The organism is Burkholderiales bacterium (assembly GCA_036262035.1).
In the GTDB taxonomy this organism is placed as follows: Bacteria; Pseudomonadota; Gammaproteobacteria; order Burkholderiales; family SG8-41; genus JAQGMV01.
The window spans coordinates 1-227,147 of record DATAJS010000009.1 but is presented as its reverse complement, the minus strand read 5'-3'; the positions used below and the strand labels follow the sequence as shown (position 1 = coordinate 227,147).

Sequence of the window (227,147 nt, the reverse complement as noted above, 5' to 3'; positions counted from 1 at the left end):
CTTTCATCGAACGCCAGAGGCTCCATCGGCAAATGGCGAGCGAGGGTGCGGTCGAACGGCAGCGCGTCCACGTGCAGGAGCGCCAGGGCGCGCCGGTAGTACGGCTGCAGTACCTCGTACCCGACCGGCCATCCGCTGTGCGGCACGTGCTCGCGTACGTCGAAATCCTCGGGGTGCAGCGGCAGCAGCTGCGCCCCCCACTTCAGCGAGCTGCCGCCGAGCGCCCGGAAGCGCCCCTGAACGTGACCGGCGTACGGTGCGCCGACGACATCCGCGTCGAAGAAGAGCTGAGAGGCCTCACTGAGTCCGCGGCCGCCCGCTTCCAGCACCCCGACCGAGAGCGCCTTGCCGGCGAGCGCGTGCGCGAGCGTCAGTCCCGCAATTCCACCGCCGATGATGCAGACGTCGAATTGCAGCCGCGCGTCGAGCCCCGCGGCCGCGAAATCGGTCAGCACGACCGCTCACCCGGCGCGGCGCGCTCCGCGTGCGCGAGGCGGAGCGCGCCCGCGATGTACTGCAACGCAGAATCCGGGACCGCGTCGCCGCTCGCCCAGCGAGCGGCTTGTGCAATGCGCTCCGGCCGCAGCGACGAGAAGAGCACCACGCCCTCGCTGTTCGCACGCAGTGCGAAAGAGAACAGCACGTGCGCGAGCGCATCGGCACCGCGCAGGTCGTAGCCCGTCGCATCGCGTATGTCGCTCGCGATCGCCGGGCGCTCGCTGCAGCAGCGCTGGAGCACGTCGAGCGCGCGCGAAAGCGGACTGAAGGTTATGAGCGGTTTGCCGAGGGCTTTCAACGTCTCGATCTGTCCGTGAACGAGATCGCTGTCCGCCTGGACGATTTCCATGAGCTCGGGGAACTGCCGGGCGACGTCGGTCACTTTCGGCACGTAGCCCGCGCCGCCGAACGCGCGCACACGACCGCGCGCGCGTTCGCGCTCGAGCCACTCCAGCAAAGGTCCAGGCCAAATGAGCGTCGTCTCGGGCTCGTGCATGAGCAACAGGTCGACCGCGTCGACGCCGAGGTCCGCCAGACTGCGCTCGAGACTCGCCGCCGCGGCCCCCGGATCGAAGTTCTTGGGCAGGTACAGCGCACCGGCGCGGCTCGCCGCATGCCTGCGCAACGCCGGAAAGCGCTTGATCAGGCCGCGGGCGATGCCCTGCAGCTTGCCCATGCCGAGCGTCGGCCTGCGCAAAGTGATGCCGAACTTCGTCGCGATCGTCACTTCGCCGCGGCGGGAGCCGAGGAACGCGCCCAGCTCCCTCTCGGCCTGCCCGAGCCCGTACATCGGCGCCACGTCGAAGTGGCGGATTCCGGCGTCGAACGCTGCGGCGAGAACGCTCATACGCTCGCGACGGCGTGAAAGCCGCATCAGGGAGCCGCAGCCGAAAGCGAGGCGGCTGGTGCTGATGCCGGTTGCGCCCAGAGTGACGCGATCGTTGTCGGCTCGCACCATCAGTCCAGCATGTGCTCATCGGGCCGCGGGCCGCGCCCGAGCAGCCACTCGTAGCAGCGCTGCGTATCGTGGGCGACCTTGTCCCAGGAGAGCGTCTTCATCACGTAGTCTTTTCCGCGCGCCCCCATCGCATGCCTCACCGCGTCGGGCGTGGCGAGCGCTTCCTGCAACGCGCGCTGGATCGACGGCACCCCGGGTTGGACCCACCAGCCGCAGTCATGGGTGCGCAGGCATTCCCACGGCGCGCCCGTCGTGGTGATCACCGGAAGTCCCGCCATGAGCGCTTCCGCGACGGTCACGCCGAAATTCTCGGAATACGTGGGCAATACGAAAAGATCCGCCGCGGCGTACACGCCCCATTTATCGTGCTCGTCGACCGGGCCGGTGAGCGAGCAGCATTCGGTCAAGCCGTGCTCGGTGATGAGGCTCGACAAGTGCGCGCCGTAACCGTCTTCGTCGGGGCCGGCGATTTGCAGCTTCCAGCCCGGCGGCCTGAGCGCAGCCCACGCCGCGATCAGGTCCTGCGCGCCCTTGCCGGGGTGCAGGCGGGACAGGAACAGCGCGACGCGCTCCCCACCCGCGCTGCGCGCACGCGGCTCGCGCAGCGCAAGCTCCGGCGCGCCGCTCACGCCGTTGGGCACGATCGCGATCGGCTGGCGCAACCCGAGCCGCCGCAGGTCTTCACCTTCGTCCGCCGAAGTCACGATAAAGCACGCGACCGAATCGAGATCCGCGCGCTGGTACAGCAGCAGCGCGATCTTCTTGCGGTATCGCCGGTGGCTGAGAGCCCATCGCATCAGCATTCCGCGGGGGCTGGACACCAGCGGAACATGTACCCGGCGTGCGACTACGGCGGCGGAGTGGTTGTTGCCGGCCCACGCGCCGTGGTCGTGGATGAGCTCGGGTTTCGAGTCGGCCGCAACCTGTCCGAGCAATGCGGCGAACTTGCGCCACGAAAGAATTCCCGACCCGGCGTGATCGCGCGTGTCGGTCAGCGCCAGACGCACCTCAGGATCGAGCAAATGCCCTGACACAGGCACGCCGTCGAACGTCTGGCTGACCAGATTGACCGTGGTGCCGCGGCGAGCGAGTGCGTTGCAAAGCGACGGCACGGTGCGCGACGGACCGCCGAAGCGCTCGTAGAGACCGCCGACGGTATGCAGCACTCGGCAGGTGCTCAAACCGGGCAGACCATGGCTTGCGATATCTCGAGCATGCGCCGGCTGAACACGGGCGGAGCGCAGTTCGTGACGACCCACGCACGGCCCCGCTCGACGCGCTGTGCGTACTCGTGGGGACTGAGCGCCATCGCCTGCTTCATCGCTTGCGCGAGCGACGCGCCGGTCTGTTGTTCGTACAGCAGGCCTCCACCGCTCGCACGGATGACTTCCGCCGGACCGCCGGAGCCGCTCCACGCGATCGGCAGACAACCGGCCTCCAGCGACTCGAAGATGACGCGGCCGAGCGACTCCTGCCAGGACGGACATATCCACGCGAGCGCGCCGGCCGCGAACGCGAACACGTCGGCCTGGTAACCGCCCCAACGCACCTGCTCCGCTATGGCGAGTCGCACCGCATGCCGTTGCAGGTGAGTCGCGAAATCGTCTCCGTCGGGCGCGCTTCCGGCGAACGCCACGGTCGCCTCGATGTTCTCGCTCTTGAGCACGGCGATCGCGTCGAGGAGCACGTCCTGGCCCTTCAATCTCGCGATGCGGCCGACCGAAGCGAAGTGCGGAGCGGCCGGGCCGCGCCCGGCTTCATGCGGCCGCGCCGCGCCGTCGCGCGAACGGTAAGGATCGTAGAGCCTGTGCAGGCGGTCCTCAGGGATCGCGCCGCTCTCCCGAAACCTGTCTCGCACGTAGTCGCTGACAGCCACCACGCAGCCGTCGAAGCCGTGGCTCGTCACCAGCCGCGCGATGTAGTCGACGTCGTCGGCGAGTCTGACATGCGCGAGTATCGGCACCGACAGGAGACGCGCAGCAAGCATGGCGATCCGGGTAGCGCCGGCCTGGTTCACATAAATGATGTTCGGCCGGAACCGGAGCGCCGCCAGGATCAGTCCGGCGGCTCCGAGCGCCCGCGACACGCGCGTCTTCTTGTGCAGATCGGCGATGAACCACGGGTAGCGCGACACCGGCAGGCTCGCGAGCTCCGCCTCGATGGGAGTGGCGCGCGGGAAGCAGACGCCGATGTCGATCGAGCGCGCCGCGCAATGCAGGAAGTCGAGCAAGACTCTCTCCGACCCCCAGAGGTTGCCGGCGGGTTCGACGACGAGCATGCGGATGCCGCGCCGCGGCCGTGGAGGGGCCTGGGTGTCCGAAGCCGCGGCCGTCGTGAAATCACGGACCGTCAACGCAGCCTCACGCGCACCCGGGGACGTGCGACCGCGCTTTTGTCGCCTGCGCACAGGTACATCAGCGCCGCCTGGACCAGGATGAGCTGGACGATGCCGCCGTAGACGCCGGCGGTGCTGCTGCCGATGAAGATGAGCCGCGCGACGACGGCGACCAGCACGGCAAGCGCGCCGATGTGATCCGCGTGTAGCGGCTCGGCTCGCAGCCGTTCGAAGTTCGGCAGAGTCAGCAGCCGCAAGGGTATGTACGTGAGGATGCCCAATATCAGGAAGACCGGAAAGACGCCGACGGCTCCGAAGTTCATGATGGCTTCGCCGAGCTCACCGACGCCGAACATCGTGCGCTCGATGCCCTCCTCCGTCGTCACTCCGTAGTTCAGCGCATATTTGTTGTTCGCCACCTGTGCGATCGGCTTGTCGGGCCAGAGGAAGCGCGGCACCCAGCCGACGACGAGATACATGTACGTGTGTCCGTTCTCGTAAGGCACGACCTCCGGCGACCAGTCCAGTATGTGCGCGGTCTGCAGGAGCAGGCTGGTGCGGTTCGCGCTCGACGCGGAGACGCGGGCGCTGCCGATCTCGGCCCCCAACCAGTGCTTCACGAACAGGTCGCCGAACAATGCGACCTTCTCGGTATGGCTCATCGGCGTCGTCGTCGTCCACGCGATGTCGCGATACTGCAGCTTCACCGGCTGGATGAGGATCACCGCGAGGACGGCTCCCACGACGAGCGAAATCTCGAGCTTCTTGACGACGATCCAGCGGCAGATGAACCAGATCATCGCGGGTTGAAGCATCGCCTGCGTCATACCGGTGGAGATGCCGTTCACGACGAATCCCGCGACCACGGCGACCGCCAGAGCTTTCTGCCACATCGCGAGCACCTTCTTGTAGAAGAGCAGCGCGAGCAGCGCGGTGATGAGGTCCTGCGACGCGACGGCGTTCACGACCTGCTCGAACGGCCCGAAGGAGTCGGTGCGGATCATGGAAGCGATACCCAGCGCGATGGCGTAATAGAACAATCGCTCGGGGACGCAGCGAAACTGGAAGCGCGGAAGCGGCACCCGTGCGAACACGTTCGGGCCGAGCTTGTAGCCGCACCAGAGCGCGCTGACCGCGACGACCGCGAGCAGGATGCACGCCGTCACCGGTACGGTGTCCGGATAGATCGTTCGGGCGAAGAAAGCGAGCTCCCGCTCGTAGAAGACCGGCAGCGAAAAGGCGCTCACGAACGCAAGCTGGACCAGCTCGACCACCGGCACGTACGAGCGCGCGCCGCGCAGGTACACCACCGTAGGCACTGTTCCGACGACGAACAGGAGCCACGCGGCCAGCCTCGCCGCCAGCGGATACGTGGCGTCGGCGAACAGGACGAAGAGCGGCAGCGCTGCGATGTAGCAGGCCGCGGCGATCGCCGCTGCATTGGTCAGAAACACCCGGCGTCGTATCATGATCCTATCGTTTCTAAGATGTAGCCCAGCCGCTGGCGATACGTGTGCTCGGAGTGCGCCCTGCGCGCGGCGTTGGCGCGGATACGCTCCGCGAACGCGGGGTCGCGACGAATGCGCCCGAGGTGCTCGTCGAGCTCTTCGAACGAGCGAAAGGCGAGATACTCCTCGTTCTCCGTGAAGCAATCATCCATCGCCGCCTTGTGCTCCGACACGAGCAGCCCTCCGCAGCCGCAGGTCTCGAAGACCCTGCAGTTGAGCGTGTCGCGCTCGGCCGGGGCGAACGTATTCAGGCACGCGAGCGCGCGGCCGAACTCCTGCGCCTTGCGCGTATGGTCGAGAAACTCGCCGGTGTGCAGCTTCGCGATCTCCGGGTCGATCCAGGCGGAGGGCGCGGGGCCGAAGCAGCGCACCTCCCAACCGGCCGCTACGAGCCTGCGCAGGACGGCCGCCCGGTATCCGTACAGAGTACCGGCAACCGCCACATGTCCGGCGCGCTCGTCCGTGTTCGGTCGATGCCACATCGGATTGCATGCTTCGTGCAGGTGATGCGCGTTCAGCCCGAGCACGTCGCGCAGGTCGTCGGCATAGCGCCTGTCCTTCAGGAATACCGCATCGTACTCGCCGGACACGACGTGGTCACGCCGGATGTTCGACGGCGCGTCGCCGAACCAGCACACCACCGCGCTGCCGGTCCGGGAGCGGATCATGCGGACCGTGTCGGGTTCGAGCGTGCGCGTGCACACGATGGTGAGGTTGGGCCGAAATGCGGCCGCCGCGTCGAGGACCGCACGATCGAGCCGCAGCTGGCTCGCGCGCACTCTCTCCCGCACGCTTTCGATCACGCGGCCGACGCGGCCGAGCGACCCCGCCGGGCGAAACCCATGGAAAGGCCGCACATCGTGGCCCATCGTCTTGCACGTCACGGCGACATTGTGCGTGAAGAAATCCCCGTGGTCCGGGCCGGCGACGAAGATCTTCACGGGGTGCCCGGCACCTTTGCGCGCGCATCCGCCCCTGGCTGCCCCGGCTTGCGCAGCGCCGCGTAGAGCGTATGGGCGCAACCGCTTCCGGCAAATCGCAGCCTGAGCTTCTGCCGCGCGTTGTGAACGACCACGTCGGGCTGACGGCACAGCCGCGCGGCACGGTCGCCACCGGGCGCGTACTCCCGCATCGGCAGCGGGTTGTCCCTGGTCTCGTGGTGCACGAGCTCGAGTCCGACGCTGCCGGCGATCCGCCGCAGGTCGGCCGCCCGCGGAAAGAGCAGATGCTCGAAATCCTTCCCGGCGCCTATCCACTCGGCGCCCCAGCGTTCGATGCACGCGCCATTCGGCGTACCGCAAAGGAATTGCCCGCCGGGCCTGAGCGCGGCGGCGATGCGCTGGAACGCGAGCAGCGGCGCTTTCAGGTGCTCGACGACGTCGAAAGCGGTTATGACGTCGACGCTGCCTTCCTCGTGCAGCTCGCTCTCGATCGTGCCGATGCGGATGTCCAGACCGTAGGCCGAGCGGCCATGATTCGCGGCCTTATCGTCGAGCTCGATCCCGCGAACCGCCGCTGCTCCGCTGTTACGCGCGAGCACGAGCATCTCTCCGCTCGCGCAACCGAGATCCATGAACACCTTGCCGGAAAGATCGCCGCAGCGGCCGCGCACGAAATCCCACCCGGTCAGGCTTCCCGCGTTGAGACCCTCTAGCCGCGATTCGAAGTAGCTGCGCCCGCGATAGAAATCGTGCTCGCCTTCGAAGTATCCGCCTGCGTAGTATGCGGCGAGCGCCTCCTGGGTAGGCTGCGGATTGACGTAGTACAACCCGCAGTCCCGGCACGCGACGATGTCGAGTCCGTCCGGCCGCCGCAATACGGCGCTGCAGCCGGTCTCCGCGCAAACGGGGCACGCAACGACTTCGAGCGCGCCGCCCTCTACGCACGACCACGTGCCCGTACCTGCCGCGTCAGTCATCGCCCCTGTCCCGGATCACGTCGTCGAACGTGCATATCGCCACAGCTGACTCACTGTTTGCCGGCCCGTGACGCCGACCAGAAGCACGAATACCGCAAGAGCGACGGGCAGCGCGGTCCACGCGGCGACAGGCGCGTGCGCATGAAAGCGAACGAGCTCCGCCGCGGCCGCCGCCGCGGCGACCGGAATCACGACCAGCCGCACCAGGGCGCCGACGGCGCGGGCGGCCGACACGCCGAGCAGCGCCGAGCTCTTGTAGTGCAGATACCAGGCATTGGTCGCCAGCCGCGCACAGACGGTGGCGGCGATCACGCCGGTCAAGCCCCATAGCTGTATCCACCAGATCGAAAGCGCCACGTTCAATATCGCTTCCGCGACCGACATCACCGCATACCGCTGATGCTGTGCGGACGCCTGCAGCAGTACATCGGCCGGGCCCAGTGAAGCCTGGACGACGAAGAAAACCAGCATGAAGAAAAACGCCGCGTCCCCGGGAAAGATTCCGCTGCCCGCCCACATGGGTATGAGCGTCTCGCCGGTCATCCACAGGACGAGCGCCGCGCCGCCGCCCGCGAGCAGGGAAATGCCGAGCAACAGCTCGTGCAGCAGTTTGAGCCGGCGAATATCGTGGAGCGCGAAGGCTGCCGATATCTGCGGCTGCGCTACCGCGGCGAATATGGCGATGACCCCCTGCAAGCCCATTATCAGCTGCATCGGTACCGCGTAACGAGGCACATATTCCGGTCCCAGATATGCCGCTATCACGAGACTGTCGATGCCGAACACGAAGATCGCCGCGAGCGAAAGCACCCAGTAGGCCGACGACGGGGCGAGCAGCTGCCGCGCGAACGTGCGGTCGAACCTCGCGCGGGCGATCACGAGGCCGGGAACGAGCGAGCGCAGCCGCAGCAGCGCGAGCGTGCCCGGGATGACGCTGAACGCTGCATTGACGATGGCCAGCCCGACGAGCCTGCAGCCGGCGACGAGCGCGGCGGCGAGACCCGCGTAGCGTGCGATGGTCACGCTCGTGACGATCAGCTGCTCCTCGTGCACACGCTGGGTGGAGCGCAGCGTCACCGTGAACAGCTGAAGCGGCAGCGCGAGGAGGAAACCGGTGGCCGAGATCGCGCCTGCCGTGAGCTGATCGAGCGGCAGACGAAAACCGAGAACGTACGCGATCACCGCGCCGGCGCACAGGGCGACGGCCGCGATGCCGATGGCTATCCAGTACGCGATCCACGCGGTCGACAGCACGCGCGAGAGCTGTGCACCGTCGCTCGCCACATGCGCCGCGGCCGTCTCCACGGCGACGGTCTGCGCGATGCCCAGGTTCAGGAGCGCGAGATAGCCCGTCAGGCTCATGATGATGAGCCACGCGCCGTACTCGGCCTCGCCGAGGCGCGACACGTAAACCGGGACGAGCAGCAGCGGCCCGATGAACAGCACGGCGCGCGTCAGCACCGTCGCGGCGAGGCCTTTTTTCAGAGCGCGCGGGTTCATCTCGCTCCGCTGGACCACGCGAGAATCCGGTTCTTGAGCCAGGCGAATCGCGCATCGTAGTTGAGCTCCGCGAGATGGTGGCGCCGCGCCGCGGCGGACATCGCAAGCCGGGCCGGCTCGTCCTCGAGAAGTCGGCGCACTGCGTGCCCTATCCGCTCGGGCGTCGCATCGTCTATGCAGGCGCCGACGCCGCGCCCCTCGACCAGATCGGCCGCTCCCGGCACCGCGTTCGTGATTTGCGGCACCCCGCACGCCATGGCTTCGAAGCGCTTGTTCGAGGCGCCCGCGGAGTACGTGAACCCGAAGGAAACCGGCTTGACGAAGGTGAGCGCGAGATCGGCGTCGACGGTATAGCCGAGCACGTCGGGATATGCGATGCGCCCGAGAAAGACCACGCGGTCGAGCAAGCCGTTGTCCGCGGCGATCGTCTCGAGAACACGGCGTAATGACGGTTCGACCGGACCTGCGAACACCATCACCGATCGCTGCGGCCAGTGGGGCATCGAGCGAACGATGTCGTCGGCATGGTAGTTGAGCGCGACCGAGCCCTGAAAAAGGACGATGTGCCGTGCCTCGATGCCGCGCGCGACTAACTCGGCTTTCAGCCGCCCCTGCGGCAGCGTCTCCATGCGCCGCGCATAGTTCTCGATCACGACCGGCGCGGTTCGGAGCGCGTTCTCCCTGTGGAATACCGCGGCGCGGTGGGAATCGGGCATCGAGACGACGTCAGCCGAGCGCGCGGCGCGCGTAGAGAGCGCGTCGTAGCACGCGTGCCGCCACCTGGTGCGCCACGTCCATGCTTTGCTGAAGTCGTTCGGCGGTTCGTGGAAGTGCAGGATTTTGCGGCCGGCGAATGCCGTCGAGCCGACGATCGCGCACGCCGCCGAGTCGTAGGCGATGCAGACCCGGCTGCCGGAATCGCGCATCCACGCCCGGGTCGCGCGCACGAAAGCCACGGTCTGCGATATGCCGCCATCGAGCAGCGGCCGCACCAGCCGGACATCGCGGTGCAGACTGGACAGCGCGCCGGGGGCGGCACCGCCGTCCAGCAGCGTGACGCGCAGGCCCGCCTCCGCCAGCAGGTTCGCCTGGTTGAGGGTCGGCGGGTAGCCCGCGGCGTCCGACCTTTGCACCAACAGCACGTCGCACTGACCTCGCGCCGGCGCGCTCACGTCGATCGCACCGCGGTGGGGAGACGCTCAGCGGCCGACGCTGCTGCGGGACGGCGCCGGCGCATCGCGCACCAACAGGTCCGCGATCGTCGCGCACACTTCGCCGACGCTGCGGTCGTCGAGTGCCGTCGAGCTCGGCAGGTTCAATCCGCGCAGCGAAAGATCGCGCGCCACCGGGAAATCGGCGCCGCCGGCGGCCGAGGCATACGGCGGCATGTCGGAGATCAGCCCGAAGTAAGGGCGCGAGTCGATGCCGCGCTTCCGGAGCTCGGCGGCGAACTCGTCGCGCGGCCGGCTGTCCCGCGCAAGTACGCCGCAGACCAGCCACGGCACGGGCCGCGCCCACGCCTTCGCGGGATTGATGGCCATCGTCCCGCTCGATTCCAGGCGCGAACGATAGGCGTCCTGAACGCGCTGGCGTTTCGACGTGATTTCTTCGAAGCGCTCCAGCTGCGCGCAACCGACGGCGGCCTGAAGGTTTGTCATGCGGAAGTTATAGCCGACTTCGGGGTGCCAGTAGCGACGCGCCGGATCCATCGCATGATCCTTGAGGAACCGGATCCTGGAGGCGACGCGCGCGTCGGCGGTGACCACCATGCCGCCTTCGCCGGTCGTGATGATCTTGTTGCCGTAAAAGGAGAACGTCGCGATGTGGCCGATGCCGCCGACTTTCCTGCCCTTGTAGAGGGCGCCGTGCGCTTCGGCCGCGTCTTCGATGACGACCAGGTTGCGGTCGCGCGCGATCGCCATGATGGGATCCATGTCCGCCGGATGACCGTAGAGATGCACCGGGACGATGGCTTTGGTGCGCGCCGACAGCGCTTTCTCGACCTCGCGTGCGTCGAGGGTTCCGATGTCCGGCTCGCAGTCCGCGAACACCGGCACCGCGCCTACGTGACGGACCGCGGACGCGGTGGCGACGAACGTGAGCGGCGGCACGATCACTTCGTCGCCGGGACCGACGCCTGCCGCGAGGAGGGCGAGCTGCAGGGCTACGGTGCCGTTGGACACCGCGACACCGTGCTCCGCCCCGCAGAACGCGGCAAACGATTGCTCGAACCGGCCGATGTATTCGCCCAGCGAGGAGATCCAGCCCGAGCGGAAAGCGTCGAGCAGATAGCGTTCTTCGAGAGCGCCGATATCGGGCTCGGCAACAGGATAGAACCTATGCGCTGTGTTCACGGCGATGACGGAGGGGAAGACAGGGACTCGAGGAACGCGCGATGTTTATCGCGGAACGTATTATAGGAGAATTCGGAATTCACCCTGCGCGCACCCGCAGCTCCCATCCGGCTGCGCGACTCAGGTGATCTCGCCAGCTCGACGATCGCCTCCGCGTGCGCCGGCAGATCGAACGAGTCGAGCACGTAGCCGTTGCCGCCTGCTTCGACCGCTTCGGGCGACCCGTCCTGGTTGCCGACGAGTATCGGCAACGCGCACGCCGCGGCTTCCAGCGGCGTCACGGGCACGCCTTCTCCCCTGCCGGTGCTGCGGTCGCTGACCAGCGAGAAAATATGGCCGCACCGATAGACGTCCGGGAGGTCGGCCTCGTGGACGGACCCGGTGAAGTGAACGCGATCGCCGAAGCCGAGCGCGTGCGCTCGCTCGCGGAGCACTTCGACCAGCTCGCCGCTGCCGCCGTAGACGAGACGCAGCTCCGGCACGCGAGGCGCGGCGAGCGCGAACGCTTCGAGCAGCCTGCGATAGCCTTTGTGATCGGCGCCTCGTGACATGCGGCCGAGGGTGAGCAGATTGACGTGCGCGGCCGGGTCGGGGATGCGGTATTTCTCGACCACCGAGCGCGGTGGCAAGCCGGGCGTGAAGCGGCTCACGTCGACCGTATCCCAGATGACCTTCACGCTGTCGGGCGCGCGGTATCCCGAGTCCTCGAGGTAGCGCGCCGTGAAGCGGCAATCGGCGATGACTTCCTCGCATGCTCTCAGGCCTCGCTGCCTCGGCGGCGACAGACCGCTCCAGACTTCAAGTCCGTAGGTGTTGAGGACGGTCTTCGCCTTCACCATCCTCGCCAGACCTACCGCCAGCGGCGACATGTAGACGTGGGCAACCCAGATGACGTCGGGTTTCGACCGTAGCGCGCGGAGCGCGACGCGCGCGCTGAAGTCGAGCTTGTTCAGCGTATGGCTCGAGCTCACCGGCGCCCAGGCGACGTCGAACGGCTCCTCGAGGTCGTCCTTGGAGCGCGGCAGCAGAGAAAACACCTGCACGTTGGCTTCACCCGCGATCTCCCTCAGGGCGCGGATCTGAAAGCGGTTGTAGCGGCTGATGCCTCCCTTGTCGAAACAGCCGGGAGTGAAATAGAGAATCTTCGGGGTGTTCATGTCGCGGAATCGCGCTGTCGCTGCCCGGCGATCCTGGCGGGAACGCCGTACGCCGTCGATCCAGCCGGTATGTCGTGCAGCACCACGGATCCGGCGCCGACGATACTGCCCGCGCCGATCGAAACTCCAGGCAGGATGCACGCCTTTGCCCCAATCCACACGGCGTCTCCGATGCGCACCGCTGCGTAGCGGGGCGGTTGCCGGGTCACCGGTGTGCCGTCACGCAGCAGGTCCTGGTTCGACTGGCTGTAGATGACTACGCCGCTCGCGATCGCGCAGTCCGGGCCCAGGGAGAGGCCGCCCTGGCCGTAGAGCACGCAGAATTGATCGACGTGCGAGCGTGCGCCGATGGTCACGGTGCCGGCCTTTCCGTGCGCGTCGAGATAGGTGTTCCCGTAGAGCACGACGCCCTCGCCGAAACGAAACCGTTCGAACGCCCCGGCGAACTGAATGTTGCGCCCGATCCTCCAGCCGCTGGACGCGCCGCCGAGCAGCGCTCCGCGCAGCTTCATCTCGGTGGGAAAGCGGCTGCGACCGGCGAGCACGCCGAACCACGCCGCGATGCGCACGAGCGGTTCGAAGCACTCGGCCAGCAGCAGGCGATGGCCGCGCAGCGGGCGCAGGCGGCCGTTGTCCCCGTCCGGCGTGGACGTATCCGGCGCCGACTGCGTCATTGGGTGAGCACGCTGCCGCCGGCCGCGAGGCGACCGGCCGCCCCGAGCCATGGACGCCGCGCCCCGCCGCGCGTCAGCACTGCGCCGACGGTTCCCTGGAACTGAACCGCCGCGTCGCGGTAGGCGAAGGTCTCGCGGCCGGCGAATACGTAATCGGTACCCTGCGGCGTCTCGATCTTGACGCCGTTGCCGTCGGCGATCGCGGTGAACACCGGCTGCGCTTGCGTCTTCAGGCGCGGATAGAGGACGGTGGCGACGACGTTTCGCGCGCCCACCGTCCCGACGAGTCCGCGCTGGGTCGTGGTCGCCTGGCCGTACTTCCCTTGCGTGAGACCCCAGCTGGTCCGCGTTTTTTCTTCGATCGCCATGCTGCCCGCCGGCGGGAGGAGGAAGAAGATGTCGGTGTCGACGTCATCTCCGCCCTCGGCTGTGAACCGTTGCTCGCGGCCCGCGATGCGGCTCGCGGTGAACCACGCGCGCCACATTGCCTGCGGGCCGTCCGACACGGTATCCAGGATGACGCAATAGTTCGCTCCGAGCGGATCGCGGTCCTTGACGAAAACGATCTGGCGGTCCCACGCGTTTCCCTTGGTTCCCCTCACGTAGTCGACGTCCGGCGACGGAGCGAAACGGTTCACGATCATGAGCTCACGGTCGGAGGCCTTGGGCGATACGACCATGCTGTGATCCTCGCCCGGTGCGTAGCCGTAATAGCCGAAATCGTCGGCGATCACCCTGCCCTTGCCCCACAACGTGAAGCTGCCCGAATCGCGGTCGTAATGCGCGTGATTCGTGCCGGCGATCATGTGAAGCTGGGTCTCGCGAGCAGACGGAAATCCGCTGCGCAGGATCACGCCCGTCTTCGGGAACATCTCGCTCGAGTATCCGGGCGGGCTCTCCGGAACGGCGGGATCGAGCAGCAACGCCCTGAACCCCGCGAGCGACGCGAAGAAGCCGCCGATTCCGGGCGTGGGGAAAGAGCCCTGCGCCCGATACATCCATTGCATCTCGGAAGCGAACTTCGGGTCGCGCCCTCTCCAGAGGTACGCGATCGTGCCGAACTCTCCCGATGGCTCCCGCACGTACGTGTTTCCGATCGGGGGACGATGGCGATGCCCGCCGAGCGCGGCGTTCGGCGGGGTCGAGATTTTCGCCAGCCATTCGATCACCCGCTTCATCTTCGGGTCGTACAGGTAGGTGTTGACTCCGGTGTTATGCGCCGCCATGAACGCGGCCAGCATGTAGTCGTACGACACCATCGCGTAATGGGGCGCCTCGAGCCAGCCGCCGTTCTCGTCCGACCAGGTGTCGAGCTCGGTCCTGAGCTCGGCCATACCCTTGGCGATCCAGGCCGGCGCGGCGGGATGGGTACGCAATGCGGCGCCGAATCTCGACAGATACGCCGCGACCATCGTGCTCATGTTCGGGTTCGCCGCGAAGCCGCGCTCGGGCGACCAGTAGTCCTCGCGGTTCACGGTGTAGGCCAGAAACGCGAGCTGGGCACGCAAGCGCTGGCGCAGGTCCGGGGAGACGTGAACGCTGTCGCGCATCGCCTCGAACAGGTTGACGGTCGAGAGCATCGTGACCTGCTGATGCGGCGCGAAACCGATCGTGATCAGCGCCCCCTGATGCAGGAACATGTCGACGCTCTCCTGCATCCATGTCGCGAGCGCCGCCGCCAGGCGCTTGCCGAGCGCGGGATCCTCGGTACAGAGATAGTTCGGCAGAAATGCGTCGAGGTTGAAGTGAGACAGGGCTTCGGCCGGAAGCCGAGGCACGGCGGCCGCATCGGCTTTGCAGCGGGCGCGCCAGCGCTTCAGGTCCTCCGCCGTGACGACGGCGCCCCCTTCCGCGCGGCCGTCATCCGGCCAGGCCAGCACGTAATCCTTGACGCGGTCGAGCGGAAAGTCGCCGTGCTTGATCTGGTATTGCTGCGGCAGCGGCGCCCTCACCATCGAGACGTTCCCCGAACGCGGCGTCTTGTCGTTCAGCAGCGCGAGGCTCGCGTCGCGGTCGGCCGCGATGAACATCCAGCGCCGCTCGCCCTCGCGCAGCGGCAGCGACCAGCGCAGCTCGCCGCCCGCGCGCGTGAGCGGCAGTTGCACCGGCACGCGTGCTTCGGGCTTTTTCCGCGCGTCGATCCACGCCGCGGGGTCGCGCGCGGCGATGGCGAGCAACTCGGGCTCCGCGTCGTTGTAGAGACCGAACCACGTGCCCTGTCGGACGCGCTCGTACCAATGCAGCCACGGCTCCAGCATGAACACCGGATCCTGTCCGGAACTTTCGGTCGGCGCGGTCGCAAGCCGACCGACCGCGTTCGCGTCGCCCGGGAATCCCTTGCCGTTTCTGTAAAGAATGCGCTGCGCGGCGTAGCCTTCGTTCAGCACGACGTCGAAAGACGTGTTCGCACCGGAGAATGTCTCGTCGACCAGCACGACCGGTTCGTTCGCCTCGACTCGCAGCGTCAGCGTCCACACGCCGCCGTCGGCGAACGTGACGCGGCAGCGAAGCTGCGCGTGCACCGGGCCCTCCGCGAGCACGTCGACGGCGTAGCGCACCGGCGCATGGGCAAGCCTCGACTTGCCCAGCCACTTGCGCGCGCCGAGCTTCACTGCCTCGATCGGGCCTTCTCCGGGCGCAAGACGCTTGCGCACGGAAACGCCGATGCGCTCGTTGTAGATACGCACCCGGTCCGCGGTCTGCTCCACGCGCAGGTCGGTGCGCCTGGACGCCGGAGCGTCGCCGAAGCGATAGGTGCTCGTCGAGAACGGCTTCAGGTTCGCCTGGAACTCGATCTGCGCCGCGTTGCCCTGCTCGGCCTGCACCCGCTGATACGGCACGGCGCCGTCGGGCCCGACGAGCGCGCGCCCGGCTTCCATCTGCTTCAGTTGCGCGGCCCCCAGATTGAAGCGCACGGTCTCGTCGCGCCACTCGCGACCGAGGAAGTCGCGCAGGACGAATGCGGCGCTGTCGGGCTGCGCCGCGGCGGCGCACGCCGCCAGCAGCATCGCGATGCCCGACCAGAACTGGCGCATCCGGCCGGACATGGCGGTTACGCCGTCGCGCGTTTGCGTGCGGCGACCACGATGAACGCGGATGCCCGCCCCGGCTGGACGTTGAAGTCCCAGTGCACCAGCTTCTCGAACATCCTCACGACGGGGAAGCGTGCCGACCTGAACACCAGCGATGAAGCGGTGTGCATCGAAGACAGTATGTGGTTGAAAAGGCAGAAGCCGTGCATGCGCTCGACCTCGAAGTGATCGTGCAGCAGAGCCTTGAGCTCGCCCGCCGAATAGTGGACGTGCCAGCGGTTCGAGTGACAGCCGATCGTCCCTTCCTTGGACTGGCCTTCGAAGCGGCGCGCGTATTCGTCACGGCTGGAGCGCGACGACATGAGGTGGACGAGCTTGTGCAAACGCGGGAAGCGGAACTTGACGTTGCCCGGGTCGGCGAAAGCAAACAGACCCTTGTGCGGGACCAGGACGATGGCGCGTCCTCCGGGTTTCAGTATGCGATGGATCTCTGCGAGCAACGCCCGTTCGTCGGGCACGTGCTCGAGCACCGAGAGCAGCGTCACGGCGTCGAAGAAATTGTCCTCGAACGGCGTTTCGGGTGTTGCGCCGACGACGACGAACTTTCCCCGGGGCACGTTGGCGCGCGCACGCTCGACACGTTCCGGGTTGATGTCGCAGCCGTAGAGCTCCGGCACTCCGGTGAGGCTGGCGAGGAAAGCGCCGTCGTCACAGCCGAAATCGAGCACGCGCTGCGAGCCCGGCGGAATGAGGCTGCGCAAAGCGTTGCCGCCGTAAGGATGCGGGCAACGCTCGAGCTGCACGTCGCGCACATCGGGTGCGCTCAAACGGGCCTCCTTCACACTGTCCGCTGCTCGGCCGCAGCCGCACCGCGCAGCAGGTTCTCGAAATAGCGGATGGTTTGCTTCAGTCCGTCCTCGAGCTGCACCGTCGGCGCCCAGCCGAGCGCGCTCTTGGCGAGCGAGATGTCGGGCTGTCGCTGGAGGGGATCGTCGCTCGGCAGCGGCTTGAACTCGAGCTTCGATCCCGAGCCCGTCAGGCGTATGACGTGCTCGGCGAGCTCGGCGATCGTGAATTCGACGGGATTGCCGAGATTCACCGGTCCGGTGAAGTCGTCCTGCGTATTCATCAGGCGCACGAAGCCTTCGATCAGATCGTCGACGTAGCAGAACGAGCGGGTTTGCGTGCCTTCGCCGTAAATGGTGATCGGCTCGCCTTTCAACGCCTGGACGATGAAGTTCGAAACCACCCGCCCGTCGTTGGGATGCATGCGCGGGCCGTAGGTGTTGAAGATGCGGGCGACCTTGATGCGCACCGCATGCTGGCGGTGGTAATCGAAGAACAGCGTTTCCGCGCAGCGCTTGCCTTCGTCGTAGCAGGAGCGCAGCCCGATCGGGTTCACATGGCCCCAGTAGGTCTCGTTCTGCGGATGGACCTTGGGATCGCCGTAGACCTCGCTGGTCGACGCCTGCATGATGCGGGCGCGCACGCGCTTGGCGAGGCCGAGCATATTGATCGCGCCGTGCACGCTCGTCTTGGTCGTCTGGACGGGATCGTACTGGTAATGAACCGGCGATGCGGGACACGCCAGGTTGTAGATCTCGTCGACCTCGACGTAGAGCGGAAAAGTGATGTCGTGCCGCATCAACTCGAAATGCGGATGCCCGATGAGATGGGCGATGTTGTCCCTCGTGCCGGTGAAGAAGTTATCGATGCAAAGGACGGAATGCCCGGCAGCGAGCAGCTTTTCGCACAGGTGGGAGCCGAGAAATCCCGCTCCGCCGGTGACCAGCACCCGCCGTCTCGAGTTGTAGTTGCGCATTTGGAGGCCCAGTGAAGACCGGGGATTATGCCATTTACGGGCCCGTTTCGACCCCGCGCACGCGGTCGACGAGCGTCAGGCACGCCGTGTATGCGCGCCCTTTGACGGTGCGTGCCATCGTGCAGTTGTAGCTTTCGATCGGATCGCCGCCGAATTCGCGTTTGAAGTTGTTGATGCTTGCCTGCGCCGCAACGCTTTCGTCTTCGAACATCCCGCCCCAGTCGTAACGGCGGTAACCCGCGGCTTTGAACTCGAGCATGTCCTTCCAGTGCAGCCACCGATTGGCGCGGCCCACGAGCGCCCGGTCCACGCCGTCCTCGGCGCGAAAGTGGGATGCAGAGTGCAGGAGCGCGGCGGACCCGCCCGACGTCACGTACGCGTGCCAGACGATGCGGCGCCCGTCGCGCGATGCGGCGGACAGCACGAGCTGTCCGGCCGCACACGAGGCTTCCAGACCGCGCCGATACGACGGCGCAAGCTTCTTCTGTCCGGCGAATGCATCGTAGAACGCACGAAATTCCTCGAGGCGCGCTGCCGGCGCCGCAAGGAACTCCGCCGTCAGGCCGTCGCGGTTGTTGGCGCGATTGATCTTGTAGCGGTTGGTGTTGCCGAGCCGCGCCATCAGTGCGCGTTCGTCCGCCGTGAGATCGCTGACGAGCGACAGGAAGCGGCTCGAGCGAGCGCCGGGCACACGCCCCGGCCACAGGCGATAGGTGAGCACGTCCACCCGCGGATCGCGCGGCTGCACCTCGTCGAACCAGAGCTCACCGTAGCTGACGAGCCGGCCCAGGATCACGATCATCGCGCCCCCCTCAGCCGATGGCCGCAAGCTCGCGCCGCACGAGACGTGCAAGGCGCTCGATCTTCTCGGCCGTCATGTCCTGATGGCACGGCAACTCGAGCACCGTGCGCCGCAGGACATCGACGTCCGGAAATTCTCCCGGCCGCGGTCCGTGATCGCCGCCCAGCCAGAACAGCACCGCCTGTACGCCCGCCGCGCGCAGCCGCGTCCACAGCTCGAGCTTACGCCCGGTCGTGAACGGATAGAACAGCGGGCACACGCCGTCGGGCAGCGCCGCGTGCACCGGCTCTGCGAGATCGGACAGCAGGCTGCGCAGTTGAAGGTAGTTGCGACGGCGCGCCTCGACGATCGCGGTGAAATCCTGTGCTGCCACGATGCGGTGCGACACGCTGCTCATCAGCAGGTCTACATCGGCGGTACCGAAGTGCTGCGTCCCGACGTCGACCCATTCGGCCTGCGCCCGGGGCGTCGCCGCCTTGCCGACCGCTTTCACGCAGCGCGCCATGGATCGCATCACTCCCCCGCCGCGTTCGAGCGACGTCAGAACCGCGGCCGCGGTGGTCCGCGCCGCTCCGAGAAAGTTCGGTGTCACCCCTACGAATTCGAGCCGGCCTTCCTTCATCACCACCGCGCCGCCATCGGGCGTGGGCAGCGTCTTGTAGAGGCAGAACACCGCAGCGTCCCCGAAACTTCCGAGCGGGCGCGAGCCCGCCTTCGAGAGCAGCGCGAGCGCGCAATCCTCCAGGAAAAGCAGCCCGCGCGCGCGGCAGATCGCCTCGATCGCATCGGCCGGGCCGGGAAAGCCCGCGTAATGGATGAGATACACCGCGCGCGTCGCCGGGGTGATCGCGTCGATGACGTCCTCGGGGTCGACGCGCATGCCGTTGCGCACGGCGAAGAAGCGCGGCCGCGCGCCCGCCGCGAGCAGGGCCTCGAGCTCGACCCCGTGGAAATACGCCGGCATCAGCACTTCGCCTCCGTCGAGCCGCCATTGCCGTGCCAGGTGATAGATCGCGTTGCGCGCGAAGTGGACGTACTGCACGTTCGGTGCGTCGAAAGGAAACGCGCTCCCGGCGCCCGCACGGCGCGACACCAGCATCGACGGCGAAAGCGCCGGCAGCTCGGTCGCCCAGTACTCGCTCGCGCTGCCGTGCAGCTCCGCGGCGACCCCGCTCACGATCGCGCCTTCACGCGGCGCAGCGCTCTCGACACGAGCGGCCGCACGCGAAAACGCAACGCGTGCAGCGCGCGCCCGGCGGCGCCGCGATAGACGTGGAAATCGCTGAGCGGACGCTCGCGCGGCTTCCAGTCCGACTTCCAGTCCATGGGGCCGCCGAGAAAATCGAGCTCCCGCGAGCCGCGCTCGACGAGGTCGCGCAACACGTCGTGCGTGATCAGCTGTCCCGGCGAATATTCGCGCAGCGCTTCGTCGTACGCGGTCTTCAGCAGGCAATAGCGGCCCGCGTATTCGAGGCCGAGGTACATCGCGACAGGCCGGCGCTCCTGCTCCAGTGAGTACAGCGACAGGTAACCTCGCGCCGCGGCTTTCGCGGCCGCCTCTTCGTAGAACGCCTGGACAGTGTGATCGCACGCGATCGCAGTGCCCTGGCTTCCTTTCCAGCCCGCACGCTCGAGCGCATAGAACTGGCGCAGCCGGTCGTCCGCGCCGACGGCGTGCACCAGCGCGAGCGGTCCGCGTGCCTCGAGCTTGCGTCTGCGGCGCCGCACGTTCGCCCGGAACTTCGCATCGAGGCCGGCAAGCAGGACGTCGAAGTCGCCTGCGCAGGTCGATAGAGAGACGAACGGCTGCGGCAGCGCGGGCGCTTCACCGACGCGGCAGTGTGTCGATGCGGCATGGCGGGCGAGCTGCGCCGCCGCGCCATCCGGCGGCGCGAACTCGAGCAGCAGCGTGTCCCATGCGCTGTCTCGGAGGAGCGCCAGCCATATGGAGCGGACCGCATCCTCGCGATGCTCGCGGCAGTGCACGAGCTCGTAGCGGCAGGTGTGGGCATTGCCTGCGCTGCGCAGCATGCGCACGGGTATTCCGGCGAAAGTACGCCGCTCGCGCACCAGAGGCAGCACCGCCACCAGCCTGCCCGCGCGGCGCGCGGTGACCGCGAGAAATTCGCTCGCGCGCCCGAAGCTGCGCGCGTAGGCGCCTATCCACTCGGGCGTGTAGAACGGCTCGTCGCACGGCCCGCCGGTCATCATGTCCCGCCACTCGTCCGCGAGCGCGGCGATGACCTCGGCGCCGCCGCGTGCGATCTCCGTCGAAAACCCAGGGGCGGCGTCCGGCACAGGCTCGATGGAAGAGTCCATGAGAGGTCAAAAGTGTAGCAAACCGGCCCGCGCGGCAAGGCGGCAGAGTGCCTGTAGCGCGACCCGCTTCGCGGGTAACTTCCGGAAGCGGGGACGACGCACTCGACCGCGTACGCGAGCACATGATAGTTTTCGGCCCTGCAACGACCTCACGACCCCTCCGATGCTCTCTCCCGCAGTACTCCAGCTCGACGCCGAAGCCGAGATCGCGCGCATCGTCCGTACGCTGCGCCAACAGGTGCTCGGAAGCCTGCGCAAGCGCGGCGCGGTGGTGGGCCTTTCCGGGGGCGTGGACAGCTCGGTCGTCGCGGCGCTCTGTGCGCGGGCGCTCGGCAGCGACAAAGTGCTCGGCATCTTCATGCCCGAACGCGATTCATCCCCGGATTCGCTGCGGCTCGGCCGGCTCGTCGCCGATACCCTGGGTATCGAAGCGGTCGTCGAGGACGTGACGGCCGCCCTCGAAGGATTCGGATGCTATCGCCGACAGGCCGAAGCGGTGCAAAGCCTGGTGCCCGAATACGGCGACGGCTGGAAATGCAAGCTTTCGCTCCCGTCGCCGATACACGGCGAGCGATTGAACGTCTCGCGGCTGACGGTGGAGGACCCCGCGGGCGAGACGCGCTCGGTGCGGCTGACCGCCCAGGCGTACCTGAAGCTCGTCGCCGCGACGAATTTCAAGCAACGCGTGCGTAAGACCATCGAGTACTACCATGCCGACCGGCTGAACTACGCGGTGACCGGAACGCCCAATCGGCTCGAGTTCGACCAGGGGTTCTTCGTCAAGCAGGGCGACGGCGCCGCCGACGTGAAGCCGATCGCACACCTGTACAAGACGCAGGTGTATCAGCTCGCGAGGCATCTCGGAGTGCCGGAGGAGATCCGGGCGCGCGCGCCGACGACCGACACGTTCTCCATGAGCCAGACGCAGGAGGAGTTCTACTTCGCGCTGCCGTACGCCGGTATGGACCTTTGCTTGTACGCGCATAACCACGGCGTCGAAGCCGCCGAAGTGGCCGCCGCCCTGTCGCTCGAGCCGGAGCAGGTCGAGCGCGTGTTCAGGGATATCGACTCGAAGCGCAACGCGACCCACGGCCTGCACGCGGCCGCCCTCCTCGTGGAGGAGATCGCGGAGATCGATCGCGCGCACCTCGACCCGCAGCGCTGAAGGATGTGCGGCGTCGCCGGAATCCTTCAGCTCAGCATGACGGCCGCTCCGCCCGAGCGCGAGGCGCTGCTGCGGATGGCCGCTGCGCTCAGGCATCGCGGGCCCGACGAGTTCGGCCTCTACCGCGATGCTCGTGCGGGTCTTGCTCACGCACGTCTGTCGGTGATCGACGTCGCGTGCGGACACCAGCCGCTGTCGAACCGCGACGGCAGCGTGTGGATCGCTTTCAATGGCGAGATCTTCAATTACATCGAGCTGCGTGACGAGCTGATCGGGCTCGGCTACGCCTTCAGCACGCACAGCGACACCGAGGTCATCGTGCACGCGTTCAGCGCGTGGGGCGAGGACGCTTTCACGCGCATGAACGGGCAATGGGCGCTGGCCTTGTGGCAGCCGCGCGAGCAGAGGCTCACCCTCGCGCGCGACCGCCTCGGCGTGCGCCCGCTGCACGTCTGCCGCCATGCAGGCCGGCTTTACTTCGCGAGCGAAGTGAAATCGATCTTCGCGGCCGACGCGTCGATCCCTCGCGCCCTCGATCCCGAAGGTATCGACGAGACGTTCACCTTCTGGTCGCCGGTCGCCCCACGCACGGCGTTCGCCGGCGTCGAAGAGCTGCGTCCCGGGCACCTGCAGGTGTACGAACGCGGCAGCATGCGCGAGCGGGCGTACTGGCAGCCCTCGTTCCCGCAGGAAGCGCGGCGCGAAGGACAGTTCGGCGGCTCGATCGAGGATGCGGCGCACGCGGTGCTGGATTCACTTCGGGCAGCGACACGCTTGCGCGCCTTGCGCGCGGACGTTCCGGTCGGCAGCTATCTGTCCGGAGGTCTCGACAGCTCGCTCATCGCCGCGCTCGCGCGCGAAGCCTCGAGCGCGAAGCTGCGCACGTTTTCGCTGCGCTTCGCCGACGCCGAATACGACGAGACGAGCTTTCAACGCCTGATGGCGCAGCGGCTCGCGAGCGAGCATCGCGAGATCGTGGTGACGCGCGCCGACATCGCCGAAGCCTTTCCCGCCGCCGTGTACCACGCCGAGCGGCCGATCCTCAGAACCGCGCCTGTACCTCTGCTCCTCCTCTCGCGGCTCACGCAGCGCTCCGGGATCAAGGTCGTGATGACCGGAGAAGGCGCGGACGAGGTCTTCGCCGGATACGACCTGTTCCGCGAAGGCAAGGTGCGGCGATTCTGGGCGCGCCATCCCGAAAGCGCGCTGCGGCCCCGGCTCCTCGAGCGGCTCTACCCGTACCTGCAACGCTCGCCCGTCGCGCAGCAGGCCATGGCGCGGCAATTCTTCGGACGCAATCTCGAAGCGTTTGCTTCGCCCGGCTTCGCGCACGCGACGCGGTGGCGGACGACGAGCGCGCTGAAACGCATGTTCTCCCCGGCATTGCGGGCAGTCCTCGCGGGGCAGGACAATGCCGCGGCGTTGCTCGCGGCGCTGCCGGCGGAGTTCGGGCGCTGGAGCGCGCTCGCGCAGGATCAGTATCTCGAGATGCGCACTCTGCTCGCGGGCTATCTCCTCTCCTCGCAAGGCGATCGCATGCTCATGGCGAGCTCGGTCGAAGGACGCTTTCCGTTCCTGGACCGCGACGTCGTGGCGCTCGCGCAGACGCTCCCCGATCGCTACAAGCTTCGCGCGCTCGACGAGAAACACGTGCTCAAGCGCGCCGCGCGCGGCCTGGTACCCAGGGAGATCCTCGAGCGCGTGAAGCAGCCGTATCGCGCTCCCGATGCGCTCGCGTTCGTCGCGTCGGCTCGCCCCCGCTACCTCGACGAGCTGCTCGCCCCGGCCAGCATCGCCGACGCCGGCGTCTTCGACCCCAAGGCCGTCGATCAGCTCTGGAAGAAGTGCATCGGTCGCACGACCGAGGCTCAGTTCTCGAACGCGGACAACATGGCGCTGGTGGGCGTGCTGTCCACGCAGGTTCTGCACGAACGTTTCGTACGCCGGCGGCCCGTGGAGCACGCCGACCTTCCGCTCACCGTGGACCACGACTCGGTGCTCGAGACATGCCGATAGAAGAACCCGGGACGCCGCAAGAAGAACGCACGAGCGTCGAGGCCGCGATACGCGCCGGCCGCGCGACCTTCATGGGGCTCGAGCTGCGTGTCGGTGCGGGCGCGCTCGTGCCGCGGGCCGAGACCGAGCTTCTCGCGCGCGCAGCGCTGGCGGAGCTCGCGGGCGGATCGTGCGCCCGCGTGATCGACATGTGCTGCGGAACCGGCAACCTCGCCTGCGCGATCGCGCATCGGGCTGCGGGCGCCCGCGTCTGGGCGAGCGATCTCACCGGGCCATGCGTGGACCTCGCGCGCGCCAACGCCGCGGCGTTGGGGCTGGAGGACCGCGTGTCGGTGCACCAGGGGGATCTTTTCGCCAGCCTCGACAGCCTCGGGCTGGAAGGCACGGTCGACGTCGTCGTCTGTAACCCGCCCTATATCTCGGAGAAACGCCTGCTCGAAGAGCGCGGCGACCTGCTGTTGCTGGAGCCGCGCGAGGCGTTCGCGGCGGGCGCATACGGCCTGAGCATTCACCAGCGCGTGATACGCGAGGCGCTGCGCTACCTGCGGCCGGGGGGAATATTGCTCGTAGAGATCGGCGCAGGCCAGCAAAAGCAGGTCGAGATGCTGTACGCTCGCGCCCGCGAGTACGAGGACGTCCGCGCGATCCGCGACGCCGCCGGCGAGCCGCGGGTCATCGGCGGCCGGCGCCGTGCCCCGCCGGCGCAGCCACACGGAGAAAGCATTTGATGGAAATCAGGGAACAGGTTTCGACGTTCATCCGCTCGAACTTCTACGTACCGGACTCGGTGAAGCTGGCCGACGATGCGTCGCTGCTCGAGCACGGCATCATCGATTCGACCGGTGTGCTCGAGCTCGTCGGGTTCATCGAGGACTCGTTCGGCATCGAGATCGCCGACGCCGAGCTGGTGCCGCAGAATCTCGATTCGATCGCGTCGATCGTAAGCTTCGTACAGCGCAAGCAGAGCTGATTCGAGCCGCAGGCGTCTGCCTCGCCTGCATCTTCGCTGCGGCCGGCGAACCGCTCACCGCACGGTCCGCGCGCATGCCTCCAACGCCTGGTCGATCCGCCCGCTCCGACTGGCAAAACACTCCAGCGCCGCGCGTATGCCCTCCCGCCTGCCGGTGTTGTAGCTCGTCTTGGACGCGTGGGCGACCGCCTGGTTGATCTGGTCTTCGCAGACGTAGGTGCGGAAGCCGAGGCCGCAGCCCCACAACGCGACCGCGACGAAGATGCACGAAAGAACGAGTCCGACGCCCCGGCGAGCTTCTTTCATGACCGCCCCTTTTTCGATGGTGCCCGGAACCGGACTCGAACCGGTACGCCATTGCTGGCGAGGGATTTTAAGTCCAAGACGCTGTTCTTCCGGGCATTTCTGGGTTGCTCTTCTACGAGTGAACCGCGCCGGGGATAATACGCCCGTTTGCTCTGGTTCGTTGCTGGCGCTGTCCCGCTACTGTCCCACGAAAGCAGCGGGCGGCGCGTTTCGCTGAACCCTACGTCGACATCAAGAGGCAAGTCCGATGGCGCTTAAAGCGACCGAAGTCTTCACGCCCGGCGCGTTTCCGTCTCACACATACGTCGAGCGAAAGTCGGATCGGCTCGAGCAAGCGCTTCAGGATGCGCTGGCGACGCCCGGCCAGCTTGTGTCCGTGTCGGGTCCGTCGAAGTCAGGGAAAACGGTGTTGGTCGAGAAAGTGGTGGGCCCCGACAACCTCATCACCATCACCGGCGCAGGCATCCAGCAGCCGAACGACCTTTGGGACCGTGTCCTCGACTGGATGGATGCACCGACCACTCGGAAAAGCGGCGCGAAAACGGGTGGGCAGGTGGCGGTTAAGGCGGAGGTGCAAGGAAGCGCCGGTCTGCCGTTTATTGGAGAAATCGAGGGAAAGGTCGACGGCGGCGCGCAGCTGCAGCACGATCGTTCCAACGAGAAGAGCTTTGAGCGCACAGGGATGAAGCAGGTGGTCGACGAGATCGCGAACAGCGACTTCGTTCTGCTGATCGACGACTTTCACTACATGCCAAGGCTCGTCCAGGAAGACGCCGCAAAGATCATCAAGGAAGCCATTCGGCTCGGCGTCAAGGTGTGCGCGGCCGCTGTGCGCCATCGCGGCGATGATGTCGTCCGCGCGAACCCTGAATTGCGCGGGCGCGTCAGGGCGATCGACCTCAACTACTGGGCTGCTGCCGAACTGAAGCAAATCGCGCGCACTGGCTTCGACGCGCTCAAGGTGGATTTTCCGGAAGAGGCGATCGATCGATTCGTTGTCGAGGCCGCGGGCTCTCCTCAGCTCATGCAGTCGATCTGCCTTAACGCGTGCTTCGTTACCGGCGCTCGTGAACGGGGATTGACTCGGAAGTCGATCACCTGTTCCGACGCCGATATCAAGACGATCTTCGAGCAGACGACCACCAGTACGGACTTTCGGTCACTGGTCGACGTCCTCGACGCCGGCCCGAAGACTCGAGGAACCGAGCGGCGGCTATATGACTTCAAGGACGGAACGAAGGGGGACGTGTACCGCTGCATTCTAAAGGCGGTGTCCTCGGACCCTCCTCGCTTGGCCCACGACTACGACGAGATTACGCGCCGCGTGCGCCGCATCTGCGCCTCGGACATGCCCGTGGGGTCGAGCGTCATCGGCACGTGCCTGCACATGAGCAAGCTGGCGCAGGAAAAATTTCCGAACGAACGCGCGATCGATTGGGACGAACAGAAGCAGATCCTTGATATCCCGGACCCTTACCTGCTGTTCTATTTGCGCTGGTCCGAGCGACTGAACGAAGACCCCGGGCCATAACCCGAACGACGTGCACGACTCTCGCCATGCCAAAAACTCTAACCGACATTTTCCCCGATCCAGAACTGTTGTTGAAGCTCTCGCCGGACGACTTGGCCCCCGTGGTTCTCCAGCTCGCCCGTGATCGTCCTCAACCGAGCGGTTTGGTGCATCCGGCCGCGATTTTCGAGCAGGTGCACGGCCCGATTGGCCAGCATGAGAAAGGCTACCCGCAGCAGCAAAAAGACGCAGTCGAACGGGCTTTGAACGAAGCGTGGCAAGTGCTGGTTGAGAATCGGCTGGTGATACGCGAGCCCGGGGTCAACGGCAACAACGGCTATCACCGCATCAGCGAGCGGGCTGCTGCGATCACGTCGGCGACTGATTTTGAGCACTACCGGGATGCATTGAAGTTCCCGAAATCACTGCTGCATCACGCGCTGCACGAAACGGCGTGGATGAGTCTCGCCCGCGGCGAATGGGATGAGGCCGTGACCCGAGCGATGAAGGCCGTCGAAGAGGCGGTACGGCACGCGGGCGGATTCGGTGCCGGAGACTACGGTGTTGTGCTAATGCGGGCCGCCTTCAACCCGGAGAAGCCGGGTCCGCTCACAGATCCATCAGCAGAGCTCGCCGAGCGGAAAGGCATGGCCGACCTATTCGCCGGAACGTTTGGTGCCTATCGGAACAGCGTGGCCCACCGGACGGTCGGCATCGGGGCCGCCAAGGCGCGGGAACTCGTCATGTTGGCGTCTCATCTCCTGCGGATAGTCGACGACCGGCGTCCCTGACGCGACCGGGATCGCTGCTCGCCCACCGTGTAACCCGCGTGAAGATCGCGGGTCACCCGCGAGGCCAGTCCTCGAACTCGAGGAGCATCGGCAACTCGCCGGTGATGCCGTGTTCGGCCAGGTCGGTCGGGTCGATGAACTTGACGGCGACGATCTGCATCAGCGGGAACGTTGCGCATCTTTAAAGTTGCGCTGCTGGCGCCCGGTCTCGCGCGCCCCTTCAATGTAAGAACGGCCGACCTGTTCGCCTTGCCGCTTGATCTCGCCGCGGACCGAAGCGATCACGCCCGTCTGCTCGCGGACCAAGTCGTTGCCCTGCTCAATGGCGTAGCACAGGCGGTCGGCGGCTGCGCTGTCGCTGGACGAACCGCTCGCGCGCCCGGCGCGTATCTCCGCCGCCTCCGATGCCGTCGCGATGTACTCGCCTCGGTGCAGGCGCGCCACGTAGCCGTCGTAGGGCACATAGTCGAGGCCCTCGGCATGGCTGGGGATCCCGCCTAAGCCTGTGATGAGGTCGCGCAGGGTCTGCAACTGCTGCGTGAGCGCGGCGAGCTCGGCCGCCTTGCCGAACGTCTGGTCGTAGACGCCGCCGGACGCCCAAAACGCTTCCTTGAACGCGATCGCGGAGGCCTCGTTCGTGTAGCGCAGCACGTTGTAGTCCGAGAAGAACTGGCCGTCACGCACCTCGAAGGTCGCGCGCTGGCCCGCGGTGTTCTCGAGGCCGACACCGTACTGCGCCGCGAGCGTCCAAATGTTCGCGATCCCAGTGTTGACGCCGGACGTGACGGTGTCGCGCATCGCCGCCGCGCTCGACAGCGCCGCCTGCTGGGTGGCGATCTGGGCCATCTTCGCGGCGGCGGCCTCTTCCTGGGCACGCCGCGCGGCGTCGGCGGCATTGAGCTCCTGCTGCAGACCGATGAGGGTGTTCATCGCCTGCACCGTGCGGTTGATGCCGTCGACCATCGTCGCGAACTGCGAGCTCTGCGTCGTCGAGTTCTGGGCGAGCTGCACGAGCATCGCTTCGCTGACGTTCGTGTCCCGTGCCGTCAGGTTGCGGATTGCGTCCGACGTCGAGTTACCGGCGACGACCTGCCCGGTCTGCTGATTGATGCCCTGCACGACCTGCCCGGTGCGCGCATCGAGCGTGGTGTTCCCGAGGATAATTTCCCGCGTCTGCGCGTTCATCAGATCATTGCCGGTCGAGATGCGACCGCTCTGGTCTCGCGCGATCTCGCTGAGCGCCGTGACATTGCCGCCTGCGCTTACCGTTGCCGCGTAGACGCGCCCGGTTTGATCTTGAATGGCGTACTGCCCGGCCGCGAGCGGTCCGCTGGCGCCGAGTAGCGCCTGCGCTTGATCGAGCATGCGTTGGTCGTACGAGGTGATCGCCCCGGTCTGGCTCACCGTGGCCTGCAGCACCTGACCCGTGACCGGATCCGTGACGTTGTAGTTGCCCGCGAGCAGCGAGTTCGTCTGCACGCCGAGAGCATCGCGAACCGACGTGACCCGACCGGCGTTGTCGACCGTGGCGGCGAGCACGCGGCCCGTTGCATCGAGCACCTGATACGTCCCGGCTGCGAGCGCACCGCCGGCCGACAGCCCGACATTGATCGCTCCGGTCTGCTCGACCGTCGCCTGAAAGATGCGCCCGGTGTTCGGGTCGCTCACCATGTAGTTTCCCGAGAGCAGCGACGTCGTCTGCCCACCGATCGCATCCCGCACCGACGTGATGCGGCCCGCCGAGTCGACCGTGAGATTCACCAACTGGCCGGTCTGCGGATCCGTGACCATGTAATTGCCGCCGAGCAGCGCCGCCGTTTGCTGACGCATCACGGTCGGAAGTGCGGTGATTTCGCCCGTTTGCGCGCTGATCATCGAATTGCCGCTGATGACGGCACCAGTGGTGCCCTGCACGGAACTGTTCACCGTCAGGATGTTGCGCCCAGCGTCGGCGATCAGGTCGCGGACGCCCTCGAGCACCGCCAGTTGTTCGTTCAGCTTGTCCAGCTGGGGCGAGGGCTTCTCGAGTTCGGCGAGGATGTTCTGAAGCACGCCGGTCTGAATATCGAGCAGCGTTGCCTGATAATCCATCGTGCCCGCGAAGACGTCGCTCGCCACGCCCGCCTGCTCGAGCATCGCCATGACGCGCGAGAAATCGTCGGTGTACGCCTGCGACGACGCGTTGTAGCTGCGGCTAGCCTGCAGGAATTCCTGCGCGATGTTCGGCAACTGCGCGAGCGCGCCGCGATCACCGGACAGCGCCGCGGCGAAGACCGACCCGAGGGTGTTGCGGGACTCGGCGAGCTTCTGACCTGGAAGTAGCGTCGAAAGGTTGCCCTGACGCAGCGATCGGATGGTCTCCTGCATGGACTGGCTGGCGGCACGGTACGCATCGGCGCTCTGACGCGCTTGGTCGGCTGCAGATTCCGACGTCCTGATCTGCTCCTGCAGCGCGTCGAGCGCGGCGCTGCGCGACTCGTCGACGCGGGCCTGAAGGCTCACCAGTGCGTCCTCGACTTCGGCGATCTCCTCCGTCACCGCGGCGAACGCTGGCGCGATCGAGATCAGCGCGGCGAACATACGCTTCCCCGCGTCGGTCGCAAGATCCTGCGCCTCGACCAGGTCGCGGAACTCGGCACGCGTGCGCGGCAGCGACGAAATGCCCAGCGCGACCATCTGCTCGTTCACGCCCTTCAGCGCGTTCGCCTGCTTCTCGGCGGCGGTGAAGAACGCCTCGTAGTAGCCGTTGAGCATCGGCACTGCTGTCTGAATGTCACCGAAGACGGCGAGCAGCTCCTCGGACGTGGCCTTGATGCCGCTGATGTCCGCGATCTTGACGATCACCTCGTTGAGCTCTTTGAGCGAAGCGGCGTACGCGAGCACCTCGTCGATTTGATCTTTCGAGAGCTCGGCCGCGGGCTTCACCGTCGCGAAGAAATCGGCCAGATACTTCGGCAGCTGGGCGTTGCGGATGACCTCGAGCATCGCGCGCGCCGCCTCACGCTGCACGTTCTCCTGCGTGAGCGCTACCGGCGAGCCGTGCCACTCGCCCACCTTAAAGACGTTTCGGTCGAGCCCAATCGACGCGTCGAGGCCGAAGTTCGGCTCCTGGCTGTTCTTTCCGGTGTTCGACGCGTAGCTGAGTGCATACGCCGGAAGCGTGATGCCGAGCGTCTTGGCGATCTCGCCGAGGGTCTTCACGATAGGCTCGAGCACCTGCTGTCCGCCGCTCGAGCCACCATAGGCCGCGGGCGCGTTCGCGTTCAGGGCGTGCACGTATGAGCTATCGATGACCTTCGCGGGAATCTTGTTCTTGCCGGTCAGCGACCCGATGAGCGACCCGATGACGGCGCCCAGCGCGGTGCCGATGCCCGGGATGATAGAGCCGATCGCGGCGCCCGCGGCAGTGAAGCCCGCGCCGCGCGCGTTGCCCATGGCGAGCTGAATCGCGGCGCCGATGAACGGCGCGGCGCTGCCCAAGGTCGCACCGAGACCTTCGCCGAAGAACGTGTTGAGCGTGTTTCCGAACTCCGTTATCACCTCGGAACCGAGCGACACGCCGAGCTTCTGCACGCCCCCGGCGAGCGTCAGGCCGAGATTGTTCCCGGGGAAAGAGCTGAAAAGGCCCCCGATGTTGCTGAGGCTGCCAAGGCTTTGCAGCGAGTTCAGCGCGCCGCCGATGCCGCTGATACCTCCGGCGCCACCTTGCGTCGCCAGCGTGCCCGCCGCGCCGAACGCACCGCGCGCGACGTCGGTTCCGGCGACGGTGGTCACGACCTGGATTAGGAATGGCCGCAGCGTCATCTGGTACAGCAGGTCGAACAGCGTGTTCTTCAGCGTGTCGCGCAGTCGCTCGAACGTCGACTTGCCGCTGTCAAAGATCGAGCGGAATGTGTCGCGCGCCGTCTCGTCGATGGAGCGCCACATGTCGACCTGCACATCGCGCTGCGCATCGGCGACCCGTTTGGCTTCGTTGATCTGCACCTGCGTTTCGTTGCGCCGGCGAATTTCGTCCGGAAGCTGCGCCTCGCGCCGCTGGAAGTCGGCGGCGGCTGACTGCTTCTGCAGAGCCTTCTCGGCGTCCGAGATCAGCAGCTGGTCGATGCGGTGCTGCTCGGCCTTCAGGTCATTGTTCAAGCGTCGCCGCTCGATCTCGACCTGCATCGCGGTGTGATAGTCGATCGTTCGCGCCGTGAGTTCGTCGTAGCCCGCGCCGAGGGTCGCGATGGCGCCGCGCTCCATCTCGAGTAGCTTCTGCTGAAACTGCGCATCCTGGGCTTGGGTCGACAACGCCGCGTTCCGCGCCGCCCCCATCTCGATCAACTGCTGCTCGAGGTCGTCGGCCGCCGAAGCCATCGCCTCGTACGACTTCAGCCAGAGATTCGCGAGCTCGCGCAGGTCCTGCTCTTCCTGAAGCTTCAGAAGGCTGCGCTCTCTGGTCGCGGTCCGCTGAACGATCATGCGGTGCGCCTCGAGTTCCATGATTTCCTTGGTCGCGGCCAGCTGCTCGTCGGGCTTTCCGTTCTTTTCGATTTCCTTTTGCGCGGCGATCAGCTGAGTGATGCCCGCCAGTTCGACCTGCAGCGCCACCTGCTGCATGCGGTGTCGCTTCTCGTAGAACTGCTGCGCACTCAGCAACCCGGCCCGGTATTCGGCCTCGTCGATCGCACGCACCATTTCAAGAAAGTCGCGCTGGTCTTCGAGCTGCAGCTTCGCCGCGGTGAGCGCCTTTTCGCGCGCTTCCTTCGCGAGCTGGGGGTCGGCGAACGGGCGGGTCAGCGACATCGCGCGGTTGAGTTCGCGCTGATTCTGGGCGATGACGTCGGCACTGAGCTTGACCGCGTCGGCGACTTTCTTGCCGCCGTCGAGGATGCTCTTTTCCCACTCGTCGAAGCGCCGGCGCGCCTCCGCCGCATCCTCCTGCGCCATTTCCCGGAGCTTCCCGAAGTTGCGCAGGGCCTCGGCCGCCCCGGCGAAATCGCCAGTCGCTGCGGCGCGGACCGCACGCATGAGGGCCTCGGATTGCGCGGCAATCGCGGCGATCTCCATGCCGATGCCGCGCAGTACGAACGCAACGTTTCCGCCGAAGACGATCAGCGCCTGCAACGGCACATTGAGGAGTTCGACGTTCTCGGCGAGCAGCGTGATCAGGTCGGCGAGCGCCTTGGCACCGCCATTGGCCTCGCTCGCCGTGCCGACGAACTTCATGAGCGAGTTGTTCAGCTGCGTGAACGACTGCGCGATGGTCTTCGGCATCTTCTCGAACTCGCGGTCGAGAATCTCGCCCTGCCGCAGGAGCGCGTTGAACACCGCGTCTGCGGTGAGCTTGCCCTGCTGGCCGAGCTCGCGCAGCCGTCCCACGCTGATACCGAGGCCGTCGGCAATGGCCTGCGCGAGCCGCGGCGTCTGCTCGAGGACGCTGTTCAGTTCTTCGCCGCGCAGCGTGCCCGAGGCGAAGCCTTGCCCGAGCTGCATGAGCGCCGCGGCGGCGCTCTCCTGCGCCGCCCCCGAAATGATCAGGCTCTTGTTGATCGACTCGGTGACGCGCAGGCGCTGCTGCTCGGTCACGTTCAGCGTCTGGGTAGATCGAGCAATGCGCGTGTAGGTGTCAGCGGTCTGCTCGAAGCCCACCCGCGTTCGCTGCGCCATCTGGAACAGGCGCTCCTGCGTCTTCGCTAGTTCCCCGGTGCTGCCGGTGACGAGCTTGATCCGTCCTTCCAGGTTCGCCCACGTGTCGGCGTAACGAATGAGCTCGCGGATCCCCAGACCGATGCCCATGCCCGCGAGCAGGCCCTGAATCCGGCGGACAGAGGTCGAGACCTGGCGCTCCGCGTCGCCCATGAGCTTCTTGACGTCGCCCATGTCCTTCGTGAGCTTCGCGAGGTTCGCCATCATCTGAATCTCGAGCGTACCGGCGATCACGACGTCGACCTCATCAGGAGATGGGAGGTGCCGGCCGCGCCCGGAAGACGTGCGGGCGCGGCGCGGCGGCGGAAGGTTGTGTTGTTGAGCCGGGCACTCATCCGCTTACCCCGGCATCACGAGCGCTGGCCCGTAGATTCGCAATCAGCGCGCTCCGAGCTTCACGAAGAACGCGCGGCTCGCCTGACCGTTCGTGCGCTCGATGGGCGCGTTCCACCACGGCTGGCCGCCGACGCGCAGCACGAAGCGGAACGCGGTGACGTCGTAGTCGAAGAACACGTGGATCGAAACGTCCTGACGGATGCCGCCCGCCTTGACGACGCTCAGGTACTGCGACAGGTCGGCCAGCACGAGGTCGCCGGCGTCGCCGAGCGCGGGCATCGCTTCGGAGGTGATGATCGGGCGACCGAGCAACGTGCCGTACGGCGACGCGCTCAGACCGCCGGGCGGCAGATACACCGGCACCGGGTTCGCGTCGCTGCCCGGGAACTTCATCTTCATCAGCTGCGTCTCGATGTCCGCGTTGGCCAGCCACACCGCTCGCCGCTTCGACTGCGCGGGCAGCCGACCGTACATGTTCACGATGTTGTCGTAGACGATGCTGTCAGCGACCTGGCCGGATTCCGCGGCTACCGTGACGGTGCCGGGCGAGTTCAGGATCCCCATCGGCATGCCGACGCCGGTGCCCGCGATGATCGCAGCGTTGACCTTGTAGTCGATCTTCTCGGGCGCTTTGCGGTTGACGTACGATGCCATCGCGGGCGCATCCTCGAGGAGCTCGTCGGTGAGCGGCACGAGCGCGATGATCTTGTTCGCCTTCACCGTGAGGCCCGACAGCGACGGCTTGGACTGCTGCTTCTGGCCCGCTTCCGACTCCCAGTAGGCCTGGATGCCGCCGGTCTCCTGCCACGGCGTCGTCTGGTCCGCCGGCACGGTGATCGCGTTGCTCGAGGTCGTCATCTGGTCGGTGCGCGAGAGCAGCGAGTCTTCGCCCATGACCTTCTGAACGATGTTCTCACGGAAGTCCGGCGGCACCGCGAAGCCGCCGTCGGCACCGACACCTTCCTGACCGTATGTGGTCGGCGCGTTCGCCACGAGGCGCGGGTCGACGCGGCCGCCCTGCGCGCTCGCCCGCATCACGCACATGAAGAACTCGGCCTCGTCACGGAAGCCACCGGATCCGGCGGAGGTGCTGCGCGGAGACGCGGGAACCGACGCGCGCGGCTCGCGCTGTTGCCGCGCCTGCTGCGCGCGCGTGGTGTGGTCTTCCGGGACTTGCCTTTGAAAGCCGTTCGCCTCCACGCGACGCGTCGTCATCGAAGTCCCCGCCGAGACGGGCGAGCGACGCTGCGCCATGTCGACTCGCGCCTCGACGCTCTCGAACTCGGCGAAGATTTCGTTGATGCGCTGCTGCTCCTCCGCGTTCGGCTCGCGGTTCTCGACCCTCGACCGCGCATCGATCCCCTGCGCTTCGTCGCGGAGATCGATCATGCGCTGCTGGAGTTCTTCAACGGTCTCGCCATCGTTGAAGATGAGCGCGCCCGGAGTCATCCCGAAGTGCGCTGCGACCGCCGCTGCGGTGGTAGGGAGGGTGCACAGAGCGCCGATGGCTGCCGTGATCGCGGCGCGATATTGCGCTTTTTTCATCGCGTGATCGTCCTTTTCGTAAGACTGGCGTCGCCACGAGCGCACGCCGAAACCGAACGGCCGCACATGCGGTCGCTCACCTTGGTCTCAGGGTGCGTGCTCAGGCTGGCCCGATCACGCTGCGCGGGGCTGGCCCCGCTTCGCGGCGCCCTGTGGTCCGGGCGCTGAGGTCGCGATGCGCGAAAGGTAGCCAGCCTTTCGAAAAGTTGCAAGAGGTCTCAGCCGTCAAGATCGACAGCAAGCGTGCCGAGCTCTCCGAACTCATTCCCGTCGCGGTCGAGCATCGCCATGCGCAGCTGCGGCTGCTTCATCGCGTTGATGCGCAATTCGACCGTGCCGCCGTTTTGGAAAAGCGCCTGCGCGCGCTCGCGCGCTGCTGGCGGCAGTTCGTTGAGGCGCGCCTCGCCGTATCGCGCGGCGGCCTCGAGCAGTGCGGTGCCGAGGGTCTTGTCCATCTCACCTTCCTTTCGTTGTCGACTTGATGTTCCAGGGATGGTCGGGATCGAGCGGCCAGCCGTCGACCGAGACGCCGCGCGACTTCCTGCGCTTCTTTCCCTGCTGGGCGATGGTCAGGGCCCGATGGCAATCCTCGTTCACCGCGCGCAAGTTCTCGAGCTCGTCGGTGCCGCCTTCGGCCTTCGGCTTGATATGGTCGACTTCGGTAGCCGCCCGCAGGCGAACCTTGCCGCCAGGTGGGCGACATGCGGGGCATCGGCAAAGGTGGTCGTCGCGCTCGAGGACGATCGCCCGCAGGCGGTCCCATTCGGAGCCGTACCCGCGCTCGTGACGGCTGTCGCGGCTCCAAGCCATGTCAGTGCACCACCGGCTTCACGGTGTCGCAGGGACACGAAATGAGCTGTCGCCCGCACTGCGGGCACCGCTCGACGCAGCAATTCCAGTGATGCACGAAGCCCGGCGCGGCGTTGCAGTCGCGGCAGCGCCGCGGCCCCTGCCATGGCACCGCGGGCAGCGTCGATCCATCCGGATAAACCACGACCTCGATCCCGCAACCGTCTGCCGTGGACATGTCGAGTTCGCAGTCGATGCACTTCGCCATCGCGCCCTCACCTCCTGCCGAACCGCGGGTCGTTGACCCCCGGTCCGAAATTCGCGGCTATTCGCGGAAAGGTGCGGCGCGGTCCCCCGGGATCGATCCCCGAAGGATTTTCCCCACCCCTACCCTCGGTCATCAGCTCTGCTCCTCGGCGTTGAAAAGCGGATCGCGCCGCTCGGCATCCTCACGCGCGCGTCGTGCGAGCTCGCCGCGGCTGATCGTGCGCACGTCCGGCGCGCGTCGATGGAGGAAGCACTTCGCGTAGAGCGAGAAGCGCGTGCACCCTGGCTCGCTGCACTGGGTCAGGCTCTCGAGGCGCTTCACGGCTTCGGCTCCGCTGCTGCGTCGAGCGCTGCGAGGGCTGCACGTGCGCGCTCGACTTCCTTCATCGCGACGTCGGCCATCCCGGCAGCGCCGGGCGTGTTCTGAAGCGCTGCCGCCGCAGCGTTCGAGAACGCGCGCTTCGCTCGCTCGAGCCTGTCGACGGCGCGTTCGCGCGGCGTCATGCCGACGAGCTTGGCCGTTTCCTTCAGGGCGCGATTGATTGCTCGCTTGGTCGGCTTGCCGAATGTGCCGGTCACTGCACACCTCGCGCGAACTTGCGGGCGAGGCCGCGTGCCAGCTCTGCCGCATCGGGCTTGCCGTGTCGCTCTTCGCCTTCGGCGGGCGCGGCGCCAACGGCGCCCGTGTTGCTTGTACGTGTTAATTCTGTGTTCAAAACCATGTTAGTTGGGTCGTCGGCCCGGACCATGGAGGACTGACGACCCGGACCAACGGACTGAAAGCCCGGACCATCGGACCGAAAGCCCGGACCAAGTGCGTCGGATGGAATTCCGTCGGAAGGTCCGGGCGTAGGGCCCGCACCATCGGCGCTTGGTCCGGTAGCAGGGCCCGGACCATCGCCGTGTTGGTGCGGAACGTCGGCCCGGACCATGGTCGCATGAGGTCCGGAACTACAGCCCGCACCATCGGCCGGAAACGACAGCCCATAGACGCTGACCTTCCAGCCGCGTCCGTTGCCGCGCATCCAGCGCATCAACCAGCCTTCGTCGATCGCATGCCGGATATGGGTGCGGACCGCTTTCTCGTTCATGCCGGTCTCGATCGCGAGCGTCTCGAACGACACGCAAATCTCAGTCGAGCGTTGATTCCAGTGCGTCGCCAATGTGAGGCAGACGTGACGCGTCGGCGGCCTGCGAGGTCCGCCAGGTGCGCAGATACGCCGCTCCCATTCGAAGCGAAACCGTTTGAGCGAGTCGGATGCCATGCCGTCACCGGCGCCTGAGCTGAATCGCTGGCGCCGCGGCAATGTTCGGCACGATCAGCGACTCTCCGGAGTCGCGCGGGCACCGTCCAGCGTGTCCGCGATGAACTTGCCCCAGCTGTCCGCATTGGCTGGAAGCGGCGTGCCCGCAGCCATGCGCGCGACGATCTCGACGCCGATCTTCTCGAACTGCGCCATGAGGAGATCGGCCGCGGGACTCGTGAGTTGCTGCTTCAGCGCGAGGATCTCGGCCGAGCACGTCAACAGCTGCGCATCCATCGCGCGCACGCGCTGCTCGAGCTCGGCGAGCCGAGTGTCGGGCGGGGCGTTCTCGGCGGCGCGACGCTGCGCGCGATTCAAGCAGACACCGCGGCATCGTCGCGCTTCATCACCTCGAGGAATCGCTCCTCGACGATGACAACACGGGCGCCCCGCCGGTAGATCGCTCCTTGCTCCTCAAGCTTCTTGCCGCGCTTGAAGATCAGACACCGAACGGCGCCCGGGGTGTATGCGGGATGCTTCTCGGAAAACGATTTGATCGTGTGGTGGGTTTCCATTCGTCGCCCTCTTCATCTAAACAACCGAGGGCGATTCTGAACAGTGCACGCCGAAGTTCAAGTGGGGTATGCGCCGCATACCCTACGTTATGCGCGCATACCCCACTTATTTATTTTTCGGACGTGGCTTTTCGGACGCTCTGGATGTGCTTGCGCAACCAGTCGCGGACGGTTTCGAGGCTGACGCGCTCTGCGGTCTCGCCAGTCTCGCGCTCATGCTCGAGGCACAATCGCTCGAGTTCAGGATGGATGTCGCGCGCCGCTACGGCGGCTTTCGTGTAACCGCCGGCTTGGAATAGATCGACCGCCTTCAACTTCAATGCGCGCGTCCAGCCCCACCGCGCATCGGCAAGCTCACGCCCTTTCTCGGACTGGTCGCCTTCGACCGAAAGCACCTGATCGGCGCGCAAGATCGTGCCGCCGTGGCGGGTGATCCAGTGCAGCTCGCGCCATAGTCTGGCCTCGTTCCCAGCCGCCAGCGCGTCGCGCAACGTCCCTCGATGCGTCAGGACGTGGCAGGCGGCCAGCAGGCGCGCAAAGCGCGGGTCGACGATCTCGTCACCTGCGAGGCCATAACGCAGGTCGAGTTCGATCCACGAATATGCCGAGTTCGTGTAGTGCCATGACCGCGCGACTTGGATCGCTTCAATGATCGGGAGGCCCTCTTTCGCCACGATGTCGATCGCTCTGCGCGTAACCATCGCGGCGAACCCGCGTGCGCGCGCCAGTTCAGCCGAGTACCAGATGGGCGAACGCTCGGTGTCGTACAGGTTTCGCCAAAGCGCCTGTTCCTGCTCATAGGCGTCCGCGACGTCTTCTTCAGTCGTGTGGCTCGGCGGATCGGCCGCCATGTCGCGCCCTCGCGCATCCTCGGGAGAAGAACCAGCGCTGGTGCGGCCCGAGGGTGCCGCACCGCCGCCGTCGCGGCTGCGCTGGGGTGAGTCGATCATACCTCGCTCAGCGTGGCACCTCGACATATTCCCCGAGGTGCTCGCGGAGATGGTCGAGCGAGGCCGCGACGCTGAGCAGCGCGGCATCCTCGTCCGTCATGTCGGTGAGCTGCTGGGCGACGAGACGCACGATTGCAGCGAGGCCCTCGAGGGCGCACGCTGCGTCGTCGATCGTCTTGCTGGGGATCGTGTATGTCCTATGCCCGGGGACTGAATGTGCGGCAGAAGGTGAAACTGTAGAATCGTTGGTAGCCGTCATGGTCGTGATCTTCCAGTGAGATCGCGGGCGCGGCGGTTAGGTCGGCGGTGTCCTGTTCGCGCAGGCCCGCCGGCCGCCTCACTCCGCTGGGTTTCGAATGGAACGTCGGAAACTGCGGGAAGCGCCGAAGGCTTACGGGACGTGCGTCATGGCGTCAGCTCCAGTGATGCTGCGTTGAGGTCAGCCGCTCGCGATGTTCGCGCATCGCGCTCGGGCCCAGTGTTCGCCGATCAGATCGGCCTTGCAAACCTCCTCTATTTCTCAGCGGCGGCCCTTGGTTTTGGGACAAGGAAATGCCGAGTCCAGAGCGAGGATTGCGTTAATCACGGCTGCTTGGTGAAGCTGCTCAGGGTTTGCCTGCAAGAACCTCACGACAATCCGCGCTGCTTGGCTATTAGAGACGCCATTCTCCGGCAGGCACGGTGTCGGTGCTGCCGTCGGACCTGGGTGGAACAAGATGTTCGTCTGAGTAACGCCCTGCAGAAAGTTCGCGCACGCGATTGTGTAAGCGCCTCGCCGTACGGCGTCGCTTTCGCCCAATTTCTCCCGAGGATTATTGACCCCGTCGACCGCTTCCTGGCACACGCGGAGCAAGCTATTGCCATCAGATATAACGATCGAAGGCTCCGCCGCCTCGGACACACTCGCTGCCGCGGTGATCGCCAGCCACGCGATGGCTACTGCAACGGGCATCACGCTCATTTCGCCTCCCCATTCATCATCATCGCCCGCTCTCGCGCAGCTCGTCCTCGACGTAAGCATAGACGCGAAACTGATCCCAAAGGTCGAACACAAAGATCGGGTCCCTCGGCGCTTCGGCAGCGACCGCCTTCCGAATACGAATGGCGCGGCCTCGCTCGTGGAGCTCTCCGAACTGCTCGAGCAACTCTTGCACCTCTGCCGCGCGCTCTGGTTCCATCATCGAGACGCCGATGCGCCCGGTTTCGATATACCGATTCTCTGTGAGATAAACGGTGCCCCTCACAAGCTTTTCGACGAAGCGCCGGATCGACGCGGCGCTGACGACTATCGCGAATCGGTCCTTTGGTTGAACGGGGCCAATCTCGGGAACTCGTCGGAGGTCGGTCGCTTGTTCGACCGGCTTGATGAGCTTTTCGAAGCGCCGACGCTTCTTGATTCGCTTCAACGCGTCAAGTCGGCTCGTCGCGCGTTTGTGGTCCATGGAGTTCCGGACCGTCATCAGGATGCGCTCGGTCGCAGGACCGTCTGGGTTCAAGCATGCTGCGAAGCGAAGGAGCAAATCTTCCTCGATCCTCCCGTACTCGTGATTGCACGCGCGGCAGGCCGGAACGGTCCATTTCTCGAGCGTGTGCGGCATCACCGCCGGATACCACGCGCGCGGGAACAGGTGATCGTCGGTGATCGCGTCGACCGTCGCGAGACAGTGCACGCAGCGACCGCTCTTCGGCTTGGCCATCAGTCGTTCGCCGGAAGAAACTTGTTCACCATGCGCTCGACCACGGCAGCGGTGTGCTGCTCGCCGAGGTGAGCATAGCGCTTCACCATCGCCAGCGTCTTGTGCCCGAGCACTGCGGCGATCTCGGGCGCGGTCGCGCCGCTCATCGCGAGATACGAGGCGGCGCTGTGCCGAAGGTCGTGGAACCGGAAGTCGCGCACGTCCGCCGTCGCCAGCGCGTCGCGCCACGCATTCTCGATGTTCAGTGGCAGGGTCGGAAGCGGCCCGGGGAAGACGCGATCGTCGTCGGCGCGGCGCGCATCGGCCCACGTGCGCAGCACGGTAAGCGCGGATCCGGCGACCGGCACCGACCGGCGCTCGCGGTTCTTCGTGATGTGGAAGGTGACCATGCCGCGCTCGAGGTCGACGTCGGCCCAGCGCAGCCCGAGGAGCTCGCCGCGGCGCGCGCCGGTGGCGAGGGCCAGCATGACGAGCGGACGCAGCCACGGCGCGCCGTGCGAAGCCGTAGCGCGCAGCAGGCGGTCTCTTTCATCCTCCGATAGGAAGCGCACGACGCCCGGGTGCTCGGCGCCACGGCTGACCGCTGGCATCGGGGACTGCTCGAGCCAGTGCCACTCGCGTATGGCTTCGCGGAAGCACGCCGATATCGCGGCGAGGTAGCGGTTCACCGTCGCGGGCGTGCGCAGGCCGCCGCGTGTGGTCTTGCCGGCGAGCAGCTCGTCGCGGCACTCCGCGATGAGCGCGGGCGTGACGTGCACGATCGCGACGTCGCCGATGCGCTCCCGCCACCAAGTCAGCAGCGCGGACGTCTTCACCGCGTCCTTGTTGCGCGCCCGGCGTGGCAGCGACTGCGTCGTGAACCGGTCGATCATCTCGGCGACCGTGCGCCGCGAAGCTTCAGCGGTCGGGAGCTGGCGCCCTCGGCGCAGCGTCGCCTCGATCTGCTGAGCCCAGTCGCGCGCGTCGGTCTTGCGCGTGAAAGTCTGCGAGTGCTCGGGATGCCCTTTCAGGCGCACGCGCGCGCGGTAGCTGAGCGTGCCGTCGTGCTGCTTTCGGGTCTCGATGATCGCCATGGGTTCAGTGTCCCATCAGCGTCCCGCGAACGTCAACCGAGGATCCCGCGTTATGCGTAAGTCCTTGTTTTTTGGTGCCCGGAGCCGGACTCGAACCGGCACACCCGGTTAAGGGTCAGGGATTTTAAGTCCCTTGTGTCTACCAATTTCACCATCCGGGCTGGAGGGCTGCGATGTTACGAACGGCCCGTCACATTCGCGGCGAGCCATTCCGCCGTCAGTCTTTCGACCTCGCCGCGCGCCGCGGCGCCGGCGAACGTGTGATTCGCGTCCGGAATGTTACCGTGTGCGACGTTATCGCGGGCGATGAGGTTCTGCCACTCGGCGTGCGTCTCGCAGTACTGCCTGAAGTCGCGCGCGGTCAGGTCGCCGGAGAGCACGAGCAGCACGGGATCGTGAAAGTCCGCGAGGCCCTGCGACATGCGCTGCTGGAACGGGGCTGCGGCCGCGGCTGCTCCCGATCCGCGCCGGGCGAGCGTGCCGAGCACCGACTTGACGTCGGCGAGTGCGCCTTTGACGTCGACGCCGCCGCTGACGAGTTTCTTCCAGAAAGCGAGCTGGAAAGGCCGCGCGAGGTAATGACGCGCCTGGCTTTGAGCGAACTCCTGCTCCGACGTGATCCACGGATCGGCGAGGACCAGGCCGGCGACGCGCCGATCGCGCGTCGCGTGCCAGTAGAGCAGCGCGAGCGACGCGGCGTCGCACAGTCCCCACAGGACGATGCGCTCGAGCGACGGACACGCGGCGGCGAACGCGTCCATGGCCGCGGCGACGTCGGCGACCGCTTCTTCGAACGGGATCATCGCGCCCGTCGCGTCGCCGAGGCCGCGGTAATCGAACCGCATCACGGCCACACCGGCGCTCGCCAGGCGGCGCGCCAGGAGCACGTATTGTCGATGGCTGCCGGCGCGGTACTGCGGCCCGCCGACGACGATCACGAGGCCGACCCGCGCGTCATGCGGCGCGGCGACGATGCCGACGAGCCGCTCGCCGGCGCACTCGAACGTGAGTGCGCGTTCTTCGTACGCCAGGGTCACCACGTACCGAGTGCGGCGCTCGTCGCCTCGACGAGCGCGGGCGCCTCGGTGATGTTGAGGGTCTGCCAGAACTGCGGCCCTTCGACGGCGCGTGCGTCGACGCGATGTCCGGCGGCCTGCCAGCGCTCGATGCGTGTGCGCGATGCCGGCGAGAGCTCGGCACTCGCCGCGACTTCCAGCCACAGCACGCGCGACGCGGCCGAGGGCGGTTCGAGCTCGGCGCCCTCGAGCGGAATCGCGAGCTCGGGCCCCACGCTGTAACCCGCGATCTCGACCGCTTCGCCGCGGCCCAACTGCTCGCGGAGCGCACGCGTGCCGGTGCGCTCGCGATCGCTCTGCTGGACCATCTCGCCGGCGGCCTTGAGCCGCAGGAACTGCTGGAGAAACTGTTTGCCCGAGAGCACCGGCTGCCAGAACACGAGCCCTCCGGTCTCGGCGTCTTTGGCAGCCTCGGCCGCGAGCAGCGCGCCGATGCGCAGCCCCCACAGGATCGGCGCCGTGCCGCTGCGCTCGCGCAGCCAACGCAGCGCTTGCGACACGTCGTCGCGCCACGCGCGCCACGTCGACTCGCCGAATTCGCCCGCGCTGTCGCCGCAGCCGAAAAGGTCGATCTGCATCACCCGCCACCCCTGCCGTGCGAGCGCGCGCGACTGCAGCGCGGCCATGCGGCGGCAGCGATTCATCTCTTCGGCGAACGGATGGACGTACAGGATCGCGCCGCGAGGCTTCGCGCTTGCAGGGCCATGCAGCAGGCAGAAACGCGTGCCGCTCTCCAGCGGCAGGAAGAACGTCTCCAGCCCGGGCGTTTGAGCGCTAGCGTGCAGTTTCGAGCTTACCGCTGACGAAGTCGGAGAGAGCGCCGACGGTCGCGAAGTTCGAGCCGTCGAGCTCGTCGTCCTCGACCGTGAAACCGAAGCGCTCTTCGAGCGTGGTGATCACGCCGACGACCGCGATCGAATCGAGCTCGGGCAGCGCGCCGAGCAGCGGCGATTCCCTGCGGAGCCCCGCCGCGCGCCCCTCGAGATGCAGCACTTCCGCAAGGACCTTCGTCACTTCCTGCTGTACGTCCAATTCTGTTCCTCGTCCCGCGAAGGCGCCGAACTGCCTCGTGGCCGGGCGCAAACGTTCGCTATCATTGCAACCTATGGATACCACTCTGCTGCACGAGCTGCCGCTCGCATCCGCCGAACGGAGGCCGCAGCATATCGCACTTACCTGCCAAACCCAATCGACCACCTACGCCGATCTCGCGGCCGCGCTGTATGCGTTCGCGGCGGGCCTGGCCGAGCTCGGGCTCGCCCGTGCGGCGCGCGTCGGCATCTATCTCGACAAGCGCGTCGAGACCGTCGCCGCTGCCTTCGGCGCGACCGCCGCGGGCGGCGTCTTCGTGCCGGTCAACCCGCTGCTCAAGCCCGACCAGGTCGGCCACATCCTGCGCGACTGCAACGTGCGCGTGCTCGTCACCTCGCCCGAGCGCGCCGCGATGCTCGCCGAGACGCTCGAGGCGTGTCCCGATCTCGCGCACCTCGTGCTCGTCGGCGATGCGCAGCCGCCGGCATCCCGCACGTACGCGGTGCACCGCTGGGGCGCGCTCTGCTCCGCCGCTGCGCGTCCCGGCCATCGCGTGATCGACAGCGACGTCGCCGCGATCCTCTACACCTCGGGCAGCACCGGCAAGCCGAAGGGCGTCGTGCTCTCCCACCGCAACATGGTGACGGGCGCCAAGAGCGTCGCGTCGTATCTCGAGAACACCGCCGCCGACACGCTGCTCGCGGCGCTGCCGCTATCGTTCGACGCCGGCTTCTCGCAGCTCACAACCGCGTTCCACGCCGGTGCGCGCGTGGTGCTGCTCAACTACCTGCTCCCGCGCGATCTCCTCAACACCATGGCGCGCGAGCGCGTCACCGGCCTGACGGCGGTGCCGCCGCTCTACATCCAGCTCACGCAGCTGGCGTGGCCGGAGTCGATCGCGGAGCACCTGCGCTACTTCGCGAACACCGGCGGGCGCATGCCTCGCGACACGCTCTCGCGGTTGCGCGCGATCCTGCCTGGAGCCAAGCCGTATCTCATGTACGGTCTCACCGAAGCGTTTCGCGCCACGTACCTGCCGCCTTCGGAAGTCGACGCGCGTCCGGATTCGATCGGCAAGGCGATACCGAATGCCGAAGTGCTGGTGCTGCGCGAGGACGGCACACCGTGCGCGCCGAACGAGCCGGGCGAGCTGGTGCAGCGCGGCGCGCTCGTCGCGCTCGGCTACTGGAACGATCCGGAGAAGACCGCCGAGCGCTTCAGGCCGCTGCCGCCCGGAGCGGCGAGCCGCGAAGCCGGCGTCGTCCTGCCCGAGACCGCGGTATTTTCCGGGGACACCGTGCGTGCCGACGAGGACGGATTCCTCTATTTCGTGGGGCGCCGCGACGAGATGATCAAGACTTCGGGTTATCGCGTGAGCCCGACCGAGATCGAGGAAGCGATCTACGCGACGGCGCTCGTCGGCGAAGCGGCGGCTTTCGGCGTGTCCCATCCCACGCTGGGACAGGCGGTGGTCGTCGTCGCCACGCCGCGCAACGGCGCGGCGCTCGATGCGACGGCGCTGCTCGGCGCGTGCCGCAGCCGATTGCCCGCGTACATGGCGCCTGCGAAGATCGACGTGCGCGAAGGGCCGCTCCCGCGCAACGCGAACGGCAAGATCGACCGCAAGCGCCTCGCGACCGAGTTTGCGTCGCTCTATGAATGACCGAACCTCACCGGTGAACGCGCCGAGACACGCAAGCCAGGATCGCTGGCCGGTCGTCGACGACGGTCTGGTCGTCGGCGGCGTGCCGCTCGCGCGCCTCGCGGCGCGCGCGGGACGCACGCCGTTCTACGTCTACGACCGCGCCGTGATCGATGCGCGCATCGCGCACCTGCGCACGCACTTTCCCCGCGAGGTGAAGCTGCACTACGCGATCAAGGCGAACCCGATGCCGGCGCTGGTCTGCCACGTCGCGCGCGGGGTCGACGGCCTCGACGTCGCTTCCGGCGGCGAGCTCAGGATCGCGCTCGACGCGGGCATGTCCCCTGCGGAAGTGAGCTTCGCCGGTCCGGGCAAGAGCGACACCGAGCTTTTCCAGGCGGTCGCCAGCGGCATCCTCGTGAACGTCGAGTCGCTGCGTGAGATCGACGCCCTCGCCCGCGCGTCCAGCGAGCTCGGCGTGCCGGCGCGGGTCGCGCTGCGCGTGAATCCCGATTTCGAGCTCAAGGCCTCGGGCATGCGCATGGGCGGCGGTCCCAAGCAGTTCGGCATCGACGCCGAGGCGATCCCGCAGGCGCTCGAAGCGATCCGCGAGCGCGGGCTCGCGTTCGAAGGTTTCCACATCTTCACCGGCTCGCAGAACCTGCGCGCCGACGCGATCTGCGAAGCGCAGACGAGCGCGGTCGAGCTCGCCCTGCGACTGGCGGGCAGCGCCAAAGTGCGCACGCTCAACATCGGCGGCGGGCTGGGCATCCCGTACTTCCCGGGCGACGAGCCGCTCGACATCGCGCCGATCGGCGAGAACCTGCGCACGCTACAAGCGCGCGTCGCCGACGCCCTGCCCGGCGCGGCGCTGGTCGTCGAGCTCGGGCGCTACATCGTCGGCGAAGCCGGCCTGTACGTGTGCCGCGTGATCGAGCGCAAGGTCTCGCGCGGCCAGGTGTTCCTGATCACCGACGGCGGCATGCACCACCACCTGTCCGCGAGCGGCAACTTCGGGCAGGTCATCCGCAAAAACTATCCGGTGACGATCGGCAACCGGGTGAAAGGCGACAAACGGGAAAGCGCGTCGGTGGTCGGCCCGCTGTGCACGCCGCTCGATCTGCTCGCCGATCGCATGGATCTCGCGGCAGCGCGCGAAGGCGATCTGGTGGCGATCTTCCAGTCGGGCGCTTACGGGCTCACCGCGAGCCCGACCGCGTTCCTCGGTCATCCCGCGCCGGTGGAGCTGCTCGTCTAGCTAACGAACGACGAGGACCGGGACTTTGGAGTGCGTGAGCACTTTGGAGGTCTCGCTGCCGAGCAGCAGGCCCGAGACGCCGCGGCGTCCGTGCGAAGCCATGACGATGACGTCGCACTTCTGCTTCTTGCACGCTTCGATGATCGCTTCGTAGGCGACGTCGCCCATGACGCACACCGAGTCCGCCTTCACACCCGCTTCCTTGGCGCGCTCGGTGATCTTCGCGAGCATCTTCTCGGTGCGCGCGCGGGCTTCCTTCTCGTAGCGCTTCTTGATGTCCATGGTCGTGGGGAGCACGAAGCTCTCGTCGGCCATGATGCGGAACTCGGGGATGGCGTGCATCGCGGTGACCCGCGCGCCGACCGCTTTGGCGAGCTCGATGCCGCGGGCGACCGCGCGATCGGACAGCTTGGAACCGTCGGTCGGCAGCAGGATGTGCTTGAACATCAGTGCGTCTTGCCCATGCGGTGCGGCGGGACCGGCAGCGCGACGACTTCGATGCCTTCGTCGCGCAGGGCTTCGACTTCCTTGGTGCTCGCGGTGCCGCGGATGTGGCGTTCCGGCGCTTCCTTGTAATGGATCTTGCGCGCTTCCTCGGGGAAGGCACGGCCGACGTCTTCGGTGTTCTCGAGCACTTTCTCCATGACGGTCTGGAGAAGCTCGGCGCCGAGATTGGCGTAGTACTGCGGACTGCCCTTTTTCGGCGCGGCGGCCGGCGCCTTGGACGCCTGCGCGCTCGGCGCGCGCTCCGCCGAGCCCTTGCTCACGTACGACGCGTGAGGCAGGCGCGATACGCGCTCGTCGCCGCACATCGGGCACACGAGCAGCTTCGACTGGGTCTGCCGCGCATAGTCGTCGGCGGACGCAAACCAGCCTTCGAAGCGATGTTCGTTCGAACACCCCAGGTTGTAGACGATCACCTTTTATCCTTTCAGCACCCCGTTGGATGATGCCACAAAGGACGTCTTCCACAAAATGCCGGCACGGCAATACTGCCCGGCCTCAACATTTTGTGGTGAGGCCGCGCCAAAACCACACTACCCGGCGGTTCTACCGCCAGCGCGATCCCGACCGCCAGTGACGGATCATCAGGAAACCGCCGAGCATGCCGCCCAGGTGGGCGAAATGCGCGACGCCCTGCTGCGTGCCGGTCACGCCGAGGAAGAGCTCGATCGCCCCGTACAGCGTGACGAACAGCCACGCCGGCATCGGGATCGGCGGGAAGATGAGCATGAGCGTGCGGCGCGGGAAGTACATGCCGAATGCGAGCAGCAGCCCGAAGACGCCGCCGGAAGCGCCGACCGTCGGATACGGCGGCGAGTGCATCACCCATGACACCGTGAGCTGCGCGACCGCCGCAGTGACGACGCAGACCAGGTAGTACGCCAGCATCCGCCGCGGCCCGAACACGCGCTCGATGTCCGAGCCGAACATGTACAGCGCCAGCATGTTGAACAGGATGTGCGTGAAGCTCGTCGGGTCGTGCAGGAAGCTGTAGGTGACGACCTGCCAGGGCGCAAAACCTGAGTCGAGCGGCCACAGCGCGAAATAATCGAACAGCGGCCCGCCCACCACCGATTGCAGGAGGTAGACGGCGATGTTCGCGATGAGCAGCGATTGGGTGACTGGGGCCATGGGGGGCGTTAGCAGAAAGCAGCGCCCGGCCGAGCCGGGCGCCCGCGGCCGCCGGACTCGCGCCGGCGGCCCGGATGCTTGCGCTGTTTAGGCGTGCGCGCTCTCGGGTTTGCGGCCGCGTCCGATGCCGTAGTACTCGAAGCCCAGCGCCGTCAGGTCCGCGGGATCGTACTGGTTGCGCCCGTCGAAGATCACCGGCGCGCGCAGCTTCGTCTTGATCGCGTCGAAGTCGGGATTCCTGAACTGCTTCCACTCGGTGACGAGCAGCATCGCGTCGGCGCCTTCGAGCGCTTCGTAGGCTTCGGTGCAGAACGTGAGCTGGCGGCTCTCGATCCACTCGGCCGGGACCGATTTCCTCACGTTGTCGATGGCGATCGGGTCGAACGCGCGCACCTTCGCGCCGGCGTCGATCAGGAGCTCGATCGTGGTGAGCGACGAGGCTTCGCGCACGTCGTCGGTGTCGGGTTTGAACGCGAGGCCCCAGACCGCGAAGGTGCGGCCCTTCAGGTTCGCGCCGAAGCGCGCGACCACCTTGTCGTAGAGCCTGCGCTTCTGGCGCGCGTTGCGGTGCTCGACCGCCTCGAGGATCCCGGCGTCGGTCTTGATGCCCTTGGCGGTATGGATGAGCGCCTTGACGTCCTTGGGGAAGCACGAGCCGCCGTAGCCGCAGCCCGCATATAGAAACGCGTAGCCGATGCGGGAGTCCGCGCCGACCCCGGCGCGGACGCGCTCGATGTCCACGTCGAGCTCGTCGCAGAGCTCCGCGATCTCGTTCATGAACGAGATCTTGGTCGCGAGCAGCGCGTTCGAGGCGTATTTCGTCATTTCGGCCTCGCGCGGCCGCATCACCTGGATGCGGTCGTGGCTGCGCACGAAAGGCGCATAGAGCTTGCGCAGCATCGTCTCGGCGCGCTCGCTTTCGACGCCGAGGATGACGCGCTCGGGAGTCATGAAATCCTTGACCGCGGCGCCTTCCTTGAGGAATTCGGGGTTGCTGACGACGTCGAAGTCGAACCGCGCGCCGCGCGCCGCAAGCTCCCCCTCGACGATGCTGCGCACCTGGTCGGCAGTGCCGACGGGCACGGTGGATTTGGTGATCACCAGCGCGTAGCCCTTGATCGCCTGTCCGATCTCCTTCGCCACGCCGTGCACGTACGACATGTCGGGCGAGCCGTCCTCGCGCGGCGGCGTGCCGACCGCGATGAAGAAGATCTGGCAGTCCTCGGCGGCCCGCGGGAGCGATCCGCTGAACAGGAGCCGCCCCGCCTTCGCATTGCTCGCCAGCAGCCCGTCGAGACCGGGCTCGTGGATTGGAACGATGCCCGATTCCAGCATGCGCAATTTGGAGGCATCGGACTCCACGCACAGCACGGTATTGCCCATTTCCGCAAATCCGGCGGCGGTGACGAGCCCTACATAGCCCGCGCCAACGATCGTGATCTTCATGTGTCTTTCGGGGGATTGAAGGAGGGAAAGCGACTGGCCGCGTATTTTAACGGCTCCGGCTGCGCCGCGAGCCGATCGGCCCTGTTTTGCGGAAAAAGGCCCCTCTGAGGCCCGCCGCAGGCCCTGTTTACCCCAACGCGGGGGGGCGGAGGGGCCTCGCTTAAGCTACCATTAAGCTTCGGTATGGACCCGCAGCGGCTACAAAATCTCTCCCCGGAGCGCTTCGCGACCGATTTCATGGCGCGAAATCGGCCGGTCGTCGTCACCGACGCGCTGGACGGCTGGCGCCTGTCCGAGCGCTGGACGCCCGACTATCTCGTCGAGCAGTTCGGCGACGAGCGGGTGCAGGTCTACAACAGCTATTTCGACCTGAAGACGGTCAAGAAGCTGGGCGCCTACGTGCGGGAGCGCTTCAACCGCGCGGACGGCCGGCCGAACCCGCCGTACGTGCGGTGGTACACCAAGCTGCGGAACGTGGATTTCTTCTGGGCGGACGCGGCCTTCGAGAAGATGCGCGGCTATTGGTCGCGGCCCTACTTCCTCCCGGCGGGCGATTACGTGTTGCCCTACGCCCCCGCGCCCGAGGCGGCCGATCCGACGGTGGATTATTTTCCGGCGCGCGGTCTGTTCATCTCCGAGCGCGGCGCCCGGACCGGCCTTCACGTCGACCCGTGGGGCAGCGATGCGGTGTTATGCCAGCTCTACGGGCGCAAGTCCTGGCGCCTGTACTCGCCGGACCAGGCGCCGCTCCTGAGCTCGGGCGATGCGGTAGCCGATCTCGAATGCATCGATACCGAACGCTTTCCGCGCGCCGCCGAAGCGCGCCCGACGTACGAGTTCGTGCTCGAGCCGGGCGAGACGGTGTACGTCCCGCACGGCTGGTACCACGCCGTGCATTCGGACACCGACTGCATCTCGCTCACGTGGAACTTCGTCCATCGCACGAACGCGGCGGCGTTCGCGCAATGGCTCGAGCGCCCGCATTCGAAGATCGACGAGGACGTGGTGCGCTTCTTCTTCAGCCGCGCGCTCGGCGCCGATGCGTCGATCCAGGGCGTCAGGGGGCTGGTGGCGAAAACTTTCAGCTGCGCGCCAGAGACCGCGAGCGCAGCGCTTTAAGTCCCTTCGCGGTGGCGCCGAGGCCGGCGCCTTTCGCTTTGATCAAGCCCAGGGATTCGAGCTTCGCGCGCACGTGCGACGGCGGCACCGGCGCGGGCAGGTCGAGCCCGTCGTACTGTTCCAGCCACGCCCAGTCTTCTTCGGTGAGATCGAGTGCCATGATTCCCCTGCTTTTAGGAAAGTCCCGCGCATTCTAGGCACGCGCGGGAATAGTCCGCGCGGGTTAATCTCACACCGCGGGCGAAACAAGTTGGAATCTCGACGCCTCGCTGTCGGTATTTCGACTGCGAGGCACAACGCCCGCAAGATGTGAATCACTGTGTGAGAAAAGTCGCAGCCGCACCCTCTTGTTCAAGCAAAAGCCGCCGTTAATCCACTCACTGTTAAAGGCACACCCGTCTGAAAAGCGGGTTCGCAAAGTCACCGGTCTACGGAACAGGGGTTCTAAGACGGCGGGACTGCCAGGCTTGCCCACATGCCGGTACGCTCGACGTACCGGCTCGCCTGCGCTCCACGCACGCGCCCTTTTGGTAGCTCCCGGTACTTCGTGCCGTACGCCTCGCGCGAGGCCTTTTGCATGGAGATCGGTTTGAGGTTGGTTCGTGGACAGCGCGCGGCGGGCTTCACGCTCGTCGAGCTCATGGTGTCGCTATCGGTCGTCGCGATCGTCGCCGCGATCGCGTATCCGTCGTACCAGGAGCAGATGCGCAAGGGTCGGCGCGCCGCCGCTCAGGCCTTCCTGGTCGAGGTGGCCGCGCGCGAGCAGCAGTACCTCCTCGACGCGCGCACCTATGCGGTCGGCGCCGGCGCAGTCACCTCGCTCAACCTCACCGTGCCGAACGAAGTCGCACCTTACTATACGGTCACGGTCGAGCCCGCGGCTGCCACCAGCCCGCCGACTTACCGGCTCATCGCGACGCCGGTCGACGCGCAGACCGCCGACGGCGTCCTGACCCTCGACCAGGACGGCGCGAAGACACGCGCGGGACAGCCGGGATGGTGAGCGCGCGCGCCCGCGGCTTCACGGTCGTCGAGGTCCTCGTCGTGATGGCGGTGTTCGCCATCGTGGCAGGCCTCGCCGGTCCCGCCCTGTCGGAGATGGTCGCGAACCAGCAGGTGCGCGCCGCCGCGTACGACCTGCACGCCGCGCTCACCATCGCGCGCAGCGAAGCGTTGACCCGCAACTCGGCGGTGACGGTCGCACCGGTCGGCGGAGACTGGGCGCGGGGCTGGAGCCTCACCGAAGCCGGCGGCACGGTGCTCAGACGCCAGAACGCGTATCCGCGCGTCAGCCTCTCCGGCCCCTCCCAGGTGATCTTCAGCGGCGACGGCCGGCCCGACTCGACCGCGACGCCGTTCGGCATCACGTCCTCCGGCGCGTCGGCGACCAGCTATCGCTGCGTGCGCCTGCGCCTCGCCGGCCGCCCCGCGATCGACAAGGGGGCGTGCTGATGCGCGGGCAGGCGGGCACGACGATGATCGAGCTCCTGATCACCATCGCGATCAGCGCGTTCGGCCTGCTCGGCATCGCCGGTCTGCAGACGCGCATGCACGTCTCGGAGATGGAAGCCGCGCAACGCGCGCAGGCGACCATCCTGCTGAAGCACATGATCGACCGCATCGCGGCCAACCGCAAGAGCGCGATGAGCTACGTTACGGCGAGCGAGCTCGGCACCGCGGTGCAGGACTGCTCGGGGCTCACGAGCGCTGCGCTCGACCTGTGCGAATGGAACAACCTGCTCGCCGGCGCATCCGAGACCAGCGGCAGCGCGCGTCTCGGCGCGATGATCGGGGCGCGCGGCTGCATCGTGAACGTCGACGCGGTGATGCCGCGCAAGTTCGTCGTCGCGGTGGTGTGGCAGGGCCTCACGCCCACCGTCGCGCCGGGCGGCACCACGTGCGGCGCGAACCAGTATGGCGACGAGCGCAAGCGCCGCGCGATGCTCGCGCCGGTCGTGTTCGGCTGTCTGCAGAACGACATCGACACCGGGGCCTGCGTGACGCCATGACCCAGCGCGCGCAAGGCTTTTCGCTCGTCGAGCTGATGATCTCCATCACGCTCGGTCTGCTCGTGCTCGCGGTGCTGGGGACGATCTTCGCCAACACCAGCCGCTCGCGAGGCGAGCTCCAGAAGACCAGCCAGCAGGTCGACAACGGCCGCTACGCGGTCGAGCTGCTCAGCGAAGACCTGCAGCTCGCGGGCTATTTCGGCGAGCTCAACGTGGCGGGCGTCGCGCTGCCCGCCGCCCTGCCCGACCTGTGCTCGATGGCGATCGACGACTGGAAAGCCGCATTGCCGATCCACATGCAAGGCTACGACGCGGGCGCGGGCGCGCCGTCGTGCATGCCCGCGTCGATGAAATCCGGCGGCGACGTCGTCGCGCTGCGCCGCGTGCGCACGTGCATCGCCGGCAACGCCGGCTGCGAAGCGCTCGTCGGGTCGCAACCGTACCTGCAGGTCGGGCTGTGCAGCGCCACGGCGAACGCCTACACACTCGGCATCGCGGCGGACACCGCGTTCTCCCACACGCTGAAAGACTGCGCGACCGCCGCGGGCCGCCGCCGCTACGAGACCCACATCTACTTCGTCGCGACCGACAACGGCTCGGGCGCCGCCATCCCGACGCTCAAGCGCCTCGAGCTCAACGGCTCGGGTTACACCGAGGTCGCGCTGGTCGAAGGCATCGAGCGTATGGAAGTCGAGTACGGCATAGACACCGACGGCGACGGCAGCCCCGATGTCTACACCGCCGATCCGAGCAACTTCACCTACGCCGGCTGCACCCTGTGCTCGGCGCCCGCCAACTGGTCGAACGTGGTGACGGCCAAGCTCCACCTGCTGTCGCGCACGCTCGAGCCGTCCGCGGGCTACACCGACGTGAAGACCTACAGCCTCGGACTCAACGCCGCGGGCGAGCCCGTCACCGCGGGTCCGTTCAACGACGGCTATCGCCGCAACGTCTATACCGCGGCGGTGCGCATCGTGAATCCCTCGGCCCGGAGGGACGCGCCGTGAGATCGCTTTCCAGCCAGCGCGGCGCGACCCTCCTCGTGGCGCTCGTCATCCTCGTGCTGCTCGCCCTGCTCTCGCTCAGCGCGTTCCAGACCAGCATGACCGACCAGAAAGCGTCGGGGAACATGCAGGCGCGGACCGAAGCGCTCAACGCCGCGCAGGAGACGATCGAGACGGTGATCAGCACCCGCCAGTTCGTCGTCGATCCGTCGAACGCCATCGCGAAGCCGTGCGAAGGCCCTAACACGTACTGCTCGGACCTCAACGGCGACGGTGCGCCCGAATACAAGACGAGGCTCCTGCCCGCGCCGGCGTGCGTGACGACCAAGGTACTCAAGGTGTCCGACCTCGACCTCAACAGCTCCGAAGATCTCTCCTGCTCGGTCGGGCAATCGCAGCAGTTCGGCGTCGCCGGTGCGGACACCGCGGCGAGCGACTCGCTGTGCGCGAACACCATGTGGGAAGTCACGGCCGAAACGACCGCGGTCGGCGGCGGCGCGAAAGTCACGGTGTCGCAAGGCATCGGGCTGCGCGTCGGCGCGGACGAAGCGAGCGGGTCGTGCCTGTGAAGCGCGAGGTGACCATGACCATCGCTCGTCTTATCAAGCACGGGGCCGCGCTGCTCGCGGCGCTGCTCGTATGCGCGTCCGCGGCGCGCGCCGAGGACATCGACCTCTTCGCGCAGACGTCGCCGACCACCGCGACGCGCCCCAACATCCTGATCGTCGTCGACAACAGCGCGAACTGGTCGGCGGCGAACCAGAAGTGGCCCGACGGCGGCAAGCAGGGGCAGGCCGAGCTGCGCGCGCTGCGGCGGCTCCTCGCCGAGGTGAAGGACAACGTCAACATCGGCCTCATGATGTTCACCGCCGGCACCGGCTCGAACAAGAACGGCGCCTACGTGCGCTTCCACATCCGCCAGATGACCGCGGCGAACCGCAACGCGCTGATCGAGCTCATCGGCGACGACAATTGCGCCGACGGCCCGAACAGTCTCAACGGGACGCCGAACTGCATATTGAAGAACTTCGATTCGCCCTCGGAGAAAGTGGGCACGGCGAAGCTCGACTACAGCGCGGCGCTCTTCGACGTCTTCAAGTATTTCGGCGGCTACACCAGCCCGGCGAACGCCAATGCCGACGTCGCCGGCAGCCCGGTGAGCTGGACGCAGTTCGGGCCCGACCGCTATGCGGGCGACCCCGATTCCAAGTCCGACCCGGCGGCCTACACGGGTCCCAGCAAGCGCACGCACATCTCGCCGATCGATGCGGCCAGCGCCTGCGGGCAGAGCACCATCATCTTCATCGGCAACGGCTTTCCGACTCAGGACTCGCCGGCTACGCTGCTCTCGGGCGTCCAGGGCTCCACCGCGCAGCTCCTCATGCCGCAGCCGAACGGCGGTTACCAGCTCCCGGGCTCGAACGACGCGCGCTACGTCGACGAGTGGGCGAAATATCTATACATGACCGACGTCAACCAGGCGGCGGGCCGGCAGAACGTCGCGACCTACACCATCGACGTCTACAACGCGCAGCCCGACTCGCGGCAGAACGCGCTGCTGATGAGCATGGCGCGGCACGGCGGCGGCCGCTATTTCGCGGCCAAGAACGAGGACGCGATCCTCGCCGCGCTGCGCGACATCCTGATCGACATCCAGTCGGTGAACAGCGTGTTCACCTCGGCGAGCGTGCCGATCAACGCCACCAACCGCTCACAGTTCGAGAACCAGGTCTACATCGGCATGTTCCGGCCGGACAACGACTCGCGCCCGCGCTGGTACGGCAACCTGAAGCGCTACCAGGTCGGCGTCGTCAACGGCGAGATCAAGCTTGCCGACCGCAACAACAACGCGGCGGTCGCGGCGTCGACCGGCTACATCCAGTCGTGCGCGACGAGCTACTGGACCACCGACAGCGGCTCGTACTGGGATTTCTCGCCGCAGAGCGCCGGTCTGTGCACGACCGTTCCGGGCAGCCAGTTCTCCGACGCGCCCGACGGGCCTTCGGTCGAGAAAGGCGCGGCCGCCGAGGTGCTCCGCCGCGGCAACGACCCGCGCTCGGCCAGCCTCACCTACAGCGTGAACCGCACGATGTATACGTGCACGAGCCCGTCGAGCTGCTCGTCGCTCGTCGCGTTCAACACCGCCAACGTCTCGCAGTCGGCGCTCGGCGTGTCGACCGCCGCGGAGCAGCAGCGCATCATCGACCACACGCGGGGCTTGGACGTCAACGACGAGAACATCAACGGCAACACGACCGAATCGCGCGCATCGATCCACGGCGACGTGATCCATTCGCACCCGCTGCCGATCAGCTACGGCGGCACCACCGGCGTGGTGCTGTTCTACGGCGCGAACGACGGCAGCTTCCGCGCGATCTCGGGCGAGACCGGCCAGGAGCTGTGGGCCTTCGTCGCGCCCGAGCACCATGCGAAGCTGAAGCGCCTTGCGGACAACAGCCCGGTCGTCGATTACCCCGGCATACCGGCCGGCATCTCGCCCACGCCGCAGAAAAAGGACTACTTCTTCGACGGCACCGCGGGCCTCTACCAGAACGCCGACAACACCAGCGTCTGGATCTTCCCGACCATGCGCCGCGGCGGCCGCATGATCTACGCGTTCGACGTGACCACGCCGAACGCGCCGAAGCTCAAGTGGCGCGTGGGCTGCCCGAACGCGGCGAACGACACCGGCTGCAGCAGCGGCCTCGACGCGATCGGCCAGACGTGGTCGACGCCGCGCGTCGCGAGGATCAAGGGCTACAACGACGGCACCCGCCCGGTCCTCATCGTCGGCGGCGGCTACGATGCGTGCGAGGACGCCGACGTATCCGCTCCGGCGTGCGGCGGCGCGACGATCAAAGGCAAGCGCGTGTTCGTGATCGACGCCGCCGACGGCTCGCTCGTCGCGAGCTTCACCACCGATCGCAGCGTGATCGCGGACGCGACGCTCGTCGACCGCAACGGAGACGGCTACGTCGACCACGCGTACGTCGCCGACCTCGGCGGCAATCTCTATCGCATCGACTTCTCGAATGCGCAGACGCTCTCGCCGCTGTCGACGCCGAGCTGGGCGATGACCAAGGTCGCGCGCACGCAGGGCGCCGGACGCAAGTTCGAGTTCGCGCCGGCGGTGCTCGCGCTGAAGGACCGCGTCTACGTCGCGCTCGGCTCGGGCGACCGCGAGCGCCCGCTGATCACGCAGTACCCGTACATGGAGAGCGTGAAGAACCGCTTCTACATGGTCATCGACAAGCTCGTCGACGGCACGATCGACCTCGACGGCACGACGCTCGCCGATTTCACCGGCGACACCGCGTGCAGCGCCGCCCTCGCGTCCAGCCAGAACGGCTGGTACATGGATCTCGCGAGCGGCCGCGGCGAGCAGACGGTCACTTCGGCGCTCATCTTCGGCGGCATCGTGTACTTCAGCACCAACCGTCCGGTCGCTTCGACGCCCGGCATGTGCAGCGCCAACCTCGGCGAAGCGCGCGGCTACGCGGTGAACCTGCTCAACGCGTCGGGCGCGGTCGGCACCCAGGGCGTGTGCGGCGCGGCGCGCTCGAACGTCTTCACCGGCGGCGGCCTCCCGCCGAGCCCGGTCACCGCGCTCCTCCCGGTCAACGGCAAGCCGACGAGCGTGCTGTTCGGCGGCATCCACCGCAGCGGCGGCGCGAGCTCACCCATCGGCGCGCAGCAGGTGAAGCCTTCGCTCGCCGGCAAGCGCACGCGGATGTACTGGCACACGCACGGGGACAAATAGTTTACGCGGCGCTCGTCGCGCCGCGGATGTCGCCGAGCAGCGGCTTCGCGAAGTTCTCCAGCATGTTGTCCGCGCCCTGCATGAGGCAGATGCGCACGCCGTGCTGGTGCATGCGCCGAACGCGCGCCGACATCCGGTCGTGCGTGGTGTAGTCGTAGCCCATGTTGGCGGCGACCGCGATGTTGCGCTTCGCGGCTTTCTCGACGATGCCGTCGAGCGCTTTCCAGACGTCGGGGTGCTCGTACTCGAACGGGTGGTCCAGCGCTTTCGACAGATCGGTCATCGCGAGCATCACGATGCGGATGCCGTCGATCGCCAGGATCTCGTCGATCTCCTCGATCGCGGTGCGCGCCTCGATGTGCGGGACGAACACCGCGACGTCCCTGTTCTTGGCGTGCATCGCCTTGAAGGTCTCGTTCGAGTTGGGATATTCGCCCGTCCCCGAACGATGCCAGTCCCGCGCGACCTCGACGCACGCGCGCACCTGCTTCGCGGACGCGATCGAGGCGCCGACCACTTCCAGCCCGAGGCTGAACGCGCGCTGCAGGTCCACGGTCACCTGCAGCGATTCGGCGTCGCCCAGCCACGGGTTCGACGGCAGGCGCAGCCACGTCGTGAGCCCCACCGCCTGCGCCGCGCGATGGATGTGATCGAGCTCGCGCCAGTCCATCGCCGAGAACATCATGTCGGGACGCACGAAGTCGAAGCCGGCGCGCGCGATGGTCGGCACCCACGAAGGGCCGCCCTTGATCCAGACGCCGAGCGCCATCTCGCCCGCACCCAGTCGTTCGAACAGTCTGCTCACTCTCTTACTCCATCTGCAGCTTGAGCTTCGAAGTCACCTTCGCCCACTTCGCGATCTCGTGCTTCATGTGCTGCGCGAACGCTTCGGGCGTGCTGCTCGCGACTTCCGCGCCCTGCGCCGCGAGCTTCTCCCTCACCTCGCCCGATTTGAGGACGGCGACGATCTCGCGGTTGAGACGCGACACGATCTCGGGCGGCAGCTTCGCGGGTCCGATCACGCCGTACCACGCATCCGCCCGATAGCCCGGCAATCCCGACTCGCTCACCGTCGGCACGTTCGGATACAGCGGGCTGCGCTTGTCCGACGTGATCGCCAGCGCGTTCAGGCGCTTCGCGAGCACGTGCGGACGCGAGTTGATCGTGTTGCTCGCCATGAGCTGCACGTTACCGGCGAGCAGGTCGATGAGCGCTGCGGACCCGCCTTTGTACGGCACGTGCGTCAGGCGTATCTGCGCCATCGACTGGAAGAGCTCGAATGCGAGATGCGTTCCCGAGCCGGCGCCGGCGGACGCGAAGTAGAGGTCGCCGGGCCGGCGCTTCGCGAGCGCCACGAGCTCCTTGATCGATCGCGCCGGCACGCTCGGGTGCGCGACGATCCAGTACGGCACCGACGCCACATCGCTCACGTAAGTGAAGTCGTTGATCGCATCGTAGCGAAGCTGCCGGTGCAGCCCGGCGTTGATCGCATGGCTGTTGGTGACCATCAACAGCGTGTAGCCGTCGGGCGGCGCTTTGGCGGTGATCTCGGACGCGAGCATCGTGCCGGCGCCGGGGCGATTGTCCGCGACGACCGGCTGCCCGAGCGCGCTCGTCAGCGCCGCGCCCAGGGTGCGCGTCACGGTGTCGACGCCGCCGCCGGGGCCGGCGGGGACGATCATGCGGATGGGACGCGAGGGATATTGCTGTGCTGCTGCGATGCCCGTGCAGGCGACGAGCACGAGCGCTGCGAATACGCGAAAGCTCGTCATCCTTCCATTGTACCGTGCGCGAGCAAGCTTCCCCACCCGTGCACCGGCGGCGCCACGCCTCTCTCGATCAGGCGCCACACCTGCGCGATGGGATTGGTGACGACGGGCTTGCCGAAATCCTCTTCGAGCACCGGCACCGCGGCGAGGCTGCGCCACGCGCCGCCGGGCAGCAGCAGGCCATCCGCGCCGGGCGCTTGGCGCATCGCTTCGCGTCCCAACTGGAAGGCGAGCCTGATGCCCTCCTCGATGCTCATCGAGAACGCCTGCTTCGCCCACTGGCCGGCGCTCGTCACCGCGAGGATCTCGAAGCCTGCCGACGCGAGATAGGCGACGAGCTTGTCGTTGAGCTCATGCGACCAGCGGCTCGCGATCGCGACGCGGCGCATGCCGAGGTGGCGCATCGCGTCGATCGTCGCTTCGGCCTGCGCGTCGGCATACGCACCGGTGCGGCGCGTGGTCTCCTTCAGAAGCTCGAGCAGGTTGTCGCGGCCGATCTGCGAAGCGATCGGAAAGCCCGACAGCGAAATGCTCTGCGCGCCCTGTGCCGCGAGCTCGTCCACGCACGCCCAGTAGCGCCGGCCGATCGCCTCGTCCAAGCCGCTCTTGGTGTAGTCCGAGATCTCGATCGAGGACGAGATGCGCCGCACGTCGGGCGGCAACAGCGGCTCGGGCATGGGATTGGGATGCCGGTCGGGACCGAGCGGCGTGATCGCGCCGGCGATGTAGCGAGGCGTCATAGCCAAATCCGGGTCGGAGTCACATTTCCCGAAATCTTACTCTGGCCCGGATTTGGTGCGATGATGCGTCGATCCCGCCCGGAGGAGAAGAACATGAAATACCGGAAGCACGAAGCCAAGCAAGCCGCACGCGCGATGCTGAAAGGCGTCTGGACCGCCCTCCCGTATTCGTTCACCGAGGACGACCGGCTCGACGAGGCCGGCAATGCCTCGAACCTCGAGCACTGCATCTCTCAGCTCAAGGTCGACGGCCATTACTGCTCCGGCAACGTCGCCGAGTTCTGGTCGATGACGAACGAGGAGCGCATGCGCGCCCACGAGATCAACGTCGAAGTGAACAAAGGCCGGGTGCCCCTGATCGCCGGCTGCCATCACCAGAACCCCTACGAGGTCGTGAAGCTCTGCAAGCATGCAGAGGCCATCGGCATCGATTTCGTCATCGTCCTCACCCCGTACATGGCGGCGAAGGACGACAACGCGGTCTACGAGTTCTACAAGTTCATCGCCGATCGCGTGGACATCGGCATCGTGCTCTTCAACATCCCCACGCTGTACTACCCGATCCACGAGCACCTCGCGAAGCGCCTCGCGACGATCCCCAACATCTGCGGCTTCAAGCAGGGCGGACCGCAGCCCGCGGCGACCATCCTGCTGCGCGAGACGATCGGCAAGGACGTGGTCGTCAGCGTCGCCGACGAGACCCCGTGGCTCTTCAACCTCTCGGTGATGGGCGACCAGTGGCTGCTCAACTTCTGCCCGCACCTCTACCAGGTGCCGGGCTACCTTCCGGTGCGCGACTACACCCACGCCGCGCTCGCGGGCGATATGAACCGCGCGACCGAGATCGCGCGCTCGCTGAACGAGCTGCGCGCGGTGCACGCGAAGTGGATCACCGGCTACGGCAAGCCGACCGGACGCACGCCGTCGGCGGAGCTCAAGTACTGGATGGAGCTCACCGGCATGGTCGGCGGGCCGGTGCGCGCGCCGTGCACCGAGCTCTCCGATGAGAAGAAGCGCGAGCTGCGCGCCGATCTGGAGGCGACGGGGCTGCTCGAGAAAGTCGCTGCGAGCCGGCCTGCGCTGCAGGCCGCGTGATGAAGCGAGGTGATGCGTTACGCGTCGCGCCTTCCGGTGATCTCCGTCAGGCGTACCAAATCGCGTAGATCGGGCTCCCCCTCCAGCTTCCCGATCCGTTCGACCAGCGCCTGACGCGCTCCCGCGCTGAGCCGCTCGCGCGTCAGCGCTTCGAGCTTGTCCACCGCCTGCGTCCATCCCGGATCGCTCGTATCGTCCTCGAGCGAGCGCCGGTATTCGGCGACGACGGCCTCACCGCCGCGCAGCGTCGCGGTGAGCCGGCACGAGCGCACCGCGGGCGCGATCGCCGCGAGCTCGTCGGGCAGCTCGACGCTGCACCTGTCCATCAGCGCGAGCACGTCGTCGTCCTTGTAACGCTCGCGCCGCATCGTCTCGGGCGTGATCGTGCCGTCGAGCAGCGCCATCGCGACGGTGCACGGCAGCGAATGGTCCGCGGTCTCTCGGGTCTGCGGCTTCCACACCTCGGGAACGTCGGTCCAGCGCTCGAACGCCTGGCGCACCGCTTCGATCTTCAGCGTTTCGATCTGCTTCACGTCGATCGCCGCGCGCAGCTTCTGCGCCGCAAACACCGGCACGTGGCAGTTGAAGCGGATCGGGAACGACTTGATCATCGTCTGCCGCACCGCGAAGGTGTGATCGTCGAAGCGCGCGGGGATCGGCAGGTCGAACGCTTCGCCGCCCATCATCTGCCGCCACAGCCCGAACTTCCCTTCGAAGACCCCGTCGGGCCCGGTCATCCCTGCGCTCGCGAGATACGCGGCGAACACGCCGGCGCGCGCGCCCTGCGGGCCGGCCATGCCTTTCCACATCGACAGCGTCCCGGTGCGCGTCTGGTTCAGCGCGAGGTTGGGCGCGACGGCGAGCGAGATCGCGTGCGCGATCTGCTCGCGCGTAAGACCGAGGACGCGCCCGCAGCCCAGCGCAGCGCCGAGGGCGACGACCGGCGTCTGGTCCCAGCCGTGATGGTTGTACGGCACCACCTCGACGAAGCGGCACTGCGCCTCGTACGCGATCGCCGTCGCGAGCAGGAGGTCGGCGCCGCTCGCGCCTTGCGCTTCCGCGGCCGCGAGCACCGCGGGGAAGGCGTCCGCAGGATGGCTCACCGCCGCCATGACGTAGCTGTCGCTCATGTCGAGCGAGCGCACCATGGCCGAGTTGACGAACGCCGCCATGTCGGGCGCGCAACGATGCAGCGATCCGAAGATCGTCGCCTGCGGCCCCGCCGCGACCGGCTGCGCGAGCTTCCGGGCGATGCGCACCGGCTCGACGTCGAACGCCGCGAGGCTCGCGGCGATCGCGCTCAACACGCGGGCCTTGGCCGCGGTGCGCGTCTCGTCGCTCAGGTCCGCGAGCGAGAGCGTGGTGGCGAGCTCGACGAGCCTGGCGGTCGTGCGGTCGGCCGTGGTCATCCTTTGGATTTTAAAAGCATTGAACCGCAGAGGACGCAGAGGAACAGCGACGGGTCATCTCGTGGCGGACGATAACGGACGCTCCGGGATTGCTTCGTCGCTGGCGCGCCTCGCAATGACACCGATCGTTTTCCCTCTGCGTCCTCTGCGGTTACTAACGCCCTTTGATCACTCCACTTTCGCCTTGGTGCGCTTGACGATCGCGGCATACTTCTTCTGCTCGCTGGCGATCAGGTCGCGCAGCGTCTCCGGCGGGCTCGCCTTGAGCTCCATGCCGTTTTCCGCGACCTTGTCCTCGAGCTTCTTCGAGCCCGCCGCTTTCTTCAGAGCGGCGTTCATGCGGTCGATGATCGCGCGGTCGGTCTTCGCGGGCGCGACGAGTCCCTGCCAACTGATCGCTTCGTAGCCCGGCAGCCCGCTCTCCGCGACCGTGGGCGTGTCGGGCGTCGCCGCCGAGCGTTTGGCGCCGGTCGTCGCGAGCAGCTTCAGGCGTCCCGCCTTGATGTGCTCCGACGTGCCGAGGAGCGACGTGATCATGAAGTCGACGTTGCCCGCGAGGAGATCGATCATCGCCGGGCCCGCGCCTTTGTACGGCACGTGCACGACGTTCAGCCCCGCATTGTTCTTGAGCATCTCGCCCGCGATGTGCTGCAGCGAGCCGTTGCCCGACGAGGCGAAGTTGAGCTTACCGGGATTGGACCTGGCCTGCGCGATCAGGTCCTTCATCGTGCCGACCTTGAGCTTCGGCCCGACCAGCACGCCGAGCGGCTGGGTGATCACGAGCGACACCGGCGCGAAATCGCGCACGGCGTCGTACGGCACCTTCTCCTGCAGTACCGTGTTGATCACCATCGCGTTGGTCGCGTAGAGGAACGTGTAGCCGTCGGGCGTCGCGCGCGCGACCGTCTCGGTGCCGATGATCGTGCCGCCGCCTGCACGGTTGTCGATGACGATGCGCCAGCCGGGGTTCTGCTGCATCACCTCGTCGGCGATCAGGCGCGCGGCGATGTCGGTGCTTCCGCCCGGCGCGTAGGCGACGACGATGCGGATCGGTTTGGCGGGATACGGCTGCGCCGCGACGGCGTACAGCGGCGCGAGCGCCGCGGCGGCGGCGCACAACAGGGAGAACAGGGATTTCATGAGAACCTCGAGGGGAACGATCGCAGAGCGCGGAGGCCGCGCCGGACGTGCGAGTATATCGATCCCGCGCACCGTTCGGAGGAATACATGACCGCAAGCATGGCCGCGGCGAGCGCCTGGGTGGCCGCTCTACTCGGGCGTTAAGCCGCCGTGCCCTGGCCGAGCTTTCGCAAGAACCTTGTAGTCCGCGCCGTGGCCGTGGCATGCATCATGGATTTGCCCGTCGTATTGCTGTACGGATTGTGCCTATCCGGTCTGGGGTTTTGGTCGATTCCCGGAGTCGAATTGGTCATGATTGCGCAGCCGATTATCGCCCTCGTGCTGGCGATTTTATCCGTGCATCGTCCGGGCGGTGCCGCGGTTGTGGTGGGAGCGTTGCTGGCTCTCGTGCTTTTCGTTCCGTCCCTTTACCTCGCAAGCCATCTTCGGATGATCGGTTTCACTCTGGCCGCAGCTCGCGCCGAGCCTGTCGTCGCCGCCGTACACAACTTTGTTCAGGAGCGGGGGGAGGTGCCGTCGTCCCTGGACCTGCTGGTACCACGCTATCTTTCTGCGCTGCCATCAAGACTTCCGGACCTGAAAGTGTCGCGTCTCGAGGCCGGCGGCTGGATGCTTGCGGCGGACGCATCTACCGGGGTGTTGAAGTTCGATAGCCTGTCGACTCAAGACTATCCCCACGGTGCGAGCCATCAGAGGCTCGGAAAATGGGTCTATCATCATGAGTAGGCGGCCTCGTGATTCATTGGAGCCGACACTCGCACGCTGCGCCTGCGCGTAATCTCTGGGGCTGCACGGCGGCAGGTGAGCTTCAGCATTAGCCTTTCAGGAGCTCGGACATGCGCCCCCTTCGCTACTCCATCAACGTCACCCTGGACGGCTGCTGCGATCATCGTGCGATCACGCCGGACGAAGAGATGCACCGGCACCACACGGAGAACCTCGCCAGGGCCGACGCCCTGCTCTTTGGCCGGGTGACCTACGAGATGATGGAGACAGCGTGGCGCGCGCCGGCGCAGACCGGAGTGAGGCCGGATTGGATGGATCCGTGGATGGAGCCCTTCGCCCGGGTGATCCACGCGGCGAAGAAGTACGTCGTGTCGAGCACTCTGGAGCGAGTCGACTGGAACGCGGAGCTCGTGCGCGGGGATCTGGGAACGGCCGTTCGGCAACTCAAGCGGGAGCCCGGCAAGGGACTGGCCGTGGGAGGCCTGAAGCTCCCGCGGGCATTGGCCGAGTTGGGATTGATCGATGAGTACGAGCTCGTGGTGCACCCCAGGATAGCGGGCCATGGGCCGAGGTTATTCGAGGGCCTGTCGAAGCCTGTCGACCTGAAGCTCGTGAGCCGGCTGGAGCTCGGCTCGGGGGCGGTGGCGATGCGGTATGAGCCGAGAAGGTAGCTGAGCTTACGCGCTCAACGGCGGCCGGGCGCTCTGGCGGATCATGTGATCGATGAGGTGCTTCATCGCCACCTCCGCGCCTTCGATCTTCCAGGTGATGAATTCGGTGAGGAGGTCCGGAAGGGTCTTCGGCGTCACCGTCGGCGCTCCGTCGACCACCTTCAGCTCGTGGAGCGTGGAGAACGTGCGCGAGAACGCGCGGAAGTAGAAGTAGCTGCGCTCGCGCCGGGCCCATCCGGTGAGCGCGGATGCCGTGATCCGGTGCTCCATCTGAGCGGGCGCGGCGGCTGCGGGCCCTGACTCGAGCCGGAAGTCGTCTTTGGCGAACTGAAAGCGATGGCGCTGCGGTCCGTCGGGAAACACCACTTCGATCGCATAGCTCACGCCGAGCTCGCGGAACGGGTCCAGCGCCTTGTCCCGGCTGCGGAATGCCGTCCGCAGCCAGGCTTCGAGCCCCGAGATCACCCTGCTCACTTCGGAGCGCAGCTGCTCGTCGGAATATCGGTCGGGATTGGTGTCCTCGAGCGGCGGGATGGCGGCGGTCGGATCGAATCGCAGGCGCCACGTGTCCTCTTCCAGCATGCTCGCCACCTCGGACGCACCGGGCCGGTGTTCGACCGTCCCGGCCTCGATCTCGAACACGTCGCCCGGATTCGCGATCGCCGTGGCGAGGCTCGGATCGAGGGTCTTCAGGTCCGCGACGTATTGCTCGCGCGAGATGGGGAAGAGGAAAGCGTTGCACCACTCGATCTCACCGGCGAAGCGAAAACCGGCCGCGCCCGGCACGGTCAGCCTGGCCCCGATGCTCGAAGCCGTGGCGAGGTTCTCCTGGTGGCTGTCGTGCGGGAATCCCGCCGACCGGTTGTCGAAGAACCCGAAGTTCTGGCTGGCGTGCATCGCGAACAGCAGGTCGACGCTGCCGACCGCTTCGAGCGCATGGCCGATGGTCTCGCCCGAGAGCACCGAGTCGACCTGGTTCCAGAACGTGCCGCTCCTGTCCTTGAAGATCGCGCCGAACTCCTGGATGTTGGTGACGCTCGAGCGCGTCGTCAGCAGCTCGAAGGTCTCGAACGCCATGCGGCTCATCGGCGGGGTCGGATGCACGTTCCTGAACCCGAGCTTCTCGAGGGCGTACTGAATCACCTTGTCGTCCGGACACACCACGTGAACCTCGCGCGGGAGCTGGGCGAGCGACGGGATGTCGAAGTGATCCGGATGCGAGTGCGAGATGATGATCGCGAAAAGCGGAGGGAGCTTGTCGGCGCGTATCGTCCGCCTGGGACAGGAGACGACCGCTCCATCCTCGAACGGATCCTGGAGCACCGGATCCATCAGGATGTTGGCGCCATCCATCTCGACCAGCACGGTCGCGTGTCCCAGCAGCGTCACTTTCATCGCGACGCATTTTACGCGCTCGCGATTCGCTGTGAACAGTGTCGGGCAGGAAGGTGTTCGGGTTCGAGGAAGCGCGAAAGCTCGACAACCCGCGCGACGAGCCGTGGATCGGCACGCAGAAATAGCTACGCGCCGATCCGCGCTTCGCCCATGACCGCTATCCGGCGAGCAGCTCGCCGATCTTCGCGATCGAGCCCGCGTTGAGGAAGTTGCGACCGAGATCGAAGAGCTCGGCGCACTTGTCGCGACCGAGCACGGGCTCGACCAGGCCGTCGAACTTCTCGCGCAGCACGTCCCAGGACACAGGATTGTCGGGATGGCCGAGCACGCACTGCGTCTCGCCGTGCAGGCGCTCGCCGTCTTCGAGCGTCACTTCGAGGAACGCTCTCCACGCGGGCTGATCGGCGACCGCTTCGAGCTCGACGCGCGGGAAGACCTCGCGAACCGCCGGATCGTCGTAGACCTTCTGCGTGAAGTCCGACGAGACCACGCGATAGCCCGCGAGCCCGAGCGCGATGCAGTACGGCACGCTGAACTTGCCTTCCAGCGGCGTGCGCGGCGCGGTCTTGCCCGCGGTGACGAGCGCGTTGGGATGTACCTTGGCGTGGACCTTCGCGATCTTGCGTCCCCGCACCTTGTCGGCGAGGGTGCGCGCCGCCTGGATCGACGAGTGCGTCGCGCGGCAGCTCGCGAAAGGCTTGATCTGGTTCTCCATCAGCTCCCACTTGCGCTCGAAATCGTCGAGCGTGGGCGGCTCCACTTCGCGGTTCTGGATGAGCACGTCGAGGAGGCCTTTCTCCAGCTCGTAGAGATGCGTCGCTGCGACGAAGCCTTCCTGCGCGAGCTGCGCCGACAGGATGCCGTCCATCGCCGCCTTGCCCGCATGGAAGGGCTTGCCGTGGGTGCCGAACGAGCCGACGACTCCGCCGGCGGTCGTTGCCGCGACGCCGAGCGCGTTGGCGATCTGCTTCTCGTCGAGCTTCAGGATCACGCAGCCCACGGCCGCGGCGCCGGTTCGCCCGAAGATCGACGTCGGATGCCAGCCGCGCCGCTGGAGGCTGCGACCCGTGCCCGGCACCCAGCCCCCGCCGAGCTTGCCCATGACGTCGAAACCGGTGATGAACGCAGCGAGCGTGTCGCGCTCGCTCGCACCGTGCTCCAGCGCGAGGGCGAGCGCCGCCGACCAGCACGGGCCGCCGGGATGGCCTGCGCCGCCGGCATGCGTGTCGTCGTAATCCATCGCGTGCGCCATCGAGCCGTTCGCGAACGCGGCGAGCGCGGGCGTGGTGCGTCCGCCCATGTAGACGCGCGCATTGCCCGAGGCTTTCCAGCGCTCGACGATGGCGCGCGCCGGCAGCGCCGGCGCGTCTTTCGATGCGCCGACGGCGCAGCCCAGATGATCGACCAGCGCGATCAGCGCGGCGTCGGTCACTTCGGCCGGATAGCTGCGGCGCGCGGTGCCCGCGATGTAATTGACGAGTTGCTCGCCGCGCGTGGTCTTGGTCGGCTGCGGCCGGGCTTTGGCGAGAGCGGCTGTGCTCATGCGAATTCTCCTGATGTGCGACCGGCTATTTTAAGACCTGGACGTGCGCCACGAGATTGCTTCGTCGCTCGCGCGCCTCGCAGTGACACCACCGGTCATCGCGAGGCCGGCAGGCCGTGGCGATCTCGTGGCGCACGGACCTTGCGTCAAAGCGCCCAGCTCTTCGGCAGCTCGATCTTCTTGCCCGTCGGATAACCGAGGAAACCGTTCTGCGCGAAGACGTAAGCATTGTTGCGCAGCGGATCGCCGGTGACCGCGATCATGTAATCCTCCGGTTTCCACACGATCGGAACCAGCCGGTTCGGATCGTCGGACTCGTAGAACACCTTGGGGATGCGTCCGCCTTCGACGTCCGCCTTGAGATCCCACACCCCGCGGATGTTCCAGTCGCGCAGCTGGCGCTCGAAGTCGTAGGCGGGCCGGCGGGCGTGCTCGAAGAGATACTTCTTCACGTCGAGCTTGGACCATCCCGCTTTCGCGAGCTGCTCGGCGATGATCGGGCTGATCACCATCAGCGGCCGCAGCGTGCCCATGCCGTGGCTGGTCGTGAACGTGATCTGCCAGTTGTTGAAGCGCTCGACGGTATCGGCGAGATACGGCAGCAGCTCGTCCGGCGTCGATCCCGACACCGACGAGAGCGATCCGCCGCCGGTGTAGCGCGCGATGGTGACGGTGTTGTCGCCGCGCTGGAAACCCATCTCCATGCTGTTCGGTTCCCAGCCGATCTTGGCGAGCACGTCCTCGTTCTCCGCGAGGACGACGCGCCAGGTGTTGCCGTACGTCGCCTTGTCCGTCTTGTGGAGCAGGAAGCCTGCGACGTTGCGAAGATATAAGCGCCAGAAGCGCCCGATCGAGGTGTTCGGCAGGAAGCCGTCGCGCAGCGCGCCCTGCGTATAGTTGAAACCCAGCGCCTTGATGATCGGGCCGTTGAGGATGATCAGCGTGTCGGCGCCGGGCGTGTTTCCGCTGTGCTCGACGCCGTACTGCGGATCGGCCATCGCTTCCACCAGCGCGACGAGGATCGGCATGTACTCGGGCTTGCACCCGGCCATCACGCCGTTGGCCGCGATGCTCCAGATCGTCGCGGCGCGCTTGTCGGGGAGCAGCGTCCCGAGGCTCTCGTCGGGATCGCGATCGGTGTAGCGCAGGAACTCGTCGATCGCCTCGCGTGTCGGCGGGATGATCGGCAGGCCGTCCGAATATTCGTGATCGACGAAGTAGTCGTTGACCTTCCGGAAACCGCCTTTCACCACGATGTCGCGGGCGCGCGGCTCGCGCGTGTCGCCGATCGCGTCGGGCGTCACCGTCAGGTTCCTGATGACGTCGTCCAGTGTGTGGTTGAGGATCGAGTCGCGCAGCTCTTCCGCGGTCTTGGTGCCGATGTGGCCGGGCACCATCGCCAGGGGAATGTTGCGCATGCCGAGACCGACCGAGGTCCCCTGCGCCTGCTTGATGAAGCCTTCACACGTGAGCGAAGAGGTCGGGAAACCGGCGGCTTCGCACGCTGCACTGGCCCGCAACACGGCGGGCGTGCAGCTCCCTCAACACGCCATCCCTGAGAGCACCGCGTCGACCCCGTGCTCGCGCAGCTTCTCGGGCAGCGCTGCGAGCGCTTCCCGCTCGTTGCCGCCGTGCGTGCTGCCGAACACTTTCCAGCTGACGAAGTTGATCTTCGGATAGCGCTTCTTCAGGCCCTCTTCGAGGAGCTCGAACACCTGGTCGCCCTTGAACAGCTCGTCCCAGAGCTGCGCGACGGTCTTGCCGTCGAGATCGTCGAGGCGCGGCGCGAGCTCGCGCGCCATCTGCTGGCGCGGGCTGCGCGGCCAGTGGGCTTCGTAGTAACCGTCGTTCGATTTCTCGGACATTCTTGTTTCCTTGGCAAAAAAACCGGGGTCTGACCCCGATGAGGCTGGGGTCAGACCCCTTCGGTATAGGGTACGCTAGTTCGGCTTCAGGCCGATGAGCCGGACGACCTCCGCCCACTGCTTCACTTCCGCGCGGATCTGCGCGGCGAACGCTTCGGGCGTGCTCGCCACCGGCTCGGCGCCCATGGTGATGAGCTTGGGCTTCACATCCTCGGCGGTCGCGGCCTTGATCGCGGTCTCGGCGATGCGCGCGTGTACGCGCTTCGGAACGCCGGCGGGCGCGAGCATGCCGTACCACACCTGGCTCTGCATATCGACGCCCTGCTCTTTCATCGTCGGCACGTCGGGCATGAGCACGCTGCGCGCGCTGCCCGCGAGCGCCAGCACGCGCACGCGCCCCGCCTTGATGTGCGGCGTGGACGTAGGGATGTTCGCGAACGTGAGGTGCACCTCGCCGCCGATCAGCGCGGTCATCGCCGGGCCGCCGCCTTTGTAGGGCACCGCGACGATGTCGGTTTTGGTGCGCAGCTTGAAGAGCTCGAAACCCATGTACTGCGGACCGCCGGCGTGCGAATAGTTGAGCTGGCCCGGCCGCGCGCGCGCGGTATCGAGCAGCTCCTTCAGCGTCTTCACCTGGAGCGATGGACCGACCACGAGGATGTGCGGGCTGGTCGCGATCAGCGAGACCGGCGCGAAATCGCGGACCGCGTGATAGCCCGGCTTGTCGTGAGTGCTCATGTTGATCGCGAAGATCCCGGTGTTCATGATCAGCGTGTAGCCGTCGGCGCTGGCGCGCGCCACGTATTCGGTCGCGATGTTGGTATCGGCGCCGGGACGGTTGTCGATGACGATCGGCTGGCCGAGCAGCTCGGACATCCGCGGCGCCACGAGGCGCGCGACCGAATCGGTGCCCCCGCCCGGCGGAAAGCCGATCACGATGCGCATCGGCTTCACCGGGAAGGCCTGCGCGCCTGCATAAACGGGGATCAGCGCGGCCAACAGCGCTGCTGCCCATCCGTATCTCCTCATGTTGCCCACCATCCTCCGTCAGACCGTTCGTTATCGCGACTTGATACCCAGCTCCTTCACGAGCCGGCCCCACGTCGCGAGATCGGTCTCGAGAAAGGCTTCGAGCTCCGACGGCCCCATGACTTGTCCGCAGGTTCCTTGACGTTCATTCGTCTTGCCGCCGTCACATCGTGAGCGGCACGTGGGGCGTCGGCACGTAGTCGAGGCAGTCGCGGTTGAGCTGCGAGATGCTGGTGCAGCCGAGATACGCGAGGGTGCGGCTGATCTCCTCGCGGTAGAAGTTGATGGTCTTCGCCGCCCCGGCCTCCCCGCCGACGGTCGTGCCCCACAGCGTCGCGCGCCCGATCATCACGAGCTTGGCGCCGATGGCCAGCGCTTTCACCACGTCGCTGCCGCGGCGGAAACCGCTGTCGACGATGACGGTCGTGCGATTGCCTACCGCATCCACGATCGGACCGAGCGCCTCGATCGGCGCCATCGAGCTGTCGAAGTTGCGCCCGCCGTGGTTGGACACGATGACGCCGTCCGCGCCGTGCGCGATCGCGAGCTCCGCGTCCTTCGGTGTGAGGATGCCTTTCACGAGGAGCTTGCCCGGCCACATGTCGCGCAGGATGCCGAGGTCCTTCCAGGAGAGCGAATCGTTCTTGGTCTTGCGCTCCGCGTTCGACACGTGCGTGAACTTCTCGGTCATGCCTTCCGGATAGTTCGCGCGCGTGGGCATCCCGCCGTTCATCCAGTAACGCATGATCACGCCGAAGAGCCAGCCCGGATTCTTCAGCACCGGCCAGGTGTTCTTCGCGGTGTAGCGGAAGGGCACGGTATAGCCGTTGCGGATGTTGTATTCGCGATTGGTGCCGACCGGACCGTCCACCGTGACGACGAGCGCCTCGAACCCGGCGTTCTTCGCACGCTCGACCAGGATGTGCGACATGCGCACGTCCGACCACATATAGAGCTGGAACCACAGCGTGCCGCCGACTTCCTTCGCGACGTCTTCCATGCTCGTCTGCGAGCCGGTCGCGAGCGTGAACGGGATGTTCGCGGCCTTCGCGGCGCGCGCGAGCTCCAGCTCGCCTTTGAACCAGAGCATGCCTGCCGGTCCTGTCGGCGCGATGCCCAGCGGCATGCCGTGCTTCTTGCCGAAGAGCTCGATCGACTGGTCGCGCTTCGAGACGTCGACCAGCACCTGGGTCCTGAGCTTGATGCGCTCGAACGCCGCGCGGTTGTTGCGCATCGCGACTTCGTCCTCGGTGCCGCGATCGACGAACTCGAACATCCACTTGGGCAGGCGCTGCTTAGCCATGCGCCGCATGTCGTGGTAGTTGAGCGCGTCTTCGAGCTTTTCTTTGAACATGGTCTCCTCCCCGGCACTTAAATGATTCCCATCCAGAAGAGCGTCTTCTTTCCGGTCTCGATGTCGTACTTGCGGACGTATTCCGGTTTGCCGTCGTTCACGCGGAAGACCGACAACGTCACCGGTACGTTGGTAATCGAGTCGCCGTCGCGTCTGCGGCGCGACAGCACGTGTGCGACGACCATCACCCGACCGCTCGGGTCGAGCGCGAAGGTGCGCGGGTGCATGCCGCGCGTATCCTCGTGCTGGACGAGCGTGGGCTCGCCGGTCTGTGCGTCGATGCGATAGACGGCGATGTTGTTCTCGCCGCCTTCGAAAACGTCGTCGATCGTGCCGTCGGCGCGGTTCGCGACGTAGACGTGAGTGCCGGCCGGATGCACGTGCAGCGTGCCCGCGAGCTGTCGCTTGCGCTGGCCGCTCGCTTCATCTGCGAGGGTGCTCTTGGTATGGACGATCGCAGGCTGGATGTTGCCCTCCGCGTCCATGCGGTGCATGCAAAGCTTGTTGCCGCGCTCCATCGAGACGTAGACCCAGCGCTTGTCGGGATGGATGTCCAGATGGCGCGGCCCGAGGCCGGCGGGATACGGCACTTCGGAGGCGAGCGTGAGCGCGTCGTTGCGCGTATCGAAGATCTTTAGAGCGCCGGGATCTTCGCCGTGCCCGGCGCTCGCGTTGTTGCCGCGCGCGCAGACCAGAAGCTTGCTGTCGTCCGGCGTGAAGCGCGCCTGGTGCGGATACATTCCCGCGTCCACAGCAGGATGAGACGGCGCCGGCTCTACCGACGCGCCGTCGTCGCGTATGCGATACAGGAGCGCGGTGCCGGGTCCGCGCTTCACGCCCGCGCCGTTGAACGACACAGCGAGTCGCTTGCCGGCAGCGTCGACGGTGACGTGTATCGGGCGATGCGGCAGGCGCATCGGCGTCCCGACCTGTTCGAGCGAGCCGTCGTCGGCGATGCGAAAAGTGACGAGGTCGTGCTTCTCGCCTTCCTGCCCGCGCACGCGATCGCTGGTTGTCACATAGAGATAGCGCCGCGAAGGATGCGGCCACACGTACTGCACGTTCGCGGGCAGCGTCACGCTGCTCTTTTTCAGGAGCGCCGCGCCTGCTACATCCAGCTCGTAATGCGTGAGCTCTTCGCCGACGCCGGCGTACAAACCCTTCGCTTTCGTCTCGCTCATCAATCGCTTGATCTTCGTCGGAAACGCGGCGAGTATAGCGCCGCCCTAACCTTCCACAAAGCTATAAAATGGAATCATCTAGATAGATATGGAATGGTTCCCCATGAACCTCCGGCAGATTCGCTACCTCTGCGAGATCACGAAGTGCGACTTCAACATCTCGCGCGCGGCGAAGGCGCTGAAGACGAATCAACCCGGCATCAGCAAGCAGATCCGGCTGCTCGAGGACGAGCTCGGCTTCCCGATCTTCAGGCGCCGCCGCAGCCGGCTCTCCGGTGTGACCACCGAAGGCGCGAAGGTCGTCGCGATGGCGGAGAACATCGTCAAGGAGATCGCCAACATCAAGGCGATCAGCGACGACGTGCGGCAGGAGCAGTCGGCCGCGCTGGTCATCGCCGCCACCTATACGCAGGCGGGCTACGTCCTGCCGCAGATCATGAAGCGCTTCGCGACGCTCCATCCCAACGTCACGATCACCATGCGGCATGCCGATCCGGGCCGGATCATGGACATGGTCGAAGCGGGACAGGCCGACATCGGCGTCACCAGCGAAGACCCCACGAGCGTGCGCGCCCTGCTCGCGCTCCCCTGCCGCCGCTTCGACAAGGTGGTCATCGTCCCGAAGAACCACGCGCTGCTGAAAAAGAAGCGCCTCGCGCTGAAAGATCTCGCACGGTACCCGCTGGTGACCTACGAGCCTTCCTTCACCGCGGGCCGTCAGATCATCGAAGCGTTCAGGAAAGAAGGGCTCGCGCCGCAGACGGTCGTGATCGCGATCGGCGCGGACGTGATCAAGTCGTGCGTCGAGCAGGGTCTCGGCATCGCGGTGCTGTCGGAGGTGTCGTTCGATCCGCAGCGCGACGCGAAGCTGCGCGCGATGAAAGCCGGACATCTGTTCGAGCCGTCGACGACCAAGCTCCTGCTCTCGCGCGACCGCTACATCCGCCGCTACACCTACGACTTCATGGAGCTTTGCGAGCCGCGCTGGACGCGCTCGAACGTGCAGCAATCGATGAGAAAAAGCGCGGCGGTCGACGCCGCGCGATAACCGAGGAGCAAGACCCGATGTTTCAGAATCAGTGTTCCAAGCTGTTTTGTTGTGCCGCGATCGCCGCGATCGCCCAGCCGGCGCTCGCGCAGAATTACCCGAACAAGCCGATCCGTTTCATCGTGGGCTTCGCCCCCGGCGGACCCAACGACATCCTGGCGCGCATCGTCGGGCAGAAGCTCAGCGAAGGTTTCGGCGTCCCGATGCCGGTCGACAACCGCCCCGGCGCCGACAGCATGATCGGCACGCAACTCGCCGCGCGCGCAACGCCGGACGGCTACACGATCTGCATGCTCAGCGCGAGCGCGACGATCCATCCGAGCGTCTATCAGAACGTGCCCTACGACGTGGCGAAAGACTTCAGCCACGTCTCTATCCTCGCCTCGGGCGCGTTCGTCGTCGTCGTAAACCCGCAGGTGCCGGTCAAAACGGTCAAGGACCTCATCGCGCTCGCGAAGTCCAAGCCGGGCGCGCTGAACTTCGCGAGCTCCGGCACGGGCGGCACGCTGCATCTCGCGAGCGAGCTCTTCAAGTCGATGGCGCACGTCGACATGAATCACGTGCCTTATAAAGGCGGCGCGCCCGCCGCGACCGACGTCGTGAGCGGCCAGGTGCAGCTCATGTTCAGCCCGATCGCCGTCGCGAAGCCGCACGTCAAGGCGAACCGCCTGCGCATGGTCGCGGTGACGAGCGCCAAGCGCTGGCCCAGCCTGCCCGACGTGCCGGCGATCGCGGAAACGATCCCGGGTTACGAAGCGACGGGCTGGTACGGCATCGTCGCACCGGCGAAGACGCCTCGCCCTGTCGTGATGCGCCTCAACCAGGAGATCGTGAAGGCGGTGTCGTCGGCCGACGTGAAGCAGCAGCTCGCGAGCTTCGATCTCGAGCCGATCGGCAGCTCGCCCGGGCAGATGACGAGCCACATCAATGACGAGCTTCAAAAGTGGGCGAAGGTCGCGCGCGACGCCAAGCTCACCAAGGCGGTGACGCACTGATGATGAGGTGATGTCAGCGCACCTTCAGCACGAGCTTGCCGCGGAAGTGACGGCTTTCGCTGATACGGTGCGCGTCGGCCGCGTCACGCAGGGCGAACACTTTGATCTCCGGTACGCGCACGGCGCCCCTCGTCACGAGCTCGACGATGCGCTCGAGGTGCGCGCGGTCACGCCCCACTTTGGGTTTGAGCGAGACGACGTCGGCGCGGGGCGAAGCCGGCGCCGAACCGTTGATGAACGCCGCGCGGCCGCCGGGCTTCACGACCGCGAACGAGCGCATCGCGACGTCGCCGCCGACGGTATCGAAGACCGCGTCGCAGTCCGACACCACCCGGGTGAAATCGACCGCGTTGTAGTCGATGACCTCGTCGGCGCCGAGGCTGCGCACGTAATCGTGGTTCGCCGCGCTCGCGGTCGCGATCACGTGCGCGCCGATGTGCTTCGCGAGCTGGACCGCGAAACCCGCGACGCCGCCCGCGCCGCCTTGTATGAGGATCTTTTCGCCGGGCTGGAGCTTCAGCGTCTGCTCGATCGCCGCAGTCGCCGTCAGCCCGGTGAGCGCGATGGCCGCGGCCTCGACGTGCGACAGGCTCGCCGGCTTGTGCGCGACGATCGAAGCCTTGATCGCCACCTTCTCGGCGTAGCACTCGTTGTTGACCTGCTCCACGACGCCGAAGACTTGGTCGCCGACCTTCAGATCCGCAACCCCTTGTCCGAGCCCGCTCACCACGCCCGAGAAATCGCGCCCGAGGAAAGCGGGAAACCTGGGGGTGGTGCCGTGATGGCCCGAACGCGCCTTCCAGTCCGCCGCGTTCACGCTGGCGGCGCAGACATCGACGATCACCTGCCCGGCGCGCACGGCCGGATTCGGCACGTCGCCGTACTCCAGGACCTCCGGCCCGCCGTTGCGCATATAAAAGACTGCTTTCACTATTTCTCCGATCGATGAAAGAGGATCGACTATGAATATCCGTTGGTGCCGCTTCCGGGCGGACGACACGATTGCCCACGGCCGTATCGACGGCGAGATCGTCATCGCGCTCGACGGCGCGCCGTGGGAGCCGCACGCCGAGACGTCGAGGACTTACGAGCTCGGCGCGGTGAAGCTCCTCGTGCCGGTGATCCCGCCGACGTTCTACTGCGTGGGGCTCAACTACCGCGAGCACATCATCGCATCCGCCAGGCGACGCGGCATCGAACCCAGGTTCCCGCAGCGGCCCGACGTCAATTATCGGGCGAACAACGCGCTCAATGCGCACGGCGATCCGATCGTGAAGCCGAAGGACGCCGGCGAGCTCTTCCAGTACGAAGGCGAGCTCGTCGCGGTCATCGGCAGGCAGGGCCGGCACATCGAGCCGGAGCGCGCGCTCGACCATGTGTTCGGCTACACCATCGGCAACGACGTCAGCGAGCGCACCTGGCAGCGCGGCGACCGCACCGGCTGGCGCGCCAGGAACTCCGACACCTTCAATCCCATGGGGCCGTGGATCGTCAGCGGCGCGGACTACCGCAAGATGACCACGGTCGTGCGCATGAACGGCGAGGAAGTCGACCGCTTCGCGACCGGCGCGATGATCCACGACGTCGAGACCTGCGTCGCCGAGATCAGCAAGTACTGCACGCTCTACCCCGGCGACGTCATCTGGATGGGCACCGACGGCGCGCCGCGCAACATGAAACCCGGCGACGTGTGCGAGATCGAGATCAGCGACATCGGCGTGCTGCGCAACCCCGTCGTCGCGGAGCAGTGACAAAATCCGGGTCAGAGTCACATTTCGCGGAATTAATCTGACTCTGACCCGGATTATGGGAGGTAACGATGGACCACACACCCGCGCCGCTGTCGCCGGCCGCCGCTCGCGCGTTGCAGCCGCCTGAAGGGCTGCGCTCCGCGGAGGTATTCCGTGATGCTCACGTCGAGATCCGCTTCGCTGCACGGCCGACCTCCGGACCGCAGGTGCCGCACGCGCGCGACGAGTTCTATATCGTCGCTTCCGGAACGGCACGTTATCGCTGGGAAGGCGGAGAAACCCGCATCGGGCCGGGGCATTTGCTGTTCGCAGCCGCGCACACCGCGCACGGGTACGACCAGTTCTCCGATGATTTCTCGGTCTGGGTCGTTTTCTACGGGCCGGAGAAGCCTGCGTAGACCTCGCCGGTTCGCCGGGCGCCATTCATAATCGACCGTCCGCACGCGAGGAGACTGCTGTGGCCCGAGTGACCAAACCCGATCGCGAATCGCTGCCGCCCGGCGAGCGGCGCTTCTTCGACGCCGTCCTCGCGATACGCCGCCGCCCGATCAGCGGGCCGTTCATCGTGCTCTCGAACAGCAGTCCCGATCTCGCGGCGCGCTTCGCGCAGCTCGGGCATTACTTCCACGCGCGCGGACAGGCCGACGAATCGATCGTGCCTCTGCGCGACCGCTGCTTCGTATCGCTGATCGGCTCGCGCGTCCTCGAGTCGCCGTACGAGTGGGCCGCGTGGCACAACTGGTCGATCGACGCGGGCGTCTCGCAGGCGACCGCCGATGCGATCCGCGAAGGCCGCACGCCCGAGCTCGATCCGACCGAGCGGCTCATCGACGAGCTTTGCAGCGCGCTCGTCTCGGGCGATCACCGCGTCGGCGACGGCCTGTTCGACCAGGCGCGCGCGCATTACGGCGACAAGGCGCTGGTAGAGCTCGTGGTGACGCTCGGCTATTTCGCGATGATCGCGCTGCCGCTCGTCGCGATGGAGATGGAGATGTCGCCTTCGCAGCTCGCGCAGCGCAGGCCTTTCGAGCCGCTGCGCGTGCGCGGACGGCCATGGTCCGGCAGTGAGCGCCCATCGCTGCCGCCGCTGGCCGAGACGCGTGCGACGCCGCGGCTGCCGGCGCTGACCGGGCACGATCATCTCGCACCCGCCGACCAGCATTTCCTCGATCGCGTGATCCGCAGCCGCGGCTGGATCTCGCCGCTCTACGCGGTGCTGCTCCACACGCCCGACGTCGCCGAGCGCATCGCGCACATCGGCGAGTACATCCTGTATCAGTCGGGCCTCGCCCCGCAGACCCGCGCGCTGGTTACGCTGTTGACGGCGCGCGAGCTCGACGCGCCGTATACGTGGGCCGCGGGGAAGGCGATGGCCGAGGACTGCGCATTCGATGCGACCCTCGTGCCGCAGGTCGCCGACGGCGCGCTGCGCGCCGCCTCGCACGACGAACGCCTCGTCGCCACCTATTGCCTGCAGCTCCTGCGGCCCAATCACCACGTGTCCGACGAGGTCCACGCCCGCATGCTCGACCGCTACGGCTTGTCCGCGACCATCCAGGTCGCGGCGCTCGCGGGTTACGTCGCGATGACGAGCTTCATCGCGACGGCGTTCGAGCTGTCACCGCTGGAGGTCGACAAGCCGCTGCTCTAGTGGAAGCCCTCGAACACATCCTCACGCTCTTTGTCGCGGCCATCATCCTCGCGGCCGCCGCCCGCCGTGTCGGCGCGCCGTATCCGGTGTTCCTGGCGATCGGCGGCGCGCTGCTCGCGTTCGTGCCGGGGATGCCCGCGTTCACCGTGCCGCCCGAGCTCGTGCTCGCGCTCTTCGTCGCGCCGGTGCTGCTCGATGCCGCGTACGACACTTCGTTGCGCGACCTGAGGGACAACTGGGCGCCGGTGACTGCGCTGGTGGTCGTGGCGGTGGGGCTCACGACTGCGGCGGTCGCGTTCGTCGCGCACGCGCTCGTCCCTGCGATGCCGTGGGCGGCGGCGGTCGCGCTGGGCGCGATCGTCGCGCCGCCCGACGCGGTCGCGGCGACCGCGGTGCTGCGCCCTTTGCAGCCGCCGCAGCGCATCCTCACGGTGCTCGAAGGCGAGAGCCTGCTGAACGATGCGAGCGCCCTGCTCATCTACCGTGTCGCGGTCGGTGCGGCCGCCGGCGGATTCTCGATCGCGAGCGTCGCGCCGACGTTCCTGATCGCGGTGGTGGGCAGCCTCATCGTCGGTCCGGCGCTCGGCTGGCTCACGGTGCGCCTGCTCGAGCGCATACAGCACGTGCCGACCGCGATCATCGTGCAGTTCGTCACCACGTTCGGCGTGTGGATCCTCGCCGAGCACATCGGACTCTCCGGCGTGCTCACGACCGTGTGCCACGCGATCACGGTCGCTCGCACCGCGCCCGCGGTCACGCCCGCGCGCATCCGGGTGCCGACCTACGCGGTGTGGGAGACGGTGGTGTTCGCGCTGAACGTCCTCGCGTTCATCTTCATCGGCCTGCAGGTCGGGCCGATACTCGAGGCGCTCGAGCCCGCGGACTACGTGCGTTACTTCGGCGTCGCGGGCGCGGTGCTGGTGACGGCGATCGTCGTGCGTATCGCCTGGCACATGACGTTCAACGCCGCCCTGCGCTGGAGGATCAGCCGCGTCGGCTTCAACCCGCCGCGGCCGATGCTGCGTCCGACGGTGGGCAGCGGGCTGCTCATCGCGTGGTCGGGCATGCGCGGCATCGTCTCGCTCGCTGCGGCGATGGCGCTGCCCACAGGTTTCCCGTACCGCGACCTGATCCTGTTGACCGCCTTCTGCGTGGTGCTCGGCACCCTGGCGATCCAGGGGCTCACGCTGAAGGCGCTGATGCGCGCGCTCGCTCTGCGCGACGGCGACCCGGTGTCACACGAGGTCGACACCGCGCGCGAGCGCGCGCTGCAGGCAGGCCTCGCGAGCTTCGCGCACGACCGCTCTCCTCTCGCCGATCTCGTGCGGCACGAGTTCGAGGCACACCTCGCCTACGAGGAATCCGCCCGCGCGGACGGCGCGCACGCGGCGCACACCGATCTGCATCGCAACGCCTTGCGCGCCGCGCGGAAAGCGGTCTTCGACATGCGCGCGAGCTACGAGATCGGCGACGACGCGTTCCACCGCATCGAGGAAGAGCTGGACTGGCTGGAGATGGCGAGCGCGCGCGACGCGCCGTAGCTATTTCCTAATCGGGGTCAGGTCCACATTTCCGGCCGTACCTTTGGAGGTCGGCCTTTTCCGAGCGGTCGCACCGTGGACGGCGGAATACAGCGTGCGGCGTTACGTTGCGGTTGCGCCGTTGGCCGGCAGGCGCACCTGAGCAAAGGTGCCGCTGGGTGTCGAATCACAGAAATGTGGACCTGACCCCATTTATTCGCGAAGCGAGCCGTGGCGATCTCGTGGCGCACGAGCGTCGCCGAGCGCCTCGAGATTGCTTCGTCGCCGCATCGCGGCTCCTCGCAATGACACAGTAGGTGGTTACGCAAGCCCCGCCTTATCCAGACCGTAGTTCTTGTCGTAGACGCCCGGCGTGGTGCGAACGGCCACGTTGGCGCGGTTCCATGCATTGATGACCATGATGCGGAAGATCAGTGTCGAGAGCTCTTTCTCGCTGAAATGCTCGCGCGTCTCGGCATAGAGCTCGTCGGAGATGCCCGTCGGCGCGATCCGGGTGAGCGCCTCGGTCAAGGCGAGCGCGGCGCGTTCCTTCGGGGTGAACAGCGGCGACTCGCGCCAGATCGCCACGTGGTACAGGCGCAGCTCGCGCTCGCCGTGCAGCTTCGCCTCCTTGACGTGCATGTCGAGACAGAACGCGCAGCCGTTCAACTGCGAGGCGCGGATATCCACCAGGTGCGATAACCCCTGCTCGATGCGGCCGCTGTTGACGATCGTCGCGCCGAGGTCGACCAGCTTCTTGACGAGGTCCGGCGACTGCTCCATGTGGTTCAGGCGGGTGGGTGCGTTGGTGTGGCTCATGATCGTTCGGTGTCCTGTGTCGAGGGTTGATGGTTTGCTCGTGATCACACCTTCAAGACGAGGCGTCTTCGTCCGATGTGACATCGCGGCCGAGGCTCGCCAGAACGCCCCGCAGCTTGTCGGGATTGCGCTGGATGTACAGCGCGCCGATGCGACCGGGCTCCATGGCCGAAGGCGCCAGCGCGACGGTCTGCACCAGTCGGCCGCTCGCGTCGTCGAAGACCAGGCAACCCGGCAGGCCGTTGATGAGGGCCGGTTCCAGCCGCCACGTGCGGCTGCCGGGCAGCTTCGCAAAGCCGATGAAAGCCCTGGCGACCAGCGCGCCGCCGTGCAGCGGGCGCGGCACGGCGCTGACCTTGCCGCCGCCGTCGGCCAGCATCACCGCATCTTCGGTCAGGACCTTGGTCAAGGCGTCGACGTCGTGATTGCGCACCGCGTCGCTGAACGCGGCGAACAGGCGCTGGCGCTCTTCGTCCTGCACTTCGCGGCGCGCATAATCGGCCGTCACGTGGCTGCGCGCGCGGCTCGCCAACTGGCGGCACGCGGCCGGGCTGCGCCCGAGGCGCCGCCCGATCTCGTCGAAGTCGAGGTCGAATACCTCGTGCAGCAGGAAGGCCGCGCGCTCCAGCGGCGACAGCCGCTCCAGCGCCAGCATGAAGGCCACGGACACGTCCTGCGCGAACTCGGTCTGCACCTCGGGACCCGGCGACCAGCCGGCCTCCTCGTTCAGCAGCGGCTCGGGCAGCCACACGCCGACGTATTGCTCGCGTCTCGCGGCCGCCGAGCGCAGCTTGTCCAGGCACAGGTTGGTCACCAGGCGCGAGAGATAGGCGCCGGAGTGCTGGACCGTGTCTTCGTCCACCTCGGCCCAGCGCAGCCAGGCCTCCTGCACGATGTCCTCGGCGTCCGCCCGCGAGCCGAGCATGCGGTAGGCCAGCGCGCGCAGGCTGCGTGCGTGGTCGCGATCGTAGCGCTGGGCGCGTTCGGAGAGGGTCGTGGTCATGGCTGATGGTTCGAAAAAGGTCGTTTACCTGGGACAGACGGGACAGCGCGGAGGTTTGTGACTTAAATGGGGTCGGAGTCGAATTTCGGTGCGAGAATGTGACTCTGACCCGGATTTAGGGGGGAGAGGGAGCACGATGAACATCTTCAAGGCCATGGCGGTGAGGAGCGTCGAAGAAGCGACGCAGGCGATACCTGTGATCGACTTCGGCCCCGCGTTCAGGGCCGAGCCCGGCGGATCGGACGCGGTGGCGGCACAGGTGCGGCATGCGTGCGAGAACGTCGGCTTCTTCTACCTCGCCGGGCACGGCGTGCCGCAGGACATCATCGACGGCGCGTTCGACGCCTCGCGCGAGTTCCACGCGATCCCCGCCGACGACAAGCTGCGGCTCAAGCTGAACGAGAACAACATCGGCTACCTCCCGGTGAACCAGAGCATGCAGCGCGCCTCCACGGTGCACAAGGCGGTGCGGCCCAACTACAACGAGAGCTTCTTCATCAGCCACGACCGCGGCGCCGATCACCGGGACGTGCTGGCCGGGCTGCCGCTGCGGGGGCGCAACCAGTGGCCGGAGGGACACGAAGCGATGCGCGCGGCGATGCTGTGCTACTTCAAGGCGATGGAAGCGCTCGGGGAACGCATGCTGCGCGTGCTCGCACGCGCTCTCGACATGCCGCCGGAACACTTCACGCCGTTCTTCGAGGACGAGGCGCACGCGCAGCTACGCTTCCTGCATTACCCGCCGCAGGAATCGCAGGACGACGAGCAGTTCGGCCAGGCGCCGCACACCGACAATTCGTTCATCACCATCCTCGCGCGCGAGAAAGTGCCGGGCCTCGCGGTGCGGCTCACCAACGGCGAATGGCTCGCCCCGCCGCTCATTCCGGGCACGTTTCTCGTCAACCTCGGCAACATGATGAAGCGCTGGTCGAACGACCGCTTCCTGTCCACGCCGCACGGCGTGCTCAACGACTCGGGCATCGACCGCTATTCGATCGCGTTCTTCTACAGCCCGAACCCGGCCTCGACCATCGAATGCCTGCCGAGCTGCACGAGCGCGGACGACCCGCCGCACTATCCGCCCGCGGTGTACCGCGATCTCATCCTCGAGTTCTTCAACGCGAACTACTTTCACCGCAAAGGCTATACCGCCAAAGAGAAGGAAATGTCGTGATGCCGTGAAATAACGGCCCGCGCTCCGCGGGCTCCAACGGGAGGAGGACCGCATGAGAACAGCTCGACTGTTTGCCGTGTTGTTTGCCGTCATCCTGTGCGCCGCCGGAGCGGCGTGGTCGCAGAATTACCCCGTAAAGCCCGTCCGGGTCGTCGTCCCCTTCCCGCCAGCCGGCGCCAACGACATCACCGCCCGCGTGGTGCTGCCGAAGCTGTCCGAGCAGATGGGACAATCGTTCATCATCGACAACCGCTCCGGCGCGGGCGGCACGACCGGCACGGCGATCGTCGCGAAGAGCCCCGCCGACGGCTACACCCTCCTCATACAGACCGTCGGCTCCCACGTCTCGAACGCGCACCTCTACAGTCGGCTGCCGTACGACGCGCTGCGCGATTTCACGGGGATAACCCCGCTCACCAAGCTGGTCGCGGTGCTGACCGTGCATCCTTCGATGCCGGTGCGGTCGGTGAAAGAGTTCATCACGCTTGCGCAGAAACGGCCGAAACAGGTGCTGCTCGGTCACGCGGGCTACGGCAGCTTCATCCATCTGAACTCGGTGATCTTCGAAGCGATGACGCGCGTCCAGGTCACCGAGGTTCCCTTCAAGGGCGGCGGGCCCGCCGTCGTCGGACTGATCTCGGGCGAGACCCAGGCGATGGTCGCCGGCATCGGCGACATCATCGAGCACATCAAGGCCGGCCGTGCGCGGCCGCTCGGCGTGACGTCGACCGAGCGCGTCACGCTGTTGCCCAACGTGCCGCCGATCGCCGACACCATCCCCGGTTTCGAATGCACCACGTGGGTCAGCATCTTCGCGCCGGGGGCGACGCCTAAGCCGATCATCGATCAGCTCAATAGCGAGATCGGCACTGCGCTGCGTGATGCGACGGTGGCGTCCAAGCTCAGCAACGTCACCTACGATCCGGTGCACAAGACCCCGGAAGAGCTCAACCAGCGCGTGAAGGCCGACTACGAGCTGGTCGGCAAGCTCTTCCGGCAGTTCAACGTGCGGCTCGACTAGCCGCCGCTGTTCACTCGGTCATCTTGAACCCGGTCGCCTTGATGAGCCTGGCGTTGCGGTCGCGCTCCGTCGTCATCCACTTCGCCATCTCCTGAGGTTTCCCCGGGAGCGGCTCGGTGCCCTGCGTCTGGAGCTTTTCCCTGATGTCGGGCATCGCGAGGATGCGTCCCATCTCGGCGTTGACCTTGTCGATCGTCTCGTGCGGGGTCTTCGCCGGGGCCAGCATGCCCTGCCACGATCCGGAGACGAAGCCCGCGAGAGCGGGCGAGCCTTCTCCGATCGTCGGGGTGTCGGGGAGCGACGGGATGCGCTTATCGCTCGACACCGCGATCAGCTTCAGCCGGCCGCTCTTCACGTGCGGCAGCGACTGCAGCATGCCGAGCAGCAGGACTTCGGTCTCCCCGCTCATCACCGACCGCGAAGAATCCGAGCCGCCGCGGGTGCCGATGTAAGTCCACTTGATGCCGGTGCGCTGGGCGATCTCCATCGCGCCGAAGTGCGTCGCGCCGCCCATGCCGGTCGGCAGGTTGAGCTTGCCCGGGCTCGCTTTCGCCAGCGCGATCAGGTCGCGCGTGTTCTTCACCGGCAGGCTGGGGTGCACGGTCAACAGGTGCGGCGAATACGAGATCGTGGTGACCGCGGCGAGATCCTTGTGCGGATCGTAGGGCAGCTTGAAGACGTTCGGCGCGACCGAGAGATTGCCGATGTCGGTCACGAGATAGGTGTAACCGTCGGCCGGCGAGCGGGCGACGAACTCGGCGCCGATGTTGCCGTTGGCGCCGGTGCGGTTGTCGACCAGGACGCTTTGGCCCCACGATTCGGTGATCTTGACGCCGAGCAAACGTGCGAGGATGTCGGATGTTCCGCCGGGCGGATAAGGGATGATGATGCGCAGCGGCTTGGCGGGGAACGCTCCGCCCGGTTTCCCGGCGGGCGTCTGCGCGGCTGCGCCAACGACACAGAGCAAAGCGGCACAACCCAGACTGCTGCATAGCGCGAGCGATCGCATGGTCCTGGCTCCTCCGTTGTGATGTGTGTGGAGTCAGTATAGGGCTAACGGCGCGCGGCGGCCGATCGAACGACACCAAGGGAGAGAACGATGAAGATCACCGGCCTGAAGACGCATCTCGTGAAGCTGCCCGGCGCGCCTACGCTCGCGGGCATCCCGGACAAGGCGGACCAGTACACGTTCGTCACCCTGCAACTGCGCACCGACGAAGGCGTCGAGGGCGTCGGCATCACCTTCTTCGGCGGCGGGCTCGCGGCGACGCTGAAGAGCGCGGTCGACCAGCTCGGCGCGCTCACGGTTGGCGAAGACCCATTAAGGCCCGAGGCGGTCGTCGAGAAGCTGCGCGCCGCCGCGAAAGGCTGCGGTCCCGCCGGCATCTTCACCCTCGCCTGCACCGCGATCGACACCGCCCTGTGGGACATCAAGGGCAAGGCGCTGAACCAGCCGGTATGGAAGCTACTCGGCGGCTTCCGCGATCGCGTGCCGTGTTACGCGAGCGGCGCGCTCACCCGCGATCTCACGCTCGACGAAGTCGTCGGCGCGGGCCCGAAGCTGGTCGACAAGGGCTTCAGGCAGATGAAGACCCAGATGGCGCTGCCCGGCAAGACCAACGCGCGCATCGAAGCCGACCGCATGCGCCGCGTGCGTGAGGCGATCGGTCCCGACATCGATCTCATGTGCGACATCAACCAGCGCTGGAGCGTCGCGCAGGCGATCTCGTTCGGGAAGCGCGTCGAAGAAGTCGGCCTCTACTGGCTCGAAGACGTGACGACCGCCGACGATTTCGCCGGACTCGCGCGCGTCACTGCTGCGCTCGATACGCCCGTCGCGGGCGGCGAATATCTCTACGGGCCGGTGCCGTTCCGGCACATGATGGAAGCGCGCTCGGTCGACATCGTGATGGTCGACCTGATGCGCGCCGGCGGTCCTACGCAATGGGTGAAGATCGCCGCGATGGCCGAAGCGTTCAACCAGCCCATCGTCAGCCACCTCGTACCCGAGATCCACGTGCACCTCGTCGCCGCGGTGCCCAACGGCCTGACCGTGGAATACATGCCGCGCTCGCTGAGGCTGTGGAAGGAAACGCCGAAGATCGAGGACGGCATGCTCGTCGCGCCGCAGAAGCCGGGGCTGGGGCTCGAGTTCGATCCGGAGATCATCAACCGCTACGCGCAGTAACGTCATCCCGGACGCGTGCGCGCAGCGCACGCGATCCGGGATCCATTTTGACTTTACCGCTGCGCGAGATACGCCCGCGCCTGCGCGAGCTCGGGGCGTTGTGGATCGCCGTTCTTCGCCAGCGCGAGCAGCTTCCCGTAGTAATTGGCAGCCTTCGTGCGATCGCCCGCGGCCTCCGCCGCGCGCGCGGCGCCCGCGTAGCCGCGGAAGCGGTTCGGCTCGCGCACGTGAGAGGTCTCGTATTCCTTCAGCGCCTGCGCCGGCTGCTTGAGCTCGAGCAGCATGTCGCCGAGCAACTCGCGCGCCGGCAGGATGCGGCCGGGCGTGACGATGCTCTTCTCGTTGCGGTCTTCGAGATCGGCGGCCGAGCGCATGAGCTTAACCGCCTCGTCCCCTTTGCCTCGCGCGAGCGCGATCCACCCGGCCACCGTGAGCCGCTGGACTTCCACTTCGCTGGCCCAGTAGGCGTCCTTTGCGGCTTCCAGGCTCTTTTGCAGGCGGTCGAGCTCCGCCACCTCCTTCTCGGCGGCTGCGGCGTCACCGCTGCGCGCGGCGCCGAGCGCGCGTGCGAAGTAGGTCTGTGCGTCGGTGTACGGGACCTTGGTCGCCGTCGGCTGCAGCTGTGCCGCTTCACGCCAGTTGCCACGCTCGACCGCGTAGCGCGCGGGCATCGCGGCCCTCGCGTAGAGCCCGCCGCGAGCCGCCGCGTCGAAGTTCGTGACCCTGAATGCCTCGTCCATCGTGCGCTTCGCGTCGCCGTCGCGCGCGAGCTGAAGGAAGGCATACACCGCGTAATCGCTGGCGTGATACGCCTCGTTGGGCTCACTGCCTTTCCTGGCGACCTCGGCGGATCGCAGGTTGGTCGCGGCAGAAGCTTCCCACTCTCCGACGCGCGTAAAGATGTGCGAAGGCATGTGCAGCGCATGCGGCGCGGCCGGCGCGATGTCGGCATAGCGACGCGCGGCGTTCAAACCTTTGGCGGCGATCGGCGGCGCGTCATAGCTGTGGATCAGGTAATGCGCGACGCCCGGATGATCGGGGTACTTCACGAACTGCTTCTCGAGGATCGCGGCGGCCTTGAGATACGCTGCGTAGGTCTGATCGGCCTGCGTCTGCGTGCCGGCGATGTAGAGCGCATTGAAGATCTGCGCTTCGTCGTCCTGCGGATACTTCGCGGCGAGCACCTCATAAGCCTTCGAGCGCGATTCCTGGCGCGAGCGTTCGGAGCGGCTCGAGAAATCGCGGTAGTACTCGGCGACCGCCTCGATGTAGTCGCGCTCGCGCTGGGTCTTGGGCGGCGTATTCCGCCCTTGCTCGATCGCGGCCTGGGCGACTTCCGCGCGCTTCGGCGCCGCGCCCTGCCCCGCGAGCGGATTGCTCATCAGGATCGACGCGATGCCCCACGTGGCGATCGTGCACGACGGGTCCTGCACGAGCACCTCGCGGAACGCCTTCTCGGCTGCGCTGTAATAGAAGGAGTGCAGCATCGCGACGGCACTCTCGAACTGCGGCTGCACCTTCGGATCGCAGGAGGTCGGGAACTTGACGGTGCCGACCTGTCCGTGACTTCCGTGGTCGTATTGGGACAGCGCCGGTGCGGAGATCAATGACAGCGTGAGCGAGACGGCTACGGCGAGCTTGCGTGGTTGCATGCTGTTCTCCTTCGGGGTAAGGGCAGCATTGGGAAGAGGCGGCTCCCAACGATGCCGCTTCGCGGGTAACATGGCAAGCGAACACTCGATTGGGGACAAGCGAGGCCGGCACTGGCTCCGTCTTCCGCGCACGTCCGCCTGCCTGACGCGTTTGCTTTGTATGCAGACGTTACTATTTGCTGGCAAGGCGTTGAACCGGTTCGACTATTTGCCGTCGCTACAATTTATACGAAGTCGACGATGCTTTAGTTGGGCGTCACGCGCGAGGCGGCGTTGTGTGTCATTCGCCAGCGCGCGTCGCGCGTGGGAGAATTAAGTCGCGGAGGAAATGCTATGTCCACGGCAAAGGAAGAACTGACTCGGCTGATCCAGGAGCAGCCGGACGATCGATCGCCCGAGGAAATCGTGCGCGAGCTCGCGTTTCACGTCATGATTCAGCGAGGCTTGGCGGACTCTGACGCGGGTCGCGTGATTTCCAATGAGGAGATGGGGCGGCGTATCCGCTCATGGCAGAAGTAACGTGGACCGGCGAAGCTCAACAATGGCTCGAAGACATCTTCGAGTACATTGCCCAAGACAACCCGCAGGCCGCAGCTCGCACCGTGCAAGGGATCTATGAGCGAGCGCAAGATCTGATTCAGTTTCCCCAGCTTGGTCATCGCTATGCCGCTTCAGCGCGGCATGTGCGAATCCTGCTTCACGAGCAGTATCGCGTTGCCTACCTGGTCAAGGACGATGGGAACATCGATATCCTTGGTGTGTTCCACGGTGCGCTCGACATCGGTAGGTATCAACTGTGAAAGACACGTGACCATGTGCGGCGGCATACCTGCTCGACCGCAATCCGCAACCGCACGAAGCGCACGTGCGGATAGTCTTCATTCCAACCTGATCTTGCCCGCTCTGACCACCTTCTGCCACTTCGCGATCTCTCGCTTGAGATGATCCCGCAGCGCCTCGGGCGTGCTTGCGACCACGGTGCTGCCTTCGGCCGCGAGGCGCTCCTTCACGTCGGGGGCCTGGAGCAGCGCGACGACCTCGCGGTTGAGCGCCGTGGTGATGTCGCGCGGCGTCTTCGCCGGCGCGAGGACCGCATACCACCCGCTGAATGAAAAGCCCGGCACGCCCGCTTCCGCGACGGTGGGCACGTCGGGCAGCGCCGCAGTGCGCTTCTCGGTGCTCACGCCGAGCGCGCGAAGCTTGCCCGATTTCACGACGGGCAGGGTCGACAGGATCGTGCCGAAATACACCTGCACGAAGCCCGCGATGAGATCGTTGTGCGCAGTGTTACCGCCCTTGTAGGGAATGTGTACGAGATCGATGCCGGCCATGCTCTTGAAGTACTCCGTGCCCAGATGCACGATGCCGCCGGCGCCGGAGGAGACATAGTTGAGCGCGCCGGGTTTTGCTTTCGCCAGCGCGATCAGCTCCTTCACCGTGCGCACCGGCAGCGATGGATGCACCACGAGGATGAACGGCTGCTGGCTCACCAGCGTGATCAGCTCGAAGCCGCTCACCGGATCGAACGACAGCTTGTAGAGCGCGGGATTCGCGCCGTAGCTGCTCGACACCAGCAGCAGCGTGTAGCCGTCGGGCGGCGATTTGGCGACGAGCTCGGTGCCGACGTTGCCGCCCGCGCCGGGACGGTTGTCGACCAGCACCTGCTCGCGAAAGCGCTCGGTGAGCCTCAAAGCGATCGTGCGCGCGGAGATGTCCGCGCCGCCGCCGGGCGCGAAGGGCACGATGAGCCGCACCGGACGCGAGGGGTATTTCTCCTGGGCGTGTGCTGCATGAGCCCACACAAAGACCGCGAACAACCACGCGCAGCGCAACGCCGGCAAGATAGACCTCCCTGCGCCAAAATTCTGGTGCTAGCCTACAACATTCGCCCACCACCGACGGGAGGCATCATGGTTCGCGGCATCGATCACATCGAGCTCATCGTCCGGAACGTCGACGAGACCATCACGTTTTTCCAGGATCTCGGGTTCAAGCTGCTCACGCGCACGAAGCACCATGGCACGTCGGTGGAAATGCAGTTGCCCGGAGAGAATCAGCCGATCTTCGAGATTCACCAGGTGACCGGCGAAGAGAATCCCGGCATCAACCACATCGCGTTCAAGGTCGACAATGCGAAAGAGGCGCACAGCCGACTGCTGGGGAAGGTGAAGGTCATGCGCGAGCCGAACTACGTCCAGTCCACGGGCCGCACGACCGTCAATCTGCGCGATCCGGACGGCTGGCGCCTTCAGCTCGTCGACGCCGACCGCAAGGCGCCGCAGATACAAGAATAAAAACGCGCAGCACCCGCTGCCTCCAAAGAGGACGCACAAATCGGGCGGCAAGTCGCGGTATGCTCGTGCTCCGGGGAGGCAGGATGACGAGAGTAACAATCGCCGCAGTGATCGCGGCCATCTGTTCGGGCGCGGCGTTCGCAGCCAGCGAGCCGGGCTGGCCGACCAAACCCATCCGCGTGATCGTGCCGTCGCAGGCGGGCGGCGGCGCCGACATCGTCGCGCGCATGATCGGGCAGAAGCTCACCGATGCGTGGGGCCAGCAGGTGGTGATCGACAACCGCATCGGCGCGGTCGGCGCCGAGATCGCGGCGAAGGCGCCGCCCGACGGGCAGACGCTGATGTTCACCACGTCGGCGTTGTCGGTGCGCGAAGCGCTGTATGCGAAACCCGGTTACGACACGAAGCGCGATTTCCAGCCGGTCACGCAGGTGCTGTCGCAATCGAACGTGCTCGTGGTCCATCCTTCGCTGGCGGTCACCACGGTGCCGCAGCTCATCGCGCTCGCGAAGTCGAAGCCCGGACAGCTCAATTACGGCTCGGGCGGCAACGGCACGTCCAATCACCTCGCCGGCGTGCTCTTCCAGCAGCTCGCCGGGATCGACGTCGTGCACGTGCCGTACAAAGGCGTGCCCGCGGCGCTCATCGATACCGTCGCAGGCCGCATGCACTACACGATCGGCAGCCCGGTCTCGACGCTGCCGCACGTGAAGGAAGGCCGGCTGCGGCTGATCGCGGTTACCACGCCCAAGCGCTCGCCGAGGCTGCCCAACGTGCCGACGATCGCCGAATCCCTGCCCGGCTACGAGTTCACCGGCTGGATGGGCTTCTTCGCGCCGATCAAGGTCGCGCGACCGATCGCCGACAAGCTCTACCGCGAGACGCGGCGCATCGTGTACCTGCCTGACGTGAAACAGAAGCTCCAGCTCGATGCGGCCGAGCCCGTCGGCAGCACGCCGACAGAATTCAGTGCGTACGTCGCGAGCGAGCTCGCGCGCTGGACGAAGGTCGTCAAAGCGGGAGGGATCAAGGTCGAATGAAGGGATACGTGATCGGTATGGCGGCGATCGCCTCCGGCGGCGCGCTCGCACAAACCTTCCCCTCGAAACCGATCGAGCTCGTCGTGCCCGGCAATCCCGGCGCCGGGGCCGACATCGTCGCGCGCATGATCGCGGACATCATCCGCAAGGAGAAGCTCGTCGCGCAGCCGATCGTGATCGTCAACAAAGGCGGTGGCGGCGGCGCGATCGGCGCGTCCTACGCGGCGCAGAAGCGAGGCGACCCGTACACCGTCGTTTCGTTTCCGACGGGGATGATGCTCACCGGCGCTCTGCGGTCCGGCCTCGACATCGGGCTGGACAAATTCCACCCGCTCGCCCTCCTCGGCTTCGACGTCAACTGCATCATGGTGAACGCCGAATCGCCGTACAAGACCGTGCGCGAGCTGATCGACGCGGCGAAAGCCAAGCCGAAGTCGGTCAACGTCTCGATCGGCTCGCCGGGGTCGTCGAGCCACATGTTCGTCTACACGCTGGAGCGGCTCAGCGGCGCGCGCTTCAACGTAGTCATCATGAAGAGCGGCACCGCGGCGCTCACCGCCGCGCTCGGCGGGCACGTGCAGTGGAACACCGGGCAACTGAGCGACGCGATGCCGCATGTGCAGGCCGGCAAGATGCGCATCCTCGGCATCGCGTCACAGCAGCGCATCCCGCAGCTCGCCGCGATCCCGACGCTGAAGGAACAGGGCTACGACATGCACGTGGCGGCCGGGCGCGGCTTCTCCGCACCGGCGGGGATTCCCGCCGATGCCGCCGCCTATCTCGAGAACGTGTTCGCGAAGGTCTACAAGAGCGCGGAATGGCAGGACTACATGGCGCGCAACCTGATGGAGCCGGTGTACATGAACGGCGCCGATTACGGCCGCTATCTCGCCGCGCGGCAGCCCGAGTTCACCAGGTTCATCACCGAGCTCGGGCTCGCCGGCAAGAAGTAAGCTGTCATCGCGAAGCGGGCCGCGGCGGTCTCTCGTGGCGCACGATCCGTGCCGAGCGCCTCGGGATTGCTTCGTCGCCGCGCTAGCGGCTCCTCGCAATGACACAGTATGGCTAACGCGGCTGCTCGCCCGGAAGGCGCACGCTCGCCTCGCCCGCTCCGGAAGCGGGTCGAATGCTGGTGTAGCGCGCGTTGGCCCAGTACACGACGACCATGCGGCTGTCGGGCGCGGCTTCGATGCGATGGGCAAGACCGGCGGGCAGGCAGGCGACGGTGCCGGGTACCAGCGGCACGTCGTCGCGGTCGAGAAACGTCAGCGCGCCTCGGCCTTCGATGCAGAACACGACTTCGTCGTCGTCCGGGTGCAGGTGCAGCGGAGTAATCTGGCCGGGCTCGTAGCAGTTCATGCGCGTGGCGAGATCCTTCGAGCTCACGACGGGCTGGTTCGTGCGCGCCTCGGATGAAAAACGCTTCAGCTCGTTGATGTTGACCGCTTCAACCTTTGCGGGAGTCGCCATGAGAGGTCTCGGCTGATGGGAATGGGCAGATCATTATCGTGCATCGCGGCGGGCTGGTTGTGCGCGGGCTGCGCGCTCGCCCAGACGTATCCGGTCAAGCCGATCCGCATCGTCAGCGGCTTCGCGCCCGGCGGCGGGATCGACATCATGGCGCGCGTGCTGACGCCCAAGCTCGTCGAGTCGCTGGGCCAGCAGGTCCTGGTCGAGAGCCGGCCCGGCGCCGGCACCAATATCGCGATGGAGTACGTGGTGAAATCCCCGCCCGACGGCTACACGCTGCTCATGCAAACGCCGCCGGTGGCGATCAACATGTCGCTCTATAAGAAGCTGCCGTTCGACACGACGCGCGATCTGACCGCGATCACCGTCTTCTCGCAGACGCCCAACCTGCTCGTCGTGCATCCTTCGCTGCCGGTGCGCAGCGTCAAGGACCTGATCGCGCTCGCTCGCGCCAGGCCCGGCGCGCTCAATTATTCGTACGGCGGCACCGGCACGACGCAGCATCTCTCCGGCGAGCTCTTCAAGCTGCGCACCGGCACCCGCCTGCTGATGGTGGCCTACAAAGGGTCCTCGCCGTCGCTCACCGCGCTCGTCGGCGGTGAGACCAGCGTGTCCATCGCCAATGTTCCGTCGGTCAACGAGTTCGTCAAAGCGGGCCGGCTGCGCGCCCTCGCCTCCACGACCGTGGAGCGCACGCCGCTGTTTCCACAGGTTCCGACGATGCGCGAGTCGGGCGTCGACATGGTGGTGAACGTCTGGTACACGCTGCACGCGCCGGCCGCGACCCCGCGCGAGATCGTGCAGAAGCTCGCGGAGGCAGCGGTAAAAGCCGCGCGCTCGCCCGACATCCGACAGCGCCTCACCGACATGGGCGCCGAGCCGGTCGGCCTGATGCCCGAAGACGCGGCCCGCTTCCTGCGCGACGAAGTCGCGCTGTGGGCCGCGGTGGTCAAGGCGTCGGGCGCGCACGCCGACTAATCGCTAATCGGGGTCAGGTCCACATTTACGGAAATCCGGACCTGGCCCCAATTACCGGGAATGACGAGCGGCTTCTCAGCAGCCCGCGACGCACTTCCCTTTGCCGTCGAACTCCATGGTGCGCCCGCTGAGCGCGAGGTAAGCCGGCGCCTTGAGCTGCTTGATGAGCGCCGCGGTGCGCGAATTCGGCCGCAGCTTGCCGCCTTCGGTCACGGGCTCGTTCGCATGCGTGAGGATGATCGACGCGGGCTGCACCATCTCGTTCATCGCGTAGGCGCCGGACTGGAAGATCCCCGGATTCGGACCGAGATTGAGCACCGCGAGGTTGGCCTTGTGAAAGTCGTGGATGACCGTTTTCATCTCGGAGTGGATCGCGGTGTCGCTGGAGAGATAGGCGACCAGCCCGTTGCTGAACTTCACGACGAAGCCGACGGCGGGCCCGTATTCGAGCTGAGCGCCGTCCGCCTTCAGCGCCGCGCGCTGCGACTCGGTCAGCAGCGCGGGCGGCGCATTGTTGACGTGAGCGGCCTGCACGATCGTGATCTCCACGCCTTGCGCGGCGCCCTGCGCCTTGGCCGTGAACACGCCGCCCAGGTCGATGCGCGAGCTGCACGCGGCCGCGACCGGCACGGTCACGGAGAGCGAGGAGCAGAAATCCATCGGCTTGCCGCCGCCGCGTATCGCCTGCACCTTGTTGTGCACGAAAGCGGCCATCGCGCGCGTCGTCACCAGCGCCGCGTTCTTGGCGGCGGTGACCTCCGCGGTCGTGGAGTTCGGCGCGGGCACCCGCTCCGAGTTCGCGCACGTCCCCGCCCCCGGCGCCTTGAGCTTGAGGTCGCCGACGTGATCGCCGTGCATGTGGGAGAGGAGCACGAGATGGATCGTCCCCAGCCGCGGATCGTCACCGCCGGTCACGTTGTGCGCGGGGTCGTAGAGGAAGCGCACGCCCGTCGGGTCTTCGAACACCAGCGCGCGATCGTTGGCGCACAACTCGCCGGGATGAGAGCCGATCGGCGTTATCTTCACGTTCTGGGCCGCGGCCGGCAGTGCGGCGAAGGCCAGGGCGCAGCAAGCCGCTGCACAAGCGATTTTCATGTCGTTCCTCCTGTTGTTGATTGTTGTATTCCGGGCGAGACCGTTTCGCGCGCGCGATGCCATTAGAATCTGCGCACACATCCTAAACGAACAAGGGGCACATTATGACCGAAGCGGGCATGCACAAAGGCGACGAGCTCGCCGGGAAAGTCGCTCTCGTCACCGGCGCAGGGCGCAACATCGGCCGCGCCATCGCGCTGTCGCTCGCGTCGGCGGGCGCGAAAGTCGCGGTGAACACGCGCTCGAACGCCGCGGAGGCGCGCGGCGTGGTCGACGAGATCAAGGCGCTGGGCACCGACGGTGACGCCTATGTCGCCGACGTCGCGGATCCCGCGCAGGTGAACGCCATGGTCGACGCGGTGATCAAGCGCTTCGGACGCCTCGACATCCTCGTGCTCAACGCGGCGCTGCGCGAGCACGTGCACTTCGACGAGATCAGCTTCGAAGACTGGCGCCGAGTCCTCTCCACCAACCTCGACAGCGCGTTCGTGTTCACCAAAGCGTGCCTCCCCGCGCTCAAGCAGGCGGGCGACGGGCGCATCGTCTTCTTCGCCGGCGTCACCGCGCTGCTGGGACTGAAGGACCGCGCGCACGTCGCGGCGTCCAAGCACGGCATCGTCGGCCTCACCAAGGCGCTCGCGGCGGATTTCGCCGAGTTCGGCATCCGCGTGAACTGCATCTCGCCCGGGCAGATCGACACGATTCGAGTGGCCGGCTCGACGCCCGCACGAAGAGACATCCCGCTCGGCCGCAAAGGCACGCCGCACGAGATCGCCGGCATGGTGCGCAGCCTCGTCGGTCCGGCCGGCTCTTACATGACCGGACAGACGCTGCACATCAACGGCGGCCTGTCGAACTCGGGCGTCTGAATACACAAAGGAGCATCCCGTGATGGTCATCGATTCCCAGGTCCACGCCTACGAAGCCAACACGCCGGAGCGCCCGTGGCGCACGGTGCCGAACTGGCCTCCCCACGTCACGGGCGACGAGATGGTCGCCGCGATGAAGGCCGTCGGCGTCGACGGCGCGATCTTCGTCTCGCCGTTCGCGATGTACGGCTACGACGCAAGCTACGCGACGGAGGTGCAGCGCGCCCATCCCGGCCGCTTCGCCCTCGTGAAGCCGGTCAATCCCGACGATCCGGCGGTCGAGGACGTCATCGCCGAATGGAAGAAGACGCCGGGCACGGTCGGCATCCGCATCATGATGCGCAAGGACGTCGGCCGCGCGCCGAACGACGCGGGCGACGATCGCATCGCGCGTGCGGCCGCGCGTCACGACTTTCCCGTGAATCTCTCGTGCGCGGGCAATCTGGAAGGCGCGACGAAGCTCATCGACCGCCATCCCGATACGCGATTCATCATCGACCACCTCGGCCTCCTGCAGCCCCGCACGCCGCCCGCCCCGGCCGAGCCGTGGGCGAAGCTGCCGACGCTGCTGGACCTCGCCAAGCGCAAGAACGCGGTGGTCAAAGTGAGCGGCGCGTGCACGCTGTCGAAGGAGCCGTATCCTTTCGCGGACATCTGGGATCCGCTGGCGCGCGTGTTCGACGCGTGGGGTTTCGAGCGCTGCCTGTGGGGCACCGACTGGACGCGCGCCTTCGTGGTCGTCAACTACGAGAACGCGGTGAAGCCGTTCCTCGAGACCAAGCGCCTCTCCGAAAGCGAGCGTGCGATGCTCATGGGCGGCGCGTGCGCGAAGGCCTACGGCTGGTCGCCGAGCGGGACTTGAGAACGAAGGTTTCGGGTCCGTAATTCGCAAACCGAACCTGATGAGCTCCATTCACTCGTCCCTCGCCAGGGGACTCGCCAAGGTTTCGCTGCGCGATCTGGCGGAGACCAGCGCGGTCGCATTGACTGCCGCGACTCCGCGCTTCAGGGCGACCGGCCGGAAGCTGCGCTCGGCGATGCTGGACGACTACGCAGCAAGGCTCTGGCCGACCTCCTTCTATATCTTCCGGTACGCGTCACCCGGCTATGGCGGCGCACTCACCTATCTCACGGCGCTGCCGGTCGACAAACACGAGGCGGTCATCCATTCCGCCGCGAAGTTCGGACGGCGCAGCGACAGCCAGCCGCTGGGGGATGCGGTCGGGCCCACGATCACCCTGTCCCGGCATTGCCTCGAGCGACTGCACCAGCGGCTCGCGGTGAGCACGTTCGAGGAGCTCATGGAGACGCTGCGCGCCGACATGCTCAAGGCGCTGCTGCTCGCGTGGTGTGCGGTGCGCGGCCCGCAGGACGCGCCGCTGCGTCAGCTCTCGCTGCCGATGCTCGACGGCGCCCTGCGCTGCGACGTCGCGGACGACGATGCGCTCGCGCTCAAGACCTTCGTGCGGCAGACGAACCTGTGGGAACGCCGCCTGTTGGACGATATCGACGTCTGGTTCGCCGGACTGGAGATGCAGCCCAGCGACATCCTCCTGCTCCCCTACTATCTGCACACCGTCCGGGAATTCAAGGCCCGCTCGAAACAGCATCAGCAGGCGCTCGACGCGTACCTCGCCGCCCGCGAGGCGGCATGGGCGATCTTCCGCAAGCACGACTGGCTCTGGGAGCCGTATCAGCGGCGCGACGATCCCGACAAGGAAGCGTGGGACAGTCTGAACGCGGCGGCGGAGTGATCGACTCACTTCTCCAGCACAGCCTGAGGCGTGTTCCGGAAGCTGATCGCCATGCGGTTGTAGGTGTTCATCAGGCCGACGGCGATCGTCAGATCCACGAGCTCCCGCTCGTCGAAGACCGCACGCGCTGCTGCGTACGCCGCATCCGGAACCCCCGTCTCCGCGACCATGGTGACCGATTCCGCCCACGCAAGGGCCGCACGTTCGCGTTCATCGAACAGCTCGCCGGCTTCCCGCCAGGCCTGCACCAGCGCCAGCTTTTCGACCTTCACGCCTTTCTTCAGCAAATCGCGCGTGTGCATGTCCAGGCAGTAGGCGCAGTTGTTGATCTGCGATACGCGAAGGTAAGTCAGGTCCACCAGAACGGGTGAAAGACTGCTTTGCGTGACATAGCCGTAAACGCCGCCGAGGGCCTTGATGCCTGCCGGTGCGATCCGGTTGTAATCCAGACGCCTGCTCATGTTATCGACTCCTCTAGGTTCTGGATCATTTGACAGGGACGGTCAGAGCCTTGTCGCCGGTATCCACCACGAACACCGCGAGCAGCTTCGCGGGCTTCGTCTTGCTCGCGTTGCGGCTCACACGGTGCAGGGCACCGGGCTCCTCGAAAAAGCTTTCACCTGCGCGATAGACGCGCTTCGGGCCGTCGTTCACCTGCGACTCGATGGCGCCCGATACGACGTAGGCGTAGATGAAGGCCGACTTTGCATGCTCGTGCGGGGCCGACGCCCCACCGGGCGCGTAGTCGACGACCACGGCGGTCAGCGACTTGCCCGGAATATTGGGAATCACATGACTGAAGTTCGGCGTGACGGACACCCCGTCGCCATGAGCGACCGCAGGCAATCCGACAATCAACGCGACGGCTGTGCACGCGGTCCGCACGACCGAACGGATGTTCATTGGATAATGGAGAGCAGCACCGACGTTCACTCTTCCTGACATGAGGGTTCCTTTGTCTTGCGCGATTGCGTGCTTCGAGAGCTGGTCGAGACTCGCGACCGGTTTGGCCGTGACGATCAGGTCGTGCTGCGGAACGAGACGATGCCCCGCCCGAGCTTCAGGGAAGAAACGAGATCAGGTCCACATTCAGAATAATGTGGACCTGACCCCATTTAGTACGGTCGATCTCCCCGCACCAGCATGCGATAGAGCCTGCGGTGCTGGCTCTGATCGAAATCGTGCCCCGCTTTGTGCAGCGACGCGCGATCGTCGATGATCAGCAGGTCGCCCGGCTCGTACTGGTGCGCGTAGCAGAACTGGGGCTGGGTGATCCTATCGGTGAGGTCCTGCAGGAAATCCTGAGTCTCTTCCGGCGTCATGCCGATGATTTTCTCGGTCTTGCTCTTGTGGAACCACACCGCCTTGGTGCCGGTGTCGGGGTGCGTGCGCACCAGCGGCTGCACCGTCGGCGGCTTCTTCGATTCGAGCTGCTCTTTGAGAATGTCCGGATTGGCGATCTTGAAGCGCGCGCTGCTGATCAGCGTGTTCTCGGTTTTCATGCCGGTGATCTTCTGCTTCAGGTCCTCCGGCAGCGCCTCGTACGCCGCGCGCGAGTTGCACACCGAGGTGGCCCCGCCTTTGTCCGGCACCGCCACCGCGTAGAGCATGGTGAACGCCGGCGGACGCTCCTGATTGGTGTGATCGGTGTGCCAGGTGGCGTTCTTGCCGACTTTGGCCGCGTTGCCCTGGCTGTCCTTGTGGAAGTTATCGAGCACGCTGATCAGCGGAAAGCCGTCCACCAGATAGCGCCGATTCTGATCTTCCATCAACTCTCCGAAGAGCTCCGCGCCGGCCTGTAGCTGCGCAGGCGTGAGATGCGCCTGACCGCGGATCACCAGCACGATGTTCTCGACCGCCGCGTCGTAGAGCTTCTTGCGGGTCGCCTCGTCGACCGGCTGGGCGAGATCGATGCCGGTGACAATGGCGCCGATGTGCTCTTTGACTTTGGTGATCTTCATCGTTTGAGCCGGTGCTTGCAGGACTGCGCTCATGGCGTACCTCTCGAAGGTTGATCCACTATCCGGACTGCGCCGGTGATGACCCTATGATAGCGCTATGCGCGGGCCAGTTCTGCGACCAGCGGGGCATTGCGGTCGAGCACTCGCAGGATCTCGTCGCGGCTCGCATCCGGAACCTCGAACAGCACGCGATGGATGCCCGCGTCGCGATAAGCCGCCAGCTTGTCGCGATCCGGCGGCGCGGCGAACACCGTCACCGATAACGTCGCCGGATCGCGCCCCGCCGCCCTAGCCGCTGCGTGCAGGCGCGCCACCGCGCTCTTCGGCTCCCAGCCGTGGCGCGGCCGGGGAAACCAGCCGTCCGCGAACTCCACGACGCGCCGGATCGTATGGTCGGACTCGCCGCCGATGAGGATCGGCGGATGCGGCCGCTGTTTCGGCTTGGGATACATCCACACCGGATCGAAGCTCACGTACTCGCCGTGAAACTCCGCCTCCTCCTGTGTCCACAGCGCTTTCATCGCCAGCACGCGCTCGCGCAAGAGCTTGAAGCGCGTCTCGTAGCGCGTGCCGTGGTTCTCCATCTCGTCGACGTTCCAGCCGCCGCCGATCGCGAAGATGAAGCGCCCGTTGGAGAGCTGATCGAGACTCGCGACCGATTTCGCGGTGACGATCGGATCGCGTTGCGGAACGAGCGCGATGCCCGTCCCGAGCTTCAGCGTGCGCGTCGCCGCAGCGGCGAACGACAGCGCGACGAAGGGATCGTGCGTGTGCTTGTATTTCTTCGGCAGCTCGCCGCCGCCGGGGAACGGCGTTTTACGGCTGGTCGGGATGTGGGTGTGCTCGCAGACGAACAGCGCATCGTAGCCGCGCTCCTCGAGCGCGCGCGCAAGCTCCGCGATGTCGATGCCGTAGTCGGTCGGAAAGTAATAAACGCCGGTGAGCATGGAAGTCCTCCCTTCACTCTTCGTCGAAACGGCCGGGGTCGAACGGCTCCAGGTCGACCTGACTGGTCTTCGCGTCGACGATCAGCTCCGCCATCGCCTCGCCGGTCGCCGGCCCGTTGAGGATGCCCCAGACGTTGTGACCGGTGGCGACGAAGGCGCCGTCGGTGTGCGGCACGCGGCCGATCAGCGGCACGAAATCGCGCGTGATCGGACGGAAGCACGCCTGCCTGGCGGCGATCCGGTCCCGCGTGAACGCGGGCGACACCCGCTCGCACAGCGCGTGCAGGCGCTCGATGACACCGGGCTCGGGTGCGACGTGGCCCGGATCGATCGGCAGCGGCGCCGAGCCGCCGAACGCGCAGACGTGGGTGGTGCCGTCCGCGCGCGGAAACACTTCGACCGTCACCTCTTCGCCGGCCGCATCGCGGTATTCCAGGAAGAGCGCATCACCCGGGACGTCAGGGCCCGTGTCATAGACGAGGCTCGGGCTTTGCCGTCCGTAGACATCGGGCAGCGGCAGCCATTCCGCCGCCAGGATCGACCAAGGGCCCATCGCGATCACGGTCGCGTCGGCTTCGATCGCCGAACCGCCGACCTCGACCCCTCGCACGCGCGAGCCGTCGCCCTCACGCAACACGCCGGTCACCTGCCCCACACGCACCTGCGCGCCGTGCCGTTGCGCCGCGCGCATCATCGCCTGCGTGAACCTGCGCGGATTGACGACGGCGGTGGTATCCGGCGTGCCGAGTCGGTGCGAGATCGCGATGCCGCCGGCAAGCCAGTCGAGCGCGGCCGGTGCGTGTCGGCGCGGGTCGGAATCGCGCACCACCCAACCGCCGTACGCGTTCGTCCGGTGAAAACCCCAGTCCTCGTCGATCTCGGCGGCAAGCTCGCCATGCAGTGCGAAGCTGCGCCGTGCCAGCGCATCGAGCTCACTGCCGGCGCACCAGTCGAGCGCGAGGAAACCGCCCGCGTTGCCGGAGGCGGCACAGGCGACTTCGTTGCGCTCGACCACGGTGACGTCGACGCCGCGCCTGGCCAGGAAATACGCGGTGCACGCTCCGATCACCCCGCCGCCGCAAATCACGACACGCATCCGCTTCTCCGAAAGAGCCCGAGGCCGTATGCTGCGCTCGGACGTCCTACCAACAGGGGGAGGAATAGCATGAAAGCAGCCCGAGTGTTCGCGGCGGTTTTCGCCGCTCTGCTCTGCGCCGCAGGCGCCGCATGGTCCCAGGCTTTTCCGGCCAAGCCCGTGCGGGTGGTCGTGCCGTTTCCGCCGGCCGGCGCGAACGACATCGTGGCGCGCATCGTGTTTACGAAGGTCTCGGAGCAGATGGGACAGCAGTTCGTCATCGACAACCGCGCGGGCGCGGGCGGCACGATCGGCTCGGCCATCGTCGCGCAAAGCAAGCCCGACGGCTATACCTTGCTGATTCAGACCGCAGCCTCCCACGTCTCGAATCCACATCTCTACTCGAAGCTGCCCTACGACGCGCTGCGCGATTTCGCCCCGGTCACGCCGCTCGCGCGAGTCGCGGCCGTGCTCACGGTGCATCCCTCGCTGCCGACACGATCGGTGAAGGAGTTCATCGCGCTGGCGAAGAGCCGCCCGAAAGCGATTCTCCACGGGCATTCGGGCTACGGCAGCTTCACGCACTTCAACGGCGTGCTCTTCGAATCGAGGACGGGCGTACGCCTGACGCACGTGCCGTTCAAAGGCGGCGGGCCGGCTGTCGTCGCCCTGGTGTCGGGAGAAACGCAGTGCCAGGTCGCGGCGATCGGCGAGCTGATCGCGCACGTCAAGTCGAATCGCGTGCGCGCGCTGGGCGTGACCACGCTGGAGCGGGTGCCGCAGCTCCCGGACGTGCCGACGATCGCCGACACCTTTCCCGGTTACGAATCGTGGACCTGGGTCAGCGCCTGGGCGCCTGCGGCAACGCCGCGGGCGATCGTCGACCGGCTCAACGCCGAGATGGGGAAAGCGATGACCGACTCCGAAGTCGCGGGCAGGCTCAGCGCCCAGACGCTCGAGCCCGCGCACAAGACGCCGGAAGAGCTCGCCGAACGCCTGAAGGCGGATTCCGAAATGATCGGCAGGCTGTTCCGCGAGTTCAACGTGAAGCTCGATTAGCGTACGCCGTCATCGCGAGGCTCGCGAAGCGAGCCGTGGCGATCCCGTGGCGCACGAGGTAGAGGAGCCTTGCTGATGAAGTTGGGACTGCTGTTGCGCTACGCCGGCGAGCCCGGCGGCCCGCGCATGGATGCCGTGCTGGAAGCCGAGCGCCTGGGCTACACATCGGTGTGGGCGGGCGAATCGTACGGCACCGATGCCGTGACGCCGATCGCGTGGGTGCTGGCCCGCACCGAGCGCATCAAGGCCGGCACCGGCATCATGCAGATGCCGGCGCGCACGCCGGCGTGTGCCGCCATGACGGCGGCGACGCTGCAGGCGATGTCGAACAACCGCTTCCTCCTCGGCGTCGGCCCGTCGGGCCCGCAGGTCATCGAAGGCTGGCACGGCCTGCCTTACGGGAAGCCGCTCACCCGCACCAGGGAATACATCGGGATCGTGCGCAAGGTGTTTGCGCGTGAGGCGCCGCTCACGCACACCGGCGAGCATTACCGCATCCCCTATGCGGGCCCGGACGCGACGGGCCTCGGCAAGCCGCTGAAGAGCATCCTGCATCCGAATCCAGACTTGAAGATCTATACCGCCGCGATCACCCCCGCGGGCTTGCGCACCGCCGGCGAGGTCGCCGACGGCGTGCAGCCGTTCATGATGAGCCCCGAGCGCACCGGCCTGGTCACCGAGCATGTGATCGAAGGCAGGCTTGCCGCGGGCAAGGACGCGTCGCTCGCCGACTTCGACATCGCCCCGTATGTGCTCGTCGCGATGGGCACGGACCTCCAGGCGTGCCGGGACGCCCTCAAGCCGCGCCTCGCGCTCTACATCGGCGGCATGGGCGCGCGCGACAAGAACTTCTACAACGATTACGTCCGGCGCATGGGCTACGAAGCCGACGCCGCGAAGATCCAGGATGCGTATCTCGCCGGACGCCGCGATGAAGCGATCGCCGCGGTTCCCGACCGGCTCATCGACGAGATCGCGCTGGTCGGCCCGCCCGAGCGCATCAGGGACCGGCTGCAGGTGTGGAAGGAGAGCTCGACAGACGGCGCGATCGGCACCCTGCTCCTCGGCGGCGCCGGCGTCGATGCGCTGCGCGTCGTCGCCGAAGCACTGCTGTAGCGGTCATTGCGAGGAGCCGCCACGCGGCGACGAAGCAATCTCGAGTCGCTCGGCACCCGATCGTGCGTCACGAGATCGCCACGGCTCGCATCGCGAGCCTCGCGATGACACGGTACGACTCACCGACCATCGGCTACTTCATCGGCGAGAACGCGGTCGGCCGCAGGATCGTCGTGGTCACCTGCTCCACGATCGGCCCGTTCTTCTCGCTTTCGCCGAACACGCGCGCACGGTCGGGATCCTTGGCGAACGTATCGAACTTGGCGACGCGCTCGTTGAGGCTCGCCCATGCCAGCATGTAGACGAGCTGGTGATCGTTGCCGCCGATTTTGTTGACCCAGTATCCGACCTGCCGGAACTCGTGTTTCCTGAACGCCTCGCAGGTGAAGCCGCCGAAGCGCTCGGTGATGTTGACGATCTTGCCCGGCATCGCCTGATACTCGCGCAGCTCGAACAAGTACGGTTCGCGCGTGGAGGCGTCGGGACCGTAAGCCTCGCCTTTGTCGAGCTGCGAGTACGCGGTCGGCTCCATGAGCTGGTTGTAGACGCGCCTGACCAGCGGACCGTCCTTCTGGGTCTCGGCCCATTTCTTCGCGCGCTCGGGATCCGCGCCCCACGCGGCCAGCTTCTTCGTGCGCTCCTCATAGCTTTCCCAGCCCCAGATGTACACCACCTGGCTGCTCTTCTCGCCGAGCAGCGGCGTCCAGAAGCCGATGAGGCGGATGCCGTGGTCCTTCCATTTGCCGACGGTGAAGCTGCCGAAGCGATCCACCAGCGCCGGCAGCTTGCCGGCCATGACGTCGTAGCGACGCAGTTCGTAGAGCATCACGCACCTCCGTTTTGACGAGGATCGGACATAGCGTAAACCGAATTCCCTAATACTCCGCGAACACGCGCCGCAGCTCGGACGCTTCGGCCGAGCGCGCCAGAGCGAGCATGAGCAGGATGCGCGCCTTCTGCGGGCTCAGGTTGTCCGCGGGGATGAGGCCCAGATCGTCGTGCGGTCCATGCGCGATCACGCGGCCGTTGGCGACGCGGGTGGAGCGCACGAACACCATGTCGGGCGACGCTTTCACGGCGGCTTTCTCGTTGTCGGAGAGCATCCCCGCGCCGAGCGCCGCGAAGACGATCCCTCGCACGCCGGCCTGCCTCAACGCCGCGACGAGCAGCGGCGTTGCCGCGTCGACGTAGCCGTAAAGGATCTCGACTTTCGGCAGGTCGGCGATCGCGGCCAGATCGAACTCGGAATCGACCGTGTGGCGCTTCTCCGGCCTGCGGTAGTACGCCACCTTGTCGTCATCGATATAACCCAGGAAGCCGAGCTCGCCGGACCTGAAAGTCTCCACCCGATAGGTGTTGCTCTTCGTGGCTTCGCGCGCGCCGTTGATCTCGTCGTTGAGCACGACCAGCGCGCCGCGGCCGCGCGATTGCGCACACGTCGCCACGCGTACGGCGTTGACGAGGTTGAGCGGTCCGTCGGCGCTGAGCGCGCTCGACGGCCGCATCGAGCCGACGAGGACGACCGGCCGCTCGTGTCGCACGGTCAGGTGGAGGAAATAGGCGGTCTCCTCGATCGTGCTCGTGCCGTGCGTGATGACGACACCGGCGACGTCGGGCTCGGTCGCGAAGATCGCGTCGATGCGATCGGCCAGCGTCCGCCACATGCCCACCGTCAGGTTGGTGCTGGCGACGTTGCCGAACTGCTCGACACGGATGCGCGCAAGCTCGCGCAGCTCCGGCACCGCGTCGACGAGCTCGCTGCCGGCAACCGCACCGGCCTGATATCCCGAGAGGTTCAGGCTGGACGCCGCGCGCCCCGCGATCGTCCCGCCCGTCGCCAGGACGACGACCCTCGGCAAAGGTTCACTCGTCACCGTCGGACGCTCCGGGATTGCGTAGCCTGCCCTGAGCGTTGTCGAAGGGTCGCTTGCGCGCCTCGCAATGACATGGTCACTTCTCCGGGTTCGCCAGCGTCAGGCGCACGACCTCGTCCACGCTCTCCGCGCTGTCGAGCGTCGAGATCGCCGTCACCAGGCGATCGTATTGCGCGGACGCGATCGGCAAGCCCGGGATGAAGCGCCGCAGCTCGTGCGCGTCCTTCGCGAAATCCCACATGAGCTCGCGCCCGTGGTACTCCCCGCTGACCCGCCGGCCGTCGCGCAGGATGCACGTGATGCGCGGCCCGAAATTGTGGCGGCCCACCACGCCGATGATCTCGATGCGCTTCACCAGCTCCGCGATCTGCTTCTGCTTCTCCGCTTCGGCGCCCGGCTCGGTATGAGGATCGTAGTCCTCGAGCACCGGGTAATCGCCGCGAACGAGCGTCGAGGCGAGCATGTAGGCCGTGCGTCCGAACGGGTGGCCGTCCTTGCCGATGCCCCGCGGATAGCGCGGCGACGGGTACAGCGTCTCGAGGTAGTTCATCTCCAGCGTGACGTGCTCGATCTCGTCCGCGCGCAGGCGATGCTGCTCGACCAGGTCGTGCCCGAGCCAGATGACCGGCTGGTTGAAGCCCGGCGTCGGATAGATCTTGAATTTGACGTCCAGCACCTCCCAGCGCTTGCCGAGATCCGCGACGATGTCGCCGAGATCGGCCTTGAGCGGGCCTTCGTACGCGTAACTGAGATCGCCTTTGTTGTTGCCGGTGAACGCGTTGTAGAAACCGCCCTCGCCTTCCAGCGCCGATGCGGCGCCGCCGAAGGAATTCTGCGCGAGCGTCGCGGCCCATAATGCGTTGCGCGACGCCTGCGCCTCGGCGAAATCGGCGTCCATCGCGCCGACGCGCTGTCCTTCGATCAGGCTCCCCGCGAAGCTCGCGGCAAGCGCGATGGCGTTGATCGTCTGCGCCGTATCGAGCCCGAGCAGCTTAGCGGCCGTGGCGGCGCAGCCGAGGATGCCGTAGGTGGGACTCGATCGAAAACCGCGCGCGTTCGTCGAAGGCAGAAAGTCGCGCGCACAGCGGCACTGCACCTCGTATCCGGCGACGATCGCGGTCAGCAGCTCCTTGCCGCTGCGGCCTTCGCCTTCGGCCGTCGCGATACCGGCGGGCGGGATGAGCACTCCGGGATGCGTCAGCATGTGATACGAGTCGCACTGGTTGTTCACCGCGACCGCGACGCCGTTCGCGAACGCGGCGCCGGGCCGCGTCGCGCGATCGCCCGTGACCCAGACCGTTGCGCCCTGCCCCGTGCCGACGCGTCGCGCGCCGAGACTCTCCTGCTGCATCACCGCCTGGCGCGCCTGAATGGAGCGCGGCGCGCCGTGACAAGCCATCGCGACCGTCACCGAGTGATTGACGAGCGCTTTCGCCTTGTCGACGACTTCGGGCGGTAACGCTTCGAAGCGAAGATCGGAGACGAACTGTCCGAGTTGAACAGCAAGTGGTTGCTTAGACATCGACGCTCCGATTTGTTGTTATGGACACGCGAACACTTCTGCGGCGATCATAGCACTCCTCCCCGAAGGATCTCCTGCATGTCACACGGACTGCTCGTCGCCGGATTCCATTATCCGAACATCGCCGAAGACGAGTTCGACGATTGGTACGACACGGAGCACATTCCCGAACGTCTCTCGGTCAAAGGATTCATCAACGCCGAGCGATGGGTCGCCGCCGACGGCGCGAAGACCGCGCTTGCCACGTACGATCTCGACAGCCTCGACGTGCTCAAACAGGAGTCCTACGTCTCGAAAAAAGGCGACGGCCGCACGCCGTGGTCCAAGCGCATCGGACGCAAGACCGAGCTCTTCTGCCGCCTCACCGCGAAACAGATCCTGCCCGGAGACGCCGTCGCACCTGCGAAGGCCGGCGGGCTGCTCATGGTGGCGACCGACATCGCGGCCGAGATGGAGAAAGACTTCAACGCGTGGTACGACGAGGAGCACGTGCCCGCGCTCAGCAAGGTGCCCGGATGTTTGTGCGCCCGGCGCTTCAGGACGGATGAAGGCGCGCCGCAGTACGTCGCGCTCTATCACCTGCAAGGTCCCGAGGTCGTCACGACCGGGGCCTGGAAGAAGGCGGTGGAGACGCCGTGGACGGCCCGGATAAGGCCGGGGTTCAGGAACATGCTGCGTCTGGTGCTTCGCAGATACGAGGGCAAGCAATGATCGCTTTACGTGTGGGTGCAGCGCTGCTTTCGCTGAGCGCAGTATCGGCCGCGTTCGCGGCCGAAAGCTATCCGGTGAAGCCGGTGCGCATCATCGTGCCGTTCTCGCCGGGCGGCACCTCCGACCTCATGGCGCGCGTCATGGCCCAGCATTTTTCTGAACAGCTCGGGCAAACGTTCGTCGTGGACAATCGCGCCGGCGCGAGCGGCACGATCGGTCACGGGATCGTCGCCAACGCCGCACCGGACGGCTATACGCTCGCCACCGTGGACGACAGCTTCTCGATCATCCCGTCGATCAAGAAAGAGCTGCCTTACGACCCGCTGAAGGACTTCACGTTCATCACCCAGGTGATCGGCGTGCCGCGCGCGATGACGATACGGCCGTCGATCAAGGCAACGACGGTGAAAGAGTTCATCGCGTATGCGCGCTCGAGCGCCGGCAAGGCGACCTATGCGTCGGGCGGCGCGGGCGGCATCCTTCATCTATCCGGTGAGCTCTTCAACTACCAGGCGAAGGTGAAGCTCGCGCACGTGCCCTACAAGGGCGCGGGGTCGGCGACGACCGGCGTGCTCACGGGCGAGAGCGACATGGTGATGGCGGCGAGCCCCACGGTCGTGCCTCACGCGAAGAGCGGCAAGCTCCGCGTGCTCGCAGTCACCACTGCGCCCGGCAAGCGTTTCTCCGGCCTCCCGGACGTGCCGTCGCTGGCGGACGCAGGCGTTCCCGGCATGGTCATCATCACGTGGTTCGGTTTCGTCGGACCCGCGAAGCTGCCGAAGCAGATCGCCAACCGGCTGCACGCCGAGGTCGTCAAGGCCATCGCCCTGCCTTCGGTCAGGGACCGCTTCGAAGGCGCCGACATGATCGGCAGCAGTCCGGAGCAGTTCACCAAGGCCTACAGAGAGGACCTCCAGCGCTGGGCGCGCGTCGTCACGGAAGCGGGCATCAAGGCGGATTGAGGGCGGGGTCAGGTCCGAATTTCCGGAAATGTGGACCTGACCCCATTTCTTACTTGCCGATCACGCCCGCCGTCTTCGCTACGCGATACCACTTCTCGGACTCGGCGTTGAAGAACGCCGCGAACGCCTCGGGACTGTTGCCCACCGGGACGGCGCCGAGCGCCAGGAAGCGCTCGCGCATCTGCGGCGACTTGAGCACTTTGACGAGCGCCGCGTTGGCGCGATTGACGATCTCGCGCGGCACGCCCGCAGGCATGGAAAGGCCCTGCCACGAGCTCGCGTCGTAGCCCTTCAGGCCGGACTCGCTGATGGTCGGCACCTTGGGCAGCACCGGGAAGCGCTCCCTGGTCGACACGCCGACCGCCCGGAGCTTGCCTTCGTTCACGTACGGGATCACACCCACCGCGGCGCTGAAAGCGGTTTCGACACGCCCGGCGATCTGGTCGAAGACCGCCTGACCGCCGCCCTTGTACTGCACCATCACGATATCGATGCCCGCCTGCTGCTTGAAGAGCTCCATGGCGAGTTGCGGCCCGGAGCCGACGCCGCTCGTGGCGTAGTTGAGCTCGCCGGGGCGTTTCTTCGCCAGCGCGATCAGGTCTCGCGCGGTATACGCCGGCAGCGAAGGATGCACCAGCAGCAGCATCGGCACCGATGCGACGAGTGTCACGTGCGAGAAATCCTTCAGCGAATCGAAGCCCGCGTTGGGCGCGACGCGTGAAGCCATCGACTGCGCCACCGCGACGATGCACATCGTATAGCCGTCCGGCGGCGACTTGACGCATTGCGTCGTGCCGATGTTGCCGCTGGCGCCGGGACGGTTCTCCACGATGACGCTGGTGTTCCACTCCTCGGTGAGCTCTTTCGCGACCAGCCTCGCGAGCGTATCCGATACCCCGCCCGGCACGTACGAGACGATGAGGCGAACCGGCTTCGAGGGATATTGCTGCGCATGCGAGGAAACCGCTGCGAGCGCGAGAACAACCGCGAGCAAATGCTTCATGAAAGTCCTAGAGCGGGAAATGTCGGTTCAGGAAAGCCATGGCGTCTTCCGCGCAGCGGTCGGCCATGTAATCGGCGATGTTGTGGCTTTCCACGTCGTACGTGAGAAGCTCGCTCGCCTTCATCAGTGCGTGCATCTGCTGGTAGGCATTCGCGTTGCCGATCGCGTCGCCGCGCGGCGCGACGATGAGCGTCGGGCAGGTCACTTTCGCGAGATCGTCCATCCAGTACTGCGTCGTCATGTAGAGCACGAAGCGCCGCACGAACGCCGGATCGTTGCGCGCGATCTCGTCGAGGAACCAGTCGACCTGCGCCTGGCTCACCTCGCCGATCGGCAGGCGGTCCGAGATCGTCTCGGCGATGAACGTGCGCAAACCCCTGCGCTCCATCTCCGGGATCCAGGCGGCGCCGTTGCTGTCCTTGAACCCGGGGCGCGAGGCGAGCAGCACGAGGCTCGTCACGCGCTGCGGATCGTGGATCGCGAGCTGCTGCGCGAGGTAGCCTCCGCCCGAGACGCCGACGAAGTGCGCGTGCTCGACACCCAGGTGGTCCATGAGGTCGCGCACGTCCTGTGTGAGCCTCTGGAGCGTGAGCGGCTGATCGGCGCGCGGCACCTCCGAATCGCCATGACCGCGCAGGTCCATGCACACCACGCGAAAGCGGCGTGCGAAATGCGGCACCATCGCGGCCATGCGCCGCGAGCTGCTCATGGCCGAATGCAGGAGCACGATCGTGTCCGGCCGGGTCCACGGGTCGGTGAAATCGTCGACGCGGTATGCGATCGAGAGCCCGTCGCTCGTGGTGAACCGCTGCATGTCGTTTCTCATGGGATTTCGACTTCCTTGCCCTTGCCGAGCTTCTCGGCCTGCTGCAGCGCATACGCCGCGAAGGCGACGTCTCCGACCGCCATCCCCTGCATGATCGCGAGGATCCGGTCGTCGGGTGTGAGCCTGCCGGGCTTGGTCCCGCCGGCGACTTCACACGCCAGCGCATCGACGCGTGCACAGAACTTCTCCGGCGTGAGCCTGCCCTGCCGTATCCATGCGCCGCCGTCGCCGACTTCCATCGCGAAGTCGGTATCGTCGACGACGAATCGATCGATCTCGGCAAGGACGCCGAAGTCGATCTCGTTCTTGCCGCCCATGGAGCAGACGAGCGCGCCCCGCTTGAGGGTGCCGGGATGCACCAGCGGCTTGTCCGCATCGGTGATCGTCAGGACGACGTCGGCGCCGTCGAGCATGCGCGCAGCGTCCGCCTCGCCGCGTAGCTCGAAGCTCGATGCTGTCGAGTGCTCGGCCACGAAGCGATCGATGCTCTCCTGCCGGCGCGAGCTCACGCGCAGCTCGCGGATGTCGAGCGCCCGCGCCAGCATCGGGACGATCTCGTTCGCGATCTTGCCGGTGCCGAAGAGCGCGACGACGAGCGGTCCGGGGTTGGCCAGCACTTCCACCGCGGCGGTGCCGAACGCGGCGGTGCGTATGCGGCTGATCCACAGCTCGGCGACGAGCCCGGCCAGCGCGAGATTGCCGTGTTTGTAGACCGCGCAGAAGTTCTTGGCGTCGGGATCGATCGCGGACATGCGCGAGATCAGGCGGATGCCCGACGCGCCCAGGTGCCCGACGTTGGCGGCCTTGAACTTGAACATGCCGCCGCCGAAGCGCCTCGCGTCGAGCGTCATCGCGGACGGTGTCGACAGCGAGGCGTTGCCTTGCGCCTGGTCCCTCAGCGTGCGGCGGGCGATCTCGAGCGCGCTGTCGGTGTCTATCAGCGCCCGGACGTCGTCTTCACCGACGATGCGCAGGCTATTCACGGCCGTAAGCGTCCCGCGCCTGCTGCTCGGTGATGAGACCGTTCCTGAGATCGTGCTCCACCGCTTCCCGGGAACGCGCTTTCGGATCGCCGATCCCGCCGCCGCCGGGGGTCTCCAGTACGACGCGGTCGCCCGCCGGGATGATCTGCCGTCCGAAACCGCGGAGCGTCGCGCCCGATTTGAGGCTCGCACAGCCGGCGCCGCCGCTGTGGCCGCCGCCGCTGCCGCGCGCCGGATGCACGATGCGATCGAACGTCGCCGAGATGATCATCGGCGCGGGCTCTCCGTTGGAGATCTCCATGATCTGGCCGAGCCCGCCCCGATGCTCGCCAGGTCCGCCGGAGTCGGGCCGATATTCTTTTTTCCAGAAGACCACGGGCGAAAGCGTCTCGATGATCTCGACCGCGACGTTGCGCACGCCGCTCGGGAAAGACGTCACCGACAGCCCGTCCTTGTTCGGACGCGCGCCGGTGCCGCCGGTATTGAAGCCGTTCACGTTGAAGCGCGTCGCGCCCTGCAACTGGCTGGGCTCGATCCCCTTGATCGCCTGGCCGCCCGCGAGCCGCAGGTTCCAGAGCGCGGAGCTGTTCTCCGCCGGCACGTGCCCGGGACGCGCCTGGCGCAGGCAGCCGAACACGATGTCCGGCAGCATCTGGCCGACGATCGAGCGCGCGCTGACGGCGACCGGGTAAGGCGCGTTGAGTATGCAGCCTTCGGGCGCCTTGACGCGCACGGCCGACAGCGAGCCGGCATTGTTCGGGATGTGCGGGCCGATCACGCAGCGCACGCCGAACGACGTGTAGGCATCGGTGTAGCTCTTGGGAACGTTGATGCCGTTGGTGACGATGCCGCTCGTGCCGGTAAAGTCGATGTCGACGCCGTCTTTCGAGATGCCGAGCGTGCCGGCGAGCGTGATCGGCGCGTCGTAGCCGTCGGTCGTCATCGTGTACGACCACGAGCCTTCCGGCCATTCGGCCACCGCGGCGAGCATCGCGGCATGCGAGCGCGCGATGATGTGCTCGGAGACGCGCTCGATGTCCCTGAGCTTGTACTCGTCCATCATCGCGAGCAGCCTGCGCCCGCCCACTTCGTTGCACGCGATCAGGCTGTAGAGATCGCCTTCCACCTGCACCGGCTCGCGCACGTTGGCGCGCACCAGCTTGAGCAGGGTCTCGTCGATGACGCCGCGCGACACGAGCCGTACCACCGGAATGAAGAGGCCCTCGTGATAGACCTGCGTGCCGTCGGCGGACAGGCCGAGCCCGCCGATGTCGACGACGTGCACGGTCGATGCGAACAGCGCGACCATGCGCTTGCCGCGGAAGACCGGCGTCACCATCGTGAGATCGTTCAGGTGGCCGGTGGTCTTCCACGGATCGTTCGCGAGGAAGACGTCGCCGGGATGCATCTCCTCCCGCGGATATTCCTCGAGGAAGTAGCGCACCGATTCCGCCATCGAATTGACGTGCCCCGGCGTGCCGGTGACCGCCTGCGCGACCATGCGGCCGTCGGGCAGGAACACCCCTGCGGAGAGATCGCCCGCCTCGCGAGTCGCCGCGCCGAAGGCGGTTCGCACCAGCGTCTGCGCCTGTTCCTCGACGACCGAGATCAGGCGGTTCCACATCACCTGCATCCGGATGTCCGCGAGCTTCGCCATGGCTATTTCCTTTTCGTGGGGCGCTTGTCGAGCACGATGTATCCGAGGCTGTCGATAGCCGCGTCGAAATCGGAGGTGACGACGACGGTGGTCTGATCTTCCACGATCAGCGCGGGACCCTGCGCCTGCGCGCCCGGCGGCATGTTGCGGCGCTCGTAGACCGGGACGTTCAGCCACTTCGCGAGCTTGGGCTCGAACATCCTGCGGGTCGATACCGCTTCGGCCGCTGCGGGCGGCAGCGGCTGCGCCGCGGGCGCGCGCTCGACCTGCGTCGAGACCGTCACCGACCAGCTCATGATCTCCACCGCCATATTGGGGATCACGCGTCCGTAGAGCGCGCGGTAGGCTTCGTCGAAACGTTGGGCGAGCTCGGCGATCGCTCCGGCGACAAGCTCGCCCGCAGGCAGCGACACCGGGATCTCGTGGCCCTGTCCGGCATAGCGCATGTAGGCGATGCGATTCGTCGTGAGCGGCGCGTCACCGGCGGCGGTGCGCACCACCTCGGTCGCCTGCGCTTCCATCTCGCCGAGCAGCCGGTTCGCATGCGCGGTATCGATCGCTGCGACGAGCTGGTACCAGCTTCGCACCGCCTGGAACGCGACCGGCGCGGTGAGAAAACCGAGCGCGGAACCGACACTCGCGCTCACCGGGATGATCACGCGCTCGACGCCCAGCTTGTCGGCGAGACGCGCCGCGTGCAGCGGCGCTGCGCCGCCGAACGCGATGAGGGTGTACTTCTCGACGGTCTTGCCGAGCTCCATCGCGTGCACCCGCGCTGCATTCGCCATGTTCTCGGTGACGATCTCGCTGATGGCGAGCGCGCCGATGGCGGCATTCACCTTGAGCGGCTTGGCGACGTCGCGCTGCACCGCGGCTTCGGCGCGCGCCGGCTCGAGCCTGACGCGGCCGCCGGCAAAGCGCTCCGGATCGAGCATGCCCATGGTGCAATCGGCGTCGGTGACCGTCGCGTGCTCGCCGCCGCGCGCGTAGCATGCGGGCCCGGGCTCCGAGCCCGCGCTGTCGGGGCCGACCTGCACGCGTTCCATGTCGTCGACACGCGCGATCGATCCGCCGCCTGCACCGATCTCGACCATCTCTATCACGGGTATGCGCAGCGGGAGACCGCTGCCTTTCATGAAACGATAGACGCGCCCGAACTCGAAGCTGCGCGAGATCTCCGGCTCGTAATCGTCGATGAAGCAGATCTTGGCGGTCGTGCCCCCCATGTCGAAGGACAGCGCACGCTCGGCGCCGCAGCTTTCGGCGATGTTGCGCGCCAGTATGGCGCCGCCCGCAGGGCCGGACTCGACCAGACGCACCGGTTCCGCGGCACCCATCGCCATCGTGGCGAGCGCGCCGCCGGACGTCATGAGGAAAACCGGGCACGTGACGTCCATCGACTTGAGACGCCCTTCCAGCCGGTTGAGATAGCCTGCCATGACCGGCTGCACGTACGCATTCGCGCACGCGGTCGATATCCGTTCGTATTCGCGAATCTCCGGACACACGTCCGAAGAGATCGTGATCCACAGGTCAGGCATCGCGCTCTTGAGGATCTCGCGTGCACGCCGCTCGTGCGCAGGGTTTACGAAGCTCTGGAGAAACGCGACCGCGACGCTTTCGATGCGCTCCTGTTGCAGCACCGGGACGATCGCCTCCAGTGCGCGCTCGTCCAGGGGCAGCAGCACGCGGCCCCTGGCGTCGATGCGCTCCGGCACCGGCAGGCGCAGATAACGCGGGACCAGGGGCTCGGGCTTGTCGAGAAAGATGTCGTACTGCGCGAAGCGATGCTCCCAGCCGATCTCGACCAGGTCGCGAAAGCCTTCGGTCGTGACGAGCGCGGTGCGCGCACCCTTGCGCTCGATGAGCGCATTGGTCGCCAGCGTGGTTCCCAGGATGAACAGCTCGAGCGCGCCGGGCTTGAGACCCGCCTCGGCGAGGATTTCCTGCACTGCCGCGAGCACCGCTTCTTCGGGCGCGCGCGGTGTGGTGAGCACCTTGCCCGTCCAGCGCTTGCCGCGCGCATCGAGCACGATGTCGGTGAACGTCCCGCCTATATCGACCGCAAGGCGAGCGCCGCCGACCGTTGTTGTTGCCATGACAAACCTTTGGATGATGAGGTCGCGGCGTTCGCTGTCAGGCCGATCTCCAACCGGCCCTGCGCCGCCCTCGATGTTCTGGATGCCGAGTCCCGACTATATCGCGAGATCGCCCGTGCGCGCACGAAGCCGCCCGACCTCCCTGCCGATGCTGTCCAGGATCGGCGGCTCGGCAAGCCGGGCGAGCTCGTCGCGCTCAGCTCCGCTGATCATGCCGGTCGCCGCGAGCGACGCGATCAAAGCGGGGACGCGGGCGCGCGGCTCGCCGTCGGCGATCTTCAGCGCGAGCGCGAGACCCTGCTCCGGCACGTAGGCGGTGATGAATCCTTCCGCACCCGTCTTGACGATGACACGGCCGCGCGTGACGTGAGCGATGCGCACCCCGGGCGCATCGGTTCCCGACGCGTAGCGCGGATGCGCGCGCATCGCGTCGTGGATCGCCATGACGGCGGCGCGCCGGCCGGCCGACGCGGCGCGCGCATCCGCGAATCGAGCCATGGTGGCAGCCATATCCTTCAGCGGCATCGCCGCGGCGGGCAGCGTGCAGCCGTCGATGCCGAACGTGAGGCCGCGCGCATCGACCGCGGCCATTTCGCTCAGCGCGTCCAGATAGAGCTGCTGCGCGGGATGGTCGAGACGATCGTAACCGTCGACGGGCCAGCCGAGATGGCGGCACACGCTCAGGAAGCCGCAATGCTTACCCGAGCAATTGTGATAGATGCGCTGCTTCGATGCTCCGCGGCGCAGCGCGGCGTGCGCCGTCGCGGCATCCATCGGAAGATCGGGTCCGCAGGCGAGAGCGTCCTGATCGAGCCCGAGCCGCGCGAGCCAGCCCGCGACGAGCTCGACATGGAACGGCTCGCCGTAGTGCGAGGCACAGGCGAGCGCGAGATGCTGCGCGCTCAGCCCCATCTTCTCGAACGCGCCCGTCTCGACGAGCGCGATCGCCTGGATCGGCTTCAGCGCCGACCGCGGATAGATCACCGTATCGATGTCGCCCCATCCGGCGACGATCTCGCCGCGGGCGTTGGAGACCGCTGCCGCACCGTAATGAACGCTCTCGACGACCTCGCCCCGCCACACTTCCACCATCTTCACGAACGACACTCAGATTCCTTTTCTCACCAAAGCGGTGCACAGCCTACTCGAAAGCGTACGCGTACGCGCTGCCGTGCCGCACGATCCGTCCGGCCGTCGGCGACGGAAAGTGCGCCGGAAAGAGCCGGGTGCCGCGCTCGGCGTACTCTTCGACGAGACGGGTGCGCGTCTTGCGCGAAAGCTCGCGATCGGTGCAGGCGATCGTCGACAGCTCGGGGCGCGCCAACTGCAGCTGGTGATGCACGACATCGCCGGGGAACACCGCGCGGTCCTCACGCGAAGCCGCGTGAATCACCACATTGCCGGGCGTGTGTCCCGGCGCGCTCTCGAACCACAAGCCGTCCTCGAAGGCGTAATCGTCGTCGACCAGCACCGACTGGCCGGTGCGCACGACCGGCAGCACGCTGTCCTCGAAAGCGAGGCGATGCGGGCTGTCCTCTCCCCGTTGCGCAAACGCCTGCCAATGGTCGAACTCGCGGCGCGCCATGACGTAGCGCGCGTTGGGAAAAGTCGGCACCCAGCGCCCGTTATCCAGGCGCGTGTTCCAGCCGACATGATCCCAGTGCAGGTGCGTGCACATCACGTAATCGATGTCTTCCGGTTTGACCCCCGCCTCGCCGAGATCGGCGAGGAAAGGCGTTTTCAATCGGTGGAACTGCGGGCGCGTCGGGCGCTCCTTGTCGTTGCCGAGGCACGAGTCGATCAGGATCGTGTGCCGCCCGGTCTTCACGATGAAGCACTGGAAGCTGAAGACGAGCTTGCCGGTCGCAGGGTCGATCAGCCGCGGCGACGCCATGTCGGGCCGCGACCGCAGCACCTCCGCGTCGTAATCGGGAAAGAACGTCTCGGGCGCGATGAACGGCCCCTCGGTGACGCGATGCACTTCGAAATCGCCGATACGTGCAGCCTGCATATCTCCTCCGCGCGCGGTATTCTCCGTAAAGATGCCATAGACCTTACAAGGTGGCCGCATGCAGCTCAACGCAATGTTTCCGACGCGGGACATCGGAGCCGATCCGGCCAGGATTCGCGACTGGGCGCAAGCCGCCGAGGATCTCGGCTACGCCTATATCGAGGTGCCCGATCACGTGTTCGGCGCCACGGCACGGGATGGATGGACACCGCGTTACGACGAGAAGGATCCGTTCCACGAAACCTTCGTGACGCTCGGTTTTCTCGCCGCGGTCACCAAGACCATCCGCCTGTCGAGCGGGATCCTAATAGCGCCGCAGCGGCAGACCGGGCTCATCGCCAAGCAGGCGGCCGAAGTCGACCTGTTGAGCGGCGGGCGCCTGCGGCTGGGCATCGGCGGCGGCTGGAACCACGTCGAATACGAAGCGCTCGGCGCCGACTGGAAAACCCGCGGCGCGCGGCAGGCGGAGCAGGCCGAAGTGTTGCGACGGCTGTGGTCCGAGGACCTCGTCGACTTCGAAGGCCGCTTCCATCATCTGAAAGGCGTCAACATCGTGCCGCCGCCGGCGCAGCGGCCGATCCCGATCTGGTTCGGCGGCTCGTCGGATGCGGTGGTGAAGCGCGCGGCGCGGTTGGGCGACGGCTGGATGCCGATCATGGCGCCCGATGCGGAAGCCGAGCAGAAGCTCGCGCTGTTGCGCGAGGAGATCCGCAATAACGGCCGCGACGCCGCGAAGTTCGGCCTCGAAGGATGGCTGCGCATGCACGACGCCGATCCGAAAGCGTGGGAAGCGGCGGCCGACGGCTGGCGTCGACTCGGCGCGGACTTCGTGATGCTCTATCCGATGTGGCGCGAGCCGAAGCTCGAGGATCAGATCGACATGCTGCGAAAGTTCAGGGAAGTCGCGAATAAATAATCAAGGAGGAGAGATTCGATCATGAGCGAAGCGGAATACGACTACATCGTCGTGGGCGCCGGCTCGGCCGGCGCCGTCCTGGCCAATCGGTTGTCGGCATCGGGCACGCATCGCGTGCTGCTGCTCGAAGCCGGCGAAGACGATCGCTGGATGTGGATCCGAATCCCGTCGGGCATCGCGCACATCCTCACCGGCGAGCGTGCGATCTGGCGCTTCCAGACCGAGCCCGACGAGAAGGTCGCCGGCCGCAGCCTCTTCTGGCCGCGCGGCCGCGCGCTCGGCGGCTCCTCTGCGGTCAACGGCATGATCTGGGTGCGCGGCGACCCGCTCGAATACGATCATTGGGAAAGCCTCGGTAACGCCGGCTGGGGATTCACCGAGGTGCTCCCGTACCTGAAGCGGATGGAGCACTACGAGCAGGCCGATTCGGACCTGCGCGGACGCAACGGACCGATGTACATCACGCGCTACAAGGATCGCGATCCCCTCTCCGAAGGTTTCATCAAAGCGTCCGAGCAGGCGGGCGTGCCGGTCACCAACGATTACAACGGCCGGCGCTTCGAAGGCGTCGGCTATCTCCAGCACAACACCCGCCGCGGCCGCCGCCGCCATACGGCCGATGCCTATCTGCTTCCCGCCATGAAGCGCCCGAATCTCACCATCGAGAGCGGCGCGCTGGCGCAGCGCGTGGTGATGGAGGGCCGCAAGGCGGTCGGCGTCGTTTACCGGAAAGGTGACGAAGAGCGCACCGTTCGCGCGCGGCGCGAAGTCCTGCTGGCCGCGGGCGCGATCCAGTCGCCGCAACTGCTCGAGCTCTCCGGCATCGGGCAGCGCGACGTGCTCAAGCGCGCCGGCGTCGACGTCGTGCACGAGTTGCCGGGCGTCGGCGAGAACCTGCGCGACCACCTGCACGTGCGCATCTCCTACGAGACGAAGCTGCCGGTCACGCTCAATACGATCCTGCGCAATCCGCTGCTCCAGGCGAAGATGGGCGCGCGCTGGCTCTTCCTCGGGCGCGGATTGATGGCCTCCTCGTCGGCAACCTCGATGGCGATCGCGCGCAGCCGCCCCGATCTCGATCGGCCCGACATCAAATTCCAGCTACACCAGTTGTCCATGGCGAGCAGTCATTACGCCGACAACCGTCAGGCGCGCAACTTCGCGGAGAAGATGGGGCTCGATGCCCATGGCGGATTCGCGATCGGCACCTACGTGCTGCGGCCGGAATCGAAGGGTTCGGTGCACGTGAAAGGCCCCGATCCGTCGACGCCGCCGGAGATCCGCGCGAACTATCTCTCGCACGAGCACGACGTGAACACGATGCTCGCGGCGCTGCGCATGATCCGCAAGGTCGCCGCCCAGCCGGCGCTCGCGCAGCACATCGTCAGGGAAACGCGGCCCGGTCCGGCGGCGGACGACGACGACGCGCTGCTCGATCACGTGCGCAAGACCGGGCAGACCTCCTACCATCCCATCGGCACGTGCCGGATGGGCAACGACGCGCAGGCCGTGGTCGATGCGAGCCTGCGCGTGCACGGCATCGAGGGACTGCGCGTGTGCGACGCGTCCATCATGCCGACGATGGTCGGATCCAACACCAACGCGCCGTCGATCATGATCGGCGAGAAGGCGTCGGACCTGGTGCTCGCAGCCGCCTGACGCGCGGCCCTCGACTAAGAAGTCGCGAGAGCCCGCTGCAGGCGGGCGATGGCGCCCGGCAGGCCGCGCACTTTCAGGATCCTGCCGTCCGCGTCGTATTCCTCGGAGAGCACGCGCGCGTTTTCGTAGATCTCGCCCAGCAGGGACTGCTTCGCATAAGGCAACACCAGCTCGTCGTCCACCATCGACGCTTCGAAGAACTCGATGAGCTTCTCGCGCAGCATGGCGACGTGCTCCGGCGATTTCGCGGACACCATGATCGCGCCGGGATGTTTCTCTCGCAGCACGGCGCGATCCGCCTCGCCGACGCGATCGATCTTGTTCAGGACGAGGCGCGACGGTATCCCTTCGGCGCCGATATCGCTGAGCACCGAGCGGCTCACCTCGAGCTGCGATTCGTGATCGGGATCCGACGCGTCGACGACGAACAGCAGCAGCGACGCTTCCAGCGCCTCGTCGAGCGTGGAGCGGAACGACGCGACGAGATCGTGCGGCAGCTTCCTGATGAACCCCACCGTGTCGGAGACGAGCACGCGCGGATTCGTCGACGGGTGCAGCGCGCGCACGGTGGTGTCGAGCGTCGCGAAGAGCTTGTCGGCGACCAGCACCTCGCTCCCCGTGAGCGCGCGCATGAGCGACGACTTGCCCGCGTTCGTATAGCCGACCAGCGCGACGCGAAGCTGGTCGCGGCGGGCGTGGCGGCGCTGCGAGTTGTCGCGCTGGACCTCGTCGAGCTGCTCTTTCAGCTCCGCGAGCCGATCGCGTATCTTGCGGCGATCGAGCTCGAGATCGGATTCACCCGCCTGGAGCCGCCCCGGCCCGGCCGAAGACTCGCGCAGGCGCGGCGCGACATACCTCAACCGCGCCATCTCCACCTGCAGCCTGGCCTCGCGGCTGCGCGCGTGGCGATGGAAGATCTCGACGATCACTCCGGTGCGATCGAGCACCTGCGCGCCCGTCGCGCGCTCGAGGTTGCGCGCCTGGTTGGGCGACAGCTCGTGATCGACGACGACGAACTCCGGCTTGCGTGCCGCGTCTGCACCCGGCTCCGCCGGTGCCCGCGGCTGGTCGTCGTCGGCCGTTTCGAAGCGCTCGCGCGCCTTCGACTTGCGCGCCGTGGCGCCCGATTCGACGACGCCGGTCCCGCCCGTCATGGCCGCCAGCTCTTCGAGCCGCCCTTTGCCGAGCACGGCGGCGCTATCGATGGCGGGCCGTTTTTGAGACAGCGTGGATGCGACCTCGTAGCCGAGCGTCTTCACCAGACGGGCGAGCTCCGCGAGGCTCGCGGTGTGAGCGGCGTCGTCGACGTCCGGAAGCTGAACGCCGACGAGGACCGCGCGAGGGATAGGTGGCTTGATTTCCATGCAACGTAAATAACACGAATCACGCCGCAGGAATCAGGCTTTCAGCCTGCAATGCTACCGGCAATAGCAGACAGGCTCACTCGCGTACTCTCCCTTCCAGCACTGCGCGACCTGCGGCGCCTGGCACGAGATCTCGCAGCGCATGCCCGCGTTCACCGCGCTGCACATGCTGCCGGTGCTGCTGTTGCTGATGGTGCTGGACGTCGTGCCGGTGCTGTCGGTCGTCACCGAGCTGGTCACGCTCGACTGGTTGTCGAGAATGACCGAACCCGGGCTGCCGCCCGACGAAACGGTGTTGCCGCTCCCCGACGTAATCGACGCACCGCCCGGACCGGCGGAGACGGTGCTCCCGTCACGCCCGACGATCGTGGCCGATCCGCCGCCCGCCGTGACGCTCTGCGCGAAAACGCTCGTACAGAGGCCTAATGCCGCCAATGTAACCAGATATTTCTTCATCGCATCTCTCCCGAAGCTTTAGATATGGAGAGATGCAAGCATTCTCCGGGCCAGCTTCGCGTCAGTCCGGAATGAATGCAATCGCGTCGATTTCGATCAGCGCCCCGCGCAAAAGCCCGGCCACCTGCACCGCGGCGCTCGCGGGCAGGTTGCCCCGGAAGCGCTCGCCGCGCACGCGGTTGTATTCGGCGTATTCGGTGAGGCTCGTCAGCCACGCGGTGATGCGCACCACGTGCTCCATCGTGCCGCCGGCCTCCTGCAGCGCCCGCTCGATCTCGTCGAAGCAGCCGTTGGTCTGCTCGGCCAGCGAGCCGTGCGGGCTGATGTTGCCCGAGACGTAGACCGTCCGCCCCGGACCGCTGACCGTGACGGCCTTGCTGAACGTGGCGGTGCCGCCGACCGAAACGCGCTGTATGCTCATGTCGTGCTCCTGTGGTTTGGAAAGCGCATTGTCCCACTCGGGAGGGCTCACTGATGATTGCCCATAAAGTCATCGTTCACCGGCTTGCGGCGAGCGGCGGCGTGCCCAATCACCCGCTCTGGCCGGTGCTCGTCTACCAGGACGCGGTCGAGATCTGCGGCGCCGATCCTGCCGCGGCGTTCGAAGCGCTGTTCGACCGCAACGCCTGGCCGGCCGCGTGGCGCAACGGCATCTATCCGTTCCATCATTTCCACTGCGACGCGCACGAAGCGCTCGGCGTCTACAGCGGCGAGGTCACGGCGCAGTTCGGCGGTGAAGGCGGCGTCGTCGTCACCGCGAGGCCCGGCGACGTGATCGTCCTGCCCGCCGGCACCGGGCACAAGAAGCTCTCGTCGCACGGCGCGCTGGGGATCGTCGGCGCGTATCCCACGGGACAGCAGCCCGACCTATGCACGCCTCTGCTGTCGAACCTCAAGCGCAGCGCAGCCGCGGTCGCGCGCGTCGCGCTGCCGCGTCTCGATCCGGTGTGCGGAGAGGACGGGCCGCTGTTCCAGCACTGGAAAAGCTGACCTACTTCGGCTCCGGCGTCACGAGCTCCACCATCGAGCCGTGCACCCAGCCGCCGCCGCCCTCGTTCTCGTACCGGCGCATCACCATGCCGGTCGCGAGAGTCGACCGCGGGTCGTGCGTCGTCGAGGCACGCGGATCGCTTAGAATCGCGCACCCATGCGACTCGAGGATGTAAAGCAGCGACTGCGCGCGAGCGGCGCCCGGCCGGCTCACGCCGACCACGTCTTGAAGATGTGGTCGCGCGCCCTGCCCCAGGCTTCCGGCAAGCGGCGCCTCGAGGATTTCCTGCCGCAGTCCTTACGCACCGCCCTGCCCGGCATCGAAGCCGCACTCGCCGGGCTGGCGCGCGTCGTGTCGGTGCATCCGGCCGGCGACGGCTCGGAGCGCCTGCTGGTCCGCCTGCAGGACGGTCAGACCGTGGAAAGCGTGCTGCTGCCTCGGGACGGTCTCTGCATCTCCTCGCAGGTCGGCTGCGCGGTGGGCTGCGTGTTCTGCATGACCGGCCGCGGCGGGCTGGTGCGCCATCTGGGAAGCGCGGAGATGGTGGCGCAGGTCGCGCTCGCGCGGGCACGCCGGAGCGTCAGGAAAGTGGTCTTCATGGGCATGGGCGAGCCCGCGCACAACCTCGACAACGTGCTCGATGCGATCGACCTGCTCGGCGCGCTGGGCGATATCGGGCACAAGAACCTCGTGCTCTCCACGGTCGGCGATCCGCGGGTCTTCGAGCGCTTGCCGGAGCGCAGCGTCAAACCGGCGCTCGCCCTGTCGCTGCACACGACCAAGCCCGGGCTTCGGCGCGAGCTATTGCCGCGGGCGCCGGACCTGACGCCCGAGGAGATCGTCGAGCGCGGCGACGCGTACGCGCGCGCGACCGGCTATCCCATCCAGTACCAGTGGACCCTGCTCGAAGGAATCAACGACGGCGACGACGAGATCGAAGGCATCGTCCGCCTGCTCTCCGGCCGCTACGGCGTGCTCAACATGATTCCCTACAACCGCGTGGACGGCGTGCCGTACCAAAGGCCTTCGTGGGAGCGCGCGGCGCACATCGCACGCACGCTGCACGGCCGCGGCATCCTCACCAAGCTGCGCCAGTCCGCGGGGCAGGACGTCGAAGCCGGATGCGGGCAGCTGCGCGCGCGAGCCGCCGGCTCGCGACAGATCGCTTAGTGCAGGTCCACCCCGACGATGTCGTCGGGTTCGAACTCGTCCGCGACCGTCCCGTCACCGATGCCGGTGACCATGGCCGCGAGCGATTCGCTCTGCTTCACGAAGTATTCCTGGCTGATGGGATCGTAGAACCGTTCGCCGACGACGACGTCGGAGAACTTGATGCGGCGGCGCGTGGGAGATGTTGCCATGGCAGTTTCAAACCTCTGGTATCACCGGGAGCACGAGGTAGCCCGCTCTGTCTCCGCCGGTGTGTATCGTGTTCTCGGCGCCGATATTGTAGTCGGCATGGTAGTGCCGATACACCGATGCGCCGACGCCGTCGCGCGGCTGGACGTCGAGTCGTATGCGATGGCCTTTTTTGAAGACCATGGACGTGGGCCAGATCTCGATGTGGCATTCGACGGGCTCACCGGGTTTCAGCCACTGGCGCTCGTCATGCGCGTGATACGGGCGGTGGGGCAGCGACTTCTCGGGATCGAGCTTGCGGTGTGACGCGCGCAGCCAGCCTTTGGCGACGGGGATGTAATCGGTATGGCCCTGCTGCCCTTCTTCCCAGACGTCCTTGCCGTCGGGACCGATGTTGCGGATCGTCGCGAAGAGATCGGCGTCTTCCGACGTGCTCGACACCCACAGCGCGAGCACGATCGGCCCGGTGACCTCGGCGTCCCGGGTTAGCGGCGGGGACACGAATGAAATACCGGTGCGATCGACACTGCCCATCAGGTTGGACGGCGCCGAAGAGCTCACGCCCGCGTGCGAAGGCGGGCTTGCCGAATAGGTGCAAGCCGCGGGCTCCGCGATCTCGTCCCACGACAGCTCGCCCTCGGGCTCGCCGCTCCGGCTCTGGCGCTCGCTGACCGCCTTCAGGTGCAGCCTGGTCCAGCGCGTGCGTGCGAGCGGCCACTCGTTCTCGAAACGGAATTTGTAGGTGCCCGCGTTGCCGCCGCCGGTGCGGATCATGAGCTTGACCGGCGGCTCGTCCATGATCCCGGTGTCCTGCCCCTTCAGCCAGTAATCGAAGAAGCGCAGCTGGTCGAGGCGTCCTTCCTCCGAATGGAACGGGTGGAAGTGCGTGCCGGTGTGGATGCGCAGCTTCTTGTGTTTGGACGCCGCATTGACGAAACCTTCGATGTTGCCGCGCAGGTGCAGGCCCGCGCCGGTCCAGTTGCCGACGCTGTAGAACGGCACGAGGGTCCTGGCCCAGTCCGCGCTGCGCTGGCGCCAGAACTCGGAGTCGAGGTTCTGCGTCACCCAGTTCCACACCATGTTGTTGTTGAACGCGCCGGGGTTGTACTCGCGCGCCCGGCCGATGATGTGGTGCGCCATGTTGGTCGCGACCCAGTTGGCGAAGAAGCCCTGCGCGTAGATGCCGCCGTGGAACATCTGGTCCCGATAGAGATCGGCACGGCCCTCCCAGGGGATCATCGCCTTGAGCGACGGCGGTTGGAGCTTGGCGACGCGCCACTGGCAGTTCGCGTGATACGACACGCCGAGCGTGCCGATGCTGCCCGAGCACCAGTCGCGCTTCGCGATCCATTCGATCGCGTCGTAGAAGTCCACCGCCTCGGCGTACGAGCTCGGATCCGACGCGCCCGGCGACTTGCCCGAGCCTCGCGCGTCCACGCGCACCAGCGCGTAGCCGCGGGGGCACCAGTACATCGGGTTCCCGGTTTCCCACGCGAGATACGGGTTCGCTTTTTCTTCGAGGTCCTCCGGCGGGATCCACAACCGGTCCTTCTGATACGGACCGATGTTCATGATCGCGGGGACGCGATCAAAGCCCGTGTCCGGACGCAGCACGTCGGCATAGAGGAGCGCGCCGTCGCGCATCGGGATCTTCACGTCCTTCTCGACGATGAGCTGGTAATCCTTCGGCTGCGAGACGTTCTTCGTCGTCATGCTCTCCTCCGCGGATCGCCTACTTTACGCGATACACGAACACCTTCTCGGTCTTGCCCTTGAGCGTCAGCTCGCCGACCGGCTCGGTATCGATCTCGTCCTTCACCAGCTCGCGCGTCGCCGCGCTGATGAGGATGCGGCACTCGGGCAACGGCTCGTCGGGGTTCGACGGGAAGCTCTCGAGCCTCGCCGCGGTGTTCACCGCGTCGCCGAGCACCGTGTATTCGGTTCGGTGGGCGGTGCCGACGCTGCAGGTCACGATGTCGCCGGTGTGGATGCCGATGCGCGTGCCCGCGGTGAGCTCGCCGTTGGCGGCCCAGCGCGCGTTGAGCTCGCGCAGCGCCGCGCGCATGCCGATCGCCGCCCGCACCGCGTTGAGCGCGTCGCGGCGGATCGCTTCCTGCGTCGTGCGCGGCACCGGCACGCCGAACAACGCCATGATCGCGTCGCCGATGTACTGGCGGATGAGGCCGTCGTTATCGAGTATGGGCTGCGACATCGCGCGCATGTAGACCTCGATCCAGCGCGCAAGCCCGAGCGGCCCGAGCTTTTCTGAGATCGGCGTAAAACCGCGGATGTCGCTGAAGAGCATCGACGCGGTGAGCGAGACCGGCTTCAGGCTGCCCCCGCCCACGAGCTCCTCCTTGCGCGCCCAGATCTCGCGCGCGACCGCGGGCGAGACGTGCTTCGAGAAGAGGTTCATGACCAGCGCGCGCTGCCGGCGCTCGAGCGCGGCGCGCATCGAGACCGCAAGGCCCGCGGTCAGGACGAAGCCGAAGACCGCGGGCACGAGCGGTATCCACAGGTCGTGCGCGGCCAGCGCCCAGACGGAAATGCCGGCGATGACGACGACGCCGGCGATCCCGCCCAGCACCACCAGCGTCATGCGCTGCACCGCAAAGAGCAGCACGCCGAGCGCGCACCACAGTGCGGCATAGGCGAGCTGCGCATCGCGGTGCCACGGCACGACCGGGCGCGATTCGCCCAGCCCCAGCCGGATGAGCTGGCTCGTGATGTGGCCGTGCAGCTCGGTGCCGCTGATGCGCTCGCGCGCCGCCCGCCCCTTGCTGTACGGCGTGTAGAACTGGTCGCCGAGGCTTTCGGCGTTCGCGCCGAAGATCACGACCTTGCCCCCGAGTCCCTGCACCTTGCCGTCGATCAGGTCCGCGAGCGTGTGCGTCTCGAAGTGCAGCGGCATCGACCGATAGTCCCTGAGGATCTGGAAACCGGCGGCGTCCGCGCCGGCGTAAGCGCCGTCGTCCGGCCCCAGCGGGTCGAGCCGGATCTTGCCCAGTTGGATCGCCTGCTCGCTGGCGGGGGCGGGCCCTACGGACACGCCGCGCGGCTGGAGATACTTCAGCGCAAGCCCGAGCGCGAGCGACGGATAGGTGGTCTTGCCGTCGTCGAGGAATACCAGCGCGCGGCGGATCACGCCGCCCGGATCGTCGATGGTGTCGTTGAACCCGACTTTGTCGGTGTCCCTGAGCGCGGCGGGCGCAGGCACGAGCGCGCCTTGCGTTCCGAAGAGGAAGATCCACACGAGGTTGGCGTGCTTCTTCAGCACCGCGTCGAGCTCGGCCGTCCCCGGCCCCACGGGGGTGTCCCGATATTTGTCGATACCCACCGCAGCAGGACCCTGTGCCTCGATCGTGTCGATCGCCTGCGCGAGCATGGCATCGGAGAGCGGATGGCCGAAGCGGCGCAGGTCGGCTTCGGTCTCGTGGATGAGCACGATGCGCCTGTCCGCGGGCGCAGGCGTGCGGGCGCGCAGCATCGCGTCGTAGGCCGCGAGCTCGAGCTCCTGGAACAGGCCGAGCCAGCGCCCCGCGGCGACGATCGCGAACGCGCAGGCGAATGCGGCGGCGCACAGCAGCAGCGCTCCTCTTGCGGCAGCGTCCAATTTCAAGCGGTGCACCTTTTGGTTTAGGTAATTGAGCCCCCGCTCGACGCGCCATGCATTAACATTGCACTGTGCGCGGTACGCGCGGCGCATTCATTCTTCGTCGGGCGGCCGTCATTGTGCATAAAAAGCCGCACAGCCGGCGACAACGGGGAGAGTACTGACCATGGGCACTGGTATCGGGTTATTGCTTGCTGCCTCCATGGCAGCGATGCTGGCGGCGCCGGCATCCGCGCAACAAGCTCAGGCGCAGGCCTCCGAATCGGGTCAGCCCCACTACAAGTTGCCCATGCGCGGCGCCCCCGCGAGCCGCATCGGCGGCGGCACCCGAGGCCCGGCCGCCGACAGCCCCAGCGTCACCGTCTTCGCCCCCGAACACACGGGCCTCACCGTGAACCCACAGCCGACGCTGTACTGGCACCTGTCGAAGCAGGCGCCGGTGCAGATCGAGCTCACCCTGATCGACGAAGCGGGGGTGAAGCCGCTCATCGAAAAGGTCGAAAAATCCCCGCTCACGCCCGGCATCCACGCCCTGTCGCTGAAGGACGCGGGCGTGAAGCTTTCCCCGGACATCGAGTATCGCTGGCACGTCGCGATCGTATTCGATCCGAAGATGCGTTCGAGCGACGTGACCTCCAGCGGGACGATCAAGCTCGTCGCCGCCCCCGCAGGACTGCAAGGCAAGGTCGCCGATGCGCGCACCGCGCCCGCGGCGTATGCGGGCGAAGGCCTGTGGTACGACTCGATCGAATCGCTGATGCGCCTCATCCAGGCGTCGCCCGGCGACCCGAAGCTCAAATCACAGCTCGATTCCCTGCTCGCGCAGGTAGGACTGGCCCAGGTCGGCGGTACGCGCTGAATGCGGTTCGCTCGCAGCCGCATCTCGCAGGCGCTCGCCGCCGCGCTCGGGGTCGGTGTGCCTTCGGTACAGGCGCAGGTCCCGCCGGGCCCGCCGATCGTGCTCGACGGCACCATGGGGGGCCTCCCGAGAGCCGTCCCGCTGACCGGCGCCGAGTACCGCATTAACGCCGCAGACGGCCAGCTCCGCGGCACCAATCTCTTCCACAGCTTCGGGCGGTTCAACGTCCCAGAGGACACGCGCGCGACGTTCGCCGCTCCGTCCGACATCAGCATCAACATCAACAACATCATCAGCCGAGTCACCGGCGTCGATCCGTCGCGGATCATGGGCGGGATTCGCTCCGAGATCTCGGGCGCGAATCTGTTCCTTCTAAATCCCAACGGCATCGTCTTCGGCCCGAAAGCGGTGCTCGACGTGAGCGGCTCGTTTTACGCATCGACGGCCCATCATCTCCTGCTGGGCACGAGCGGGCGCTTCGATGCCGTCAACCCGGGGGCTACGGTGCTCACGTCGGCGCCGCCGAGCGCATTCGGATTCATCGCGCCGCCAGCCGGCGTCGTGGTGAACGGCAGCGAGCTCACCGGGGCGCCGGGAAAAACGCTCGGCTTCGTGACCGGTCCGATGATGATCGCCGGCGCGAACATTCAGGTGCCCGGCGGGTTGCTGAGCCTCACGAGCGTCGGCGGTCCCGGCGAGGTCGCGCTCGTCCGCACCGAGCCCGTGCCGGCCGCCGGCGTGACCCGTGCCGCTATCACCGTCTCCGACAGCGTGCTCGGCGCAACCAGCACACCGGCATCGAGCGGCGCCACGGTGGTCATTCGCGGCGGCAGGCTCACGCTCACGAATACGATCGCAGGCGTCCAGAACGATCACGCGGGCGACGCTCCCGGTGTGATCGTGGACGCTGCCGAGTCGCTCTCGATGCAGACCGCCCTGGTCGGCAACATATCGACCGGCAGCGGCAGCGGCGGCCCGGTCGTCGTCACCAGCCCCGAGATCACGCTGCAGGACGCCCTGATCAGCTCGATCAGCGCAGGACCGGGCGCGGCCGGCGCGGTCAGCGTGAGCGGCAACCGCATCAGCCTGTCGGGCCAGTCGGGTATCTCGAGCACCGTTTCCGCAAGCGGCGCCTCGGGTGGCGTGCAGGTGAACGCCGCGGAGTCGCTGACGGTCTTCGGCAGCGCGGCCGCGCGCAGCCAGATCACCAGCGCGAGCGAGGGCACTGGCGCCGCCGGTGCGGTCCGGATCGCGGCGCCGACGGTACTTCTCGACGGCGGCGTCGTCAGCTCCGCGGTCTCGGGACCCGGCGCGGCCGGCCCGATCACGATCGAAGCGAATCAGGTCGCGCTGACCAACGGCGCGCGCATCGATTCGAGCTCGACCGGCACCGGCGCTGCGGGCGCGATCGCCGTATTCGCCCACGAGTCGATCAAGGTGACCGGCGACGAGAATGTCGCGTCGGCGATCGGCAGCGTCGCCACCGGCGGCGGCGCCGGCGGCAGCATCGTGCTTACCGCTCCCCTGGTCGATCTCCTCGGCGCCAACGTCAGCGTGAGCTCGAGCGGCGCGGGCGCCGCGGGCAGCATCGCGGTCATCGCCAACGACTTCAAGTCGAGCTTCAGCCTGATCGACACCAGCGGCTCCGGCACGGGGCCGGGCGGCAACATCGACGTGGTGGCGGACCGTGTGGTCGTGCGCGACAACAGCGTGCTCAATTCGGCCGCGGTGGAAGGTGCCCCGGGCGCGATCCGCCTCACCGGGCTCGAATCGATCGCCATACTCCGCGGCGACGGCAATCCGAATCTCGAAGCCGGGCTCTTCAGCCTCAGCGCGGGGCCGCAGAACGGCTCGATCATCTCGCTGTCGGCGCCGACCGTCACGATCGATCAAATGTCGATACGGAGCTCCACGTTCGGCAGCGGACGCGCCGGAGACATCCGCATCGAAGGCGGCACGCTGTCGCTGCTCAACGGCAGCCAGATCGACTCGAGAACGCGCGCCTCGGGCGCGGCGGGCAATCTCACCCTGAGCGCGACCGATTCGATCACCATCGGCGGCCGCAACAGCGCGGGTGTCATGGGCGGCGTCTCGACGTCGTCGACTGCGAGCGGCGCCGGCGGCAACGTCGTCATGAACGCACCGCGCATCACGATCGGCGACGCGGGCGTGGTCGCCGACGGCCAGTCGACCGGGGCGCCGGGCACGATCACCCTCACCGGCGAGTCGATATCGCTCACCGACGGCGCGCGCGTCTCGTCGAGCTCGCACGCGCCGGGCGCGGGCGGCGCGGTGACGATCACCGCATCGCGCTCGTTCGTGATCTCCGGCGAGAACGCCGACAACCGGTCGGGCATCGAAGGCCTGAACTTCGGGCCGGGCGGCGGCGCGACGATCGCGATTTCCGCGCCCGACGTGACGATCAACAGCGGCGGCATCGACACCACCGCATCGGGCGCGGGCGCCGCCGGGTCGGTGTCCATCGACGGCGCGCGCATCGCGTTCGTCAACGGCGGCGCGATGTCGTCCACATCGACCGGGGCCGGGCGCGCCGGCGACGTGCGCATCACCGCGACCGAGTCGCTCGCGATGTCGGGTCAGCAGCAGAACGGCTTCCCGGCGCTGATCGTCGCGCGCTCGGTCGGCACCGGCGACGGCGGCACGATCTCGCTGAATGCACCCAGCGTCACGCTCGACGGCGCGGTCATCAGCGTGAGCTCCGAGTCCTCCGGGAGCGCCGGCAACATCGCCGTGAACGCCGGCAGGCTCGCACTGCTCAACGGCGCGCTGCTCGATTCGAGCACGAGCGGCACGGGCACGGGCGGAACGATCGACATCGCGGCGACCGAGTCGGTCAGCCTCACCGGCAAGAACAGCATCCGCCCGAGCACGATCAACAGCGCGACTTCGGGCAGCGGCGCGGCGGGCCAGGTGAGCATCGCCGCCCCGCTTCTGACGCTGAGCGGCGGTGCGATCTCGGCCGACACCGAAGGCAGCGGCGCGGGCGGCAACATCCGGGTGATCGCCGGCCGCCTCGAGATCGCCGAGCGAGGGCAGATCTTCTCCAACACCTCGGGCACCGGCGCCGGCGGCCGCATCATCGTCGATGCGGGCGAATCGGTCTCGATCGTCACGCCGTCGGATGCGCCTTTCCTGACCGGCATCTTCGCGCTCGCGCTCGGAGCCGGTCCCGGCGGAGACATCGAGATCACCTCGCCGGCGGTGAGCGTGGACGGCGGATCGATCGCGGCGTCCACGATCACGTCGGCGCCGGCCGGGAGCCTGGCGATTCGAGGCGCCCGTTTCTCGGTCACCGGCGGAGCGTTCGTGGATTCCAGCGGCATCGGTCCAGGTGACGCCGGCCGCGTGCTCGTCGACATGAGCGAATCGATCTCGGTCTCCGGCTCGAACGCCGCCGGCCAGGCGTCGTCGATCTCGAGCTCGGCCTTCCGCGGCGGGCGCGGCGGCGAAGTGTTCCTGAGCGCGCCGCTGATCACCCTGAACGACAAGGGCTTCGTCGGCGTCGACGCACAGGGCGGCGGCAACGCCGGCCAGATCACGGTGCGCGCCGGCCGCGTCGTGCTGACGGGCGGAGGCGAGATGAGCTCGAGCGCGAGCGACGACTCGGTCGGCGGCCGCATCGACATCACCGCGCTGGAGTCCCTCACGATCGCGGGCGCCGGCGCGACGTTCAACAACTCCGGCCTGCTGGCGACGACCAGCGGGCGCGGCGGCGGCGGCGAGATCGTAGTGCGCGCGCCGCTGGTCGATCTGACCGGCGGGACGATCTCCAGCGCGACCGCGGGCGGCGGCAACGCCGGCCGCGTCACCGTCGATGCGGGCCGCGTGGACCTCAGGCGCGGAGCGGTCATCGATTCGAGCACGTTCGGCGCGGGCGCCGGCGGACACGTGAGCGTCACCGCGACCGAGGCGATCAACGTGTCGGGCAGCAGCGCCGCCGGCGTGGTGTCGACGATCTCGAGCTTCAGCACGGGCGCCGGCGCCGGGGGCGACCTCTCGCTGTCCGCGCCGACGATCTCGGTCGACGGCGGCTCTCTGCTCGCGAACACGTCGGCAACGGGCGCGGCGGGGCGCATCAACATCGACGCCGGCCGGCTGGACGTCACACGCGGCGGTCTCATCGATTCGAGCACCTTCGCGGCAGGCGCCGGCGGACAGGTGAACGTCACTGCGACGGACGCCATCACCGTGTCCGGCACCAGCGCGAGCGGCGGCACGTCGACGATCTCGAGCCTCAGCGCGGGCACCGGCTCGGGCGGCGATCTCTCGCTGTCCGCAGCGACGATCTCCGTCGACGCCGGCTCGCTGCTCGTGAACGCGACGGCCGCGGGCGACGCGGGGCGCATGCTCGTCAGCGGCGGTCGCGTGACGATCTCCAACGGCGGCGTGCTGGCGAGCGGCACGGCCGGGTCGGGCCGCGGCGGCACGATGCGAGTGACCGCGACCGAATCGATCCTCGTGACGGGCGAAGCCGGCGGATCGCGCAGCCGCATGACCAACAGCTCCAACGGCACGGGCGACGCCGGAGAGATCTTCGTGATCGCACCCGACATCACCTTGCAGGACCGCGGCTTCATCCGCGGCATCGCGTCCGATCGCGGCCGCGCCGGCAACGTCACGGTTCGCGCATCCACGCTCGCCCTCAACAGCGGCGGCGAGATCTCCACCAGCACGACGGGATTCGGCCGCGGCGGCAACATCGACATCCGCGCGACCGGCAGGACCGACATGACCGACAGCTCGATCCGCTCGACGAGCTCGGCCGCGGGCGAAGCGGGTAACATCGCGCTCGACGCCGGCGGCTCGCTGATCATGCTGCGCTCGGCGATCACCACCGAAGCCAATCGCGCCGACGGCGGCAACATCTTCATCAAGGCGAACGACATCCTGCGCATGACCGACAGCGAGATCACGACCTCGGTCGGCAGCGGCTTCGGCAACGGCGGCAACATCACCATCGACCCGATCTTCGTCGTGCTCGATTCGAGCCGGATCATCGCCAACGCGTTCGGCGGCAACGGCGGCAACATCGACATCAGCACCGACGCGCTGCTCAAGAGCGGCGACAGCACGATCTCCGCGTCGTCACAGCTCGGCGTGCAGGGCACGATCCGCATCAGCGCGCCCGACAGCGATCTCGCGGGCAGCCTGACGCCGCTCGCGAGCGGCCTCATCGATCCTTCGCAGCTCCTGCGCCAGTCGTGCTCCGCGCGCGCGGCGAGCGGCGGCAACAGCTTCGTCGGGGTGGGCCACGGCGGATTGCCCGAACAGCCCGGATCGCTCGCGTTCAGCAGCTACGCGCCGACGCGCGCGATCGCCGCCGACGAGCGCGCCCCGGTCTATGCGCTGCTGAGCGAATTCTCGTGCGCGCGCTGACCGCCGCGGCGTGCCTCGCCGCGATCGGCGCCGCGCACGCGCAGGTCGCACCGCCCATCACAGTGCCGGAACGCCGCCCCGAGTTCGCGCCGCTGCCCGAGATCGCCCCCAAGCCCGCGCCCTCCCCGTTCGTGCTGCCGCCGGTGCCGCCGCTCGACGACCAGCGCCGGCTCTCGTCCACGCTGCGCGTGTTCGTCAAGCGCTTCGAGTTCTCGGGCAACACGGTGTTCAGCGACGCGGAGCTGCACGCGCTCGTCGCGCAGTACGAAGGCCGTGAGCTCGGCAACGTCGAGATCGAGGACGCGCGCACGCGGATCACCGCGCACTACATCGCGAACGGCTACGTGAGCTCCGGCGCGCTCGTGCCCGACCAGGACCTGGCCGGCGGCGTGCTGAAGCTCCGGATCGTCGAAGGCCGCCTCGCCGACATCGTCCTCCAGGGGCAGAACCGCTTCGCGCGCTCGTACATCACCGATCGCGTCTCCGCCGACCCGAACGCCCCGCTGCGCCTTCCTGCTTTGCAGGAGCGCCTTCAGCTCCTCGCGCAGAGCCCGCTGATCGACCGGCTGAACGCGCAGCTCTCGCCCGGGGAGAAGCTCGGCGAAGCCGTGCTGCGCGTGGACGTCACCGAAGCGCCGCCGTACGAGATCGGCTACCGCTTCTCCAACAGTCGCTCGCCGAGCATCGGCAGCTATCTCAACGAGTTCCGGGCGGGCGCACGCAACCTCTTCGGCCGCGGGGTCCAGGTCGGGCTGCGCTACGGTCTCACGCGCGGCCTCGACGAGTACACCGCATACGCGGCCGCGCCGGTATCGCGCTGGGACACCACGCTGTCCTTGCGTTACGAGAAAAACCGCGCGGTGGTGATCGAGCCGCCTTTCGGTCCGCTCGACATCGTGAGCAAGTCGGACACGTTCGAGCTCGGACTCACCCAGCCGGTGTATCGCACGCTCGCGCAGGAGCTCGATCTCTCCGCGTACTACTCCGATCGCGAGAGCGAGACGTTCCTCCTCGGCACGCCGTTTTCGTTCACCGCGGGCGTCGCCGACGCGAAGAGCCGGGTGCGCGCGGCGCGCCTGTCGGCCGACTGGGTCTACCGCACCGAGAACCAGGTGTTCTCGGCGCGGGCGTGGGTGAAATCGGGCCTGGACGTCGGCGGCGTGACCGTGAATCCCAACCTCGCCGACGGGCTGTTCGTCACGCGCTTCATCCAGGCGCAGTGGGTGAGACGGCTCTCGAACGCGGGCAACCAGATCATCGTCCGTTACGACCGCCAGTTCTCCAACGGCAAGCTCCTGCCCAGCGAGCGCTTCGCGCTCGGCGGCGTCGAGAGCGTGCGCGGCTATCGCGAGAACCGGCTGGTGAAGGACCAGGGCTGGTTCGCGTCGGTCGAGTACCGCCATCCGGTGTTCCGCTGGGTGCCTTCGATGCTGAGCACCCGCAGCGAGGACGGCGTCGTGCAGCTCGTCGCGTTCACCGACCGCGGCCGCGCCTACGACGACCAGGAGATCCCCACGAGCTTTCCCGACCGCCTGTCGAGCGTCGGCGTCGGCGTGCGCTGGGATCTGACCCCCGCCATCTACGCGCGCTTCTACTATGCGAAGGCGATGGAGAAGATCGCGGTGCCGAACTCCGATCCCCAGGACCGCGGGCTGCACTTCATGATCAACGTGAGCAAGTACTTCTGATTCGATGAAGATCGCGATCATCGGGCTTGCCCTCTTCGCGGCGCTTGCCTGCGGGGCCCGTGCCGCCGAAACGCCGCCGCCGCGCGAGCTGCTCGAGAAAGCCGAGTCGGTGCAGCGCCTCGGCCATCGCAACCAGGCGCTCGAATACCTCGAGGAGGCGCGCCTGCGCGCCGAGGCCGGCGACGATGCGGCGCTGACCGCCGCGGTGCACGGCGCGCTCGGTAAGGCGTATCTGCTGCGCGGCCGCGCCGACGAGGCGCGCGCCCTCCTCACGCAGTCGCTGAACGAAGCGCAGCGCCTGAACGCGAAGACCCTCGAAGCCGCGGTGCTCAACGATCTCGGCAATCTCGCCGCGGTCGAAGGCAAACCGCAGGACGCGCTGGCGCGCTACGAGCGCAGCCTCGAGACCGCGCGAGCGTCGAACGACTCTTCCGCCGCTGCGCGCGCCGCCTCGAACATCGCCTACCTGCAGGCCGATCAGAAGGACAACGCGCGCGCCGTCGAAGCGCTCGCGGTGCTCGAGCGCGAGATCGCCCGCATCGCCGAGCCTCGCGACAAGGCGCTCGCGCTGCTGTCTGCGGGCGAATTGCTCGGGCGGCTGTTCGAGGCCACGCGCGACCGCGCGCTGCTCGAACGCAGCTTCCGCGCACACCAGGAAGCGCTGAGGATCGCCGAGAAGACGCGCGATCTGCGCGCCCTCTCGCTCGCGCGCGGCGGGCTCGCGCGGCTCTATCACCTCGACGGCCGCGGCGACGAAGCGTCGCGTCTCACCTCGCTCGCCCTCGCATCGGCGCAGACGGCGGACGCCGCGGACCTGCAATATCGCTGGCACTGGCTCGCGGCGCGCGTGCTGCTCGCGCAAGGCAAGACCGACGAAGCGCTGGCGTCGTATCGCCGCGCGGTGCAGCGCTTCCAGACGGTGCGCGTCGATCTCATCCAGGAGCTCAACGCCTCGCGCACGTCTTATCGCGATACCGTGGGCCCGCTCTTCATCGAGCTCGCGGACCTGCTGCTCAAACGCGCGCGCAACGAAGCCGATCCGCAGAAGACGCTCGGCGAGGTGCGCGAAGTCGTCGAGCAATTCCGCTCGGTCGAGCTCGAGGACTACTTCAAGGACGAATGCGTCGCCCAGCTCCAGGCGCGACGGCGTGCGATCGAGACCGTCGCCGCCGACACCGCGGTGCTCTATCCGGTTTTCCTGCCCGACCGCACCGAGATGCTGGTATCGGTGGCAGGCCGCGTGAAGCAGATCACCATCCCGATCACCGCGACCGCCCTCACCGAAGAGATTCACACGTTCCGGTCGCTCCTGGAAAAGCGCACGACCAACCAGTTCCTGCCGCACGCACAGCGTCTCTACGGCTGGCTGTTCCGGCCGATCGAGCCCGAGCTTGCGGGCGGCCAGGTGACGACCGTCGTGCTGATCCCCGACGGCGCTCTGCGCAGCGTGCCGATGGCGGCGCTGCACGACGGCAAGCAGTTCCTGGTCAGCCGCTACGCGTTCGCGGTCGCGCCGGGGCTGTCGCTCCTCGAGCCACGGCCCCTCGACACCAAGGAATCGCGCGTGCTGCTCTCCGGTCTCTCCGAGAGCGTTCAGCAGTTCCCCGCGCTGCCGGCGGTCACCGGCGAGCTCGACGCCATCCAGCGCCTGACGCAGGCCAAGACCCTGCGCAACGCGCAGTTCAGCGAGAACGCGTTCGAGAAAGAGCTGAAGGCGCTGCCGTATTCGGTCGTGCACATCGCGTCGCACGGCCAGTTCGACAGCGATCCGAAGAAGAGCTTCCTGCTCACCTACGACGGGAAGATCACCATGGACGACCTCGAGCGCTATCTCAAGGCCACGCGCTTCCGCGACGATCCCGTCGAGCTGCTCACGCTGTCCGCGTGCCGCACCGCGGCCGGAGACGACCGCGCGGCGCTCGGCCTGGCCGGGGTCGCCATCAAGGCGGGCGCGCGCAGCGCGGTCGCGACGCTGTGGTTCGTGAGCGACCAGGCGTCCAGCGATCTGGTGACGCGCTTCTATCAGCTCCTGCGCACGACGCAGATGTCGAAAGTCGTCGCGCTGCAGACCGCGCAGCAGGAAATGCTCAAGGACGCGCGTTACCGCCACCCCAGTTACTGGGCGCCGTTCCTCCTCATCGGCAACTGGCTCTGAGGACAGAGCCTCGCATCACCCGTCATTTCAGCACATGCCCCTGTTTCTTCTCACGCCCATCGACCGTCGCGCGACCGATTGGACGCTCAGCACCACCGACGAGCCCGTCCAGATCGAAGCGGACTCCGAAGAACGCGCGCGTCGGCGCGCCAATCTCTTTTTCGCAAGACCGGGCGCTCGGGAGCCTGCGAGACCGCCATGGGACCAGCGTCACCTCGTCATCGCACGCATGATCGAGGAGCCCGACCCCGCGGTCCGACTGATACTCGCCGGCGATACCCCGTCGTGACGCTTCAGATCGAAGCCTTCGACTCTCTGTAAGCGCGCACGATCTCCTCGCCCGTCGCGAACCACACGCGGTCGTGGCCTTTGATATAGGCGAGCGCCTTGTCGAGCGCGCCGATGCGATGCGGCACGCCGGTCATGAAGGGATGCAGGCAGATCGCCATCACGCGCGCCGAATCGGCGCCTTCCGCGTACAGCACATCGAAGGTGTTGCGGACGATCTGGCCGAACTCGTCGCCGGTCGCAAAGCGATAGTGGACCTGGCCCGAGTCGTTGACCTCGTAGGAGTACGGCAGGTAGACGAGCTCCTTGTCACCGGCGTTCATGCGGTACGGCTGGTCGTCGTTCACCCAGTCCGAGACGTAGAGATAGCCTTCCTCGGCCAGGTAATCGAGCGTGTTCCACGTCTCGGCGAGGCCCGAGCCGAGCCAGCCGACCGGGCGCTTGCCCGCCGCCTGCGTGAGGCGCTGCGTGCACTGACGGATGAGCGCGCGTTCCTGCCCCGCCTCCAGCGCGGTCAGCCGCGTGCTGTTCGTCTTGTTGTGCCCGATGAATTCCCAGCCGAGCCTGACCGCGTCCTCGATGATCTCGGGATGGAAGTCGCAGATATCGGTGTTGGTCGCGGCGGTCGCGCGTATGCCGTGCCTGTCGAGCACGTCCATCATCCTGAAGATGCCCACGCGGTTGCCGTAGTCGCGCTGGCCCCACGCCCGCACGCTCGGCGCTTTGTGGTCACTCGCCTTCTCCCACGGATGTCCCGCGAGCGGCGTCTTCAGCGAAAAGAATTCGAGGTTGGGGATGATCCAGATCGCGAGCTGCGCGCCGTTGGGCCAGCGCCACTTTTCTCGGCGGTTGATCGGACTGTACCGAAACGGACCGTAGTCTGCGGGTTGCATCTCAGACCTTGCCGCACGCCGCCATGAGCTCGGCCACCGGCGTGCGCTCGAGGTCCTGGACGAGGCGCTTCAGCTTCGCGCAGCGCTCGCTTCCCAGCGCAGGCTCGACGAGGCGCTCGAACTTGGCGACGAGCCGCCGGCCCTGCTCCGCGACGTCGTTCCCCGGGACGCCGGAATCCAGGGTCGCGCGCAGCGTGCGGCCGTCCTTGGTCTCGACGACCACGTCGGCCACCATCTTCGGGCGGTCGGTCGCGAAATCGACCGAGACCTTGTCCCGCAGCGCACACAGCGCGGGCTCGGCGGTGCGCTCGTCGGTAAAGAACCCGAGGTCGGACGTATCCTCGCCCGCCAGCGCCGCCGCCGTCATGAAGCGTAAGGAGAACTTCGCTTCCAGCGCGGTGCGGGGGTTCGGGATGTTGCACATCGCGTCCGCACCTTTGTCGACTCTCAGCTTCACGCGCTCGACGTCCTGCGGTCGCAGCCCGTTCTTCTCGCGCAGCTGCCGCACGCCTTCGATCGAGGCGTGCGTGCCGTAGCACGACGCGTGGTACTTGAAGAGATTGTCGCGAAGATAGAAGCGCGCGGGATCGGCCAGCGCGGTCTCCGGATGGAAATCGGGGCTCATCACCGCCGCGAAACCCTGGCGGCATTCGAGGATGTCGCCGCGCGCGATCATGCCGGCCGCGGCAAGCCGCGCCGCGCGCAGCCCGTTGTGCGCGGCGACGCCGGCGTGGAACGGTTTGCACTCGGTGCCGAACATCGACTTCAGTCCGCCGGCCTGCGTCGCGGCGATGCCCACCGCGTGCGCGGTGCGCTCGACGTCCAGCCCGAGCAGCCGGGCGCACGCCGCGGCCGCACCGAGCGAGCCGACGGTGCACGTCGCGTGATAGCCGCGCGCATAGTGGCCGGGCGCCACCAGCAGGCCGACGCGCGCGCCGAGCTCGTAACCATTGACGAAGGCTGCGATCAGCTCGCGGCCCGACGCGCCCCGGCTTTCGGCGAGCGCCAGCAGCCCCGGCAGGATCGCGGCGCTGGGATGGCCGTTCAGGCTCAGGTTGACGTCGTCGTAATCCAGCACGTGCGAGGACGCGCCGTTGATGAGCGCGGCCTGTGACGCCGTCACGCGTGCGGCATGACCGACGACCGTTGCGACAGGCTCGCCGCCTTCGGCTCGAGCTTCCTCGAGCAGGATGTGCGGCAGGTGATCGTCGCAGCCGCCGATGGCGACGCCGATCCAGTCGAGCACGCATTGCCTCGCGAGCTCGCTCACGTCGGCCGGCAGCTCGCCCGCGGTCGCTTCCCGCGTGTGCTCGATGAGCTTGACCGTGAGCTCGTGGTGGATCTCGGTGATCGCGTGCGGGACGGGTTCGTTCATGGCGCTTCCTCCTCTTCCGGGTTGGGTTAATCTTACCCTCATGGACGCGTCCACACTGCGCGCGGCTGTCGACGCCGCGATGCCGCTCGCGGTCGAGCTTTTCGACACCCTGCGCAAGGAGACCGCCGACGGCGCGGGCGTGAGCCGCGAGTCCTACGGCGCCGGCGAGCAGCTCGCTCACGACCTTCTCACCAAGACCGCGCGAGCGCTCGACCTCGAGACGCGCGTCGATTTCGCCGGAAACCTCTACCTGACGTTGCCCGGCCGCGACCGCTCGGCGCCGGGCTGGATCACCGGGTCGCACCTCGACTCGGTGCCCATGGGCGGCAACTACGACGGCGCGGCCGGCGTGATCGCCGGCATCGTCGTGCAGGCAGCGCTGAGGCGATCGGGCGAGCAGCCGCCGCGCGACATCACCGTCGTGGGCATCCGCGCCGAGGAAGCGAGCAGCTGGTACGAAGGCAGCCACAACGGCCACCTCGGCAGCCGCGCCGCGCTCGGCATGCTGCCGGCGAAAGAGCTGCATGCCGCCGTCAACAGCCGCAGCCGGCGGACGCTGGCTCAGCACATCGCCGAAGCGGGATTCGATGTCGATGCGATCGCTGCACAGCGGGTCGCTCTGGATCGCGGCCGTTACGCAGGCTACGTCGAGCTGCACATCGAGCAGGGTCCGGTGCTCGAGAATCGCGCGTATCCCGTCGGCATCGTCACCGCCATCCGCGGGTCGGCGCGGCTGCGCAGCGCACGCTGCATCGGCGAGTACACCCACTCGGGCGCGGTGCCTCACGAATATCGCAGCGACACCGTGCTCGCGACCGCGGAGCTCTGCCATCGGCTCGATCTCGCATGGGAAGAGGTGCGCAACGCGGGCGGCGATCTCGTGTACACCGTGGGGAAGCTCTATACCGACCCCAAAGCCCATGCGCTCACCAAAGTGCCCGGCGAGACGAGCTTCACGATCGACCTGCGCAGCCAGTCGCAGGTCACGCTCGATGCGATGATGGCGCGCACGCGCGAATTGGCGGACGAGATCGGCCAACGACGCCGCGTGCGCTTCGAGCTCGGCGAATGGAATCTCCAGGAGCCGTCGGTGATGGACGAAGGTCTGCGTGGCGTGCTCGCGCGCGAAGCACGAGTGCTCGGCCTGGAGCCGCTCGCGCTGCCGAGCGGCGCCGGCCACGACGCGCAGGATTTCGAGCGCGCGGACTACCCCGCGGCGATGATCTTCGTGCGCAACGCGCACGGCAGCCACAACCCGTTCGAGGCGATGGACATCGCCGACTTCGCCCTCGGCACGCAGTTGCTTGCGCGGTTTCTGACGGCTTGATCATGGGGACTTCGAAAATGGATTCCCGATCCCTTCCGCTGCCGCGGGTCGGGAATGACGGTCGTTCGTCATCCCCGCGTGTGCGGGTCGGGAATGACGGTCGTTCGTCATCCCCGCGTCGGCGTGGCTCGTCATCCCCGCGCAGGCGGGACATCAGTCCGTCATCCCCGCGCAGGCGGGGATCCATGTTGACCTTCACCGCGGCCATGCTCGCCTCCAACGTAAGCATCGCCAACGCCGCCGACGCCCCTCCCGCGTATCCAAACAAGCCGGTGCGCATGATCGTCGCCTTCGCCCCCGGCGGCTCGTCGGACGTCGTGGCGCGCGTGATGGCTCAGCATCTGACGACGATGTGGGGCCAGCAGGTGGTGGTGGACAACCGTCCCGGCGCGAGCGGCATGCTCGGGCACGAGATCGGCGCGCGTGCGCCGGCGGACGGCTACACCATCATGCTCACGTCGATCGGCCCGCTTGCCGTCAACCCGATCCTCTACAAGAAGGCGGGCTACGATCCCCTGAAGAGCTTCACCCCGGTGACGCTCACGGTATCGCTGCTCAACGCGCTCGTCGTCCATCCTTCGGTGCCCGCGACCAGCGTCAAAGAGCTCATCGCGTATGCCAGGGCGCGGCCCACCCAGATCACCTACGGCTCCTCGGGCATCGGCGGCGCGGGACATCTCGCGGGCGAGCTTTTCTCTTCGATGGCCGGCGTCAAGCTCACGCACGTGCCGTACAAAGGCGGCGCGCTGGCGATGATCGATCTCGTCGGCGGGCAGATCCAGGCGATCTTTTCCACGCTGGTCACCGCGCTTCCGCACATGAAGACCGGCAAGATCCGCGGGCTCGCGGTCACGACGAAGGAGCGCGCGCCGATGGCGCCGGAGCTGCCGACGATCGCCGAAGCGGCATTGCCGGGGTTCGAGGCGAACAACTGGGACGGCATGCTGTTCCCGGCATCGACGCCGCGGGCCATCGTCACCAAAGTGAATCGCGACACCGGGCGCGTGCTGAACCTGCCCGAAGTGCGCGACTTTCTGTCCGCGCAGGGGGCGCTGCCGACACCGAGCACGCCCGAAGCGTTTTCGAAGTATCTTCAATCCGAGATCGACAAGTGGCGCGTCGTCGTGCAGCGCGCCGGCATCCGGGCCGAATAGGAGAAGCAATGAACGATTCCGAAATGATCAAGCACCTGTGGACCCACAAGACGCAGGACCACCCTGTGCTTTCCGACGAAGAGCTCATGATCGAGCGCGGCGAAGGCGTCTACGTCTGGACGCGCACCGGCAAAAAGCTGCTCGACGCCTTCGCCGGCCTGGCCGTCGTGCACGTCGGTCACGGCCGCACCGAGATCGCCGACGCGATACGCGAGCAGGCGTGCAAGCTCGCCTACTATCCGACCACGCGCCAGTTCTCGAATCCGCCGGCGGCGGAGCTCGCGACCAAGCTCGCGGCGCTGACGCCGGGCGATCTGAAGTACACGTTCTTCGCCGTCAGCGGCGCCGAAGCGAACGAGCGCTCGATCCAGATCGCGCGCCAGTACTGGCTCCAGAAGAAGCGGCCGCGTAAATACAAGATCATCTCGCTGCAGGGCGGCTATCACGGCGGCACGATCGGCATGTTCGGCTTCGGCGGCAGTCCGGATCAGACCAAGCCGTACGAGCCTTACCAGTGGAGCGGCTTCACGCGGGTGCCGGTGCCCTACCCGTTCTGGAATCGCGGCAGCGGCACCGACGAAGACCTGGTGAGACGCTGCGCCGACAAGCTCGCCGACGCGATACGCGAGGCGGATCCCGAGACCGTCGCGGCGGTGATCGTCGAGCCGGTGCTGTCCGCGGGCGGCTCGATCATTCCGCCGCTCGGCTGGCTCGCGCGCGTGCGAGACATCTGCGACGACCTCGACGTGCTGATGATCGCCGACGAAGTCATCACCGGCTTCGGCCGCACCGGCAAATGGTTCGGCGTTCAGCACGAGGACGTGGTGCCCGACCTGATGTCGCTCGCGAAAGGCATCACCTCGGGGTACCTGCCGCTCTCCGCGTCGATCGCGCGCGCCAAGATCGCCGATGCGTTCGACGAGAAGAGCTTTGAAGAGAACGTGCACGCCGGCACGTACTGCGGCCATCCGACCTCATGCGCGGCGGCGCTCGCGAACCTCGCGATCATCGAGCGCGAGAACCTCGTCGAGAACTCAGAGCGCATGGGGGCGCGGCTGCACGCGAAGCTGGAAGAGCTCGTCGGCGGCCTGCCGATCGTCGGCGAAGTGCGCTCGCGCGGCCTGATGGTCGCGATGGAGTTCACCGATCCCAAGGACCGCACCCGTCCGCTGAACCCGAAGCTCGTCGGCAGCCTCAACATGCGCGCGTGGAAGCGCGGCGCGATCGCGCCGGCCAAGGGCAGCGTGCTGCGCGTCGCGCCGCCGCTGTCGATCAATGCGGCCGAAGTCGACGAGCTCGCGCAGATCCTCGCGGACTCGATTCGAGAGGTGCAGGACGAAGTGTCGGCGGCTGTCGCCGTCTAGAAATCCGGGTCAGAGTCAGATTTAAGGTTAAAACCACTTTGCCGGAAATCCGACTCTGACCCGGATTACCGAGGCTTTTCTTCCGCAAGATCCCAGAACAACCCCGTCATCATCTGCAGGCCTTCGCGCAGGATGGGGCCCAGCACGTGCTCGTTGGGCGCGTGCTGCGAGCATCCCGCATAGGAATGCGGCACCCAGATCGTCGGCAGGCCCAGCGTTTCGGCGAAGCAGTCGTTGGGCAGCGAGCCGCCGATGTTCGGCAGGATCGCCGGCTTCACGCCGAGCGTGCGGCGGATCGACTCCGCGGCCCAGCGCACCCATTCGTGATCGGGGTCGAGCCGCGTCGCCTGCATGAAGCTCTTGCGCGCCATCCCCACTTGCACCATCCCGAAACCGTTCGCGTCGAGATGGCGGCGTATCGTCGGGATGAAGCTCTGGGGATCGCACCCTGCCACGAAACGGATCTGGCAGGTCGCGGTCGCCTTGCCCGGAATGGCGTTGACCGGGTTGTCCGGATTGCCGGTGCGGAACGCGAGGATCTCGAAGGTGTTCCACGCGTACACCTTCTCGGCGGGCGACAGCCCCGGCTCGCCCCAGCACTCGTCGATCTGCGGCTCGTCTTCGCCCGGCTGCGGCGCGCACTCGGCCAGCGCCGCACGCACCGAATCGGGAATGCGATCCGGCAGCAGATCGCGGACGAGCACCTTGCCTTCGCGCGTGACGATGCTCGCGAGCGCGTGCGCGAGGATCACGCCCGGATTCGCCAGCAGCCCGCCCCAGTTGCCCGAGTGATGTGCGCCCTCGCGCAGCTCGACCGCGAAATTCATGTTGAGCGAGCCGCGCGAGCCCAGGTAGATCGTCGGACGCTCCGCGGAGAGGCGCGGGCCGTCCGACGCGATCAGCACGTCGGCTTTGAGACGATCGCGATACTGCTCGCAGAACGCGCGCAAACCGGGTGAGCTCAGCTCCTCGCCGGTCTCCAGGATGAACTTCGAGTTGAAGCCGAGCTTGCCGCGCTCGGCGAGCACGCACGCGAGCGCAGCCATGTTGATCGAGTGCTGGCCCTTGTTGTCGGCGGAGCCGCGCCCGTAATAACGCTCGCCTTCCTGTTTAAGCACCCAGGGCGAGAGCCCTTCGCGCCACTGCTCGGCCAGGCCGCGGATCACGTCGCCGTGACCGTACGAGAGCACCGTCGGCAGCTTCGCATCCTCGATGCGCTCGGCGATCAGGATCGGCCCGAACTCACCCGCCGGGTTCGGCAGGATGTCGACGGTAAACCCCATGCGCTCGAACGCCGGGGCGATCTCGTCCTTCAGATAGGTGTCCAGATGCCGACGGCTTTCGGGGACCTGGCTTTCGGTGTGTATGGCGACGCGACGCGCCAGGTCCTCGATGAACTCGCCTTGGTCGAAATGTCGCGTCGCGCGCGAGACCGCTGCTTCGCGACTCATGCGCGCGCCGGGATCACGGTGTCGACGACGCTCCGCACATCGGCGGCGTGCTCCATGCCCATGATCGCGTTCAGTGCCGCATCCACCTGCGAGGCCTTGAGCACGTTGCCCGCGAGCATCCTGAACTTGTCGAACACCGCTTCGCGGTCGTTCCAGCCGTACGAATCGCCGCGGCCGCCGTTCGCCTCGACGCGCGGGCAGACGAGGCGCTCGCCGTTCTTGAGCGTCACCACGACGTCCCACCAGTGCGCGCCGCCGAGCGAGCGATGCGGCCGGCCTGCGGTCTCGGGATCCTGCGTGACGTTCACCTTGTGCAGCAGCGCCTGCACCGCGGGCCGCCGCGCGGCGTCGTCGGTGAAGCTCGACAGATCGAGCTTGCCGCCGTCGACGATCAGCGACGACACCGTGTACCACGTGGAGAACTTGCCCTGGAGGCCGCTCTTCGGCCAGCGCAGGTTGGGCGCCATGCACGAGGGCTCGTGGGTCGTGACGATGTCGACCGACGCCACGTCTTCCGGCTTGATCGGGTGCTTCCTGAGCAGCGCGGTCATCGCGGTGTTGGCGCCGTGCGTGCCGCCGCAGCACGGCCAGATCTTGATCGAGATGCCGTTCGCGACCTCGCGCCCGGTGCCCATCAGCGCCCACGGATTGCCCAGATGCCGGGGGATGTTGGAAAGGTTCATCATCTCCTCGCCGTACACCGCCGCGTAGCCGAAGCGATGCTCCATGACGTCCGGATTCGCCTCGTACCCTTTCTGCGCGAGCTTCGCGGCGGTGACCGCCGCGCGGCAGGTGTTGCCGGGATGGAACGGCTTGGTCATGGTGCCGAAGTTGGCGCGTATGCCCGATGCTTGCGTCGCGCCGATGCCCAGCGCCATGCGCGTTTGCATTTCATCCAACCCGAGCATTTTCGCCGCGGCCGCCGTCGAGCCCAGCGTGCCGATGCTGGAGGTGTTGTGCCAGCCTTTGCCGTAATGGTCGTGGCCCATGCTCTGCGTCACCGCGGTGGTGATGTCGAACCCGGTCGCGTACGCGAGCAATGCCTGCTTGCCGCTCGCGCGCAGCTCTTCGCCGAGTGCGAGCACCACCGGCGTCAGCGTCACCGCCTGGTGTCCGGCGCCGTAGTCGTCGAAGTCCTCGGAGTGTCCGAGCGTGCCGTTCGCCATCGCCGCGTTGACCGCGTTGGTCTGGATGCCCGTTCCGACCACTCTGGATACCGGCTTGCCGCCGAGCTCGTCGACCAGGCTCGTCATCATCCTGCCCAGCGGGCGCGTCGTGCCGTAGATCGCGCAGCCGACCGCGTCGAGCAGGCAGAGCTTGGCGAGATTGATCGCGGGTGTCGGGATGTCCTCGAAGCGTGCGCCGCTGATGAACGCCGCCATGCGTTGAGTCGTGCCCATCGCTGCCTCCTCTCAAGGGTTAGCCGGAGCATCGTTTCAGTTGAGCGAGGCGCTGTCAACGCGCGCTATACTGGACCCGCCGCCGAAGCCGCTCCAACAGCACGTCCACGTTCAGCAGGAGGGCACCATGGTCGAGCTCAAGGGCTACCACGCCCACGTCTATTTCGACGCCGCCACCCGCGCGACCGCCGAGCGCTTGCGCGACGCGCTCGCGGCGAACTTCGCGGTCGAGCCCGGCCCCTTCGCCGACGGCCCGCGCGGCCCGCATCCTATCCCGCAGTTCAACGTGATCTTCGAGGAGCCCGAATTCCAGAAGATCGTGCCCTGGCTCATGCTCAATCGCGAAGGCCTCGACGTGCTGGTCCACCCGTTGACCCCGAGCAACTACGACGACCACAGCAAATACGCGATCTGGCTCGGCAACCCGGTGCCGCTCAGGCTCGAGCGCCTGAGCAAGCAATTGCCGCAAGAGCTGCTGCCGACCGCACAACAAGCAAAGGCCTGATCATGTCGCTGCGCATCACACCGCTCACCACGCACATCGGCGCCGAAGTCGAGGGCGTCGACCTTCGCGAGCCGCTCTCCGACTCGCACGCCGACGAGATCCACCACGCGATGGACCGCTACGCGGTGCTCGTCTTTCACGGGCAACCGCTGACCAACGAGCAGCACCTCGCGTTCACCCAGGCGTTGGGACCGCTGGAAGACACCGGGCGCAACACCTTGCGCACCGCCAAGGATTTCCGCCTGCCCACGACCTTCGCCGACGTGTCGAACCTCGACGGCAACAACCAGGTGTACAGCGCCCAGGATCGCCGGCGGCTCTTCGCCATCGGCAATCAGCTCTGGCACTCCGACTCGTCGTTCAAGGCAGTGCCGGCGAAATACTCGCTGTTACGCGCGGTACGCATTCCCTCCAAAGGCGGCAACACCGAGTTCGCGCACATGGGCGCGGCGTACGAAGCGCTGGACGAGGACACCAAGGCGGTGATCGAGGACCTCGTCTGCGAGCATTCGCAGCTCTACTCGCGCGAGTCGATCGGCTTCACCGAGTTCACGCCGGAAGAGCGCGAGCGCTTCAGGCCGGTGCGCCAGCGCCTGGTGCGCACGCTCGCGAGGACGGGGCGCAAGTCGATCTATCTCTCGTCGCACATCGGCATCGTCATCGGCTGGGAGCTGCCCGAGGCGCGGCTCTTGCTGCGCGATCTCACCGAGCACGCGACGCAGCGCGAGTTCGTCTACTCGCACAAGTGGCAGGTCGACGATCTGGTGATGTGGGACAACCGCCAGACCATGCATCGCGGACGTTCGTATCCGGCGCACGAAGCCCGCGACGTGCGCAGGACTACGCTCAAGGGCGACGGACCGACGATCGAGCAGGCGATCGCGGCGTAACGATCAGCGGCCCGGCACCATCCCCACCGACTTGTAGACCGCTGCCGCCTCGCCCGAAGACAGATAGCTCAGCAGCGCCCTCGCCGCTTCGGGCGCCCTGGCGCGCGTGGAGATGAAACCCACCAGCGCGGTCGGCGTCGAGATCTCGCGCGGCAGCGGCCCGACGATCTCCACGCCGGGATCGTGGATCTCGCTCGCGAAGGTGAGGCCGATCTCGGAATAGCCGAACGAGAGCACCTTCATCGCGTTCGCGCCGCCCTGCACTCTCTGGAGCCTGGGCTCCCACGGATCTCACCCGGCCGCTCCGGCCTGGCCCTGTATACCCGCGTCACGCACGACTTTGCTCCAGCGCTCGAGCTCGCTGCGGATCCAGTCGCCGAGCTCTTTCGGCGTGTTGCCCGCGGCAGGCTCCATGCCGATCGTTTCGACGTGCTTGGTGAACTCCGCGTTCCCCAACGCGCGCCGCAGCTCCGCGTTGAGCTTGTTGATGACCGCCGGCGGCGTGCGAACGGGCGCGACGATGCCGTACCAGCCGTCGTTGGAGAACCCCGGGAAGGCCTCGCCGACCGTCGGCATGTCGGGCATGCTGCGCAACCGCTTGATGTGGCCGGTCGCGATGCCGCGCACGCGTCCTCCGGCGACCAGGGTCTGACTCGACGTGACGCTGCCGACGAAGACCTGGATGCGGCCCGCGACCACGTCCGGCAGCGCCAGACCCGCGCCTTTGTACGGCACGTGCGTGAATTTCGCGCCCCCCACCGTGCTGAAGAACGCGACGGTGAGATGACCGACCGTGCCGACGCCGGGCGTGCCGAAGTTGACCTTGCCCGGCTGTGCTTTCGACAGGTCGATCAGCTCGGCGATGGTCTTGGCCTGAACCGCCGGATGCACCACGAAAAGCTGCGGCACGTACGCCGCGAGCCCCACCGGCGCGAAATCCTTCACCGGGTCGTAGTCGAGCTTGGGCGTGACCGCGGGATTGGTCGACATGCCCGAAGCGGCGGCGAGCAGCAGCGTATAGCCGTCCGGCGCGGCCCTCGCGCCGAGCGTGTGCGCGATCGCCGTGCCGGCGCCCGGCCGGTTGTCCGCGACCACCGGCACGCCGAGCTTGTCGGAGAGCCACGCGCCGAGCGCGCGTCCCAGCGGATCGGCGGAGCCGCCCGGCGGGAACGGGATGATGAAGCGGATGGGCTTGGTGGGATAGGCGCTCTGTGCCGCGTGCACGGCTGCGGCCACGAGCGTGAGCACTGCGGAAACGACGACGGTCAACAGCGAGCGCGCTGACATGATGCGTCTCCTCCTCGGGGCGAAGCGGAAACCATGAGACGCTTTTTTTGGCGCGCCCGCAAGATGCATTGCCGTTACTATCGGGATCACAAGAAGTCGCCCGGGGGAACGCATGACCTTCATCGCAGGATCGATCGCGCCGCTCGGCGCCGACAGCCGTCCGCAACCCATGCCGGAGCCGCTGCTGCCGCCGGACGTCACCAAGGTCGCGAGCCCGCTCGACATCTCCGACTACACGACCGAGAACGTCGACCGCGCGATCCGCACGCGCTACTGGGAATGCGTCGACGAGCTGAAGAAAAAAGGCGCGAACCGCATCACGCTGACCGGCTTCCCGATCTCGTCGCAGCTCGGCCGCCCGCGCGCGCTCGAGCTCCTCGCGGAGACGACCCGGCGCACCGGCATCCCCGCCGATTCGCACGGCGAGGTGTCGGTCGATGCGACGCGGCATCTCGGCATGAAGCGCATCGCGATCGCCAGCCGCTGGTCCGAAGAGCTGAACCGGAAGCTCACCGCCTATCTGACCCACGCTGGATTCGAAGTGCTCGCGGTCACCAGCGCCGGACAATGGGCCAAGCAGGCGGGTGAGATGAGCATCGAAGCGGGTGTCCGGCTCGCGTTCAGGCTCGCGCGCGAAGCGATGGGCAAGGCGCCCGACGCCGACGGCCTGCTTCTTCCCGGCGGCGCGTGGCGCAGCCTCGCCGCCGTTCCCGTACTCGAAGAGGACTTCGGCAAGCCGGTCGTGACCAATCCCGTCGCCGAAGTCTGGCGTCTCATTTCGCTGGGCATCGCGCCGCCCGTCAAAGGCTGGGGAAGACTGCTCGCGACGCCGTAACACTTTTCAAGGAGGAGTAATCATGCCCCTCGGAGGCAATGACTGGCACGCGCTGACCACGGAAGCGCCGCTCGAACCGAATCTACCGATCTGCGATCCGCACCATCACCTGTGGGATCGCCGCGCCGCGCGCATTCCCTATCAGCGTTACCAGCTCGACGAGCTGCTCGCCGATATCGGCAGCGGCCACAATGTGCGCTCGACGGTGTTCATCGAGTGCCGCTCGATGTACCGCAGCGAAGGTCCCGCAGAGATGCGTCCGGTCGGCGAAGTGGAATACGTGCAGGGTCAGGCCGCGGCGAGCGCGAGCGGTCTGTACGGTCCCGCGCGCGCCGCCGCAGCGATCATCGGCCACGCCAACCTCAACCTCGGCGAGCGTGTGGAGCCCGTGCTGCAAGCGTTGCAGGCGGCGAGCCCCAACCGCTTCCGCGGCATTCGCCATTCGGTGACCTGGGACCCGCATCCCGAAGTCGAGAACACCGCGGCTCACAAGGCGCAGGGGCAGCTCGCGACCGAGCAGTTCCGCGCCGGCGCGCGGGTGCTCGCAGGCATGGGTTTCACGCTCGAAGGCTGGTGCTTCGAGTCGCAGCTCGAGGAGATGGCGGCATTCGCCAAAGCGGTGCCCGAGCTCACCATCATCCTCAACCACGTCGGCGGCGTGCTGCGTACCGGACCGTACGAGAGCAAGCGCGAGGAGACGATGCAGAGCTGGCGCAAGGGCATGGCGGCCGTTGCGCAGTGTCCCAACGTGGTCGTCAAGCTCGGCGGCTTGGGGATGATCCGCTGCGGCTTCGACTGGCACACGCGTGAAAAACCCATCGGCTCCGAAGAGCTCGCAACCGCGATGGCGCCTTACCTCACCCACTGCATCGAGCAGTTCACGCCGTCGCGCTGCATGTTCGAGAGCAACTTCCCGGTGGACAAAGTCTCGTTCTCGTACAACGTGATGTGGAACGCGTTCAAGCGCTTCTCCAGGCAGTACTCGGCGAGCGAGCGCGCGGCGATGTTCCACGACACCGCGGCGCGGGTCTACCGGATCGCGTAAATGGGGTCAGGTCCACATTTACGTTAATGTGGACCTGACCCCGATTATTCCATAGCCGCACAACGCGGGAGGAGACGATGACGGCAACGCGCATCTATGCAGGCGCAGGGCATTCACCCTCTGGAGCAGGCGGCCTGTTCCGCCGCGAGGTCGGCAACGGCGGCTGGCAGGCGCTGAAGAACGGCTTGCCCGAGAACGTCGAAGTCCGCGCGTTCGCGATCCATCCCCAGAACACCGACGTGATCTACGCCGGCACGCAGGACGGTCCCTATCGCAGCACCGACGGCGGCAATCGCTGGGAGCGGCTCGGCTTCCCCGAGCGGAACGCCGTGGTGTGGTCGCTCTGCATCCATCCCACGCGGCCGAACATCCTGTATGCCGGTCTCGCGCCGGTCGCCCTGTATCGCAGCGAGGACGGCGGCGACACGTGGGCCAAGGTGACGACGGCCCGCTCGCCGGCGCACTGCGAGAAAGACGGCTTCGACACGCGCACCATCCGCATCACCGTCGATCCGAGCCGTCCCGACGACGTCTACGTCGCGCTCGAAGTGAGCGGCGTCATTCGCAGCAGCGACGGCGGCGAAACCTGGAGCGACGTCTCGGAGCCTCTCATCGAGCTCTGCGCAGAGCCGCATCTCAAGAGCAACGTCGGCGGCCGCGCGTGCGGCGATTGCGAAGGCATGCTCGATTCGCATGCGCTGGCGATCAGCAAGGCGGCGCCCGGCACCGCGTTCCTCGCGTTGCGCATGGGTCTTTTTCGCAGCTACGACCGCGGCGCGAACTGGCACGACATGCGGATCGGCCGTTTTTCGCCGCTGACCTATTGCCGCGACGTGATCGTCTCGCCGCACGATCCTCTCGTGATGTATGCGTGTCTCTCGCAGGCGGCGTTCAGCACCGCCGGTTCGGTCTATCGCAGCGGCGACCTGGGAGAGACGTGGCAGCGCTTCGACCGCGGCATCCAATGCGAATCCACGATGATGGGCGTCGCGGTGCATCCGCACGACCCTGCCCGCGTGTACTGCATCGCGCGCGGCGGACAGGTCTTCGGCACCGAGGATTCCGGGGACTCGTGGAACGAATACCGCCTGCCCGCAGGCGTGGAGGACGCTTACACCGTAGTCTGCATCTGAGAGGAGCGTAAGAGATGATGTTGCAACATCGCGCTTTTGCATGGGCGCTCGGAGTTGCGAGCCTCGTAACGGTTACCGCCGCTTTCGCCCAGACCGGCTATCCCACCCGCCCGATCCGCATGATCGTGCCGTATCCGCCCGGCTCCGGCACCGATTTCACCGCGCGCGAAGTCTCGGCGCTCTTCCATAAAGCGCTCGGCCAGCCGGTCGTCATCGACAACCGTCCCGGTGCGGGTGCGACCGTCGGCCACGGCATCGCGAGCAAGTCGGCGCCGGACGGCTACACGCTGCTCCTCGCGACGACCGGCGGCATGGTATCGGGACCGGCGCTCATGGGCTCGAAGATCCCGTACAACTCGGTGAAAGACTTCGAGCACATCGGGCTCGCGACCTACGTGCCGTACGCGTTCGCGGTGACCGCGAGCGTTCCCGCGCAGACCACCAAGGAATTCATCGACCTCGCGAGGGCCGCGCCGCGCAAGTACATGGTCGCCTCACCGGGTGTGGGCACGCCGAACCATCTCGGCGCCGCCCAGCTCATGACGCTCACCGGTATCGACCTCGTGCACGTGCCTTACAAGGGCAGCGCCATCGCCATGAACGACCTCGTGGCGGGCGGTGTGCACTCCATCGTCACGAGCCTGCTCTCGCTCATGCCGCATCACCGCGCCGGCCGCATCCGCGTGCTCGGCGTCGGGCACACCCAGCGCATCAAGGCCTATCCCGAGATCCCGCTGATGTCCGAGGCGGTGCCCGGCTACTACAACACCGGCTGGTGGGGCATCGCCGCGCCGGCGGGCACGTCGAAAGCGACCGTCGCGCGCTTGAACGAGATCATGGTGAAAGGCCTGCACTCACCCGAGGTCTCGGCGCGCTTCGAGAAGGCCGGCCTCGAGCTCGCGACCAGCACGCCGGACGGCTTTCGCGACCTGATCAAAACCGATCTCCAGGCGTGGACCAAGCTGATCAAGGACACGAAGATCACCGTCGATGTCTTGCCGTAACCCCGACGGGACATCCAGGACTGACCGGTCGCAATCCGCGCGAAGTCCGCGCGAATGACGACATGCTGGAGCTCCTCCTCAAGCTGGCGGTCGGAACTGGAGCGTTTGCGATCTACCGGCGATGGGCTAAGGGCGCCCAGCCGTCGAAAGCCGGAATGATGCTCACGTTCCCTGCGCTGAACGGGATGGCGTTGGCAATGACCGGGTCGAGCGGCGTCACCACCAAGGCCGCGAGTATGTTTCCCATGATCTGCCTTAACGGAGCGCTTTGCCTGGCTCTGCTCGCCGCCCTCGATGCACGGCCTCGCTTCGCGCAGCGATTTGCGGTGCCTATAGCCTTCGCCGCGCTCGGTCTATGGCTGCTCGTTGCCTGGCCGGCGCCATCCTTCACCCTGCGATGGCAAATTCTGGCGATCGCGATTTTCCTTGGCGCGGCCCTGTTCACCAGCCATCGTTACGCGCCGCTATCCCCCGTCGAAGGGCTTCGTGACGCGACGAGTTGGTGGCGCGACGCATGGCTTTGGCGCTTCTGCGCGTTGCTGGGTTGCCTGCTCGTCATCGCGCACGCCTTCGCCGACTCTCACGAGATGCTCGGGAAAGCAGGCGCCCTTCCCCTCCTTCCGCTGATCGGCATGACCACGCAAATGCAGTCCGGACAGCGGCCGAGCACGAATCAGACGGCAACCATCCTGTTCGGGCCCGTGATCGCGATGGTTTATGTGCTGGTCGTCGCATGGATTCTCGACCGCACCGAGTTACGCGCGATAGCCGGACATGACTGGCTGGCCGACACCGCTTTCGTTCTCGTGCCCGCATGGATCGCGTGTATCGGCGCGATACTTCTCGTGGCGCGAGCACTCGAGGGTCCGAGCAGACCCAAAGCGGGCTAGGCCAATCCCGCCACCTTCGCCAGCGCCTCCATCTGCTCGTCATACCGCGCGACCGGATTGACCAGCAGGTGAGTGGCGCCCGCCTCCACCAGACGCTCGAGCTGCTCCCTCACCTGCTCGGGCGTGCCGTAGACGTCCGAGTCGGCGGCGCCGCCGGGCCGGCGGTAGACGATCTGATACCAGCGGTCGAGCTCGGCTTTCGCCGCAGCGGGGCTCTCGTCCACCGATAGAAAGACGCGCTTCGAGATCGCGAAGCTCGCCGGATCGCACCCGAGCTTGTCGAGCTCCTCGCGAACGATCTGCACCGACTGCGCGAATCGCTCGGTGCTCGCCCCGCCCGCGCTGATCCAGCCGTCGCCCATCGCGACCGCGCGCCGCACCGCGTCGGGGTGGTCGCCGCCCATCCAGATCGGCGGACGCGGCTTCTGCTTAGGCTTCATGACCATGTGCGCGTGCTCCAGCCGGTAGAAGTCGCCGCTGTAATCGACCTCGTCCTGCGTCCACAGCGCCTTCACGACGTCGACGCCTTCGCGCAGCCGGCGCACGCGGCGCTCCATCGGTATCTGGAATTCCGCATAGTGGTGCTCGCGGCCGAGACCGAGGCCGAGGATCGCCCGGCCCCCGGAGAGGTAATCGAGCGTCGCGTACTGGTTCGCGATGTGGCTCGGGTTGTGCACCGGCAACACGCACACCGCGACGCCGAGGCCTATGCGCGTGGTCGCAGCCGCGGCGTAGGTCAGGACCAGCGCCGGATCGAAGCTGAAGACCCAGTCGAGCGTGTTCTCGGTCACCCACAGGTCGCGAAAGCCCAGCGCCTCGGCGCGCTGCGCGAAGTGCCGCACGGTCGACGCGTCGATCGCCTCGGGTGAACGGTGCGGCAGGGAGATGCCTACGGGTATGCGGTCCTTGATCGCCATCGTGTCTCTCGCTCGGCATTGAAAGTCGCCGGAAGTCCTGCGATGCTACCGCAGGGAGGAAAATGCCATGAGCAACGAAGCACACGAGCATCACGACGGCCGCCGCGTAGAAGACTTCCGACTCATCACCGGCGCCGGCTGTTACGCATCCGACTGGAACGTCGCCGGCCAGCTCTACGGCCATTTCGTGCGCTCCGACCGCGCGCACGCCGAGATCGTCTCGGTCGATATCGAGAAAGCGCTCGCCTCTCCGGGCGTGAAGCGCATCTTCACCGGTGAGGACGCGGTGCGCGCGGGCTACACCAGAGCGCCGCACACCATGCAGTTCGTCGGCAAGAACGGCATGAAGGCGCTGGCGCCCGACCGCCCGGTGCTCGCGCACAAGAAAGTGCGCTTCGTGGGCGAAGCGGTCGCGCTGGTCGTCGCGGACACCGCGGGCGCAGCGCAGGATGCCGCCGATCTCGTGGAGATCGAGTATCGCGATCTCCAGAGCGTCACCGATCCGGAAGGCGCGCTGGCGCAAGGCGCGCCGCTGCTCTCCGACCAGGTGCCCGGCAATCTCGCGTGGGAGCACGAGGTCGGCGACGAGAAAGCCGTCGAAGCGGCGTTCGCCCAGGCCGCGCACATCACCAAGGCCAAGGTCATCTCGACGCGCGTCGCGCCGAATCCGATGGAGCCGCGCTCGTGCCTCGTCGCCTACGACGCGAAGGCCGACACCTATCGCATCCACTCGCCGATGCAGGGTGTGGGCACGCTGCGCTCGCAGCTCTCGGCGTATACCAAGGTGCCGCAGGAGAAGCTGATCTTCGAAGCGCGCGACGTCGGCGGCGGCTTCGGCCAGCGCTCGGGCGCGTATCCCGAATACGCGGCGCTGATGATCGCCGCGAAAGAGTGCGGCGCGCCGGTGAAATGGGTCGGCCGGCGCACCGAAGGCCTGCTCACCGATACGCACGGCCGCAACATGATCGCCTACGGCCAGCTCGCGCTCGACAGGGACGGCAAGTTCCTGGCGATGCGCCTGGATTGGATCGTCGACCTCGGCGCGTATCTTTCGCCCGGCGCGCAGGGACACATCCGCAACACGACCAACTGCATGACCGGCGTCTACGCGATTCCGGCGCTCTACGGCACCTATCGCATCCCCATCACCAACACCACCCCGATCGGCGCCTATCGCGGCGCGGGACGGCCCGATATCGCCTACACCGTCGAGAGCCTGGTCAACCAGGCCGCGGCCGAGATCGGGATGGACCCGGCGGAGCTGCGCCGGCGCAACTTCATTCCTCCGAACGCGTTTCCTTATACGTCGCCGAGCGGCGGCAGCTACGAGATCGCGGACATGCCGGGGGTTCTGAAGAAGGCGCTCGACCTCGCCGACTGGGGCGGCTTCGCCGCGCGACGCGAGAAGTCGAAGCAGGCCGGCAAGCTGCGCGGCATCGGCATCTCGACCGTCATCGAGAACACCGGCCTCGGCAACGCGCCGGCCGACGAAGTCGAGATCCGGCTCGACGCGAGCGGCACGGTCAGCCTCTTCACGGTCAGCAAGACCCAGGGCCACGGCCACGAGACCACGTTCGGCTCGATCGTCGCCGACGCGCTGCAGATCCCGCTGGAGAAAGTAAAGCTCCGGCAGTGCGAACCCGGCACCACGCTCAAGGGCAACGGCACCGGCGGCTCGCGCAGCACCGTCGGCGCGGGCAGCGTGTGCCACCTCGCGGCGTTGAAGCTGATCGACGAAGGCAAGGCCCTCGCCGCGCTGCAGATGGGCGTCGAGCCTTCGCAGGTGTCGTACGCCCACGGCGAGTTCAAGTCCGATGCGTCGGATCGCGTGATCGCGCTCGCTGACCTTGCGAAAGAGAAGACGCTTTCCTACATGGCCGACGGCAAGTTCGGCTCGACCTATCCCAACGGCTGCCACATCGCCGAAGTCGAAGTCGATCCCGACACCGGCCACACCGAGGTCGTCTCGTATTGCGCGGTCGACGACATCGGCGTGGTGATCAACCACGCGATCGTCGAAGGGCAGCTGCACGGCGGCGTCGTGCAGGGCGCAGGACAGGTCTTCGGCGAGCAGGTGTACTACGACCCCGAGTCGGGCCAGCCGTTGACCGCTTCCTTCATGGATTACTACATGCCGCGGGCGGGGTTGATTCCGGGCATCAAAGGCGAGGAGCATCCGACGAAGAGCACGGTGAGCCCGCTGGGGGTCAAAGGTGTGGGAGAGTCAGGCTGCACTGCTTCCATTCCCGTGCTCGTCGGGGCAGTGCACGATGCGCTGCGGCAGGTTGGAGCGAAGGCGATCGATATGCCGCTGACGCCGGCGCGGGTGTGGCGGGCGCTTAGCGAGGCCGCGCGGTAGGCGCAGACAATCTCGGCGCTCCCTTGCGAGACCGCAGCGCCGAAACCATCATGATCGATACGGTCAATATGGAACGCCGATCATGATCACCGAGATCAGTGCCGTCGCATTTCGTCAGAACCTGGGCGAAATGATCAACCAAGTCCAGTTTCGCAAGGACAGCATCGTCATCACCAAAGACGGCCGCCCCGTCGCCGCGTTGATCGATGCCAAGCTCTTCGAGCGGATCCGGCGCATGCAGGAGCGCTTCGACGCCCTCTCCGCCCGCTTGGCCGAAGCCTATGCAGACGTCCCCGAAGGCGAAGGAATGGCGGAGATCAAACAGACTGCCGCACGAGCGCGCGGCGAGCTCAAGGCAGAACGCAGCGAGCCTGCTCGAACTGCGAAACGCAAGAAAGGCTGATCCTTGCCCACGCTGCGCGTGGTGCTGGATACGAATGTTCTTGTGTCCGGCATCGCGTACCCCGGCAGCACTCCGGGGCGCATCCTGGCCGCATGGCGGCAAGGCGCCATCGACGTCATCCTGTCGCATACATACTACAAGAGCTTGGACGCGTCCTGCCTCGACTGAACCATCGCCTTCAGTGGCAGCCTCAGGACTTCGCTGATTTCATCGACCTTCTAGCGATCCAGACCGCGCTGGTGGAGCCCGAACCGCTCGATCCAAACGTTTCACGCGATGTCGCCGATGTGCCCGTGCTCGGCACTTTCATCGCGGCGAAGGCCGATTACCTCATCACCGGGGATGATGATCTGCTCGCACTCGCTGAGCGCTACCCCATCGTGAATCCCGCGGAATTCTGGCGCAGGCACGGAAGCTAGCGATACAGTACTGACGAATTCGCATCGCGTCAGGGCAATCTTGCCCAGCCGGCTCTTCTCGCTTGCCGGGCGCGCTGGTCGTCCAGCTTCTGTAATACCATGTGATAAGCGCCGAACTCATGGTCTCCAAATCCATGCGCGCAACCCCATAGGTAGAGCTGGAACCGCCGGAACTGCCGCTCGCCCCATCTCGCAACGATGTTGCTCCGCGCGGTTTCCAACCGCTTCGCCCATTCCAACGTCGTCAGGCGATAGCTCTCGCGATCGTCGACGACCTTCAGCACCTCGAACGGACTCTTAGCCACCGCTTCGAGATATTCATGCGGGACCAAAGGCGTCGCATTCCCCGGCCAAATGTGCCGCTTGATGAATGCGGAGAACGGAAACTTCACGCGTGAGCTGCACGCGTCGAGGAAGACCCGGCCGCCGGGTTTCATCGCCTTCGATGTCGACTTCCCGCGCAGGAAAGCTTCGCCGAGGCGCAGGTCGCTGCGCAGGAGCAGCGCGCGCACCGCGGCGCTGGTGTGCAGGCTGCATCGGAACGCGGGCGCCGACGGTCCGCAACGGGTGACCGCGCCGTCGGGCCAGCACACTTCGAAGGAGGTGGAAGCGGTGCGTTACGCGGCTATCGCCGCTAATCGTACTGTGTCATCGCGAGGCTCGCACAGCGAGCCGCGACGATCTCGTGGCGCACGAGCCGTCCCGAGCGCCTCGGGATTGCTTCGTCGCCGCGCGCGCGGCTCCTCGCAATGACACAGTAGGACTAACGCACCCTACGCAGAATCCCTACCTGGCCAACCCCAGCGCCTCGTCGACGCTCATCTCGCGCACGTGCGCGGCCGCGACGTCTGCGCTGTGGCCCTGCCGCACGAACGGCGCGAGCTCGATCAGCAGGCGCTCGGCGAGCGCCTGCGTGAACGCGAAGGACGCGCTCGCCCCGACGGCGTTGCCGTCCCGCGCGTGCAGCTCGAGGTTGTCGAGGCACGTCGCGAGCTGCGGCGCTTCGAGCGAGGTGACGGCGCCTTTGAGCAGCACGACGTCCTGCACCACCGCGTCGAAATCCTCGTTCATGAGCGATTCGCGGATGCGGCTCAGCACGTCCGGCGCGTGGTAGAGCACGAGCTCGGCGACGCGCGACAGCAGCCTCGGGTCCCCGCCCAGCCTGGCCTGGCTCATGTGGCGGCCGAGCACGCTGAGCTTCACACGCTGCTCCGCGGCATCGGTCTCGATCGCGGTCAGCAGCAGCTGCTTGCTCGCGAGCTGGCCCTGCATCGCTTTCAGGCCCAGGAGCTCGCTGACGCAGGTCTGGAGCTCGACGAAGGTGAACGGCTTCAGGAGAAATTCGTCGACGCCCTGCTGCAGCGCATTCCTCAGGATGCCCGCGTCGATCGCGGCGCTCACGATGACGATCGGCACGCTGTGCGTCGAACGGCTCATGCGCAGCACGCGGCTGAACGCCACGCCGTCGATCTCGGGCATCATGAAGTCCACGATGACGAGGTCGGGCGGGTTGTCGAGGCAGTGATCGAGCGCCGCCGTCGGGTCGCTGAACGCGAGGACGTCGCACTGCGGCAGCTTGGCGACGATCTCCTTCATCACGGTCAGGCTTACCGGATCGTCGTCTACGATGACTATGTTCATTCAGCGTCTCCCATGTCGGATGGCGTCAACTGAAAGGCGCTGAAGGAGCGGCAACGGGCGCGGACTGATGTCGGCCCGGGAAAGGCTCACGTTCGGCGGTCCCGCTACCGTAGAGCGCGCGCTCCTTAGGCCGGTGACTTTGCGTCGCCGTCTTTCGACGGGTTTGCCCTTTCGACGGGTGAAGGCTACACGTTCGGGCAGCCGCGTTCTGTGGCGTTCGACACGGTCGAGGCAATCGGAACTATGACTGTTTGTCGAGATAGTGCTTCTCCAGGAACTCGGACCTGAAGACCTGCGGCGGCGTCGGGATGTCGGGGCGGCCTTCCGGGGTGAAGTCCATCAGGTTCCAGTACGCCCACACGGTGTCGACGTGGTTCGCTCCGAGCTCGGTGCCCCAGAAATGGAAGATGTCGGCGCCTTCCCGCCTGAAGACATGCATCACCGGCCGCTGCATGTCGTCGGAGTCACCCTGGCATTTATAGTCCGCCTGGTAGGTCGCCTTGAAGCCGGAAACCAGCTCGATCTGCGACCAGCCGCGCTGATGCGCCCAGTCGTTGATGCGCTCGGGCTGGGCCTTGGCGATCGCGACGAACGCCGCGTTGCGCGTGACCTGGTACCAGGTGCGATCGAAGCCGTCGACCAGCGAGGTGCACGACGGACACGGCTTGTCCCAGCCCGGACCGAACATGAACGAGTACATCAGCAAGGTCGTCTTGTCGCCGAAGAGCTCCGAGAACTTCACGTCCCTGCCGACCTTGCCGTCGTTCGCCCACTGGAAAACGTAGTCCTCCTTGAGCTTGCCGCCGCGGGGCAGCCTGCGGCGCTTTTCCGCCACGGCCTTGACCTTGTCGATGAGCGCCTGCTCGTCTTTCAGGAGCGCATCGCGCGCGTCGCGATACTCTGTGCTCTCGTTGGGATACCGGGGTTCGCTCATCGGGGTCTCCTGTCGGCGATCGAGGCTCGATCAGTATAGCCGCGGCCTCGAAGCGCCCGGCCGGCCCTCGTCACGGATCCGGCACGAAGCGCACGTCGGCCGGAAACGGCTGCGGCTCGCGCCGAGAGTGGACCGGCGACGGCGCGGGGATCACGCCCATCGCCACGAGGTTCTCGCGGCGGTCGTACTGGATCGCGACCGTTTGCGCCGGGCTGTCGGTGGCGCGCTCGAACTGGACGAGGGTCACGCGCGAGGCTTCGTCGCGGCCGTGGCCGGTGCCGAGCTTCGCCGACGCGCGCGGCGGGCGCATCGAAGGTTCCTGGCGCGCGAGCTCGTCGGCGCTCGAGCCCGCGGGCCCCGCGGCGGATTCGGCTTCGGGCGCCGCCTGCCCGCGCGCGATGGCCTGATCGCGGCGGGAGATGATGTGCTCCTTCTCGCGAAACGCCGCGACGCCGATGACGCCGACGTCGTTGGGGCGCCCGGTGCGCGCCGCGTAGGAATTCCGGTGCTCGGTGAAGAAGAACGCCGCGGTGCGCTCCAGGCTCTTGCGCCAGCCGATGATCTCGACCGATCCCCACGGCTCCAGGACGTAACCCGATTGCGACGCCGCCGCGGTGTCGCCGGAGATCACGTTCACGCCGTCGACGCTCGTCACGACGAGCACGCGGCCGCCGGTCGTGTTACGGATGCGCAGCGCGTATTCATGGCCCGGCGTGCCGACGACGTAACGGCGCCCGTCCCTGGCATACACCGCGAGCGGGGAACCGCGGGTGCGGTCGTACACGTCCACCTGCACCAGTCCCGGCCTCGCGATCGGCGGCGGCGCCCGTAACGGCTCGTGCGCGGCGCATGCACTTACGGCGAGTCCCAGCACCGCCGCGAGCAGCGCGCGGCGCGTCATCGATAGTGCGCGATCCATGATTCGCTCTCCCGTTCGCGACCGGCGCGGCGCCGGTCTCACCGCTGCTCAAACGCGGGACGGGACCGAATGGGGTTAACCTAACGACCCAATCGAGGGGGAGGCGTCATGCGGAGAGATTCGCGGTTGGCCTTGTGCGCGGCGTTCGCCGCGATGCTGTCGGTCGGGGCGCACACGACGTACGCACAGGAGCCGTATCCGGTCCGTCCCGTGCGCACGGTGGTCGCATTCGCCGCCGGAGGCGGCACCGACATCGTCGCCCGTTCGCTCGCCGCACGTCTGTCTTCGCGCTTCGGCCAGCAGTTCGTCGTCGACAACCGGCCGGGCGCCGGCGGCACCACCGGCATCGAGCTCGTCGCCAAAGCGCAACCGGACGGCTACACGCTGCTCGTCGTGTCGAGCAGCTTCGCGGCCAACGCGGCCTTGCGCAAAACCTCCTACGATCCGGTGAACGGCTTCCAGCCGATCTCGCTCCTCACGCGCCAGGCGCTGCTCGTGCTCGTGCATCCTTCGGTGCCCGCGAGCAGCGTGAAGGAGCTGATCGCGCTCGCAAGAGCGAAGCCCGGTGTCCTGAGCTACGGCTCGTCCGGCAACGGCGGCATCCAGCATCTCGCCACCGAGATGTTCAAGAACATGGCGAACGTCGACCTCGTGCACGTGCCCTACAAAGGCACGGCGCCGGCGTTGACCGATCTCATGGCGGGCCAGATCCAGATGGCGATGCTGTCGATCGTCGGCTCGCTGCCGCAGGTGCGGTCGGGCAAGCTCAGGGCGCTCGCAGTCTCGAGCGCGAGCCGCTCCGAAGCCGCGCCCGACATACCGACGGTCGCCGAAGCGGGCGTGCCGGGTTATGCGTTCTATGGCTGGTATTGCCTGCTCGCCCCCGCGAAGACCCCGCGCAGCATCGTGAGCGCGCTCAACGCCGGCGTGGTGAGCGCGCTGCAATCGCCCGACATGCGCGACCGCCTCGCGGCGGACGGCAGCACCGCCGTGGGCAGCTCCGCCGACGAGCTCGGCGCGCACATCCGCAACGAGATCGCACGCCTGACGAAGCTGGTGGCGCAAGCGAAGATCCGCGTGGACGATTCGCGTTGATACGCGCGATCGCGGTTCTCGTCTGTCTGTCAGCGGGCTCGGCTTCGGCGCAGACCGCCGACGCCGATCTCGCGGCCATCGCGTCATGGGTCGCAGTCGACGCCGCGACGGGCTACGAGACCCGGACGGCGCCTGCATTGGGCGATTGGCGCGCCGACCGCTGGGGCAACCTCGTCACGACCATCGGCTCCGGCTCGCCGCATCGCATCGTCGCGTGCGCGCTCGATCGTCCGAGCCATGCGGTGACGCAGATCACCGACAACGGTTACCTCCGGCTGCATCGCATCGGCCGCGGCTCGCGCCATCCGTTGTGGGACCAGCAGTTCGAAGCGCAGCAGGTGCGCGTGCTCACGGCTCGCGGCCCCGTCGCCGGTGTCATTGCGCGCGCCAACCAGCACTTCTCGCCGCAGCACCGGCGCGAGACCGATCCGGTCACCGCCGACGATCTGTGGGTCGACGTGGGCGCCGAATCGCGCGCCGACGTCGAGGCGCTCGGCATCGCGCTGCTCGATCCGATCGCGCGTCACCTGCCGCCATGGCCGATCGCGGGCGCGCTGGCGGGTCCCGACGCGGGACGGCGCACCGGTTGCGCCGCAGTGGTTGCGATCGCTGCGGCTGCACGGCGCGGCGGCACGAAAGGCCGCATCACCTTCGTGCTGAGCGCGCAGGAAGTCCTGGGATGGGTCGGCCTCTCCTCGCTGATCGCACACGGCGATCGAGCGCATGCGGTGACCGTGCTCGCGCCGGGCGAGAGCGCGCGCACCGACAACGAGCGGCCGTCGAAAGCGCTCGGCGCATTCGGCCGGGTGCTCGGCGCATCCGGCCTCGAGTCGGTGCGCTGGCTCGCGCCGTCGGTCGAGCAGGCCGGCTCGCACATGGAGATCGTGCGCGCGGCGGAGGCGGAGTGGCTGCTCAAGGCAGCGGCGGAAGCGGCGGCTGTGACTGTTGCACCGGCGTGGATCGCGGCGCCGCGGCCGGCGGCGTTTCGCGTGCACGGCGATCAGCGCGCGTTCGACGAGGTCGCGTCGCTGCTGACCGATCTCGTGGAGCGCCACGCGGTACCGGGGCGCGAATGGTCGGTGCGCCGCAAGGTCCTGGAGTCACTCCCCGCGTGGGCGCGCGAGCGCGCGGTCGTCGACGACATCGGCAACGTCACCATCGAAGCCGGGCCGCAGGGACCTGCGAGCGTGTTCATGGCGCACATGGACGAAGTCGGCTACGCCATCGAGTCGATCGCGAAAGACGGCACGGTGACGCTCAGGCAGCAAGGCGGCGTCGCCGCGTCGGCATGGGAAGGCCAGACCGCTCTCGTCCACTTCGATCCGAAGGGCGCACCGAGCACGATCACGGGCGCTGGCGACGACCTCGATCCGCGCTGGAAGGCGCAGTCGCTGAGCGCCACTGCGACTCCGCCATTGCGCGGCGTGTTCCGGATACGGTCGGAGGCGAAGCAGAGACATCCCGACGCGCTCCAAGCGTGGTTCGGGCTGGACGCCGCGGGACTTGCCGCGCATGGCGTCGGCGTAGGTACGGCGGTGACGAGCCACAAGGAAGGCCTGCGCCTCGGCCGCACGCGTTACGCCGGGCGCGCGCTCGACGATCGCGCCGGAACCACCGCGCTGCTGCGCGCGATCCAGCGCATCGATCCCGACAAGCTCCCAGGCCGGGTGATCTTCGCGTTCTCGGTGCACGAGGAAGGCGGGTTGAACGGCGCCGCTGCCATGGCGCGACGCTTCGGACGCGCGACCGCGCGCATCTATTCGGTCGACACGTTCGTCGCGTCGGACACGCCGCTCGAATCGCCGCATTTCGCGCACACGCCGCTCGGCAAGGGACCGGTGCTGCGCGCGATCGACAGTGCCAACGTGTCGCCGGATGCGGAACGCGCGCGCGTGCAGCGCGCCGCCGCAGCCGCGCGCATTCCGCTGCAGATCGGGCTCACGCAGGGCGCGACCGACGGGACGACGTTCACCTTCCGGGGCGCGCCGAACCAGGGATTGTCGTGGCCGGGGCGTTACAGTCATTCGCCCGGCGAAGTGCTGGACCTGCGCGATCTCGAGATGCTGGCCCGGCTCATCGTCGCGGTCGCAACCGCACGCGATTAAACCGCGACGATCGGCTCGCCCTGCACGCTCGTCGACGGCTTGCCGTCGACGCCGACCGGCACGTCGCCCACCAGCGTGACGCGATAGAACTGGCGGTCGAAGTCCGAATCGAAGATGTCGCGCGGCGCCAGATGCGAGGTCGCACGGTTGTCCCAGAACGCGACGCTGCCCGGCTTCCAGCTGAAGCGCACCGTGAACTCGGGCCGCACGATGTGCTCCCACAGAAACTCCAGCAGCACCTGGCTCTCGCGCGGCGAGAGACCGACGATCGATTTGAGGAACGACGGGCTGACGAACAGCGTGCGCTCGCCGGTCTCGGGATGCACGCGCACGATCGGATGCTCGCTCACCAGCGTGCGCTTCTTCATGAGCTCGCGATACTCGGGCGTCTCGTCGACGCCCGGCGGCGGCGCGAAGCGATGCACCCCGCGCAAGCCGTCGAGGATGCCGCGCATCGTCGGCGACAGCGCGTTGTACGCCGCGACGAGATTGGTGAACTGGGTGTCGCCGCCGTACGGCGGCACGATATCGCCGCGCAGGATCGAGGCGGCCGGCGGATTGATCGCGGCGGTGATGTCGGTGTGCCAGCCCGACCACGGCCGGAACAGCACCTGCCCCTGGAAGCGGTTCGCCTTGCGATGCTTGGCGACCGAGTAGATCTGCGGGTATTCGCCGTCGCTGCCGTAGACGACGTGGCCCGCGGTCGTCTCGCCGAACTGGCGCGCGGCCGCGATGTGGCTGCGGTGGTCGAGCTGCTGATCGCGGAAGAACACCACCTTCCAGCGCAGCAGCGCATCGCGAACGGCCTTGACGTGTTCTTTCGGCAGCGGCTTGGACAGATCGACGCCGCGAATCTCCGCGCCGATGTGTATGGCCATCGGCGCGATTTCGACGCCCGCCGTCTGCTGCTCCGCCGCATCCCTCACTGCCTGTACCGACATCGACATGGCCCGCTCCTCCCTAATTGGGGTCAGGTCCACATTTTCCCGGAAAATCGGACCTGACCCCGATTATCGCTCAGCGAACGCCAGCCGGTCCTGCACCGACCATCCGAGGGCCGCGAGCTGCTCTTTCGCCAGCGGCGTAACGGTGCCGGTGACGAGCAACTGGCGATCTTTGCCGCGCAGATCGGCACGGTTCGCGAAGGCGTACACGACGTCGGTCCACGGCAGCACGTCGAGCGCCAGCGCGACCACGAGCTTGCCGTCCGGCGTCTGCGCGCCGACGAACCGGTCGAACGCGCGCACGCGCGCGAGCGGCGTGCTGCGCCCGTAGTTCGCGAGCAGCACCACCGAATTGTTGACATAGCGCGCTTCGACTTCGGAGATCGCGCGCGTGGCGAACGTCACGACCTCGGCGCGCCCTCCGACCTTACCCATCGACTCCAGGGTGAGCGTCAGCATGGTTTGCAGCGTCGGGGTGTAGTAGCCGTTCCTGATCAATGCACGCACCCGGGCGCTGTCGACACCCATCGCGTTGAGCCGTTCTTCGTTGCGCTTGTTCAGGTCGAGCGGCGGCACCTGGTACGCTTCGAGCGTGCCCTGTTCGTACGCAAGGCTCGAGTAGTGCAACGGCGCCACCACCGCGCCGAGCGTGAGGTCGACGGCGAAGGTTCCGGCAAACGAGACCTTCGCGACATCGCCGAGCTTGTCGGACAGCGGCGCGTTGGTCGTGTACGGATCGATCTTGAGACGCTGCGCCCACTCGCGGCGGGCCCTGTTGTAACCGAGCGGGTCGCCGACGAACATGCGCGGCGGCGCAGTTCCGGCCGGGAGCGCCGGGGTGCCCGCCGCGATCGGCGTGCGTCCGTCGTCGGCGCCGCTGATCCTGTCCCCCGTATTCGCGGCGGTCGAGCCGACGAAGCTCCCGACGCGGCCGAGCATGATGCCGGCGCCCGACACCAGTTTGCCGGTGGTGTCGAGCGGCTTGGTGACGAGATCGCCGGCGACTTTGACCGGCGCCACGGCCGCTTTGCCGAGCGCGGAGGCGAATTCGTCGCCCTTGCTCACTTCGGCAAGCTGGCTGAGCGCGGACAGCTCGGAGACGCGGATGTCGAGCATCTCGCGGCCTCGCGCCTCCCATACGCCGTGTCCGGATCGGATCGTGAAGCGCGGCATGAAGTTCTCGAACGTCACCCGCTCGTCGACCGTGTATCCGGTTCCCTGCAGCAGCGCTTTCGGGGCGAGCGCGCTGGCGTTCAGGTCGGGCTGCTCGTAACGCTGCTGCGCCTGCGAGGGGGTAGCAAGGGTCGAGGCGGCCAGCGCGAGCGCCAGCGCCGCTGCCGGGACATGACGTTTCATGGAGACCTCCGCATAAGGTCGCTCGTGCCGGCTCGACCCGAGCGGGGCATAAACGCGAGAGACCTTAATGCGGCGCGCGCCGTCTGCGTATTGGACCAAGGTCGCAGCGCAGTTCCACCGCGTGCCGGTGAACAGGCCTTCGGGTTACGTGCGGCCCATCGCGGGCGCGTCGGCCCGCAGCCGTTACGGCAGTGTCTCCGAAGCGGGCTGCTTCGCTTTGGGCGTGCTCAGCACGCCGCCGCCCGCCATGACCGCCGCGTTCAGCGCGAACATCGCCGCAAGCCCGAGCGCGCTGCCGATGGCGCCGAACACCACCGGCCCGACCAGCTTGGTCAGATGGATGAACGTCATGCGCAGACCCAAAGCCTCCGCGGTGCGGCCTTTCGGCGAATAGCTGTACATCAGCATCGTGATGATCGGCTGGCCGCAGCCCATGCCCAGTCCCAGCATGAACGAGAGCGCGGCGAGCACGTACACGCTGTGGAAGAACGGCATGAGCCCGAGGCTGACGGCGCCGACGAAGAACGAGCACGACAACACCCGCTCTTCCCTGAACGTGCGCAACAGGCGCGCGAGGAACAGCCGCACGGTGAGCTCGGCGCCGAAGTTGACGGCCTGCACGATGCCGATCAGCGATGCCGACAGCCCGATGCCGTGCGCGTACACGGGGAAATAGAACGAATAGAGGTCGCGCCCGACGTTGATCAGGCTGCTGGTTGCGATCGTGCGGCGCACATCGGGAATTCTCAATATCGCGTAGACGCTGCCGGTGGCCTTGGGCCCGGTCGGCGCACGGGGCAGCCGGCCTCCGCGCACCACCAGCATCGCGATCGCCACGACGTTGAGCAGCGCGAGATAGAGGCACGTCGTCGCCGGCCCGGCCAGATCGACGAAAAAGCCGCCGATCAGCGGGCCCATGAGGTTCGCCATGCCCATGCCGAGGCTGAAGTTGGCGAAGTTGCGCGCGCGGCTTTCCGGGGTGCTGATGAGCCCCATCAGGTTCTGCAGCGGCACCACCATGGCGAGCGACAGCCCGATCAGCGCCGACGCGACGAACATCGCGGTCACCCCGGGAAACGCCCACGGGACGAGGAGCCCGAGGCTGCTCCCCAGCAGGCAGAACAGCAGCAGCGCGCGCGAGCCGTAGCGGTCGGCGAGCCGGCCGGCAGGCATCGAGAAGATCATCGGCAGCACGGCGAGCATCGCCCCGAGCAGGCCGATGACGAAAGCGGAGGACCCGAGCTTGAGCGCGTACAGCACCAGCACCATGTTGCCGGCGCGCACCGCCGTGCCGCTCAACGCGGTGAGTGCGAGAAGATAGAAAGTCAAAGTGCGCCGAACATACACCACTAAAGGGCGTCGCAACGGCGATGCCCACGAAGCGTGCGCCCCGCCCGAAATTGGGTAAGCTCGCCCCCTACGGGCCGAATCATTCAGGGCGGGGAGATGGGATGGCGCTGCGTCGTATCGCGTTCGCACTCGCTGCCGGCGCGTTCGCCGGCCTTGCAGCCGCCCCAGCAGCGCAGCCCGCCCAAGGACCCGGTCGGCGGCAAGGTCCACTCGGCGTGGGCGCTGACCCAGATGCCCGCCGAGTCGCGTTGACGGTCAGTCTTGCTGTCATTGCGAGGAGCCGCCCGGCGGCGACGAAGCAATCTCGAGACGCTCGTAACCGTTCGTGCGCCATGAGATCGCCACGGCCCGCTGCGCGGGCCTCGCGATGACCGAATCTTAGAAATAACCTTCGATGAACCGCCCGACCCACGGCGGCATGGTCACGTCGTCCATGCGGTCGAACGGCGGCATGTAGGGCTTGATATCGAGCACCGGCGTGCCGTCGAGCGCGTCGAGGCCTTGCACCCTCACGACGCTGCCCTCGATGCCGAGCAGCTTCACCGCGGTCACGCCGATCGGGTTGGGACGATATTTCGTGCGCTGCGCGAACACGCCGAGCTCCTGGAGGTCTTCCATGCCGCGCGGACGCCGCAGGAGCTGCTTCTTCAGATCGAAGCCCTGCGCGCGGTCGAGAAAGAACAGCACGAGCACGTGCGAGAAACCTTCGAGGCCCTGCAGCCCCGGCGCGTAGCTCGGGTCGAGACGGATCTCCGACTCGACCGTCGCCCAGTTGCCCTGCGACATCTCGTCCACCGGACAGTGCGCGGTGCCTATGGGATGAACCTGAAACATTCGGAATCCTTTGTTCGTCGGGTTGCCTGACGGGCGTTAGTATAGGCAGCGCCGACATCCGCAAAAGGGGGGAGACCGTGAAAGTCTACGACGCGATGGCCAACGCCTTCGTCAAGGAAGGCACCACGACGCTCTTCGGACTGCTGGGCGACGGCCAGATGACGTGGTGGTCGGCGATCGCCAAATTTCCCGAGATCAAGATCGTCGACGTGCGCGACGAAGGCTGCGCGGTGACGATGGCGGAAGGCTGGGCGATGGCGACCGGTCAGGTCGGCGTCGCGAGCGCGACCCAGGGACCGGGCCTCGCACGCATGACGACCGCGCTCATCGTCGCCGCGCGCTCGCACACGCCCCTCGTCGTCTACACCAGCAAGACCGCGCTCAACAACGAGCACCTCGTGCAGCACCTCGACCAGGACCGGCTGGTCAGCGCGACCGGCTGCGGCTACATCGAAGTGTTGAAGCCATCGTATGCCGAGAGCGCGGTGCGCGAAGCGTTCTATCGCGCGCGCCGCGAATCGCGCCCGATCGTGCTGTGCTGCCCGCTCGAAGTGCAGCGCATGGATTGCGACGCCGACGGCGACGATTACGTGCCTTCCGGCGCGATGTTCCCGGGCCAGCAGGCGATCCGTCCCGACCTCGAGCGCCTGCGTGCAGCCGCCGAGATCATCGGCAAGAGCAGGAAGCCGGTGATCGTGCTGGGACGCGGCGGGATGACGCCGGCCGCGAAGGCTGCGGCGACCCGATTGGGCGAACGCATCGGTGCGCTGCATGCGACCACGCTCGTCGCCAAAGGCACGCTCGCCGATTCGGACTGGCATACCGGCATCTCGGGGTTGTTCTCGTCGCGCGAAGTGATGGAGCTTTTCAGCCAGGCCGATTGCGTGATCGCGGTCGGCGCGAGGCTGACGACGCACACGCTCGCCGGCGGCTATCTCTATCCGAAGGCGCGCGTCGTCCACATCGACGTCCAGCCTCACATCGTCATGGGGAGCGACCGCGGCGCGGACTGCTACGTGCAGGGCGACGCGGCGGCGACTTTGCAGGAGCTCAACCAGACGCTGGAGCGCGAAGGCGCCGGCGGCGCCGGCTTCCGCACCGAGGGTGTGCGCCGCATCCTGCGCTCGGCGGGACGCGATCCCGCCGAGTTCGAGATCGAGCCCGGCACGGTCGATCCGCGCGAGGCGATTCAACTGCTCGACGAAAAGCTGCCGCCCGAGATGAACCTCGTGTCGTCGGGCAACGCGCACGCGTGCGCGTTCCGCGCGATGCTGATGAAACGCCGGCGCGGCCTGCAGATCTTCGTCACCTCGTTCGGCTGTATCGGACAGGCGCTGTCGACGAGCGTCGGCGCGGCGCTCGGCGCAGGCGGACCGATGGTGTGCGTGGAAGGCGACGGCAGCGCGCTCCAGAACATCCAGGAGCTCGATACGGTCGCGCGGCTGGGTCTGAAGTTCCTGTACGTGGTCGTCAACGACGAAGCGTACGGCGCCGAGTACCACAAGCTGCGCGCGCACGAGCGCGATCCCATGCTCTCGTACGTGACCACGCCCGATTTCGCGACCCTCGCCGAGGGCTTCCGCTGCCGCGGCCGCACCGCGCGCACGCTGGACGAGCTGAGCAGCGCGGTCGACGAGTTCCTCGCGGGCGAAGGCGCGATGGTCCTCGACCTGCGCATCTCGCGCAACGTCGTCAGCATCCCGTACCGGCGGCTGCATTTCGGGATGGATGTGTGACCCTTCGACGGGCTCAGGGCGCACGGCGCAGCCAAATTCGGCCGCTCTTCGGTTAAAGTTCGCCTGTTCGAGGCATCGACCATGAGACGAGATGCGACTGAATCTGCCGCTGTTGGCCGTTCTGCTGTGCCTTAGCGCCGCCGCGCGGGCGGCGACGCCCGCCGCGGCCCCTCCGCCCGGCGATCCGCACGCCTGGTGCGCCGCCGTCACCAAAGTCATCCCGCAGATCAAACCTGCCACGTGCGCGTCGGCCCAGCTCAGGCCATGGGCGAAATCGGTCGACGGCCGCCCGATCCTGCTGAGCGAGTTCCGACCGGCGGGCGGCTCGCTCGCGCGCGTGCTGGTGGTGGGCGGCATCCACGGCGACGAGCTCACATCGGTGTCGATCGTGTTCCGCTGGATCGAGCGTCTGAAAGAGACGAGCGGCGAAGCGGCGCAGTATCACTGGCGCGTGATCCCGCTGCTGAATCCCGACGGCCTTCTGGCAAGGCCTCGCCCGACGCGCGTCAACGCGCGCGGGGTCGATCTCAACCGCAATTTCCCGACCGACAACTGGCAGGACGAAGCGCACCACTACTGGTCGGTGTCCACGCGGCGCGACCCGCGGCGCTTTCCCGGCGTGGCGCCGCGCTCCGAGCCCGAATCGAGCTGGCTGCACTACGAGATCACCACGTTCAAGCCCGACGTGATCATCTCGGTCCATGCACCCTACTCGGTGCTCGATTTCGACGGACCTCCGGCGGTGAAGCCTCCGGAGCGCTTCGGGCGGCTGAAGCTGCACCGGCTCGGCGTCTATCCCGGATCGCTGGGCAACTTCGGCGGGCTCAAGGAAGGCATCCCGGTGGTCACGCTGGAGCTTCCGCACGCGCTCGACATGCCGAGCGAGAAGGAGCTGGCGCAGGTGTGGCGCGACATGCAGAACTGGCTCAGCACCAATGTCGCCGACCGCAAACCCGCCAACCAGTAACGGTCAATCGGAGCGGTAAAGGCTCGGCACCTTCAGCACCACGCCGACCATCACGACCAGGGCCGCAACCGCGTAAGCGCCCTGCGCCCACGCAGGGCCGATACGCTCCGCGGCGGCGCCCGCCAGCAGGTTGCCGAGCGGCAGGCTGCTCACCACGCCGGAGCGCAATCCCATCACGCGCCCGCGCATCTCCGGCGCGGTATAGCCCAGGATCAGCGTCGCGATCACGGTCCACACGATCGCCTGGGTGAGTCCCGCCGCGAAGACGAGCGCCAGCGAGAGCGTATACGACGTCGAGGCCGCGAACGCCAGCAGCGACAACGGCCACGCGAGCGCCATCCACACCAGCAGCCTGCCCTTGCCTCTGAAGTTCCCCATCGTGACGACCCACAGCCCGGCGACGAAGGCGCCCACCCCCGCCATCGCCGTCAACATGCCGTAACCGGCCGGGCCGGTGTCGAGCACGTAGCGCGCAAAGACCGGGAGGAACGCGTAGCGATACGGCGCGGCGAGCATGTTCAGGAGGCACGCGACGACGAGCAGCACCAGCACGGTCTGGTTGCTCCACACGTAGCGCAAGCCGCCGACCAGGCTCTTCGCCGGCGACTCCGCGACGTTCGCTGCGACGTGCTTCGAAGACGGAAGCATGCACAGCACGATCGTATCGAACACGTAGATCGCGGCGATCAGCGCGTACGCGCCGCTCATTCCGAGTACCGGAATCAGCACACCGCCCAGCGCCGGTCCGACGACCACCGTGATCTCGACGGCTACCGCGTTGAGCGCGATCGCATTGGTGAGGTGCTCCTTGTCGACGAGCTCGGGCACGAACGCCTGCCGCGTCGGATGGTCCGCCGACCACGTGAGGCTGCTCACCAGCGCGAGCGCGATGACGTGCCACAGCTGCAGCAGGCCCGTCGCGAAGAGGAGCAGCATGAACGCCGACACCGCGACGTTGATCACCGCCGCCAGGATCAAGAGCCGCCGCTTGTCCATGCGATCGGCGATGACGCCCATGAACGGCGCTGCGAAATAGCCCGCCATCTTGCTGCCGGCGACGATGCCGACCATCAGCGCCGAGTTCGTCAGCTCGAGCGTGAGCCATCCGATCACCACCATGTCGGCCCAGCGTGCGGTGGCGGACAGCAGCGTCGCCGTCCACAGCAGGCGAAAGCCGCGATGGCGCAGCGCTGCGAGCTGATGCATCCGTGAGAAACGGTCGGTGAGCGCTCGAATCACGTCGTCAAATGAGGTAAGGTCCGCATGGACGCGAACCTTAAGGCATAACACCATGAAAAAGGTATATCTGGTCCACCACGTGGATGCGCTGTCGGCCGAGCAGGATCCGCAGCGTCACATCAGCCCCAAGGGCCGCGAGCAGGCCGACCGCCTCGGCGTGCGTTTGCAAAAGCTCGGCGTCTCGCCGGTGCGCATCCTCCACAGCGACAAGCAGTGGACGATCGACACCGCAGCGCGCATCGCCACCAAGCTCGGCGCCGAAGACCGGACCGCGAAAGCCGCCTACCCGATCAACACCGGCGATCCGGTCGAGCCGTTCGTGGCCGAGATCGCCGCGGCCAAGGGCGACGTCATGATGTGCGGCCACGTCGACTATCTCCTGCGCGCGGCGTCGCGGCTGGTGTGCGGCGACGAGAAGCGCAAAGTGGTCGAGTTCAAACCCGGCAACGGGACCGTCGCCTGCCTCGAAGGCGAAGGCGACGACTGGGTCATCACCTACGCCTGGCGTCAGGATCACGCGCCGGGTTGATCGAGAGGAACAGCGCCATGCCGAGAACCCGAATCGCCATTCCCGACGTCGCCGAAGCAGGGCCCGGCCTGTGGTCGAACTGCATACGCGCGGGCGATACCCTCTACATCTCCGGGCAGGTCGCGCGTCCGCTCGAAGGCGGCACGACGCTTGTCGGCAGCAACGAGTACGAGCAGGCCAAACACATCTTCATGCGCATCCAGCGCATCTGCGAAGGCGCGGGCGGCAGCATGGCGGATGTGGTCAAGCTGACCATCTTCATGGTCAACATCAGGAACAATACCGAGGTCTGGCGCGCGCGACGCGAGTTCTTCAGCGGCGATTTCCCCGCATCCACGCTGGTGGAAGTGCGCTCGCTCGCCGGGCCGGAGACGCTGGTCGAGATCGAAGCGGTCGCGTATCTCGGGAAATAGGCTCGGTGCGTTACGCCGTTCGGCTGGTGCACCCTACGATTGTTTTACAAGGAAGAGTTGATGTCGAAAGTCGCAGTCATCGGTAACACCGCACGCGCGATCGGCGCCGTGTGCGCGGCGGATCTCACGCTGTCGGGCCATTCGGTTCGCTTCGCGGTTTTCCCCGAGCAGGGAAACGTCACGGAAGTACGCAAGGCCGGCGGGTTCACCGTCGAAGGGGACGCCAAGCACCTCATCTCGAAGAAGACCGGTTTCGCCAAGCTCGACCGGATCTGCGACACCACCGCCGAAGCGCTCAAGGACGCCGAAGCGGTGCTGATCGAAGTCGACATCCAGCAGCTCGAAGAGAAGTTTTCAAAGCTGATCCCGGAGTTCGCGCGCGGCGCGGTCGTGCACGTGCAGAGCCACGGCTACTGGCCGGCTGCGCGCCTCACGCCAATGCTGCGCAAGGCAGGCCGCGAGGACGTGCTCGTGACCGAAGCGCCCGCCCCGACGCACGCCGCCCGCATCGAAGGCACGGTGGTGACGCCCAAAGGCTTACGCAGCGGGATCGAGATCGCGACGGTGCCCGCGTCGCGCTCGGACGAAGCGCTCGCGGCGCTCAAACCGCTCTTTCCCTACTTCGTCGCGGCGAAATCGGTGCTGCAAACCGGCCTCGAGAACCTCAACCTCATCGTGCATCCGGCGATGGTGCTGCCGAACATCGGCGCGATGGAGCGCGCGAAGCTCGACGGACGCAAGTTCGGCTTCTACCAGGAAGGCGTGGTGCCGGCGGCAGGCGTGCTGGGCGACGCGCTCGACGCCGAGCGTAAGCGCGTGTGCGAAGCGTACGGCGTCGCGCACACCTCGATGCCGAAAGCGATCGAGCAGTACTACGGCTACCAGAGCGGCACGTTTTACGAAGCGATGCAGAACCCGGTGTACAAGTCGTTCCCGCCGTTCCAGCCCGACATCTGGCGCTCGTGGTCGTCGGACGATCTGCGTTACGCCGTGGTGCCCTGTGTGCAGCTCGCCGAGCAGGCGGGCATCGCGGTGCCGCTGCATCGCGCGTTCGCCGAAGTCCTCGGCGTGCTGCTCGGCGTCGATCCGTGGAAATGGGGACCGTCGCTGGAGGACATGGATCTGAACGGCACGCCGGACGCGGTGAAGAAGCGGGCGCTCGGCTCACGCTAGAAAAGCTCGACAACCGGGGAGGTGGCGATGCGGCGCAGTCTCCTTGCAGCGATGATGCTCGGTGCGATCGCGCCGGTCGTGGCGCAGCAGTATCCCGCCAAGCCGGTGCGCGTGATCAACCCGTTCGCGCCGGGCGGCGGCCTCGATCTCGCCCTGCGACCGGTGCTCCTGAAGATGAGCGAGAGCACGAAGCAGAGCTTCGTGATGGAGAGCCGGCCCGGCGCGGCCGGCATCATCGGCACCGAGGTGGTCGCGAAGTCGCCGCCCGACGGTTACACGCTCGTGGGCGCGACCACGGGCACGATCACCATCAACCCGAGCACGTACGCGAAGCTGCCGTTCGATCCGCTGCGCGACCTCGCCCCGATCACGAGTGTCGGCAGCGCGTCGTTCGTGCTGGTGACGCATCCGTCGCTCAATGTGAAAGACGTCGGCGAGCTGGTGGCGCTGGCGAAGCGCAGGCCCGGCGAATTGACGCTGGGCTCGCCGGGTTACGGCGGCATCAATCACGTCGCCGGCGAATACTTCGCGCAGCTCACCGGCGTGCGCTTCACGCACGTGCCGTTCAAGGGCAGCAGCCCGATGCTCACCGACATCATCGGCGGGCACGTCATGCTCGCGTTCGATTCCACGCAGGCGACGCTGCCGCACATCCGCGCGGGCAAGCTCAAGGCGCGGGGCATCGCGGCGGACAAGCGCTCGCCCATCGCGCCCGAGATACCCACGGTGCAGGAAGCGGGCGGGCCCGCGATGTCGGTGTCTTCGTGGTACGCCCTGCTCGCGCCCGCCGGCACGCCGCGCGAGATCGTCATGAAGCTCCACGCCGAAGCCGCGAAGGCGCTTGCAGCGCCCGACCTCCTCGAGCGGTACCACGCGGCAGGTCTGGAAGCGATCGGCAATACGCCCGATCAGTTCGCGGCGGTGATCCGCGAGGACACCGCGCGCTGGGCCAAGGTCGTGCGCGCGGCGAACATACGCGCCGAGTAACCCGACAACTTGTAACGCAGCGTAACAGTCCGTAAATCCGCGGGACGCGCATACCCGGCGCGTGTCCAATCCTGCGTGTAAGTCAAACACGCAAGGAGACAGACATGCTCAGGAAAACCGTTCTCGCCGCCATGCTCGCGTCGTCGCTCGCCGGCGTCGCCGCCACCGGTTACGCCGCCGACTTCGGCTTTCGCCACGCGCCCCCGGTGCCGCGCGCGGAAGTGATCCCCGCGGCGCGCGCCGGCTACGTGTGGGTGCCCGGCTACTGGGATTACAGCAAGCACCGCTATCAATGGGTGAACGGGCATTACGTGCGCGAGCGCCGCGGCTATCACTACCAGCAGTCGCACTGGGTGCAGCGCGACGGCCGCTGGTACCTCGAGCGCGGCCGCTTCGCGCGCGACCGCGACGGCGACGGCGTGCCCAACCGCTTCGACCGCCGGCCGAACAATCCGCGCCGTTACTGACGCGCGGTGGGCATAATCCTCCCTTGGTGATCCATAAGAATCACGACACCCAGGGAGGATGCTTTGAGAGAGGACGCTTCGAGGCCTTCCCGGCGGCACTTTCTCGCGGCGCTCGGCGCGCTCGGAGCCGGCGCGCTGCTGCCGGGCTGTCAGACGCCGGGGAGCGAGCCCGGCAAACCGTACCGCATCGACGTGCACCACCACTTCGCGCCGCCGGGCTACTCGCAGGAGCTGAAGGCGCTGATGCTCGGCCATGCGAAGTGGTCGGTGCAGGCCACGCTCGACGAGATGGAGAAGAGCGGCATCCGCACCGCGTTCACCTCGCTCATCAATCCGGGCATGCAGGCGTGGATGGGCAACGTCGAGGGCTCGCGCAAGATCGCGCGCATCTCGAACGAATACGCGGCGCGGCTCATGCGCGACCATCCGGGGCGGTTCGGTTCGTTCGCGTCGATCCCCTTTCCCGACGTCGAGGGGAGCCTGCGCGAGATCGAGTACGCCTACGACACGCTCAAGGCCGACGGCATCTACTTGTGGACGAGCTACCAGGGGCGGCTGCTCGGCGATCCTGCGTTCTTCCCCATCCTCGAAGAGCTGAATCGCCGCAAGGCGGTGGTGTATACCCACCCCGCGACGCCGGCGTGCTGCGCGAAGATCATGCCTTACCTCTCGATCAATGCGATCGAAGGGCCGGTCGATACCACGCGCACCATGATGAGCCTGGTCTTCCAGGGCGGCGCCGCGAAGTATCCGGACATCCGCTGGATCTTCTCCCACAGCGGCGGCGTCACGCCTTTTCTCCTGTCGCGCTTCATCCGCGAAGAGCAGGAGAAAGACCGCAAGCGCGAGATCCCGAACGGCGTCATGCACGAGCTGCGCAAGTTCCATTACGACACCGCGCAAGGCCATCACGAAGGCGCGCTGAAGGCGCTGCTCGCGATCATCCCGACGTCGCAGGTGCTCTACGGCACCGACTTTCCGTTCTGGGACGGCCGCCGCGTCAGCACCGACCTCGACAAAGGGGCATTGAGCGCCGCCGACCGCAGGGCGATCGATCGCGACAACGCCCTGCGCCTCTTCCCCCGCCTCAAAACCTAAATCCGGGTCAGAGTCACATTAATTGCGAGAAATCTGACTCTGACCCGGATTTTCGGCGACCCAGCGCGCGATCGCGGTGACGCGCGCGTCTTCGTGCGGCTGCCCCATGATCTGCACGCCGCACGGCAGTCCGCCGATCGAGAGCAGCGGAATCGTGACCGCGGGTGCGCCCAACGTGGACGACGGGTAGTTGTAGATCGCATCGCCGGTCGGGCGCGGCGCGTCGGGATCGTGGATCGGCGCGGGGCCGGGCGAGGACAGTCCGATCAGCGCGTCGCCGACTTGCGCAAGCGCCGCAAGCCGCCGGCGCGCTTCCTCGCGCTGGAGCAGCCGGACGCGTACGCCTCCTGCGTCATCTTCCTGCCGCGCTCCAGCGTGCTCAGCGCGCGCCTGCTGAGCTTGCCCGGATGCTGCTCGTCGAGGTTGGCGAGGTTCCACCACACCTCGTACGCGCAGAGGTCGCTGTTGATCCCCTTGATGTCGGCAATGCCCTGCTCGAACGCTTCGACGAGCGCCGAATCGCCGCGCCGCACGATCTCGACGCCGCGCATGCGCAGCGACTCCAGCACACGCTCCAGCGCCTCACGCGTCTGCGCGTCGAGCGTCGCCCAGGCGACGGTTTCCATCACGACGAGCCGCCCCGGTTTCATGGGCTCCGGTAGATCGCGCGGACCGGACAACGCGGGATGCCCCGGATCGCCGCCGGCGCGCTGGCCGATCTCGTACGCGACGTTCCACATGTCCACCGGCGAGCCCGCGTGCACGCCGACCACGCTCTGGCTGTAGCCCTGGCGCTCGCCGCGATTGAGCGCGCCGAACGTCGGCTTCAGCGCCCAGTTCGCGCAGTAGCTCGCGGGCCGTATGACCGAGCCGCCGACCTGCGTCCCTATTGCCGCCGGCACCATGCCCGCGCCGATCGCCGCGGCCGAGCCGCTCGACGAACCGCCCGGCGTACGCTGCGGATCGAACGGATTGCTCGTGGGCCCGGGATGCGCGCCACCCAGCTCGGTGGTGACGGTCTTGCCGACGATCACCGCGCCCGCGTCGCGCAGCGCGCGCACCAGCGCGCTGTCGCGCTTCGGGAAGTTGCCCTTGAGCGCTTCGCAGCCCTGCTCGGTCGGCATGTCCCTGGTCTCGATCAGGTCCTTGATGCCGATCGGCATGCCGTCGATGCGCGACAGCGGCTCGCCCGCGCGCCAGCGCGCCGCCGAAGCGTCGGCCGCTTCACGCGCGCCCGCTTCGTTCAGCACCACCCACGCCTTGACCACCGACTCGCGGGCCGCGATCGCCGCGAGGCAGCGCTCGAGATAGGCGCGCGGATCGTCGGCGCCGGCCTTGAAGCGCTCGACCGCGTCGAAGAACGTGAGCGGCCGGAAAGTCGACGGGTCGTACGCGCCTGCCGCGCCCTGATTGCCGATCGCTTGCTTCTCGATGGTGAGCATGAGGTCTCCTTGCTATGTCCGGGGTAGCGCCGCGTCGAGCTCGTCGAGATTCTGCCATTGCATAGTCCGCTGTCCGCTCTCGATCTCGTCGAATATGCGCCATTGCAGGCGGTTGAGCGGCGTCGGTATGCCGTGACGCTCGCCGCAGCGGACGATCTCGCCGGTGATGTGATCGATCTCGGTGCGGCGTTTGCGGACGACGATGTCGCGCCAGTAGCCGGTGCGGATCTTGGTGTTGCCCTTGGCCTGGCCGGCGGCGATCTCGTCGAGCACGTGGAAAGCCGCCTCGCGGCCGGCCGGTGTGTCGTCGAGAAAAGGCGCCGGATCGAAGTGCGCGAACCTGGCGACCGTGACCCCTTCCGCCGCTGCGACCTCGATCCCTTCGCGCACGAGCTGCGCGCGCACCGCGTGGTACTTGCGATTGAAGCGCACTTCGAGCGCGTTCTCGTCCACCAGCGCGGTCGTCGCGTCGATCGTGCCTTTGCACATCTTCGCCCAGACGTAGCCCATGATGTTCTCGCACGCGTACGCGGGCGTGGACAGCGCGAGCAGGCGCCTGATCTCCTCGATGAGCGGCGTCACCCGGCCGTCGAGCTCGCCGACGAAGAGATTGCCGGTGCGCCCGCGCGCGATGAGCCCGGCACCGTGATAGTCCGCGCTGAAATCCACCAGACAGCCGATGGTGCGCATCGCGCCGATGCGCTTCGCGATGTACGGCTCGTTGACGCCGTTCTGTAGGGACACGACGGCGGAGCCCGCGTGCAGATGCGGCGCCACCGCATCGAGCGCGGCTTGGGTGAACTGCGACTTGACCGCGAGAAACACGAGATCGAACGCGCCGGCCACATCCTGCGGGAGCGCGGCACGGACTTGCACCCGACGCTCGTCGCCGGCCGTGTTGATGACGAGCCCGCTTTCGTTCATCGCCTGCACGTGCTCGGGGACGATGTCCACGAGCAATACGTCTTCGCCCGCCGCGGCCATGCCGGCGCCGACGACCCCGCCGATCGCACCGCTGCCCCATACCGCGCTCTTCACTGCGCGCTCCTCATTCGGGTTTGATGCCCGAGGCTTTCACCACGCGCGCCGCGCGCGCCACTTCGTCGCGGATGAAACGCGCGAAGTCTTCCGGCGAGTTGGTCTCGGGATCGGCGCCGTGGTCGATCAGCGCCTTGCGCACTTCGGGCGTGTTGACGGTCTTCACGATGACCGCATTGACCCGCGTTATCACGTCTTTCGGCGTTCCGGCCGGCATCAGCACGCCGATCCACGAGCGCGACTCGAATTTCGGAATCGTCTCGGCCACGGTGGGAAGCTCGGGCACCGAGGGATGACGCTTCGGACTGCTCACGGCAAGGCCGCGCAGGCGGCCGTTGCGGTGATACGGCACCGCGCTCGCGATCGCCGGAAACATGAGATCGATCTGGCCGCCGAGCAGATCGGCGAGCGCGAGCCCGACGCCTTTGTAGGGGACGTGCACCATCTTCACGCCGGTCATCATCTTGAAGAGCTCGGCCGACAGATGCGCCGCGCTGCCGTTGCCGCCGGAGCCGAAGTTCAGTTTTCCCGGCTGCGCACGCGCGAGCGCGATCAGCTCGCCCACCGACCGCGCGGGCACCGCCGGATGCACCGTGAGCAGGTACGACGCGTGGAAGATGAGGCTGACCGGCGCGAAGTCCTCGACGATGTCGTGAGGCACTCTCTTCATGAGGCTCGGGTTGACGGTGTTCTGCCCTGTCGCGAACAACCACGTGTAGCCGTCGGGCGGCGATTTCGCGACGACCTCCGCGCCGATCATCGCGTTCGCGCCGGCGCGGTTCTCGACGACGACCGGCTGGCCGAGCGCGTCGGAGAAGCGCGGCGCGAGATAGCGCGCGATCACGTCGGGCGCGCCGCCGGGGGCGGTCGGCACGACGATGCGGATGGGCTTGGACGGATAGGTTTGGGCGATGCAAGGGATCGCGCACATAGTGAGCATCACGGCAACAAAATGGATTCCCGCCTTCGCGGGAATGACGGGCCTGCACGCCTTCGCGGGAATGACGGGCTTCTCCACCTTCGCGGGAATGACGGGTTTCTCCGCCTTCGCGGGAATGACGGGCTTCTCCGCCTTCGGAGGAATGCCGAACCTGCTGGCCTTCGCGGGAATCACGGGCCAGTTCGTCATTCCCGAACCGCGGCAGCGGGGCTGTCGGGAATCCATTCTCGACGCTTCGATCGCATTCATTCCCCCTTGATCCCCGCGGCTTTCACGATCTGCGCGAACTTCGGGATCTCGCTGCGGATCATGCGGCCGAGCTCGTCGGGCGTGCTCGCCGCGGGCTCGAGGCCCTGCGCGGCGAGATAGGACTGCATGTCCTTCTCGCCGACGATCTTGGTCAAGGTCGCGTTGAGCCGCGACACGATCTCCTTCGGCGTCTCCGCCGGCGCGACGACGCCGAACCACGTGGAGATGTCGTAACCCGGCAGCGCGGCTTCGGCAATGGTGGGTACCTCGGGCAGCTCGCTCGACCGCCGGGCGCCGGTGACGCCCAGTGCGCGCAGCCGGTTGCTGCGCACCTGCGGAATCAGTCCCGAGATGCCGCCGACGTAGAAGTCGACGTGCCCGCCGATCAGCGCCGCGATGGCCGGCGTCGCCCCCTGATACGGCACGTGCACCGCGTTGATCTTCGCCAGGGTCTTGAAGAGCTCGGTCGCGAGGTGCGGCGGCGCGCCGACGCCGGAGGAGCCGTAGTTGAGCTGCCCCGGCCGGCTCCTCGCGAGCGCGATCAGCTCTTTCACGTTCCTGGCGGGGACTGCCGGATGCACCACGAGCAGGTACTGATTGCGTGCGATGAGCCCGATCGGCGCGATGTCGCGCACCGGATCGTACGGCAGCTTCGGATTGAGGCTCGGCCCGATGGTGACGAAGCTGCCTGCGAGCAGGATGGTGTAGCCGTCGGCAGGCGCTTTCACCATCGCTTCGACGGCGATGTGCCCGCCCGCGCCCGCGCGGTTCTCGACGACGACCGGCTGGCCCAGCAGCTCCGACATGCGCTTGGCGAGCGCGCGCGTCACGATGTCGCTCGGTCCGCCCGCGGGAAACCCGGCGATGAAGCGCAGCGGTTTCGAAGGATAGCCTTGCGCGGAAGCCTGCGAGGCGCAGAAAGCGAGGACGAAGACGAGCGCGCGCATCAGTCGAGCTTCACTTTCGCGGCCTTGATCACTTTCGCCCATTTGTCGGTCTCGCTCGCCAGCAACGCCGCGTATTCGGCGGGCGTGCCGCCGATGGGAACGAAGCCGAGCTCGACGAGCTTGTCGCGCACGTCGGGCATCTTGAGCACCTGGGCCATGGTCGCGCTCACGCGCGTGACGATGTCGTTCGGCGTGCGCGCCGGCGCGAGCGCACCCCAGTACGAGCTCGCGTCGACCTCCTTCATGCCCGCCTCGCCGAACGTCGGCACGTTCGGCATCGCCGGTGATCGCGCGGCGCCCGTCACCGCGATCGCCCGCAGTCGGCCGTTCTCGACGTGCTGCTTCACCGAGCTGATGCCGGCGAACATCATCGTCACCTGCCCGCCGAGCACGTCTGCCACCGCCGGGCCCGTGCCCTTGTAGGGGATGTGGACGAGGTCGATCTTCGCGATGTACTTGAGGAGCTCGACGCCGAGATGGGTCGAGCTGCCGGGGCCGCCCGACGCGAAGTTGAGCGCCCCGGGTTTGGCGCGCGCCAGCGCGACGAGCTCTTTCACGGTACGCACCGGCACCGAAGGATGCACGATCATGATCACCGGCCCCGACGCGAGGAGCGACACCGGCGCGAAATCCTTCGCCGAATCGTACGGAAGCTTGGAGTACAGGCTCGGGTTGGTCGTGAACGCGGTATCGACCATGAGCAGCGTGTAGCCGTCGGCCGGCGCTTTCGCGACCATGTCGGTGCCGATCTGGCTGCCGGCGCCGGGCCGGTTGTCGACGACGATCTGCTGCTTCAGCGCCTCGGTGAGCTTCGGCAGCATGATGCGCGTCAGGATGTCGGTGCCGCCGCCCGGGGCGAAAGGCACGATCACGCGGGCCGGTTTGGACGGATACGTTTGCGCGTGGCTCGTTCCGCACAGGGCCGCCGCGAGCACCGCGATTGCGAGCTTGCGTGGCATGGCGGTTACGCCCCTTTCCCTTTCGGTGCGAAATTGGGCTCGAGCTGCACGCGGAACGCGGTGATCGTCGCGCCGAGCGCCATGAAGTAACCGCAGAGCAGTGAGAGATCGGTGATCTGGCGGTCGGAGAAGTGCTTGCGGGCTTCCGCGAACGCCTCGTCGCTCACCTTGCCGCCCTGCGCGAACTCGCGCGAGTAACGGATCGCGGCCTGCTCCGGGGCGCTCATGCTCGCGGCGAGCGGCCCGCCTTCGAGGCTGTCGAGCTCGGCCTGCGTGACGCCGGCTTTCACCGCGTGCGGATGGTGATGGCTCCACGCGTACTGGTTGCCCGCCGCGATCGCGAGCACGCACAGCTCGCGCACGCGTCCCGGCAGCTCGGTGCCGTAGCGCACGTATTCGCCGTACGCCGCGAACGCTTCGAGGCCCGCGGGCGCGTTGGACAGGCTCATCAGGATGTTCGAGACATAGCCGCGCGTCCTGGTGATGCGGTCGTACGTCGCGGCGAGCTGCGCGTCGCCTTCGGGGTTCTTCGGCTGCATGCGTTGCATCGTGACTCCTCGTCATTTAATTCGTCATTCCCGCGCAGGCGGGAATCCCATTTGAAGTTGAAGGTCGTTGAAAATGGATTCCCGATCACTTCCGCTGGCGCGGGTCGGGAATGACGGCGCTTTGGTGCTTCAAAAGAAACCGCTTCAAATCCTCCGCGCACCGATCGGGCACCGCATCGGTGATGTTGTGCGGCAGCCCTTCGTAGACGATGAACTCGGTGCCGGGCACTCGATCCGGCACCGCGCGGTAGTTGTCGACGGTGTGTATCGGATCGCCGCCCGGGGCCACGGCGAGCACCGGACAGCGGATGCGGTGCAGGTCGTCGATCACCACGAACTCGCGCATCATCGGCACGAAGCGCTCCAGCACCGGGACCGGCGTCTGCGCCGACACCTCGATGAACCAGTCGACGAATCCCGGCTCGGCGGTCTTGAGATCCACGCGGTCGGCGATGGTCTCGCGCAGGAAAGCGGCGAGGCCTTGCTCGCCGATGCGCTTCACCCAGCTGTTCTGGTCCTGGAGCGCGTGCTTGATGCCGCCGGTGCCGGCGAACACCGCGAGCGAGAGCACGCGCTCGGGATGATCGATCGCGACTTTCTCGGCGACGATCGCGCCCGCCGACGAGCCTGCGACGTGAAAGCGCTGCGCCCCGATGTGATCGGCAAGCTCGACCACGTCCTTGACGATGCGCTGCTGGTCGAGCTGCCCCGGCCCGGGCGCTTCGCTCTGGCCGTGGCCGCGCATGTCGATGCGCACCACGCGGAAGTCGCGTGCGAGGTGCGGCACCCATGCGTAGAAGCGCCTGGAGCTGCCCATCGCCGCGTGAACGAGGATCAGCGTATCTGCCGCTTTCCACGGATCGGTGAAATCGTCGACGACGTAGGCGATCGTGAGACCGTCCGACGCCTTGAACTTCTGCATCTCCCAGCGTGCTTCCTGAACCATTCTCTTTCCCTTCCCTGTCATTGCGAGGAGCGATAGCGACGAAGCAATCCCGGAACGTCCGTTACGTGCGTCACGCTGACGGCGGGAACCGTGTTCCCGCCGTTCGTTTTCCGGCCATAAAGCTGCCGCAGGCAGCGTCGTCGCTGCCGCTCCTCGCGATGACGGTTAGTACGCCGAGCGGCCGCCGTCGGCGGGTATGCTCGCGCCGGTGATCATTCGCGAATCGTCGGAGGCGAGGAACAGCGCGATGCGCGCGATGTCCTCGGGCTGTCCGACCCAGAACGGATACTCCTTCACGCGCCCCGCGGCGTCCTGCTTGTCGACGACCGGTCCCTGCGCTTCGGGCGTGCCGTAGCGGCTGGTGATGCGCTCGGTCAATATGCGCCCCGCCGCGATCGCGTTCACCCGCACGTTGTCCTTGGCGAAGGCGCCGGCGAGCGCGCGCGTCAGAGAAACGATGCCGCCTTTGGCGGCGGTGTAGATGTGCGCCGGGCTCGCGCCGCGCAGCGCCGCACCCGAGCACATGTTGATCACGACGCCGCCGCCCGCCTCGACGATCCGCGGGATGCCGTGACGGCACATGAGGATCGGTCCCAGCAGGTTGAGCGACATCGTGCGCTGCCATTCGGCGATATCGACTTCGGTGACGAGATCGTCCTCGGCGGTCGAGCCGCCGGCGCAGTTGTAGAGCACGTCGAGCCTGCCGAAGCGCGCGATGGTCGCCGCGAGCACGCGCTTCGCGCTCTCTTCGTTCGTCACGTCGGTCTCGACGAAGAACGCTTCGTGTCCCGCCTGTCTCAGCATCGATTCGGTCGCGCGGCCTCGCTCGCGATCGATCTCGGCGACCACGATGCGCGCGCCCTCCTCCGCGAAGATGCGCGACGCCGCTTTCGCGATGCCCGAGCCGGCGCCGGTGATGAGCGCCACCTTGCCTTCGAGGCGCTTCACCGTGCGCGGTGCTTCAGCAGGAACTTCAGGAGGTCCTCGGCGCAGCGCTCGGGCACCGAGTCGGTGATGTTGTGCGGCAGCCCTTCGTAGACCACGAGCTCGCTCTGCGGCACGAGCCTGGCGTAGACCGAGTACTGCTCGAGCGATCCCAGCGGGTCATGGCCGGGCACCACGTTGAGCATCGGGCACTTGATCTCGTGCAGGCGATCGGTCTGGTCGACCTCTTTCATCATCGGGCCGAAACGGCAGAAGAGATCGGCATTCGTCTTCGCCGATTCGTCGATGAACCAGCGCAGGAAGCCTTTGTCGGCGACGTTCGGGAAGCGCTCCTCGATCGTCTCCTCGAGCATGCCCTTGATGCCCTTGGCGCGGATGTGGCGCACCCACTTGTCCATGTCGATGTTCGAGCGCTTGAGGCCCGGCGTGGACGCGAAGTTGGTCAGCGTCAGCACGCGCTCGGGAAAATCGAGCGTGGTCTGGATGGCGACGATCGCGCCCGCGGAGGAGCCGGCGAGGTGAAACTTCTTCACCTTAAGGTGATCGGCGAGCTCGACGACGTCTTTGGCAAGACGCTCCACGGTCAACTGATCGGGTCCCGGAATCCCGGTCGCGCCGTGGCCGCGCATGTCCGGACGCACCACGCGGAAGTGGCGCGAGAGCGTCGGGATCCATTTATAGAGCCGGCGCGAGCTCCCCATCGCGGCGTGGATGAGGATGAGCGTCTCCTGCGGCTTCCAGGGATCGCTGAAGTCGTCGATTCCGTACGCGAGCTTCAAGCCGTCGCTCGCGGTGAGGTGGTGCATCTCGGTCGTCAGCGGCATGTGGTTACCTCGTGTCCTATGCGGTGCGTTACGCCTCGCTGCTACGCACCGCTACGTTGCTTGTTGAAGGTGGATTCCCGCCTTCGCGGGAATGACGTCCATAAGCTCGTCATTCCCGAACCGCGATAGCGGGAGCTATCGGGAATCCATTTTCAAACCCAACCCTGCGTCGCATTTCGTAGGTGCGCGCAAGCGCACCGCGCCTTAAAAGTCCTCCGGAAAGTGCTTGCGCAGGAACGCGAGCGTGTCCGACACGCAGCGCTCGGGCAGGTAGTCGTACAGGTTGTGGCGGCCGTTCTCGTACACGATGCGCTCCGCCTTGGGAATCCGCCGTTCCATTTCCGCGAAGGCCGAGCCGGTGCCGATCGGGTGCGCGCCCGGCTCCACGATCAACACCGGACAGCGGATCCTGTCGACTTCCTCCATGAACCAGGTGTCGGTCCAGTGGCCGATGAAGCGCTCGAGCCATTTCAGATCGTTCCTGCAGATCTCGCCGAGCACCCACTGGACGAGCCGCGGATCGGCTTCGGCGACGGGAATGCGCTCGTCGATCGTCTCTTCGAACACCGGCCGCATGCCGCGCACCGCCGACTCGCGCAGCCAGCCCTTGCCCTGCTCGCCTTTGAAACCCGGCGTCGCGCTGAAGAGCACCAGGCTTTTCACCCGCTCGGGATGGTGGATCGCGAGGAGCTGGCCGGTATACCCGCCCGCCGAGCCGCAGAGGATGTGAGTGCTTTCGATCCCGAGCGTGTCCAGCAGCTCCAGCACGTCCTTGTTGAGGCGCCATTTGTCGTGCGGCGTCTCCGGCGGCGGCACCTCGGACTCGCCGTGGCCGCGGCTGTCGAGGCGGATCACGCGATAGTGCTTCGCAAGCCCGGGCACCATCGAATAGAACCGCTTCGCGCTGCTCATCGCCGAATGCAGCATGAGCAGCGTCGGCGCGCTCTTCCATGGATCGGTGTAGTCGTCGACGTAGTACGCGAGGCGCACGCCGTCGCCGGTGACCAAGGTGCTCTTCACGCGGCCTCCACGTGCGCGAGGAAATCGGCATAGGCGCACGCGCAGGCATCCGGAATCTCCGCGGTCATGCTGTGGCTCGCACCCTTGAACTCGACGAAGGTGCAGTGGCGCACGTGCTCCCGCAGCCGCTCGTATTCGGCGCGCTCCACCATCGGATCGGGATCGGGCACACCGAACATGACCGGCAAGTCGAGCTCGCCCATTCTTTCGGTGAAATCGTCGCTCGCCATCAGCGGCACGAAGCGCGCGAGGAACTGCGGCGTCACGCCTTCGGCGGAATCGATGTACCAGCGCACGTGCGCAGGCGCCGCCTCGCCGATGCGGTCGCGCGCGGTCTCTTCGAGGAACTTGCGCACGCCGTCACGCCCGACGCGCTCGAGCCAGTTGCCTTTCGCGGGACGCTCGGGCGGTATGCCGGCGGTGGCGGCATACATCGCCAGCGAACGGAAGCGCTGCGGATGACGCAGCGCCGCGCGGCCCGCGATCATGCCGCCCGCCGACGAGCCCATCACGTGCGCGCGCTGCGCGCCGAAGTGCGCGATCAGCTCGACGAGGTCGAGCGCGAGGCGCTCGTGAGTGAGGTTCCGGTCAGGACCCGGCTGGGAGAGTCCGTGACCGCGGATGTCGGGACGCACCACGCGATACGCGCGCGCCAGGTGCGGCACCCAGCCGAACAACCGCAACGAGCTTCCCAGTCCCGGGTGCAGCAGCACCACGAGCGGCGCTTCTTTCCACGGATCGGTGTAGTCGTCGTACCGGTAGTGCAGCCGCGTGCCGTCGCTTGCCGTCCAGTACGAGGAGTGCGTCATCTCTCCGTGCGGTTCGAGCCGTCGATTGATCGGAAGGAGCGAAGCAGCAGCGCGATCGATTATAGGGGTCTGCTATTCTCCGCGGAAGCCGCACCCTCCGAGGACCAACGCCATGTGGACTTCTGCGCTGCTCGCGATCGCCACGCTCGTCTGCGCGAGCGTCCACGCCGCGAGCGCCTATCCCTCGAAACCGATACGGCTCATCGTGCCGTTCTCCGCGGGCGGCAGCGCGGACAATCTCGCGCGCACGCTCCAGCCTCCGCTGTCCGCGGCTTTGGGGCAGCCGCTCGTGATCGACAACCGCGGCGGCGCGAGCAGCGTCATCGGCACCGAGCTCGCCGCGCGCTCGGCGCCCGACGGTTACACGCTGCTCCTCATCACCACCACGCACACCGTGAACCCCTCGCTCCAGAAGAAGCTGCCCTACGACTCGGTGAAAGACTTCGCGCCGATCACGCTCGCGGCGTCGCAGCCCAACATCCTCGCGGTGCACCCGTCGGTACCGGCGAAGAGCGTGAAAGAGCTGGTCGCGCTCGCGAAGTCGAAGTCTTCTCACCTGACATTCGCATCGGGCGGCGCGGGCAGCTCGCCGCATCTGTCGGGCGAGCTCTTCAAGATGGTGGCGGGCATCGAGCTGACTCACGTGCCGTTCAAAGGCTCGGGCCCCGGCGCGGTCGCGCTGCTCGGCGGTCAGGTGACGATGATGTTCGCGGGGCCGCTGGTCTTCGAATCGCAGATCAAGGCCGGCAAGCTGCGCGCGCTCGCGGTCGCGGACCGCAAGCGCTCAGCCGTGCTGCCCGACGTGCCGACGATGACCGAAGCGGGCTTTCCCGGCATAGAGACCGGCACGTGGTACGGTTTTCTGGCGCCCGCGGGCACGCCGCGCGACGCGGTGAGTGCCTTTCACGAGACGCTGACGAAAGTGATGGCCGCGCCCGACGTCAAGACGCGCATCGTGAGCCAGGGCGTCGAGATCGTCGGTGCGGGTCCCGCCGAGTTCGGGAAGATCCTGCGCGACGAGATCGACAAGTGGAACAAGCTGGTGAAGCGCGCGGGCATCACCGCGGAGTGACCGCGCGGCAGTCGCGCTACGCCGCCAGCGCTCGCGCCACCTCTTCGGCGCGCGGCTGCGCCTCGAGGGTGAGGATGCGCTCCGCGATCGCCTCCGCACGGGCGCGATCCATCACCATGTCCGCGTTCGCCATGAACTTGGCGACGATCGCCTCTTCGCTCGCAGGCTCGTCGGGCTTGATCTCCTCGCGCTGACGAAGCTTCGCGCCGTCGCGCAACGTCACGATCACCTCGCCGGTTCGCGTCTTCGGGAATCCGGCGTCGGGATCGATCGAGTAGTGGACCTTCTGCGCGAGCCCGATCATCGACGGGTCGGTGTACGAAGCGTCGTCGATCTCCCCCAGCCCGAAGCGGCGACGCGTGAAGCACGCGGCCATCGCATACGGCAGGCTGAACTGCGCGAGATAGCTCGAGTCCGGCCGGCGCTTGGCCTCCGCGGGCTCGCACACGAGATCGCGCGTCATCTCGGCGACGAGCGTGTCGATGCGCTCGATGTCGGCCGCTTTCACGTCGTGCTCGTGCGCGATCTTCAGCGCGGCGTTCATGAACGCGTGCGACTGGTGGCAGGCGGGATAGAGCTTGACCGACGATCGGGCGAACTCCCACGCGACGCCGAGATCCTGCGTGACGAGCGACGGATCCGCCTTGGAGGCATGCGTCCCGAGGAAGAGGTTGTACAGCCCGAAGCGGCCTTCGTACGCCGCGTCGGGACCGGTGAACCCGCCCGCGGCGAGCCCGGCGGCGCTGATGCCGGCCGCGGCGGCCCATCCCGGGTGCATGCGCTTGGTCCATGTCCCGTCCTGCACCGGCTGCATGCTGCCGCTCGCGGTCGACAGCGCGATGCCCTGCGCACGGCGCATCGCGTCCTCGTCGAGCTTCATGAGGCGCGCGGCGGCCACCGACGCGCCCATCGTCCCGCAGATGCTGGTCGGATGGAAACCGGCTTTCTGGAAGCCGCCGTTGCCGCCCCGGCCCACGCGCGCCGAGACTTCGAGCCCGACGACGAACGCGGTGAGCCAGTCGCGGCCGCTCGCGCCCGCTTCTGCCGCCATGCCGAGCGTGCACGGCACCCCGCTCGCGGTCATGTGCACCGCGCCGGGAAGATAGGTGTCGTCGTAATCGAGGCCGTGCACCAGGATGCCGTTCATCAGCACCGCGTCGCGCAGCGGCAGCGCACGGTCGAAACCGATGACCACGCTCGCGCCCGAGCCGAAGCGGCTCACGCCGTCGAACGCCTTGCGCGCGAACTCGTACTGCGAGGACGCGAAACCGATGCCGATCGCATCGAGCATGAGCAGCTTGGCGCGGCGCGCGACCGGAGCCGGGATCTCCTCGAAGCGGACGTTGTGCGCGAAACGGGACAGGGCGCTCGAAATGGACACGATGGAACTCCTCTGTGGAATGAACGAAGCGCTGCGCTCAGCGAGCGCCGCGTGAGGCTTGCGGTATCGCGGCCAGGGTGCGCGCAACCTCGTTGGTCATGATCATCAGGCCCTCGTCCAGGCCCTTGCCCGGTTTCACCAGCACGCGCCACACGTCGAGCGCGAGACCGAGGTGCACCGAGACGCGCGCGGAGACGTCGGTCTCGTTCACGCTGCCGCCCAGATAAGGCAGCACGCCGTGCTCCTGGCACGAGCGCACCGCGCGGATGGTGTTGAGCAGGTTGCCGTTGTCGGGCATCTTCACCTGGATCGCGTGGGCGGCGCGGTCGGCCGCGAACTGCGCGACCTGGCCCGGCGAATTGGCCCATTCGTCCGCGATGAGCCGGCACGACAGGCCGCGCTTGTCGAAGGCGCGCCGCAGGCTCACCAGGTTCTCGCGCGCCTGATCGGCGGTTTCGGCGAGCAGCGGATCTTCGAAGTAAACGGTATACGGCCGCGCGCGATCGGCGACCCTGGCGAGGAAGTCGCACGCTTGCTCGACGTCGTTGTCGAGCATGCGCCCGAGCATCGAATGGAAATCGATGTGCAGATCGGGCTTGTAGCCCGACGACCCGAGCTTTTCGACGCGGCCCAGCATCCATGCCACGTAATCCGGCAGGCGCTCGACGTCGTCCTTCTTCTGGATGCCGCAGTGGGGAAACATCGCGACGCGCCGGACGATCGCCTTGTCGACGTTCGCGTACCAGTCGCCTTCGCACACCGCGGCGAAGCCGGGCCATTGCGAGGCGACGGTGCCTCCGAACTCGCGCGCGATCACTTCGGCCATCGTCGCGCCGGCCGCGTGCGCGGCGGCGCCGAGCAACGCCTGCGTCACGCCGTACGCGACCGGGCGCAGGGTGTCGCCCGGCAGCGCGAGATCGTCGAGGCTCGCAGCCGCCTCGCGGAAAGACGCGTAACGGCGGCCGACGAAGTGCGCGCGCAGCACCTCTTCGACGCTCGCCATGTCATCGTGGCGCAGCGGCGCAGGGCGTCCTGCGTAACCCGCGTCGACCACCGTCAGGCAGTCGCCGAGCAGCGTCGCGCCGTCGGCGAGCCGCAGCATGACGCAGTACGCCTGCGAAGGCTCCTTGATGCTGCGGAAGCCGGGGCTGACCGGCTCGCCGTCGTAGAAAAAGCCGTCGCGCCTGGCGCCGGTCTGTACCGCGGGCTGGTCCTGCACCCAGAAGCCTGCGATCCCCGGCGCGAGCCTGATCTCGGCGATGTCCATGCTCATGCTGGTCTCCGTCATTCGGGTTTGAGCGCGCCCTGCTTGATCAGGGTCTTGAGCTGCGCGATCTCGCGCTGGAGAAAGCGGTCGAAATCGGCGGGCGAACCGCCGTCGATCTCCATGCCCAGCTCGTCGAGACGGCGCTTCGCATCCGGCGTCTGCATGATGCGGTTGGCTTCGCGGTTGAGCTTGGCGATGATCGCGCGCGGCGTCTTCGCCGGCGCCGACATGCCGAACCATCCCGCCACCTCCGCGTCCTTGATGCCGTTCTCGGCGAGCGTCGGTACTTCGGGCAGCGACTGCAGGCGCTTCGACGCCGCGACGCCGATCACTTTCACGCGCTTGGCCTTGATGAGCGCGTCGGCGGAAACGGTCGTCGCATACAGCAGATCGATATGGCCGCCGACGAGGTCGGTGAAGGCCGGGCCGTTGCCCTTGTACGGGACGTGCGTGTAATCGGTCCGCGTCGCGTTCTGGAACAGCAGCAGACCGATATGCGTAATGCCGCCGGTCCCGGACGAGCCCCAGTTCACCTTGCCGGATTTCGCTTTCAGGTATTCGACCAGTTCCTTCGGACTCCTGGGCGGGAATGCGGGATGCGCGATGAGGATGAGCGGCGCGGTGCCGAAGAGGATCACCGACGCGAAGTCCTCCGGCTTGTAGGGCGTGGTGCTGCTCAGCAAAGGCGTTCCGACGTTGGGACCCGGGTTCGAGAACAGCAGCGTATAGCCGTCGGGCGCCGACTTGGCGACGATGTCGGCGCCGATCGCCCCGCCCGCCCCGCCGCGGTTGTCGATGATGAACTGCTGGCCCCACGCCTGCGCGAGCTTCTCGGCGAAGATGCGCGCGGTGAGCGTCGTCGAGCCGCCGGGCGCGAAAGGCACGACCCAGCGCACCGGACGGTTCGGGTACGATGCCGCGGCGTCGGCCTGCGCGTGAGCGACAGCGGATGAGGTCGTTAAGCACAGCGCCGCGAGCGCGGTGCGCCAGATAGCGCGCCGCCTCACGATGCGCGCTCCGCATGCGGGCCCGCGATGCCGAGCCGGCCGCAGGTACGCGCGAGCTCGTTGGTCATGATCATGAGCCCTTCGTCGATGCCTTTGCCCGGCTTGGCGAGCATGCGCCACACCCCCAGGGCGAGCGCCACGTGCACCGACACGCGCGCCGAGAGGTCGGTCTCGTTGCAGCTGCCGCCCAGGTACGGCAGCACGTCATGGCGCTTGCACGCGCGGACCGCGTCGATCGTGTTCAGCAGGTTGCCGTTGTCGGGCATCTTGATCTGTATCGAGTGCGCCGCGCGATCGCTCGCGAACTCGGCGACCTGCCCCGGCGAGTTCGCCCATTCGTCGGCGATGAGGCGGCACGTGAGGCCCCCGGCGTCGAATCGCCTGCGCAGGATGTGGAAGTTCTCGCGCGCGTGCGCCGCGCTCTCGGCGAGGAGAGGGTCCTCGAAATAGACGCGATACGGCGCCGCCCGCTCGGCGAGCCTCGCGAGGAGATCGTACGTCGCATCGAGGTCGTTGCCGTTCGAGCGGCCGAGCATCGAATGGAAATCGATATGGATGTCGGGCACGTAGTCGGCGGAACCGTATTTCGCGAGCCTCCCGAGCATCCACGTCACGTACTCCGGCAGGCGGTCGACCTCCTCTTTCCTCTGGATCGCGCAGTGGGGAAACATAGCGCAGCGGCGTGCGATCGCCTTGTCGACGTTGCCGTACCAGTCGCCGCCGCACGCGGCGGCGAAACCCGGCAGCTCGAAGGAGCCCTCGATCTCGAACTCCGCACGCAGCACTTCGGTCATGGTCTTGCGCGAGGTGCGCGCAGCCGCGTCGAGCAGCGCCTGCGACACGCCGTACGCGACCGGCAGCGACGCTTCGGCCGGCAACGGCAGCGCCTCGAGGCTCGCCGCGGCCGACCGGAAAGACGCGAAGTGCTTGCCGGCCAGCGCGCTCCTGAGGACCTTCCGGACTTGCGGAAGGTCCTCGTGGCGCAGCGGCGGCGGCCGATCGGCGAAACCGATGTTCACCACGGTGACGCAATCGCCGTATGCGATCGAGCCGTCGGCGAGATCGAGCTCGACGCAGTACGCGTACGACGGCTCCTTGATCGCGCGAAACCCCGGCGTCACCGGTGCGCCGTCGTAGAAAAAACCGTCCTTGCGCGCCCCGGTCTGGACGGCGGGCTGGTCCTGTATCCAGAAACCCGAGATGCCGGGCGTGAGGCGAACGTCTGCGATGTCTATCGTCATGGCGTCACTCCATCCCGAGCTTTTTCTTGGTCGACTCGACTTCCTGGACGTCGGCGATGAGCTGGCGCTTGAACGCTTCGGGACCCTGGAACCCGTCGAAGGTCATGACGCGCGCGAGATAGGCCTTCCATTCGGGCGTCTGCCGCGCGGTGTCGATCGCTTTCACCAGGCGCTCGACGATCGGTTGCGGCGTGCCGGCTTTGGCCATCATGCCGCGCCATTGATAGCGCACGACGTCCCAGCCGCGCTCCTTGTAGGTCGGCACGTCGGGAAAGTCGGGCAGACGGCGATCGGAGGAGACCGCGAGCACGCGCAGCTTGCCGCCGGAGACGAGGCCCTTGATGTTGCCCGGATTGGTGACGCCGCCGTCGAGGTGCGCGCCGGCGACCGCGTTGACCACGCCGGCCCCTCCCTTGTACGGGATCCAGGCGACCTTCGCCTTGGACGCGTCCGAGAACACTTCCCACGCCACGCGGTGCGCGCCCATGTCGAAGGGTCCGCCGATGTTGAGCTTGCCGGGATTGCGGCGCGCGTGCGCGACGAAGTCGTCGATCGTCTTGAACAGGCTGGCCGCCGGCACGACGACGCCGTAGGCGTCGATCTGGGTGCGTGCGAGCAGTTGCAGGTCGTCGATCTTGAAGGTCGACGTCGGCTGTCCCACCAGCAGCGCGAGGCTCATGGTGATCGAGGCGATGGTGTAGCCGTCGGCGGGCGCCTTGAGCATGTGGCTGATCATGACCGCGCCGTCGGCGCCGGGGCGGTTCTCGACCACGACGTTCTGGCCGAGATCGCGCGCCATCAGGTTGGCCATCGCGCGCGCGTAGGCGTCGACCGCCGAGCCCGCCTCGGTCCAGCACAGCATGGTGATCGGCTTGGACGGGTATTGCTGGGCCACTGCGGTCGACTGGAATGCGGCAAGCGCGATCCAGCAGGCCAGATTGAACAGGCGACGTTGCATCGAATCCTCCTCCTCGGGTTGTCGTCTAAGTCGTCGAGCCGCGCTTCAGCGCGGCTCGAGCACCACCCCGCCCTCGCGGGCGAGGTCGTCGATCTCGGTATCGCTGTAGCCGAGCTCGCGCAAAAGCTCCCGGCCGTGCTCGGACAGCCGCGGCGCCGGGCGCGGCGCTACTCTCGGATGGTCCGGCCAGCGCGTGGGCTGCGCGAGGTTGAGCAGCGCGCCCTCGCTCGGGTGTGGCTCGGCGACGAGCGCTCCGGCCTGTGCGAGGTGCGGATCGTCGATGACGTCGTCGAGCGAGGAGAGCTCCGACGCCGGGATGTCCGCGCGCGACAGGAGCTCTATCCACTCGGCGGTCGTGCGCTCGAGCATGTGGCCGGCGATGAAGCGGTTGACCACGTCGGGCGCCTTGGCGCGCCCTTCGTGCTTCGCGAGGTCCGGCATCTTCTCGAGCTCATCGGCCCGGCCGATCTCGCGCAGGAAGCTCTCCCACTGCTTGTCGCTGTAGATGAGCACGCACACGTAGCCGTCCTTCGTGCGATACGGCCGCCGGTCGGCGGCGAGCACGCGCTCGTAACCCGAAGGCCCCAGCGGCGGATCGAAGGTGCGCCCGCCGAGGTGGTCGCTCAGCACGAGCTCCGCGATCGCCTCGAACATCGGGACTTCGATCTCCTGTCCTTTGCCGGTGCGCGTGCGCTCGAAGAGCGCCGCGGTGACCGCGTAGACGATGTGCAGCCCGACCACGCGATCGAACAGCGTCGCCGGCACGTAGCGCGGCTCGCCGCCGCCCGCCTTCGCGGTGAGCCATGGCAGCCCCACCATCGCCTGTATGAGATCGTCGTACGCCGGCCGCGCCGCGTACGGCCCGGATTGCGAGAAGCCGTACGCGCCGACGTAGATGAGCTTCGGATTCACCCGGGCGACGTCTTCGAAGCGCAGCCCGAGCCGCGCCATCGCGGCCGGACGCACGTTGTAGACGAGCACGTCGGCGGTCTGCACGAGCTTCAGCAGCGCTTCGCGGCCGCGCGGATTCTTCGCGTTGAGCGCGATGCTGCGCTTGCCCTTGTTCAGATGCAGGAAGCGATGACCCATGCGCGGATTGCGCATCGGACCGCCGTTGCGCGTGATGTCGCCTTCCGGCGGCTCCACCTTGATCACGTCCGCGCCGAGCTCCGCGAGAATCTGCGTCGCATACGGCCCCATGACGACCGTCGTCATGTCGACGACCTTCACGCCGTCGAGCGGCCCGCGTCGTTTCGATGCCGTCGCCGCCATCAGTCGATCCGCGCGCCGGACAGCCTGACCGCGTTCGCCCAGCGCTCGACTTCCTGTCGCAGGAAGATGCCGAACGCCTGGGGATCGCTGCCGACCGCGTTGCCGCCCAGCGCCTCGAAGCGCTGCACGATGTCGGGCGAGCGCAGCGCCTTCGCGGTCTCCCTGTACAGCCGGTCGACGATCGCCTGCGGCGTCTTCGCCGGCACGACGATGCCGTACCACGACGACAGCTCGAACCCTTTCTGCCCGGCCTGCGCCATCGTCGGCACGTCGGGCAGGAGGGGCGAGCGTTCGGGTGCGGCGATCGCGAGCGGGCGGATCTTGCCGGTCTTGATGAAGGGTCCCGACGACACCGTCGTGGTGAACAGCAGGCTCACCGTGCCCGAGACCAGGTCGGTCAGCGCCTGCGGTGTCCCTTTGTAAGGCACGTGTGACAGCGACACCCCCGCGTGCGCCTTGAAGAGCTCGGTCGCGAGATGAGCGATGCTGCCGTTGCCCGCGGAGGCGTAATTGAGCTGGCCCGGTGCGGCCTTCGCCGCCGCGACGAACTGCGACAGCGTCTTCGCGGCCAGGCCGCCGTGCACCGCGAGCACCAGCGGCACCGACGCGATCTGCGTGACCGGCGCGAAATCGCGCACCGGGTCGTACGAGGAGCGCGGCCGCAACGAGACGTCGATCGCGTTCGGCCCGGTGTTGGCGAGCAGCAGCGTATAGCCGTCGGGGCGCGCTTTCGCCGCGATCTCTGCGCCGAGCGAGCCGCCGCCGCCCGGACGGTTGTCGATCACCACCTGCTCGCCGAAGTACTCGCCGAGCTTGGCGCCGACGACGCGCGCGAAGATGTCGTTGGTGCCGCCCGGCGGGAACGGGACGACGAAGCGGACCGGGCGATCGGGGTATTGCGCCGCGGCCGATACGGCAGGCAGCAGCGCGATCAGCGCCGCCGAGGCGAGTACACGAATCTTCATGTGCGCCCTCACCAGTCCGCCGTCACGCTGCGCACGTCGGCGACGCGCTCGAGCGCGCGGAACGCCGACAGCAGCCGATCCTGCCGTGCCGCGTCGGCGACGGGGCTCGCGATGTCGCGAAACTTCGCTTCGAGATCGGCGTCGCTCAACGGCCTGCCGATGCCGCCGAGCGCTTCCTCGACGCGCACCTTGATCGTCGTGCCGTCGGTCGTCTCGGCGGTCACCTCGCACTGGTCCGGCCGCACCGCCGCGTCGGGAATGAACCTCAACTTGCGCCTGAGCACGGCGAGCTTCGGATCGCGCACCCGCTCGTCGCTGTACTGCGCGAGGGCCGCGCGGTTGTCGGTCAGCGCGACCGCCGCCGAATGCTGGACGCTGAACTTGCCTTCGGGCCCGGTGCGCGGCTCGTCGACGTTGGCGGTGTCGAGCACCGCGGGATACACCACGCACGTCGCCGACCGCAGGTGCTCGGGCGTCACGTCGTGCGTGCGCCGCAGCGCGAGGAACGCATCGACGGTCGCGTGGTGCTTCAGGCAGCACGAATACGGCTTGTAGGTGTTGCGCAGGAGCTCCCAGCGCGTGCCGGGATCGCCGACCGCTTTTTCGAGGTCGTACGACGGCGACGTGAGCGCGGCGAAGCCGAGCGGCGCCTCGAGCGCGACCAGCGAGCTGGTCAATCCTTCACGGCTGAGCAGCGCGCCGAGCAGGCCGTTCATTCCCGCCTTGCCGCACTGGAAAGGCTTGGACATCGTGCCCAGCATCTGGCGCGTGCCGCCGGCCTGCGACGCGGCGAGGCCGATCGCGTTGCGCATGCCGTGCACGTCGAGCTTCAGCAGCTTGCCCGCGGCGACCGCGGCCGCGAAGGTGCCGACCGTCGCGGTGCCCTGCCACCCCTTGTGATACAGGTGCGGGTACACCGCGCGGCCGATGCGCGCGCCGACTTCCCAGCCTGCGACGAACGCGGTGAGCAGCTCGCGGCCCGAAGCGCCCAGGCTCTCGCCGAGCGCCCAGACCACCGGCGCGACCGGAACGGTGCCGTGATAGAAGAAGTCGGCGTGCGTGTCGTCGAAATCGAGCGCGTGCCCGGCGGCGCCGTTGATCAGCGCGGCGCTGAGCACGTCGGCCTTGCGCTCGCGTCCGACGAGGCTCGCTTCCGGCGCGCCGGCGCGCGCGGCGTACACCGCGAGGAGCTTGTCGACGACCGCGTCGCGGCTGCCGGCGATCGCCGCGCCGTGGAAATCGAGGATCGCACGCTTCGCTTCGGCGACGACCGCCTCCGGTAGCGTTTCCCAGGTGAGCTCGGCCGCATAACGCGCGAGCGTTTCGGTCGCGCCGGCGACCACGGGGTTTTGCTGCGCCATGAATTCAGGCTCCGTAGGTAAGGGGCAGACGCTTACTTCTGTTTGAGGCCGGCTTTACGGACGACCTCGCCCCACTTGCGGTATTCGGTGTCCATGAAACGGCCGAAGTCGGCGCTGGTGCCGCCGAGCGGCTCGCCGCCCGCGTCGATCACGCGCTTGCGCACGTCCGGACGTTTGAGCACCGCGTTGAGCGTCTGATTGAGCTGCTGCACGAGCGCAGGCGGCGTCTTCGCCGGCGCGACGAATCCGAACCAGGCGGACGAATCGAAGCCGGGGACACCCGATTCGTCGAGCGTGGGGATGTCGTTGGCGACGCTCGAGCGGCGCAGCGTCGAGATCGCCAGCATGCGCAGCTTGCCCGAGCGGCCGATCGGCAGCGCGTGCGGCATCGCGTCGAACGCGAACGCGACCTCACCGCCCATCAGCGCGGTGATCGAGGGGCTCGCTCCCTTGTAGGCGACGTGCACGACGTCGATACCGGCCATCGTCTTGAAGAGCTCGCCCGAGAGATGGGTCGAGCCGCCGTTGCCCGACGACGAGAAGTTGAGCTTGCCGGGCGTCGCGCGCGCCAGCGCGATCAGGCTCTTGACGTCGGTCGCCGGCAGCGAGGCATTCGCGACGAGCAGCAGCGGCGTCATCGCCACCGGCGCGATCGGCGCGAAATCGCGGCGCGGATCGTACGGCAGATTCCTGAGGAGATGCGGCGAGATCGCCATCTGGCCGACCACCGCCTGGAACAAGGTGTAGCCGTCGGGCAGCGCCTGCGCCGCGGCTTGCGCGCCGATGATGCCGCCGGCGCCCGCGCGGTTGTCGACCACGATCTGCTGGCCGAGCGCGTCGGTCAGCGCCGCGCTCACCACCCGCGCCAGGATGTCGGAGCTTCCTCCGGGCGAGTACGGAACGATCAGGCGTATCGGCTTCTCGGGATATCGGCCTTGCGGCTGGCCGTAGGCGCCGAGCGCCGCGAGCGAGCCGACCGCGAGCCCCACAGCTCGCATCCATTTCATTGCGGTTTCTCCTCGTGATCTATCGTTTTATTTGCCCGTGAACTGCGGGCCGCGTTTCTCTTTGAAGCTGCGGATGCCCTCGGCGCAATCGTCACTGCCCGCGATCTCCTCGATGACGTCGCGGGTCATGGCCATGACCTCGGGCGGCGAGCGGTTCACCGTCGCCAGCGCGAAGCGCTTGAGCATGCGCAGCACGAGCGGCGCGTTCGACGCGATCTTGCGCGCGAGCGCGAGCGCCTCGTCGAGGTGCGCACCCGGCGCGGTCACGCGATTCACCAGCCCTGCGCTCTTCGCCTGCGACGCGTCGATCGCCTCGCCGAGCAGCATGATCTCCATCGCGAGCTTGTAGGGGATGCGCGCCGTCAGCGCGGTGATCATCCCGCCGCCGCGGCCGAGCCTGGCCTCGGGGAACCAGAACCGGGCGCTCTCGTCGGCGACGCAGAGGTCGCACATCGTGACGAGCACCATCCCGCCGCCGATGCACCACCCGCTCACCGCCGCGATCACCGGCTTGGTCAGCTGCACGCCGATGCCGGGCACGCCGCGGGCGAAGTTCTTCGGCGGGTTGCGAAGATCGGCGCCCGCGGTGAAGCATCCGCCTTCACCGCTGATGATCAGCACGCGCTCTTCGGAGCGCTCGAACGCCTGCAGGATCTCGCGCAACGCCTCGACATCGTCCTGCGTCAGCGCGTTGCGGGCATCGGGGCGATCGAAGGTGACGATGCCGACCGGGCCGTCCACCGTGTAGCGCACCATGCTCACTCGCCTCCCGCGGCGGCGAGCCGCATGCGGCAATCGACGAGCACCGCCCCCTCGCCGGCTTCCTTCACGATGAGCGGGTTCACGTCGAGCTCGCGCAACTGCGGGCCCTTGCGCGCCGCATACAGGCTGATCGCGGACACCGCGCGCGCGAGCGCGTCGACGTCGCGCCGCGCGCGGCCGCGCGCGCCGTCGAGCAGCGGCCAGAGCCTGAGCTTCTTCAGCAACCTGGTCGCGCCGGCGACGCTCACCGGCGCCGCGGCGACCGCGACGTCCTCGAGCACCTCCACGTAGATGCCGCCGAACCCGACCATGACGAGCGCGCCGCAATCGGCGTCCCACTTGGTTCCGACGAACACTTCGAGCCCGCCTTCGAGCTGGCGCTGCACGACGAGGCCCGCCACCGAATCGCGCACTGCGGCGTCGCTCGCTGCCGCCGAGAGCGCGTCCCACGCGCGGCGCAGGTCGTCCTCGTCGCGCAGGCCCAGATGCACGAGGCCCGCGTCCGACTTGTGCACCACGCCGCGGCATTGCGCTTTCAGCACGACCGGGTAGCCCAGCGCCGCAGCCGCCGCACAGGCGTCCGGCAGCGAGGCGACCGCGCGCTGCTCCACGACTTCGATTCCGAGCGCGGCCATCTCGACCCTGGCGTGCGCGTCGCCGTGCGCCTGCAAGGGCGCAGCATCCGCAGGCGGCGCCTCCAGATAGTCGTCCGGCGCCGGCGGCTCGTGGCAGAGCAGGTCGAACGTCGCCGCGACGTCGTTGAGGCGGTCGAAGAACGCGCTCTGCGCGTCGCGCAGGGCGCGGCGCACGTCCGACGCGACGTCGCCCACGGTGAGACACAGCAGCACCGGCTTGTCCGACGCCTCGGCGAACGCGGCCACGGTCTGCGAGGTCGTGAGCATCTTCGCCTGCGCGGTCATGACGTACACGACGCCGTCGACGTTCGCATCGCGCGCCACGTCGGCGAGGATCTCCGCCAGTATCGATTCGCGCCCCTTGAGCGACGGCGCCAGCGCGCCGACGTCGACCGCCGCGTGCTGCGGCGGCTGGTCGAAATAGCGCGCGAGGCGCTCGCGGGTGGACGCGGCAAGCTCGGGACACGTGAAACCGCGGCGCCCGAGGTAGTCGACCGCGGTCACCACGCCGCCGCCGGAGCCCGACACCACGGCGATGCGGCGCCGGTGCCCGACGCCCCAGCGCGCGATCGCGCCGGCCGAGGCGGCGGCGCCTTCGACGTCGTCGGTCATCAGGATGCCGTGGCGCGCGCACGCGGCTTCGAACGCGGCGTGGTCCCCGGCGAGGCTCGCGGTGTGCGAGAGCGCCGAGCGGCTGCCGGCCTCGGTGGCGCCGGCCTTGCACAACAGGACGAACTTGCCGTTCTGCGTCGCCGTGCGGGAGGCCGCGAAAAAGCGCTGCGGCTCGCGGATGCCTTCGGCGTAGACCACGATCGCGCGCGTGAGGTCGTCGTGCGCGAAATAGGCGAGAAAATCCTCGAAGCCGAGGTCGCTCTGGTTGCCGAGCGAGACGCACGCGCGCAGTCCGATGCCGCTGTCGCACGCGCGCGAGAACATGTTCGCCATCAGCGCGCCGCTCTGCGTGATCAGCGCGACGCCGCCCTGCGGCAGCCGCGGCACGCTCATCGCGAACGACGAGGTCAGCGCGAGACGGTGGTGCGGATTGATGAGGCCGAGGCAGTTGGGTCCGAGGAGCCGCATGCCCGCCTGGTGCGCGAGGCGCTCGATCTCGGCCTGGCGCTGCCGGCCTTCGTCGCCGGACTCGGCGAGACCGGCGGTGATGATGATGGCGCAGCCGACACCCGCGGCCGTGCAGTCCTGCACCGCGGCCATCAGCGACGCCTCGGGCACCGCGATGAGCGCGACGTCCACGTCGCGTTGGGCGGCCGCGACCGATGGAAACGCGGGCAGCCCGCGAATCTCGCTGCGGCTCTTGTTGATCGGCAGGATCGCGCCGCCGTAGCCGTGGCGGATCAGGTGCTCGATGACGCGCCCGCCGTATTTGGAGGTGTCGTCGGAAGCGCCGATGACGGCGATGGATCGGGGCGCGAGTATGCGCACGATGTCGGTGGCGGGCTGCACGGTCATGAGGGAGTCGACGCGAGGGGAATGCCGATGATAGGCAGCGCGACTATGCCTGGCAAAGACCATAGTTGTATGCGATATGCGCCGTTCGTATACTCGGTCCATGACCCTGCGTCAGCTCCGCTTCATCTGCGAGATCGTCGATCGTGAGCTTTCGATCTCCCGCGCCGCCGAAGCCCTCCATACCTCCCAGCCGAGCGTGAGCCGCCAGATACAGGCGCTCGAGGACGAGCTCGGTTTTTCGATCTTCCGGCGCTCGCGGCGCCGCCTGCTCGGCATCACCGCGCGCGGCGAGGACGTCGTGCGCATCGCACGCACGATGCATCGGCTGTCCGACGACCTGAAGCGCATGGGGCGCGACGTCGACGCCGCCGACAGCGGCGATCTCACCATCGCGGCCTCTCACACCCATGCGCGCTATTCGCTGCCCGACGTGATCGAGCGCTTCATGCAGCAATACCCGCAGGTGAAGCTGGTGCTGAGGCAGGGCGACCCGTCGAGCATGGCCGACCTGCTGAGCCGCGGCGAAGCGGACCTGCTGATCTCGGCGAAGCCCGTGGAGCCGCGGGCCGACATCCTGTTCCTGCCCTGCCGGCGCGTGCATCGCATCATCCTCGCGCCCCGGAGCCACCCGATCTGCGCCGCCTCGCGCCTCACCCTGCGCCAGCTCGCGAGGTATCCGCTCATCACCTACGACAAGGCTTACGAAGCGCACGGCCAGGTGCGGCGCGCGTTCGCCGACGCGGGGCTCGAGCCCAACATCGTGCTCACCGCCACCGACATCGGGGTCATGAAGACTTACGTCGAGCGCGGGATGGGGCTCGCGATCGTCGCCTCGATCGCCCATCGCCCCAATGAAGACCGCGCGTTCTGCGTGCTCGACGCAGGGCATCTGTTCGCGCCCAACACGGTGCACATCGGATTGCGGCGCGACGCCTACGTGCCTTCGTACGTCTACACCTTCATCGCGATGTTCGAGCCGGCGCTGACGCGCGCCAAGGTCGCCCGCGCCGCCGCGGCCCAATAGCCTCACCGGGCCGGCCGGCGCGCCTGTCCTTCGCGAAACGCGCGGATGCGCTCCTTCAGTCCCGGCACACTCACCGACCGCGCCAGCGCAGCCATGTCTTCCGCGCGCGTGTCGCGCAGCGTGGCTACGCCCAGCGCCGCCGACGCCGCCGGCGAGAGCTTCGCGCTCTCCCCGCGAGCGGCGGCGACGAGGTCCGGCCATTGTTCGCGGGGCGCAATCCGGGTGAGGAACCCGATGCGCAGCGCTTCCTGAGCATCGAAGCTGCGCGACGTCGACAGGATGTCGCGCGCGGCGTCGCCGCCCACGCGCGCGGCGAGGCGGCGCGTGCCCAGCACCACGCCGAAGCGCAGGCCCGGCATGAGAAACGCCGCATCGGGCGCGGCGATGCGCCGGCTGCACGAGGCGACGATGTCCGCGCCGGCGCCGAACACGCGGCCGTGCGCGAGCGCGAGCGTCTCGCAGGGGCTGTGATGGATCGCCTGCAGCAGCGTCTCGATGCGGACGAAGCGCAGCGCGAGATCGCCGTCGCTGGCGCTCTCGTAGTCGGTGAAGTCGAAGCCCGCGCAGAAGTGCGGGCCCGCGCCCTCGAGCACGATGAGGCGCGTGCCGTCGCTCGCCGCGCGCTCGAACGCTTCGAGCAGCGCCTCGACCAGCGCGGCGGACAGGGCGTTCGCCTTCTGCGCGCGGTTGAGCGTGAGGCGGGTGACCCCGTCCTCGCGCGCGGCGATCAGCGCGTCGTCCGCCATCACTCGGCCTGCAGACCGATGTGCTTCACGACCTTCGCCCACTTCGCGATGTCGCGGCGGATGTGGGCGCTGAACTCTTCCGGCGTGCCGCCGACCGGCTCCGCGCCGTCGGCCGCGATGCGCGCCTTCATCTCCGGCTCCTGCAGGATCTTGACGATCTCGGCGTTGAGCTTCGTCACGATGGCCTTGGGCGTCTTCGCCGGCGCGGTGAGGCCGAACCACTGCGACACGTCGTAGCCGGGCACGCCCGCCTCGCTCATCGTCGGCAGCTCCGGTGCGAGCGAGTTGCGCTTGGGCGTGGTGACCGCGAGCACGCGCAGCTTGCCGCTCTTGATGTGTGGGTTCGCCTGGAGCAGCGTGGAGAACAGCATCTGGATCTGGCCCGAGATGACGTCGATCATCGCCGGCGTGCCGCCCTTGTAGGGGACGTGGCTCAGCTCGATGCCGGCGATCGAACCGAACATCGCGCCCGACAGGTGGCTGATGCCGCCGGTGCCCGACGAACCGTAATTGAGCTTGCCCGGATTCGCCCTGGCGTAGGCGATCAGCTCCTTCACCGATTTCGCCGGCAGCGACGGGTTGACGACCAGCGCGAAAGGCTGCGTGGTGAACTCGGCGATGGGCGCCAGATCGCGCACCAGATCGTACGAGAGCTTTTTGTAGATGCTCACGTTGACCGTGTGGCTGTTGGAGATCGCCACGAGGGTGTAGCCGTCGGCCGGCGATTTCACCGCGAGGTCCACGCCGATGACGCCGTTGGCGCCGCCGCGGTTGTCGACGACGAAGGTGTTGCCGAGGCGCTCGGTGAGGCGCTGCGAGACCGCGCGCGTCGTGACGTCGGTGCCGCCGCCGGGGGCGAACGGAACGATGACGCGCACCGGCTTCGTCGGATAGGTTTGCGCGCTCGCAGGCGCTGCGACCGAAAATGCGGCGGCGATCGCCCCCGCGATCAGGGTTGCGTTACGGTTCATGCGTGGTCCTCCTAGGTGTTTGCGCCGACTTCGCGCAAGACCTGGTCCACGCTCTCTTCGGCCGATCCGATGTAATTCGCCGGATCGAGGGCAGCCTCGATCGCGGCAGGTGCCAGTTGCTCGCGGATGCTGCGGTCGTCGCGCAGCACCTCGCGCAGATGCACGTCGCGCTCGAGCGCGACGTTGCACGCCTCGGTGACGAGCTCGTGAGCGCGCGTGCGGCCGATCCTGGTCGCGAGCGCCATCATGACGGCCTCCGCCATCACGAGTCCCTGGGTCATTTCGATGTTCGAGCGCATGCGCTGGGGGTAAACCTTCAGGCCGCGCAGGATGTGCCCCATCTGCTGCAGGCCGGCGTGCGTGACGAGAAAAGCCTGCGGCACGACGATGGTCTCGAAATGGCCCTGCCAGTCGCGGTCGTAGTCCTGCACCATCGCTTCGAGCGCGATCGCGGTGAACTGCGCGGCCATCTTGGCGTAGACCAGCACGAGCTCGGAGCCGACGGTGTTGTGCTTGTGCGGCATCGCGCTGCTCGTGCCGCGGCCCGCGACGTCCGGCTCGCGCGCTTCGCGCACTTCGTCGCGGGTCATGACGACGAGGGTCTTGGCGATGCTGCCCATCGTCCCCGCGATCTCGGCGAGGGTGAACACCACCTCCGATATGCGGTCGCGCGAGGCGAACCACGAGATCGCCGGCGCGCGCAGGCCGAGCTCTTTCATCAGCGCCTTCTGCACCGCGAGCCCGTGCTCGCCCAGCGCCGACAGCGTGCCCACCGCGCCGCCGAACTGGCCGACCCGCGCCTCTTCGCGCACGCGCGAGAGCCGGCCGATCTGGCGCTGCACTTCGGACAGCCAGATCGCGGTGCGAAAGCCGAACGTCGTCGGCAATGCGTGCATGCCGTGGGTGCGGCCGATCATCACGGTGCTGCGGTGCTCGCGGGTGAGCTTCACCAGCGCGTCCTTCACCGCCGCGAGGTCGCGGTCGATGAGCGCGAGCGCCTCGCCGAGCTGCAGCGCGGTCGCGGTGTCGGTGATATCGCGGGTGGTGGAGCCCCAGTGCACATATTCGCCCGACGCGCCGCACGCTTCACGCAACTGCTTGAGATACGGGAGCACCGGGTAGCCGATGGTGTCGGTGTCGTGCTTGAGCCGCGCCCAGTCGATCTCGACCGCCTCGGCGCCGCGGCGGATCTCGTCGAAGCTGCCTTTCGGGATGACGCCGAGGTCTTCTTCCACCTTGGCGAGCGCGACTTCGATGGCCTTGAACTTGGCGATGCGCGCCTCGTCCGAGAACACCGCGCGCATCGCCTCCGTCCCGAAGAAATCCTTCAGGACCCTGGACGAAAAGACGGACATGCCTTACTCCGGTTTGGCGCCCGCGGCCTTGATGACCTTGTGCCAGCGCTCGATCTCTTCCTTGAGGAAGTCGGCGAAGAACTGGGGCGATTCGTGGATGGTGTCGGCGCCGAGCTTGGCGAGGCGGTCGTTGAAGTCCCTGGACTGCACCGCCGCGTTGATCACGCCGTTGAGCCTGGTGACGAGCTCGTTCGGCGTGCCGGCGGGCGCGAGCACGCCGTACCACGCGGCCACCTCGAAATCCTTGAGGCCGGATTCGATGAGCGTCGGCACGTTCGGCAGCAGCTTCGATCGCTTGCGGCTGGTGATCGCCAGCGCCTTCAACCGGTTCTGCTGGAGGAAAGGCTGAGCCGACGGGATGTTGTTGAACGCGAAATCGACCTCGCCGCTGACGAGCGCGGTCAGCGAAGGCGCGCTGCCCTTGTACGGGATGTGCGTCATGCGCACGCCGGTCGAGAGCTTGAGGAGCTCGCCCGAGAGGTGCTGGGTGCTGCCGCTGCCCGACGAGGAGAAGTTGAGCTTGCCCGGGTTCTTCCTGGCGAACGCGATGAACTCCTTGGCGGTGCCGACCGGCATCGACGGATGCACGAGCAGCAGGTTGGGGCTCTGCGCGAACACCGCGATCGGCACGAAGCTCTTGATCGGATCGTAGCTAAGCTTGGGATACAGGCTCACGTTGATGCCGAGGGCCGAGGAGGCGAGGAACAGGGTGTAACCGTCGGGGGCCGCGCGCGAGGCGATCTCGGCGCCGATGTTCTGCCCCGCGCCCGGGCGGTTCTCGACGATCACCTGCTGGCCGAGCGCCTCGGTGATGCGCGGACCGATGAGGCGCGCCATGATGTCGACGCCGCCGCCGGGGGCGTAACCGACGATCATCCGGATCGGCTTGGAGGGATAGCCCTTCGTATCCTGGGCGACGGCTGCGCCGGCGGCGAGCGCCAGCGCGGCGAATGCAATGAGAGTCTTGCGCATGATCAGTTCATCCATCCGTTGGCGCGCTGCTCGCCGAGCACGCGGTCGACGATCTCGGGCGCGAAGCCGGTGTAGGTCGTGGGATCGAGCACCGCTTTGAGCTCGTCCGCGGTGAGCGCCTCGCGCACCTGCTTGTTCTCCATCAGCGACTTCTCGAACGACACGCCGTTCTCGATGCCGTGCATCGACGCTTCGTACACCAGCTCGTGCGCGGTCTGCTTGCCGAGCTTGTCCGAGAGCTTGAACATCACGCGCTCGGAGAGCAGGAAGCCGCCGAGGATGTCGAGGTTTTTGCGCATCTGCTCGACGTCGACGTCGAGGCCTTCGAGCACGTATTTCATCATCGACAGCATGCCGCCCATGATGAGGCACGACTCGGGCAGCGCTTTCCACTCGCCGCGCCACGACGAGCCGTCGCGCTCGTGCTCGATCACCATGCACTCGAGCATGAAAGCGACGTTGTAGCGCAGCGCGCGGCTCGCGCCGACCACCGCCTCGCAGGTGGAGGGATTGCGCTTGTGCGGCATGGTCGACGAGCCGACCTTGCCCTTGCTGAACGGCTCGTAGAGCTCGGAGACCTCGGTGTGCTCCAGCGTCACGATCTCGTTCGCGATCTTGCCGAGCGTGCCCGAGACGATGCCGAGGACGGAGACGTATTCGGCGAAGCGGTCGCGCGCCGGCTGCCAGTTGATGTCGGCCACCCCCAGCCCCAGGCGCTTCATCAGGCGCTGCTCGAGCTCGCGTGCTTTCGGACCGAACGAAGCCTGCGTGCCCACCGCGCCCACCATGCCGCCGACGAACGTGCGCGATTCCAGCGCCTTGAGGCGCTCGTAGTTGCGCCCCATCTCGGACAGCCAGATCGCGGCCTTGTGGCCGAAGGTGATCGGCAGCGCCTGCACGCCGTGCGAGCGCCCGACCATCGGCGTGTCGCGGTGCGTTTCGGCGAGCTTGGCGAGCGCGCGCCCGACGGCCTTGATGTCGCGCAGGAAGATCTCGTGCGCATCGCGGATCTGGAGCATCGTCGAGGTATCGAGGATGTCCTGCGTCGTCGGGCCGAAGTGGATGAACTCGCCGGCGCCGCCCTGGCAGAGGTCCTCGACCGCCTTCAGGGCGGGCACGAGCGGGTGCTTGATGCGGCGGATCCCCTCCGCGATCGCTTCGACGTCGACCTTGTCGAGCTTGCAGTTGCGCGCGATCTCTTCGCCCGCTTCCTTCGGGATGATGCCGAGCTCGGCCTGCGACAGCGCGAGCGCGGCTTCGTAGTCGTACCACTTCTGGATGCGGTTCCTGTCGTTGAAGATCGCGCGGACTTCGTCCGTGCTCCACAGCTGCTTGATCAATGCGTCGTCGAAAACGCCGGATGCCATAGTCTTATCCCAGTGCTGAGTTGAAATCACGCCGTGCGGCGGCGTTCGCGCTCGAGCTGCGAGAACACATCCTCGTTGTGCTCGCCGAGCGCGGGCGGGTTGCGGGTGACGGGAAGCCCTACACCCGAAATGCGGAGCGGAGAGGCGAACGTGCGCGTGCGCGCCCCGCCCGGAAGCAGGATGTCCTGCACCCATCCCATGTGCTGCACCTGGGGATCGGCGAGAGCCTGCGAATAGGTGTTGATCGGCGTGCACGGGACGCCCGCTTCGGCGAACCGCGCGAGGAGATCGCGCCACGTGTAGCGCGCGAACTCCCCCTCTAAGATGTCCTTGAGCACGGCCTGGTTCCCGGCACGCAGCGCGTTGGTCGCAAAGCGCTCGTCGGCGACGAGGTCCTCTCGCGCGACCACCGCGCACACCGAGCGCCACAGCTTGTCGTTGCCGGCGGCCATCGCGAAGTAGCCGTCCTTCGCGCGAAACGCCTGATACGGCGCAGCGCGCGGGTGGGCCGAGCCGAGCTTGACGGGATCGCGATCGTTGCCGAAGTACTCGCTGGTCTGGAGCGCGGCGATGCCGAGCGAGCAGCCGAGCATCGACGCGTCGATGTGACCGCCCTCCCCGCCTTCGCTCACGCGCCGCAGCAGCGACGCGACCGCGAAAGCGCCGTACAGGCCCGTCGCGAAATCGGACAGCGGAACGCCGCATTTGACGGGCGCCGCGCCGGGCTCGCCGGTGACGCTCATGATGCCGCTCATCGCCTGCATCGTGAGATCGAAGCCGCCTTCGCCGGCGCGCGGGCCTTCCTGTCCGTACGCCGAGATCGAGCAGTACACGAGCGCGGGCTTGTCTGTGCGGAACGACTCGTAGTCGAGGCCGAGGCGCCGCATCACGCCCGGCCGGTTGTTCTCGAGCACCACGTCGGCGGACAGCACGAGCTCGCGCGCTTTCGCCACGTCCGCCGGATCCTTCAGATCGAGGGTCACCGAGCGCTTGTTGCGGTTGACCGACGCGAAGTTCTCGCTGAAGCCGCCGGTCATCGGCGGCCACTGCCGGAGCGTGTCGCCGCCCTGCGGGTGCTCGACCTTGATCACGTCGGCGCCCATGTCCGCGAGCAGCATCCCGCAATAGGGACCTGCCGCGACGTTACAAAATTCGATGACCCTGATGCCTTCCAACGGCGCCATGCGGCGTTCCTTTTTCATTCGACGGGCGCCGGCTGGCCGTGGAAACCGAGCTCGCGCGAGACCGCACGGCCGATGTCGACGACGACGGGCGCGAAATCGCGCAGCACGCCGGGCGAGAGCCGCTCGAGCGGCCCGGAGATACCGATCGCGGCGACCAGCCGGCGATTGGACCCGAAGATCGGCACGGCGAGGCCGCACACGCTCGCGTTCCACTCGCCGCGGTTCACCGCGTAACCCTGCTCGCGGATGCGCTCGAGCTCCCTGCGCAGGTCGTCGAGGGTGGCGATGGTGCGCGGCGTATGGCGCTCGAGCTTGATGCTCTCGACGAGCTTCGTCGGCGAGTAAGCGAGCTGGGCTTTGCCGGTCGCGACCGCATACGCAGGCGCGCGCCCGCCGATGCGCGAATAGGCTCGAACGGGCTGGGGACTGTCGATCTTCTCGATGTACAGCGCTTCGAAGCCGTCGAGCACCGACATGTGTACGGTTTCCGAGGTGCTCTCGGCGAGCTTCTGCAAATGCGGGCCCGCGATATGCCGTACGTCGATGCGGTCGGCCACGAGCCCCCCATATTCCCACATCTTGAGCGTGCATGAATAGCGCCCGGTATCCGGATCCTGCCGAACGTAGCCGCGCTCGATCAGCGTCTGCAGCAGCCGATGCACCTGGCTCTTGGCGAGCCCCAGCTCGTCGGCGAGCTCGGTGACCCCGCGTGGACGCTCGGCCAGCGCGAGGGTCTCGAGGACCGCAAGGCCGTTGACAAAGGTGTTGTTCATGTTCCAGATACGGGAACGCAGTTCTGCTCGATGCGGAGTTTAGGCTGCACTGCCGGTGGCGTCAAATGCTCGGCGCCCGCTGCACTGGAGCACGGCGGTTGACCCGCCCTGAAGAGACGTTCTAAACTTATTTGGAACGTTGTTCCTTATATCGGAACGCCGTCCTTCTTCAGGTGGAGCTTTGCTATGTGGATCAACTGGAAAGAAACCCTCTCGAACCTGCGTGCGACCGCGGGCAAATTCGCCGACGCCAACCCCAAGGTGGTCAGCGCCTACCGGCAACTGAACGGCGCGCTGGGCGCCAATAATGCGCTCGACGCCAAGACGCGCGAGCTGATCGCCCTCGCGGTCGCGGTCACGACGCGCTGTGACGGCTGCATCAGCTCCCATGCGGCCGCGGCGCGCGAAGCCGGCGCGACACAAGCCGAAGTTGCCGAAGCGCTCGGCACGGCGATCGCCCTGAACGCCGGCGCGGCGTACGTCTATTCGGCGCGCGCGCTCGAAGCGTTCGAGCAGTTCGGGACCGAAGGCCGCTCGGCGTGAGCCTCACGAAGCTTCGCACCTTCGTCGAGGCGGTCACCGCGATCGTCGGCGAGGAGACCGCGGAAAGCGCGCTTCTCGCGCGCATCCGGCCGCGCCTCGCCGAGCTGATCGAACGGGACGACTGGCTGCCGGAGTCGTTCTGCGTCCCCCACCCCACCTACTATCAGCAGTACCTGCTTCACTGCGACCCGCAGCAGCGCTTCTCGGTCGTGAGCTTCGTCTGGGGTCCGGGGCAGAAGACGCCGGTGCACGATCACACGGTCTGGGGATTGATCGGGATGCTGCGCGGCGCGGAGACCGGAACGAGCTATGCGTGCGAAGGCGCGGGCGCGCCGCTGCGCAGGCTCGCGACCTCGCGGCTCGAGCCCGGCGACATCGAGATGGTGTCGCCGACCATCGGCGACATTCACCAGGTCCAGAACGCGTACGACGATCGCGTGTCGATCAGCATCCACGTCTACGGCGCGAACATCGGCGCGGTCAGGCGGCACGTCTACGATGCCGACACCGGCGCGGTGAAGGACTTCGTCTCGGGCTTTTCGTCGCCGCTCTTACCGAACATCTGGCACTGACCGCGCACTCTTCCGGCGCCCTAGGATGTCTTGCGGCATTCCGCGGGCACGTACTTGTGAATTCCCGAAGCTGCGGTGCAGCTCCAGATCAAGGTGCCCCCGGTGCTGATCGACGGCGTGAGGACGAGCGTCACCGAGGTGCCGACCGTCGTCGCGCTGCCCGATAGCGTGATGATGCCGTCGTCGGTCACGCTCCCCCCGCTGATCTTCCCGACCGTGCCGACCGTCAGGCCCGCGCCCGAGTTCGTGAGCGTGCCGTTGGTCTGCGCGGTATCGGACACCTTGTTCTTGAAGCCGCTCGTGGCCGCCGCGAGCTCCGACACCTTCGCGCGGATGGTGTAATCCTGGTACGCGGGCAGCGCGACGGCGGCGAGTATGCCGATGATCGCGACCACGATCATCAGCTCGATCAGCGTAAAGCCTCGTTGAATCTGCATGCAGTGTCCTCTTGGGCGCGCCGCTACTCTACTCGAACGTCACGATCTCGCGGGTCACCGAGCGCGTGTGCGCGGAGACCGGGATGAACACCGAGTGCGACCCCGGTCCTCCCGCGACGACGATCGACAGGTCTTCCGGCTCCTTCGAGATCGGCACGATCGAGTCGGGCCCGATCGCTCCCAGCTCGGCGCTGCGTGCGGTGGCGAGGCGCTCGAACTCGCTGCCGCGCGATCGCCCCGCGCGCATCTTCGACGCTTCCCACAACCGCCGCTTCACTTCGGCCTTGCTCCAGCCGGCACGGTGGAAGAGGTTCGCGTGCTGCGGCGCGAGCACGACGAACGGCGCACCGCCGTAGATGTAATCGCTGCTCGCCGGGTACTGCATGGTGTCGCCGATCATGGCGATCACGTCCTCGGCGTCCCTGGCGGTCATGTTCATGTTCCACGTGCCCAGCGCGCCGACGACGGTGACCGTGCTCGCATCGGCCGCGAAGCCGCGCTCGACGTGCAGCGGCTCCCATGGGTTCGCCTCCTCGTTCTCCGCACAGCAGAACGTGTACTTCGCCGGCTGGCCCTGCGTCGCGCGGTCCATGTCGCCGGGCAGCGCGTGTCCGATGTTCATGAGGATGAGCCGCAGCGCGCGGCCCAGCGTCGCGTTCGCCCACGTGCCGGGCCCGAAGCAGCCCGAGCCGCTGTTCACACCCAGCCGGCGCGCCAGCGGACCGTTCACGATGAGCATGGCGGTCGACGGATTGGTCGTCGCCTGGATCGCCTGGAGATGGAACCGGCTCGTCGCAACCGCTTCGGCCGCGGCGATCAGCACCGGCAGGTACTCGGGATAGCAGCCCGCCATCACGCCCTGTATCGCGATGTACTCGACCGTCGCCGCGCCCATGCCGGGCGCGATGGTGGCGACGATCTCGTCCGGCGCGCGCCGCGTGTGGCGCAGCATGCGCTGCACCGCTTCTTCGGTCGGCGGCGCGATGATGAGGCCGTCGCCCCAGCGCCGCTCGATGAAGAAGCGGTTCAGCTCGTCGAGCGCCGCGGGTACGTCGACGAGGCGGGCGCGCGGCGCAGGCCCGGGCGGGGCGTCAGCCGCTGCCGCGTCCGCCGTCGGCTGCTCGGAGAGCAGCTTCGCGATGTCGTCGGCGCACTGCGCGGCGATGCGGCGCAGCTCTTCGCGCGAGCGCGTGCCGAACGGATGCGGAACGATGGCGATGGGCAGGTCGGGCGCGCCGAGCGCTTTCTGCTGCGCGCGGCCGAGCCCGATGAAGCTGCTCGAGCACACCGTCAGCGCGGCCTTGCCGCGCTTGGCGACTTCCACACTGTCGTGGACACTCCACGACGTGCAGGAGCCTCAGTCGCCCGAGCCGGTGACGACCGCGTCGACCTGCTCGACGAGCTCCTTCATCATCGCCTCGGGCGCGCCTTCCGACGCCGAGCGCTTGCGGCGTTTCACCACACTCGCGACACCGTGCTTCTCCAGCAGGAACTGCGAGACGTCTTCGACGAGATGGTTGAAGTTCGGCTTCGAGTTGTCGATGAATCCGATCGTCTTGCCCGCAACCGCACCCAGCGCTTTTCGGAGCTGTCGCGGCTGCGTGAGACAAGGCGCGACCGGATCGTAGACGGCGATTCGACCGGACATCGGTTCATCCTCCATGGTGTCGGGTATCTTCCGAGTGGTACACAATATCGACCAAAGCCCGAATGTGGTACGAACGGGCTGTTTGTGCAACAGGCTCACGAGGAGGAAGCGGATGAAAAGTTTGGTGAGGGTGCTGTCGGCGATCGGCGCGTGCGCCGCGCCCGTCGTCGTCTGCGCGCAGGGCGCGCCTTACCCGGTGAAACCGGTGCGCGTGATCGTTCCCTATCCTGCGGGCGGCGGAACCGATCTCGTGATGCGCGCCATCCAGCCGGTGCTCGCCGAGCGTCTGGGACAGCCCGTCGTCATCGACAACCGGCCCGGCGCGACGGGCGCGATCGGCAGCGAGATCGCCGCGCACTCCACGCCCGACGGCTATACGCTGCTCGCGCACACCAGCGGCGGTCTCGCGATCGCGCCGCACACCATGCCGCAGATCCGTTTCGATCCGCGGAAGGATTTCGCGCCGATCTCGCAGATCACCTCGTCGCCGTTCGTGCTGCTGGTGCATCCGAAGCTCGCCGCGACTTCGGTCGCTGAGCTGGTCGCGCTCGCCAGGGCCAAGCCGGGCGCGCTCAACTATTCGTCCTCCGGCGTCGGCTCGTCGACGCATCTCTCGGCGCTGCTCCTGTGCAAGCTCACCGGCGTGAACATGGTGCACGTCGCTTACAAAGGCTCGGGACCGGCCACCGCCGATCTCGTCGCCGGACACGTGCAGCTGCGCTTCTCGAGCATCCCGCCCGCGATGCCGCACGTGAAGAGCGGCCGGCTGCGCGCGCTCGCGACCACAGGCGCCAAGCGCTTCAGCCTGCTGCCCGAGCTTCCCGCGGTCGCCGAGACGGTGCCGGGCTACGTGGTCGATTCGTGGTACGTGGTGCTCGCCCCGGCGAAAACGTCCTCCGCGATCGTGGCCAAGCTCAACACCGAAGTGAACGCCTCGCTGCAATCGCCCGACGTGCGCTCGCGGCTGCGTTCCGAAGGCGTCGAAGCGGTCGGCACGACGCCGCAACACGCCGCAAAGCTCATCGCCGAAGAATTCGCGCGGTGGGGACCGCTGGTCAAGGAAGCCGGCGCGAAAGCGGATTAGACGCGCGGCAGAGCGTCGGGCGGACTCACGCCCGCCCGATGCGAATGCGGCTAGCGCATATTGCCGACGCTGCCGCCCGCGCTCGACAGCGTGCCGCCCACCGGCATCGTGCCGCCCGCCGGAATCGGGCCGGAAATCATGCCGACCGCGGCGATCGTGCGGGCGTCGAGACGGCCGGTCGCGCTCAAGCCGTGCGCTTGTTGAAAGGCGCGCAGCGACCGGCTCGTGTGCGCGCTCATGCGCCCGTCGACCGACCCGTCGTAGAAGCCGGCGAGCTTGAGCCTCACCTGCAGATCTTCGACCGGATTGCCGGGGTGCAGCGCGACCGTGGGCATGGATGACACGTTGCGCGGCGCCTGCGTCGATGCCGACGCGAGCCGCTGGTCGGCCGTCCACGAGATCGCGCCCTGCGTGGCGATGAGCGCCTGATTGACTTCATCGATAGCGGCATTGCGCCGCTCCCCCGCGGGCGCGCGCGACATGGCGTGGACCGCATCGTACAGGCGATCCGACGCCTGTCTCAGCTTGTGCATCGCCTCGCGGTCGGAAACGGGCGCGGCGCCGGTCGGATGTCGCGCGGGAAACGGACGCGCCGCCGGCGGGCCGAGCACCGCCATCGCGGCCTGCGCATCGGCGAGCGCGTGATTGGCATCCGCCATCGCCTGCGTGCGGTCCTGCCCGGGTGCGTGCTGCGCCATCGCCTGGATCGATTCTCGCAGGCGCTGCGCCGCGCGTTCGAGATTGGCCATCGATGCCTGGTGCGCGGAGTCGAGCTGCGTGTACGCGTGATCGCTCCGGCTCTGCTGCGCATACGCGGCGGCGGTGCTCGCCGCGAGCGCGACGGCGAGTGCGCCGATACTGAATAAGCGTGCCGACATGTTGCCTCCTGTGAGCAAAAGACAGAGGTATGACGGACGCGCGTCGGGGCGAGTTCGAATGTCTTTATTTCAGTCGAGGAAACGCGTCGGGCCTGACAGGATCCGGCGGCCTGCCCGGTCTTATTTCAAGGCTTCCTCGACGGGATCGGGACGGCGAACCCGAGCTCGTCGAGCTCCCGGATCGCCGCATCGAGGTGATCGAGCAGTCGCTGCAAGGCCGCCGCGTCGGCCGTGTTCCCGCGTGCGGCCGCCCACCTCTGACTGATACATAGATCGCGCGCGCGTTGAAGCAGCGCGACGGCCTGCGCCCGTTGGTGGTCGTCCATGCGGCGAAGTGTCGCATGCCGCCGGCGGCTGCGCCCACCGGCGTTTCACGCCCTGCCGGAGCCTGCGGGCGCCGGCTGACCGCCGAAGGCGCCGGCGAGCTCGTCATCGCTCCCCGGCTCCCGCTCGAAATTCGGACACCCCGACGCGTCGGGAAAGCACGCGTGCCACTTCGCGCAATGCGGGCTCATCCGGAAGACGCCCGCGACGAAGCAGGGTTGATAGGTGTAGCGGCGGCAATGTCGGCATGAAAGTATCTGCATGCACGCGATGGTGCGCACCGGCCTGGCTCGCCACGCGAGCCTGTGGGCTCACGTCGCTTCGTCGGCGGCCGAAACATCGCCGCGGCGACCGGCGTAAGCTGATGCGCTCTATCGCGAGGAGATCACGAGATGTCGACTGACGCCCGATTCGCCGAAGTGGCTTCGATCGCCGGTCACCCGGCGCGCGCCGGCATGCTGCATGCGCTGATGGACGGGCGTGCCTTGACCGCCACCGAGCTCGCCTCGGTCGCGCGCATCACGCCGCAGACCGCGAGCGAGCACCTCGCGCGCATGACGGCGGCCGGCCTCGTCCGCGTCGAGAAGCAGGGCCGCCATCGCTATCACCGCCTCGCGTCGCCGGCGGTCGCGCAGATGATGGAGAGCATCATGCGCACCGCGGCGCAGCTCGAGACTGCGCGCACGGCGCCCGTCGTCGGGCCTCGCGATGCCGCGTTGCGCAGTGCGCGCACCTGCTACGACCATCTCGCGGGCCGGCTCGGCGTCGCGCTTGCCGACGCGCTCGCGGGCCAGGGCTACATGGACCTCACCGACGACGCAGGGGTCATGACCGACAGCGGCGTCTCGCTGCTGAAGCGGCTCGGCATGGACGTTCCCGCGCTGCTTCGGGCGAGCGGCGCCAGGCGCCGCGTTCTGTGCCGGCCGTGCCTCGACTGGAGCGAGCGGCGACCGCACCTCGCCGGATCGTTCGGCGCCGCGCTCTGCGCGCACAGCTTCGAAGCCGGATGGATACGCCGCGTGCAAGGCACGCGCGCCGTGGCGATCACACCGAAGGGGATGCGGATCTATCGCGACGTCATCGGGGCCGGCGTGTAAGCGGCGCCCCGACGGCGTCGATCACTTCTTTCCCGGGTACAGCGCCTCGATCTCTGCGGCCTCGGGCCGCCGCTTGTAGTCCTGGTCGAGGTTGCCGTTGCCGCACGGGCTCTTGATCGTGATGAACGTCGCCGGCCCGTTCACCGGCCGCGAGCGATGGCGCGTGTTGCGCGGGATATGGACGAGCGTCCCGGGTCCGACGACGCGGTCCTCGTCCCCGAGCACGAAGTGCATCTGCCCCGAGATGACCAGGCTGAACTGCTCTTCGTTCGGGTGCTCGTGCAGCGGCGGCCCCTCGCCTTCGGGCTTGGTGACGACGCCGAACTTCATGAACTCGCCCGGGACCGTGCCCGCCTCGATCTTCCTGTTCGTGGAAGACGACTTTCTCTCCAGCTCGTCGAGCTTGTAGAACGGCATGACGACCTCCTCCGATGATCGGCCGCGAAGCACGGCCTGCACGATTATCGGGCCAGATGACCGGAGGCGGGAGTCGGAATCGAACCGGCGTATCGGCCTTGTTTCCGCCGGCTATTCGGCCAACGCGCCCGCACGGGGCCTGGCTCGCGCCGCGACCGCCGCGCCGTCGCTGCGCACGGTCACCTGGTCGTTGAGGATGCGCACGGCTTCGCTCAGCAGGACATCCTTCTTGTCCTTTTGCACTTTCTCGATCGCGAGCTCGTCGGCGAGACTGCGCTCGCTGACCTGCCGGCCGTCGTCCCAGGCGCCGAGGCCCGTGCCGGCCACGTCACCTGCGGCGCCTTCCGTCCCGGCCTTCGTCCGCCCCTCCCGGGAGGCGATGCGCGCCCGCTCCGCGTCGCGTTCCTTGCGACGCTCGGCCTCGTTCAGCGAGATCACGTTCCTGGCGCGCCGCGCGCTCGCTTCCGCGATGTCTTCCACGAGGTAGCGGAAACCGGTGTCGTTCCTGACGCGCGCGTCGTGCATGGCGCGAAGAACCGGCACGATCGGTTTGATGTCCCCGACCCGCGAATATTCGGCGGGCCTGATGCGCGACCACGGGAGCGCATTGTCGTAGCTCGACTCGCCGAACCGCTTCGAATCCGAAGCCGACGGCAAGGCGATATCCGGCGTGACGCCGTGCAGTTGCGTGGTGCCGCCGTCGATGCGGAAGAACTGTGCGATCGTCATCTTGAGCTCGCCGTACTGCGGCTTGCCGTTCTTGGCGACCCGGTCGAGGTCGACCATCGTCTGCACGGTGCCTTTGCCGAAGCTCGGTTCGCCGATGATCACGCCGCGGCCGTAGTCCTGGATCGCCGCGGCGAAGATCTCCGACGCCGAGGCCGAAGCCCGGTTGATCAGCACGGCGAGCGGGCCATCCCACGCAACGCCCGCGATGGTGTCCCTTCCGACCGAGATCGCACCCGCCGCGTCGCGCTGTTGCACCACGGGACCGGTGTCGATGAACAGGCCGGTGAGGTTGATCGCCTCGTTCAGCGAGCCGCCGCCGTTATCGCGCAAGTCGATCAGCACGCCGTCGACGCCGTCCTGCTTGAACCCCTTCAGCAGGCGCGCCACGTCGCGACTGGCGCTCTTGTAGTCCGCGAGGCCTTTCTGTCGGCCCGCGAAATCCTCGTAGAACGACGGCAGGGTGATCACGCCGATCCGGCGGGCGCCCTTGCCGGCCTCGACGGTCCGGATGGTTCCCTTGGCGGCCTGCTGTTCCAGGCCGACCTTCTTACGGACGATCGTGACCGTCTTGTGCTTGCCGTCCAGACCTGCCTCCGCGGGTATGACGTCGAGCACGACGACCGTGTCGACCGCGCCGCGGATCAGCGCGACCGTGTCGTCGAGCCGCCAGCCCTGGACGTCCGTCGCGGTGGTGCCGCGGCCCTGCGCGACACCGACGATGCGATCACCCTTCTTCAGCTCCCCGGAGAGAGCGGCGGGCCCGCCCGGCACCAGCTCGCGGATCGTCGCGTAGCCCTCCTGGTCCGCGAGCACGGCGCCGATGCCGACGAGCGAGAGGCTCATCGAGATGTCGAAGTCCTCCGCCGCCCGCGGTCCCATGTAGTTGGTGTGGGGCTCGATCGCCATGGTGTAGGCGTTCATGAAAGTCTGGAAGGCGTCCGCGCTCTTCACCTGCGCGATGCGCTTCTGGAAATTGTCGTAGCGCCGGTCGAGAATGCGGATGATGCTCTCGTCGCTCTCGCCGGAGAGCCTGAGCCGCAGCCAGTCGCTCTTGACCCGCTTGCGCCACAGCTCGTTCATCTCCGCTTCGTTCGCAGGCCAGGCGGCCTTTTCCCGCGACGCCTCGTAGCTCTCGGCCTTGCTGAAGTCGAAGCCCTGTTTGACCAGCGCGCGGGCATGCGCGAAACGCTCGGCCGCCCGATTTTCATACAGGTTGAAAATCGCGAACGGCGCGGTCAGGTCCTCCTTGAGGATGGCATCGCCCAGACGCGTGCGATACGCCGAAAGCCGGTCCACGTCGGCTTGAACGAAGAAGACTTTCTCGGAATCCAGCGCTTTCAGATACCCGTCGAATATCTTCGAGGACAGGTTTTCGTCGAGGGGGCTCGGCTTGTAGTGGTAACGCGTGAGGATCTCGGCCGCGAGGTGCGCCGCCTGCTGCTCCGGCGCCGCCGGCGCGAGCTTTCCCGCGCCGAACGCAGCGCCTTGCGCCGCCGTCGACAGTACAAGGACGATCCACAGCAGGGTCTTGCGCATGCAGGCTCCACGTCAGGGTAAAGAGGGGTCGTAGGTGCGACTTGCCGTCATCCGGGCCGGACCTGCCGCGGCAGGCGCGGCCGTCTCGTATTTTCGCGCTCCGGCAGAACAGACAATACGCGGCGTGGACGGTTCCCGGACGACCGGCCGGCACGCAGCTTACCCGATGCGCACGCGGTGACGGACCGCAGGGGGCGGGATCGCGCGCGAAAACGCTTTTGGGCGCAGCGGCTTACGCGCGCTTTTCCGGGCACGTTTCCCCGTTACGTCCGCCCTGCTTCGAGCCAGGGCGTCGGCTCTTCAGCCTCGCGTTCAGGAAATCCCGCAATACGACAGCGTTGTTGTGCTTCAGATCGTGCGCGCTGAAGAGCAGGGTCACGCGCCCGCGGCGCGCCTGCGCAAGTATCGGCTCCCAGGCTTCCGGACGAGTGTTGAGCTCCGCACGGTAGCGTCGCCTGAATTCGGCCCAGCGCTCGACATCGTGGTCGAACCACTGGCGCAGCGCGGTGCTCGGCGCCGCGTCCTTCATCCATGCATTCATGGCGAGCGATGCCTTGCTGACGCCTCGCGGCCACAGCCGCTCGACCAGATAGCGCGCGCCGTCGATGCTGGCGTGAGGCTCGTACACCCGTTTGATTCGAACCATTGCGGCAGCCTGTTCCTCTGTCCCCGTGAATGTTAGCCGATCAAGCAGTGCCGTTTCTCGCGGCAACCGCCTTCGAGGATTGCGTGCCCGTGGCCACGAGATCGAGGAGGTCGACTCGATGCCTCAAGCACGACGATGCGTCGACTCTCGTTTCGCTGCCGTGCCCTCGACGTGCGTCGTATCCGCAGCGCTCTCTCCGAGATACGCCCGCTGCACTTCGGGATCGTTCGTCAGGTCGTTCGCGCTGCCTTCCCGAACGATCGCGCCGGTCTCCAGCACGTAACCCCGATCCGCGACGGACAGTGCAGCGTGCACGTCCTGCTCGACCAGCAGCACGGTCACGCCTTCGCTGCGAATCTGCGTCATGGTCTCCAGCAGCAGATCGACGATCACGGGCGCGAGTCCCAGGCTCATCTCGTCCACCATCATCAGCCGCGGCCTTGCCATGAGGGCGCGCGCCATTGCGCACATCTGCTGCTCGCCGCCCGACAGGCTGCCTGCAAGCTGACGCCTGCGCCCGGCGAGAGCCGGGAAAATGCGGTAGACGCGATCCAGGTCCTGCCTGATCCCGTTCTTGTCGGCGCGCTTATACGCGCCCATTAGCAGATTTTCGTCGATGCTCATCTGCTCGAAGAGCTGACGTCCCTCCGGGACCTGCACCAGGCCCATCCCGAAAACGCCGTCGGCGGTGGCCCGGGCGAGCGAGCGACCCTCGAAGATGATGTCGCCCCGCGACGGGATGAGCTTCGAAAGCGCACGCAGCAAGGTCGTTTTGCCGGCACCGTTGCTGCCGACGAGCGCCACGATTTCGGCGGCGCGGATTTCGATGCTCACATCCCGCAACACCGGCATTTCCCCATAACCGGCGTTGAGCCGCGTGACCTGCAGCAGCACGGCGCTCATTGCCGTCTTCGCCCCAGGTATGCTTCGACCACGCGCGGATCGCTGAGCACCGCCTCGGTTGCGCCTTCCACGATTTTCTCGCCATGGTGCAGCACGAAAACGCGGTCGGAGAGGCTCTTGATCGCCTTCATCACATGCTCGATCACCAGGATGCTGATGCCCCGGTCGCGCACTTTCTTGATGACGTCGATGACCTCCTGGATCTCGACGTGATTGAGGCCGGCCATGACCTCGTCCAGGAGCAAAAGTCTGGGCTTCATGGCGAGCGCCCTCGCGAGCTCCAGGCGCTTTCGGTCGGGGCCGCCCAGCGCATCGGCGCGCTGCGCGATGCGCCTGCCCAGACCGACGAATTCCAGGCACTCGCCCGCGAGCTCGCGCGCGCGCCCCATGCTGCGCTCGCCGCCGCCGGCGCCGAACAGCGCGCCCACCGACACGTTCTCGAGCACGCTCATTCCGGGGAACGGCTTCATGACCTGGAAGGTGCGGCCGATGCCCAGATGTGCGCGCCGGTATGCCGGCACCCCGCGCATGGACCGTCCTTCGAAAACGAGATCGCCTCGCGTCGGCTCGAGCGTGCCGTTCACCATGCTCACGAGCGTCGTCTTCCCTGCTCCGTTCGGGCCGATCAGACCGAGAATCTCGCCCTGCTCGAGATGGAAGCTCACATCGTCGACCGCCACCACGCCGTGAAAGCGCTTGGTGAGCCGGCTCACTTCGAGGATGTTGTCCATTTACAGGCGGTGAGCCCTGACGTTGCCGATGAAGTACCGCCAGCCGGCCTGCCTGAGGTTTTTCACCAGGTCGATGATGCCGCGCGGCATGAACACCACGGCGACGACGATGACGACACCGAAGAACATGCTGGCGATGCTCGTGACCTTGGTCGCCAGAACTTCGGAGGTGGCCGACAGCACAAACGCGCCGATCACCGGGCCGAGGACGCTGCCCGGGCCGCCGAACACCGCCATGATGATCATCTTGACGTTGAGAACGACATCGAACACGCCTGCCGGGTCGATGAACGTGATGTAGTAGGCATAGATACCGCCTGCGAGCGCCGTGAACGCCGCCGAGAGCATGAAAGCCAGGATTTTGTAGAGCGTGGTATTGACGCCCAGAACCGCGGCGCCTTCCTCGTTCTCACGAATGGCGATCAGGCCGACGCCGAAGCGGCTGCGCGACAGCCAGAAGATCGTCAGCGTGGTGAGCACGAGAAGTCCCAACGCCAGCTCGTAGAACAGGGCTTCGCCTGTGTGTAGCGGTAGAACCAGTCCGATATTGCTGCCGGCGATCTCGAGATTCGAAACGATCGCCGTCATGACCAGAGCGAGCCCCAGGGTGCAAATCGCAAAATAGTGGCCCTTGAGGCGCAGCACGGCCAACCCCAGCAGCCCGGCGAAGGCGACGCCGAGGCCCAGACCGATCAGCATTCCCGCCCAGAACGGCAAGTGGTATTGCACCATGGCGATCGCTACGCCATAAGCGCCGAGCCCGTAGAAAACCGAGTTCCCGAACGACGGATAGCCGGTATAGCCGCCGATGATGTTCCATCCCTGCGCCAGCGTCGCCAGCAGCAGCAGGTTGATCCCGAACTGCACCAGCACGGTGTTGCCCATCCAGGGCAGCGCGGCAAGCAGCGCGACGATGACGCAGAGCACGACACCCCGCACGATTTTTTTCATGCCGTTCGCCCCAGAAGCCCGCTCGGTCGCACGATGAGGATGAGCACCAGGATGCCGAAGCTCGCGACGTCCCGGTAAGTGGGTCCGATGAAAAGCGCAGTGAGCGATTCGATGACGCCCAGAAAGAGACCGCCGACGATGACCCACAGCGGATTGTCGAGGCCGCCGATGATCGCTATCACGAAGGACTTGGCGGTGAGCGCGCCGCCGATATAGGGATTGATTTGCGACACGGTTCCGTAGAGCCCGCCTGCCACGCCGGCCAGCGCCGCGCCCAGACCGAACGTCAGCGCGTAAATGCGCTTGGGGCTGACGCCATAGAGCCGTGCCGCCACGAGGTTTTGCGCCGCAGCGCGTATGCCTCGCCCGGTGCGGCTGTGAAGCAGGAAGAGCCACATCGCCGCGGTGAGGCCGATCGCGATCGCAAACGCGATGAGCTGAACGAACGGAATCGTGATGCCGCCGACGGCATAGCTCGCGCCGGCGTAGCCCGGGTTGATGGTGCGGTAATCCGCCGAGAACCAGAGCTGCGCGAGATACATCAGAACGACCTCGATGCCGAAGGTGATCAGCAGCGTGTTGAACATCGGCCCGCGGATCACCAGATTCAGAATGCCGCGCTGGATGGCATAGCCGATCGCGAACAATACTGCCGCGGCGATCGGCAATGCGGCGAACGGGTCGAAATGCGCACCGGTGACCAGAAAGTAAGTCACATAGGCGCCCAGCATGATGAGCGCCCCATGCGACAGATTGACGATGTTGAGCACGCCCCAGACGAGCGCAAGTCCGAGCGCCATGAGGGCGTAGAGGCCGCCCAGGAGGATGCCGCTCACCAGGACCTGGACGAACAACGCCATCTCAGCGCTTGTCCCACGGCGCCAGCGGGTACTGGAGCTTGTTCAGGAACTCCTTGCCCGCATAGATCGGAACGACCTTTCCGTCCTGGATCTGAATCATGATCTGCGGCAGGCTGATCTGGCCCTGGTCATTGAAGGACACGTGACCATACAGACTGTCGAAGCTGACCTTCGCCAGGGCATCGCGCACCTTCTGCGGGTCGACGCTGCCCGCGGACTGGATGGCGTTCACGAAGGCTTCGACCGCGGCGACCCCGGCTGCGGCATGGTAGTCGGGCTCGTAGCCGTATCTGGCCTTCCATTCGCGGGCGAACTTTTCGGCATCGCCGAACCATTGGTCCTTCAGCGCCGGCGACGGCAGCCACGCGGTCATCCCGCTCGCGCCGTTCGCATCCCTGCCCAGCGCCTGGCGGAAGTCCGCGCTGGGAACGCCCACGGTGAAGGACTGCAGCATCGGGCTCACGCCCAGGCTTTTCGCCTGGCGGATGAAGTTCAGCACCTCGGTTTCATGGCCCGCGACGAGAACGGCGTCCACCTTCCCGCTCTTGATGCGCGACAGCAGCACGGAGAAGTCCGACGCATTGGTGCTGTAGCGCTCGTCGATCACGGTCTTCAGACCCGCCCTCTTGAGCAACTCGCGCGTGCCTTTCGCCACCGACACGTCGAACGCGTCGTCGGCATAGAGCAATGCCACCGTCCGAGGCCTGGGATCGAGCCGGGTCATTGCGTCGATCGTGCTGCCGAAGTAATTACTCGCAGCCGGCAGCGTCCCGAAAACATGGGTATAGCCGCGGCTGTAGATCTGGTCGGATGCGCCTCCCCCCTGCACCATCGGCACCCGCGTCTTCTCGGCAATGGACGAATCCGCCAGCACGAAATTGCTGGCGAAGGGTCCCAACAGGAAATTCACCTTGTCCTGCGACAGCAGCTGCACGTACTGACGCACGCTCAGATTGACGTCCGACTGGTTGTCGAGAATCTTCAGCGCGATCCTGTGGCGCGTCGAGCCGATCGCGATGCCGCCCGCGGCGTTGATTTTCTCCGCGGCGAACTCGTAAGCGTCCTTGTAATACCGGCCGGTGTTGGCGACCGGTCCGGTCAGTTGAACCGAGGCTCCAAGGGTGACCTGCTGTGCCCACGCCGGCGCGGGCAGGAACGAGAATGCAATGAAAAACAGGAATGCATACATGAAGAGCTCCTTTGCTGGCGCTGCCGGCCCCGAAGATTCGCATGCAGCGACCCCGAAGCCGTTGCAGTTGTGACCCCCGTTTGATGACAGCAGGCTTCAGGGCGTTCCGGGGGGGGGGGGGGGGGCGCCAAGATAAAAAA

General features: G+C 67.2%; 220 protein-coding genes, 2 tRNA genes, 1 pseudogene and 2 riboswitches (1 of these 225 running past the window's edge). Of the genes and pseudogenes, 81 read left to right on the top strand and 142 right to left on the bottom strand.

From position 1 onward, the window contains the following. The 18 genes from VHP37_07060 to VHP37_06975 form a co-directional block, all read right to left on the bottom strand. On the bottom strand, nt 1–455 hold the 5' portion of the coding sequence (locus VHP37_07060) for a GMC family oxidoreductase (protein HEX2826087.1). It extends 1,132 nt beyond the left edge of the window; the window shows 455 of its 1,587 coding nt (coding positions 1–455); its start codon is at nt 453–455; its stop codon lies beyond the left edge, outside the window. After that, on the bottom strand, nt 449–1,456 hold the full coding sequence (locus VHP37_07055; GenBank protein ID HEX2826086.1) for an aldo/keto reductase: 1,008 nt from the start codon (nt 1,454–1,456) through the stop codon (nt 449–451). The genes VHP37_07060 and VHP37_07055 overlap by 7 nt, the downstream gene beginning before the upstream one ends. Next, nucleotides 1,456–2,622, bottom strand: coding sequence for a glycosyltransferase (locus VHP37_07050; protein ID HEX2826085.1), 1,167 nt, complete (start codon nt 2,620–2,622; stop codon nt 1,456–1,458). Before VHP37_07050 ends, VHP37_07055 begins: the two co-directional genes overlap by 1 nt. An 11-nt stretch (nt 2,623–2,633) precedes the next feature. Then, the gene (locus VHP37_07045; GenBank protein ID HEX2826084.1) at nt 2,634–3,809 is read right to left on the bottom strand and encodes a glycosyltransferase; all 1,176 of its coding nucleotides are present in this window, start codon (nt 3,807–3,809) and stop codon (nt 2,634–2,636) included. Then, entirely contained in the window at nt 3,806–5,260 is a 1,455-nt protein-coding gene (locus tag VHP37_07040; GenBank protein ID HEX2826083.1) for a hypothetical protein, read from the bottom strand. Before VHP37_07040 ends, VHP37_07045 begins: the two co-directional genes overlap by 4 nt. Next, the gene (locus tag VHP37_07035) at nt 5,257–6,240 is read right to left on the bottom strand and encodes a glycosyltransferase (protein ID HEX2826082.1); all 984 of its coding nucleotides are present in this window, start codon (nt 6,238–6,240) and stop codon (nt 5,257–5,259) included. The genes VHP37_07040 and VHP37_07035 overlap by 4 nt, the downstream gene beginning before the upstream one ends. Continuing rightward, the gene (locus tag VHP37_07030) at nt 6,237–7,217 is read right to left on the bottom strand and encodes a class I SAM-dependent methyltransferase (protein ID HEX2826081.1); all 981 of its coding nucleotides are present in this window, start codon (nt 7,215–7,217) and stop codon (nt 6,237–6,239) included. The genes VHP37_07035 and VHP37_07030 overlap by 4 nt, the downstream gene beginning before the upstream one ends. A gap of 15 nt (nt 7,218–7,232) precedes the next feature. Beyond that, nucleotides 7,233–8,678, bottom strand: a complete 1,446-nt coding sequence (locus VHP37_07025; GenBank protein ID HEX2826080.1) for a hypothetical protein — start codon at nt 8,676–8,678, stop codon at nt 7,233–7,235. 35 nt (nt 8,679–8,713) lie between these two features. Beyond that, on the bottom strand, nt 8,714–9,850 hold the full coding sequence (locus tag VHP37_07020; GenBank protein ID HEX2826079.1) for a glycosyltransferase family 4 protein: 1,137 nt from the start codon (nt 9,848–9,850) through the stop codon (nt 8,714–8,716). 66 nt (nt 9,851–9,916) lie between these two features. Beyond that, nucleotides 9,917–11,071 (bottom strand): DegT/DnrJ/EryC1/StrS family aminotransferase, encoded by a 1,155-nt coding sequence (locus VHP37_07015; protein ID HEX2826078.1) that lies wholly within the window; start codon nt 11,069–11,071, stop codon nt 9,917–9,919. Next, entirely contained in the window at nt 11,068–12,228 is a 1,161-nt protein-coding gene (locus tag VHP37_07010; GenBank protein HEX2826077.1) for a glycosyltransferase family 4 protein, read from the bottom strand. The genes VHP37_07015 and VHP37_07010 overlap by 4 nt, the downstream gene beginning before the upstream one ends. After that, a complete protein-coding gene (locus VHP37_07005; protein ID HEX2826076.1) occupies nt 12,225–12,902 on the bottom strand; it encodes an acyltransferase in 678 nt (225 codons plus the stop codon). The genes VHP37_07010 and VHP37_07005 overlap by 4 nt, the downstream gene beginning before the upstream one ends. Next, nucleotides 12,899–15,949, bottom strand: a complete 3,051-nt coding sequence (locus VHP37_07000; protein HEX2826075.1) for a hypothetical protein — start codon at nt 15,947–15,949, stop codon at nt 12,899–12,901. The genes VHP37_07005 and VHP37_07000 overlap by 4 nt, the downstream gene beginning before the upstream one ends. Before the next feature lie 5 nt (nt 15,950–15,954). Further along, the gene (locus tag VHP37_06995; GenBank protein HEX2826074.1) at nt 15,955–16,761 is read right to left on the bottom strand and encodes a class I SAM-dependent methyltransferase; all 807 of its coding nucleotides are present in this window, start codon (nt 16,759–16,761) and stop codon (nt 15,955–15,957) included. An 11-nt stretch (nt 16,762–16,772) separates the two neighbouring features. Beyond that, entirely contained in the window at nt 16,773–17,756 is a 984-nt protein-coding gene (locus VHP37_06990; GenBank protein HEX2826073.1) for a UDP-glucuronic acid decarboxylase family protein, read from the bottom strand. Nucleotides 17,757–17,790: 34 nt separating this feature from the next. Next, nucleotides 17,791–18,558 (bottom strand): hypothetical protein, encoded by a 768-nt coding sequence (locus VHP37_06985; protein HEX2826072.1) that lies wholly within the window; start codon nt 18,556–18,558, stop codon nt 17,791–17,793. 10 nt (nt 18,559–18,568) lie between these two features. Further along, nucleotides 18,569–19,735, bottom strand: coding sequence for a DegT/DnrJ/EryC1/StrS family aminotransferase (locus VHP37_06980; protein ID HEX2826071.1), 1,167 nt, complete (start codon nt 19,733–19,735; stop codon nt 18,569–18,571). After that, nucleotides 19,732–20,877: a GNAT family N-acetyltransferase gene (locus VHP37_06975; protein HEX2826070.1), complete on the bottom strand. Its 1,146-nt coding sequence runs from the start codon at nt 20,875–20,877 to the stop codon at nt 19,732–19,734. Before VHP37_06975 ends, VHP37_06980 begins: the two co-directional genes overlap by 4 nt. A 163-nt stretch (nt 20,878–21,040) precedes the next feature. Between VHP37_06975 and nadE the strand changes: the two genes are divergently transcribed. The 4 genes from nadE to VHP37_06955 are packed head-to-tail and all read left to right on the top strand — an operon-like array spanning nt 21,041 to nt 25,028. Continuing rightward, nucleotides 21,041–22,042 (top strand): NAD(+) synthase, encoded by a 1,002-nt coding sequence (gene nadE / locus VHP37_06970; protein HEX2826069.1) that lies wholly within the window; start codon nt 21,041–21,043, stop codon nt 22,040–22,042. 3 nt (nt 22,043–22,045) lie between these two features. Further along, entirely contained in the window at nt 22,046–24,058 is a 2,013-nt protein-coding gene (gene asnB, locus VHP37_06965) for an asparagine synthase (glutamine-hydrolyzing) (GenBank protein HEX2826068.1), read from the top strand. Continuing rightward, on the top strand, nt 24,049–24,786 hold the full coding sequence (locus tag VHP37_06960; protein HEX2826067.1) for a HemK family protein methyltransferase: 738 nt from the start codon (nt 24,049–24,051) through the stop codon (nt 24,784–24,786). Before asnB ends, VHP37_06960 begins: the two co-directional genes overlap by 10 nt. After that, a complete protein-coding gene (locus VHP37_06955) occupies nt 24,786–25,028 on the top strand; it encodes an acyl carrier protein (protein ID HEX2826066.1) in 243 nt (80 codons plus the stop codon). Before VHP37_06960 ends, VHP37_06955 begins: the two co-directional genes overlap by 1 nt. A gap of 54 nt (nt 25,029–25,082) precedes the next feature. Here the strand turns inward: VHP37_06955 and VHP37_06950 are convergent, their stop codons facing one another. Together VHP37_06950 and VHP37_06945 are read right to left on the bottom strand one after the other, a co-directional pair. Next, entirely contained in the window at nt 25,083–25,334 is a 252-nt protein-coding gene (locus VHP37_06950) for a hypothetical protein (protein ID HEX2826065.1), read from the bottom strand. A gap of 17 nt (nt 25,335–25,351) precedes the next feature. Further along, nucleotides 25,352–25,429: transfer RNA gene (locus VHP37_06945), tRNA-OTHER, on the bottom strand. 152 nt (nt 25,430–25,581) lie between these two features. On the opposite strand from VHP37_06945, the gene VHP37_06940 reads away from it, so the two are divergent. Continuing rightward, entirely contained in the window at nt 25,582–26,865 is a 1,284-nt protein-coding gene (locus VHP37_06940; protein HEX2826064.1) for a hypothetical protein, read from the top strand. A gap of 26 nt (nt 26,866–26,891) precedes the next feature. Continuing rightward, complete coding sequence (locus VHP37_06935; protein ID HEX2826063.1) at nt 26,892–27,635, top strand: TIGR02391 family protein; 744 nt, start codon at nt 26,892–26,894, stop codon at nt 27,633–27,635. A 159-nt stretch (nt 27,636–27,794) separates the two neighbouring features. On the opposite strand, the gene VHP37_06930 is transcribed toward VHP37_06935, so the two are convergent. From VHP37_06930 to VHP37_06845, 18 genes are all read right to left on the bottom strand, one after another. After that, nucleotides 27,795–33,557, bottom strand: coding sequence for a tape measure protein (locus VHP37_06930; protein HEX2826062.1), 5,763 nt, complete (start codon nt 33,555–33,557; stop codon nt 27,795–27,797). Between the two features lie 144 nt (nt 33,558–33,701). Beyond that, nucleotides 33,702–35,204, bottom strand: a complete 1,503-nt coding sequence (locus VHP37_06925) for a phage major capsid protein (protein HEX2826061.1) — start codon at nt 35,202–35,204, stop codon at nt 33,702–33,704. Between the two features lie 218 nt (nt 35,205–35,422). Further along, a complete protein-coding gene (locus VHP37_06920; GenBank protein ID HEX2826060.1) occupies nt 35,423–35,659 on the bottom strand; it encodes a hypothetical protein in 237 nt (78 codons plus the stop codon). A gap of 1 nt (nt 35,660) precedes the next feature. Next, the gene (locus tag VHP37_06915) at nt 35,661–36,014 is read right to left on the bottom strand and encodes an HNH endonuclease signature motif containing protein (GenBank protein ID HEX2826059.1); all 354 of its coding nucleotides are present in this window, start codon (nt 36,012–36,014) and stop codon (nt 35,661–35,663) included. 1 nt (nt 36,015) lies between these two features. Further along, nucleotides 36,016–36,261: a hypothetical protein gene (locus VHP37_06910; protein ID HEX2826058.1), complete on the bottom strand. Its 246-nt coding sequence runs from the start codon at nt 36,259–36,261 to the stop codon at nt 36,016–36,018. 132 nt (nt 36,262–36,393) lie between these two features. Next, entirely contained in the window at nt 36,394–36,582 is a 189-nt protein-coding gene (locus tag VHP37_06905) for a hypothetical protein (GenBank protein ID HEX2826057.1), read from the bottom strand. After that, nucleotides 36,579–36,839, bottom strand: a complete 261-nt coding sequence (locus tag VHP37_06900; protein ID HEX2826056.1) for a hypothetical protein — start codon at nt 36,837–36,839, stop codon at nt 36,579–36,581. The genes VHP37_06905 and VHP37_06900 overlap by 4 nt, the downstream gene beginning before the upstream one ends. Next, nucleotides 36,836–37,525: a helix-turn-helix domain-containing protein gene (locus tag VHP37_06895; protein HEX2826055.1), complete on the bottom strand. Its 690-nt coding sequence runs from the start codon at nt 37,523–37,525 to the stop codon at nt 36,836–36,838. The genes VHP37_06900 and VHP37_06895 overlap by 4 nt, the downstream gene beginning before the upstream one ends. 54 nt (nt 37,526–37,579) lie before the next feature. After that, nucleotides 37,580–37,882, bottom strand: coding sequence for a hypothetical protein (locus VHP37_06890; GenBank protein HEX2826054.1), 303 nt, complete (start codon nt 37,880–37,882; stop codon nt 37,580–37,582). Continuing rightward, nucleotides 37,879–38,079, bottom strand: coding sequence for a hypothetical protein (locus VHP37_06885; protein HEX2826053.1), 201 nt, complete (start codon nt 38,077–38,079; stop codon nt 37,879–37,881). The genes VHP37_06890 and VHP37_06885 overlap by 4 nt, the downstream gene beginning before the upstream one ends. A gap of 110 nt (nt 38,080–38,189) precedes the next feature. Next, entirely contained in the window at nt 38,190–39,029 is an 840-nt protein-coding gene (locus VHP37_06880) for a hypothetical protein (protein HEX2826052.1), read from the bottom strand. A 7-nt stretch (nt 39,030–39,036) separates the two neighbouring features. Then, nucleotides 39,037–39,159 (bottom strand): hypothetical protein, encoded by a 123-nt coding sequence (locus VHP37_06875; GenBank protein ID HEX2826051.1) that lies wholly within the window; start codon nt 39,157–39,159, stop codon nt 39,037–39,039. Between the two features lie 850 nt (nt 39,160–40,009). Continuing rightward, nucleotides 40,010–40,726, bottom strand: a complete 717-nt coding sequence (locus VHP37_06870) for a hypothetical protein (protein HEX2826050.1) — start codon at nt 40,724–40,726, stop codon at nt 40,010–40,012. Next, nucleotides 40,726–41,799, bottom strand: coding sequence for a site-specific integrase (locus VHP37_06865; GenBank protein HEX2826049.1), 1,074 nt, complete (start codon nt 41,797–41,799; stop codon nt 40,726–40,728). Before VHP37_06865 ends, VHP37_06870 begins: the two co-directional genes overlap by 1 nt. A gap of 72 nt (nt 41,800–41,871) precedes the next feature. Then, a tRNA-Leu gene (locus tag VHP37_06860) sits at nt 41,872–41,960 on the bottom strand. 15 nt (nt 41,961–41,975) lie between these two features. Then, nucleotides 41,976–42,839: a hydrolase 1, exosortase A system-associated gene (locus VHP37_06855; protein ID HEX2826048.1), complete on the bottom strand. Its 864-nt coding sequence runs from the start codon at nt 42,837–42,839 to the stop codon at nt 41,976–41,978. Then, nucleotides 42,833–43,588, bottom strand: coding sequence for a hydrolase 2, exosortase A system-associated (locus VHP37_06850; GenBank protein HEX2826047.1), 756 nt, complete (start codon nt 43,586–43,588; stop codon nt 42,833–42,835). The genes VHP37_06855 and VHP37_06850 overlap by 7 nt, the downstream gene beginning before the upstream one ends. A gap of 61 nt (nt 43,589–43,649) precedes the next feature. Next, on the bottom strand, nt 43,650–43,907 hold the full coding sequence (locus VHP37_06845; GenBank protein HEX2826046.1) for an acyl carrier protein: 258 nt from the start codon (nt 43,905–43,907) through the stop codon (nt 43,650–43,652). Nucleotides 43,908–43,980: 73 nt separating this feature from the next. Here VHP37_06845 and VHP37_06840 point away from each other — a divergent pair, with 73 nt between their 5' ends. Beyond that, a complete protein-coding gene (locus VHP37_06840) occupies nt 43,981–45,570 on the top strand; it encodes an acyl-CoA ligase (AMP-forming), exosortase A system-associated (protein ID HEX2826045.1) in 1,590 nt (529 codons plus the stop codon). Then, nucleotides 45,563–46,807 carry a pyridoxal-dependent decarboxylase, exosortase A system-associated gene (locus tag VHP37_06835; protein ID HEX2826044.1) on the top strand — a complete coding sequence of 415 codons (1,245 nt, stop codon included), beginning with the start codon at nt 45,563–45,565 and terminating at the stop codon, nt 46,805–46,807. The genes VHP37_06840 and VHP37_06835 overlap by 8 nt, the downstream gene beginning before the upstream one ends. On the opposite strand, the gene VHP37_06830 is transcribed toward VHP37_06835, so the two are convergent. From VHP37_06830 to VHP37_06815, 4 genes are all read right to left on the bottom strand, one after another. Next, nucleotides 46,808–47,254 (bottom strand): universal stress protein, encoded by a 447-nt coding sequence (locus VHP37_06830; protein ID HEX2826043.1) that lies wholly within the window; start codon nt 47,252–47,254, stop codon nt 46,808–46,810. Continuing rightward, on the bottom strand, nt 47,254–47,727 hold the full coding sequence (locus VHP37_06825; GenBank protein ID HEX2826042.1) for a DUF1178 family protein: 474 nt from the start codon (nt 47,725–47,727) through the stop codon (nt 47,254–47,256). Before VHP37_06825 ends, VHP37_06830 begins: the two co-directional genes overlap by 1 nt. 130 nt (nt 47,728–47,857) lie before the next feature. Next, a complete protein-coding gene (locus VHP37_06820) occupies nt 47,858–48,442 on the bottom strand; it encodes a rhomboid family intramembrane serine protease (protein ID HEX2826041.1) in 585 nt (194 codons plus the stop codon). Nucleotides 48,443–48,529: 87 nt separating this feature from the next. After that, nucleotides 48,530–49,888 (bottom strand): UDP-glucose/GDP-mannose dehydrogenase family protein, encoded by a 1,359-nt coding sequence (locus VHP37_06815; GenBank protein HEX2826040.1) that lies wholly within the window; start codon nt 49,886–49,888, stop codon nt 48,530–48,532. A 183-nt stretch (nt 49,889–50,071) separates the two neighbouring features. Here VHP37_06815 and VHP37_06810 point away from each other — a divergent pair, with 183 nt between their 5' ends. After that, complete coding sequence (locus VHP37_06810) at nt 50,072–51,007, top strand: cupin-like domain-containing protein (protein HEX2826039.1); 936 nt, start codon at nt 50,072–50,074, stop codon at nt 51,005–51,007. On the opposite strand, the gene VHP37_06805 is transcribed toward VHP37_06810, so the two are convergent. Next, complete coding sequence (locus VHP37_06805; protein HEX2826038.1) at nt 50,970–51,167, bottom strand: hypothetical protein; 198 nt, start codon at nt 51,165–51,167, stop codon at nt 50,970–50,972. The genes VHP37_06810 and VHP37_06805 overlap by 38 nt on opposite strands. 218 nt (nt 51,168–51,385) lie before the next feature. After that, nucleotides 51,386–51,473: riboswitch (cyclic di-GMP riboswitch) on the top strand. A gap of 123 nt (nt 51,474–51,596) precedes the next feature. Here VHP37_06805 and VHP37_06800 point away from each other — a divergent pair. The 6 genes from VHP37_06800 to VHP37_06775 are packed head-to-tail and all read left to right on the top strand — an operon-like array spanning nt 51,597 to nt 57,780. After that, nucleotides 51,597–52,010 carry a type IV pilin protein gene (locus tag VHP37_06800; GenBank protein HEX2826037.1) on the top strand — a complete coding sequence of 138 codons (414 nt, stop codon included), beginning with the start codon at nt 51,597–51,599 and terminating at the stop codon, nt 52,008–52,010. Next, nucleotides 52,004–52,459, top strand: coding sequence for a GspH/FimT family protein (locus VHP37_06795; GenBank protein ID HEX2826036.1), 456 nt, complete (start codon nt 52,004–52,006; stop codon nt 52,457–52,459). Before VHP37_06800 ends, VHP37_06795 begins: the two co-directional genes overlap by 7 nt. Next, nucleotides 52,459–53,016, top strand: coding sequence for a type IV pilus modification protein PilV (locus VHP37_06790; protein ID HEX2826035.1), 558 nt, complete (start codon nt 52,459–52,461; stop codon nt 53,014–53,016). The genes VHP37_06795 and VHP37_06790 overlap by 1 nt, the downstream gene beginning before the upstream one ends. After that, the gene (locus tag VHP37_06785; protein ID HEX2826034.1) at nt 53,013–54,023 is read left to right on the top strand and encodes a PilW family protein; all 1,011 of its coding nucleotides are present in this window, start codon (nt 53,013–53,015) and stop codon (nt 54,021–54,023) included. Before VHP37_06790 ends, VHP37_06785 begins: the two co-directional genes overlap by 4 nt. Beyond that, a complete protein-coding gene (locus VHP37_06780; GenBank protein ID HEX2826033.1) occupies nt 54,020–54,589 on the top strand; it encodes a PilX N-terminal domain-containing pilus assembly protein in 570 nt (189 codons plus the stop codon). Before VHP37_06785 ends, VHP37_06780 begins: the two co-directional genes overlap by 4 nt. 14 nt (nt 54,590–54,603) lie before the next feature. Next, on the top strand, nt 54,604–57,780 hold the full coding sequence (locus VHP37_06775; protein HEX2826032.1) for a PilC/PilY family type IV pilus protein: 3,177 nt from the start codon (nt 54,604–54,606) through the stop codon (nt 57,778–57,780). Between the two features lies 1 nt (nt 57,781). Here the strand turns inward: VHP37_06775 and VHP37_06770 are convergent, their stop codons facing one another. From VHP37_06770 to VHP37_06760, 3 genes are read right to left on the bottom strand one after another with little or no spacing between them, the layout of a single operon-like run. After that, a complete protein-coding gene (locus VHP37_06770) occupies nt 57,782–58,585 on the bottom strand; it encodes an aldolase/citrate lyase family protein (GenBank protein ID HEX2826031.1) in 804 nt (267 codons plus the stop codon). Nucleotides 58,586–58,589: 4 nt separating this feature from the next. After that, on the bottom strand, nt 58,590–59,552 hold the full coding sequence (locus tag VHP37_06765; protein ID HEX2826030.1) for a tripartite tricarboxylate transporter substrate binding protein: 963 nt from the start codon (nt 59,550–59,552) through the stop codon (nt 58,590–58,592). Next, nucleotides 59,549–60,289 carry a hypothetical protein gene (locus VHP37_06760; GenBank protein ID HEX2826029.1) on the bottom strand — a complete coding sequence of 247 codons (741 nt, stop codon included), beginning with the start codon at nt 60,287–60,289 and terminating at the stop codon, nt 59,549–59,551. Before VHP37_06760 ends, VHP37_06765 begins: the two co-directional genes overlap by 4 nt. 93 nt (nt 60,290–60,382) lie before the next feature. On the opposite strand from VHP37_06760, the gene VHP37_06755 reads away from it, so the two are divergent. Beyond that, complete coding sequence (locus VHP37_06755) at nt 60,383–61,384, top strand: dihydrodipicolinate synthase family protein (GenBank protein HEX2826028.1); 1,002 nt, start codon at nt 60,383–60,385, stop codon at nt 61,382–61,384. A gap of 17 nt (nt 61,385–61,401) precedes the next feature. Here the strand turns inward: VHP37_06755 and VHP37_06750 are convergent, their stop codons facing one another. Beyond that, entirely contained in the window at nt 61,402–62,793 is a 1,392-nt protein-coding gene (locus tag VHP37_06750) for an MmgE/PrpD family protein (protein ID HEX2826027.1), read from the bottom strand. A gap of 168 nt (nt 62,794–62,961) precedes the next feature. After that, nucleotides 62,962–63,933, bottom strand: a complete 972-nt coding sequence (locus VHP37_06745; GenBank protein HEX2826026.1) for a tripartite tricarboxylate transporter substrate binding protein — start codon at nt 63,931–63,933, stop codon at nt 62,962–62,964. A 210-nt stretch (nt 63,934–64,143) separates the two neighbouring features. Between VHP37_06745 and VHP37_06740 the strand changes: the two genes are divergently transcribed. Next, a complete protein-coding gene (locus VHP37_06740) occupies nt 64,144–64,659 on the top strand; it encodes a hypothetical protein (protein HEX2826025.1) in 516 nt (171 codons plus the stop codon). Between the two features lie 110 nt (nt 64,660–64,769). Further along, entirely contained in the window at nt 64,770–65,330 is a 561-nt protein-coding gene (locus VHP37_06735; GenBank protein ID HEX2826024.1) for a dihydrofolate reductase family protein, read from the top strand. Between the two features lie 6 nt (nt 65,331–65,336). On the opposite strand, the gene VHP37_06730 is transcribed toward VHP37_06735, so the two are convergent. The 7 genes from VHP37_06730 to VHP37_06700 all read right to left on the bottom strand — a co-directional run bounded on the left by VHP37_06730 (nt 65,337) and on the right by VHP37_06700 (nt 73,697). Beyond that, nucleotides 65,337–66,725, bottom strand: a complete 1,389-nt coding sequence (locus tag VHP37_06730) for an MBL fold metallo-hydrolase (protein ID HEX2826023.1) — start codon at nt 66,723–66,725, stop codon at nt 65,337–65,339. A 157-nt stretch (nt 66,726–66,882) separates the two neighbouring features. Continuing rightward, complete coding sequence (locus VHP37_06725; protein HEX2826022.1) at nt 66,883–68,268, bottom strand: MmgE/PrpD family protein; 1,386 nt, start codon at nt 68,266–68,268, stop codon at nt 66,883–66,885. Between the two features lie 146 nt (nt 68,269–68,414). Then, nucleotides 68,415–69,791, bottom strand: coding sequence for a UGSC family (seleno)protein (locus VHP37_06720; protein HEX2826021.1), 1,377 nt, complete (start codon nt 69,789–69,791; stop codon nt 68,415–68,417). An 18-nt stretch (nt 69,792–69,809) separates the two neighbouring features. Beyond that, on the bottom strand, nt 69,810–70,133 hold the full coding sequence (locus VHP37_06715) for a hypothetical protein (GenBank protein ID HEX2826020.1): 324 nt from the start codon (nt 70,131–70,133) through the stop codon (nt 69,810–69,812). Between the two features lie 75 nt (nt 70,134–70,208). Continuing rightward, nucleotides 70,209–71,162 carry a tripartite tricarboxylate transporter substrate binding protein gene (locus VHP37_06710; protein HEX2826019.1) on the bottom strand — a complete coding sequence of 318 codons (954 nt, stop codon included), beginning with the start codon at nt 71,160–71,162 and terminating at the stop codon, nt 70,209–70,211. A gap of 163 nt (nt 71,163–71,325) precedes the next feature. After that, complete coding sequence (locus VHP37_06705; protein ID HEX2826018.1) at nt 71,326–72,516, bottom strand: alpha-hydroxy acid oxidase; 1,191 nt, start codon at nt 72,514–72,516, stop codon at nt 71,326–71,328. Between the two features lie 17 nt (nt 72,517–72,533). Continuing rightward, nucleotides 72,534–73,697 (bottom strand): beta-propeller fold lactonase family protein, encoded by a 1,164-nt coding sequence (locus VHP37_06700; protein ID HEX2826017.1) that lies wholly within the window; start codon nt 73,695–73,697, stop codon nt 72,534–72,536. A gap of 103 nt (nt 73,698–73,800) precedes the next feature. On the opposite strand from VHP37_06700, the gene VHP37_06695 reads away from it, so the two are divergent. Both VHP37_06695 and VHP37_06690 read left to right on the top strand, forming a co-directional pair. Further along, nucleotides 73,801–74,745, top strand: coding sequence for a LysR substrate-binding domain-containing protein (locus tag VHP37_06695; GenBank protein HEX2826016.1), 945 nt, complete (start codon nt 73,801–73,803; stop codon nt 74,743–74,745). 17 nt (nt 74,746–74,762) lie between these two features. Beyond that, nucleotides 74,763–75,740, top strand: coding sequence for a tripartite tricarboxylate transporter substrate binding protein (locus VHP37_06690; GenBank protein HEX2826015.1), 978 nt, complete (start codon nt 74,763–74,765; stop codon nt 75,738–75,740). 13 nt (nt 75,741–75,753) lie between these two features. On the opposite strand, the gene VHP37_06685 is transcribed toward VHP37_06690, so the two are convergent. Then, nucleotides 75,754–76,671, bottom strand: a complete 918-nt coding sequence (locus VHP37_06685) for an NADP-dependent oxidoreductase (protein ID HEX2826014.1) — start codon at nt 76,669–76,671, stop codon at nt 75,754–75,756. Nucleotides 76,672–76,702: 31 nt separating this feature from the next. Between VHP37_06685 and VHP37_06680 the strand changes: the two genes are divergently transcribed. From VHP37_06680 to VHP37_06665, 4 genes are all read left to right on the top strand, one after another. Next, entirely contained in the window at nt 76,703–77,491 is a 789-nt protein-coding gene (locus VHP37_06680) for a fumarylacetoacetate hydrolase family protein (protein HEX2826013.1), read from the top strand. Nucleotides 77,492–77,559: 68 nt separating this feature from the next. Beyond that, nucleotides 77,560–77,889 (top strand): cupin domain-containing protein, encoded by a 330-nt coding sequence (locus VHP37_06675; GenBank protein ID HEX2826012.1) that lies wholly within the window; start codon nt 77,560–77,562, stop codon nt 77,887–77,889. Nucleotides 77,890–77,948: 59 nt separating this feature from the next. Further along, the gene (locus tag VHP37_06670) at nt 77,949–79,142 is read left to right on the top strand and encodes a hypothetical protein (protein HEX2826011.1); all 1,194 of its coding nucleotides are present in this window, start codon (nt 77,949–77,951) and stop codon (nt 79,140–79,142) included. Further along, nucleotides 79,142–80,683, top strand: coding sequence for a cation:proton antiporter (locus VHP37_06665; GenBank protein ID HEX2826010.1), 1,542 nt, complete (start codon nt 79,142–79,144; stop codon nt 80,681–80,683). Before VHP37_06670 ends, VHP37_06665 begins: the two co-directional genes overlap by 1 nt. A 300-nt stretch (nt 80,684–80,983) precedes the next feature. Here VHP37_06665 and VHP37_06660 read toward each other — a convergent pair whose 3' ends face one another. Both VHP37_06660 and sigJ read right to left on the bottom strand, forming a co-directional pair. Further along, nucleotides 80,984–81,481, bottom strand: a complete 498-nt coding sequence (locus VHP37_06660) for a carboxymuconolactone decarboxylase family protein (protein ID HEX2826009.1) — start codon at nt 81,479–81,481, stop codon at nt 80,984–80,986. 52 nt (nt 81,482–81,533) lie between these two features. After that, nucleotides 81,534–82,484, bottom strand: coding sequence for an RNA polymerase sigma factor SigJ (gene sigJ / locus VHP37_06655; protein HEX2826008.1), 951 nt, complete (start codon nt 82,482–82,484; stop codon nt 81,534–81,536). 136 nt (nt 82,485–82,620) lie between these two features. Here sigJ and VHP37_06650 point away from each other — a divergent pair, with 136 nt between their 5' ends. Together VHP37_06650 and VHP37_06645 are read left to right on the top strand one after the other, a co-directional pair. Further along, nucleotides 82,621–83,658 (top strand): 2-oxoglutarate and iron-dependent oxygenase domain-containing protein, encoded by a 1,038-nt coding sequence (locus VHP37_06650; GenBank protein HEX2826007.1) that lies wholly within the window; start codon nt 82,621–82,623, stop codon nt 83,656–83,658. 52 nt (nt 83,659–83,710) lie between these two features. Further along, nucleotides 83,711–84,679: a tripartite tricarboxylate transporter substrate-binding protein gene (locus tag VHP37_06645; GenBank protein ID HEX2826006.1), complete on the top strand. Its 969-nt coding sequence runs from the start codon at nt 83,711–83,713 to the stop codon at nt 84,677–84,679. Nucleotides 84,680–84,689: 10 nt separating this feature from the next. On the opposite strand, the gene VHP37_06640 is transcribed toward VHP37_06645, so the two are convergent. Further along, on the bottom strand, nt 84,690–85,688 hold the full coding sequence (locus VHP37_06640) for a tripartite tricarboxylate transporter substrate binding protein (protein HEX2826005.1): 999 nt from the start codon (nt 85,686–85,688) through the stop codon (nt 84,690–84,692). A 90-nt stretch (nt 85,689–85,778) separates the two neighbouring features. Between VHP37_06640 and VHP37_06635 the strand changes: the two genes are divergently transcribed. Beyond that, entirely contained in the window at nt 85,779–86,867 is a 1,089-nt protein-coding gene (locus VHP37_06635; protein HEX2826004.1) for a mandelate racemase/muconate lactonizing enzyme family protein, read from the top strand. A gap of 53 nt (nt 86,868–86,920) precedes the next feature. On the opposite strand, the gene VHP37_06630 is transcribed toward VHP37_06635, so the two are convergent. After that, on the bottom strand, nt 86,921–88,519 hold the full coding sequence (locus VHP37_06630) for a hypothetical protein (protein ID HEX2826003.1): 1,599 nt from the start codon (nt 88,517–88,519) through the stop codon (nt 86,921–86,923). 333 nt (nt 88,520–88,852) lie between these two features. On the opposite strand from VHP37_06630, the gene VHP37_06625 reads away from it, so the two are divergent. Next, nucleotides 88,853–89,038 (top strand): hypothetical protein, encoded by a 186-nt coding sequence (locus VHP37_06625; GenBank protein HEX2826002.1) that lies wholly within the window; start codon nt 88,853–88,855, stop codon nt 89,036–89,038. Further along, nucleotides 89,026–89,319 (top strand): type II toxin-antitoxin system RelE/ParE family toxin, encoded by a 294-nt coding sequence (locus VHP37_06620; GenBank protein HEX2826001.1) that lies wholly within the window; start codon nt 89,026–89,028, stop codon nt 89,317–89,319. The genes VHP37_06625 and VHP37_06620 overlap by 13 nt, the downstream gene beginning before the upstream one ends. A gap of 78 nt (nt 89,320–89,397) precedes the next feature. Here the strand turns inward: VHP37_06620 and VHP37_06615 are convergent, their stop codons facing one another. Further along, complete coding sequence (locus VHP37_06615; GenBank protein HEX2826000.1) at nt 89,398–90,360, bottom strand: tripartite tricarboxylate transporter substrate binding protein; 963 nt, start codon at nt 90,358–90,360, stop codon at nt 89,398–89,400. 69 nt (nt 90,361–90,429) lie between these two features. Between VHP37_06615 and VHP37_06610 the strand changes: the two genes are divergently transcribed. The 3 genes from VHP37_06610 to VHP37_06600 all read left to right on the top strand — a co-directional run bounded on the left by VHP37_06610 (nt 90,430) and on the right by VHP37_06600 (nt 92,806). Further along, entirely contained in the window at nt 90,430–90,813 is a 384-nt protein-coding gene (locus VHP37_06610; protein HEX2825999.1) for a VOC family protein, read from the top strand. Between the two features lie 83 nt (nt 90,814–90,896). Next, nucleotides 90,897–91,853, top strand: coding sequence for a tripartite tricarboxylate transporter substrate binding protein (locus VHP37_06605; GenBank protein ID HEX2825998.1), 957 nt, complete (start codon nt 90,897–90,899; stop codon nt 91,851–91,853). After that, a complete protein-coding gene (locus VHP37_06600) occupies nt 91,850–92,806 on the top strand; it encodes a tripartite tricarboxylate transporter substrate binding protein (GenBank protein ID HEX2825997.1) in 957 nt (318 codons plus the stop codon). The genes VHP37_06605 and VHP37_06600 overlap by 4 nt, the downstream gene beginning before the upstream one ends. Nucleotides 92,807–92,918: 112 nt before the next feature. On the opposite strand, the gene VHP37_06595 is transcribed toward VHP37_06600, so the two are convergent. Next, nucleotides 92,919–93,323 carry a cupin domain-containing protein gene (locus VHP37_06595; GenBank protein HEX2825996.1) on the bottom strand — a complete coding sequence of 135 codons (405 nt, stop codon included), beginning with the start codon at nt 93,321–93,323 and terminating at the stop codon, nt 92,919–92,921. A 21-nt stretch (nt 93,324–93,344) separates the two neighbouring features. Here VHP37_06595 and VHP37_06590 point away from each other — a divergent pair, with 21 nt between their 5' ends. Continuing rightward, complete coding sequence (locus VHP37_06590) at nt 93,345–94,301, top strand: tripartite tricarboxylate transporter substrate binding protein (protein HEX2825995.1); 957 nt, start codon at nt 93,345–93,347, stop codon at nt 94,299–94,301. 75 nt (nt 94,302–94,376) lie between these two features. On the opposite strand, the gene VHP37_06585 is transcribed toward VHP37_06590, so the two are convergent. Next, the gene (locus tag VHP37_06585; GenBank protein ID HEX2825994.1) at nt 94,377–95,396 is read right to left on the bottom strand and encodes an MBL fold metallo-hydrolase; all 1,020 of its coding nucleotides are present in this window, start codon (nt 95,394–95,396) and stop codon (nt 94,377–94,379) included. A gap of 104 nt (nt 95,397–95,500) precedes the next feature. Between VHP37_06585 and fabG the strand changes: the two genes are divergently transcribed. The 3 genes from fabG to VHP37_06570 are packed head-to-tail and all read left to right on the top strand — an operon-like array spanning nt 95,501 to nt 98,019. After that, the gene (gene fabG / locus VHP37_06580; GenBank protein HEX2825993.1) at nt 95,501–96,265 is read left to right on the top strand and encodes a 3-oxoacyl-ACP reductase FabG; all 765 of its coding nucleotides are present in this window, start codon (nt 95,501–95,503) and stop codon (nt 96,263–96,265) included. Between the two features lie 22 nt (nt 96,266–96,287). After that, nucleotides 96,288–97,127: an amidohydrolase family protein gene (locus tag VHP37_06575; protein HEX2825992.1), complete on the top strand. Its 840-nt coding sequence runs from the start codon at nt 96,288–96,290 to the stop codon at nt 97,125–97,127. A 40-nt stretch (nt 97,128–97,167) separates the two neighbouring features. Beyond that, on the top strand, nt 97,168–98,019 hold the full coding sequence (locus VHP37_06570) for a hypothetical protein (protein HEX2825991.1): 852 nt from the start codon (nt 97,168–97,170) through the stop codon (nt 98,017–98,019). 5 nt (nt 98,020–98,024) lie between these two features. Here VHP37_06570 and VHP37_06565 read toward each other — a convergent pair whose 3' ends face one another. The 5 genes from VHP37_06565 to VHP37_06545 all read right to left on the bottom strand — a co-directional run bounded on the left by VHP37_06565 (nt 98,025) and on the right by VHP37_06545 (nt 102,023). Next, nucleotides 98,025–98,480 (bottom strand): carboxymuconolactone decarboxylase family protein, encoded by a 456-nt coding sequence (locus VHP37_06565; GenBank protein ID HEX2825990.1) that lies wholly within the window; start codon nt 98,478–98,480, stop codon nt 98,025–98,027. A 25-nt stretch (nt 98,481–98,505) separates the two neighbouring features. Further along, nucleotides 98,506–98,922, bottom strand: a complete 417-nt coding sequence (locus VHP37_06560; GenBank protein HEX2825989.1) for a cupin domain-containing protein — start codon at nt 98,920–98,922, stop codon at nt 98,506–98,508. 212 nt (nt 98,923–99,134) lie between these two features. Next, a complete protein-coding gene (locus VHP37_06555; protein ID HEX2825988.1) occupies nt 99,135–99,980 on the bottom strand; it encodes a TauD/TfdA family dioxygenase in 846 nt (281 codons plus the stop codon). Nucleotides 99,981–100,075: 95 nt separating this feature from the next. Further along, nucleotides 100,076–100,927 (bottom strand): LLM class F420-dependent oxidoreductase, encoded by an 852-nt coding sequence (locus VHP37_06550; protein ID HEX2825987.1) that lies wholly within the window; start codon nt 100,925–100,927, stop codon nt 100,076–100,078. Nucleotides 100,928–100,940: 13 nt separating this feature from the next. Then, nucleotides 100,941–102,023, bottom strand: a complete 1,083-nt coding sequence (locus VHP37_06545) for an FAD-dependent oxidoreductase (protein HEX2825986.1) — start codon at nt 102,021–102,023, stop codon at nt 100,941–100,943. A gap of 69 nt (nt 102,024–102,092) precedes the next feature. On the opposite strand from VHP37_06545, the gene VHP37_06540 reads away from it, so the two are divergent. Together VHP37_06540 and VHP37_06535 are read left to right on the top strand one after the other, a co-directional pair. Beyond that, nucleotides 102,093–103,061 carry a tripartite tricarboxylate transporter substrate-binding protein gene (locus tag VHP37_06540; GenBank protein HEX2825985.1) on the top strand — a complete coding sequence of 323 codons (969 nt, stop codon included), beginning with the start codon at nt 102,093–102,095 and terminating at the stop codon, nt 103,059–103,061. Nucleotides 103,062–103,136: 75 nt separating this feature from the next. After that, the gene (locus VHP37_06535; protein ID HEX2825984.1) at nt 103,137–104,177 is read left to right on the top strand and encodes an LLM class F420-dependent oxidoreductase; all 1,041 of its coding nucleotides are present in this window, start codon (nt 103,137–103,139) and stop codon (nt 104,175–104,177) included. 133 nt (nt 104,178–104,310) lie between these two features. Here the strand turns inward: VHP37_06535 and VHP37_06530 are convergent, their stop codons facing one another. The 3 genes from VHP37_06530 to VHP37_06520 form a co-directional block, all read right to left on the bottom strand. Next, nucleotides 104,311–105,003: an NIPSNAP family protein gene (locus tag VHP37_06530; protein ID HEX2825983.1), complete on the bottom strand. Its 693-nt coding sequence runs from the start codon at nt 105,001–105,003 to the stop codon at nt 104,311–104,313. 49 nt (nt 105,004–105,052) lie between these two features. Further along, the gene (locus tag VHP37_06525) at nt 105,053–106,036 is read right to left on the bottom strand and encodes an asparaginase (GenBank protein ID HEX2825982.1); all 984 of its coding nucleotides are present in this window, start codon (nt 106,034–106,036) and stop codon (nt 105,053–105,055) included. A gap of 91 nt (nt 106,037–106,127) precedes the next feature. Beyond that, nucleotides 106,128–107,573, bottom strand: coding sequence for an MmgE/PrpD family protein (locus VHP37_06520; protein ID HEX2825981.1), 1,446 nt, complete (start codon nt 107,571–107,573; stop codon nt 106,128–106,130). Nucleotides 107,574–107,651: 78 nt separating this feature from the next. Between VHP37_06520 and VHP37_06515 the strand changes: the two genes are divergently transcribed. Then, complete coding sequence (locus VHP37_06515; protein ID HEX2825980.1) at nt 107,652–108,284, top strand: hypothetical protein; 633 nt, start codon at nt 107,652–107,654, stop codon at nt 108,282–108,284. After that, on the top strand, nt 108,281–109,246 hold the full coding sequence (locus VHP37_06510) for a tripartite tricarboxylate transporter substrate binding protein (protein ID HEX2825979.1): 966 nt from the start codon (nt 108,281–108,283) through the stop codon (nt 109,244–109,246). The genes VHP37_06515 and VHP37_06510 overlap by 4 nt, the downstream gene beginning before the upstream one ends. A gap of 49 nt (nt 109,247–109,295) precedes the next feature. On the opposite strand, the gene VHP37_06505 is transcribed toward VHP37_06510, so the two are convergent. The 7 genes from VHP37_06505 to VHP37_06475 form a co-directional block, all read right to left on the bottom strand. Continuing rightward, complete coding sequence (locus VHP37_06505) at nt 109,296–110,249, bottom strand: tripartite tricarboxylate transporter substrate binding protein (GenBank protein HEX2825978.1); 954 nt, start codon at nt 110,247–110,249, stop codon at nt 109,296–109,298. 7 nt (nt 110,250–110,256) lie between these two features. Continuing rightward, nucleotides 110,257–111,063, bottom strand: a complete 807-nt coding sequence (locus VHP37_06500; protein ID HEX2825977.1) for an alpha/beta hydrolase — start codon at nt 111,061–111,063, stop codon at nt 110,257–110,259. Between the two features lie 8 nt (nt 111,064–111,071). Then, nucleotides 111,072–112,058 (bottom strand): hypothetical protein, encoded by a 987-nt coding sequence (locus VHP37_06495; protein HEX2825976.1) that lies wholly within the window; start codon nt 112,056–112,058, stop codon nt 111,072–111,074. Further along, nucleotides 112,051–113,715, bottom strand: coding sequence for a hydantoinase B/oxoprolinase family protein (locus VHP37_06490; GenBank protein ID HEX2825975.1), 1,665 nt, complete (start codon nt 113,713–113,715; stop codon nt 112,051–112,053). The genes VHP37_06495 and VHP37_06490 overlap by 8 nt, the downstream gene beginning before the upstream one ends. A 2-nt stretch (nt 113,716–113,717) precedes the next feature. Then, nucleotides 113,718–115,814 (bottom strand): hydantoinase/oxoprolinase family protein, encoded by a 2,097-nt coding sequence (locus VHP37_06485; GenBank protein HEX2825974.1) that lies wholly within the window; start codon nt 115,812–115,814, stop codon nt 113,718–113,720. 96 nt (nt 115,815–115,910) lie between these two features. Then, nucleotides 115,911–116,921 carry an asparaginase gene (locus VHP37_06480; GenBank protein ID HEX2825973.1) on the bottom strand — a complete coding sequence of 337 codons (1,011 nt, stop codon included), beginning with the start codon at nt 116,919–116,921 and terminating at the stop codon, nt 115,911–115,913. 34 nt (nt 116,922–116,955) lie between these two features. Beyond that, nucleotides 116,956–117,825, bottom strand: coding sequence for an MBL fold metallo-hydrolase (locus tag VHP37_06475; protein ID HEX2825972.1), 870 nt, complete (start codon nt 117,823–117,825; stop codon nt 116,956–116,958). Nucleotides 117,826–117,883: 58 nt separating this feature from the next. Between VHP37_06475 and VHP37_06470 the strand changes: the two genes are divergently transcribed. Both VHP37_06470 and VHP37_06465 read left to right on the top strand, forming a co-directional pair. Continuing rightward, nucleotides 117,884–118,741 (top strand): LLM class F420-dependent oxidoreductase, encoded by an 858-nt coding sequence (locus VHP37_06470; GenBank protein ID HEX2825971.1) that lies wholly within the window; start codon nt 117,884–117,886, stop codon nt 118,739–118,741. A 21-nt stretch (nt 118,742–118,762) separates the two neighbouring features. Continuing rightward, a complete protein-coding gene (locus VHP37_06465; GenBank protein ID HEX2825970.1) occupies nt 118,763–120,400 on the top strand; it encodes a choline dehydrogenase in 1,638 nt (545 codons plus the stop codon). Between the two features lie 14 nt (nt 120,401–120,414). On the opposite strand, the gene hflX is transcribed toward VHP37_06465, so the two are convergent. Then, complete coding sequence (gene hflX, locus VHP37_06460) at nt 120,415–121,764, bottom strand: GTPase HflX (protein HEX2825969.1); 1,350 nt, start codon at nt 121,762–121,764, stop codon at nt 120,415–120,417. Between the two features lie 142 nt (nt 121,765–121,906). Between hflX and VHP37_06455 the strand changes: the two genes are divergently transcribed. Then, complete coding sequence (locus VHP37_06455) at nt 121,907–122,242, top strand: hypothetical protein (GenBank protein HEX2825968.1); 336 nt, start codon at nt 121,907–121,909, stop codon at nt 122,240–122,242. Nucleotides 122,243–122,281: 39 nt separating this feature from the next. Here VHP37_06455 and VHP37_06450 read toward each other — a convergent pair whose 3' ends face one another. Further along, nucleotides 122,282–122,641 (bottom strand): RidA family protein, encoded by a 360-nt coding sequence (locus VHP37_06450; GenBank protein ID HEX2825967.1) that lies wholly within the window; start codon nt 122,639–122,641, stop codon nt 122,282–122,284. A 53-nt stretch (nt 122,642–122,694) separates the two neighbouring features. Between VHP37_06450 and VHP37_06445 the strand changes: the two genes are divergently transcribed. Further along, complete coding sequence (locus VHP37_06445; GenBank protein HEX2825966.1) at nt 122,695–123,210, top strand: cupin; 516 nt, start codon at nt 122,695–122,697, stop codon at nt 123,208–123,210. 1 nt (nt 123,211) lies between these two features. Here the strand turns inward: VHP37_06445 and VHP37_06440 are convergent, their stop codons facing one another. Further along, nucleotides 123,212–123,424: a hypothetical protein gene (locus VHP37_06440; protein ID HEX2825965.1), complete on the bottom strand. Its 213-nt coding sequence runs from the start codon at nt 123,422–123,424 to the stop codon at nt 123,212–123,214. Between VHP37_06440 and VHP37_06435 the strand changes: the two genes are divergently transcribed. After that, nucleotides 123,368–124,381: an RNA methyltransferase gene (locus tag VHP37_06435; protein HEX2825964.1), complete on the top strand. Its 1,014-nt coding sequence runs from the start codon at nt 123,368–123,370 to the stop codon at nt 124,379–124,381. The two genes, VHP37_06440 and VHP37_06435, sit on opposite strands and share 57 nt — an antisense overlap. Here VHP37_06435 and VHP37_06430 read toward each other — a convergent pair. Genes VHP37_06430 through VHP37_06420 form a run of 3 tightly spaced genes read right to left on the bottom strand, consistent with a single transcriptional unit; the run spans nt 124,378 to nt 128,189 of the window. Next, complete coding sequence (locus VHP37_06430) at nt 124,378–124,572, bottom strand: hypothetical protein (protein HEX2825963.1); 195 nt, start codon at nt 124,570–124,572, stop codon at nt 124,378–124,380. The genes VHP37_06435 and VHP37_06430 overlap by 4 nt on opposite strands. 7 nt (nt 124,573–124,579) lie before the next feature. Continuing rightward, a complete protein-coding gene (locus VHP37_06425; GenBank protein ID HEX2825962.1) occupies nt 124,580–126,283 on the bottom strand; it encodes a CocE/NonD family hydrolase in 1,704 nt (567 codons plus the stop codon). Between the two features lie 19 nt (nt 126,284–126,302). Continuing rightward, nucleotides 126,303–128,189 carry an adenylate/guanylate cyclase domain-containing protein gene (locus tag VHP37_06420; protein ID HEX2825961.1) on the bottom strand — a complete coding sequence of 629 codons (1,887 nt, stop codon included), beginning with the start codon at nt 128,187–128,189 and terminating at the stop codon, nt 126,303–126,305. Nucleotides 128,190–128,385: 196 nt separating this feature from the next. Between VHP37_06420 and VHP37_06415 the strand changes: the two genes are divergently transcribed. The 4 genes from VHP37_06415 to VHP37_06400 are packed head-to-tail and all read left to right on the top strand — an operon-like array spanning nt 128,386 to nt 138,282. Then, the gene (locus VHP37_06415) at nt 128,386–129,042 is read left to right on the top strand and encodes a DUF928 domain-containing protein (protein HEX2825960.1); all 657 of its coding nucleotides are present in this window, start codon (nt 128,386–128,388) and stop codon (nt 129,040–129,042) included. Beyond that, nucleotides 129,043–134,439, top strand: coding sequence for a filamentous hemagglutinin N-terminal domain-containing protein (locus tag VHP37_06410; GenBank protein HEX2825959.1), 5,397 nt, complete (start codon nt 129,043–129,045; stop codon nt 134,437–134,439). Beyond that, nucleotides 134,427–136,127, top strand: coding sequence for a POTRA domain-containing protein (locus VHP37_06405; GenBank protein ID HEX2825958.1), 1,701 nt, complete (start codon nt 134,427–134,429; stop codon nt 136,125–136,127). Before VHP37_06410 ends, VHP37_06405 begins: the two co-directional genes overlap by 13 nt. A 4-nt stretch (nt 136,128–136,131) precedes the next feature. Continuing rightward, nucleotides 136,132–138,282 carry a CHAT domain-containing protein gene (locus VHP37_06400; protein ID HEX2825957.1) on the top strand — a complete coding sequence of 717 codons (2,151 nt, stop codon included), beginning with the start codon at nt 136,132–136,134 and terminating at the stop codon, nt 138,280–138,282. A gap of 293 nt (nt 138,283–138,575) precedes the next feature. On the opposite strand, the gene VHP37_06395 is transcribed toward VHP37_06400, so the two are convergent. Continuing rightward, nucleotides 138,576–139,463: a polysaccharide deacetylase family protein gene (locus tag VHP37_06395; GenBank protein HEX2825956.1), complete on the bottom strand. Its 888-nt coding sequence runs from the start codon at nt 139,461–139,463 to the stop codon at nt 138,576–138,578. Between the two features lies 1 nt (nt 139,464). Next, a complete protein-coding gene (locus VHP37_06390; protein ID HEX2825955.1) occupies nt 139,465–140,838 on the bottom strand; it encodes an MmgE/PrpD family protein in 1,374 nt (457 codons plus the stop codon). A 40-nt stretch (nt 140,839–140,878) separates the two neighbouring features. Between VHP37_06390 and VHP37_06385 the strand changes: the two genes are divergently transcribed. The 3 genes from VHP37_06385 to VHP37_06375 all read left to right on the top strand — a co-directional run bounded on the left by VHP37_06385 (nt 140,879) and on the right by VHP37_06375 (nt 144,683). Then, complete coding sequence (locus VHP37_06385; protein HEX2825954.1) at nt 140,879–142,165, top strand: hydantoinase/carbamoylase family amidase; 1,287 nt, start codon at nt 140,879–140,881, stop codon at nt 142,163–142,165. A gap of 185 nt (nt 142,166–142,350) precedes the next feature. After that, nucleotides 142,351–143,319 (top strand): tripartite tricarboxylate transporter substrate binding protein, encoded by a 969-nt coding sequence (locus VHP37_06380; GenBank protein HEX2825953.1) that lies wholly within the window; start codon nt 142,351–142,353, stop codon nt 143,317–143,319. 8 nt (nt 143,320–143,327) lie between these two features. Further along, a complete protein-coding gene (locus VHP37_06375; GenBank protein HEX2825952.1) occupies nt 143,328–144,683 on the top strand; it encodes an aspartate aminotransferase family protein in 1,356 nt (451 codons plus the stop codon). Nucleotides 144,684–144,748: 65 nt separating this feature from the next. Here the strand turns inward: VHP37_06375 and VHP37_06370 are convergent, their stop codons facing one another. Beyond that, on the bottom strand, nt 144,749–146,134 hold the full coding sequence (locus VHP37_06370) for a M20 family metallopeptidase (GenBank protein ID HEX2825951.1): 1,386 nt from the start codon (nt 146,132–146,134) through the stop codon (nt 144,749–144,751). Next, complete coding sequence (locus tag VHP37_06365) at nt 146,131–147,534, bottom strand: MmgE/PrpD family protein (GenBank protein HEX2825950.1); 1,404 nt, start codon at nt 147,532–147,534, stop codon at nt 146,131–146,133. Before VHP37_06365 ends, VHP37_06370 begins: the two co-directional genes overlap by 4 nt. Nucleotides 147,535–147,661: 127 nt before the next feature. Between VHP37_06365 and VHP37_06360 the strand changes: the two genes are divergently transcribed. Both VHP37_06360 and VHP37_06355 read left to right on the top strand, forming a co-directional pair. Next, nucleotides 147,662–148,039 carry a DOPA 4,5-dioxygenase family protein gene (locus VHP37_06360; protein HEX2825949.1) on the top strand — a complete coding sequence of 126 codons (378 nt, stop codon included), beginning with the start codon at nt 147,662–147,664 and terminating at the stop codon, nt 148,037–148,039. A gap of 2 nt (nt 148,040–148,041) precedes the next feature. Continuing rightward, complete coding sequence (locus VHP37_06355) at nt 148,042–148,929, top strand: TauD/TfdA family dioxygenase (GenBank protein HEX2825948.1); 888 nt, start codon at nt 148,042–148,044, stop codon at nt 148,927–148,929. 3 nt (nt 148,930–148,932) lie between these two features. On the opposite strand, the gene VHP37_06350 is transcribed toward VHP37_06355, so the two are convergent. Together VHP37_06350 and VHP37_06345 are read right to left on the bottom strand one after the other, a co-directional pair. After that, on the bottom strand, nt 148,933–149,193 hold the full coding sequence (locus VHP37_06350; protein ID HEX2825947.1) for a substrate-binding domain-containing protein: 261 nt from the start codon (nt 149,191–149,193) through the stop codon (nt 148,933–148,935). A 27-nt stretch (nt 149,194–149,220) separates the two neighbouring features. After that, entirely contained in the window at nt 149,221–150,216 is a 996-nt protein-coding gene (locus VHP37_06345) for a tripartite tricarboxylate transporter substrate binding protein (GenBank protein HEX2825946.1), read from the bottom strand. Between the two features lie 112 nt (nt 150,217–150,328). Between VHP37_06345 and VHP37_06340 the strand changes: the two genes are divergently transcribed. The 5 genes from VHP37_06340 to VHP37_06320 all read left to right on the top strand — a co-directional run bounded on the left by VHP37_06340 (nt 150,329) and on the right by VHP37_06320 (nt 155,123). After that, entirely contained in the window at nt 150,329–151,051 is a 723-nt protein-coding gene (locus VHP37_06340) for a hypothetical protein (protein ID HEX2825945.1), read from the top strand. A gap of 22 nt (nt 151,052–151,073) precedes the next feature. Then, a complete protein-coding gene (locus VHP37_06335; GenBank protein HEX2825944.1) occupies nt 151,074–152,096 on the top strand; it encodes an amidohydrolase family protein in 1,023 nt (340 codons plus the stop codon). Between the two features lie 77 nt (nt 152,097–152,173). Continuing rightward, a complete protein-coding gene (locus VHP37_06330) occupies nt 152,174–153,229 on the top strand; it encodes a hypothetical protein (GenBank protein ID HEX2825943.1) in 1,056 nt (351 codons plus the stop codon). Nucleotides 153,230–153,243: 14 nt separating this feature from the next. Continuing rightward, on the top strand, nt 153,244–154,233 hold the full coding sequence (locus VHP37_06325; GenBank protein ID HEX2825942.1) for a tripartite tricarboxylate transporter substrate binding protein: 990 nt from the start codon (nt 153,244–153,246) through the stop codon (nt 154,231–154,233). Nucleotides 154,234–154,295: 62 nt separating this feature from the next. Further along, complete coding sequence (locus VHP37_06320; protein HEX2825941.1) at nt 154,296–155,123, top strand: hypothetical protein; 828 nt, start codon at nt 154,296–154,298, stop codon at nt 155,121–155,123. Here VHP37_06320 and VHP37_06315 read toward each other — a convergent pair. Next, entirely contained in the window at nt 155,120–156,040 is a 921-nt protein-coding gene (locus VHP37_06315; protein HEX2825940.1) for an LLM class flavin-dependent oxidoreductase, read from the bottom strand. The two genes, VHP37_06320 and VHP37_06315, sit on opposite strands and share 4 nt — an antisense overlap. 67 nt (nt 156,041–156,107) lie before the next feature. On the opposite strand from VHP37_06315, the gene VHP37_06310 reads away from it, so the two are divergent. The 4 genes and pseudogenes from VHP37_06310 (at nt 156,108) to VHP37_06295 (ending at nt 159,221) form a co-directional block, all read left to right on the top strand. Further along, nucleotides 156,108–158,399: a xanthine dehydrogenase family protein molybdopterin-binding subunit gene (locus VHP37_06310; GenBank protein ID HEX2825939.1), complete on the top strand. Its 2,292-nt coding sequence runs from the start codon at nt 156,108–156,110 to the stop codon at nt 158,397–158,399. An 82-nt stretch (nt 158,400–158,481) separates the two neighbouring features. Then, on the top strand, nt 158,482–158,802 hold the full coding sequence (locus VHP37_06305) for a type II toxin-antitoxin system Phd/YefM family antitoxin (GenBank protein HEX2825938.1): 321 nt from the start codon (nt 158,482–158,484) through the stop codon (nt 158,800–158,802). Between the two features lie 18 nt (nt 158,803–158,820). After that, nucleotides 158,821–158,883, top strand: a pseudogene (locus tag VHP37_06300) (DNA-binding protein). A gap of 11 nt (nt 158,884–158,894) precedes the next feature. After that, nucleotides 158,895–159,221 carry a putative toxin-antitoxin system toxin component, PIN family gene (locus tag VHP37_06295; GenBank protein HEX2825937.1) on the top strand — a complete coding sequence of 109 codons (327 nt, stop codon included), beginning with the start codon at nt 158,895–158,897 and terminating at the stop codon, nt 159,219–159,221. Nucleotides 159,222–159,250: 29 nt separating this feature from the next. On the opposite strand, the gene VHP37_06290 is transcribed toward VHP37_06295, so the two are convergent. From VHP37_06290 to VHP37_06275, 4 genes are all read right to left on the bottom strand, one after another. Further along, nucleotides 159,251–159,733, bottom strand: coding sequence for a class I SAM-dependent methyltransferase (locus VHP37_06290; protein ID HEX2825936.1), 483 nt, complete (start codon nt 159,731–159,733; stop codon nt 159,251–159,253). A 274-nt stretch (nt 159,734–160,007) separates the two neighbouring features. Continuing rightward, nucleotides 160,008–160,862 carry a response regulator gene (locus tag VHP37_06285; protein HEX2825935.1) on the bottom strand — a complete coding sequence of 285 codons (855 nt, stop codon included), beginning with the start codon at nt 160,860–160,862 and terminating at the stop codon, nt 160,008–160,010. A gap of 91 nt (nt 160,863–160,953) precedes the next feature. Further along, a riboswitch (cyclic di-GMP riboswitch) is annotated at nt 160,954–161,040 on the bottom strand. 63 nt (nt 161,041–161,103) lie between these two features. After that, entirely contained in the window at nt 161,104–161,796 is a 693-nt protein-coding gene (locus VHP37_06280; protein HEX2825934.1) for a DUF899 family protein, read from the bottom strand. A 70-nt stretch (nt 161,797–161,866) separates the two neighbouring features. Next, nucleotides 161,867–162,715 (bottom strand): hypothetical protein, encoded by an 849-nt coding sequence (locus VHP37_06275; protein HEX2825933.1) that lies wholly within the window; start codon nt 162,713–162,715, stop codon nt 161,867–161,869. 108 nt (nt 162,716–162,823) lie between these two features. Between VHP37_06275 and VHP37_06270 the strand changes: the two genes are divergently transcribed. Next, a complete protein-coding gene (locus VHP37_06270; GenBank protein HEX2825932.1) occupies nt 162,824–163,810 on the top strand; it encodes a tripartite tricarboxylate transporter substrate binding protein in 987 nt (328 codons plus the stop codon). Then, the gene (locus tag VHP37_06265; protein HEX2825931.1) at nt 163,807–165,915 is read left to right on the top strand and encodes a M20/M25/M40 family metallo-hydrolase; all 2,109 of its coding nucleotides are present in this window, start codon (nt 163,807–163,809) and stop codon (nt 165,913–165,915) included. The genes VHP37_06270 and VHP37_06265 overlap by 4 nt, the downstream gene beginning before the upstream one ends. Here VHP37_06265 and VHP37_06260 read toward each other — a convergent pair. From VHP37_06260 to VHP37_06250, 3 genes are all read right to left on the bottom strand, one after another. Beyond that, a complete protein-coding gene (locus VHP37_06260) occupies nt 165,912–166,856 on the bottom strand; it encodes a TauD/TfdA family dioxygenase (protein ID HEX2825930.1) in 945 nt (314 codons plus the stop codon). The genes VHP37_06265 and VHP37_06260 overlap by 4 nt on opposite strands. Nucleotides 166,857–166,925: 69 nt before the next feature. Next, complete coding sequence (locus VHP37_06255) at nt 166,926–168,215, bottom strand: hypothetical protein (protein ID HEX2825929.1); 1,290 nt, start codon at nt 168,213–168,215, stop codon at nt 166,926–166,928. Between the two features lie 183 nt (nt 168,216–168,398). Further along, nucleotides 168,399–169,562 carry an MFS transporter gene (locus VHP37_06250; GenBank protein HEX2825928.1) on the bottom strand — a complete coding sequence of 388 codons (1,164 nt, stop codon included), beginning with the start codon at nt 169,560–169,562 and terminating at the stop codon, nt 168,399–168,401. Nucleotides 169,563–169,661: 99 nt separating this feature from the next. On the opposite strand from VHP37_06250, the gene VHP37_06245 reads away from it, so the two are divergent. After that, nucleotides 169,662–169,817 (top strand): hypothetical protein, encoded by a 156-nt coding sequence (locus tag VHP37_06245; protein HEX2825927.1) that lies wholly within the window; start codon nt 169,662–169,664, stop codon nt 169,815–169,817. 126 nt (nt 169,818–169,943) lie between these two features. On the opposite strand, the gene tsaA is transcribed toward VHP37_06245, so the two are convergent. Beyond that, the gene (tsaA, locus tag VHP37_06240) at nt 169,944–170,399 is read right to left on the bottom strand and encodes a tRNA (N6-threonylcarbamoyladenosine(37)-N6)-methyltransferase TrmO (GenBank protein HEX2825926.1); all 456 of its coding nucleotides are present in this window, start codon (nt 170,397–170,399) and stop codon (nt 169,944–169,946) included. A 77-nt stretch (nt 170,400–170,476) separates the two neighbouring features. On the opposite strand from tsaA, the gene VHP37_06235 reads away from it, so the two are divergent. Beyond that, on the top strand, nt 170,477–172,135 hold the full coding sequence (locus tag VHP37_06235; protein HEX2825925.1) for a thiamine pyrophosphate-binding protein: 1,659 nt from the start codon (nt 170,477–170,479) through the stop codon (nt 172,133–172,135). 91 nt (nt 172,136–172,226) lie between these two features. Continuing rightward, the gene (locus VHP37_06230) at nt 172,227–173,102 is read left to right on the top strand and encodes a M14 family zinc carboxypeptidase (protein ID HEX2825924.1); all 876 of its coding nucleotides are present in this window, start codon (nt 172,227–172,229) and stop codon (nt 173,100–173,102) included. Nucleotides 173,103–173,105: 3 nt separating this feature from the next. Here the strand turns inward: VHP37_06230 and VHP37_06225 are convergent, their stop codons facing one another. Then, nucleotides 173,106–174,308, bottom strand: coding sequence for an MFS transporter (locus VHP37_06225; GenBank protein HEX2825923.1), 1,203 nt, complete (start codon nt 174,306–174,308; stop codon nt 173,106–173,108). A gap of 85 nt (nt 174,309–174,393) precedes the next feature. Between VHP37_06225 and VHP37_06220 the strand changes: the two genes are divergently transcribed. The 6 genes from VHP37_06220 to VHP37_06195 all read left to right on the top strand — a co-directional run bounded on the left by VHP37_06220 (nt 174,394) and on the right by VHP37_06195 (nt 179,008). Beyond that, a complete protein-coding gene (locus tag VHP37_06220) occupies nt 174,394–174,870 on the top strand; it encodes a histidine phosphatase family protein (protein ID HEX2825922.1) in 477 nt (158 codons plus the stop codon). Nucleotides 174,871–174,887: 17 nt separating this feature from the next. Beyond that, nucleotides 174,888–175,283, top strand: a complete 396-nt coding sequence (locus VHP37_06215) for a RidA family protein (protein HEX2825921.1) — start codon at nt 174,888–174,890, stop codon at nt 175,281–175,283. A gap of 60 nt (nt 175,284–175,343) precedes the next feature. Then, nucleotides 175,344–176,456 carry an NAD/NADP octopine/nopaline dehydrogenase family protein gene (locus VHP37_06210; protein ID HEX2825920.1) on the top strand — a complete coding sequence of 371 codons (1,113 nt, stop codon included), beginning with the start codon at nt 175,344–175,346 and terminating at the stop codon, nt 176,454–176,456. A 27-nt stretch (nt 176,457–176,483) separates the two neighbouring features. Beyond that, a complete protein-coding gene (locus tag VHP37_06205) occupies nt 176,484–177,443 on the top strand; it encodes a tripartite tricarboxylate transporter substrate binding protein (GenBank protein ID HEX2825919.1) in 960 nt (319 codons plus the stop codon). A 104-nt stretch (nt 177,444–177,547) separates the two neighbouring features. Further along, entirely contained in the window at nt 177,548–177,910 is a 363-nt protein-coding gene (locus tag VHP37_06200) for a YXWGXW repeat-containing protein (GenBank protein ID HEX2825918.1), read from the top strand. A 63-nt stretch (nt 177,911–177,973) separates the two neighbouring features. Next, on the top strand, nt 177,974–179,008 hold the full coding sequence (locus VHP37_06195) for an amidohydrolase family protein (protein HEX2825917.1): 1,035 nt from the start codon (nt 177,974–177,976) through the stop codon (nt 179,006–179,008). An 18-nt stretch (nt 179,009–179,026) separates the two neighbouring features. Here the strand turns inward: VHP37_06195 and VHP37_06190 are convergent, their stop codons facing one another. From VHP37_06190 to VHP37_06175, 4 genes are all read right to left on the bottom strand, one after another. Beyond that, nucleotides 179,027–179,182, bottom strand: coding sequence for a hypothetical protein (locus VHP37_06190; protein ID HEX2825916.1), 156 nt, complete (start codon nt 179,180–179,182; stop codon nt 179,027–179,029). Between the two features lie 92 nt (nt 179,183–179,274). Further along, nucleotides 179,275–180,450: an amidase gene (locus tag VHP37_06185; GenBank protein HEX2825915.1), complete on the bottom strand. Its 1,176-nt coding sequence runs from the start codon at nt 180,448–180,450 to the stop codon at nt 179,275–179,277. 12 nt (nt 180,451–180,462) lie between these two features. Next, nucleotides 180,463–181,488 carry a 2-dehydropantoate 2-reductase gene (locus tag VHP37_06180; GenBank protein HEX2825914.1) on the bottom strand — a complete coding sequence of 342 codons (1,026 nt, stop codon included), beginning with the start codon at nt 181,486–181,488 and terminating at the stop codon, nt 180,463–180,465. Between the two features lie 10 nt (nt 181,489–181,498). Then, complete coding sequence (locus VHP37_06175; GenBank protein ID HEX2825913.1) at nt 181,499–182,419, bottom strand: tripartite tricarboxylate transporter substrate binding protein; 921 nt, start codon at nt 182,417–182,419, stop codon at nt 181,499–181,501. Nucleotide 182,420: 1 nt separating this feature from the next. On the opposite strand from VHP37_06175, the gene VHP37_06170 reads away from it, so the two are divergent. Beyond that, complete coding sequence (locus tag VHP37_06170) at nt 182,421–182,687, top strand: hypothetical protein (protein HEX2825912.1); 267 nt, start codon at nt 182,421–182,423, stop codon at nt 182,685–182,687. On the opposite strand, the gene VHP37_06165 is transcribed toward VHP37_06170, so the two are convergent. The 8 genes from VHP37_06165 to VHP37_06130 form a co-directional block, all read right to left on the bottom strand. Further along, nucleotides 182,674–183,624, bottom strand: coding sequence for a tripartite tricarboxylate transporter substrate binding protein (locus VHP37_06165; GenBank protein HEX2825911.1), 951 nt, complete (start codon nt 183,622–183,624; stop codon nt 182,674–182,676). The genes VHP37_06170 and VHP37_06165 overlap by 14 nt on opposite strands. After that, nucleotides 183,624–184,583, bottom strand: a complete 960-nt coding sequence (locus VHP37_06160) for a tripartite tricarboxylate transporter substrate binding protein (GenBank protein ID HEX2825910.1) — start codon at nt 184,581–184,583, stop codon at nt 183,624–183,626. Before VHP37_06160 ends, VHP37_06165 begins: the two co-directional genes overlap by 1 nt. 5 nt (nt 184,584–184,588) lie before the next feature. Next, entirely contained in the window at nt 184,589–185,131 is a 543-nt protein-coding gene (locus VHP37_06155; protein ID HEX2825909.1) for a carboxymuconolactone decarboxylase family protein, read from the bottom strand. Between the two features lie 85 nt (nt 185,132–185,216). After that, complete coding sequence (locus VHP37_06150; GenBank protein HEX2825908.1) at nt 185,217–186,077, bottom strand: alpha/beta hydrolase; 861 nt, start codon at nt 186,075–186,077, stop codon at nt 185,217–185,219. A gap of 165 nt (nt 186,078–186,242) precedes the next feature. After that, complete coding sequence (locus VHP37_06145; GenBank protein ID HEX2825907.1) at nt 186,243–187,025, bottom strand: SDR family oxidoreductase; 783 nt, start codon at nt 187,023–187,025, stop codon at nt 186,243–186,245. Further along, nucleotides 187,022–187,846 carry an alpha/beta hydrolase gene (locus tag VHP37_06140; protein HEX2825906.1) on the bottom strand — a complete coding sequence of 275 codons (825 nt, stop codon included), beginning with the start codon at nt 187,844–187,846 and terminating at the stop codon, nt 187,022–187,024. Before VHP37_06140 ends, VHP37_06145 begins: the two co-directional genes overlap by 4 nt. A 204-nt stretch (nt 187,847–188,050) precedes the next feature. Beyond that, nucleotides 188,051–188,866, bottom strand: coding sequence for an alpha/beta hydrolase (locus tag VHP37_06135; GenBank protein ID HEX2825905.1), 816 nt, complete (start codon nt 188,864–188,866; stop codon nt 188,051–188,053). Continuing rightward, on the bottom strand, nt 188,863–189,675 hold the full coding sequence (locus VHP37_06130) for an alpha/beta hydrolase (GenBank protein HEX2825904.1): 813 nt from the start codon (nt 189,673–189,675) through the stop codon (nt 188,863–188,865). Before VHP37_06130 ends, VHP37_06135 begins: the two co-directional genes overlap by 4 nt. A gap of 112 nt (nt 189,676–189,787) precedes the next feature. Between VHP37_06130 and VHP37_06125 the strand changes: the two genes are divergently transcribed. Next, nucleotides 189,788–190,747 (top strand): tripartite tricarboxylate transporter substrate binding protein, encoded by a 960-nt coding sequence (locus VHP37_06125; GenBank protein ID HEX2825903.1) that lies wholly within the window; start codon nt 189,788–189,790, stop codon nt 190,745–190,747. Nucleotides 190,748–190,763: 16 nt separating this feature from the next. Here the strand turns inward: VHP37_06125 and VHP37_06120 are convergent, their stop codons facing one another. From VHP37_06120 to VHP37_06070, 11 genes are read right to left on the bottom strand one after another with little or no spacing between them, the layout of a single operon-like run. Further along, the gene (locus VHP37_06120; protein HEX2825902.1) at nt 190,764–192,128 is read right to left on the bottom strand and encodes an MmgE/PrpD family protein; all 1,365 of its coding nucleotides are present in this window, start codon (nt 192,126–192,128) and stop codon (nt 190,764–190,766) included. 37 nt (nt 192,129–192,165) lie between these two features. After that, nucleotides 192,166–193,401: a methylaspartate ammonia-lyase gene (locus VHP37_06115; protein HEX2825901.1), complete on the bottom strand. Its 1,236-nt coding sequence runs from the start codon at nt 193,399–193,401 to the stop codon at nt 192,166–192,168. Between the two features lie 11 nt (nt 193,402–193,412). After that, complete coding sequence (locus VHP37_06110) at nt 193,413–194,402, bottom strand: tripartite tricarboxylate transporter substrate binding protein (protein ID HEX2825900.1); 990 nt, start codon at nt 194,400–194,402, stop codon at nt 193,413–193,415. Next, the gene (locus VHP37_06105; protein HEX2825899.1) at nt 194,399–195,643 is read right to left on the bottom strand and encodes a methylaspartate ammonia-lyase; all 1,245 of its coding nucleotides are present in this window, start codon (nt 195,641–195,643) and stop codon (nt 194,399–194,401) included. The genes VHP37_06110 and VHP37_06105 overlap by 4 nt, the downstream gene beginning before the upstream one ends. Nucleotides 195,644–195,647: 4 nt before the next feature. Then, nucleotides 195,648–196,601: a tripartite tricarboxylate transporter substrate binding protein gene (locus tag VHP37_06100; GenBank protein ID HEX2825898.1), complete on the bottom strand. Its 954-nt coding sequence runs from the start codon at nt 196,599–196,601 to the stop codon at nt 195,648–195,650. Nucleotides 196,602–196,646: 45 nt separating this feature from the next. Further along, on the bottom strand, nt 196,647–197,873 hold the full coding sequence (locus VHP37_06095; protein ID HEX2825897.1) for a CoA transferase: 1,227 nt from the start codon (nt 197,871–197,873) through the stop codon (nt 196,647–196,649). After that, nucleotides 197,873–198,838, bottom strand: a complete 966-nt coding sequence (locus VHP37_06090; GenBank protein HEX2825896.1) for a tripartite tricarboxylate transporter substrate binding protein — start codon at nt 198,836–198,838, stop codon at nt 197,873–197,875. The genes VHP37_06095 and VHP37_06090 overlap by 1 nt, the downstream gene beginning before the upstream one ends. 8 nt (nt 198,839–198,846) lie before the next feature. Continuing rightward, on the bottom strand, nt 198,847–200,199 hold the full coding sequence (locus VHP37_06085; protein HEX2825895.1) for an MmgE/PrpD family protein: 1,353 nt from the start codon (nt 200,197–200,199) through the stop codon (nt 198,847–198,849). A 32-nt stretch (nt 200,200–200,231) separates the two neighbouring features. Continuing rightward, nucleotides 200,232–201,206 (bottom strand): tripartite tricarboxylate transporter substrate binding protein, encoded by a 975-nt coding sequence (locus VHP37_06080; GenBank protein HEX2825894.1) that lies wholly within the window; start codon nt 201,204–201,206, stop codon nt 200,232–200,234. 27 nt (nt 201,207–201,233) lie between these two features. Continuing rightward, nucleotides 201,234–201,962, bottom strand: coding sequence for an enoyl-CoA hydratase-related protein (locus VHP37_06075; GenBank protein HEX2825893.1), 729 nt, complete (start codon nt 201,960–201,962; stop codon nt 201,234–201,236). Between the two features lie 2 nt (nt 201,963–201,964). Next, nucleotides 201,965–204,070 (bottom strand): acetate--CoA ligase family protein, encoded by a 2,106-nt coding sequence (locus VHP37_06070; GenBank protein HEX2825892.1) that lies wholly within the window; start codon nt 204,068–204,070, stop codon nt 201,965–201,967. A 100-nt stretch (nt 204,071–204,170) separates the two neighbouring features. On the opposite strand from VHP37_06070, the gene VHP37_06065 reads away from it, so the two are divergent. Continuing rightward, on the top strand, nt 204,171–205,094 hold the full coding sequence (locus VHP37_06065) for a LysR substrate-binding domain-containing protein (GenBank protein HEX2825891.1): 924 nt from the start codon (nt 204,171–204,173) through the stop codon (nt 205,092–205,094). Between the two features lie 2 nt (nt 205,095–205,096). On the opposite strand, the gene VHP37_06060 is transcribed toward VHP37_06065, so the two are convergent. The 7 genes from VHP37_06060 to VHP37_06030 are packed head-to-tail and all read right to left on the bottom strand — an operon-like array spanning nt 205,097 to nt 212,462. Then, complete coding sequence (locus VHP37_06060; protein ID HEX2825890.1) at nt 205,097–205,840, bottom strand: enoyl-CoA hydratase/isomerase family protein; 744 nt, start codon at nt 205,838–205,840, stop codon at nt 205,097–205,099. After that, nucleotides 205,840–206,811 (bottom strand): tripartite tricarboxylate transporter substrate binding protein, encoded by a 972-nt coding sequence (locus VHP37_06055; GenBank protein ID HEX2825889.1) that lies wholly within the window; start codon nt 206,809–206,811, stop codon nt 205,840–205,842. Before VHP37_06055 ends, VHP37_06060 begins: the two co-directional genes overlap by 1 nt. An 11-nt stretch (nt 206,812–206,822) precedes the next feature. Continuing rightward, nucleotides 206,823–208,166, bottom strand: a complete 1,344-nt coding sequence (locus tag VHP37_06050) for an adenylosuccinate lyase family protein (protein HEX2825888.1) — start codon at nt 208,164–208,166, stop codon at nt 206,823–206,825. A 3-nt stretch (nt 208,167–208,169) separates the two neighbouring features. Then, nucleotides 208,170–209,138, bottom strand: coding sequence for a tripartite tricarboxylate transporter substrate binding protein (locus VHP37_06045; GenBank protein HEX2825887.1), 969 nt, complete (start codon nt 209,136–209,138; stop codon nt 208,170–208,172). Nucleotides 209,139–209,140: 2 nt separating this feature from the next. Further along, complete coding sequence (gene purB / locus VHP37_06040; protein ID HEX2825886.1) at nt 209,141–210,505, bottom strand: adenylosuccinate lyase; 1,365 nt, start codon at nt 210,503–210,505, stop codon at nt 209,141–209,143. A 26-nt stretch (nt 210,506–210,531) separates the two neighbouring features. After that, the gene (locus VHP37_06035) at nt 210,532–211,689 is read right to left on the bottom strand and encodes a CoA transferase (GenBank protein ID HEX2825885.1); all 1,158 of its coding nucleotides are present in this window, start codon (nt 211,687–211,689) and stop codon (nt 210,532–210,534) included. A gap of 14 nt (nt 211,690–211,703) precedes the next feature. Then, nucleotides 211,704–212,462, bottom strand: a complete 759-nt coding sequence (locus VHP37_06030) for an IclR family transcriptional regulator (protein HEX2825884.1) — start codon at nt 212,460–212,462, stop codon at nt 211,704–211,706. 186 nt (nt 212,463–212,648) lie between these two features. Between VHP37_06030 and VHP37_06025 the strand changes: the two genes are divergently transcribed. Together VHP37_06025 and VHP37_06020 are read left to right on the top strand one after the other, a co-directional pair. Next, complete coding sequence (locus VHP37_06025) at nt 212,649–213,005, top strand: carboxymuconolactone decarboxylase family protein (GenBank protein ID HEX2825883.1); 357 nt, start codon at nt 212,649–212,651, stop codon at nt 213,003–213,005. Between the two features lie 41 nt (nt 213,006–213,046). Continuing rightward, nucleotides 213,047–213,577, top strand: a complete 531-nt coding sequence (locus VHP37_06020) for a cysteine dioxygenase (protein ID HEX2825882.1) — start codon at nt 213,047–213,049, stop codon at nt 213,575–213,577. 20 nt (nt 213,578–213,597) lie between these two features. Here VHP37_06020 and VHP37_06015 read toward each other — a convergent pair whose 3' ends face one another. The 3 genes from VHP37_06015 to VHP37_06005 are packed head-to-tail and all read right to left on the bottom strand — an operon-like array spanning nt 213,598 to nt 215,662. Continuing rightward, a complete protein-coding gene (locus VHP37_06015; GenBank protein ID HEX2825881.1) occupies nt 213,598–214,014 on the bottom strand; it encodes a prepilin-type N-terminal cleavage/methylation domain-containing protein in 417 nt (138 codons plus the stop codon). Between the two features lie 28 nt (nt 214,015–214,042). Continuing rightward, nucleotides 214,043–215,338, bottom strand: a complete 1,296-nt coding sequence (locus tag VHP37_06010; GenBank protein ID HEX2825880.1) for a hypothetical protein — start codon at nt 215,336–215,338, stop codon at nt 214,043–214,045. A 33-nt stretch (nt 215,339–215,371) separates the two neighbouring features. Continuing rightward, a complete protein-coding gene (locus VHP37_06005; protein ID HEX2825879.1) occupies nt 215,372–215,662 on the bottom strand; it encodes a hypothetical protein in 291 nt (96 codons plus the stop codon). A 112-nt stretch (nt 215,663–215,774) separates the two neighbouring features. Between VHP37_06005 and VHP37_06000 the strand changes: the two genes are divergently transcribed. Beyond that, nucleotides 215,775–216,746 (top strand): tripartite tricarboxylate transporter substrate binding protein, encoded by a 972-nt coding sequence (locus tag VHP37_06000; GenBank protein HEX2825878.1) that lies wholly within the window; start codon nt 215,775–215,777, stop codon nt 216,744–216,746. Between the two features lie 50 nt (nt 216,747–216,796). On the opposite strand, the gene VHP37_05995 is transcribed toward VHP37_06000, so the two are convergent. Continuing rightward, nucleotides 216,797–217,624, bottom strand: a complete 828-nt coding sequence (locus tag VHP37_05995; protein ID HEX2825877.1) for a peptidoglycan-binding domain-containing protein — start codon at nt 217,622–217,624, stop codon at nt 216,797–216,799. 716 nt (nt 217,625–218,340) lie between these two features. Here VHP37_05995 and VHP37_05990 point away from each other — a divergent pair. Beyond that, nucleotides 218,341–219,045, top strand: a complete 705-nt coding sequence (locus VHP37_05990; GenBank protein ID HEX2825876.1) for a winged helix-turn-helix domain-containing protein — start codon at nt 218,341–218,343, stop codon at nt 219,043–219,045. A 21-nt stretch (nt 219,046–219,066) separates the two neighbouring features. On the opposite strand, the gene VHP37_05985 is transcribed toward VHP37_05990, so the two are convergent. The 8 genes from VHP37_05985 to VHP37_05950 form a co-directional block, all read right to left on the bottom strand. Next, nucleotides 219,067–219,462, bottom strand: coding sequence for a cupin domain-containing protein (locus VHP37_05985; protein ID HEX2825875.1), 396 nt, complete (start codon nt 219,460–219,462; stop codon nt 219,067–219,069). Between the two features lie 111 nt (nt 219,463–219,573). Beyond that, the gene (locus VHP37_05980) at nt 219,574–221,727 is read right to left on the bottom strand and encodes a carboxy terminal-processing peptidase (protein ID HEX2825874.1); all 2,154 of its coding nucleotides are present in this window, start codon (nt 221,725–221,727) and stop codon (nt 219,574–219,576) included. Nucleotides 221,728–221,959: 232 nt separating this feature from the next. Continuing rightward, nucleotides 221,960–222,373, bottom strand: coding sequence for a DUF488 family protein (locus VHP37_05975; GenBank protein ID HEX2825873.1), 414 nt, complete (start codon nt 222,371–222,373; stop codon nt 221,960–221,962). Nucleotides 222,374–222,496: 123 nt separating this feature from the next. Continuing rightward, nucleotides 222,497–223,276: an ABC transporter ATP-binding protein gene (locus VHP37_05970; GenBank protein HEX2825872.1), complete on the bottom strand. Its 780-nt coding sequence runs from the start codon at nt 223,274–223,276 to the stop codon at nt 222,497–222,499. Further along, nucleotides 223,273–224,007 carry an ABC transporter ATP-binding protein gene (locus tag VHP37_05965; GenBank protein ID HEX2825871.1) on the bottom strand — a complete coding sequence of 245 codons (735 nt, stop codon included), beginning with the start codon at nt 224,005–224,007 and terminating at the stop codon, nt 223,273–223,275. The genes VHP37_05970 and VHP37_05965 overlap by 4 nt, the downstream gene beginning before the upstream one ends. Further along, nucleotides 224,008–224,958, bottom strand: coding sequence for a branched-chain amino acid ABC transporter permease (locus VHP37_05960; protein HEX2825870.1), 951 nt, complete (start codon nt 224,956–224,958; stop codon nt 224,008–224,010). It abuts the gene before it with no gap. Continuing rightward, a complete protein-coding gene (locus VHP37_05955; GenBank protein HEX2825869.1) occupies nt 224,955–225,818 on the bottom strand; it encodes a branched-chain amino acid ABC transporter permease in 864 nt (287 codons plus the stop codon). The genes VHP37_05960 and VHP37_05955 overlap by 4 nt, the downstream gene beginning before the upstream one ends. 1 nt (nt 225,819) lies before the next feature. Next, nucleotides 225,820–227,007 carry an amino acid ABC transporter substrate-binding protein gene (locus VHP37_05950; protein HEX2825868.1) on the bottom strand — a complete coding sequence of 396 codons (1,188 nt, stop codon included), beginning with the start codon at nt 227,005–227,007 and terminating at the stop codon, nt 225,820–225,822. Nucleotides 227,008–227,147: the final 140 nt, after the last annotated feature.

Coding starts and splice junctions, on each gene's coding strand:
- VHP37_06395 (HEX2825956.1), bottom strand. CDS start 139,463: ATGCAACCCGCAGACTACGGTCCGTTTCGGTACAGTCCGATCAACCGC.
- VHP37_06575 (HEX2825992.1), top strand. CDS start 96,288: ATGGTCATCGATTCCCAGGTCCACGCCTACGAAGCCAACACGCCGGAG.
- VHP37_06320 (HEX2825941.1), top strand. CDS start 154,296: ATGCTGGAGCTCCTCCTCAAGCTGGCGGTCGGAACTGGAGCGTTTGCG.
- VHP37_06355 (HEX2825948.1), top strand. CDS start 148,042: ATGTCGCTGCGCATCACACCGCTCACCACGCACATCGGCGCCGAAGTC.
- VHP37_06505 (HEX2825978.1), bottom strand. CDS start 110,249: ATGAAGCATTTGCTCGCGGTTGTTCTCGCGCTCGCAGCGGTTTCCTCG.
- VHP37_06225 (HEX2825923.1), bottom strand. CDS start 174,308: ATGCATCAGCTCGCAGCGCTGCGCCATCGCGGCTTTCGCCTGCTGTGG.
- VHP37_06205 (HEX2825919.1), top strand. CDS start 176,484: ATGCGGCGCAGTCTCCTTGCAGCGATGATGCTCGGTGCGATCGCGCCG.
- VHP37_06260 (HEX2825930.1), bottom strand. CDS start 166,856: ATGTCGGTACAGGCAGTGAGGGATGCGGCGGAGCAGCAGACGGCGGGC.
- VHP37_07030 (HEX2826081.1), bottom strand. CDS start 7,217: ATGACTGACGCGGCAGGTACGGGCACGTGGTCGTGCGTAGAGGGCGGC.
- VHP37_06950 (HEX2826065.1), bottom strand. CDS start 25,334: ATGAAAGAAGCTCGCCGGGGCGTCGGACTCGTTCTTTCGTGCATCTTC.
- VHP37_06045 (HEX2825887.1), bottom strand. CDS start 209,138: ATGCGCAAGACTCTCATTGCATTCGCCGCGCTGGCGCTCGCCGCCGGC.
- VHP37_06185 (HEX2825915.1), bottom strand. CDS start 180,450: ATGCTCACCATCGAGAAGCAAGCGATCGGCAATCAGGGCGCGGCAGGC.
- VHP37_06545 (HEX2825986.1), bottom strand. CDS start 102,023: ATGCGTGTCGTGATTTGCGGCGGCGGGGTGATCGGAGCGTGCACCGCG.
- VHP37_06535 (HEX2825984.1), top strand. CDS start 103,137: ATGAAGTTGGGACTGCTGTTGCGCTACGCCGGCGAGCCCGGCGGCCCG.
- VHP37_06080 (HEX2825894.1), bottom strand. CDS start 201,206: ATGAAATGGATGCGAGCTGTGGGGCTCGCGGTCGGCTCGCTCGCGGCG.
- VHP37_06055 (HEX2825889.1), bottom strand. CDS start 206,811: ATGAACCGTAACGCAACCCTGATCGCGGGGGCGATCGCCGCCGCATTT.
- VHP37_06595 (HEX2825996.1), bottom strand. CDS start 93,323: ATGGCGACTCCCGCAAAGGTTGAAGCGGTCAACATCAACGAGCTGAAG.
- VHP37_06750 (HEX2826027.1), bottom strand. CDS start 62,793: ATGACCACGGCCGACCGCACGACCGCCAGGCTCGTCGAGCTCGCCACC.
- VHP37_06765 (HEX2826030.1), bottom strand. CDS start 59,552: ATGACGAGCTTTCGCGTATTCGCAGCGCTCGTGCTCGTCGCCTGCACG.
- VHP37_06635 (HEX2826004.1), top strand. CDS start 85,779: ATGAAGATCACCGGCCTGAAGACGCATCTCGTGAAGCTGCCCGGCGCG.
- VHP37_06530 (HEX2825983.1), bottom strand. CDS start 105,003: ATGCTCTACGAACTGCGTCGCTACGACGTCATGGCCGGCAAGCTGCCG.
- VHP37_06090 (HEX2825896.1), bottom strand. CDS start 198,838: ATGAAGATTCGTGTACTCGCCTCGGCGGCGCTGATCGCGCTGCTGCCT.
- VHP37_06100 (HEX2825898.1), bottom strand. CDS start 196,601: ATGCAACGTCGCCTGTTCAATCTGGCCTGCTGGATCGCGCTTGCCGCA.
- VHP37_06270 (HEX2825932.1), top strand. CDS start 162,824: ATGCGGAGAGATTCGCGGTTGGCCTTGTGCGCGGCGTTCGCCGCGATG.
- VHP37_06380 (HEX2825953.1), top strand. CDS start 142,351: ATGTTGACCTTCACCGCGGCCATGCTCGCCTCCAACGTAAGCATCGCC.
- VHP37_07000 (HEX2826075.1), bottom strand. CDS start 15,949: ATGTCCGGCCGGATGCGCCAGTTCTGGTCGGGCATCGCGATGCTGCTG.
- VHP37_06640 (HEX2826005.1), bottom strand. CDS start 85,688: ATGCGATCGCTCGCGCTATGCAGCAGTCTGGGTTGTGCCGCTTTGCTC.
- VHP37_06870 (HEX2826050.1), bottom strand. CDS start 40,726: ATGGCCAAGCCGAAGAGCGGTCGCTGCGTGCACTGTCTCGCGACGGTC.
- VHP37_06085 (HEX2825895.1), bottom strand. CDS start 200,199: ATGGCGCAGCAAAACCCCGTGGTCGCCGGCGCGACCGAAACGCTCGCG.
- VHP37_06125 (HEX2825903.1), top strand. CDS start 189,788: ATGTGGACTTCTGCGCTGCTCGCGATCGCCACGCTCGTCTGCGCGAGC.
- VHP37_06960 (HEX2826067.1), top strand. CDS start 24,049: ATGCCGATAGAAGAACCCGGGACGCCGCAAGAAGAACGCACGAGCGTC.
- VHP37_06940 (HEX2826064.1), top strand. CDS start 25,582: ATGGCGCTTAAAGCGACCGAAGTCTTCACGCCCGGCGCGTTTCCGTCT.
- VHP37_06360 (HEX2825949.1), top strand. CDS start 147,662: ATGGTCGAGCTCAAGGGCTACCACGCCCACGTCTATTTCGACGCCGCC.
- VHP37_06755 (HEX2826028.1), top strand. CDS start 60,383: ATGAAATACCGGAAGCACGAAGCCAAGCAAGCCGCACGCGCGATGCTG.
- VHP37_06245 (HEX2825927.1), top strand. CDS start 169,662: ATGGGATGGCGCTGCGTCGTATCGCGTTCGCACTCGCTGCCGGCGCGT.
- VHP37_06490 (HEX2825975.1), bottom strand. CDS start 113,715: ATGGCGAAGCTCGCGGACATCCGGATGCAGGTGATGTGGAACCGCCTG.
- VHP37_06955 (HEX2826066.1), top strand. CDS start 24,786: ATGGAAATCAGGGAACAGGTTTCGACGTTCATCCGCTCGAACTTCTAC.
- VHP37_06330 (HEX2825943.1), top strand. CDS start 152,174: ATGACGGCAACGCGCATCTATGCAGGCGCAGGGCATTCACCCTCTGGA.
- VHP37_06975 (HEX2826070.1), bottom strand. CDS start 20,877: ATGGACTCTTCCATCGAGCCTGTGCCGGACGCCGCCCCTGGGTTTTCG.
- VHP37_06130 (HEX2825904.1), bottom strand. CDS start 189,675: ATGACGCACTCCTCGTACTGGACGGCAAGCGACGGCACGCGGCTGCAC.
- VHP37_06410 (HEX2825959.1), top strand. CDS start 129,043: ATGCGGTTCGCTCGCAGCCGCATCTCGCAGGCGCTCGCCGCCGCGCTC.
- VHP37_06830 (HEX2826043.1), bottom strand. CDS start 47,254: ATGTTCAAGCACATCCTGCTGCCGACCGACGGTTCCAAGCTGTCCGAT.
- VHP37_06925 (HEX2826061.1), bottom strand. CDS start 35,204: ATGAAAAAAGCGCAATATCGCGCCGCGATCACGGCAGCCATCGGCGCT.
- VHP37_06805 (HEX2826038.1), bottom strand. CDS start 51,167: ATGGCACTCGATCTCACCGAAGAAGACTGGGCGTGGCTGGAACAGTAC.
- VHP37_06220 (HEX2825922.1), top strand. CDS start 174,394: ATGAAAAAGGTATATCTGGTCCACCACGTGGATGCGCTGTCGGCCGAG.
- VHP37_06075 (HEX2825893.1), bottom strand. CDS start 201,962: ATGGTGCGCTACACGGTGGACGGCCCGGTCGGCATCGTCACCTTCGAT.
- VHP37_06445 (HEX2825966.1), top strand. CDS start 122,695: ATGATTGCCCATAAAGTCATCGTTCACCGGCTTGCGGCGAGCGGCGGC.
- VHP37_06760 (HEX2826029.1), bottom strand. CDS start 60,289: ATGACGCCTCGCTACATCGCCGGCGCGATCACGCCGCTCGGTCCCGAC.
- VHP37_06435 (HEX2825964.1), top strand. CDS start 123,368: ATGCGACTCGAGGATGTAAAGCAGCGACTGCGCGCGAGCGGCGCCCGG.
- VHP37_06795 (HEX2826036.1), top strand. CDS start 52,004: ATGGTGAGCGCGCGCGCCCGCGGCTTCACGGTCGTCGAGGTCCTCGTC.
- VHP37_06140 (HEX2825906.1), bottom strand. CDS start 187,846: ATGCCGCTGACGACCGAGATGCACCACCTCACCGCGAGCGACGGCTTG.
- VHP37_05950 (HEX2825868.1), bottom strand. CDS start 227,007: ATGTATGCATTCCTGTTTTTCATTGCATTCTCGTTCCTGCCCGCGCCG.
- VHP37_06365 (HEX2825950.1), bottom strand. CDS start 147,534: ATGGGCACGACTCAACGCATGGCGGCGTTCATCAGCGGCGCACGCTTC.
- VHP37_06650 (HEX2826007.1), top strand. CDS start 82,621: ATGAACATCTTCAAGGCCATGGCGGTGAGGAGCGTCGAAGAAGCGACG.
- VHP37_06450 (HEX2825967.1), bottom strand. CDS start 122,641: ATGAGCATACAGCGCGTTTCGGTCGGCGGCACCGCCACGTTCAGCAAG.
- VHP37_06345 (HEX2825946.1), bottom strand. CDS start 150,216: ATGTCAGCGCGCTCGCTGTTGACCGTCGTCGTTTCCGCAGTGCTCACG.
- VHP37_06105 (HEX2825899.1), bottom strand. CDS start 195,643: ATGACGATAGACATCGCAGACGTTCGCCTCACGCCCGGCATCTCGGGT.
- VHP37_06630 (HEX2826003.1), bottom strand. CDS start 88,519: ATGCAACCACGCAAGCTCGCCGTAGCCGTCTCGCTCACGCTGTCATTG.
- VHP37_06865 (HEX2826049.1), bottom strand. CDS start 41,799: ATGGCGATCATCGAGACCCGAAAGCAGCACGACGGCACGCTCAGCTAC.
- VHP37_06985 (HEX2826072.1), bottom strand. CDS start 18,558: ATGATCGTGATCCTGGGCCGGCTCGTCAGCTACGGTGAGCTCTGGTTC.
- VHP37_06885 (HEX2826053.1), bottom strand. CDS start 38,079: ATGGAAACCCACCACACGATCAAATCGTTTTCCGAGAAGCATCCCGCA.
- VHP37_06310 (HEX2825939.1), top strand. CDS start 156,108: ATGAGCAACGAAGCACACGAGCATCACGACGGCCGCCGCGTAGAAGAC.
- VHP37_06095 (HEX2825897.1), bottom strand. CDS start 197,873: ATGGCGGCGACGGCATCGAAACGACGCGGGCCGCTCGACGGCGTGAAG.
- VHP37_06455 (HEX2825968.1), top strand. CDS start 121,907: ATGCCCGCGTTCACCGCGCTGCACATGCTGCCGGTGCTGCTGTTGCTG.
- VHP37_05985 (HEX2825875.1), bottom strand. CDS start 219,462: ATGCCGTTCTACAAGCTCGACGAGCTGGAGAGAAAGTCGTCTTCCACG.
- VHP37_05990 (HEX2825876.1), top strand. CDS start 218,341: ATGTCGACTGACGCCCGATTCGCCGAAGTGGCTTCGATCGCCGGTCAC.
- VHP37_06335 (HEX2825944.1), top strand. CDS start 151,074: ATGCCCCTCGGAGGCAATGACTGGCACGCGCTGACCACGGAAGCGCCG.
- VHP37_06160 (HEX2825910.1), bottom strand. CDS start 184,583: ATGCCACGCAAGCTCGCAATCGCGGTGCTCGCGGCGGCCCTGTGCGGA.
- VHP37_06550 (HEX2825987.1), bottom strand. CDS start 100,927: ATGCTCACCGGCGTTTATTACTTTCCGACCGACTACGGCATCGACATC.
- VHP37_06510 (HEX2825979.1), top strand. CDS start 108,281: ATGATCGCTTTACGTGTGGGTGCAGCGCTGCTTTCGCTGAGCGCAGTA.
- VHP37_06790 (HEX2826035.1), top strand. CDS start 52,459: ATGCGCGGGCAGGCGGGCACGACGATGATCGAGCTCCTGATCACCATC.
- VHP37_05975 (HEX2825873.1), bottom strand. CDS start 222,373: ATGGTTCGAATCAAACGGGTGTACGAGCCTCACGCCAGCATCGACGGC.
- VHP37_07005 (HEX2826076.1), bottom strand. CDS start 12,902: ATGACGCAGTCGGCGCCGGATACGTCCACGCCGGACGGGGACAACGGC.
- VHP37_06165 (HEX2825911.1), bottom strand. CDS start 183,624: ATGCGCGCGCTCGTCTTCGTCCTCGCTTTCTGCGCCTCGCAGGCTTCC.
- VHP37_06585 (HEX2825994.1), bottom strand. CDS start 95,396: ATGAAAATCGCTTGTGCAGCGGCTTGCTGCGCCCTGGCCTTCGCCGCA.
- VHP37_06470 (HEX2825971.1), top strand. CDS start 117,884: ATGCAGCTCAACGCAATGTTTCCGACGCGGGACATCGGAGCCGATCCG.
- VHP37_06835 (HEX2826044.1), top strand. CDS start 45,563: ATGAATGACCGAACCTCACCGGTGAACGCGCCGAGACACGCAAGCCAG.
- VHP37_06115 (HEX2825901.1), bottom strand. CDS start 193,401: ATGAGCATGGACATCGCCGAGATCAGGCTCGCGCCGGGGATCGCAGGC.
- sigJ (HEX2826008.1), bottom strand. CDS start 82,484: ATGACCACGACCCTCTCCGAACGCGCCCAGCGCTACGATCGCGACCAC.
- VHP37_06295 (HEX2825937.1), top strand. CDS start 158,895: ATGGCGGCAAGGCGCCATCGACGTCATCCTGTCGCATACATACTACAA.
- VHP37_05970 (HEX2825872.1), bottom strand. CDS start 223,276: ATGAGCGCCGTGCTGCTGCAGGTCACGCGGCTCAACGCCGGTTATGGG.
- VHP37_06255 (HEX2825929.1), bottom strand. CDS start 168,215: ATGAAACGTCATGTCCCGGCAGCGGCGCTGGCGCTCGCGCTGGCCGCC.
- VHP37_06710 (HEX2826019.1), bottom strand. CDS start 71,162: ATGAGGAGATACGGATGGGCAGCAGCGCTGTTGGCCGCGCTGATCCCC.
- VHP37_06215 (HEX2825921.1), top strand. CDS start 174,888: ATGCCGAGAACCCGAATCGCCATTCCCGACGTCGCCGAAGCAGGGCCC.
- VHP37_06715 (HEX2826020.1), bottom strand. CDS start 70,133: ATGTCCGAGAAATCGAACGACGGTTACTACGAAGCCCACTGGCCGCGC.
- VHP37_05980 (HEX2825874.1), bottom strand. CDS start 221,727: ATGCGCAAGACCCTGCTGTGGATCGTCCTTGTACTGTCGACGGCGGCG.
- VHP37_06370 (HEX2825951.1), bottom strand. CDS start 146,134: ATGAGTCGCGAAGCAGCGGTCTCGCGCGCGACGCGACATTTCGACCAA.
- fabG (HEX2825993.1), top strand. CDS start 95,501: ATGACCGAAGCGGGCATGCACAAAGGCGACGAGCTCGCCGGGAAAGTC.
- VHP37_06730 (HEX2826023.1), bottom strand. CDS start 66,725: ATGAAAGTGACGCTGCTGGGACACGCGACCGTGCTGGTCGAGATGGAT.
- VHP37_06035 (HEX2825885.1), bottom strand. CDS start 211,689: ATGGCGCCGTTGGAAGGCATCAGGGTCATCGAATTTTGTAACGTCGCG.
- VHP37_06485 (HEX2825974.1), bottom strand. CDS start 115,814: ATGGCAACAACAACGGTCGGCGGCGCTCGCCTTGCGGTCGATATAGGC.
- VHP37_06060 (HEX2825890.1), bottom strand. CDS start 205,840: ATGGCGGACGACGCGCTGATCGCCGCGCGCGAGGACGGGGTCACCCGC.
- VHP37_06385 (HEX2825954.1), top strand. CDS start 140,879: ATGGACGCGTCCACACTGCGCGCGGCTGTCGACGCCGCGATGCCGCTC.
- VHP37_05995 (HEX2825877.1), bottom strand. CDS start 217,624: ATGTCGGCACGCTTATTCAGTATCGGCGCACTCGCCGTCGCGCTCGCG.
- VHP37_06680 (HEX2826013.1), top strand. CDS start 76,703: ATGAATATCCGTTGGTGCCGCTTCCGGGCGGACGACACGATTGCCCAC.
- asnB (HEX2826068.1), top strand. CDS start 22,046: ATGTGCGGCGTCGCCGGAATCCTTCAGCTCAGCATGACGGCCGCTCCG.
- VHP37_06820 (HEX2826041.1), bottom strand. CDS start 48,442: ATGGCCCCAGTCACCCAATCGCTGCTCATCGCGAACATCGCCGTCTAC.
- VHP37_06465 (HEX2825970.1), top strand. CDS start 118,763: ATGAGCGAAGCGGAATACGACTACATCGTCGTGGGCGCCGGCTCGGCC.
- VHP37_06785 (HEX2826034.1), top strand. CDS start 53,013: ATGACCCAGCGCGCGCAAGGCTTTTCGCTCGTCGAGCTGATGATCTCC.
- VHP37_06735 (HEX2826024.1), top strand. CDS start 64,770: ATGCGCCCCCTTCGCTACTCCATCAACGTCACCCTGGACGGCTGCTGC.
- VHP37_06705 (HEX2826018.1), bottom strand. CDS start 72,516: ATGTTCAAAGAAAAGCTCGAAGACGCGCTCAACTACCACGACATGCGG.
- VHP37_06150 (HEX2825908.1), bottom strand. CDS start 186,077: ATGGTTCAGGAAGCACGCTGGGAGATGCAGAAGTTCAAGGCGTCGGAC.
- VHP37_06880 (HEX2826052.1), bottom strand. CDS start 39,029: ATGATCGACTCACCCCAGCGCAGCCGCGACGGCGGCGGTGCGGCACCC.
- VHP37_06050 (HEX2825888.1), bottom strand. CDS start 208,166: ATGTCCGTCTTTTCGTCCAGGGTCCTGAAGGATTTCTTCGGGACGGAG.
- VHP37_06030 (HEX2825884.1), bottom strand. CDS start 212,462: ATGAACAACACCTTTGTCAACGGCCTTGCGGTCCTCGAGACCCTCGCG.
- tsaA (HEX2825926.1), bottom strand. CDS start 170,399: ATGTTTCAGGTTCATCCCATAGGCACCGCGCACTGTCCGGTGGACGAG.
- VHP37_06660 (HEX2826009.1), bottom strand. CDS start 81,481: ATGAGCCACACCAACGCACCCACCCGCCTGAACCACATGGAGCAGTCG.
- VHP37_06325 (HEX2825942.1), top strand. CDS start 153,244: ATGATGTTGCAACATCGCGCTTTTGCATGGGCGCTCGGAGTTGCGAGC.
- VHP37_06430 (HEX2825963.1), bottom strand. CDS start 124,572: ATGGCAACATCTCCCACGCGCCGCCGCATCAAGTTCTCCGACGTCGTC.
- VHP37_06400 (HEX2825957.1), top strand. CDS start 136,132: ATGAAGATCGCGATCATCGGGCTTGCCCTCTTCGCGGCGCTTGCCTGC.
- VHP37_06895 (HEX2826055.1), bottom strand. CDS start 37,525: ATGGCATCCGACTCGCTCAAACGGTTTCGCTTCGAATGGGAGCGGCGT.
- VHP37_06625 (HEX2826002.1), top strand. CDS start 88,853: ATGTCCACGGCAAAGGAAGAACTGACTCGGCTGATCCAGGAGCAGCCG.
- VHP37_06515 (HEX2825980.1), top strand. CDS start 107,652: ATGTCACACGGACTGCTCGTCGCCGGATTCCATTATCCGAACATCGCC.
- VHP37_06340 (HEX2825945.1), top strand. CDS start 150,329: ATGACCTTCATCGCAGGATCGATCGCGCCGCTCGGCGCCGACAGCCGT.
- VHP37_07040 (HEX2826083.1), bottom strand. CDS start 5,260: ATGATACGACGCCGGGTGTTTCTGACCAATGCAGCGGCGATCGCCGCG.
- VHP37_06910 (HEX2826058.1), bottom strand. CDS start 36,261: ATGGCGAAGTGCATCGACTGCGAACTCGACATGTCCACGGCAGACGGT.
- VHP37_06690 (HEX2826015.1), top strand. CDS start 74,763: ATGTTTCAGAATCAGTGTTCCAAGCTGTTTTGTTGTGCCGCGATCGCC.
- VHP37_05965 (HEX2825871.1), bottom strand. CDS start 224,007: ATGGACAACATCCTCGAAGTGAGCCGGCTCACCAAGCGCTTTCACGGC.
- VHP37_06915 (HEX2826059.1), bottom strand. CDS start 36,014: ATGGCTTGGAGCCGCGACAGCCGTCACGAGCGCGGGTACGGCTCCGAA.
- VHP37_06740 (HEX2826025.1), top strand. CDS start 64,144: ATGGATTTGCCCGTCGTATTGCTGTACGGATTGTGCCTATCCGGTCTG.
- VHP37_06500 (HEX2825977.1), bottom strand. CDS start 111,063: ATGCAGCGGTTCACCACGAGCGACGGGCTCTCGATCGCATACCGCGTC.
- VHP37_06285 (HEX2825935.1), bottom strand. CDS start 160,862: ATGAACATAGTCATCGTAGACGACGATCCGGTAAGCCTGACCGTGATG.
- VHP37_06200 (HEX2825918.1), top strand. CDS start 177,548: ATGCTCAGGAAAACCGTTCTCGCCGCCATGCTCGCGTCGTCGCTCGCC.
- VHP37_06015 (HEX2825881.1), bottom strand. CDS start 214,014: ATGCAGATTCAACGAGGCTTTACGCTGATCGAGCTGATGATCGTGGTC.
- VHP37_07055 (HEX2826086.1), bottom strand. CDS start 1,456: ATGGTGCGAGCCGACAACGATCGCGTCACTCTGGGCGCAACCGGCATC.
- VHP37_06305 (HEX2825938.1), top strand. CDS start 158,482: ATGATCACCGAGATCAGTGCCGTCGCATTTCGTCAGAACCTGGGCGAA.
- VHP37_06475 (HEX2825972.1), bottom strand. CDS start 117,825: ATGCAGGCTGCACGTATCGGCGATTTCGAAGTGCATCGCGTCACCGAG.
- VHP37_06675 (HEX2826012.1), top strand. CDS start 77,560: ATGGACCACACACCCGCGCCGCTGTCGCCGGCCGCCGCTCGCGCGTTG.
- VHP37_06230 (HEX2825924.1), top strand. CDS start 172,227: ATGCGACTGAATCTGCCGCTGTTGGCCGTTCTGCTGTGCCTTAGCGCC.
- VHP37_06425 (HEX2825962.1), bottom strand. CDS start 126,283: ATGACGACGAAGAACGTCTCGCAGCCGAAGGATTACCAGCTCATCGTC.
- hflX (HEX2825969.1), bottom strand. CDS start 121,764: ATGGAAATCAAGCCACCTATCCCTCGCGCGGTCCTCGTCGGCGTTCAG.
- VHP37_06745 (HEX2826026.1), bottom strand. CDS start 63,933: ATGAAATCCCTGTTCTCCCTGTTGTGCGCCGCCGCCGCGGCGCTCGCG.
- VHP37_06645 (HEX2826006.1), top strand. CDS start 83,711: ATGAGAACAGCTCGACTGTTTGCCGTGTTGTTTGCCGTCATCCTGTGC.
- VHP37_05955 (HEX2825869.1), bottom strand. CDS start 225,818: ATGGCGTTGTTCGTCCAGGTCCTGGTGAGCGGCATCCTCCTGGGCGGC.
- VHP37_06565 (HEX2825990.1), bottom strand. CDS start 98,480: ATGAGCAGGCGTCTGGATTACAACCGGATCGCACCGGCAGGCATCAAG.
- VHP37_06025 (HEX2825883.1), top strand. CDS start 212,649: ATGTGGATCAACTGGAAAGAAACCCTCTCGAACCTGCGTGCGACCGCG.
- VHP37_06280 (HEX2825934.1), bottom strand. CDS start 161,796: ATGAGCGAACCCCGGTATCCCAACGAGAGCACAGAGTATCGCGACGCG.
- VHP37_06000 (HEX2825878.1), top strand. CDS start 215,775: ATGAAAAGTTTGGTGAGGGTGCTGTCGGCGATCGGCGCGTGCGCCGCG.
- VHP37_06415 (HEX2825960.1), top strand. CDS start 128,386: ATGGCAGCGATGCTGGCGGCGCCGGCATCCGCGCAACAAGCTCAGGCG.
- VHP37_06315 (HEX2825940.1), bottom strand. CDS start 156,040: ATGGCGATCAAGGACCGCATACCCGTAGGCATCTCCCTGCCGCACCGT.
- VHP37_06600 (HEX2825997.1), top strand. CDS start 91,850: ATGAAGGGATACGTGATCGGTATGGCGGCGATCGCCTCCGGCGGCGCG.
- VHP37_06390 (HEX2825955.1), bottom strand. CDS start 140,838: ATGAACGAACCCGTCCCGCACGCGATCACCGAGATCCACCACGAGCTC.
- VHP37_06375 (HEX2825952.1), top strand. CDS start 143,328: ATGAACGATTCCGAAATGATCAAGCACCTGTGGACCCACAAGACGCAG.
- VHP37_06555 (HEX2825988.1), bottom strand. CDS start 99,980: ATGAAGATCACCAAAGTCAAAGAGCACATCGGCGCCATTGTCACCGGC.
- VHP37_06815 (HEX2826040.1), bottom strand. CDS start 49,888: ATGAAGATCACGATCGTTGGCGCGGGCTATGTAGGGCTCGTCACCGCC.
- VHP37_06175 (HEX2825913.1), bottom strand. CDS start 182,419: ATGTGCGCGATCCCTTGCATCGCCCAAACCTATCCGTCCAAGCCCATC.
- VHP37_06605 (HEX2825998.1), top strand. CDS start 90,897: ATGACGAGAGTAACAATCGCCGCAGTGATCGCGGCCATCTGTTCGGGC.
- VHP37_06810 (HEX2826039.1), top strand. CDS start 50,072: ATGGACCCGCAGCGGCTACAAAATCTCTCCCCGGAGCGCTTCGCGACC.
- VHP37_06005 (HEX2825879.1), bottom strand. CDS start 215,662: ATGTCCGGTCGAATCGCCGTCTACGATCCGGTCGCGCCTTGTCTCACG.
- VHP37_06610 (HEX2825999.1), top strand. CDS start 90,430: ATGGTTCGCGGCATCGATCACATCGAGCTCATCGTCCGGAACGTCGAC.
- nadE (HEX2826069.1), top strand. CDS start 21,041: ATGCTCTCTCCCGCAGTACTCCAGCTCGACGCCGAAGCCGAGATCGCG.
- VHP37_06210 (HEX2825920.1), top strand. CDS start 175,344: ATGTCGAAAGTCGCAGTCATCGGTAACACCGCACGCGCGATCGGCGCC.
- VHP37_06700 (HEX2826017.1), bottom strand. CDS start 73,697: ATGAGCGAGACGAAAGCGAAGGGTTTGTACGCCGGCGTCGGCGAAGAG.
- VHP37_06935 (HEX2826063.1), top strand. CDS start 26,892: ATGCCAAAAACTCTAACCGACATTTTCCCCGATCCAGAACTGTTGTTG.
- VHP37_06570 (HEX2825991.1), top strand. CDS start 97,168: ATGAGCTCCATTCACTCGTCCCTCGCCAGGGGACTCGCCAAGGTTTCG.
- VHP37_06725 (HEX2826022.1), bottom strand. CDS start 68,268: ATGAGCACAGCCGCTCTCGCCAAAGCCCGGCCGCAGCCGACCAAGACC.
- VHP37_06070 (HEX2825892.1), bottom strand. CDS start 204,070: ATGACCGTGCAGCCCGCCACCGACATCGTGCGCATACTCGCGCCCCGA.
- VHP37_06990 (HEX2826073.1), bottom strand. CDS start 17,756: ATGCGCAACTACAACTCGAGACGGCGGGTGCTGGTCACCGGCGGAGCG.
- VHP37_06920 (HEX2826060.1), bottom strand. CDS start 35,659: ATGGACAAGACCCTCGGCACCGCACTGCTCGAGGCCGCCGCGCGATAC.
- VHP37_07010 (HEX2826077.1), bottom strand. CDS start 12,228: ATGAACACCCCGAAGATTCTCTATTTCACTCCCGGCTGTTTCGACAAG.
- VHP37_06695 (HEX2826016.1), top strand. CDS start 73,801: ATGAACCTCCGGCAGATTCGCTACCTCTGCGAGATCACGAAGTGCGAC.
- VHP37_06155 (HEX2825909.1), bottom strand. CDS start 185,131: ATGCAACGCATGCAGCCGAAGAACCCCGAAGGCGACGCGCAGCTCGCC.
- VHP37_06520 (HEX2825981.1), bottom strand. CDS start 107,573: ATGTCTAAGCAACCACTTGCTGTTCAACTCGGACAGTTCGTCTCCGAT.
- VHP37_06560 (HEX2825989.1), bottom strand. CDS start 98,922: ATGAACATCCGTTCGGTCGTGCGGACCGCGTGCACAGCCGTCGCGTTG.
- VHP37_06065 (HEX2825891.1), top strand. CDS start 204,171: ATGACCCTGCGTCAGCTCCGCTTCATCTGCGAGATCGTCGATCGTGAG.
- VHP37_06540 (HEX2825985.1), top strand. CDS start 102,093: ATGAAAGCAGCCCGAGTGTTCGCGGCGGTTTTCGCCGCTCTGCTCTGC.
- VHP37_06775 (HEX2826032.1), top strand. CDS start 54,604: ATGACCATCGCTCGTCTTATCAAGCACGGGGCCGCGCTGCTCGCGGCG.
- VHP37_05960 (HEX2825870.1), bottom strand. CDS start 224,958: ATGAAAAAAATCGTGCGGGGTGTCGTGCTCTGCGTCATCGTCGCGCTG.
- purB (HEX2825886.1), bottom strand. CDS start 210,505: ATGGCATCCGGCGTTTTCGACGACGCATTGATCAAGCAGCTGTGGAGC.
- VHP37_06590 (HEX2825995.1), top strand. CDS start 93,345: ATGGGCAGATCATTATCGTGCATCGCGGCGGGCTGGTTGTGCGCGGGC.
- VHP37_06620 (HEX2826001.1), top strand. CDS start 89,026: ATGGCAGAAGTAACGTGGACCGGCGAAGCTCAACAATGGCTCGAAGAC.
- VHP37_06275 (HEX2825933.1), bottom strand. CDS start 162,715: ATGGATCGCGCACTATCGATGACGCGCCGCGCGCTGCTCGCGGCGGTG.
- VHP37_06840 (HEX2826045.1), top strand. CDS start 43,981: ATGGATACCACTCTGCTGCACGAGCTGCCGCTCGCATCCGCCGAACGG.